This window comes from Ancylobacter sp. VNQ12 (assembly GCF_049445835.1).
Taxonomy (GTDB): Bacteria; Pseudomonadota; Alphaproteobacteria; order Rhizobiales; family Xanthobacteraceae; genus Ancylobacter.
Window position 1 is genome coordinate 561,329 of record NZ_JBMSDU010000001.1, and the last position, 194,887, is coordinate 756,215.

At 67.7% G+C, this 194,887-nt stretch carries 179 protein-coding genes (1 of these 179 only partly in view); 98 read left to right on the forward strand and 81 right to left on the reverse strand.

Annotated features, from left to right (window positions below):
- Both ACO2RV_RS02610 and ACO2RV_RS02615 read right to left on the reverse strand, forming a co-directional pair.
- Positions 1 to 42, reverse strand: the start of a protein-coding gene (locus ACO2RV_RS02610) for an alpha/beta fold hydrolase (RefSeq protein WP_423289495.1). It extends 1,056 nt beyond the left edge of the window; 42 of the gene's 1,098 nt are visible here — the first part of the coding sequence; it begins with the start codon at positions 40 to 42; the stop codon falls past the left edge of the window.
- 16 nt (positions 43 to 58) lie between these two features.
- Complete coding sequence (locus ACO2RV_RS02615; protein ID WP_423289875.1) at positions 59 to 277, reverse strand: ChaB family protein; 219 nt, start codon at positions 275 to 277, stop codon at positions 59 to 61.
- A 431-nt stretch (positions 278 to 708) separates the two neighbouring features.
- Here ACO2RV_RS02615 and ACO2RV_RS02620 point away from each other — a divergent pair, with 431 nt between their 5' ends.
- The 5 genes from ACO2RV_RS02620 (at position 709) to ACO2RV_RS02640 (ending at position 8,638) form a co-directional block, all read left to right on the forward strand.
- Complete coding sequence (locus ACO2RV_RS02620) at positions 709 to 1,956, forward strand: cupin domain-containing protein (protein WP_423289497.1); 1,248 nt, start codon at positions 709 to 711, stop codon at positions 1,954 to 1,956.
- A 37-nt stretch (positions 1,957 to 1,993) separates the two neighbouring features.
- A complete protein-coding gene (locus tag ACO2RV_RS02625; protein WP_423289499.1) occupies positions 1,994 to 4,294 on the forward strand; it encodes an FdhF/YdeP family oxidoreductase in 2,301 nt (766 codons plus the stop codon).
- A gap of 1 nt (position 4,295) precedes the next feature.
- Complete coding sequence (locus ACO2RV_RS02630; protein ID WP_423289501.1) at positions 4,296 to 5,708, forward strand: cytochrome ubiquinol oxidase subunit I; 1,413 nt, start codon at positions 4,296 to 4,298, stop codon at positions 5,706 to 5,708.
- Positions 5,709 to 5,710: 2 nt separating this feature from the next.
- Positions 5,711 to 6,763, forward strand: coding sequence for a cytochrome d ubiquinol oxidase subunit II (cydB, locus tag ACO2RV_RS02635; protein ID WP_423289503.1), 1,053 nt, complete (start codon positions 5,711 to 5,713; stop codon positions 6,761 to 6,763).
- Positions 6,764 to 6,982: 219 nt separating this feature from the next.
- Entirely contained in the window at positions 6,983 to 8,638 is a 1,656-nt protein-coding gene (locus ACO2RV_RS02640; RefSeq protein ID WP_423289505.1) for a Na+/H+ antiporter, read from the forward strand.
- A gap of 6 nt (positions 8,639 to 8,644) precedes the next feature.
- Here ACO2RV_RS02640 and ACO2RV_RS02645 read toward each other — a convergent pair whose 3' ends face one another.
- Complete coding sequence (locus ACO2RV_RS02645; RefSeq protein WP_423289507.1) at positions 8,645 to 9,889, reverse strand: hydantoinase/carbamoylase family amidase; 1,245 nt, start codon at positions 9,887 to 9,889, stop codon at positions 8,645 to 8,647.
- Positions 9,890 to 10,063: 174 nt separating this feature from the next.
- Here ACO2RV_RS02645 and ACO2RV_RS02650 point away from each other — a divergent pair, with 174 nt between their 5' ends.
- Together ACO2RV_RS02650 and ACO2RV_RS02655 are read left to right on the forward strand one after the other, a co-directional pair.
- Positions 10,064 to 11,488 (forward strand): aldehyde dehydrogenase family protein, encoded by a 1,425-nt coding sequence (locus tag ACO2RV_RS02650; protein WP_423289509.1) that lies wholly within the window; start codon positions 10,064 to 10,066, stop codon positions 11,486 to 11,488.
- 71 nt (positions 11,489 to 11,559) lie between these two features.
- Positions 11,560 to 12,786 (forward strand): Zn-dependent hydrolase, encoded by a 1,227-nt coding sequence (locus ACO2RV_RS02655; protein ID WP_423289511.1) that lies wholly within the window; start codon positions 11,560 to 11,562, stop codon positions 12,784 to 12,786.
- 15 nt (positions 12,787 to 12,801) lie between these two features.
- Here the strand turns inward: ACO2RV_RS02655 and ACO2RV_RS02660 are convergent, their stop codons facing one another.
- The 3 genes from ACO2RV_RS02660 to ACO2RV_RS02670 all read right to left on the reverse strand — a co-directional run bounded on the left by ACO2RV_RS02660 (position 12,802) and on the right by ACO2RV_RS02670 (position 15,170).
- On the reverse strand, positions 12,802 to 13,551 hold the full coding sequence (locus tag ACO2RV_RS02660; protein ID WP_423289513.1) for an ABC transporter permease: 750 nt from the start codon (positions 13,549 to 13,551) through the stop codon (positions 12,802 to 12,804).
- The gene (locus tag ACO2RV_RS02665) at positions 13,551 to 14,273 is read right to left on the reverse strand and encodes an ABC transporter permease (RefSeq protein WP_423289515.1); all 723 of its coding nucleotides are present in this window, start codon (positions 14,271 to 14,273) and stop codon (positions 13,551 to 13,553) included. The genes ACO2RV_RS02660 and ACO2RV_RS02665 overlap by 1 nt, the downstream gene beginning before the upstream one ends.
- 105 nt (positions 14,274 to 14,378) lie before the next feature.
- Positions 14,379 to 15,170, reverse strand: coding sequence for an ABC transporter substrate-binding protein (locus ACO2RV_RS02670; RefSeq protein ID WP_423289517.1), 792 nt, complete (start codon positions 15,168 to 15,170; stop codon positions 14,379 to 14,381).
- 260 nt (positions 15,171 to 15,430) lie between these two features.
- Here ACO2RV_RS02670 and ACO2RV_RS02675 point away from each other — a divergent pair, with 260 nt between their 5' ends.
- From ACO2RV_RS02675 to ACO2RV_RS02690, 4 genes are all read left to right on the forward strand, one after another.
- Positions 15,431 to 16,627, forward strand: coding sequence for an Mrp/NBP35 family ATP-binding protein (locus tag ACO2RV_RS02675; protein WP_423289877.1), 1,197 nt, complete (start codon positions 15,431 to 15,433; stop codon positions 16,625 to 16,627).
- Between the two features lie 202 nt (positions 16,628 to 16,829).
- Positions 16,830 to 17,918 carry a TRAP transporter substrate-binding protein gene (locus tag ACO2RV_RS02680; RefSeq protein WP_423289519.1) on the forward strand — a complete coding sequence of 363 codons (1,089 nt, stop codon included), beginning with the start codon at positions 16,830 to 16,832 and terminating at the stop codon, positions 17,916 to 17,918.
- A 104-nt stretch (positions 17,919 to 18,022) separates the two neighbouring features.
- Positions 18,023 to 19,111 (forward strand): TRAP transporter substrate-binding protein, encoded by a 1,089-nt coding sequence (locus ACO2RV_RS02685; RefSeq protein ID WP_423289521.1) that lies wholly within the window; start codon positions 18,023 to 18,025, stop codon positions 19,109 to 19,111.
- Positions 19,112 to 19,153: 42 nt separating this feature from the next.
- A complete protein-coding gene (locus ACO2RV_RS02690; protein ID WP_423289879.1) occupies positions 19,154 to 20,242 on the forward strand; it encodes a TRAP transporter substrate-binding protein in 1,089 nt (362 codons plus the stop codon).
- Positions 20,243 to 20,300: 58 nt separating this feature from the next.
- Here ACO2RV_RS02690 and ACO2RV_RS02695 read toward each other — a convergent pair whose 3' ends face one another.
- From ACO2RV_RS02695 to moaA, 3 genes are all read right to left on the reverse strand, one after another.
- Positions 20,301 to 21,212 carry a DMT family transporter gene (locus ACO2RV_RS02695; protein WP_423289523.1) on the reverse strand — a complete coding sequence of 304 codons (912 nt, stop codon included), beginning with the start codon at positions 21,210 to 21,212 and terminating at the stop codon, positions 20,301 to 20,303.
- 111 nt (positions 21,213 to 21,323) lie between these two features.
- Positions 21,324 to 22,511, reverse strand: a complete 1,188-nt coding sequence (locus tag ACO2RV_RS02700; RefSeq protein WP_423289525.1) for an MFS transporter — start codon at positions 22,509 to 22,511, stop codon at positions 21,324 to 21,326.
- 146 nt (positions 22,512 to 22,657) lie between these two features.
- Positions 22,658 to 23,704 carry a GTP 3',8-cyclase MoaA gene (gene moaA / locus ACO2RV_RS02705; protein ID WP_423289527.1) on the reverse strand — a complete coding sequence of 349 codons (1,047 nt, stop codon included), beginning with the start codon at positions 23,702 to 23,704 and terminating at the stop codon, positions 22,658 to 22,660.
- A gap of 263 nt (positions 23,705 to 23,967) precedes the next feature.
- On the opposite strand from moaA, the gene ACO2RV_RS02710 reads away from it, so the two are divergent.
- Positions 23,968 to 24,348, forward strand: coding sequence for a DUF971 domain-containing protein (locus tag ACO2RV_RS02710; RefSeq protein ID WP_297686034.1), 381 nt, complete (start codon positions 23,968 to 23,970; stop codon positions 24,346 to 24,348).
- A gap of 162 nt (positions 24,349 to 24,510) precedes the next feature.
- Here the strand turns inward: ACO2RV_RS02710 and ACO2RV_RS02715 are convergent, their stop codons facing one another.
- Positions 24,511 to 25,089, reverse strand: coding sequence for a L,D-transpeptidase (locus ACO2RV_RS02715; RefSeq protein ID WP_423289530.1), 579 nt, complete (start codon positions 25,087 to 25,089; stop codon positions 24,511 to 24,513).
- Positions 25,090 to 25,391: 302 nt separating this feature from the next.
- Here ACO2RV_RS02715 and ACO2RV_RS02720 point away from each other — a divergent pair, with 302 nt between their 5' ends.
- The 3 genes from ACO2RV_RS02720 to ACO2RV_RS02730 all read left to right on the forward strand — a co-directional run bounded on the left by ACO2RV_RS02720 (position 25,392) and on the right by ACO2RV_RS02730 (position 29,318).
- Positions 25,392 to 27,185: a monovalent cation:proton antiporter-2 (CPA2) family protein gene (locus tag ACO2RV_RS02720; protein WP_423289532.1), complete on the forward strand. Its 1,794-nt coding sequence runs from the start codon at positions 25,392 to 25,394 to the stop codon at positions 27,183 to 27,185.
- Entirely contained in the window at positions 27,185 to 27,733 is a 549-nt protein-coding gene (locus tag ACO2RV_RS02725; protein WP_423289534.1) for a DUF924 family protein, read from the forward strand. Before ACO2RV_RS02720 ends, ACO2RV_RS02725 begins: the two co-directional genes overlap by 1 nt.
- 124 nt (positions 27,734 to 27,857) lie before the next feature.
- Positions 27,858 to 29,318, forward strand: coding sequence for an amidase (locus tag ACO2RV_RS02730; protein ID WP_423289536.1), 1,461 nt, complete (start codon positions 27,858 to 27,860; stop codon positions 29,316 to 29,318).
- Here ACO2RV_RS02730 and ACO2RV_RS02735 read toward each other — a convergent pair.
- Positions 29,297 to 30,967: an amidohydrolase gene (locus tag ACO2RV_RS02735; RefSeq protein WP_423289538.1), complete on the reverse strand. Its 1,671-nt coding sequence runs from the start codon at positions 30,965 to 30,967 to the stop codon at positions 29,297 to 29,299. The genes ACO2RV_RS02730 and ACO2RV_RS02735 overlap by 22 nt on opposite strands.
- Positions 30,968 to 31,128: 161 nt before the next feature.
- Between ACO2RV_RS02735 and ACO2RV_RS02740 the strand changes: the two genes are divergently transcribed.
- The 6 genes from ACO2RV_RS02740 to ACO2RV_RS02765 all read left to right on the forward strand — a co-directional run bounded on the left by ACO2RV_RS02740 (position 31,129) and on the right by ACO2RV_RS02765 (position 36,331).
- Positions 31,129 to 32,238 (forward strand): ABC transporter ATP-binding protein, encoded by a 1,110-nt coding sequence (locus ACO2RV_RS02740; protein WP_423289540.1) that lies wholly within the window; start codon positions 31,129 to 31,131, stop codon positions 32,236 to 32,238.
- 2 nt (positions 32,239 to 32,240) lie between these two features.
- Positions 32,241 to 33,161: an ABC transporter permease gene (locus ACO2RV_RS02745; protein ID WP_423289542.1), complete on the forward strand. Its 921-nt coding sequence runs from the start codon at positions 32,241 to 32,243 to the stop codon at positions 33,159 to 33,161.
- Positions 33,154 to 33,954, forward strand: coding sequence for an ABC transporter permease (locus ACO2RV_RS02750; RefSeq protein WP_423289544.1), 801 nt, complete (start codon positions 33,154 to 33,156; stop codon positions 33,952 to 33,954). The genes ACO2RV_RS02745 and ACO2RV_RS02750 overlap by 8 nt, the downstream gene beginning before the upstream one ends.
- A 41-nt stretch (positions 33,955 to 33,995) precedes the next feature.
- Complete coding sequence (locus ACO2RV_RS02755) at positions 33,996 to 35,030, forward strand: extracellular solute-binding protein (RefSeq protein WP_423289546.1); 1,035 nt, start codon at positions 33,996 to 33,998, stop codon at positions 35,028 to 35,030.
- 252 nt (positions 35,031 to 35,282) lie between these two features.
- Entirely contained in the window at positions 35,283 to 35,804 is a 522-nt protein-coding gene (locus ACO2RV_RS02760) for a redoxin domain-containing protein (RefSeq protein ID WP_423289548.1), read from the forward strand.
- A complete protein-coding gene (locus ACO2RV_RS02765; RefSeq protein ID WP_423289550.1) occupies positions 35,801 to 36,331 on the forward strand; it encodes a DsbA family protein in 531 nt (176 codons plus the stop codon). The genes ACO2RV_RS02760 and ACO2RV_RS02765 overlap by 4 nt, the downstream gene beginning before the upstream one ends.
- Here ACO2RV_RS02765 and ACO2RV_RS02770 read toward each other — a convergent pair.
- Complete coding sequence (locus tag ACO2RV_RS02770; RefSeq protein ID WP_423289552.1) at positions 36,322 to 37,218, reverse strand: LysR family transcriptional regulator; 897 nt, start codon at positions 37,216 to 37,218, stop codon at positions 36,322 to 36,324. The genes ACO2RV_RS02765 and ACO2RV_RS02770 overlap by 10 nt on opposite strands.
- 129 nt (positions 37,219 to 37,347) lie before the next feature.
- Between ACO2RV_RS02770 and ACO2RV_RS02775 the strand changes: the two genes are divergently transcribed.
- Positions 37,348 to 38,544 carry an MFS transporter gene (locus tag ACO2RV_RS02775; RefSeq protein ID WP_423289554.1) on the forward strand — a complete coding sequence of 399 codons (1,197 nt, stop codon included), beginning with the start codon at positions 37,348 to 37,350 and terminating at the stop codon, positions 38,542 to 38,544.
- Positions 38,545 to 38,556: 12 nt separating this feature from the next.
- Entirely contained in the window at positions 38,557 to 39,675 is a 1,119-nt protein-coding gene (locus ACO2RV_RS02780) for an FAD binding domain-containing protein (protein WP_423289556.1), read from the forward strand.
- A 9-nt stretch (positions 39,676 to 39,684) separates the two neighbouring features.
- Here the strand turns inward: ACO2RV_RS02780 and ACO2RV_RS02785 are convergent, their stop codons facing one another.
- The 16 genes from ACO2RV_RS02785 to ACO2RV_RS02860 form a co-directional block, all read right to left on the reverse strand.
- Positions 39,685 to 40,155, reverse strand: coding sequence for a DUF2147 domain-containing protein (locus ACO2RV_RS02785; RefSeq protein WP_423289558.1), 471 nt, complete (start codon positions 40,153 to 40,155; stop codon positions 39,685 to 39,687).
- Entirely contained in the window at positions 40,155 to 40,610 is a 456-nt protein-coding gene (locus ACO2RV_RS02790; RefSeq protein ID WP_423289560.1) for an EamA family transporter, read from the reverse strand. The genes ACO2RV_RS02785 and ACO2RV_RS02790 overlap by 1 nt, the downstream gene beginning before the upstream one ends.
- Positions 40,610 to 41,863, reverse strand: coding sequence for a GNAT family N-acetyltransferase (locus tag ACO2RV_RS02795; RefSeq protein ID WP_423289562.1), 1,254 nt, complete (start codon positions 41,861 to 41,863; stop codon positions 40,610 to 40,612). The genes ACO2RV_RS02790 and ACO2RV_RS02795 overlap by 1 nt, the downstream gene beginning before the upstream one ends.
- The gene (locus ACO2RV_RS02800; RefSeq protein ID WP_423289564.1) at positions 41,853 to 42,806 is read right to left on the reverse strand and encodes an alpha/beta hydrolase; all 954 of its coding nucleotides are present in this window, start codon (positions 42,804 to 42,806) and stop codon (positions 41,853 to 41,855) included. Before ACO2RV_RS02800 ends, ACO2RV_RS02795 begins: the two co-directional genes overlap by 11 nt.
- Positions 42,807 to 42,815: 9 nt before the next feature.
- Complete coding sequence (locus tag ACO2RV_RS02805; protein WP_423289566.1) at positions 42,816 to 43,184, reverse strand: EamA family transporter; 369 nt, start codon at positions 43,182 to 43,184, stop codon at positions 42,816 to 42,818.
- Positions 43,181 to 44,104: a hypothetical protein gene (locus ACO2RV_RS02810; RefSeq protein WP_423289568.1), complete on the reverse strand. Its 924-nt coding sequence runs from the start codon at positions 44,102 to 44,104 to the stop codon at positions 43,181 to 43,183. The genes ACO2RV_RS02805 and ACO2RV_RS02810 overlap by 4 nt, the downstream gene beginning before the upstream one ends.
- A gap of 27 nt (positions 44,105 to 44,131) precedes the next feature.
- Positions 44,132 to 45,547 (reverse strand): aspartate aminotransferase family protein, encoded by a 1,416-nt coding sequence (locus tag ACO2RV_RS02815; RefSeq protein ID WP_423289570.1) that lies wholly within the window; start codon positions 45,545 to 45,547, stop codon positions 44,132 to 44,134.
- Positions 45,540 to 46,421: an HAD-IB family phosphatase gene (locus ACO2RV_RS02820; RefSeq protein WP_423289572.1), complete on the reverse strand. Its 882-nt coding sequence runs from the start codon at positions 46,419 to 46,421 to the stop codon at positions 45,540 to 45,542. The genes ACO2RV_RS02815 and ACO2RV_RS02820 overlap by 8 nt, the downstream gene beginning before the upstream one ends.
- 147 nt (positions 46,422 to 46,568) lie before the next feature.
- Positions 46,569 to 47,816: a lipase family protein gene (locus ACO2RV_RS02825; protein WP_423289574.1), complete on the reverse strand. Its 1,248-nt coding sequence runs from the start codon at positions 47,814 to 47,816 to the stop codon at positions 46,569 to 46,571.
- A 150-nt stretch (positions 47,817 to 47,966) separates the two neighbouring features.
- Entirely contained in the window at positions 47,967 to 48,698 is a 732-nt protein-coding gene (locus tag ACO2RV_RS02830; RefSeq protein WP_423289576.1) for an ABC transporter permease, read from the reverse strand.
- Positions 48,695 to 49,618 carry an ABC transporter ATP-binding protein gene (locus ACO2RV_RS02835; RefSeq protein WP_423289579.1) on the reverse strand — a complete coding sequence of 308 codons (924 nt, stop codon included), beginning with the start codon at positions 49,616 to 49,618 and terminating at the stop codon, positions 48,695 to 48,697. The genes ACO2RV_RS02830 and ACO2RV_RS02835 overlap by 4 nt, the downstream gene beginning before the upstream one ends.
- The gene (locus tag ACO2RV_RS02840; protein WP_423289581.1) at positions 49,615 to 50,847 is read right to left on the reverse strand and encodes an ABC transporter permease; all 1,233 of its coding nucleotides are present in this window, start codon (positions 50,845 to 50,847) and stop codon (positions 49,615 to 49,617) included. Before ACO2RV_RS02840 ends, ACO2RV_RS02835 begins: the two co-directional genes overlap by 4 nt.
- On the reverse strand, positions 50,844 to 51,767 hold the full coding sequence (gene osmF, locus ACO2RV_RS02845) for a glycine betaine ABC transporter substrate-binding protein OsmF (protein ID WP_423289583.1): 924 nt from the start codon (positions 51,765 to 51,767) through the stop codon (positions 50,844 to 50,846). The genes ACO2RV_RS02840 and osmF overlap by 4 nt, the downstream gene beginning before the upstream one ends.
- 195 nt (positions 51,768 to 51,962) lie before the next feature.
- On the reverse strand, positions 51,963 to 53,228 hold the full coding sequence (locus ACO2RV_RS02850) for a class I SAM-dependent methyltransferase (RefSeq protein ID WP_423289585.1): 1,266 nt from the start codon (positions 53,226 to 53,228) through the stop codon (positions 51,963 to 51,965).
- Positions 53,215 to 54,021, reverse strand: coding sequence for a DUF1365 domain-containing protein (locus ACO2RV_RS02855; protein ID WP_423289587.1), 807 nt, complete (start codon positions 54,019 to 54,021; stop codon positions 53,215 to 53,217). The genes ACO2RV_RS02850 and ACO2RV_RS02855 overlap by 14 nt, the downstream gene beginning before the upstream one ends.
- Positions 54,018 to 55,361 (reverse strand): NAD(P)/FAD-dependent oxidoreductase, encoded by a 1,344-nt coding sequence (locus ACO2RV_RS02860; RefSeq protein ID WP_423289589.1) that lies wholly within the window; start codon positions 55,359 to 55,361, stop codon positions 54,018 to 54,020. Before ACO2RV_RS02860 ends, ACO2RV_RS02855 begins: the two co-directional genes overlap by 4 nt.
- 212 nt (positions 55,362 to 55,573) lie before the next feature.
- On the opposite strand from ACO2RV_RS02860, the gene ACO2RV_RS02865 reads away from it, so the two are divergent.
- Genes ACO2RV_RS02865 through ACO2RV_RS02875 form a run of 3 tightly spaced genes read left to right on the forward strand, consistent with a single transcriptional unit; the run spans position 55,574 to position 57,631 of the window.
- Complete coding sequence (locus ACO2RV_RS02865) at positions 55,574 to 56,152, forward strand: sigma-70 family RNA polymerase sigma factor (RefSeq protein WP_423289591.1); 579 nt, start codon at positions 55,574 to 55,576, stop codon at positions 56,150 to 56,152.
- Positions 56,149 to 56,814: a ChrR family anti-sigma-E factor gene (locus tag ACO2RV_RS02870; protein ID WP_423289593.1), complete on the forward strand. Its 666-nt coding sequence runs from the start codon at positions 56,149 to 56,151 to the stop codon at positions 56,812 to 56,814. Before ACO2RV_RS02865 ends, ACO2RV_RS02870 begins: the two co-directional genes overlap by 4 nt.
- A gap of 7 nt (positions 56,815 to 56,821) precedes the next feature.
- On the forward strand, positions 56,822 to 57,631 hold the full coding sequence (locus ACO2RV_RS02875) for a DUF1295 domain-containing protein (protein WP_423289595.1): 810 nt from the start codon (positions 56,822 to 56,824) through the stop codon (positions 57,629 to 57,631).
- Here the strand turns inward: ACO2RV_RS02875 and ACO2RV_RS02880 are convergent.
- Positions 57,628 to 58,041: a DUF2177 family protein gene (locus ACO2RV_RS02880; protein WP_423289597.1), complete on the reverse strand. Its 414-nt coding sequence runs from the start codon at positions 58,039 to 58,041 to the stop codon at positions 57,628 to 57,630. The genes ACO2RV_RS02875 and ACO2RV_RS02880 overlap by 4 nt on opposite strands.
- A gap of 136 nt (positions 58,042 to 58,177) precedes the next feature.
- Here ACO2RV_RS02880 and ACO2RV_RS02885 point away from each other — a divergent pair, with 136 nt between their 5' ends.
- Positions 58,178 to 59,527: an MFS transporter gene (locus ACO2RV_RS02885; protein ID WP_423289599.1), complete on the forward strand. Its 1,350-nt coding sequence runs from the start codon at positions 58,178 to 58,180 to the stop codon at positions 59,525 to 59,527.
- Positions 59,528 to 59,533: 6 nt separating this feature from the next.
- Here ACO2RV_RS02885 and ACO2RV_RS02890 read toward each other — a convergent pair whose 3' ends face one another.
- Positions 59,534 to 60,526 carry a helix-turn-helix domain-containing protein gene (locus tag ACO2RV_RS02890; protein WP_423289601.1) on the reverse strand — a complete coding sequence of 331 codons (993 nt, stop codon included), beginning with the start codon at positions 60,524 to 60,526 and terminating at the stop codon, positions 59,534 to 59,536.
- A gap of 255 nt (positions 60,527 to 60,781) precedes the next feature.
- Between ACO2RV_RS02890 and ACO2RV_RS02895 the strand changes: the two genes are divergently transcribed.
- The 4 genes from ACO2RV_RS02895 (at position 60,782) to ACO2RV_RS02910 (ending at position 66,253) form a co-directional block, all read left to right on the forward strand.
- The gene (locus ACO2RV_RS02895; protein WP_423289603.1) at positions 60,782 to 61,786 is read left to right on the forward strand and encodes a helix-turn-helix transcriptional regulator; all 1,005 of its coding nucleotides are present in this window, start codon (positions 60,782 to 60,784) and stop codon (positions 61,784 to 61,786) included.
- A gap of 244 nt (positions 61,787 to 62,030) precedes the next feature.
- Complete coding sequence (locus ACO2RV_RS02900) at positions 62,031 to 63,467, forward strand: basic amino acid/polyamine antiporter (protein ID WP_423289605.1); 1,437 nt, start codon at positions 62,031 to 62,033, stop codon at positions 63,465 to 63,467.
- Between the two features lie 26 nt (positions 63,468 to 63,493).
- Positions 63,494 to 64,729: an arginine deiminase gene (locus ACO2RV_RS02905; RefSeq protein WP_423289607.1), complete on the forward strand. Its 1,236-nt coding sequence runs from the start codon at positions 63,494 to 63,496 to the stop codon at positions 64,727 to 64,729.
- Between the two features lie 93 nt (positions 64,730 to 64,822).
- Positions 64,823 to 66,253, forward strand: coding sequence for a basic amino acid/polyamine antiporter (locus ACO2RV_RS02910; RefSeq protein WP_423289609.1), 1,431 nt, complete (start codon positions 64,823 to 64,825; stop codon positions 66,251 to 66,253).
- On the opposite strand, the gene ACO2RV_RS02915 is transcribed toward ACO2RV_RS02910, so the two are convergent.
- The 7 genes from ACO2RV_RS02915 to ACO2RV_RS02945 all read right to left on the reverse strand — a co-directional run bounded on the left by ACO2RV_RS02915 (position 66,243) and on the right by ACO2RV_RS02945 (position 72,838).
- The gene (locus ACO2RV_RS02915; RefSeq protein ID WP_423289611.1) at positions 66,243 to 67,055 is read right to left on the reverse strand and encodes an inositol monophosphatase family protein; all 813 of its coding nucleotides are present in this window, start codon (positions 67,053 to 67,055) and stop codon (positions 66,243 to 66,245) included. The genes ACO2RV_RS02910 and ACO2RV_RS02915 overlap by 11 nt on opposite strands.
- Complete coding sequence (locus ACO2RV_RS02920; protein WP_423289881.1) at positions 67,052 to 68,116, reverse strand: LacI family DNA-binding transcriptional regulator; 1,065 nt, start codon at positions 68,114 to 68,116, stop codon at positions 67,052 to 67,054. Before ACO2RV_RS02920 ends, ACO2RV_RS02915 begins: the two co-directional genes overlap by 4 nt.
- A gap of 8 nt (positions 68,117 to 68,124) precedes the next feature.
- The gene (locus ACO2RV_RS02925; protein WP_423289613.1) at positions 68,125 to 68,970 is read right to left on the reverse strand and encodes an ABC transporter permease; all 846 of its coding nucleotides are present in this window, start codon (positions 68,968 to 68,970) and stop codon (positions 68,125 to 68,127) included.
- On the reverse strand, positions 68,967 to 69,788 hold the full coding sequence (locus ACO2RV_RS02930) for an ABC transporter permease (protein WP_423289615.1): 822 nt from the start codon (positions 69,786 to 69,788) through the stop codon (positions 68,967 to 68,969). Before ACO2RV_RS02930 ends, ACO2RV_RS02925 begins: the two co-directional genes overlap by 4 nt.
- A gap of 168 nt (positions 69,789 to 69,956) precedes the next feature.
- A complete protein-coding gene (locus ACO2RV_RS02935) occupies positions 69,957 to 71,102 on the reverse strand; it encodes an extracellular solute-binding protein (protein WP_423289617.1) in 1,146 nt (381 codons plus the stop codon).
- Between the two features lie 23 nt (positions 71,103 to 71,125).
- On the reverse strand, positions 71,126 to 72,277 hold the full coding sequence (locus ACO2RV_RS02940; RefSeq protein ID WP_423289619.1) for an ABC transporter ATP-binding protein: 1,152 nt from the start codon (positions 72,275 to 72,277) through the stop codon (positions 71,126 to 71,128).
- 123 nt (positions 72,278 to 72,400) lie between these two features.
- The gene (locus ACO2RV_RS02945) at positions 72,401 to 72,838 is read right to left on the reverse strand and encodes a YqaA family protein (RefSeq protein ID WP_423289621.1); all 438 of its coding nucleotides are present in this window, start codon (positions 72,836 to 72,838) and stop codon (positions 72,401 to 72,403) included.
- Between the two features lie 152 nt (positions 72,839 to 72,990).
- On the opposite strand from ACO2RV_RS02945, the gene ACO2RV_RS02950 reads away from it, so the two are divergent.
- The 5 genes from ACO2RV_RS02950 (at position 72,991) to hglS (ending at position 75,864) form a co-directional block, all read left to right on the forward strand.
- Complete coding sequence (locus tag ACO2RV_RS02950; RefSeq protein ID WP_423289623.1) at positions 72,991 to 73,200, forward strand: YgaP family membrane protein; 210 nt, start codon at positions 72,991 to 72,993, stop codon at positions 73,198 to 73,200.
- 2 nt (positions 73,201 to 73,202) lie between these two features.
- Positions 73,203 to 73,535, forward strand: coding sequence for an ArsR/SmtB family transcription factor (locus ACO2RV_RS02955; RefSeq protein WP_423289625.1), 333 nt, complete (start codon positions 73,203 to 73,205; stop codon positions 73,533 to 73,535).
- Entirely contained in the window at positions 73,532 to 73,960 is a 429-nt protein-coding gene (locus ACO2RV_RS02960) for a YeeE/YedE family protein (protein WP_423289627.1), read from the forward strand. The genes ACO2RV_RS02955 and ACO2RV_RS02960 overlap by 4 nt, the downstream gene beginning before the upstream one ends.
- 3 nt (positions 73,961 to 73,963) lie before the next feature.
- Positions 73,964 to 74,395, forward strand: coding sequence for a DUF6691 family protein (locus ACO2RV_RS02965; RefSeq protein WP_423289629.1), 432 nt, complete (start codon positions 73,964 to 73,966; stop codon positions 74,393 to 74,395).
- 77 nt (positions 74,396 to 74,472) lie between these two features.
- Positions 74,473 to 75,864: a 2-oxoadipate dioxygenase/decarboxylase HglS gene (gene hglS / locus ACO2RV_RS02970; RefSeq protein WP_423289631.1), complete on the forward strand. Its 1,392-nt coding sequence runs from the start codon at positions 74,473 to 74,475 to the stop codon at positions 75,862 to 75,864.
- A 5-nt stretch (positions 75,865 to 75,869) separates the two neighbouring features.
- On the opposite strand, the gene ACO2RV_RS02975 is transcribed toward hglS, so the two are convergent.
- Positions 75,870 to 76,790 (reverse strand): LysR family transcriptional regulator, encoded by a 921-nt coding sequence (locus ACO2RV_RS02975; RefSeq protein WP_423289633.1) that lies wholly within the window; start codon positions 76,788 to 76,790, stop codon positions 75,870 to 75,872.
- A gap of 106 nt (positions 76,791 to 76,896) precedes the next feature.
- On the opposite strand from ACO2RV_RS02975, the gene ACO2RV_RS02980 reads away from it, so the two are divergent.
- Together ACO2RV_RS02980 and ACO2RV_RS02985 are read left to right on the forward strand one after the other, a co-directional pair.
- Positions 76,897 to 78,453 carry an aldehyde dehydrogenase family protein gene (locus tag ACO2RV_RS02980; protein WP_423289635.1) on the forward strand — a complete coding sequence of 519 codons (1,557 nt, stop codon included), beginning with the start codon at positions 76,897 to 76,899 and terminating at the stop codon, positions 78,451 to 78,453.
- The gene (locus ACO2RV_RS02985) at positions 78,450 to 79,685 is read left to right on the forward strand and encodes a pyridoxal phosphate-dependent aminotransferase (RefSeq protein ID WP_423289637.1); all 1,236 of its coding nucleotides are present in this window, start codon (positions 78,450 to 78,452) and stop codon (positions 79,683 to 79,685) included. The genes ACO2RV_RS02980 and ACO2RV_RS02985 overlap by 4 nt, the downstream gene beginning before the upstream one ends.
- A gap of 3 nt (positions 79,686 to 79,688) precedes the next feature.
- Here ACO2RV_RS02985 and ACO2RV_RS02990 read toward each other — a convergent pair whose 3' ends face one another.
- On the reverse strand, positions 79,689 to 80,597 hold the full coding sequence (locus tag ACO2RV_RS02990; protein ID WP_423289639.1) for a LysR family transcriptional regulator: 909 nt from the start codon (positions 80,595 to 80,597) through the stop codon (positions 79,689 to 79,691).
- 88 nt (positions 80,598 to 80,685) lie between these two features.
- Positions 80,686 to 81,093 (reverse strand): DoxX family protein, encoded by a 408-nt coding sequence (locus tag ACO2RV_RS02995; protein WP_423289641.1) that lies wholly within the window; start codon positions 81,091 to 81,093, stop codon positions 80,686 to 80,688.
- Positions 81,094 to 81,444: 351 nt separating this feature from the next.
- Between ACO2RV_RS02995 and ACO2RV_RS03000 the strand changes: the two genes are divergently transcribed.
- Genes ACO2RV_RS03000 through ACO2RV_RS03020 form a run of 5 tightly spaced genes read left to right on the forward strand, consistent with a single transcriptional unit; the run spans position 81,445 to position 85,700 of the window.
- Positions 81,445 to 82,803 carry an aspartate aminotransferase family protein gene (locus ACO2RV_RS03000; RefSeq protein ID WP_423289643.1) on the forward strand — a complete coding sequence of 453 codons (1,359 nt, stop codon included), beginning with the start codon at positions 81,445 to 81,447 and terminating at the stop codon, positions 82,801 to 82,803.
- Positions 82,800 to 83,741: a 3-keto-5-aminohexanoate cleavage protein gene (locus ACO2RV_RS03005; protein ID WP_423289645.1), complete on the forward strand. Its 942-nt coding sequence runs from the start codon at positions 82,800 to 82,802 to the stop codon at positions 83,739 to 83,741. The genes ACO2RV_RS03000 and ACO2RV_RS03005 overlap by 4 nt, the downstream gene beginning before the upstream one ends.
- A 14-nt stretch (positions 83,742 to 83,755) precedes the next feature.
- The gene (locus ACO2RV_RS03010) at positions 83,756 to 84,805 is read left to right on the forward strand and encodes a histone deacetylase family protein (RefSeq protein ID WP_423289647.1); all 1,050 of its coding nucleotides are present in this window, start codon (positions 83,756 to 83,758) and stop codon (positions 84,803 to 84,805) included.
- Complete coding sequence (locus ACO2RV_RS03015) at positions 84,802 to 85,215, forward strand: acyl-CoA thioesterase (RefSeq protein ID WP_423289649.1); 414 nt, start codon at positions 84,802 to 84,804, stop codon at positions 85,213 to 85,215. Before ACO2RV_RS03010 ends, ACO2RV_RS03015 begins: the two co-directional genes overlap by 4 nt.
- On the forward strand, positions 85,212 to 85,700 hold the full coding sequence (locus ACO2RV_RS03020) for a GNAT family N-acetyltransferase (protein WP_423289651.1): 489 nt from the start codon (positions 85,212 to 85,214) through the stop codon (positions 85,698 to 85,700). The genes ACO2RV_RS03015 and ACO2RV_RS03020 overlap by 4 nt, the downstream gene beginning before the upstream one ends.
- Before the next feature lie 134 nt (positions 85,701 to 85,834).
- Here the strand turns inward: ACO2RV_RS03020 and ACO2RV_RS03025 are convergent, their stop codons facing one another.
- From ACO2RV_RS03025 to ACO2RV_RS03040, 4 genes are read right to left on the reverse strand one after another with little or no spacing between them, the layout of a single operon-like run.
- Complete coding sequence (locus ACO2RV_RS03025; protein WP_423289653.1) at positions 85,835 to 87,442, reverse strand: 5-guanidino-2-oxopentanoate decarboxylase; 1,608 nt, start codon at positions 87,440 to 87,442, stop codon at positions 85,835 to 85,837.
- Complete coding sequence (locus ACO2RV_RS03030) at positions 87,439 to 88,629, reverse strand: pyridoxal phosphate-dependent aminotransferase (protein ID WP_423289655.1); 1,191 nt, start codon at positions 88,627 to 88,629, stop codon at positions 87,439 to 87,441. Before ACO2RV_RS03030 ends, ACO2RV_RS03025 begins: the two co-directional genes overlap by 4 nt.
- A gap of 4 nt (positions 88,630 to 88,633) precedes the next feature.
- Positions 88,634 to 89,275: a TetR family transcriptional regulator C-terminal domain-containing protein gene (locus ACO2RV_RS03035; RefSeq protein ID WP_423289657.1), complete on the reverse strand. Its 642-nt coding sequence runs from the start codon at positions 89,273 to 89,275 to the stop codon at positions 88,634 to 88,636.
- A 10-nt stretch (positions 89,276 to 89,285) separates the two neighbouring features.
- Positions 89,286 to 90,164 carry a dimethylarginine dimethylaminohydrolase family protein gene (locus ACO2RV_RS03040; protein WP_423289659.1) on the reverse strand — a complete coding sequence of 293 codons (879 nt, stop codon included), beginning with the start codon at positions 90,162 to 90,164 and terminating at the stop codon, positions 89,286 to 89,288.
- Between the two features lie 245 nt (positions 90,165 to 90,409).
- Between ACO2RV_RS03040 and ACO2RV_RS03045 the strand changes: the two genes are divergently transcribed.
- The 5 genes from ACO2RV_RS03045 to ACO2RV_RS03065 all read left to right on the forward strand — a co-directional run bounded on the left by ACO2RV_RS03045 (position 90,410) and on the right by ACO2RV_RS03065 (position 94,823).
- Positions 90,410 to 91,183 carry an ABC transporter ATP-binding protein gene (locus ACO2RV_RS03045; protein ID WP_423289661.1) on the forward strand — a complete coding sequence of 258 codons (774 nt, stop codon included), beginning with the start codon at positions 90,410 to 90,412 and terminating at the stop codon, positions 91,181 to 91,183.
- 29 nt (positions 91,184 to 91,212) lie between these two features.
- Entirely contained in the window at positions 91,213 to 91,995 is a 783-nt protein-coding gene (locus ACO2RV_RS03050) for a transporter substrate-binding domain-containing protein (protein ID WP_423289663.1), read from the forward strand.
- Positions 91,996 to 92,057: 62 nt separating this feature from the next.
- Complete coding sequence (locus ACO2RV_RS03055) at positions 92,058 to 92,786, forward strand: ABC transporter permease (RefSeq protein ID WP_423289665.1); 729 nt, start codon at positions 92,058 to 92,060, stop codon at positions 92,784 to 92,786.
- A gap of 131 nt (positions 92,787 to 92,917) precedes the next feature.
- Positions 92,918 to 93,652 carry an ABC transporter permease subunit gene (locus ACO2RV_RS03060; protein ID WP_423289883.1) on the forward strand — a complete coding sequence of 245 codons (735 nt, stop codon included), beginning with the start codon at positions 92,918 to 92,920 and terminating at the stop codon, positions 93,650 to 93,652.
- Position 93,653: 1 nt separating this feature from the next.
- Positions 93,654 to 94,823 carry a M20 aminoacylase family protein gene (locus ACO2RV_RS03065; protein ID WP_423289667.1) on the forward strand — a complete coding sequence of 390 codons (1,170 nt, stop codon included), beginning with the start codon at positions 93,654 to 93,656 and terminating at the stop codon, positions 94,821 to 94,823.
- 207 nt (positions 94,824 to 95,030) lie between these two features.
- Here the strand turns inward: ACO2RV_RS03065 and ACO2RV_RS03070 are convergent, their stop codons facing one another.
- Positions 95,031 to 95,918 (reverse strand): helix-turn-helix domain-containing protein, encoded by an 888-nt coding sequence (locus ACO2RV_RS03070; protein ID WP_423289669.1) that lies wholly within the window; start codon positions 95,916 to 95,918, stop codon positions 95,031 to 95,033.
- Between the two features lie 260 nt (positions 95,919 to 96,178).
- Here ACO2RV_RS03070 and ACO2RV_RS03075 point away from each other — a divergent pair, with 260 nt between their 5' ends.
- The 16 genes from ACO2RV_RS03075 (at position 96,179) to ACO2RV_RS03150 (ending at position 116,887) form a co-directional block, all read left to right on the forward strand.
- The gene (locus tag ACO2RV_RS03075; RefSeq protein WP_423289671.1) at positions 96,179 to 98,467 is read left to right on the forward strand and encodes a TonB-dependent siderophore receptor; all 2,289 of its coding nucleotides are present in this window, start codon (positions 96,179 to 96,181) and stop codon (positions 98,465 to 98,467) included.
- A gap of 4 nt (positions 98,468 to 98,471) precedes the next feature.
- Positions 98,472 to 99,269 (forward strand): ATP-binding cassette domain-containing protein, encoded by a 798-nt coding sequence (locus ACO2RV_RS03080; RefSeq protein WP_423289673.1) that lies wholly within the window; start codon positions 98,472 to 98,474, stop codon positions 99,267 to 99,269.
- A complete protein-coding gene (locus tag ACO2RV_RS03085) occupies positions 99,266 to 100,153 on the forward strand; it encodes an iron-siderophore ABC transporter substrate-binding protein (protein WP_423289675.1) in 888 nt (295 codons plus the stop codon). The genes ACO2RV_RS03080 and ACO2RV_RS03085 overlap by 4 nt, the downstream gene beginning before the upstream one ends.
- Positions 100,125 to 102,095, forward strand: a complete 1,971-nt coding sequence (gene fhuB / locus ACO2RV_RS03090; RefSeq protein WP_423289677.1) for a Fe(3+)-hydroxamate ABC transporter permease FhuB — start codon at positions 100,125 to 100,127, stop codon at positions 102,093 to 102,095. Before ACO2RV_RS03085 ends, fhuB begins: the two co-directional genes overlap by 29 nt.
- Positions 102,088 to 103,182 carry a siderophore-interacting protein gene (locus tag ACO2RV_RS03095; RefSeq protein ID WP_423289679.1) on the forward strand — a complete coding sequence of 365 codons (1,095 nt, stop codon included), beginning with the start codon at positions 102,088 to 102,090 and terminating at the stop codon, positions 103,180 to 103,182. The genes fhuB and ACO2RV_RS03095 overlap by 8 nt, the downstream gene beginning before the upstream one ends.
- 52 nt (positions 103,183 to 103,234) lie before the next feature.
- Complete coding sequence (locus ACO2RV_RS03100) at positions 103,235 to 105,004, forward strand: ABC transporter ATP-binding protein (protein WP_423289681.1); 1,770 nt, start codon at positions 103,235 to 103,237, stop codon at positions 105,002 to 105,004.
- A 111-nt stretch (positions 105,005 to 105,115) separates the two neighbouring features.
- Positions 105,116 to 107,293, forward strand: a complete 2,178-nt coding sequence (locus tag ACO2RV_RS03105) for a VTT domain-containing protein (RefSeq protein ID WP_423289683.1) — start codon at positions 105,116 to 105,118, stop codon at positions 107,291 to 107,293.
- A 5-nt stretch (positions 107,294 to 107,298) separates the two neighbouring features.
- A complete protein-coding gene (locus tag ACO2RV_RS03110) occupies positions 107,299 to 108,060 on the forward strand; it encodes an endonuclease/exonuclease/phosphatase family protein (protein ID WP_423289685.1) in 762 nt (253 codons plus the stop codon).
- Between the two features lie 37 nt (positions 108,061 to 108,097).
- A complete protein-coding gene (locus ACO2RV_RS03115; protein WP_423289687.1) occupies positions 108,098 to 108,790 on the forward strand; it encodes an HAD family hydrolase in 693 nt (230 codons plus the stop codon).
- Positions 108,787 to 109,743, forward strand: a complete 957-nt coding sequence (locus ACO2RV_RS03120; protein ID WP_423289689.1) for a sugar-binding transcriptional regulator — start codon at positions 108,787 to 108,789, stop codon at positions 109,741 to 109,743. The genes ACO2RV_RS03115 and ACO2RV_RS03120 overlap by 4 nt, the downstream gene beginning before the upstream one ends.
- Positions 109,744 to 110,165: 422 nt before the next feature.
- Positions 110,166 to 111,485 carry an ABC transporter substrate-binding protein gene (locus ACO2RV_RS03125; protein ID WP_423289691.1) on the forward strand — a complete coding sequence of 440 codons (1,320 nt, stop codon included), beginning with the start codon at positions 110,166 to 110,168 and terminating at the stop codon, positions 111,483 to 111,485.
- Between the two features lie 162 nt (positions 111,486 to 111,647).
- Complete coding sequence (locus ACO2RV_RS03130) at positions 111,648 to 112,520, forward strand: carbohydrate ABC transporter permease (protein ID WP_423289693.1); 873 nt, start codon at positions 111,648 to 111,650, stop codon at positions 112,518 to 112,520.
- A gap of 2 nt (positions 112,521 to 112,522) precedes the next feature.
- Positions 112,523 to 113,353 (forward strand): carbohydrate ABC transporter permease, encoded by an 831-nt coding sequence (locus ACO2RV_RS03135; protein WP_423289695.1) that lies wholly within the window; start codon positions 112,523 to 112,525, stop codon positions 113,351 to 113,353.
- Positions 113,354 to 113,363: 10 nt separating this feature from the next.
- Entirely contained in the window at positions 113,364 to 114,362 is a 999-nt protein-coding gene (locus ACO2RV_RS03140) for an ABC transporter ATP-binding protein (protein WP_423289697.1), read from the forward strand.
- Between the two features lie 60 nt (positions 114,363 to 114,422).
- Positions 114,423 to 115,859, forward strand: a complete 1,437-nt coding sequence (locus ACO2RV_RS03145; protein WP_423289699.1) for a mannitol dehydrogenase family protein — start codon at positions 114,423 to 114,425, stop codon at positions 115,857 to 115,859.
- Between the two features lie 62 nt (positions 115,860 to 115,921).
- Positions 115,922 to 116,887: a carbohydrate kinase family protein gene (locus ACO2RV_RS03150; RefSeq protein ID WP_423289701.1), complete on the forward strand. Its 966-nt coding sequence runs from the start codon at positions 115,922 to 115,924 to the stop codon at positions 116,885 to 116,887.
- Between the two features lie 30 nt (positions 116,888 to 116,917).
- Here ACO2RV_RS03150 and ACO2RV_RS03155 read toward each other — a convergent pair whose 3' ends face one another.
- The 5 genes from ACO2RV_RS03155 to ACO2RV_RS03175 form a co-directional block, all read right to left on the reverse strand.
- On the reverse strand, positions 116,918 to 117,967 hold the full coding sequence (locus ACO2RV_RS03155; protein ID WP_423289703.1) for an ABC transporter substrate-binding protein: 1,050 nt from the start codon (positions 117,965 to 117,967) through the stop codon (positions 116,918 to 116,920).
- 50 nt (positions 117,968 to 118,017) lie between these two features.
- Positions 118,018 to 118,941 carry an alpha/beta hydrolase gene (locus tag ACO2RV_RS03160; RefSeq protein WP_423289705.1) on the reverse strand — a complete coding sequence of 308 codons (924 nt, stop codon included), beginning with the start codon at positions 118,939 to 118,941 and terminating at the stop codon, positions 118,018 to 118,020.
- 24 nt (positions 118,942 to 118,965) lie between these two features.
- Entirely contained in the window at positions 118,966 to 120,081 is a 1,116-nt protein-coding gene (locus tag ACO2RV_RS03165) for an ABC transporter ATP-binding protein (protein ID WP_423289707.1), read from the reverse strand.
- A complete protein-coding gene (locus ACO2RV_RS03170; RefSeq protein WP_423289709.1) occupies positions 120,081 to 121,823 on the reverse strand; it encodes an ABC transporter permease in 1,743 nt (580 codons plus the stop codon). Before ACO2RV_RS03170 ends, ACO2RV_RS03165 begins: the two co-directional genes overlap by 1 nt.
- A gap of 83 nt (positions 121,824 to 121,906) precedes the next feature.
- On the reverse strand, positions 121,907 to 122,767 hold the full coding sequence (locus tag ACO2RV_RS03175) for a fumarylacetoacetate hydrolase family protein (protein ID WP_423289711.1): 861 nt from the start codon (positions 122,765 to 122,767) through the stop codon (positions 121,907 to 121,909).
- Positions 122,768 to 122,939: 172 nt separating this feature from the next.
- On the opposite strand from ACO2RV_RS03175, the gene ACO2RV_RS03180 reads away from it, so the two are divergent.
- The 11 genes from ACO2RV_RS03180 to ACO2RV_RS03230 all read left to right on the forward strand — a co-directional run bounded on the left by ACO2RV_RS03180 (position 122,940) and on the right by ACO2RV_RS03230 (position 134,407).
- Positions 122,940 to 123,620, forward strand: a complete 681-nt coding sequence (locus tag ACO2RV_RS03180) for a FadR/GntR family transcriptional regulator (RefSeq protein ID WP_423289713.1) — start codon at positions 122,940 to 122,942, stop codon at positions 123,618 to 123,620.
- A 100-nt stretch (positions 123,621 to 123,720) separates the two neighbouring features.
- Positions 123,721 to 124,623, forward strand: coding sequence for a LysR substrate-binding domain-containing protein (locus ACO2RV_RS03185; RefSeq protein ID WP_423289715.1), 903 nt, complete (start codon positions 123,721 to 123,723; stop codon positions 124,621 to 124,623).
- 133 nt (positions 124,624 to 124,756) lie between these two features.
- Positions 124,757 to 125,839, forward strand: a complete 1,083-nt coding sequence (locus ACO2RV_RS03190; protein ID WP_423289717.1) for an ABC transporter ATP-binding protein — start codon at positions 124,757 to 124,759, stop codon at positions 125,837 to 125,839.
- A gap of 18 nt (positions 125,840 to 125,857) precedes the next feature.
- Complete coding sequence (locus tag ACO2RV_RS03195) at positions 125,858 to 126,973, forward strand: ABC transporter substrate-binding protein (protein ID WP_423289719.1); 1,116 nt, start codon at positions 125,858 to 125,860, stop codon at positions 126,971 to 126,973.
- Between the two features lie 198 nt (positions 126,974 to 127,171).
- Positions 127,172 to 128,011, forward strand: coding sequence for an ABC transporter permease (locus ACO2RV_RS03200; RefSeq protein WP_423289721.1), 840 nt, complete (start codon positions 127,172 to 127,174; stop codon positions 128,009 to 128,011).
- Positions 128,008 to 128,820: an ABC transporter permease gene (locus ACO2RV_RS03205; protein WP_423289723.1), complete on the forward strand. Its 813-nt coding sequence runs from the start codon at positions 128,008 to 128,010 to the stop codon at positions 128,818 to 128,820. Before ACO2RV_RS03200 ends, ACO2RV_RS03205 begins: the two co-directional genes overlap by 4 nt.
- Position 128,821: 1 nt before the next feature.
- Positions 128,822 to 129,820 (forward strand): fatty acid desaturase, encoded by a 999-nt coding sequence (locus ACO2RV_RS03210; RefSeq protein WP_423289725.1) that lies wholly within the window; start codon positions 128,822 to 128,824, stop codon positions 129,818 to 129,820.
- 2 nt (positions 129,821 to 129,822) lie between these two features.
- Positions 129,823 to 130,680, forward strand: a complete 858-nt coding sequence (locus ACO2RV_RS03215; RefSeq protein ID WP_423289727.1) for a sugar phosphate isomerase/epimerase family protein — start codon at positions 129,823 to 129,825, stop codon at positions 130,678 to 130,680.
- 17 nt (positions 130,681 to 130,697) lie between these two features.
- On the forward strand, positions 130,698 to 131,459 hold the full coding sequence (locus tag ACO2RV_RS03220) for a class II aldolase/adducin family protein (protein ID WP_423289729.1): 762 nt from the start codon (positions 130,698 to 130,700) through the stop codon (positions 131,457 to 131,459).
- Positions 131,460 to 131,516: 57 nt separating this feature from the next.
- Positions 131,517 to 132,590 (forward strand): aromatic ring-hydroxylating oxygenase subunit alpha, encoded by a 1,074-nt coding sequence (locus ACO2RV_RS03225; RefSeq protein ID WP_423289731.1) that lies wholly within the window; start codon positions 131,517 to 131,519, stop codon positions 132,588 to 132,590.
- Between the two features lie 188 nt (positions 132,591 to 132,778).
- The gene (locus ACO2RV_RS03230; RefSeq protein WP_423289733.1) at positions 132,779 to 134,407 is read left to right on the forward strand and encodes a phytoene desaturase family protein; all 1,629 of its coding nucleotides are present in this window, start codon (positions 132,779 to 132,781) and stop codon (positions 134,405 to 134,407) included.
- A 13-nt stretch (positions 134,408 to 134,420) separates the two neighbouring features.
- Here the strand turns inward: ACO2RV_RS03230 and ACO2RV_RS03235 are convergent, their stop codons facing one another.
- From ACO2RV_RS03235 to ACO2RV_RS03255, 5 genes are all read right to left on the reverse strand, one after another.
- Positions 134,421 to 134,654, reverse strand: coding sequence for a hypothetical protein (locus ACO2RV_RS03235; protein ID WP_423289735.1), 234 nt, complete (start codon positions 134,652 to 134,654; stop codon positions 134,421 to 134,423).
- A gap of 3 nt (positions 134,655 to 134,657) precedes the next feature.
- The gene (locus ACO2RV_RS03240; protein WP_423289737.1) at positions 134,658 to 135,944 is read right to left on the reverse strand and encodes an RNA polymerase subunit sigma-70; all 1,287 of its coding nucleotides are present in this window, start codon (positions 135,942 to 135,944) and stop codon (positions 134,658 to 134,660) included.
- Positions 135,941 to 137,461 (reverse strand): tripartite tricarboxylate transporter permease, encoded by a 1,521-nt coding sequence (locus tag ACO2RV_RS03245; protein ID WP_423289739.1) that lies wholly within the window; start codon positions 137,459 to 137,461, stop codon positions 135,941 to 135,943. Before ACO2RV_RS03245 ends, ACO2RV_RS03240 begins: the two co-directional genes overlap by 4 nt.
- Before the next feature lie 36 nt (positions 137,462 to 137,497).
- A complete protein-coding gene (locus ACO2RV_RS03250; RefSeq protein ID WP_423289741.1) occupies positions 137,498 to 138,001 on the reverse strand; it encodes a hypothetical protein in 504 nt (167 codons plus the stop codon).
- Positions 138,002 to 138,066: 65 nt separating this feature from the next.
- Positions 138,067 to 139,068 carry a tripartite tricarboxylate transporter substrate-binding protein gene (locus ACO2RV_RS03255; protein ID WP_423289743.1) on the reverse strand — a complete coding sequence of 334 codons (1,002 nt, stop codon included), beginning with the start codon at positions 139,066 to 139,068 and terminating at the stop codon, positions 138,067 to 138,069.
- Positions 139,069 to 139,621: 553 nt separating this feature from the next.
- Here ACO2RV_RS03255 and cydD point away from each other — a divergent pair.
- Positions 139,622 to 141,328, forward strand: coding sequence for a thiol reductant ABC exporter subunit CydD (gene cydD, locus ACO2RV_RS03260; RefSeq protein ID WP_423289745.1), 1,707 nt, complete (start codon positions 139,622 to 139,624; stop codon positions 141,326 to 141,328).
- Positions 141,325 to 143,040: a thiol reductant ABC exporter subunit CydC gene (cydC, locus tag ACO2RV_RS03265; RefSeq protein WP_423289747.1), complete on the forward strand. Its 1,716-nt coding sequence runs from the start codon at positions 141,325 to 141,327 to the stop codon at positions 143,038 to 143,040. The genes cydD and cydC overlap by 4 nt, the downstream gene beginning before the upstream one ends.
- 28 nt (positions 143,041 to 143,068) lie before the next feature.
- Here the strand turns inward: cydC and ACO2RV_RS03270 are convergent, their stop codons facing one another.
- The 6 genes from ACO2RV_RS03270 to ACO2RV_RS03295 form a co-directional block, all read right to left on the reverse strand.
- Positions 143,069 to 144,460 carry an FGGY family carbohydrate kinase gene (locus tag ACO2RV_RS03270; RefSeq protein ID WP_423289749.1) on the reverse strand — a complete coding sequence of 464 codons (1,392 nt, stop codon included), beginning with the start codon at positions 144,458 to 144,460 and terminating at the stop codon, positions 143,069 to 143,071.
- On the reverse strand, positions 144,460 to 145,683 hold the full coding sequence (locus tag ACO2RV_RS03275) for an NAD(P)/FAD-dependent oxidoreductase (protein WP_423289751.1): 1,224 nt from the start codon (positions 145,681 to 145,683) through the stop codon (positions 144,460 to 144,462). The genes ACO2RV_RS03270 and ACO2RV_RS03275 overlap by 1 nt, the downstream gene beginning before the upstream one ends.
- Positions 145,680 to 147,089 carry an NAD(P)/FAD-dependent oxidoreductase gene (locus ACO2RV_RS03280; protein WP_423289753.1) on the reverse strand — a complete coding sequence of 470 codons (1,410 nt, stop codon included), beginning with the start codon at positions 147,087 to 147,089 and terminating at the stop codon, positions 145,680 to 145,682. The genes ACO2RV_RS03275 and ACO2RV_RS03280 overlap by 4 nt, the downstream gene beginning before the upstream one ends.
- A 131-nt stretch (positions 147,090 to 147,220) precedes the next feature.
- Complete coding sequence (locus ACO2RV_RS03285) at positions 147,221 to 148,315, reverse strand: C4-dicarboxylate ABC transporter (protein WP_423289755.1); 1,095 nt, start codon at positions 148,313 to 148,315, stop codon at positions 147,221 to 147,223.
- Positions 148,316 to 148,356: 41 nt separating this feature from the next.
- Positions 148,357 to 149,694 (reverse strand): TRAP transporter large permease, encoded by a 1,338-nt coding sequence (locus tag ACO2RV_RS03290; RefSeq protein WP_423289757.1) that lies wholly within the window; start codon positions 149,692 to 149,694, stop codon positions 148,357 to 148,359.
- Positions 149,694 to 150,242 carry a TRAP transporter small permease subunit gene (locus tag ACO2RV_RS03295; protein WP_423289759.1) on the reverse strand — a complete coding sequence of 183 codons (549 nt, stop codon included), beginning with the start codon at positions 150,240 to 150,242 and terminating at the stop codon, positions 149,694 to 149,696. Before ACO2RV_RS03295 ends, ACO2RV_RS03290 begins: the two co-directional genes overlap by 1 nt.
- Positions 150,243 to 150,756: 514 nt before the next feature.
- On the opposite strand from ACO2RV_RS03295, the gene ACO2RV_RS03300 reads away from it, so the two are divergent.
- The 8 genes from ACO2RV_RS03300 to ACO2RV_RS03335 all read left to right on the forward strand — a co-directional run bounded on the left by ACO2RV_RS03300 (position 150,757) and on the right by ACO2RV_RS03335 (position 161,772).
- Entirely contained in the window at positions 150,757 to 151,611 is an 855-nt protein-coding gene (locus ACO2RV_RS03300; RefSeq protein ID WP_423289761.1) for a DeoR/GlpR family DNA-binding transcription regulator, read from the forward strand.
- A gap of 225 nt (positions 151,612 to 151,836) precedes the next feature.
- Positions 151,837 to 154,752 carry an outer membrane protein gene (locus ACO2RV_RS03305; RefSeq protein WP_423289763.1) on the forward strand — a complete coding sequence of 972 codons (2,916 nt, stop codon included), beginning with the start codon at positions 151,837 to 151,839 and terminating at the stop codon, positions 154,750 to 154,752.
- 40 nt (positions 154,753 to 154,792) lie between these two features.
- Positions 154,793 to 155,758, forward strand: a complete 966-nt coding sequence (locus tag ACO2RV_RS03310) for a DUF4105 domain-containing protein (RefSeq protein WP_423289765.1) — start codon at positions 154,793 to 154,795, stop codon at positions 155,756 to 155,758.
- Between the two features lie 166 nt (positions 155,759 to 155,924).
- Entirely contained in the window at positions 155,925 to 157,040 is a 1,116-nt protein-coding gene (locus tag ACO2RV_RS03315; protein WP_423289767.1) for a linear amide C-N hydrolase, read from the forward strand.
- A 96-nt stretch (positions 157,041 to 157,136) separates the two neighbouring features.
- Complete coding sequence (locus tag ACO2RV_RS03320) at positions 157,137 to 157,424, forward strand: YtcA family lipoprotein (protein WP_423289769.1); 288 nt, start codon at positions 157,137 to 157,139, stop codon at positions 157,422 to 157,424.
- 3 nt (positions 157,425 to 157,427) lie between these two features.
- On the forward strand, positions 157,428 to 158,477 hold the full coding sequence (gene mdtN, locus ACO2RV_RS03325; RefSeq protein ID WP_423289771.1) for a multidrug transporter subunit MdtN: 1,050 nt from the start codon (positions 157,428 to 157,430) through the stop codon (positions 158,475 to 158,477).
- Positions 158,477 to 160,252, forward strand: a complete 1,776-nt coding sequence (locus tag ACO2RV_RS03330; RefSeq protein ID WP_423289773.1) for an FUSC family protein — start codon at positions 158,477 to 158,479, stop codon at positions 160,250 to 160,252. The genes mdtN and ACO2RV_RS03330 overlap by 1 nt, the downstream gene beginning before the upstream one ends.
- A gap of 68 nt (positions 160,253 to 160,320) precedes the next feature.
- Positions 160,321 to 161,772: a TolC family protein gene (locus ACO2RV_RS03335; protein ID WP_423289775.1), complete on the forward strand. Its 1,452-nt coding sequence runs from the start codon at positions 160,321 to 160,323 to the stop codon at positions 161,770 to 161,772.
- A gap of 7 nt (positions 161,773 to 161,779) precedes the next feature.
- On the opposite strand, the gene ACO2RV_RS03340 is transcribed toward ACO2RV_RS03335, so the two are convergent.
- The 13 genes from ACO2RV_RS03340 to ACO2RV_RS03400 all read right to left on the reverse strand — a co-directional run bounded on the left by ACO2RV_RS03340 (position 161,780) and on the right by ACO2RV_RS03400 (position 173,726).
- Positions 161,780 to 162,559 carry a c-type cytochrome gene (locus tag ACO2RV_RS03340; protein ID WP_423289777.1) on the reverse strand — a complete coding sequence of 260 codons (780 nt, stop codon included), beginning with the start codon at positions 162,557 to 162,559 and terminating at the stop codon, positions 161,780 to 161,782.
- Between the two features lie 63 nt (positions 162,560 to 162,622).
- Complete coding sequence (locus ACO2RV_RS03345) at positions 162,623 to 163,612, reverse strand: YncE family protein (RefSeq protein WP_423289779.1); 990 nt, start codon at positions 163,610 to 163,612, stop codon at positions 162,623 to 162,625.
- The gene (locus ACO2RV_RS03350; protein ID WP_423289781.1) at positions 163,609 to 164,136 is read right to left on the reverse strand and encodes an SRPBCC family protein; all 528 of its coding nucleotides are present in this window, start codon (positions 164,134 to 164,136) and stop codon (positions 163,609 to 163,611) included. The genes ACO2RV_RS03345 and ACO2RV_RS03350 overlap by 4 nt, the downstream gene beginning before the upstream one ends.
- 15 nt (positions 164,137 to 164,151) lie before the next feature.
- Complete coding sequence (locus ACO2RV_RS03355; protein WP_423289783.1) at positions 164,152 to 165,120, reverse strand: vWA domain-containing protein; 969 nt, start codon at positions 165,118 to 165,120, stop codon at positions 164,152 to 164,154.
- Positions 165,120 to 165,680: a hypothetical protein gene (locus ACO2RV_RS03360; RefSeq protein WP_423289785.1), complete on the reverse strand. Its 561-nt coding sequence runs from the start codon at positions 165,678 to 165,680 to the stop codon at positions 165,120 to 165,122. Before ACO2RV_RS03360 ends, ACO2RV_RS03355 begins: the two co-directional genes overlap by 1 nt.
- Positions 165,677 to 166,750 (reverse strand): vWA domain-containing protein, encoded by a 1,074-nt coding sequence (locus ACO2RV_RS03365; protein ID WP_423289787.1) that lies wholly within the window; start codon positions 166,748 to 166,750, stop codon positions 165,677 to 165,679. Before ACO2RV_RS03365 ends, ACO2RV_RS03360 begins: the two co-directional genes overlap by 4 nt.
- On the reverse strand, positions 166,747 to 167,676 hold the full coding sequence (locus ACO2RV_RS03370; protein ID WP_423289789.1) for a nonribosomal peptide synthetase MxaA: 930 nt from the start codon (positions 167,674 to 167,676) through the stop codon (positions 166,747 to 166,749). The genes ACO2RV_RS03365 and ACO2RV_RS03370 overlap by 4 nt, the downstream gene beginning before the upstream one ends.
- Positions 167,677 to 168,531, reverse strand: a complete 855-nt coding sequence (locus ACO2RV_RS03375) for a DUF58 domain-containing protein (protein WP_423289791.1) — start codon at positions 168,529 to 168,531, stop codon at positions 167,677 to 167,679.
- Positions 168,528 to 169,559: an AAA family ATPase gene (locus ACO2RV_RS03380; protein ID WP_423289793.1), complete on the reverse strand. Its 1,032-nt coding sequence runs from the start codon at positions 169,557 to 169,559 to the stop codon at positions 168,528 to 168,530. The genes ACO2RV_RS03375 and ACO2RV_RS03380 overlap by 4 nt, the downstream gene beginning before the upstream one ends.
- A 215-nt stretch (positions 169,560 to 169,774) precedes the next feature.
- Positions 169,775 to 170,092 carry a methanol dehydrogenase [cytochrome c] subunit gene (locus ACO2RV_RS03385; protein ID WP_423289795.1) on the reverse strand — a complete coding sequence of 106 codons (318 nt, stop codon included), beginning with the start codon at positions 170,090 to 170,092 and terminating at the stop codon, positions 169,775 to 169,777.
- A gap of 44 nt (positions 170,093 to 170,136) precedes the next feature.
- Complete coding sequence (gene moxG / locus ACO2RV_RS03390) at positions 170,137 to 170,715, reverse strand: cytochrome c(L), periplasmic (protein ID WP_423289797.1); 579 nt, start codon at positions 170,713 to 170,715, stop codon at positions 170,137 to 170,139.
- A 62-nt stretch (positions 170,716 to 170,777) separates the two neighbouring features.
- On the reverse strand, positions 170,778 to 171,671 hold the full coding sequence (gene moxJ / locus ACO2RV_RS03395; protein ID WP_423289799.1) for a methanol oxidation system protein MoxJ: 894 nt from the start codon (positions 171,669 to 171,671) through the stop codon (positions 170,778 to 170,780).
- A gap of 150 nt (positions 171,672 to 171,821) precedes the next feature.
- Positions 171,822 to 173,726, reverse strand: coding sequence for a methanol/ethanol family PQQ-dependent dehydrogenase (locus tag ACO2RV_RS03400; RefSeq protein WP_423289801.1), 1,905 nt, complete (start codon positions 173,724 to 173,726; stop codon positions 171,822 to 171,824).
- 448 nt (positions 173,727 to 174,174) lie between these two features.
- Between ACO2RV_RS03400 and ACO2RV_RS03405 the strand changes: the two genes are divergently transcribed.
- Together ACO2RV_RS03405 and ACO2RV_RS03410 are read left to right on the forward strand one after the other, a co-directional pair.
- Positions 174,175 to 174,723: a hypothetical protein gene (locus ACO2RV_RS03405; protein ID WP_423289803.1), complete on the forward strand. Its 549-nt coding sequence runs from the start codon at positions 174,175 to 174,177 to the stop codon at positions 174,721 to 174,723.
- Between the two features lie 117 nt (positions 174,724 to 174,840).
- The gene (locus ACO2RV_RS03410; protein WP_423289805.1) at positions 174,841 to 175,503 is read left to right on the forward strand and encodes a response regulator transcription factor; all 663 of its coding nucleotides are present in this window, start codon (positions 174,841 to 174,843) and stop codon (positions 175,501 to 175,503) included.
- Between the two features lie 25 nt (positions 175,504 to 175,528).
- Here the strand turns inward: ACO2RV_RS03410 and betC are convergent, their stop codons facing one another.
- The gene (betC, locus tag ACO2RV_RS03415) at positions 175,529 to 177,043 is read right to left on the reverse strand and encodes a choline-sulfatase (RefSeq protein WP_423289807.1); all 1,515 of its coding nucleotides are present in this window, start codon (positions 177,041 to 177,043) and stop codon (positions 175,529 to 175,531) included.
- Positions 177,044 to 177,105: 62 nt separating this feature from the next.
- Positions 177,106 to 178,047 carry a choline ABC transporter substrate-binding protein gene (locus ACO2RV_RS03420; protein ID WP_423289809.1) on the reverse strand — a complete coding sequence of 314 codons (942 nt, stop codon included), beginning with the start codon at positions 178,045 to 178,047 and terminating at the stop codon, positions 177,106 to 177,108.
- Positions 178,048 to 178,197: 150 nt separating this feature from the next.
- Here ACO2RV_RS03420 and ACO2RV_RS03425 point away from each other — a divergent pair, with 150 nt between their 5' ends.
- The 10 genes from ACO2RV_RS03425 to ACO2RV_RS03470 all read left to right on the forward strand — a co-directional run bounded on the left by ACO2RV_RS03425 (position 178,198) and on the right by ACO2RV_RS03470 (position 188,850).
- Positions 178,198 to 179,085 carry a LysR substrate-binding domain-containing protein gene (locus tag ACO2RV_RS03425; protein ID WP_423289811.1) on the forward strand — a complete coding sequence of 296 codons (888 nt, stop codon included), beginning with the start codon at positions 178,198 to 178,200 and terminating at the stop codon, positions 179,083 to 179,085.
- Between the two features lie 238 nt (positions 179,086 to 179,323).
- A complete protein-coding gene (locus tag ACO2RV_RS03430) occupies positions 179,324 to 180,472 on the forward strand; it encodes a transporter substrate-binding domain-containing protein (RefSeq protein ID WP_423289813.1) in 1,149 nt (382 codons plus the stop codon).
- Positions 180,472 to 181,128 carry an ANTAR domain-containing response regulator gene (locus tag ACO2RV_RS03435; RefSeq protein ID WP_423289815.1) on the forward strand — a complete coding sequence of 219 codons (657 nt, stop codon included), beginning with the start codon at positions 180,472 to 180,474 and terminating at the stop codon, positions 181,126 to 181,128. The genes ACO2RV_RS03430 and ACO2RV_RS03435 overlap by 1 nt, the downstream gene beginning before the upstream one ends.
- Positions 181,129 to 181,147: 19 nt before the next feature.
- Complete coding sequence (locus ACO2RV_RS03440) at positions 181,148 to 182,386, forward strand: urea ABC transporter substrate-binding protein (protein WP_423289817.1); 1,239 nt, start codon at positions 181,148 to 181,150, stop codon at positions 182,384 to 182,386.
- 128 nt (positions 182,387 to 182,514) lie between these two features.
- A complete protein-coding gene (locus ACO2RV_RS03445; protein ID WP_423289819.1) occupies positions 182,515 to 183,387 on the forward strand; it encodes an ABC transporter permease subunit in 873 nt (290 codons plus the stop codon).
- 22 nt (positions 183,388 to 183,409) lie between these two features.
- On the forward strand, positions 183,410 to 184,486 hold the full coding sequence (locus ACO2RV_RS03450) for a branched-chain amino acid ABC transporter permease (RefSeq protein WP_423289821.1): 1,077 nt from the start codon (positions 183,410 to 183,412) through the stop codon (positions 184,484 to 184,486).
- Complete coding sequence (locus ACO2RV_RS03455) at positions 184,486 to 185,229, forward strand: ABC transporter ATP-binding protein (protein ID WP_423289823.1); 744 nt, start codon at positions 184,486 to 184,488, stop codon at positions 185,227 to 185,229. The genes ACO2RV_RS03450 and ACO2RV_RS03455 overlap by 1 nt, the downstream gene beginning before the upstream one ends.
- Positions 185,222 to 185,935, forward strand: coding sequence for an ABC transporter ATP-binding protein (locus ACO2RV_RS03460; RefSeq protein ID WP_423289825.1), 714 nt, complete (start codon positions 185,222 to 185,224; stop codon positions 185,933 to 185,935). Before ACO2RV_RS03455 ends, ACO2RV_RS03460 begins: the two co-directional genes overlap by 8 nt.
- A 30-nt stretch (positions 185,936 to 185,965) precedes the next feature.
- Positions 185,966 to 186,955, forward strand: a complete 990-nt coding sequence (locus tag ACO2RV_RS03465; RefSeq protein WP_423289827.1) for an acetamidase/formamidase family protein — start codon at positions 185,966 to 185,968, stop codon at positions 186,953 to 186,955.
- Between the two features lie 173 nt (positions 186,956 to 187,128).
- Complete coding sequence (locus tag ACO2RV_RS03470; RefSeq protein ID WP_423289829.1) at positions 187,129 to 188,850, forward strand: nitrilase-related carbon-nitrogen hydrolase; 1,722 nt, start codon at positions 187,129 to 187,131, stop codon at positions 188,848 to 188,850.
- A gap of 57 nt (positions 188,851 to 188,907) precedes the next feature.
- On the opposite strand, the gene ACO2RV_RS03475 is transcribed toward ACO2RV_RS03470, so the two are convergent.
- From ACO2RV_RS03475 to ACO2RV_RS03495, 5 genes are read right to left on the reverse strand one after another with little or no spacing between them, the layout of a single operon-like run.
- Entirely contained in the window at positions 188,908 to 189,618 is a 711-nt protein-coding gene (locus ACO2RV_RS03475) for a maleate cis-trans isomerase family protein (protein WP_423289831.1), read from the reverse strand.
- On the reverse strand, positions 189,615 to 190,721 hold the full coding sequence (locus tag ACO2RV_RS03480; RefSeq protein ID WP_423289833.1) for an ABC transporter ATP-binding protein: 1,107 nt from the start codon (positions 190,719 to 190,721) through the stop codon (positions 189,615 to 189,617). Before ACO2RV_RS03480 ends, ACO2RV_RS03475 begins: the two co-directional genes overlap by 4 nt.
- Before the next feature lie 37 nt (positions 190,722 to 190,758).
- Positions 190,759 to 191,829, reverse strand: coding sequence for an extracellular solute-binding protein (locus ACO2RV_RS03485; protein ID WP_423289835.1), 1,071 nt, complete (start codon positions 191,827 to 191,829; stop codon positions 190,759 to 190,761).
- Positions 191,830 to 191,867: 38 nt separating this feature from the next.
- Positions 191,868 to 192,662 (reverse strand): ABC transporter permease, encoded by a 795-nt coding sequence (locus ACO2RV_RS03490; protein WP_423289837.1) that lies wholly within the window; start codon positions 192,660 to 192,662, stop codon positions 191,868 to 191,870.
- Positions 192,659 to 193,621, reverse strand: a complete 963-nt coding sequence (locus ACO2RV_RS03495) for an ABC transporter permease (protein ID WP_423289839.1) — start codon at positions 193,619 to 193,621, stop codon at positions 192,659 to 192,661. Before ACO2RV_RS03495 ends, ACO2RV_RS03490 begins: the two co-directional genes overlap by 4 nt.
- Positions 193,622 to 193,759: 138 nt before the next feature.
- Between ACO2RV_RS03495 and ACO2RV_RS03500 the strand changes: the two genes are divergently transcribed.
- Positions 193,760 to 194,716 carry a LysR family transcriptional regulator gene (locus ACO2RV_RS03500; RefSeq protein ID WP_423289841.1) on the forward strand — a complete coding sequence of 319 codons (957 nt, stop codon included), beginning with the start codon at positions 193,760 to 193,762 and terminating at the stop codon, positions 194,714 to 194,716.
- Positions 194,717 to 194,887: the final 171 nt, after the last annotated feature.

Consider the following 194,887-nt stretch of genomic DNA (forward strand, 5'->3'; position numbering starts at 1 on the left):
GTTGGCAAACAGGCCGGCTGCGGATTGGGGAGCGACCGTCATCGTCAGCCTCCTGCGATCAATGGTCCGGATCCAACCGCACCCAGCGCTCGCCGTCCTTGACATAACTGCGCTTCACCGCCGCCCAGGCGATGCGGTGGGCGATCACGTCCCGCTCCGCCTCGCCCGCATGGGCGGCGAAGGCATGATTGAAGGCCTCGCGATAAATGTCCTGCGCATGCGGTGGCAGTCGGTGGCGCACAGGATCCGGCAGCGCGTCGTTGTCGGCATAGGGCATGGCCTGGTTCTCCCGGCCCTGATCGGACTGGATCATACGCCAATGCCGGGCATGTTTCACGCAGCGGAAGTTCGGCGGCGTTCCGCAGATATAGCCTCGGCATACGTCTGTATTATTGCCGCATCGGTTCCAATGACGAGGATGATAGTCACCGGTTTTGCGTGCTCCGGGACGTGGCCCTCGTATTGTCCCCGCATATGTCGACTTATGTCAGGATCTATACCGTATTTCTGGTTCTTAATTGCATCGATCCGGCGCGCGTCATGCGTTGAGAAAAGACAAGGCGGCCGCCTTTCCTGAAAATGCGCGTGAGGTTGAAGCAGAGACGTCGGCAATCCGGTGTGTCTCTTCGTGCCTCACTCAAAATCGGCCAGTGAAGCATCGGCGCGAGCGTCTCGCGGCGCTGCCGGCCGCTGACACAGGAGCGCATCATGGAAGACTTGTCACGGCGGACGATGCTGGCGCTTAGCGCCCTTGGCGGAGCGGCCGTCGCCGGCGGAGCGGCCCATGCCGCTACCTTCGGCAATCCCGACCAGCCGGCGGAAGGGGCGATCAACTCGACCCCCGGTGCCCTTTCCAGCCCCGGCCCGCAGAACCCGGCGCTGGAAGCGCAGATCCCGGCTTTCCAGAGCCCGCCCCCCACCGATGTCGGCACCATGCCGATGATGTGGTCGTCCTTCAACATCATGCCCAAGCGCATCCAGGCCGGCGGCTGGGCCCGGCAGATCACCGCCACCGAATTCCCCGCCGCCAAGGAAGTCTCCGGCGTCAACATGCGCCTCGGGCCGGGCGGCGTGCGCGAGATGCACTGGCACCTCGCCGGCGAATGGGCACTGATGACCAACGGCAAATGCCGCATCACCGTGCTCGACCAGTTTGGTCATCCCTACATCGCCGATGTCGGCGCTGGCGACCTCTGGTTCTTCCCCGCCGGCTGCCCGCATTCGCTGCAGGGCCTCGGCCCGGAGGGGGCCGAATTCCTGCTGGTCTTCGACGATGCCTATCAGTCCGAATACAACACGCTGCTGCTGACCGACTGGTTCGCCCATACGCCGCCGAAGATTCTCGGCCAGAATTTCGGCGTGTCGCCGGACGTGTTCAAGAACATCCCGCTACAGGACCTGTGGATCTTCCAGGGCAAGGAGCCGCCCCCGCTCGCCGTCGACCAGGCGGCCGTCGCCGGCGCCGGTTCTCCGGCCGAGCCGTTCACCTTCTCGCTGACCGGCACCAAGCCGGTGAAGCAGAACGCGGCCGGCATGGTGCAACTGGCCGATAGCCGGACCTTCAAGGCCTCGAAGACCATCGCCGCCGCCATCGAGACCATCAAGCCGGGCGGGCTGCGGCAGATGCACTGGCACCCCAATGCCGACGAATGGCAGTACTGGATCAAGGGCAAGGGCCGCATGACGGTGTTCAACACCGGGCCGCGCGCGCAGACCATCGACTTCCAGGCCGGCGACCTCGGCGTCGTGCCCAAGAGCCAGGGCCACTACATCGAGAACATCGGCGACGAGGACGTGCAGGTCCTCGCGGTGTTCCGGGCGCCGGAATATCAGGAAGTCGACCTCTCCGACTGGCTGACCCACGCGCCGCCTGAGCTCGTCGCCCAGCACCTCAACATCGACCCCGCCGTGATCGCCCGCTTCCCGCGCGGTCAGGTCGGCATCCAGCCGGGCTGAGACCGGCTTTCCCAGACGCACGCCAGAGGAGCGCCCCATGGGCATAGCCAAGACCATTCGTCCCTATCATGAGCCGGCCGGCGGCTGGGGCGCTCTGAAGGCGATGGGCACCGCCCTCGTCGAGCAGCACATCGCCGTCTCCGGAATGGCGACGCTTTCGCGCATGAACCAGCCGGGCGGTTTCGACTGCCCCGGCTGCGGCTGGGCCGACCCCAAGCACACCTCGCCCTTCGAATATTGCGAGAACGGCGGCAAGGCGGTGGCCTGGGAGGCGACGACCAACCGCTGCACCCCGGAATTCTTCGCCGCGCATTCGGTGACGGAGCTGGAGGGCTGGGACGATTTCCAGCTGGAAATGGTCGGGCGCCTCACCCATCCGATGCGCTATGAGGTGACCTCGGACACCTATGTCCCGGTGAGCTGGGACGAGGCCTTCGCGCTTGTCGCCCGGCACCTCAACGCGCTGCCCAGCCCCGACATGGCGGAGTTCTACACCTCGGGCCGTGCCTCCAACGAGGCGGCGTTCCTCTACCAGCTGTTCGCCCGCGAATACGGCACCAACAACTTTCCCGACTGCTCGAACATGTGCCACGAGGCCACCAGCGTGGGGCTGCCGCAGTCGCTCGGCGTCGGCAAGGGCACGGTGCTCTTGGAGGATTTCGAGAAGGCCGACGCCATCTTCATCTTCGGCCAGAACCCCGGCACCAATTCGCCGCGCATGATGACGGACCTGCGCAACGCCTCGCGGCGCGGCGCCACCATCATGTCGTTCAACCCGTTCCGCGAGCGGGCGCTGGAGCGCTTCCAGGCGCCGCAGAACCCGGTGGAGATGGCGACGCTGACCTCGACGCCGATCTCCTCGCGGCTGTTCCAGGTCAAGGTCGGCGGCGACGTGGCGCTGATCAAGGGCATCATGAAGCTGATGGTCGAGGCCGATGAGACCGCCCGCCGCGAGGAGCGCGCGCCGGCGCTGGACTGGGACTTCATCAACGGCCACACCCTCGGCATCGAGGCGCTGATCGCCGATCTGAAGGCGACGACCTGGGACACGATCGAGGCGAGGTCCGGCATCGCCCGCGCCGACATCGCGGTGGCGGCGGAGGCCTATATGAAGGCCGAGCGCGCCATTCTCGTCTTCGGCATGGGCATCACCCAGCATCGTCACGGCACGCAGAACGTGCAGCAGCTCGCCAATCTGGCGCTGCTGCGCGGCAATGTAGGGCGCGAAGGCACGGGCCTCTGCCCGGTGCGCGGCCATTCCAACGTGCAGGGCGACCGCACGGTCGGCATCACCGAGGTGCCGAGCGACGCGCTGCTCGCCAATCTGAAGGCCCGCTTCGGCTTCGAGCCGCCGCGCGCCTTCGGCCATAACGTGGTCACCGCGCTGGAGGCGATGGTGAAGGGCGAAGCCCGTGTCTTCATCGGCCTTGGCGGCAATTTCTCCGCCGCCGTCCCCGACTGGCAGCAGACGCAAGGCGCGATGCGCAAGCTGGATCTCACCGTGCACATCGCCACCAAGCTGAACCGCAGCCATCTGGTGCATGGCCGCGAGGCGTTGATCCTGCCCTGCCTCGGCCGCACCGAGCTCGACGAGCAGGCCACCGGCCCGCAGGCGGTCACCGTCGAGGATTCCATGTCGATGGTGCACGCCTCGCGCGGCCACAACCGGCCGGCTTCCGAGCACCTGAAGAGCGAGCCGGCGATCATCGCCGGCATGGCGCGCGCGACGCTCGGTGCCCGCTCAAGGGTCGACTGGGAGACGCTGATCGGCAACTACGCGCTGATCCGCGAGGACATCGAGGCGGTATTCCCGATCTTCCAGGGCTACAATGCCCGCATCGAGCAGCCCGGCGGCTTCCACCTCACCTCGCTGGCACGCGAGCGCATCTGGGCGACGCCCTCGGGCAAGGCCAACTTCCTCGTCTGCGAGGGCGTCTGCGAAGATCCGGCCATAAAGGACCCGCAGGCGCTGTGGCTGACCACCGTGCGCAGCCACGACCAGTACAACACCACGCTCTACTCGTTGTCCGACCGCTATCGCGGGGTCTACGGCCAGCGCGACGTCATCTTCCTCAATGAGGAGGAGATGGAGAAGCGCGGCCTGAAGGCCGACGACCGCGTGGACATCGTCACCGTCTCGACGGACGGCATCGAGCGCGCCGTGCGCGGCTTCAAGGTGGTGCCCTACCAATTCCCGGATGCGAGCTGTGCCGCCTATTACCCCGAGGTGAACCCGCTGGTGCCGCTCTACGCGCATGACCCGCAGAGCTTCACCCCCTCGTCCAAGGCCGTGCCGGTACGCCTCGTGAAGGTCGCCGCCCCGCAGGGAGCGAACTGACATGGACGCCGTGGACCTCGCTCGCGCGCAATTCGCCCTCACGGCCGGCTATCACATCCTGTGGCCGACCTTCTCCATCGGCATCGCCTGGTTCTGCACCATTCTGAGCCTGTTGTGGTGGCGCACCGGACGGCAGGTCTATCATGACCTGCTGCGCTTCTGGACGCGCATCTTCGCCCTCGGCTTCGGCATGGGCGTCATCACCGGCATCGTGATGAGCTACGAGATCGGTGCCAACTGGGCCGGCGTCTCGCGCGCCGCGGCCAATGTGATCGGCCCGTTCCTGATGTACGAGACGCTGACCGCCTTCTTCCTGGAAGCGGGCTTCATCGGCATCATGCTGTTCGGCGAAGGGCGCGTGTCGAAGCGGGCACATTTCTTCGCCTGCCTCATGGTGTCGTGCGGTGCGCTGTTCAGCGCCAGCTGGATCATCGCCTCGAACAGCTGGCTGCAGACGCCCGCCGGAGCGGTGGCCGACGCACAGGGCATCTTCCACGTCGTCGATTGGTGGCAGGCGATCTTCACCGCCTCCTTCCCCTATCGCCTCGCCCACATGGTCTGCGCGAGCTTCCTGACCGGCTCCTTCGTCGTGGCAGGCGTCTCGGCCTTCCATCTGTGGCGCGGCCAGCATGTCGCGGCCTCGCGCGTCGCCTTCTCCATGGCGATGTGGCTGGCGCTGATCCTCGCGCCGACGCAGATCTTCCTCGGCGACCTGCACGGCCGCAACACGCTGCGCGAGCAGCCGACCAAGCTCGCCGCCATGGAAGGGCTGTGGGAAACCACCAAGGGCCCGGCCATGACCGTCATCGCCTGGCCGGACATGCAGGCACAGAAGAACCTCTACGCCATCGACATCCCGCACCTTGCCAGCCTCTATCTCACCCATAGCTGGGACGGCGAGGTGCAGGGCCTGAAGGCTGTGCCGCCCTCCGAGCAGCCCAATGTGCCGGTCGTGTTCTTCGCCTTCCGCATCATGGCCGGCATCGGCGTGGCACTGCTGGCGATCACGATCACCGGACTGGTGCTGCGCCTGCGCGGCCGGCTCTACGAGGCTCGCTGGTTTCATCTCCTCTCCATGGCGGCGACGCCGCTCGGCTTCGTCGCGGTGGTCGCCGGCTGGACAGTGACCGAGGCCGGGCGCCAGCCCTGGGTGATCTACGGCCAGTTGCGCACGGCCGACGCCGTCTCTCCGGTCGCCGCCGGGGCGGTGACCGCCAGCCTCCTTATCTTTTTCCTCGTCTACAACGTGCTGCTGCTGAGCTTCTTCTGGTTCGCCGCCCGTATCGCGATCCGAGGCCCCGCCGATACCTCGCTGCCGACCGGCGAACGTCCCGGCCTCGACCGCACCAACATGAAAAACCTCGCCGGCGTATCCGGGGCCTCGATACCCAATCTCGAACAGGCAGGAGCCTGACCATGATCGTCGAGTTCATGCAGGGCAGCTACGTCCCGCTTCTCTTCGCCGCGCTCGCCACCTTCTGTGTCACCGTCTATGTCCTCGCCGACGGTCTCGACCTCGGGGTCGGCATCCTTTTCCTCCTCGCCCCGCGCGACGCTGACCGCGACCTGATGATGGCCACGGTCGAGCCGGTGTGGGACGCCAACGAGACCTGGCTGGTGATGGGCGGCACGCTGCTCGTCGCCGCCTTCCCGCCCGGCTATTATGTGCTGCTGCCGGCCTTCTACCTGCCGATCATGTTCATGCTGTTCGCGCTGATCTTCCGCGGCATCGCCTTCGAATTCCGCCTGCAGGCGACGCGCTTCCGCTTCATCTGGGACATCGCCTTTGCCGGCGGCTCCATTCTCGCCACCTTGTGCCAGGGGCTTATCCTCGGCGGGCTCATCGGCGGCGTGCCGGTGGAGAACGGCATGTTCGCCGGCGGGGCCTTCAGCTTTCTCAGCCTGCTGGGCGTAATGTGCGGCGTCGGCCTGATCGGCGGCTATGCGCTGATCGGTGCGGGCTGGCTGATCTGGAAGACGGAGGGCCCGACGCAGGTCTTCGCCCGCGAGGTCGCGCGTGCCGCCCTCATCCTCACCGCCGTCATGATGGCGCTGGTGAGTGCGTGGAGCGCGTGGAGCGTGCCGGAAGTGGCGGCGCGCTGGTTCGCCTGGCCCAACCTCCTGCTGCTCGCTCCCGTGCCGCTGGTGACGCTGGCGGTGATCGTCGCGATCTGGCGCGGACTGTGGGACGGGGCGGAAATCCGTACCTTCCTGCTCTCGCTCACGCTGTTCGCGCTCGGCCTGATCGGTCTCGTCGTCAGCCTCTGGCCTTATGTCGTGCCGCGCAGCGTCACCGTCTGGGACGGTATTGCCGACCCGCAGGCGCTGGCCTTCATCGGCGTCGGGATCGTGCTGATCCTCCCCGTCGTGCTGGCCTACCAGGCGCACGCCTACTGGGTGTTTCGCGGCAAGAGCACCCATGGCCACGGCGCCTATGGCGGGACGGCGTCGTCGGCCGCTTCGCACTGACGCCGGTCTGCCAGGCCCGTGCGTTCTCGCAGCACGGATGCCAAACTGAAAGACCGGGCGGGCAGGTTGCGGCATCTTCCTTACCGACAGCGGGTGCTGTCACGCGTTTCCCCGCGCGTCTATCCTCCCTTGACTTCAGGTGGCGACGGTTTCCCGTCGCCACCTTTTCTTTTTAGGAATGGTCGGGCCATCCCTGACACAGCTGCCCGGAGCGCGCCCATGGGCGAGATCGGAGTGATCCTCATCCTGCTGACCGGCGTCATCGCGACCAACTGGTTCGCCAGGGCGCTCGGCGGGCGGATCGCGCTGCCGCTGATCCAGATCGCGGCCGGCGCGGTGATCGGCCTGACCACGGATTTCGGCATCATGCTGCAGCCCGAGCTGTTCTTCGTGCTGTTCCTGCCGCCTCTGTTGTTCCTCGACGGCTGGCGCGTGCCCAAGCACGATTTGCAGGACAACGCGACGACCATCCTCTCGCTCGCCTTCGGCCTCGTCTTCTTCACCGTGCTGGGAGTGGGGGCACTGCTGCACCTCGTCATCCCCACCATGCCGCTCGCCGTCTGCTTCGCGCTGGCGGCGGTGCTCTCGCCGACCGACGTCGTCGCCGCCACTGCGATGATGACCAATGTGCCGGTGCCGCGCCGGCTGCAGCGCATTCTTGAAGGGGAGGCACTGTTCAACGACGCCTCCGGCCTCGTATGCCTGCGCCTTGCCGTGGCGGCGGCGATGACCGGCGCCTTCCCGTTCTGGACCTCGGTCGGCGGGCTGGTCTGGGCGGCGATCGGCGGCATCGCGATCGGACTGCTTCTCAGCCAGATCATCTCCTTGATGAAGTTCCGCATCGCCGCGCGGCTGGGGGAGGATACCTCCTCCTACATCCTCATCAGTCTGCTGACCCCTTACGGCGCTTATCTGCTGGCCGAGGCGGCGGGTTGCTCGCCGGTGCTGGCGGCGGTGGCGGCGGGCATGATGATGAGCCGGGTCGAGGTGAGCGGACAGGCGCTCGCCGTCACTCGCATCCGCCGCAATGCGGTGTGGGAGACGCTACAATTCACCCTTAACGGCGCGATCTTCCTGCTGCTCGGCGAGCAACTGCCGGGCATCCTGGCTCGCGTCCATTCGGGCGCGGCCGAAAGCGGCCATTCGGGGCTGGGCTGGCTCGCCCTCTACGTGCTCGCCGTCACTTTGGCGCTCGCGGCGCTGCGCTTCGTCTGGGTGTGGCTGTCGGTCTTCGTCTGGCTGAAGCGACATCCGGCAAGCGCCGATCACACGCGGCCGAACCTGCGGCTGGTGAGCGTGATGTCGGCGGCGGGCGTGCGCGGCGCGGTGACGCTGGCCGGCGCGCTCAGCCTGCCGCTGATGCTGCCCGACGGGACGCCCTTTCCCTCCCGTGATCTGGTGATCCTGATCGCGGCCGGTGTCATCCTCGTCTCGCTCATCGTCGCCAATGCCAGCCTGCCGGGCCTTCTCCACGGCATCGAGGTGCCGCCGGAGCCGCATGACGACCGGCAGGAGCGCGCGGCACGGGTCGAGGCCGCCAAGGCGGCGATCGCCGCGCTCGCCCGAGCCGGGGAGGCGCCGGCGGCCAGGTCGACGGCCGAAGCCACAGCGCCGAGCGGGCATCTCGCTGCGGTGGCGCTGGTCGCCGACTATTACCAGCACCGGCTCACCCGGCTGGAGCCGGATGCGCAGAAGTCCCCCGCCGACGATACGCTGCATGACGAGGAGCGGCTGCACGTGCTGGCGCTGCGGGCCGAGCGCGCGGCCATCGTCAACATGGCGCGGGGCCACCGCATCTCGACCGACCTCGCGCACAAGCTGCTGCGCGAGACCGACCTGTCGGAGGCCGCCTTCCAGAACGCCTCCGACGCCTGAGTCCGCTCAGTAGGCGAGGGCGTAGAGGCCGGCGGCGAGCAGCCGGATGCCGGCCACCATGTCATCGACGGAGGAGAATTCCTCCGGCGTGTGGCTGCGCCCGTCCTTCGAACGCACGAACAGCATCACCATCGGCGCTATCGCCGCCATCTGCTGCGCGTCGTGCACGGCGCCGCTCGCCATGGTGGCGAAGGCGATGTCCTGCTCGCGCGCCGCCGCCGCGAAGGTCGCGACCAGCGCGGGATCGGCCGGGCAGGGCGGCAGGTCCATGTAGACCTCCCAGTGAATATCGAGCCCGCGCCGCGCCGCCACTTCGCGCATCAGGCTCTCGTGTCGCGCGTAGAGCGCCGCCCGCTCCAACGGATCGGGGTGGCGCGCATCGACGGTGAAGGTCACCTTGCGCGGCACGATGGCGGGGAAATTCGGCTCCACCTGGACGCGCCCGATCGTCGTCACCGCCGGGCGGCCCATGCGGTGGGCGGTGGCGATCAGCCCGCCGGCGATCTCGGCGAAGCCCGCCATCGGGTCGCGCCGCGCATCCATCGGGAAGGCGCCGGCATGGTTGGATTCGCCGGTCAACTCGACGAGATAGTGCCGGATGCCGGTGATGGCATCGACCACCGCGACCGGCAGGTCGGCCTTCTCCAGGATCGGTCCCTGTTCGATATGCAGCTCGACAAAGGCGGCGATGTCGTCGCGCCGCGCCGAGGCAATGGCGGCGGGGTCGAGCCCGATGGCGCGCATCGCCTGGCTCATCGTCTCGCCCTCATAGGCGACGAGCTGGTCGGGCAGCTCGGGCGGAACGAGGCCGACGACGGCGCGCGAGCCCCAGAATTCGGCGGCGGGAAAGCGGCTGCTTTCCTCCTCGCACAGCGCCACCGCCTCCAGCGGCCGTCGCGGCGGGCCGAACTGCTCCTTCAGCGCCTTGATGGCGATGAGGCCGGCCAGCGCGCCGAGCGCCCCGTCATAGCGCCCGCCGGGGCATTGCGTATCGATATGCGAGCCGGAGACGATCGCCTTGCCGCCCTCGCGCCCCTCCAGTCGCCCCCAGACATTTCCCACCGCGTCGCGGCGCACCGACAGGCCGGCCTCCTCGCACCAGCGCGCATATTGATCCGCCGCGGCAACCCATTCGGGCGAGTAGACCGTGCGCCAGACACCGGTGCCGGCATATTCGCCATGGCGCGCGAGCGACAGGACGTAGTTCTCGACGAGGGCCGGGTCGATGGCGATGCGTGGCGCGCGGGGCATTGGGTTCTTTCGATGTGCGGAGGGCGGCTGAATAATTGCCCGCGCCCTCGCGCTGTCAACACGCGCACGGCGCACACGGCGTTGACCGCCGGGGGGTGTCTGAAGGAGGGTGGAGCTACTGCGCACCGCGTCGCGACCCTCACCTCCGTCGCCGCTTCAAGGGAGAGCGTTCAAGTGAGTCACCACCGCAAGTTCTACATCGACGGCGCCTGGGTCGATCCGGTCGAGCTGCGCCTGCTCGACGTCATCGATCCCTCCACCGAGGAGGCCTATACGCAGATCGCCATCGGCACGGCGGCGGATGTCGACAAGGCTGTAGCTGCGGCGAAGGCGGCCTTCACCACTTTCGCCTTCACGACGAAGGAAGAGCGTCTCGCGCTGCTGAAGCGCATCCTCGACGTCTATAATGAGCGCTTCGAGGACATCGCCCGCGCGGTGAGCCAGGAGATGGGCGCGCCGCTGTCCTTTGCCCGCGAGGCGCAGGCCTGGGCCGGCCGTGCCCATATCGAGGCGACGATCAAGGCGTTCGAGGATTACGAGTTCGTCGAGACGCGCGGCACCACCACGGTGCTGAAGGAGCCGATCGGCGTGTGCGCGCTCATCACCCCGTGGAACTGGCCGCTCAACCAGATCGCCTGCAAGGTGGCGCCCGCCATCGCCGCCGGCTGCACCATGGTGCTCAAGCCCTCCGAGATCGCGCCGATCAGCGGCATCATCTTCGCCGAGGTAATGGAAGCCGCCGGCACGCCGAAGGGCGTGTTCAACCTCGTCAACGGCAATGGCCCGGATGTCGGGCAGGTGATGGCCGGCCACAAGGACGTCGACATGGTGTCCTTCACCGGCTCGACCCGCGCCGGCATCATCGTTGCCAAGACCGCCGCCGACACGGTGAAGCGGGTGGCGCAGGAACTCGGTGGCAAGTCCGCCAACATCATCCTGCCGGACGCCGACTTCAAGGAGGCGGTGGCGCAGGGGGTGCGCTCCTGCTTCGGCAATTCCGGCCAGTCCTGTGACGCCCCGACCCGCATGCTGGTGCCCGCCGAACGCCATGACGAGGCGCTGGCCGTCGCCAAGGAAGCGGCGGACGCGTTCCGCACCGGCGATCCCAACGCCGAGGACAGCGATCTCGGCCCGGTGGTGAGCCAGATCCAGTACGACAAGATCCAGCGCCTCATCGAGGCCGGCATCAAGGAAGGCGCGACGCTGGTGACGGGCGGCCTGGGTCGGCCGGAGGGCCTCAACCGCGGCTACTACATCCGCCCCACCGTGTTCGGCCACGTCACCAACGACATGACCGTCGCCCGCGAGGAGATCTTCGGGCCGGTGCTGTCGATCCTGTCCTACAAGGACGACGACGACGCGGTGGCCATCGCCAACGACACGGTCTACGGCCTCGCCGCCTATGTGCAGTCGCAGGACATCGAGCACGCCCGCGCCATTGCCAAGCGCATGCGCGCAGGCTCGGTCTATCTGAACTATCCGGACTGGGACACCTTCGCCCCGTTCGGCGGCTACAAGCAGTCCGGCAATGGCCGCGAATATGCCGACTGGGCGATCCACGACTTCCTGGAGATCAAGGGCGTGGTCGGCTGGGGCTGATCGCCCCCCACCGAACCGGCCGCCGCGCGTAAACCCGCGCGGCGGCCTTTTTTAATACAGGGAGCCGCCCCGTGCCGAACCTCAAGATCGACGCCGACCGCCTGTGGGACACGCTGATGGAGACGGCGCGGATCGGCGGCACGCCGGATGGCGGCATCCGCCGTCTCACCCTCAGCGAGGAGGACCGGCAGGTGCGCGACTGGCTGCGCGCGGCCTGCGAGGGCCTCGGCTGCACAGTGAGCGTGGACGAACTCGGCAACATGTTCGCCTATCGGCCGGGCAGCGACGCGGGAGTGCTCCCTGTCGCAATGGGTAGCCATCTCGACACCCAGCCCACCGGCGGCAAGTTCGATGGCGTGCTCGGCGTGCTGGCGGGGCTGGAAGTGCTGCGCACGCTGGAGGCGGCCGGTTATGTCACCCGCCGCCCGCTGGTGCTGGTGAACTGGACCAATGAGGAAGGCGCGCGCTTCGCCCCGGCCATGGTGGCCTCCGGCGCCTATGCCGGCGTGTTCACGCCCGACTACGTCAATGCGCGCACCGATGCCGAGGGCGTCAGTTTCGGCGCGGCGCTCGATGCGATCGGCTATCGCGGCGCGGCGCCTGTGGGGTCAGTGACGCTCGGCGCCATGTTCGAGCTGCATATCGAGCAGGGGCCGGTGCTGGAGGAGGCGGACAAGACCATCGGCATCGTCACCGGCGTGCAGGGGATACGCTGGTACGATCTCGTCGTCACCGGTCGTGCCGCCCATGCCGGCACCACGCCGATGGCACTGCGGCGCGATGCGCTCTGCGCGGCGGCCGAGCTGATGCTGGAAGCGCGGCGCGTGGCGCGGACGCATGGCGCGCTCGCCACTGTCGGCGAGATCGGCGTCGTGCAGGCCTCGCGCAACGTCGTGCCGGGCGAGGTGCGGCTGACGCTGGATCTGCGCCATCCCGACAGCGCGGTGCTCGATGCCATGGAGGCGGACATCGCGGCTTTCGTGACGGGGTCGGCGTTCGCGCTCACGCCGGTGCGGCTTACGCGCATCTGGGACAGCCCGCCGGTGGCGTTCGATCCCGCCTGCATCGCGGCGGTGGCGGCCGGCGCGGCGGCGGAGGGGCTGCCGGCGCAGGAGATCGTCTCCGGCGCCGGCCATGACGCGGTCTATACGGCGCGGGTGATGCCGACGGCGATGATCTTCGTGCCCTGCAAGGACGGCCTCAGCCACAACCCGGCGGAAAGCGCGACGCCCGAGCACTGCGCCGCCGGCGCGCAGACGCTGCTCAACGCCGTCGTCGCCTATGCCGACCGGGCGTGAGGCCCTGCGCAGGCCCTAGCGCGACAGGGTGAGGTGCCGGTTGAGCCGGCGCTCCAGCACGTCCCAGACGCGGCGGACCACCTCGACCATCAGGAGGTAGAGAACCGCCGCCCAGAGATAGACCTCCATGTCGTAGGAGCGCGAGAAGGCGAGGCGGGTGACGCCCATCAGGTCGTACACGGTGACCACCGAGGCGATGGCGCTCGACTTGATCATCAGGATCAATTCGTTGCCGAGCGGGCGCAGGCCGATGGCGATGGCCTGCGGCAGGATGATCTTGCGATAGGCCAGCACGCGCGACAGGCCGAGCGACTGCGCCGCCTCCATCTGCCCGGCCGGCAGGCTCTGTATGCCGCCGCGCAGGATCTCCGACTGGTAGGCGGCGGTGTTGAGCGTGAAGGTGAACACCGCGCAGTTGAAGGCGTCGCGGAAGAACCACCACAGGCCGATATCGGTCAGCTGCTCGCGGAACTGCCCCGCGCCGTAATAGACCAGGAAGGTCTGCGCCAGCAGCGGCGTGCCACGGAAGAAGTAGGAATAGCCGAAGGCGGTGCGGGCGAGAACCTTGCCGCCCTCCACCCGCGCCACCGCCAGCGGCACCGCCAGCAGCGAGCCGAGGAAGACCGAAAGGCCGACCAGCTTCAGCGTCACCCACACGCCGTCGAGGAAGCGCAGGCCGTAGCGGTCCATCAGGTCGGCATTCAGGCCGATGAAGCCCATCGCCGAGAGGAAGCCGGCACCGATCGCATCGAGGATGGTCTGCATCAGTGGCCTCCCACGCGCTTGAAGCCGCGTGCCGCCCGGTTCTCCAGCTTGGTGAAGATGACGGAGGAGAGGCCGGAGAAGACGAGGTAGATGAGGCAGGCCACGAGATAGAAGAAGAAGGGCTGCTTGGTCACGCCGACGGCGATGCTGGTCTGGCGCATCAGGTCGCTGATGGCGATGACCGAGACCAGCGAGGTGTCCTTCAAGAGCACCATCCAGTTGTTGGACAGGCCGGGCAGCGCGACGCGCCAGAGCTGCGGGAAGGTCACCAGCCGGAACGTGTGCCAGCCCGACAGGCCGAGCGCCGAGGCGGCCTCCTTCTGGCCTTTCGGCACGGCGCGGATGGCGGCCAGCAGCACCTCGCTGGAGAAGGCGCCGAGCACGAGGCCGAGCGCCACCACTCCGGCGACGAACTGGTTTACCTCGATCTGCGTGCCGGGAAACAGGTGGTCGGCGATGCGGGTGAGCAGCATCTGCCCGCCATAATAGACGATGAACAGCGTCAGCAGCTCGGGCAGGCCGCGGAAGATCGTGGTGTAGAGATTGCCGGCCGCGCGCAGCAGCGCCGAACCGGAATCCTTCGCCAGCGCCACGGCGAGGCCGATGACGATGCCCACGGGCAGGGTGACGAGCGCCAGCTCGATGGTCAGTAGCGCGCCTCGCGCGATCTCGTCGCCCCAGCCGTCCGGGCCGAAGGAGAGTAGTCTAAGCAGGTCCAGCATCGGGGGCGTGACGCTCCGCGTTCATCCGATAGGCAGGTGCGGTGGGCCGACACCGTATGGCGGAAACGCCGTTCCGGGAGCCTCTCCGGAACGGCGTCGCGGACGTCAGTAAACGCTGAAGGGGAAGTACTTGTCGTTGATCTTCTTGTAGGTGCCGTCGGCGACGATCTCGTCGATCGCCTTGTTGAACATCGCCACCAGTTCCGGATTGTCCTTGCGGATGCCGACGCCGACGCCCTCGCCGAAATATTTCGGGTCCTTGTACTCGCTGCCGACGAACTTGCAGCAGCCGCCTTCCTTGGTCTTCTCCAGCCATTCGAGCAGTACCACCTTGTCGGCGAGCACGGCATCGAGGCGGCCATTGGCGAGGTCGAGATTGGCCTCGTCCTGCTTGCCGTAGAGCTTCACCTCGGCGCCCGCCTTGGCGTAGATGTCCTCGAGATAATTGGAGTGGATGGTCGAGCCCTGCGCGCCGAGCACCTTGCCCTTCAGCGCCGCGGGCGAGGTGTCGGTGATCTTCGTGCCCTTCGGCGCGACGAAGGAAGCCGGGGTGTTGTAGTATTTCTTCGAGAAGGCGATCTGCTTCTTGCGCTCCTCGGTGATCGACATCGAGGCAACGATGGCGTCGTACTTGCCGGCCAGCAGCGCGGGGATGATGCCGTCCCAGTCCTGCGCCACGAAGGTGCACTCGACCTTCATCTTGGCGCATAGCGCCTTGCCGATGTCGACGTCGAAACCCTTGATCTCGTTGTTCTCGATGAAGTTGAAGGGCGGGTAGGCGCCTTCGGTGCCGATGCGCACCACCTTCCATTCCTTGGCGGAGGCGCTGGCGAGGCCGCCGGCCATGGTGGCGGCGACGAGGACGGCCGCAGCCGCGATTCGAGTGACGAGGCTCATGCTGTTCCCCTCTGGTGTTGATCTGGCCGGCTTTTGTTTTTGTCCGGCAACCCATGCTGGCATTATTCCCGAAGGTTGCGCAACGCCGCTGATGCAATAGCGGTCATAGTTTGGATTGATGGAGAATTGGGCAGGGCCTGCGCACGTCGCGTGGCGCCGGCCGGCCCATACGCGCATATGATCGGCCGATGGGCACCGACGGGTTGACGCTGTCCACACACTGGTGTCTCACCTCGGGCAGCAGAACCGACAGGAGCGCAATCATGGCTACCGCAGACGAGGTTCGGGCACGGCTGGCGCAGGTGACAGCGCCGGACGGCCGCCCGGTGACCGAGACCGGCGCGCTGTCCGACATTCTCGTCTCGGACGGCAAGGTTTACATGTCCATCACCGTCGAGGCGACGCAGGCGCAGGCTTGGGAGAGCGTGCGCGCGGCGGTGGAGCGCACCGTGCGCGGCACGCCGGGTGTGACCTCGGCGCTGGTCGCCCTCACCGCCGAGCGCAAGGCGGGCGCCGCCCCGGCGCCGACGGGCGGAAGCTCCACCCAACCGGTGCGTGTCTCCGGGCAAAGCGGGCATTCCCATGCCGGCCACAGCCACGCCGGCCACACCCATGCCCCGCAGCCGCCGGCCGATCCGCAGAAGGAATCCTCCGGCCTGCCGGGCGTCGGCGCCATCATCGCCGTGGCTTCCGGCAAGGGCGGCGTCGGCAAGTCGACGCTGGCGGCCAATCTCGCGCTCGGCCTCGCCTCGCTCGGGCTCAAGGTCGGCCTGCTCGACGCCGACATCTATGGCCCCTCCGTGCCGCGGCTGATGGGCCTCAAGGGCAAGCCGGATGTCGACGGCCGCATGCTGCAGCCGCTGCAATCCTGGGGTCTCAAGGTCATGTCCATCGGCTTCCTCGTCGAGGAGGAGACGCCGATGATCTGGCGCGGGCCGATGGTGATGTCCGCCATCAGCCAGCTGCTCAAGGAAGTGAACTGGGCGCCGCTCGACATCCTCGTGGTCGACATGCCCCCCGGCACGGGCGACGCGCAGCTGACCATGGCGCAGCAGGTGCCGCTGGCCGGCGCGGTGATCGTCTCCACCCCGCAGGACCTCGCGCTGATCGACGCGCGGCGCGGCATCGCCATGTTCGAGAAGGTGAACGTGCCGGTGCTCGGCGTGGTCGAGAACATGAGCTATTTCATGTGCCCGCACTGCGGCACGCGCTCGGATATCTTCGGCCATGGCGGCGCGCGCCACGAGGCGCAGCGCCTCGGCGTGCCGTTCCTCGGCGAGGTGCCGTTGCAGATGGCGATCCGCGAGACCTCGGACGCCGGCCGCCCGATCGTGGCGACGCAGCCCGACGGCCCGGAAGCGCAGATCTACCGCAATATCGCCCAGGGCGTGCGCGAGGCGCTGGCCGGCCGGCGCGCCGGCGCCCGGGCCGCGCCGCGCATCGTGGTCGAAGGCTAGCTGCCCGGATAAGGCCCATGACCGGCGGCGCCCGGTCATGGGGCAGGAACGACCGCTGTCGACCTCGACAAAAGGCGCAAGCGGCGCGCCGTTGCGCCGGGTCAAACCGTGGCGTACCAGTTATATAAGAACCAGCAATTCGAGTGCGGAGGCGCGCAAATGCCCCAACCGTGCCGCTAGGAAACCCCACCAGGAGAGACGAATGAAGCGCCGTCAGTTTTTGGCCGCCGCCGGCACCGGCGTCGCGGCAACCGCTGTTGCCGCCCCGGCCATCGCCCAGTCCGCCCCGGAGATCAAGTGGCGCCTTGCGTCCAGCTTCCCGAAGTCGCTCGATACCATCTATGGCGGCGCCGAGGTGATGTCGAAGATGGTCTCCGAGCTGACCGACGGCAAGTTCCAGATCCAGGTCTTCGCCGCCGGCGAGCTGGTGCCGGGCCTGCAGGTGCTCGACGCCGTGCAGAACAACACCGTCGAGATGTGCCACACCGTCTCGTACTATTTCGTCGGCAAGGATCCGACCTTCGCCGTCGCCGCCTCGGTGCCGTTCGGGCTGAACGCGCGCCAGCAGAACGCCTGGCTGTTCCAGAACGGCGGTAACGAGCTCTTCAACGAGTTCTACAAGAAGTACAACGTCTACGGCCTGCCTTGCGGCAACACCGGCGCGCAGATGGGCGGCTGGTTCACCCGCGAGATCAAGAACGTCGCCGACATGAACGGCCTGAAGATGCGCATCGGCGGCATCGCCGGCCAGGTGATGGCCAAGCTCGGCGTGGTGCCGCAGCAGATCGCCGGCGGCGACATCTACCCGGCGCTGGAGAAGGGCACCATCGACGGCGCCGAATGGGTCGGCCCCTATGACGACGAGAAGCTCGGCTTCTACAAGGTCGCCAAGTACTATTATTACCCCGGCTGGTGGGAAGGCGGTCCGACCATCCACGCCTTCACCAATCTCGAGAAGTTCAATTCGCTGCCGAAGAACTATCAGGCGGCGCTGATCGCCGGCGCGACCTACGCCAACACCATCATGCAGGCGCGCTACGACGTGCAGAACCCGCCCGCCATCAAGCGGCTGGTGGCGAACGGCGCACTGCTGCGGCCCTATCCGATGGAAGTCATGGAAGCCTGCCTCAAGGCGACCAACGAGCTCTGGGCGGAAATCTCCGCCAAGAACCCGGACTTCAACAAGGTCATCGACACCATGCAGGCCTTCCGCAACGAAGAGAACCTGTGGTGGCAGGTGGCCGAATACACCTTCGACAGCTTCCAGATCCGCACCCGCCCGCGGACCTGACGACCGCTTCGGCGCGCAACAGTCATGGCCGGGGCAGCCTCCCGGCCATGACGCCCCCCGGGCGCTGTTGCGCAGATCGGGCGGCCTATGGCAGGACACTCCGCATGAAACGTCGTGACCTCATCCGTTCCGCCGGGCTCGGCATCGCCGCTTCCGCGGTCGCCGCCCCCGCCATCGCCCAGAGCGCGCCGCAGATACGCTGGCGGCTCACCTCCAGCGTGCCGAAGGTGCTCGACGCCATTTTCGGCGCCAATGAGCTGGTGTCCAAATATGTGAGCGAGGCGACGGACGGGCGCTTCGTCATCCAGAACTTCGCCGCCGGCGAGGTCGTGCCGGGCCTCCAGGCACTGGATGCGGTACAGAACGGTACGGTCGAGCTCGCCCAGACCCCGCTCTACTACTATGTCGGCAAGGACCCGACCTTCGCCTGCTTCACCACCATGCCGTTCGGGCTGAACGCCCGCCAGCAGAACGCCTGGTACTACCATGGCGGCGGGCGCGAGCTGCAGGACGCCTTCCTCGCGAAATACAATCTGGTCGGCTTCCTCGGCGGCAATACCGGCACCCAGATGGGCGGCTGGTTCCGCAAGGAAGTGACCTCGCTCGACGACTTCAAGGGCCTGAAGTTCCGCATCGGCGGCATTGCCGGCCAGGTCGTCGCCAAGCTCGGCGTGGTGCCGCAGCAGATCGCCCCCGGCGACATCTATGCCGCGCTGGAAAAGGGCACGATTGACGCCTGCGAGTGGGTCGGCCCCTATGACGACGAGAAGCTCGGCTTCGTGAAGGTGGCGCCCTATTACTACTATCCCGGCTGGTGGGATGGCGGGCCGACCATGAACGTCGTGGTCAACCGCACCAAGTGGAACGAGCTGCCGCGCGCCTATCAGGCGATCTTCGAGGCCGCCACCGCCTACGCCAATGCCGATATGCTGGCGAAATACGACGCCCGCAACCCGGCGGCGCTGCGCCGGCTGGTCGGCGCGGGCGCGCAGCTCAAGGCGTTCCCGCCCGCCTTCCTCGACGCCTCCTACGCCGCCACCAACGAGCTTTATGCCGAGCTGAGCGCGAAGAACCCCGAGTTCAAGAAGGTGAACGACGCGCTGATCGCCTTCCGCAACGAGGAGTATCTGTGGTGGCAGGTCGGCGAATATCCCTATGACGGCTACATGATCCGCGCCCGCACGCGCGGCTGATCAGGCGCCGGAACGCCAGGAAGGCAGACGATGACGAAGAAAATCGAACGCCGCACCGTGCTGCGCGGCGCTGGCCTGGCCGCCGCGGCCACCACGCTCGCCGCGCCCGCCATCGCCCAGACCGCGCCGCAGGTCCGCTGGCGCCTGACGTCGAGCTACCCGAAGTCGCTCGACACCATCTATGGCGCCGCCGTGCTGCTGTCGAAATATGTCGGCGAGGCCACGGACGGGCGCTTCGTCATCGACGTCTTCGCGCCGGGCGAGATCGTGCCGGGGCTGCAAGCCTTCGACGCGGTGCAGAACCACACGGTCGAGGTCGCCCAGACCGCGCTGTACTACTACATCGGCAAGAGCCCGGCTTTCGCGCCCTTCACCACAATGCCGTTCGGCCTGAACGCGCGCCAGCAGACCGCGTGGCTCTATCATGGCGGCGGGCTCGACCTGCAGAACGCCTTCCTCGCCAAATACAACGTCATCGGCTTTGCCGGCGGCAACACCGGCGCGCAGATGGGCGGCTGGTTCCGCAAGGAGATCAAGACCGTCGCCGACATCAAGGGGCTGAAGATGCGCCTGCCGGGCATTGCCGGGCAGGTGCTGGCGCGGCTCGGCCTGGTGCCGCAGAACCTCGCCGGCGGCGACATCTACCCGGCGCTGGAAAAGGGCACCATCGACGCCGCCGAGTTCGTCGGCCCGGTCGATGACGAGAAGCTCGGCTTCAACCGCGTCGCGCCCTATTACTACTATCCCGGCTGGTGGGAGGGCGGTCCGACCATCCATTTCATCGCCAACCAGCAGGCTTGGCAGGATCTGCCCAAGCCCTACAAGGCCGCCTTTGAGGCCGCGAGCGCCTATGCCAATGCCGACATGCTGGCGAAGTATGACGCGCGCAACCCGCCCGCGCTGCGCCGCCTCGTCGCCGGCGGCGCGCAGCTGCGGCCTTTCCCGGCGGAGGTGATGGACGCCGCCTACAAGGAGAACACCGCGCTGATGGCGGAGATTTCGGAGAAGAACCCCGATTTCAAGACCATCTACGAGTCGATGCTCGGCTTCCGCAACGAGGAATACCTCTGGTGGCAGGTCGGCGAGTATCCCTATGACGGCTACATGATCCGCGCCCGCACGCGCGGGTGAGGGTCTGCTCCGGCGCGACAGGGCGGCTTGCGGGCCGCCTTTTTGTTTCCGCGCCGCGTCAGACCGCCTTGCGCGGCTCTTCCACCGGCGGCGCGGGCACGGCGCGCGGGGCCGGGCGGTGCTGGCGCATCGCATAGAGGCCCGCCGCCATGATGAGGGCGATGCCGGCGATGGAGACGAGGTCGGGCATGGCGCCGAACAGCCAGGCGCTCAGCCCGACCGAGCACACCACCGCCGCGTAGCGGAACGGGGCGATGGCGGCGGGATCGTTGCCGCGGAAGGCGGCGATGGTCAGCATGTGCCCGCTGATCAGGGTGACGCTGCCGCCGAACAGATAGCCGAGCGTGACGAGGTCGAGCGGCTGCCAGCCCTCCACCAGGCCGCCGCCGAAGCCGAGCAGCATGCCGACGAAGGTCGTCGCCAGTGTTACGACGAGCGTCGGTACATGCCGGCCGATGCTGCCGGTGACGAAATCGCGCAGCGCGACCAGCAGCGCCGAGCCGAGCGGCAGCAGCGCCATGGCGTCGAAGGCCGAGGTGCCCGGCTTGATGATCAGCGTCACGCCGAGAAAGCCGACGAGGACCGCCAGCCACTGGCTCCAGCCGATCCGCGAGCCGAGGAACAGCACCGCCACCGCCATGGTGACGAGCGGAGCCACCTGGATGATCGCCGCCGCGTCACCGAGCGACATGGTGATGATGGCGGTGATGAACAGGATGGCGACGCCCGCCTCTGCCACCGCGCGCAGCAGCACCCGCCGGTCGAAGGCGAAGCGCAGCGCCGGCAGTTCGCCCTTCCAGGCCAGCAGGCCGAGCAGGAACACCCCCGCCATCACGCCGCGCACCGCGAGAACCTGCGTCGGCGGAATGTGCGCCAGCGCCAGCTTCGAGAAGGCGTCGTTCGTCGCGAAGATGGAGGAGCCCGCGATCATCAGGAGGATGCCGCGGCGCAGGGCAGAGGAGTGGTGCATGGGAACGGGTGCCGAAGGAGGGGTGGCACGTTGAGCCACGCAATGACGTTGGAATAAAGACCTGGCACCCGTGTGGCCAGACCTATAGCCCTGCGCCTGCGTCAGGTCGGCTCAGCCTTCCTCGCATGCCGGCTCGCCGGCTACGACGAGACCGCCCGCGCGGCGTTCCAGCGATTGGGACACCATGCACAGGCCGAGCGCACCGACCGACAGCGCCGCGCCGATCCATGGCAGGTCGACATAGCCGACGCCGAGCGTGATGGCAGCCCCGCCGATCCACGCGCCAGTGGCATTGCCGAGGTTGAACGCGCCCTGGTTCAGCGTCGAGGCGAGGTTGGGCGCGCCGACGGCGGCGTCCACCACGCGCATCTGGATCGGCGGCACCACGGCGAAGACGAGGATGCCCCAGACGAAGACGGTGGCGACCACGGCGACCATGTCGGCGCTGGCGAAGACCAGCACGACGAGGATGGCGGCCAGGCCGACGAAAGTCGCCATCAGCGAGGGCATCAGCCGCCAGTCGGCCAGCTTGCCGCCGAGGATGTTGCCGATGGTGATGCCGACGCCGAACAGCAGCAGCACATAGGTCACGACATGCGGCGTCAGCCCGGTCACGTCGCGTAGCAGCGGTGCGATATAGGTGAAGACGGTGAACAGGCTGGCCGAAGCCAGCACGCTCATCATCATGGTCAGCAGTACCTGCGGGCGCTTCAGCACGGCGAATTCGCGGATGATGTTGCCGGCGGAATGGGGAATGTCGCGCGGCACCCACAGCGCGATGGCACTGACCGCGAGGATGCCGATGACCACCACCGCCCAGAAGGTGGAGCGCCAGCCCAGCGCCTGGCCGAGCGCGGTGCCGAGCGGCACGCCGAGCACGTTCGCCAGCGTCAGCCCGGCGAACATCAGCGCTATGGCGCTGGCGCGCTGCTTCGGCGGCACCAGATTGGCCGCGACCACCGCGCCGATGCCGAAGAAGGCACCATGGCAGAAGGCGGTGACGACGCGCGCGCCCATCAGGAACCAGTAGTCCGGCGCGACGGCGCAGAGGAAATTGCCGATCACGAACACGCTGGCGAGGCCCATCAGCGTGCCCTTGCGCGGCAGCGCATTGGTGATGATGGCGACGATCGGCGCGCCGATGACGACGCCGAGCGCATAGCCGGTCACCAGCAGCCCCGCCGCGGGGATCGACACGCCGAGGTCGCTCGCCACCTCGGGCAGCAGGCCCATGATGACGAACTCGGTGGTGCCGATGCCGAACGAAGCCATGGCCAGGGCCAACAGCGGGAGCTGCATGGACGGACTCGCTTGATTGTGGGTCTCGGTTCGCCGCGTAGGTAGCACTACGGACTAGAGCAGCATATGCACATCATGTTGCGACGCAGCAATAAAGCCGCGCGCGACCCAGCCATGCGGGGATGCAGGGCAGAAGGTGGATTGTCTCAGCCGCCGGTGACGCTCATATGGCGGCGCACCGCCGGGGCCTGGCCGGGGCGGTCGATGACGAAGTCGTGCCCCTTGGGCTTGCGGAAGATGGCGTCGTCCAGCGCGGCGTGCAGCTTGTCGTCGCTTTCCGAGGCGCGCAGGGGCGCGCGCAGGTCCGCCGCATCGTCCTGGCCGAGGCACATATAGAGCGTGCCGGTGCAGGTGACGCGCACCCGGTTGCAGCCCTCGCAGAAATTATGCGTCAGCGGGGTGATGAAGCCGAGCCGCCCGCCGGTCTCCTTGATGGAGACGTAGCGCGCCGGGCCGCCGGTGCGGAAGGCGATGTCCTCCAGCGTCCAGCGCTGCGCCAGCCTGTCGCGTACGGTGGAGAGCGGCAGATACTGGTCAAGGCGCTCCGCCCCGGTCTCGCCCAGCGGCATCACTTCGATCAGCGAGACGTCCATGTCGCGCCCATGCGCCCATTCGATCAGCGCGGGGATCTCGTCCTCGTTCTCGCCGGCGAGCGCGACGGCGTTGAGCTTCACATGGATGCCGGCGTCCTGCGCCGCATCGATGCCGGCGAGCACCTTGTTGAGGTCGCCCCAGCGGGTCAGCGCGCGGAACTTCGCCGGGTCCAGCGTGTCGAGCGAGACATTGATGCGCTTCACGCCGCAATCAGCCAGCTCCTTGGCGAAGCGGGCGAGCTGCGAGCCGTTGGTGGTGAGCGTCAGTTCCTCCAGCGCGCCGGAGTCGAGATGGCGGCCGAGCGAGCGGAACAGGGTCATCACGTCGCGGCGCACCAGCGGCTCGCCGCCGGTCAGGCGCAGCTTCTTCACGCCGCGGGCGACGAAGGCCGAACACAGCCGGTCGAGTTCTTCCAGCGTCAGCAATTCGGGCTTGGGCAGGAACGTCATGTGTTCCGCCATGCAATACACACAGCGGAAATCGCAGCGGTCGGTCACCGAGACGCGCAGATAGGTCACCGCGCGGCCGAACGTGTCGACCAGCGGGGCGTGATGCATCTCACGCTGGAAACGGTCGATGATGGCTTCCTGCTGGCTCACGGACGAACTCCCGAGGTGCCGTTAGGTGACACCCTTTTCACATATTTCTAAACACTCGACGGGTGGGTGCCAAGGCGCGGCTGCCTATCGCCCGATTGTTCGCGTCACTTGAACATCACGTCGGGGTGAGGTTCTTCCCCTCGCGCACGGCGCCGACACCCGCCATCCATTCCGCACGGCCTGCGGCCGGGATCGGCCGCCGGCTTGGCGCGCGCGGCATTGATGTCTATGTGGGGAGCACACGCCACCGGGGAAAGATCGCCGTGACCGACGCCTGGCCGACCGAGATCCGACTGCACAAGGACCACAGCGCGCTCACCATCGCCTTCGAGGATGGGGCGAACTTCACGCTGCCGGCGGAATATCTGAGGGTGGAAAGCCCCTCGGCCGAGGTGCAGGGCCATTCGGCGGCGGATCGCCAGCTGGTCGCCGGCAAGCGCGAGGTGCGCATCCAGGAACTCATCCCGGTCGGCAACTACGCGGTGCGGATCGTCTTCGATGACGGCCATTCGACCGGCATCTTCACCTGGGACACGTTCCACGAACTCGGGCGCGAGCAGGAGACGCGCTGGACGCGCTATCTCCAGGAGCTGGCCTCGAAGAACCTCTCGCGCGACGCCGCCGGCACGGTGCGCCGGCACTGACTGTCTGGACGTCCTTGAGAAGGACAGCGTCATCCTGAGGTACCCGGCCAACGGCCGGGCCTCGAAGGATGTTCGTCCGGGTGCGCTTGAAGGACCATCCTTCGAGGCGCGCTGCGCGCGCACCTCAGGATGACGGTGCTTTTCCTGCGCCCGGATAGGCCGTCAGTTGTTCAGCACGACGACCGTGGTGCCGATGTTCACCCGGTTGTACAGGTCGGTGACATCGTCATTGGTCATGCGGAAGCAGCCGGAGGAGACGGCCTGGCCGATGGTCTCGGGCTCGTTCGAACCGTGGATGCGGTAGAGCGTCGAGCCGAGATACATGGCGCGGGCGCCGAGCGGATTGTCGATGCCGCCGGGCATGTAGCGCGGCAGGTCGGGGCGGCGCTTGAGCATCTGCGGCGGCGGCGTCCAGCCCGGCCATTCGGCCTTGCGGGTGATGGTCTTGACGCCCGACCAGCGGAAGCCGTCGCGGCCGACGCCGATGCCGTATTTCAGTGCCATGCCGTTGTCCTGCACGAGGTAGAGCCGGCGCTCGGCGGTGTTCACGATGACCGTGCCCGGCTTGTACTTGCCGTCATAGCGCACGGTCTGGCGCGGCACGGGCGAGCCCGAATAGCCGCTCTTCGGTCCGTTGCCGAAGTCGAACGGCTTCGGGAAAACATTGCCGAAAAAGCCCTGTGCGGAAGCGGGCGCCGCGCCCGCCACGATCAGCCCGGCCATCAATGCCGCGGTGGCCATTATTCTCAGTCGCATTTCATGCCCCACAAAGAAACGCCCAGACGTTCTCCGGCCCATTCGCGCAGCCCATACCGACGCTTCCCGACCGGCTGTCGGCGATTATGACGTGGAAACCGCCAAGGAAGCCTTGACGAAGCGGTGAAATGACCGATTGCCGATGGGGTATGGCGTCGGGGACACAGGGATGACGCAAAGGCTCACCGCCTACGCCTCTTGCGATAACGTCGTGCGGGCGGGCTATACCCGCGCCGACAAATTGCCGATCCTGTACGTCGCGACAATATCGAACAGGAGATACCCGCATGGCGGCCGATACCGCAGCATCGCACGCGGCTCAGGCGGTCGAACTCCTACCCATCGTCGTGCTGCTTGGCGCGGCTGTCATCGCGGTGCCGCTGTTCAAGCGGCTGGGGCTCGGCTCGGTGCTGGGCTATCTCGCCGCGGGCCTCGTCATCGGGCCGTTCGGGCTTGGCGTGTTCACCGATCCGCAGTCGATCCTGCACGTCGCCGAGCTCGGCGTGGTCATGTTTCTGTTCGTCATCGGGCTGGAGATGCAACCCTCCCGCCTGTGGGCGATGCGGGGGGAGATCTTCGGCCTCGGCCTGGCGCAGGTCGGCCTGTGCATCGCGCTGTTGACCTGCGTCGGCCTGGCGCTGGGCTATCCCGTGCCCGAAAGTTTCATTGCCGGCACCGGCTTCGTGCTCACCTCCACCGCCATCGTCATGCAGATGCTGGAGGAGCGGCGCACGCTGGCCGTGCCGAAGGGCCGGCGCATCGTCGCCATCCTGCTGCTGGAAGACCTCGCCATCGTGCCGCTGCTGGCGCTGGTCGCCTTCCTGGCGCCGGGCGGAGCCGAGGTCACGCTGACGGAGCGGCTGGCCGGCATCGCCCTCGGCCTCGCGGCGATCGCCGCGCTCATCCTCGCCGGGCGCTACCTGCTCGATCCGATGTTCCGCATCCTCGGCAAGGCCAAGGCACGCGAGGTGATGACGGCGGCGGCGCTGTTCGTCGTGCTCGGCGCGGCCTTCGCCATGCAGCTGGTGGGCCTTTCCATGGCGATGGGCGCCTTCCTCGCCGGCGTGCTGCTGTCGGAATCGACCTTCCGTCACCAGCTTGAGGCCGACATCGAGCCGTTTCGCGGCATCCTGCTCGGCCTGTTCTTCCTCGGCGTCGGCATGGCGCTGGATCTTGCCGTCATCGCCGCCAACTGGCGGCTCATCGCGATCGCCGTCGTCGCCTACATGGTGCTGAAGTTCATCGGTATCTATGCCATCGCCCGGCTGTTCCGCGCCAGCAACCGCGAGGCGGTCGAGCGCGCGGTGCTGATGGCGCAGGGTGGCGAGTTCGCCTTCGTGCTTTACGCCGCGGCGACCTCGGTCGGCATCATCGATATGGAATCCAACGCGGTGCTCGCCGCCACCATCATCGTCTCGATGGCGCTGACGCCGGTCCTGGTCATCGCGCATGACCGGCTGATGCCGAAGGCGGCGCCCTCCACGACGGGCGTCGAGGTGGCGCAGAACCTCAATGCGAACGTGCTGATGATCGGTTTCGGCCGGTTCGGCCAGATCGTCAGCCAGCCGCTGCTGGGCCATGCCTGCTCGATCTCGCTGATCGAATCCGATCCGGACCTGATCCGCGATTCCCGCGATTTCGGCTTCAAGGTCTATTACGGCGACGGTACCCGGCTCGACATATTGCATGCCGCCGGCGCCGCCGGGGCGCGGCTCATCATCGTCGCGGTGAACGATGCCGAGGCGGCGCTGAAGATCACCGAGCTGGTCAAGGCGGAATTCCCGCTGGTGCCGGTGCTGGCGCGGGCGATCGATCGCGAGCACGCGGCGGCGCTGCTCAATGCCGGCGCCGATTTCCAGATCCGCGAGACCTTCGAATCGGCGCTTGTCCTGGGGGAAAAGGCGTTGGAGATGATGGACGCGGAAGAGAGCGAACGGGCCGAGGTGATGGCCGACGTTCGTCGCCGCGACGCCGAACGGCTCTCTTTGGAGCTGACCGGCGGCCTCTACGATACGGCGGCGCGCAGCCTCATCCTCGGTAATCTGCCGCTGAAGCCGGCCCCGTCCGGCGAGGCGTCGTGATGAGCGGCGCCGACGCGGCCATCGCCTCGGTGCTGCGCTTCTGGAACGAGGCGGGCGAGGATCTGTGGTTCGCCAAGGACGAGGCGTTCGACCGCCGCTTCCGCGAGCGCTTCCTCGACCTTCACCTGGCGGTGGCGGCGCGCCGGCACGACGACTGGATCGGCACGGTGGAGGGCGCGCTGGCGCTGATCATCCTCGCCGACCAGTTCCCGCGCAACGCCTGGCGCGGCACCGCGCATATGTACGCCACCGATCCGCTCGCCCGGCTTTATGGGCGGCAGGCGGCGCAGGCCGGCTTCATGGCGCAGGTGGCGGACGCGCTGAAGGTGTTCTTCGTGCTGCCCTTCGCCCATTCCGAGAATGCCGCCGACCAGGACCTGTGCGTCGCGCTGAGCGCCGTGCTGGACGCGGAGGCTCGCGAGCATGCCGAGATGCACCGCGACATCATCCGCCGCTTCGGCCGCTTCCCCCATCGCAACGCGATGCTGGCGCGCGAGACCACGCCGGAGGAAGCCGCCTTCCTCGCCAATGGCGGCTTCTCGGGCTGACGATCGGGCGTCGCCACTGCCACGCGGCGGCCGATAAGTGCTACTCACGCTCTCCGGTGCCGCCGCGTCGGGATTGCTCCGATTCGACGCGCACGCATCCGGTTGGGTTGCAGGGGTCGAGATCGTGGCGATTGGTGAAGTTTACGAGACATATGATGCGGTCGGTCTGGCGGAGCTGGTGCGCCGCCGCGAAGTGACGCCCGGGGAGTTGCTCGACGAGGCGCTGGCGCGCGTCGAGGCGCTCAATCCGAAGCTGAACGCGGTGGTCATGCTGGAAGAGGGCGTCGCCCGCCGGCTGATCGAGGAAGGCCTGCCGGACGGCCCGCTCAAGGGCGTGCCGTTCCTGCTCAAGGACCTCGGCGCCGAGGCGATCGACTTCCCCTCGAACAATGGCTCGCGGCTGTTCGCCAATACCCGCTACGGCAAGGATTCTTCGATCTACGCACGTCTCAAGGCGTCCGGCCTCGTCACTTTCGGCCGTACCACCTCGCCCGAGGGCGGTGTCGGGCCGACGACGGAGGCCGCCGTCTATGGCGGGCCGACCCGCAATCCCTGGAATCCCGACCACACCTCCGGCGGCTCGTCCGGCGGGGCGGGGGCGGCGGTGGCGGCCGGCATCATCCCCGCCGCGCACGGCTCGGATGGCGGCGGCTCGGTGCGCATTCCCGCCTCCTCATGTGGGCTGTTCGGCTTCAAGGCCACCCGCGCGCGCCTGCCGGACGGGCCCTATGTCGGCGAGGGTTGGGGTGGAATGGCGATCGACGGGTTCCTTACCCGTTCGGTGCGCGATACGGCGGTGCTGCTCGACGCGACCCACGGTCCCGATCTCGGCGCGCCCTATCACGCCCCGGCGCTGGAAGTAGGATTCGCGAAGTCGCTTGCTCGCCGCGACGGACCGCTGCGCATCGCCTTCGCCACCACGACGCTGACCGGAGAGCCGATCCATCCTGAATGCCGTGTGGCGGTCGAGAAGGCGGCGAAGCTGCTTGAGGGGCTCGGTCATCATCTCATCGAGGCCCGTCCCGGCGCCGACACCAACGGCATGATGGCTGCCTGGCTCAAGGTGGTGGCCTGTGGCGCCGCGCTTTCCGTCGAGAGCTTCACGAAGAAGCGGGGCGCGCCGCTGGCAGAAGGCGAGATCGAAAGCGTCGCGCGAAGCGCCATCGACTATGCGCGTACCGTGAGCGGTGCCGACTATCTCGAATCGATCAACAAGGTGCACGCTTTTGGCCGCGAGCTTGCCGGCTTCTTCCAGGACTACGACGTGCTGCTGACCGCGACGCTTGCCGAGCCGCCGGCGAAGATCGGCCGCTTCAACCATGTCGGCCGGGACTTCGTCGATTACCGTCTCGGCAAGGGCATGGTGTTCGAATATTCGCCGTTTGCCACGGCCTTCAACGCTTCTGGCCAGCCGGCGGCCTCGCTGCCGCTGCACTGGACGCCGGAGGGCCTGCCGGTTGGCGTTCAACTCGGCGCCGCCGCGAACCATGAGGAGCTGCTGCTCGGCCTCTGTGCGCGGGTGGAAGAGGCGGCGCCGTGGTTCCAGCGCCGCCCGCCCGTCACCTACGCCGCGTTGCGCTCATAGGTGATCCGGCCGCCGCAGATGGTGACGGCCACTTTCAGCGCATCGATCTCCTCCGGCGGCGTCGCTTCGATGTCGCCGGTGAGGATGACGACGTCGCCGACAAGGCCCGGGCGGAGCCGGCCCTTGCTCGCCTCGGTGAATTCGGTGAACGCACCGTCCACGGTGAAGCCGGCGATGGAATCGGCAAGGCTCTGGCGCTCGTCCGGCGCGCCCTCGAACACCGGCCCGCGCGTCACCGCCGTCTTGATGCCAAGCAGCGGGTCGAGCGGGGCGACCGGCCAGTCGCTGGCGAAGACAAGGCGCGCGCCGGTGTTGCGGATGCTCTGCCAGGGATAGGCGAGCCGCATCCGCTCGCGCCCGACCATGGAGAGGATGGGCTCGGGCGGGTAATAGCCGCCCGGCGCATGGGTCGGCTGCATCGAGGCGATGACGCCGAGCCCGGCAAAGCGCGGCAGGTCGGCGGGCGCCAATATCTCGATATGCTCGATGCGGTGTCGGCTGTCGCGGCGGCCATTGGCCCGCTGCGCCGCTTCATAGCTGTTGAGCGTGCGGTTGACGGCGGCGTCACCGATGGCGTGGACCGTGATCTGGAAGCCGAGGCGGTCGATCTCCGTGCAGATGGCGTCGAACTCGTCCTGCTCGAAATAGGAGGAGCCGCGCACGCCCGGTGCGGTGTCGTAGTCGGCGAACATGTGGGCGGTGGTGGATTCGACCACGCCGTCCATGAAGATCTTCACGAAATCGGCCTTCAGCCGGTCCGAGTGCCAGCGCCGGCGCATCTCCACCGCCTTCTCCAGCTCGGACAGCGCCATGCCGGGCAGGAAGCGGAACGGCACGCGGCCGCGCACGGTCAAATCGCCCGCCGCCTCGATCTCGCCGAGCAGCTCCAGCTGGTAGAAATTGCCGTCCATGTTGTGGAAGCTGGTGATGCCGAGCGAGGCGCAATAGGCGAGCCCCTGCTTGATGATCTCCTTGTCGATGGCGCGCTGCGCGGGCGTCGGCGGGCTCGCGGGCTCCACACCCTGCAAACCGAGCATTTCGCGTCCGCCCGTCGGGGTGAGTTCGGCGACGGGGGCGAAGCCCTCGAATTCGCGCAGTTCGCCGGTGGCGAGGCCGTCCGCGCCCATGACGATCTCGTTGCCGGGCGGCACCTGCTTGCCGTTGAGGATGCCGGCGAGCTTCAAGGCGGGGGTGTTCGCCCACATGGTGTGATGGTCGCTGGCGAAGAAGGCGAGTGGCCGGTCGGGCAGCACGCGGTCGAGCACATGGCGGGTGATCGGCTCATGATCGCCGAACATGAAATAGGCCGCCTGCTCGGCGATCAGCAGCTGGTCCGCCGGCTCGCGCGCCGCGCGCTGGCGTACCGCGGCGGCGATGGCGTCGAAGCCGGTCAGTCCGGCGAGCGACAGGCTGTTAAGCTGCGCGCCGCCGGTGAACAGGTGGATGTGGCTCTCGATGAAGCCGGGCAGCACGGAAGCGCCCCCGGCATTGATGCGGCGAAGCGCCGCTGGTGCGGCGGCGGCCACCTCGGCGCGGCTGCCGACTGCCAACACGAGCCCATCCTTGAGGGCAATAGCCTCGGCGTAGGGCCGTGCGGGATCCATCGTGATGACGCGGGCATTCTCGATGATGAGGTCGGCGGTCGGCACGGGCTGCTCCCAAATTTGGCGGGCTAAAAATATGATCACATTCTTAGCCGGCCGCCTTGCCGGAATCCAACCCGTCACATACGCTCCCTGAAAATCAGAACAGCGGCGCACGCGATGAGCGGGTGTCTTCCAGAGAACGGCAATAAAATCACGGGTGTATGATGCCGGAGCCTGCCGCGGCACAGGATAAGCGCGTCGCCATCGAGGCCAGGGGTATCGTCAAGGAATTCGGCCAGGGGCCGAGTGCCCTCCGGGCTCTCGACAATGTTTCCGTGTCGATCCGGGAGAACGAGTTCTTCACGCTGCTCGGGCCTTCCGGCTGCGGCAAGACCACCCTGCTGCGGATGATCGCCGGCTTCGAATTCCCCACCGAAGGCGCCATCCTGCTGCATGGCGAGGACATTGCCGGCCTGCCGCCGTTCAAGCGGCCGATCAACACCGTGTTCCAGAGCTACGCGCTGTTTCCGCACCTCACCGTGTGGGAGAACGTCGCCTTCGGCTTGCAGATGCTGGGTCGTCCCAAGGCCGAGATCGATCGGCGCGTCGGCGAGATGCTCAAGCTGGTGCGCATGGAGGAGTTGGCGCAGCGCCGCACCGACCAGATTTCCGGCGGCCAGGGCCAGCGCGTGGCGCTCGCCCGTGCGCTCGCGCCGGCGCCCAAGGTGCTGCTGCTCGACGAGCCACTCTCCGCGCTCGACTACAAGCTGCGCAAGGAGATGCAGATCGAGCTCAAGCGCATGCAGCACGAGACCGGCATCACCTTCGTCTTCGTCACCCACGACCAGGAAGAAGCGCTGACCATGTCGGACCGCATCGCGGTCATGTCGAAGGGCAAGGTGCTGCAGATCGGCTCGCCCTGGGACATCTACGACAAGCCGGCCGACCGCTTCGTCGCCGACTTCATCGGCGAGACCAACCTTCTCACTGGCGCCATCCTCGGCATTGAACAGGGCGTGGCGCGGGTAAGGCTGACATCCGGCGTCGAGATCGCCGCTACCGTCGCCGAAGGGCTGGTGCCGAGGGCCGAAGTCACTGTCGTCGTCCGCCCGGAACATGCGCGGGCGGTGCCGGGCGGGGGAGGCCAGCTTTCGGGCCTCGTCGAGAACGTCGTCTATTTCGGCACCGACACGCATATCCACATCAAGCTCGACGGCGGCGAGCTGTTCATGGTGCGCCAGCAGAACAGCCGCACGCAGTCCTGCGGTTTCGCGGTCGGCGACCGCGCCGGCATCGAGATCGCGTCCGATGCGGCGCAGGTTCTGAGAGACTGACCATGGCGAGCGCTGCCGAGACGGCGAGGAAGGCGGAACGGGAGAAAATCCGCGGGCGCTGGCTGCTGTCGGCGCCGGCGCTGATCATCATCTTCGTCGCGGCCACCGGCCCGCTCTTCGTGATGCTGGCCTATTCCTTCATGGCCAAGGGCGACTATGGCGATGTGAAGCCGGTCTTCTCGCTGGACGGGTGGTTCTCCGTGCTGTTCCAGCGCGACATGTTCGACGACACGCTCTCGCTCGCCGACGCGCATCTGTCGATCGTCTGGCGCTCGCTGCGGCTGTCGGTGATCACCACCCTCGCCACCCTCGTGCTGGGCTTCCCGACGGCCTATTTCATCGCCACCCGGCCGCGCAACACCCGCGAGGTCTGGGTGTTCCTGGTGACCATCCCGTTCTGGACCAACCTGCTGATCCGCACCTTCGCCATGCAGCAGGTGATCCGCAACGAGGGCATCATCAACTCGCTGCTGCGCGCCGCCGGCATCATCGATCAGCCGTTGCAGATCATGTACACCGACTGGGCGATCCTGTTCGGCATGGTCTATGTCTACCTGCCGCTGATGGTGCTGCCGCTCTATGCCAGCATGGAGAAGATCGACTTCCGCCTGGTCGAGGCGGGCTACGATCTCTATGCCGGCCGGCTCAGCGTGCTGCGGCGCATCATCATCCCGCTGGTGATGCCGGGCATCGTCGCCGGCTCCATCCTCGTCTTCATTCCCTCGCTCGGTGCCTATGTCATTCCGCGCGTGCTGGGCGGGGGCAAGAACATGATGCTCGGCAACCTGATCGAGCTGCAGTTCGGCGCCGGCCGCAACTGGCCGCTCGGCGCCGCGCTGTCCATCACGCTGATGGCGCTCGTGATGCTCGCTCTCATGGTCTATGTGCGCAACGCCACCCGCTCGGGAGCGCAGCATGGCTAGGCGCTTCGACATACGCAGCCAGCCCGGCTTCGGCACCATCGCGATGTTCACCTTCGCGCTGCTCTATCTGCCGATCATCACGCTGGTTGCCTACGCCTTCAACGCGAGCGAGTCGTTGACCGTCTGGGGCGGCTTCTCGCTGCGCTGGTTCAACGATGCCTGGCAGAACGAGGCGGTGAAGGACGCGGCATGGCGCTCGCTGGTGATCGCCGCCTTCGCCGCGACCATCGCCACGGCGGCCGCGACCATGGCCGCCATCGCCACCACCCGCACCGAACCCTATCGCGGCCTCGGGCTCAAATACGCCTTCATCAACCAGCCGCTGATGGTGCCGGAGATCGTCACCGCCGTGGCGCTGCTGATCGTGTTCTCGCGCATCAAGGTGTGGACTGGCTATTCCGGCCTCGGCTACCTGATCCTGGCGCATACGGCGTTCTGCATCCCCTTCGCCTATCTGCCGATCCGGGCGCGGCTGGAGAGCATGGATTCCTCGCTGGAGCGCGCGGCGGCCGATCTCTACGCCACGCCGTGGCAGGCGTTCCGCCGGGTGACTCTGCCGCTGCTGCGCCCCGGCATCATCGCCGGCTTCATGCTCGCCTTCGTCATCTCGCTCGACGACGTCGTCATCAGCGAGTTCGTCAAGTCGGGCGGGCAGGACACGCTGCCGACCTATATGCTCGGCCAGCTCCGCCGCGTGGTGACCCCGCAGGTCAACGCCATCGCGACAGCCTTCCTCGCTCTTTCCGTTCTGCTCGTGACGGCATTTTTCTTCATCAACCGCAAGAAAACTTGAAAACAAAGACCTGAAGACAACAAAACCTACGGAGACGGAACATGAACTGGAAGATGACGGCGGCCAGCGCGGCCGTGGCGATCCTCGGTTTTGCCGGCAGTGCCGCGGCCGAGGGCGCGCTCAACATCTACAATTGGGGCGACTACACCAGCCCCGAGATGATCAAGAAGTTCGAGGACAAGTACAAGGTCAAGGTCACGGTCACCGACTACGATTCGAACGACACCGCGCTCGCCAAGGTGCGCGCCGGTGGTCATGGCTTCGACATCGTGGTGCCCTCCGCCAACTACGTGCCGATCTGGATCAAGGAAGGGCTGCTGCTCGAAGCGCGCCCCGACCAGATGGAGAACTTCAAGAACGTCGATCCGCGCTGGGTGGACGTTCAGTGGGATCCGGGCCGCCACTACACCGTTCCGTGGCAGTGGGGCCTGAGCGGCATCGGCGTGAACAAGAAGGTCTATGGCGGCGATATCAACACCTCGGCGATCTTCCTCGATCCGCCGAAGGAGCTGGTCGGCAAGATCAATGTCGAGCCGGAAATGAGCGACGTGCTGTTCGCCACCATCAAGTATTTCGGTGGCAGCTGGTGCACGGCCGACAAGGAAGTGCTCAAGAAGGTGCGTGACAAGCTGGTCGAGGCGAAGCCGAAATGGCTCGCCATGGATTACAGCGTCACCGAGAAGCTGCCCTCGGGCGACTATGCCGGCGTCTATTACTGGAACGGCGCCATCCTGCGCTCGCGCCTGAAGAACCCGGACATCGCCTTCGGCTATCCCAAGGAAGGCTACCCGCTGTTCATGGACAGCGTCGCCATCCTGAAGGACGCCAAGAATGTCGAGAACGCCAAGCTGTTCATGAACTTCATCATGGAGCCCGAGAACGCGGCGATGATCTCGGCCTTCGCCAAATATGCCAACGGCATCAAGGGCTCCGCGCAGTTCATGCCGGCGGAGATGAAGGACGCGCCCGAACTCGTCATTCCCGCGCAGTTCGAGAAGGCCGGCGAGTTCCTGCAGGCCTGCCCGCCGGAGGTGAACGAGCTCTATACCCGCATCTGGACCGACGTGAACAAGTGAGCTGAGCGCCGCAGGGCAGGGGGCATCCGTCGTCGCCCCGCGCATGCCCGCTTCTGACGAACATCGAGAGCCGTCCGTGCCCCGCGCACGGGCGGCTTTCCTGTTTCCGACCGCTGCCGGCGCGTGGCACCCCAACGTATAGCGTGGCCAACCGAACGGCCGATATCGGTGCGGAGGGCGCTGACCCTAACGTCTGCGGACCAGCGGCCGCCCCGCATCGGCGGCGCAGATCGTTCCAGAGGGAGATGGGCCATGGAGCCAGCGCAGTTACCAACCGCCCTGAAGGCCGGGGAGCCGGCGCCCGGCTTCACGCTGCCGGCAACGCCGGACCAGTTCCTTTCGCTCGCCGATCTCAAGGGCGCGCCGGTCATCCTCGCCTTCTACCCCGCCGACTGGAGCCCGGTCTGCGGCGACCAGATGGGGCTCTACAATCAGGTGCTGCCGGAGTTCCACCGCTATGGCGCGCAGCTCGTCGGCATCTCGACCGACGGTGTCTGGTGCCATGCCGCCTTCGCCGCCGACCGCAAGCTGCACTTTCCGCTGCTGGCCGATTTCGAGCCGAAGGGCGCGGTCGCGCAGGCGTTCGGGGTCTATCGCCGGCATGAGGGCACCTCCGAGCGAGCGCTGTTCGTGCTCGACGGCGAGGGCACCGTCCGCTGGAGCTACGTCTCCCCGGTCGGCATCAATCCGGGCGCCGACGGCATTCTGGCCGCGCTTGAGGCGCTTGCCGCCCCGCCCGCCGCTACCCCCAAGGAAATGGGAGCCGTGTCATGAGCCATCTCACCCCGCCCGTCGGCCCGTCCGACCATATGCGCGGCCATGCCGACGCGCCGGTCACGCTGGTCGAATATGGCGATTTCGAATGCCCCTATTGCGGCGAGTTCTACCCCGAGCTGAAGGTGGTCGAGCGCGCCATGGGCAGTCTGCTGCGCGTCGTCTTCCGCAACTTCCCGCTCACCGAGGCGCATCCCCATGCCGCCCATGCCGCCGCCTTCGCGGAAGCGGCGGGCGCGCAGGGGCTGTTCTGGCAGGCGCATGACATCCTCTACGAGCACCAGGATGCACTCGACGATGAAAGCCTCATCGCCTATGGCCGCGTCATCGGGCTCGACCGGGCGCATGTCGTCGCGGCGCTGGAAGGCAGCCATGCCGAGAAGATCCGCCAGGACTTCGTCGACGGCCTGCACAGGGGGGTGAACGGCACGCCATGCCTGTTCATCAACGGCCAGCGCTATGACGGCCCACGCGACGCGCAGTCGCTCGCCGAGGTGATCGAGCGCGTGGCCCGCGCCTATGCGTGAGCGTCGGCCGGGCCGGGCTTCAGCCGCCCGGCCAGCAGCTCGATGAACGACCGCACCTTGGCCGGCACCAGCCGTCGGCTTGGATACACCGCCCAGATGGCGAGCGGCTCCGGCTCGGCGTCGTCGAGCACGACCGCGCGCAGCCGGCCCTCGGCGAGATCGGCGGCGACGTCCCACGCCGACAGGTTGGCGATGCCCAGCCCGCCGCGACAGGCCTCGTGGATCGCGTCGATCGAGTTGGCGGTGAAGCGGCCCGCCACCCTGACCTGACGGGTGGCGTCGGCGTTGCGAAAGCTCCAGCGCGCCGGCGCGGAACTGGTGAGGCATTCATGGGTGCCAAGCTCCGCCAGCGCGGTGGGTGTGCCGCGGCGCTCGACATAGGACGGCGCGGCGACGAGACGGCGCGGATTGTCGGCGAGGCGGCGGGCGATGAGGTTGCTGTCGCCGAGCTCGGCGATGCGGATGGCGAGATCGAAGCCGTCGGCGACGATGTCGACCAGCGCATCGGTCAGCTGCAGGTCGACCTGCACCTGCCGATAGCGCGCCATGAACGCCACCACCGCCGGCGCGACCACCTGCCGGCCGAAGGCGAGCGAGGCGCTGACCCGCAGCAGGCCGGAAGGACCCGAGCGGGCGCCGCGCACGCTGGCCAGCGCCGCGGCCTGCTCCTCCAGCAGCGCGCGGGCATGGGGCAGGAACACCTGCCCCTCATCGGTCAGAGACAGCGCGCGGGTGGTGCGGTGGAACAGCCGCGTGCCGAGTTCGTCCTCCAGCGCGGCGATCAGCCGGGTCGCCTTCATCGGCGACAGCCGCAGCCGACGCGCTGCCTCCGCCAGGCTGCCGGCGGTGGCGGTCTCACTGAGCAAAGCGAGGGCGGTAAAATCCATGATAACGAAACTCGATATAATCGTGCATCAGCGAAGGACACTATAACAAATTCGGCGTTGGTCTATCTCTCACATCAACGAAACCCAATTCCCCTCGCCATTCCTCCGGCGAGGCGCGGGAGAAGACCCATGTCCGTGCCGGATACGATCGCAGGCGAGGTGAGCCCCAAGGCGGCCCTCGGCCTCGGCTCCACTTTCGCCATGGCCGCCGCCGCCGGCGTCGCGGTCGCCAACATCTATTACAACCAGCCCATGCTTGCGGTCATCGAGCAGGACCTGCCGGGCAGCCTCGCCGGGGCCATCCCGACGGCAACGCAGCTTGGCTACGCGCTTGGCCTGTTCCTGCTGGTGCCGCTCGGCGATCTCGTCGAACGGCGGCGGCTGATCATCCTCCAGTTCGTGCTGCTGGCCGGCACGCTCGCCCTCGCCGCCGTCGCTCCCGGCGCGGCGGCCATGGTGGCGGTGTCGCTCGTCATCGGCCTCTTGTCGACGGTGGCGCAACAGATCGTCCCGCTGGCGGCGCATCTGGCAGCGCCGGAACGGCGCGGCGCCACGGTCGGTACCGTTATGGCCGGCCTGCTCACCGGCATCCTGCTCAGCCGCACGCTTGCCGGCTTCGTTGCCACCCATGCCGGCTGGCGCGAAATGTTCTGGCTCGCCGTGCCGATGGCGCTAGCCGCCGCCGGGTTGATGGCGCTGGTGCTGTCGCACAGCGCGCCGGATTCCGACATGAATTACGGCCGGCTGCTGCGCTCCATCGGCCATCTCTGGGTCGAGTTCCCCGCCTTGCGGCTTGCCGCGCTGACGCAGGCCGCGCTGTTCGCCGCCTTCACCGTGTTCTGGACCATCCTTGCCTTCCGGCTCGAACAGCCCGCCTTCGGCTTCGGTGCCGACATCGCCGGCCTGTTCGGTCTCGTCGGCGCGGTCGGCATCCTCGCGGCCCCGCTGGCCGGGCGTTTCGCCGACAGGCACGGCGCCACCGGCACGGTGCTGCTCGGCGCGGTGGTCACGCTGGCCTCGTGGATCGTGTTCGGCCTGTGGGGCTCGCTGGCCGGGCTGGTGGTCGGCGTGGTGCTGCTGGATTTCGGCATGCAGAGCGCGCTGGTGTCGAACCAGCACATCGTCTTCGCGCTGCGTCCTGCCGCGCGGGCCCGGCTCAACACCGTACTGATGGGCGCGATGTTCCTCGGCGGCGCGTTCGGCTCGGCCACGGCGACGCTGGCCTGGGACGCCGGCGGCTGGCACGCGGTGAGCGGGCTCGGCATCGCCTTCGCCTTCCTCGCATCCGGCCTTCAGCTGAATGCCGCGCGCCGGCGTCGCGGCTGAGGAGAGAGCGTCATGAACGCAAAGCGCATCATCGTCGTCGGCGGCTCCATTGGCGGGCTGTTCGCTGCCACCCTGCTGCACCGTGCCGGCTTCGACGTCACGGTGCATGAGCGCTCGATCCATGGGCTGGAGGGGCGCGGCGCCGGCCTCGTCGCCCAGCACGAGGTGTTCGCCATCCTGCGCGAGGCCGGCTTCGAGCATGTCGCCCGCATCGGCGTGACCGCGCCGGAGCGGATCTATCTCGACCGGGCAGGGGAGATCATCGAGCGCCAGCATATGCCGCAGACCCAGCTTTCCTGGGATGTGCTGTTCCGCAGCTTCCGCGAGTTGCTGCCGGACGAGCGCTATGTCGGCGGGCGGGCGGTGGTGGCGGTGACGCAGGATGCCGAAGCCGCCGGCGTGCATTTCGCCGATGGCGGGGTGGAGTGGGCGGACCTCGTCATCGGCGCCGACGGAATCGGCTCGCTGGTGCGCGGCGCGGTGGCGGGACCGCACTCGTGCCCGGATTACGTCGGCTACGCCACCTGGCGCGGCCTGGTGCCGGAGGCCGACATGCCGCGCGCGGCGGCGGACCAGCTGTTCGAGCGCTTCGCCTTCTACCAGATGCCCGGCTCGCACATTCTCGGCTATCTCGTCGCCGGGGCGGACGGGGCGACGACGGTCGGGCGCCGGCGCTACAACTGGGTCTGGTACCGGCGCTACACGTCCGACGAACTCGGCGAGGTGCTCACCGACATTGACGGTCGGCGACGGCCCTATTCGCTGGCGCCGGGGCGGGTGCGGCCAGAGGTGGTTGAGGCGATGCGGGCGGCTGCCGGCGACGTGCTGCCGGCCTCGTTCCGCGAGGCGGTGCGCGCCGAGCCCCGGCCTTTCCTGCACGCCATCTTCGATTATGCGACGCCGCGCATGGTGGCGGGGCGGATCGCGCTGCTGGGCGATGCCGCCTTTGTCGCCCGCCCGCACACCGCGATGGGTGTCGCCAAGGCGGCGGGCGACGCCATGGCGTTGCGCGACGCGCTGATCGCGCAGGACGACCTGACCACTGCGCTGGCGGCCTATGAAGGCGAACGGGCCTCGGTCGGCCGCTCCATCGTCGCCTATGGCCAGCGCCTCGGCCGCTCGCTCGGCTGAGGCCGCGGCCTAGCCGCTGCCCGAGGCCGAACAGCGGCCGAGCCCGCCCGGCGCCCGGCGCCATTCGCGGGTCTCGCCCAGGCTCTCAAGTCCGAGGAAGCCGATGATGGCGAGCCGTCCATTGGGCCTGAGCTCGGCGGAGAGACGATAGCGCCCGCCGGATTCGGGGTCATAGACCCAGCCGCCCTCATAGCGCCCGCCTTTCGGCTTCAGCCCGCCGAGAATGCGCAGGCCGCAGATCGGCTTGTCACGCGCGCCTTTGTTCGGGTTGTTGTCGTCGCGCAGCGGCTGGCCGTCCTCGGTCGGCGTCTTCAGCCACACGATGCGTCCGCATAGGTCGCCGCCGCACGGCGCGACCTCGATGGCCGCCTCGCCGTCGTCGGTGAGCCAGACGCCGCCGATCTCGCTCGACGCGCGCGCCGGCTCCGCTCCCCACAAGGCGAGGGCGGCGGCGGACAGCATCAGGCAGCGGCGCATCATCAGGCTCCGGTGGCAGGCGTGGCCGCCTGGGGTTTCGCGGCGTCGGACGGGGCGGGCTGAGGCGCGGCGATCTCGCGTTCCTCGGCTTCGGGCCCGATCAGCCAGACGCCGGCCAGGATCAGCCCGATGCCGATGGCGGGGATGAGCCCGACGCCTTCGTTGAAGATCAGCCAGCCGGCCAGCGGCACGGTGACATAGCTCAGCGTGGTCAGCGGGAATGCCTTGCCGAGCGAGGAGAACTTCAGGATCAGGATCCACGAGGCATAGGTGGCGAAATACAACAGCGCCGCCACCCAGGTGGCCGGCGTCGCGGCGACCGCTTGCAGGAACTCCGGCCCGAGCGGCAGGTCGCCGATCGCGCGCGAGGTCGCCTCGAAGGCGATCTGCGTCCCGGTGTCGACCACGAGATAGACGCCGACAAGCATCGGAAAGCGAAGGGTGGGCGGAACTCTCATCACGCGGGAACTCTCAACCCCGCCCGGCGCCTGTAGGCCGTAAGGTCGGGATCCCAGCGGGGAAAGCCGAACCACGGCGCCGCCAGGCGGACGGCGGCATGCAGCACTGGATTTAGGTGCTTGACCATGATTGTCGAGGGCATGAGCCCGCTGCCATAGCGCAGCTTGGAGGCATAGGCCGTCTGCCCGGTTTGAAGATAGCGCCGTCCCAGCCGCAGGCACAGCCGCACATTCTCCGCCCAGCTCACCGCATAGAGGTCGTTGTCGCGGGCGAGCGGGTAGGCCATGCCGAGGAACTTGTCGATCACCCGGTCGGGCTCGATCAGCAGCAGGTTGAACGCGGCAAGTTGTCCGTCGACGCGGTAGAAGGCGAAGGCGACCTTGTCGGGCAGGGCGGCGGCGACATTCTCGAAATAGCCGTCCGGCAGGTCTTCGAAGTCGCCATAATGCACATGGCTCTGCGCGCGGGTGCTTTCATAGAGTGAGCGCACCTCGCCCTCCCGCCCGGCGAGGGAGGAGCGCCATTCCACCTCCACCCGGCCGGCGCGCTTCAGCTTGCGCTTGAGGTCCTTGCGGGTGGCGGAGGAAAGTCTTGCGAGCCAGCCCTCGACCTCCGCGACTCCGTCGAGGTCGAGCACCGCATGCGGCAGGCTCTCCAGCGCGACATAGCCGGCCGCCATGAGCGCCGGGCCGACCAGCGCCATGTCGGACGGGGCGATGTCCTTGAAGGCGATCAGCCACGCCTTCTGCCGGCGCGCCTCCGCCTCGACCGCGCGCAGCAATTCGCCCAGCACCACCGACCGGCCGGCCTCATCGAGGGCGGGAGAGAGCACGAGCGGGCAGCTCTCGGTGAAGGGGGAGCCGACCGCCAGCAGCCGCCATTCCTGCCCGCGCACCAGTGCCCGCGCGCCGGCTTTCGCGAGACGGGCGAGGAAGCTGCTGGCGGGGGTGCCGGCCTCCTCCTGAAACGGCGTGTCGAGCCGGTAGCCGACGGTGAACAGCGGCGCGCCGGCAAGGAAGGCGCCTCCCGCCTCGACACGCGCCGCGCTCAGGCCGAAGGCTTCCGGCGTACCGGTCTCGCAGGCGACGAGATAGTCCCAGCCCTCGGCATCGCCAGGGCGGCATGTCTGCCAGTCGTCGCGCGAGAGAGCGGACACGCCGGAAACAACGCCTCCCACGGCGATGCCCGCCGGTGTGCAATGCCCTCGCATACCCCCGCCCAACGCATCGAAGGCCAGCGATTCAGGCACCATGCCCCGCTCCCAGCGGAACCGCACCCGCGCCCAGCAGGTCGTCCGCCTCGCGCGCGGCGCGCGTGTCCTCGAGCTCCACCGCCGCCCGGATCGGTGCCGGCACGGCGGTCTGCGGCGCGCTCTGGGATTCCGCGTCACGGGCAAAATGCGCCATGAATTCGATGACCCGCTCGCCCACGAGATGGCGCTGCCGGTCGACGGTGATGAGGTGGTAGCTGTCCTCCAGCACCATGGTGTCGACCACGCCGCCGAGGTGGCGTTGCAGGGTTATCGCATTGTCGAGGCTGGCGATATCGTCGTGCCTTGCATGCACGACGAGGGTTCGCTGGCGGATGCGCCCGAGCAGCTGCTTGACGGTGGAGGTGAGCCGCGAGAGCTCGCGCAGCGCCAGGGCCGGGGTGGCGAAAAGCCCAGCCTCGGCGCTGTTGCCGCCGCGCATTGACTGAGCGACCATGGCGCGGGCACGCTCGTCCTTCAGCCCGAAGGGCTCGCGCTCCTCGAAGCGGTAGTAGCGCACGAGCGGCGTGTTCATCACCCATCGCAGCAAGAAGCTGTATTTCGGGATCGACCAGCCGTCATAGGCCAGGGTGGGTGCCAGCATGATGAGGCCCCGCACCCGTCGGGGCTCCCGCGCCGCCAGCAGCGCCGCCAGCACCGCGCCCATGGACAGCCCGCCGACAAGCACGTAGGAGCAACGCTTTTCCAGTTCGCCCAGCGCCTCCAGCGCGCTGGCGTACCAGTCCTCATAGCTGGTCGCGGACAGGTCGTCTTCGCTGCCGCAATGGCCGGCGAGCTGGCAGCACATGGCGGTGTAGCCGGCAGCGGCGAGGCGACGCGCAATGTCGCGCATCTCGACGGGCGTGCCGCCGAGGCCGTGGATCAGCAGCACGCCGACGGGCCCGCGCTCATACAGAAGGGAATGATCGGCAACGGCTTTGGGCACGGTAACTCCTTACAGGCTGCCGGCGACGAGGACGATTCCCGCCATGATCAGCAGGGCGCCGGCCCAATGGTTCCGGCCGAGCTTTTCCCCGAGCAGCAGGCGGCTGGCGCCGAGCACGCCGAGGATGTTCAGGCTGGCGAGCGGGAAGGCGACGGCGAGCGGAACCAGCGCGAGGATGCGGATCCAGATCAGGAACTCGGCGACATAGACGGCGATGCCGGCAATGAGCCATGGCGTCGCCACCAGCGCGCGGGCGAAGGCACCCCACTGCCCCTTGCCCGGCGCGGGAACGCTGCCGGCTCCCAGCTTGAAGGCAAGCTGGCCGGCGACGTCGCACACCACCGACAGAACGAACAGTCCGACGATTTCCGCGTTCATTGCAGCAGCGCCCCCATGGCGGCGAGAATGCGCAGATTCGTTGCTTCGTTGACGCTTGCGCCGTCCCCCTGCGGCACGGGCCGCTGGCTGCGGTCGAGCCGCGCCAGCAGCGAGCGGAACATTCCCAGCGAACCCTCGGGCGAATAATCACCGCAGACATCCATGCCGAGCAAGGGGCGATGGGCGGCAATGGTGCCGATTGCCTCCAGCACGGCGTCCAGCGTCAGGCGACCCTGGTCCCAATTGGTCACCGCCTCGCCCGTGCCCAGCACGTCCTTGTCGAGGGTGATCCACACCGGCGCGTCCGGCAGCCGGGCTGCGATGGCGTCGATGCGCGCGCGCCAGTCGTCGCCGGCCAGCCCGCGCCATTTCAGCCCATCGCGGGCGATGCCGGCCGCAGCGGAGGCGCCGGCGTTCTCGAAAGCGGGGCCGGCATAGAAGGTCTCAAGGCCGGTCCAGGCATGCAGTTCCAGCCGTCCCGAGCGCAGCGCCTCCATGGTGGCGCCCTTGAGCTGGGGCGCTTCGATGTCGGGGCTCGCCGGCCCGATGGTGACGACGCGCCGCACCTGCGGCTCCTCCAGCGCGCGCGCCACCCAGGAGCCGCAGTTGAGGCTGGCGGGAAAGCGGACCCAGTCCGGATGGTTGTCGAAATGGACGATGCTCAGCGCTCGCGCGTGCCGCGTCGCCAGCAGCAGCGACAGATGGTGGAAGTCGCCTGAGCCGATGAAAGTGATCTCGCCCGCCTCCGGCGGCCCCAGCCGCGCGGCGAGCGCGGCGAGGGCGTCGCGGGCGGCAAGCAGGCGCAGGCGCGGGGCAAGGTCGCGGGCGGCGACGACATCGCCGCCCGTCGCGGCGCACATGGCCATCACGCCGGGCTGGGCCATGAGCGACCCGTCCGTATCGATGATGCGTATGCGCATGGGCGTCACGCCGACCTCACCACCTTCTCACCGGGGCGTGACCCGCGTGAACAGCTGGTCCAGCAAAGCGAGGCCGAGGTCGATCTCCTCATAGGAGATGGTGAGCGAGGGCGCGACGGTGATGACGTTCTTGTGGTAGCCGCCAATGTCCAGCACCAGGCCGTAGCGCTCGCCCTTGTGCATGAGGTCGCCCTTCAGCGCCTCGTCGACCATGAGGTCGACCAGCTTCTTCGACGGCGTGTAGCTGTCATGCGGCTCGCAGATCTCGATGCGCAGCGCGAGGCCGAGCCCGTCCACGTCGCCGACGATTCTGTGCCTGGTCTTCAGTTCCTTCAGCCCTTCGAGGAAGTAGGCGCCCTTGGCCGGAACGGTGGTGGCGTAGTCGTCCTCGCGCATCATGCGCATGGCTTCCAGCGCCACGGCGGTGCCGAGCGGATTGGCGTTGAAGGTCGAATGGGTCGAGCCGGCGGGGAACACGGCGGGGTTGATCAGCTCCTCGCGCGCCCACACGCCCGACAGCGGGTTCAGCCCGTTGGTCAGCGCCTTGCCGAACACCAGCACGTCCGGCGTGACGCCGAAGTGCTCGATCGACCACAATTTGCCGGTGCGGTAGAAGCCCATCTGGATTTCGTCCACGACGAGCAGGATGCCGTGCTTGTCCAGCACGCGCTTCAGCTCCGGGAAGAAGTTCGGCGGCGGGATGACATAGCCGCCGGTGCCCTGGATCGGCTCGACATAGAAGGCGGCATATTCGGCCTGGCCGACCTTGGGGTCCCACACGCCATTATATTCGCTCTCGAACAGGCGCTCGAACTTCTTCACGCACAGCTCGCCATATTCCTCCTTCGACATGCCGCGCGGGCCGCGGAAGTGATAGGGGAACTCGACGAACTGCGCGCGCTCGCCGAAATGGCCGTAGCGGCGGCGGTAGCGGTAGGACGAGGTGATGGCCGAGGCGCCGAGCGTGCGGCCGTGATAGCCGCCCTCGAAGGCGAACATCAGGCTCTTTCCGTTCGAGGCGTTGCGCACGATCTTCAGCGAATCCTCGACCGCCTGCGCGCCGCCGACGTTGAAATGCACCCGCCCCTTGCGGCCGAAGCGCTCCTGCGCGCCGATGGCGATCTCGGCGGCGAGCTCGATCTTCTCGCGGTGGAGATATTGGCTGGCCACCTGCGGCAGGCGGTCGATCTGGCGCTTCAGCGCCTCGTTGAGGCGTGGATTGGCGTAGCCGAAATTGACCGCCGAGTACCACATCTGCAGGTCGAGGAACTGCTGCCCTTCGTCGTCATAGATGAAGGAGCCCTCGCAGCGCTCGAAGATCTTCGGCACCTCGGTGTAGTGCACCGTGTCGCCATAGGAGCAGTATTCGGCTTCAAGCGCGTACAGGCGCTCGCGGTCGGCAGCGCTCGACAGCGGGCCGGCGGTGGGATTGCGATCAAGCATTTAGGTCCTCGAACGAAGGCCCGGCGGACGCGGGCATGGGTGGGCTCATTTCCGGGAAGAGGGCAGGCAGAGCGGCAAGAGCGTCGGCAAAGCTCGATATGGCGACATGCGGCAGCGCTTCTTCGGCACAGAAGGTCGCGAGGCTTCCCTTCGCGAGGACGAGATCGGCTCGTCGGGCGACGCAAAAATCGGACCGCCCGTCGCCGACCAGCACGAGCCGCGTGGCAGCCTCGGTCGCAGCGCACTTGCAGGTGCCGCTGCCGCAGCCCTCGCTGGCGTTGCTGAAGCTCGCCACCCACCGGTCGGTCCCGACCGGCAGCATGCGGTTGCAACTCACCGGCAGGTCGAGGCCGGCCGCCGCGAGCAGCGGAAGTATGGAGATGTCGAAGCCGTCGGAGACCACGGAGACGTCAGCGCCAACGCTGCGCACGGCAGCGACGAAGCGCACCACGTCGGGATCCAGCGTGATGTCGGCGAGGGCGCGGCGAATGTCTTCCGGCGTGGCGCGGATCAGCGCCACCTGCTCCGCGAGGCATTCGCGGGAAGAAATCGCGCCCGCCTGCCATCGTGACTCGATCGCGTGCCATTGCGGGTCGGCGAAGGTCTCGAGCAGGAAGTCGGTAGTATCGATGGGGCAGATGGTTCCATCGAAATCCAGCGCGAAATGTAGGGTCGGAGACGTGCCCATGTGAATGCCGAAGTAAGTAATAGATTTGTGTAAAATCTCATGCGCGTCTGAGAAAGGGTTTTCTTTCACGTAGTTGGCCCATTTTTTGTCGTTTTGCCCGATTCCGCGACTTCGATGGCCAAAGCGAGGGTCAGGTCGGGGCGATGTGCCTTTCGTCCGGAGGCTGTGCCGCCCGTTCTTCGACACGGACCTGTGTGCCTCGGACGTAGCGTCCGGAAGCGGTCGCACGGCGCGATCGCCGGGATTTCCGCTGGGTCACAAGGCGAGGCGGTGCGGAGGTGTCCGGACACGTGTTCAACTTGTCTTGAGCGGGGCGGCAATTCCGCTTCCGCCCTATCGGTCTGTGGACAAGGCGGGCTCCGGCGAGGCATCCGCCAGCGTGTTCGCGCAGGTGCTGGTCGGGTTCTGGCCGGAGAAGCGCGCCGCGAGCCAAGCGACGGCGGAGCGCGCGCTGGTGCGCGCTGTGGCGCCGTGCGAGGCCCAGGGTTCCTCGACATAGTCGACCTTGACGCCATCGCGGCAGAGCTTGCCGACATAGTCGCGCGTCGGTCGCGGCTCGACGATCTGGTCCATGACGCCCTGCGCCAGGAAGACCGGCACGCGGCCGGGCACCGGCACGCTGTTGCGGGCGATCAGGCGGTCCCAGTCGGGCCGCCGGTCGGCGTGATGACGCAGCAGGCCGGTCGTCTGATAGCCGGAGGCGTCGAGGCCGAGCGCGAGATCGTCGCCGAGGTCGAAGCTGCAGGTGCTGGCGATGCGCTCGGCGTTCGGCACCGCCTGCTTGCGGACGATCTCATCGAGCGGCAGGTCATAGGTTCGGCTCCACGACAGCGCCGCATAGGTGGCGACCACCTTGCCGGTGATCGAGTGAATGTCGTCATGCAGCAGCGGGCGCAGCTCGGTGGGAGCGGAGGCCGCCGCCACGCCGACAAGCTGCAGATCGGGCGCATAGCGCCGGGCGACCGAGCCGGTGAACAGCGCGGCATGCCCGCCTTGCGAGAAACCCCATGTGGCGTAGCGCGCGCCGGCATGGGCGCCGGGCAGTGCGCGCACCGCCCGCACCGCATCGATCATCGCATGCGCCTCGCTGGCGCCGACGAGATAGGGGTGCTGGCCGGGCTCGCCGAGGCCCTGGTAATCGGTCGCCACCACGACATAGCCCTTGGCGAGCAGTGCGTGCAGCCCGTCAATGCCGTCGAAGGCGCGGGCCGGCAGGCGCGAGGGCGCGCAGCCCGAGGCGATGCCGGTGGTGCCGTGACCCCAGGAGACGACGGGCCGCTGCGTTGCGCCGTCGATCGCGGGCGGCAGCACGGCGAGGCCGGAGACCGCGATGTCGCGGTCGTCGCGGTCCCGCGAGCGATAGATGATGCGGTAGGCCGCGGCAGCGCCAGGCGGGGCGGGCACCGGCTCGGTCCGGATCAGCGTGCCGGCCGCGCCCGGCACCTCGCGGGCGGGGACGGCGTAGAAGCTGCCGAGATCGTCGGCATAGGCGGTCGCCGGCGACGCGCAGAGCAGGCCCAGCGCCATCCGCGCGAGGCCGGTCGTGGTCTTTCGTGACGTGGCGTTCCGGATGCTGCGCATGGCTCTGAACCGACGGCTGAGGTTAACGCGACCTTAATGGCCGCTGTCCCGCATTCATGTCGGTGATTGCCGCTGGGGTATTTCGAGACAGCATCATGCCTGCGCAAACGCCCGGCGCGGACGGGCGCGAGTCGGGTGCGTTGTCCCGCTCTAGGCCAGTGCGTGTTCCAGCTCGTCGAACCACAGGTCGGTGGCGATGGCGAACAGCCCGACCAGGATCGCGCCCTGGACGACATAGGCCGGGTTCGAGCCGGACAGCCCCTCGATGATCGGCGAGCCGAGGGTGAGCGCGCCGACCGTCGAGCCGATGGTGGCGGTGCCGATGTTCAGGATCACCGAGGTGCGCACCCCTGCGAGGATCACCGGCGCTGCCAGCGGCAGTTCGACCTTGGCGAGGCGCCCGGCCGGCGACAGGCCGATGCCGTCCGCCGCCTGGACGGTCGCGGTGGGGACGGCACCGATGCCGGCGATGGTGGCGCTGACGACGGGCAGCAGGCCGTAGACGATCAGCGCGATGACGGTCGGGGCGCCGCCATAGCCGATCGCCGGCACCGCCAGCGCCAGCACGGCGGTCGGCGGAAAGGTCTGCCCCACCGCCGTGAGCGTATCCACCGGCCCGGCGAAGTCCCGGCCCGCCGGTCGGGTGACGAAGACGCCGACGCCGACGCCGACGATCACCACGACGAGGCTGGCGATGGCGACCAGTGCCGCATGGGAGAGCGCGAGATCGAGGAAGCTGGCGCGGCTGTAGAGCGGGCGCGCCAGCTCGGGAAACAGCGCGTGGAACAGCGGCGCGCTGAAGGGCAGCAAGGTCAGCGCGGCGGCAAAGGCAAGGCTCGCCCACACTGCCGGCTTGGCCGCGAGGCGGGCGGCGCCGGTCATCGCGCCACCACATCGGCGAGGGCGAGGGCGCCGCGCCGCCCGGCCGCGTCGACCACCGCCAGCCGGTCGGTGCCGCTCGCCACCATCCGTGCCAGCGCCATGTCGAGCGGCGCGTCGGCGGCGATCGGCTCGCCCTCGGCGGAGGCTTCGTAGTCGGTGCGCTCGCCCACGCTCGTGACCTGCAACAGCCGCAGCCCGAGCCGGGGACCGCCAATGAAGCTCTCGACGAAGCGGTTCGCCGGGCGGGTGAGAATCTCGCGCGGGCTGCCCTGTTGAATCAGCCGCCCGTCATCGAGCACGGCGATCCGCGAGGCGAGGCGGATGGCTTCGTCGATGTCGTGGGTGACCAAGATGACCGTCTTGCCGGTTCGCGCCTGAATGTCGAGCAGCGCGGCCTGCAAGCCGTCGCGTGTCACTGGGTCGAGTGCGCCGAAGGGTTCGTCCATCAGGAGGAGGTCGGGATCGGCGGCGAGCGCGCGGGCGACCCCGACGCGCTGCTGCTGGCCGCCGGAGAGTTCATGCGGGCGACGGTCGCGGTAGCTGTCCGGATCGAGGCCGACGAGGTCCAGCAACTCGTCGACCCGCCGCGCGATGCGTTCCGCCGGCCAGCCCAGCAGTTCCGGCACGGTGGCGATGTTGCGGGCGATAGTCCAGTGCGGGAACAGTCCGATGGACTGGATGACGTAGCCGATGCGCCGGCGCAGCGCGACCGCCGGCAGGCTCGCGACATCCGTGCCGCCGATTAGCACCCGCCCGCCATCGGGCTCGATCAGCCGGTTGATGAGGCGCAGCGTGGTCGACTTGCCACAGCCGGAAGCGCCGACCAGCACGCAGATCGAGCCGGCCGCGACGGTGAGCGAGAGCTGGTCGACGGCGATGGTGGCGTCGTAGCGCTTGGTCAGGCGATCGAGCACGATCATGCGCGCACTCCCGAGGTGAGCAGCGCCCCGAGGCTGCGCAGGGCGAGATCGGCCGCGAGCGCCAACGCGATGGCGGAAAGCGCGCCGAGCAATATGAGGTCGGTGGCCGTCTGCCCGAGGCCCTGGAAGATGAACGAGCCGAGCCCCCCGGCGCCGATCAGCGCAGCGACCACCGTCAGGCCGATGAGCTGCACCACCACCACCCGGAGCGCGGCGAGGAGGATCGGCAACGCCAATGGGATGGAGACGCGCAGGAGGATCTGCCGCTCGTCGAGCCCCATGCCGCGCGCCGCCTCGATGACCGAGGCCGGCACCGAGGCAAGCCCGGTATAGGTGCCGCGCGCCACCGGCAGCAGGCCGTAGAGGGTCAGCGCGATGATCGCCGGCGCCGCGCCGATGCCGCTGATGCCGAGATCGCGCAGCATCGGCAGCGTGCCGGCGAGCAGGGAGAGCGGGCCGATCAGCAGGCCGAAGAAGGCAATGGAGGGAATGGTCTGGATGAGGTTCAGCATGGCGAAGAGCGGCTTGCGCCATCCGGGCCGGCGCAACGCCAGGATGCCGAGCAGGCCGCCCAGCGGCAGCGCGCCGGCCAGCGCGCCGCCCACCAGTCCGAGGTGTCGCGCCACTTCCTGCCAATAGGCATCGTGGCGATTGGCAAATTCGCGGGCGATGGAAAGGTCCGACAGCGTGCCGGAGACGGCCAGCAGCACCAGAGCGCCGACCACCGCCATCGCGACGAGCGACTGCATCAGCGAGTTGGCGAAGATCCGGCCGGTGGCGTCGGCCAAGGCGAAGGCGGCGCCGGCGGTCACGATCCAGAACGCGGCGCCGAGCGAGGTGCGGGCGATGGGGCCGCTGGTTGCCGCCGCAAGGCTCGCGGCATGGGCGGCGGCGAGGATGCAGGCGACCAGCAGCGCCGCGGCCGTGAGAGCGGTGAGCCGGTCGCGCCAGACAAGCGAGCGGATGACGGCCGACAGACCGAGGGCCACCACGAGCGCGGCGAGCAGGGCCGCGAAACCCGGCTCCACCGCCGCCCACAGGGCGAGTGCCTTGCCGCTGACGATGCGGTTGGGGGCGACGGAGACGAAGCCGAGGCTTCCCAGTGCCACCACCATGCCGGTGACGATGAGCACCAGCAGGGGATTGGCGCGGGAGGGCTGGACCGGTCGCGACGCAGCAAGATCTGCCGGAGCCGGGACCACGGCGACGCGGTCGCCCGCAAGGCTCACTTCAGCAGGCCCTTGCCGGTGAGATAGGCCTTGGCGACCGTGCGGGCGTCCTGCCCCTCGATCTGCACCTTGGCGTTGAGGTCCTGCAGCGTCTCCAGCGTCAGCGAGGCGAAGGCCGGCGCGAGGATGGTCTCGATCTGCGGGTATTTCTCCAGCGTCGCGGCGCGCACCACGGGGGCCGGCTCATAGACCGCCTGCACGCCCTTGGTGTCGGTGAGCACCTTGAGGTCGAGCGCGGCGATGCCGCCATCGGTGCCGTAGACCATGGCGGCATTCACGCCGGAGGTGCCTTCCGCCGCCGCCTTGATGGTCGCCGCGGTGTCGCCGCCGGAGAGCACGAGGAGCTGGTCCTTGCCGAGAGTAAAGCCATAGGCGCTCTGGAAGGCGGGCAGCGCCGCCGCGCTCTCGACGAACTCCGCCGAGCCGGCAAGCTTCACCTTGCCGCCGCCGGCGACCCATTTGCCGAAATCATCCAGCGTCGACAGCTTGTTGGCCTTGGCGACGTCGCCGCGCACGGCGATGGCCCAGGTGTTGTTCGCCGGGGCCGGCGCCAGCCACACCAGCTTGTTGGCGGCGTCGAGCTGCTTGGCCTTGGCATAGGCGGTGTCGGCCTTCTTCCACGCCGGATCGCTGTCGACATTGAAGAAGAAGCCGGCATTCCCGGTATATTCGGGATAGATGTCGACTTCGCCTTCGATCAGCGCGGTGCGCACGATCTTGGTCGGGCCGAGCGAGAGCCGCTCCTTCACCGGCAGGCCGCCCTGCTCCAGCAGCAGGGCGATGATGTTGCCGAGCACCGCGCCTTCCGTATCGATCTTGGACGCGACGGTGACGGTATTGGCGGCGGAGGCCGCGCCGGGGGCACCAAGGCCCAATCCGGCGGCCAGCGCTGCAGCGGCGAGAAGGCGGCTGATGCTCATGATTTACTCCCTCGTTTGCGCCGGTTCGCGGGGCGTAAGTGGCATGGGCATAGCACTACACTTCTTGCAGGCGATCCAGAGCGATGCGTCGCGGCGACCTGCGTTAACGGCCGCCGTGTGCCAAGCGTTCCACCTGTCGAGACCTCATCGACGCTGCGCTTCTCCCCATCTCTGGAGTAGTGAGGGAGCGTGGGCTTATGTGGCCGCTGCTGCGCTTTCCGGCCGGCGCAGCACGAACAGGCTTACATCGATAGCGCCCGCGCGGAAGCCGCCTTCGCAATAGGCGAGATAGTAGTCCCACAGGCGGCGAAAGCGCGGGTCGAAGCCGAGGCGCTCCAGCTCGGGCCCGGCGGCGAGGAAACGTCGGCGCCATTCGGCAAGGGTGCGCGCATAGCTGGTGCCGAAATCCTCCCGCTGCTCCAGCGACAGGCCGGCGCGCGCGGCTTCCTCGGCGACAATGGACTTGGTCGGCAGCATCCCGCCGGGGAAGATGTAGCGCTGGATGAAGTCCGGCTGCGTCCGGTAGCCCTCGAAGCGCTCATCGGCGATGGTGATGACCTGAAGCACCGCGGTCCCGCCGGCGACAAGGCGTTCGCGGAGGGTCTGGAAATAGACCGGCCAGTAGGCGACGCCGACCGCTTCCAGCATCTCGATGGAGACGATGCGGTCGTACTGGCCCTCCACGTCGCGATAGTCCTGCAACCGCAGCTCGACGGCCTCCTCGTGCCCGATCTCCTCCATGAGTGTGCGCGCATGAGCGAGCTGTTCATGGGAGAGCGTCAGGCCGGTGACGCGGGCGCCGCTGGCCGCGAGCCGGGCCGCCAGCGCGCCCCAGCCGCTGCCGATTTCCAGCACATGCTCGCCGCCTGCCAGTTGCAGGAGATGGGTGATGCGGGCGAGCTTGGCAGCCTGGGCTTGCTCCAGCGTTTCCTCGTCGTCGGCGTCGGGGCGGGCGTAAAGCGCCGAGGAATAGGTCATGCTCGGGTCCAGCCAGAGCCGGTAGAACGCGTTGCCGAGGTCGTAGTGGAACGCGATGTTCCGCCGGCTGCCGGCCCGCGAGTTGCGCCGGGCGAAATGGTACAGCCGGTTGATCAGCCGCAACGGCGCCAGGCCGGCGATCTTCGCCTCGATCACCGCGCCGTTGGCGGCGACCAGCGCCACCAGCGCGGCGAGGTCGGGCGAGGACCAGTCGCCCGCCATGTAGCCTTCTGCGAAGCCGATATCGCCGCCGGTCACCAGCCGGCGCACCGCACTCCAGCGGCGCAGCGACAGCCGCGCCTCCGGGCCGGGCGTCGCGCCGTTGCGCTCGATGCGGCCGCCGCCCGGCAGGTCGACGACGATCCGGCCGGTTGCGAGGTTCGAGAGCACCCGGTGAAGCACCGCGCTGCCGATCCGGTCGTTCCAGCCGGCGGAAATGTCGACGCCGGCAAGAGCCGGACGGGTGTCGCTATCGGAGTACATGGGCGGACAGGTCCTTGGGCAGAGTTTGAGCGGGCACGGTGACGGGGAGGTCGGGCGGTGGCGGGCGGCGGCGCAGGCGGATCCCTTTCGCCCAGAGCTTCAGGGCTTCCCAGTGGATGCCGGCGACCACCTTGAGGGTGAGCAAGGGGTAGGCGAGGAACACGGCGGCGAGCGCGCGGTCGGTCAGCGGCCGACGACGTGCGGTGTGGATGGCGCTCAGCACCGGCCCGTCGCGGTCCGAGGCGAGAATGCCGACGCTCAGTTCCTCCTCCGGCACGCGCAGGCGGAACGCATAGGTCAGCGCCATGTCCATGAAAGGCGAGACATAGAAGCGCTTCTCCGCCGTCTGCCGCAGCAGCCCGTCCTGCCCCGGCTCGGCCGGAACGAGGTAGCTGTGGCGCTGGCCGAAGGTGTTGCTGACTTCGTACAAAACGGCGGCGAGCGCGCCGTCGCGACGGTGGCAGAAATAGATGCTCAGCGGGTTGAAAGCGTAGCCGAGCACGCGCGGCATGGTCAGCAGGCGGATCGGCCCGCCATCGGGCGCGAGGCCGGCGGTCCGCATATGCCGCTCCACCTGCCCGCGCAGCGGGGCGCCCGAGCCGTCGCCATAGTCGGCGTCGAAGAAGCTGAAGATGTTGAAACGGTTGTGCGAGAACAGCCAAAGGCGGCCGGCAAGCGCGTCGACGCGGTCGAGGTCGAGGAACAGCGAGTAGATGCGATAGCTCAGCCGGTGCGGGCGCGGCCGCACGCGCCGGTGGATCACCGTGCCGGCATAGAGCGCATCCTCGCTCATTCCGCGGCCTCCAGATGGCGGCTCGGGCGGGCGATGCGCGGCGTTGGGCCGACATGGATGCGGCCGGAGGCATCCTCCACCTGCCAGGGCCGGCGCACGCCGCCGAGTTGCTCGGCGACGGCGAGCCCCGCCTGCAGCCCGTCTTCATGGAACCCGGAGCCGAAATAGGCGCCGCAGAACCAGATCCCGCCCTGGCCCTGCAGCGACCAGAGCCGTGTCTGCGCCTCGATGGCGCGCGCGTCGAACTGGGGATGGGCGAACGTCTGGCGCAACAGGATGCTGCCGGGCGCCGGCTCGGCGATCGGGTTCAGCGTGACGAAGCGCGGCGTGTGCTCGGGGATGTGCTGGAGCCGGTTCATCCAGTAGGTCACGGCGAGCCCCTCCTTGCCGCCCATGTAGTTCCAGGCCGCCCAGGCTCGCCGGCGCTTCGGCATGAGGCGGGCATCGCTGTGCAGCACGACGTCGTTCGCGCGATAGGCGATGGCGCCGAGCAGCGCGGTCTCCTCCCGCGTCGGATCGGCGATCAGGCCGAGCGCCTCGTCGGCATGGGCGGCGATGACGACATGGTCGAATCGATGGGCCGCGCCATTGCCGTCGACCACCGTGACGCCGCCCGCTTCGCGAATGACCCGGCGCGCGGCGCTGCTGGTGCGAACCGTACCATAGAAGCCGCCCATCAGCTTGTTGACATAGGCGCGGCTGCCGTCATCCACCGTGCGCCAGACCGGCCGGCCGGTCAGTTGCAGCAGGCCGTGATTGACGCAGAAGCGCACGAAAGACGCGGCCGGATAGCGGCCGACGGCATCGGCCGGCGTCGACCAGATCGCCGCCGCCATCGGCAGCAGGTGGTCGTCGCGAAAAGCGGCGCTGAAGCCGCGGGCCGCAAGATAGGCGTCGAGGCTCATCGAGCCCATGGTGGCGAGATCGCGCGGCGCCAGCCGATAGAACCGCGTCAGGTCGCGCAGCATTGTCCAGAAGCGCGGGCTGAGCGCATTGCCCGGCTGGGCGAACAGGCCGCCGAGATCGGTGCCGGAATATTCCAGCCGCCCCTCGTCCAGCGAGACGGAGAGCGACATTTCCGTCGGCGCAGTGACGACGCCGAGATGGCGGAACAGCGCGGTGAGGTTCGGATAGGTCTTCTCGTTGTAGACGATAAAGCCTGTGTCGACCGGCACGCCGCCAACATCGGTGGTGTGGCTGTGCCCTCCGAGCCGGCCATTGGCTTCGAACAGCGTCACGCGATGCGCCTTCGACAGCAGCCATGCCGCCGACATGCCGGAGATCCCGGCGCCGATGACGGCGATGTCGAGGGTGTCGGACATGTCGAGCGGGTCGGCCATTGGCGGGTCCTTTCACGGCACGCAGTGGAGGCGGGCGCGCTCCTTGGATAAGGTTACGCAGGCCCGTTGCCGTTGGATCACCCGGTCGGCCGCGTGCGGGGCGACTGATCCGGCCGTTCCGACGCTGCGTAGAAGGCTGCATGAATGCGTTTGAGGGTAACATCGTGCCGGGCGGCCAGAGCGTGCGCCGGACGCAACGTCGGAGACCGCTGGTGAAGCTGTCCGACGAACCCGTGCGCGCACCGTCAGGTCAGGAACTGTCCGATCTCATCGTCCGCATCGGCGCAGAACGCGACCGGCAGGCCTTCACGGCGGTCTATGCGCATTTCGCGCCGCGGGTGAAATCGTTCCTCATGCGCTCGGGTTGCACCGCCGCCATGGCGGAGGAACTGGCGCAGGAGGCGATGGTGTCGCTCTGGGCCAAGGCCGCCAGCTTCGATCCCGCGAAGGCCGGCGCCTCGACCTGGGTGTTCACCATCGCGCGCAACCTGCGGATCGACCATCTGCGCCGCCAGCGCCCGGCCGAACAGATCGGCCTCGCACTGGAGGAGGAAAGCGATCCCATGCCGGACGGCGAAGCCAATCTCCTCGCCACCGAGCGCGACGACACGCTGCGCGCGGCGCTCGCCAACCTGTCGACCGAGCAGGCGACGATCGTGCGGCTCTCCTTCTATCAGGACAAGGCGCATTCGGAGATCGCCCGCGAGCTCGGCCTGCCGCTCGGCACGGTGAAGTCGCGGGTGCGCCTCGCGCTGGCGCGGCTGCGCGCTCTGCTGGAGGAACGGGTATGAGCGCCGTTTCTCCCGTCAACCACCATCCCAGCGACGAGACCCTGCTGCGCTACGCCGCCGGCCGCCTGCCGGCGGGAGCCTCCGTGGTGATCGCGACGCATCTGGAAGGCTGCCCGGTATGCCGGGCGCGCTTCGCCAATTTCGCCGCCATGGGTGGCCGGCTGGTGGAGGAGGCGTCGCCCGAGCTGATGGCGCCGAACGCGCTGGCCGAGGCGATGGCACGCATCGACGCGCTCGACGCGACGCCGCCCACGCCGCCGCCCGCGCGCATCGTGCGCCATGACATCGCGCTCGATCTGCCGAGGGCGCTGCGCCGTTGCGATGTCGGCCGCTGGCGCTGGTTCGGCCCCGGCGTGCATCTGAGCCGCGTCACCATTCCCGAGGCCCCGGCGGCACGCCTGACGCTGCTGCGCGTCGGCGCCGGGAGGGCGCTGCCGGAGCATGGGCATTCCGGGCTTGAGTTCACGCAGGTGCTGACTGGCTCCTTCACCGACGAATTCGGCACATTTCGGCCCGGCGATCTCGCCGAGATGGACAGCGAGGTCGAGCACCAGCCGGTGGTCGACAAGCAGGGCGAGTGCATCTGCCTCGCCGCCTTCGACGGCGAAATGGTGCTGAGCGGCCTGTTCGGCCGGCTGGTGCAACCCTTCCTGAAGCTCTGAGGCGGCGATGGCGAGCGTCACGCCGGCCATGGTGATCGCCGTTGTCGCGGTGTTCCTCGCCGTGGCGATGAGCTTCGCCTGGTGGCTCGCGACGCGGAGCGGGCAGAGCGGCTACATCGATACGGTATGGTCGTTTGCCACCGGCTTTGCCGCCATGGGTGCCGCGCTCGCCCCCTTCGACGGAGCTACCCAGACCCGTGCCCGGGTGGTCGCGGGCCTCCTCGCGCTGTGGGCGTTGCGGCTCGGCCTGCACATCCTTGCCCGCACCCGGCAGGGCGGCGACGACCCACGCTATGCGGCGCTTAAACGCGAATGGGGCGCGCAGGCCGATCTGCGGCTGTTCCTGTTCCTGCAGATCCAGGCCGGCGCCGGCCTCGTGCTGGCGCTGTGCGCGATGGCGGCCGCGCACAATCCCCTGCCGTTCGGCGGGTTCGGCGATGTTCTCGGCATCGCCGTGGCGTTGGTCGCGCTGGCGGGCGAGGGCGTCGCCGACCGCCAGCTCGCCCGCTTTCGCGCCGACCCGGCCAATCGCGGTCGCATCTGCGATGCCGGCCTGTGGGGCTATAGTCGGCACCCGAACTATTTCTTCGAATGGCTGGGCTGGCTGGCCTATCCGCTGATCGCCATCGACCTGTCGGGAAGCTATCCGTGGGGATGGGTCGCGCTTGCCGGGCCGGCGATGATGTACTGGCTGCTGGTCTACGCCTCAGGCATCCCGCCGACCGAGGCGCACATGCTGCGCTCGCGCGGTGAAGCGTTCTGCGCCTATCAGCGCCGCGTCAATGCGTTCTGGCCCAGCCCGCCGAAAGCGCTCTAGCGTCCGCCCGCCAGCGCCTGCGACACGACAAAGCCGATGGTTGCGGCCAGCGCGGTGGCGAGGGTGCCCCACGCCGTGTCGGCGAGCGTGACGGTGAGTGACCAGCCCTTCAACGTCGCCAGATTGGTCAGGTTGTAGGTGCCGTAGCCCAGCAGCCCGACCAGAGCGCCATGAAGCAGCGCCGTGGTCCAGCGCCCGCTCTGCCACGCAGGCTGGAGGGCGAAGAACACAATGCCAGCGACATAGAGGAGGTAGAAGATGGCGGCGGGCGCGAAGCGGAAGCCGTCCAGCATCAGCTCGCCCAGTTGCGGCCGGTAGAGCCGGCTCGCCATGGTTCCTAGCCACAGCGCGTCGAGCAGCAGGAAGGCGAGGCCGGTGGCGAGGTAGCCGATCGCGAGGGGGGCGAGCATGGGGCGTTTCCTTGATGGATCTGCCCCGACTTACGTTCCTGCCGGGCCTGCGGATCATTCGGCGGCGTCGCGCAACCATCCCCGTCCTGTCCCTTGCCAGCCTCGCGGGGCTGTGGTCCGTTGGCGGGGTATCCGGTTGCTTACCTCAGAGGCCCATGCACCGATCCGCGCCCCGCCCGCGCCGCGTTCCATCGAGGCCCCGCGCATGCTGATGCCGGACGCTTCCCTCGTTGCCGCGCGGCGTCGGCGCAGCCTCATCGCGGTTCTGCTGTGCAACGTGCTGGAATGGTTCGACTTCGCCGTCTACGGCATGCTCGCGGTCTATCTCGCGCGGGCCTTCTTCCCGGGTGACAGCGCCCATGTCGGCCTGCTCGCCACGCTGGCGGTGTTCGGCGTCAGTTTCGTCATGCGCCCGCTCGGTGGGCTGCTGCTCGGCGGCATCGGCGACGGACGCGGGCGCAAGCCGGCGCTGCTGGTCGCGGCCGGGCTGATGGCGGCGAGCACCTTCGCCATCGGCCTCATTCCCGCGCATGAGCGGATCGGCATGCTCGCGCCAGTGCTGCTGCTGGCCGCGCGGCTGGCGCAAGGCTTCTCCGCCGGCGGCGAATGGGGCGTGGCCAACGCCTTCCTCTTGGAATCGGCGCCCCTCGGGCGGCGCGGCTTCGCCACCAGCTTCATGGCGGCGACGGTCGCGCTCGGCAGCGGGCTGGCCAGCGCGCTGACGGCGGCTCTGGTGGGCTTCCTGCCGGCGGCGGCGATGGAAAGCTGGGGCTGGCGCGTGCCGTTCCTGCTCGGCGGCGTGCTCGGTCTGGTCGCGCTGTGGCTGCGCACCGGCCTCGATGAGACCCCGGTCTATCGCGGCGAGGCCGGCACTGCCGTGTCGGCCGGCGAGGTTTTGCGGCGTGTGCATCGACCGATGCTGACGGTGTTCGGCCTTACCATGCACTGGACGGTGTGCTTCTACGTCTTCCTCATCTACCTCCCGCTGTTCACCCAGAAACAGGGTGGGCTGAGCCCGAGCGAGGCGAACTGGGCCAACACGCTGTCCACCATCGCCATCATGCTGCTGGTGCCACTGGTCGGGCATCTGTCCGACCGGCATGGCCGTCGCCCGTTTCTCATGGCCTCCTGCGTGCTTATCCTGCTGCTGACGCTGCCGGCGCTGTGGAGCATCGCCAACATCCAGGGCTTTGCGCTGACCGCTGCGATCGAGTTGCTGCTCGGGGCCTCGATCGCGCTCTATTCCGGCGCCGCGCCGGCCGTGCTGGTGGAGCTGTTCGCCGCGCGCGACCGCTCGCGCTGGTCGTCCGTCGCCTATGCGCTGGCGGCGGCGGTGTTCGGCGGCTTCGCCCCGTTCATCGCGGTGTGGCTGACCGGGGCGCTGGGCAGCCCGCTGGCGCCGGCGCTGTATGTGATCGCCGCCAGCGCGACCAGCCTCGTCACCATCTGGCACATGCCGGAGACCGCGCACGCGCCCGTCGCCTGAGCGGGGCTAGTCCGCCTCCGTTGCCGCGGGCTGGCCGCCCGAAAGCGCCGGCGCATGGCCGAAATGGGCGTGGTAGGCGCGCGCGAAGCTGGCATAGCCTTCATAGCCAACGCGCCGCGCGACCTCGCTGATAGACATCTGCCCCGCCTGCAGCATGTCCCGCGCCCGCTCCATGCGGTGCATCTGCGCATAGGCATGCGGGGTGAGGCCGAAGGCGCGGCGGAAGCCGCTGGTGAGCTCGTTGCGGTTCAGCCCGACGCGCAGCGCCAGCATTTCGATGCTCGGCAGTTCGCCGAGCTCGCGCCGGTAGATTTCCGCCGCCGTCTCGATTGCCTTCTGCTTCGCGCGCTCGCTGATGAGCCGCGGCGTGGCGGTACGCTGGGGGCGGTGCAGCTGGGCGACGACGTCGCAGAGGATTTCCACCGTCTTCACGCCGAGGAAGATGCCGCGCAACGGCTCGGCATATTTGCAGCCGAGAATCTGGTCGACGAGGCCGATGCCGGTCGCCGACAGCGGCAGCTGGAGCACCTCCGGCGTGCCCTCGCGCGACAGGAAGATCGGCCGGTAGGGCGCCGGGATCGCCGCGACGTTGAGCTTGTAGTGGTCGAGCAGATGCTGCCGGTCGCAGACGATGAGCAGCCCGCGCAGCTTGCGGCCCGCCTCCACGTCGGAGATCGAGATCGGAACATTGCTGATCTGCAGCAGCTGAGGCGGGACGAGGTCCATGCGCGGGCCGATCCAGCGGCTGTAGCTGCCGGAGATGATGGCCTGGATGCAGACGAGATCGGGCCGCGCCAGCTTCAGGCTATAGGGTTGCCCGGCCTCGAAGTTCAGCACATGCAGCAGCGTGTGGGCATCGATGCGGCGATAGCCGTGTTCGCGCGCGATGAATACCTCGTCGGCGGCACCGAAGACCTGCCGCGACGGCACGAACTCGCCAATGCCGAGGCCGGATTGCAGGGCGCGGAAATCGACGCCGAACTTCCGCTGTTCGTCCAAGGGCATCCTTTCGGCCAACATGTTTCCGACGCCGCCGGATACGGGCGCGATGGCACCCCGCGATAGTGCACTTCTTCACGATCTATATCCAGTTTTCACCGTGCCGTTTGAGCGCCCGTACAGTGGGGCTAGGCGATGATGACCCTTGGCCGATGGCCAGCTCCTCCCGGTGACGGCATGCTCCGCATCCAGCCTTCCCTCGTCAGCGAGCCTTTCGCCCGGCCGTGTCCCGAAAGACCCTCGCGATCGACCGCCGTGCAACCGCTCGACTTCACCACGACTGGCCTGCCGCCCCACCGTCAGTTCGACGCCTTCCGCGCCGCCTATGCCACCGTGCTCGACATGGAGCCGCCCGCCTCTGCCGATGCCGGCTTCCCGGTGGTGCAGCGCACCTGGCCGCTCGGGCGACTCGTGCTCGTCGCCATCACCCTGCCGGATGCTCGCCAGCCGGTGAGGTGGACGCACGCGCCCGGCACCATCCTCGATCACTGGTACGTCGCCCAGCCCTGCCGCTTTGCTGCGAGGCAGGCTCTCCCGCCCGCCCGCCCGCGAGGTCCGCAGTTCCACTCGCTCGCCTACCCTCATGCGGTGAGCCTCGAGGAAGAGGGCGTGCTGCTGCTGTTCATGCCGCGGAACGGGCTGCACGAGACGGGGCCCGTCGACCGGTCCAATGCCGTCGTCGATGGGGGCCTGCTGCCGCTTCTCGGCGATATGATGCTTGCGCTGGCCAACCGCCTGCCCACGCTGGATGGCTGGGCGCTTCCTCATGCGGTGGAGGCGATTGCCGGCGTTTTCAGTGGCATTGCGGCCGCGTCCGGCGCAGTGCTGCCGCAAGCGCCGGCGGGCAATCTGACACTTGTCGAGCGGACGCGGCGGTTGATCCGGGCGCGGCTCGCCGATGACGGGCTTACGCCCGAGCTGATCTGCCGGGAGCTCGGCGTGTCGCGCTCCCGGCTCTACCGCCTGTTCGAGCCGCTGGGCGGCATCTCCTCCTATATCAGGCGGCAGCGGCTGCTCCAGGCGCGCGACGCGCTGGCCGATCCGCAGGAGACGCGGCCGATCATGGCCATCGCCGAGCAATGGGGCTTTGCCGACCCTTCCGTCTTCAGCCGCTCCTTCCGGCAGGAGTTCGGCGTATCGCCGCGCTCCGTCCGCGAGACCGGCATGGCGCGGCGCGGCGCGGCGCCTGCGCGCGGCACGGGCGATCCGTCGTCGGAGCCGGCCAGCCTCGCCGCACTGCTGCGCGCGCTGTCGGGGTAGCCGGTTCCGGGCCGAATTTGCTGCAACGCGAAGGGCTGTGCGAGGTTATTCCACGCCGTATACTGAAAAATCAGCAAAGAAATTCTTCGCAGTCGCAGCAAAATTGCGTCTGCCATGCTGACTTAACACTGATGGGCGTTTGGGATTACATGACAATAATTGGGATATTATGCCAATACATTGAAATTCCAACTGTTCTATAGATTTTACCCGACCGCTGGACTCCTCCTTCCCCGAGGCGCGCATGGCTGAAAAATCGACCGGCAAACTCTCCCTGTTCTCGCTGACGGCGATGGTCGTCGGCTCGATGGTGGGGGCAGGCATTTTCAACCTGCCCGGCCGTTTCGCCACGGCGACCGGCCCCTTCGGCGCCATCATCGCCTGGCTCATCGCCGGCACTGGCATGTACATGCTGGCGCGGGTGTTCCAGGCGCTGGCGGAAAAGCGCCCGGACATCGATTCCGGCGTGTTCGCCTATGCCAAGGCCGGCTTCGGCGATTATATGGGCTTCCTCTCGGCCTTCGGTTACTGGCTCGGCAGCTGCCTCGGCAATGTGTTCTACTGGGTGCTGATCGGCTCGACGCTGGGCCGCTTCTTCCCGGATATTTTCGGCGACGGCTCGACCGCCACCGCGATCATCGTGTCGCTGGCCGGCATCTGGCTGTTCCATTTCATGATCCTGCGCGGCGTCGAGCAGGCGACCTTCATCAACACGGTCGTCACCATCGCCAAGATCGTGCCGATCCTGGTGGCGGTCCTCGCCTTCGTGTTCTTCTTCAACTATGCGCAATTCTCGGAGAACTTCTTCGGCGGCGTGAACATGCCGGAGAAGACGCTGCTGGCGCAGGTGCGCGACACCATGCTCATCACCGTCTTCGTGTTCCTCGGCATCGAGGGCGCCAGCGTCTATTCCCGCTATGCCAAGAAGCGGTCGGATGTCGGCTCCGCCACCATTCTCGGCTTCGTCGCCGTCACCGGGCTGATGGTGGCGATCACCATGCTGCCTTACGCCACCGCACCGCGCGCGGCGATCGCGGGCGTCGCCAATCCCTCGCTGGCCGGCGCGCTGGAACTGGTGGTCGGCCATTGGGGTGCAGTACTGATCTCCATCGGCGTGCTGGTGTCGGTGCTCGGTGCTTATCTCGCCTGGTCGCTGATCTGCGCCGAGGTGCTGTTCGCCGCGGCGAAATCCCAGGACATGCCAAAGCTGTTCGCGGCGCAGAACGGCAACCGCGTGCCGGCCAACGCGCTGTGGCTGACCAATATCGTCGTCTCGCTGTTCGTGATCTCCACCTACTGGTCGCGCGACGCCTTCAACTTCATGCTCGATATGACCAGCGTGACCGCGCTGCTGCCCTACCTGCTCGTGGCGGGTTATGGCGTGCTGCTGGCGCGCAGCGGCGTCGGCTACGAGAAGACGCCGGATGAGCGCGGCCGCGACCAGATCTTCGCCTGGATCGCGGTGGTCTACACGCTGTTCATGTTCGTCGCCGCCGGCCTGAAATACGTGCTGCTGGTGGCGGTGCTGTTCGTGCCGGGCACCATCCTTCTCTACTTCTGGGCCCGCCGCGAGCAGCAGGCGCGCGTGTTCACGCCGGTCGAACTGGTGATCTTCGCCGTGACCGTGGTGGCGGGCGCCATCGGCACCTACGGCCTCCTCACCGGCCTCATCACACCCTGACAAGAACAAGCATCGGGAGCCTCATCATGGAAACGACGTTCGGCGTCCATTCGGAAGTCGGTCAGCTGCGCAAGGTCATGGTCTGCGCGCCGGGCCGCGCCCATCAGCGCCTCACCCCGAGCAATTGCGACGACCTGCTGTTCGACGACGTGCTGTGGGTCGATGTCGCCAAGCGCGACCATTTCGACTTCATCACCAAGATGCGCGACCGCGGCATCGAGGTGGTGGAGATGCATAATCTGCTGACCGAGACCGTGGCGATCCCCGAGGCCAAGACGTGGATCCTCGACAACCAGGTGTCGCCGAACCAGATCGGCCTCGGCTTTGTCGACGAGGTGCGCTCCTATCTCGAGGGCCTGCCGAACCGCCAGCTCGCCGAGACGCTGATCGGCGGCCTGTCGACCTACGAGTTCCCCGAGACCATCGGCGGCGAGACGCTGGCGCTGATCCGCGACGCCGCCGGCGTCAACGAATACCTGCTGCCGCCGCTGCCCAACACGCTCTACACCCGCGACACCACCTGCTGGATCTATGGCGGCGTCACGCTGAACCCGCTCTACTGGCCGGCGCGGCACGAGGAGACCATCCTCACCACCGCGATCTACAAGTTCCATCCCGACTTCGCCGGCAAGGTGAAGGTGTGGTGGGGCGACCCGACCAAGGACTGGGGCCTCGCCACGCTGGAAGGTGGCGACGTGATGCCGATCGGCAAGGGCAACGTGCTCATCGGCATGAGCGAGCGTACCTCGCGCCAGGCGATCAGCCAGGCCGCCGCCGCTCTCTTCGAGCAGGGTGCGGCCGAGCGCGTCATCATCGCCGCCATGCCGAAGCTGCGCGCGGCGATGCATCTCGACACCGTCTTCACCTTCGCCGACCGCGACTGCGTGCTGCTCTACCCCGACATCGTCGACAAGATCGAGTGCTTCTCCTACCGGCCGGACGGCAAGGGCGGCATCACGCTCTCCAAGGACAAGGGCCTCGTCGAGACGGTGAAGGAGGCGCTGGGGCTGAAGGAGATCCGAGTCGTCGAGACCGGCGGCAACGACTATATGCGCGAGCGCACGCAGTGGGACAGTGGCGCCAACCTCGTCTGCGCCTCGCCGGGCGTGGTCTTCGCCTATGACCGCAATACCTACGCCAACACGCTGCTGCGCAAGGCGGGCATCGAGGTCATCACCATCGACGGTTCCGAGCTCGGGCGCGGGCGCGGAGGCGGCCATTGCATGACCTGCCCGATCATCCGCGACGCGGTGGACTTCTGAGCGAAGGAACTCCGGGCCGTCGTGACGGCGGCTTTCTCCCTCTCCCCATTGGGAAGAGGGAGAGTTTGCCGTGCGGCCGTTTCAGGAACCCCGATGACCCAGCCTTCCCCGCAGAAGTTCGCCCTGCCGACGTTGACCGCCATGGTGGTCGGTTCCATGGTCGGGGCGGGCATCTTCTCGCTGCCGCAGACCTTCGGGCGCGTGACCGGCGGGCTGGGCGCGCTCATCGCCTGGGCCATCGCCGGCAGCGGCATGCTGATGCTGGCTTTCGTGTTCCAGACGCTCTCGCGCCGCAAGCCGGAACTGGATGCCGGCGTCTATGCCTATGCCAAGGCCGGCTTCGGCAATTATCCCGGCTTCCTCTCGGCGCTTGGCTACTGGACGGTCTGCTGCCTCGGCAACGTGTCCTACTGGGTACTGATCAAGTCGACGCTGGGTGCGCTGTTCCCGGTGTTCGGTGACGGCAATACCATGGCGGCGGTGGCCGTCTCCTCGCTCGGCATCTGGCTGTTCCATTTCATGATCCTGCGCGGGGTGACGCAGGCGGCCTTCATCAACACCGTGGCGACGGTCGCCAAGATCATCCCGATCCTGATCTTCCTCGTCTTCGTCGCCTTCGGCTTCAAGGCCGACGTCTTCGCGCTCAATTTCTACGGCGGGCCGGGGCTGGAAGTGGAGGGGCTGTTCGCGCAGGTGCGCGGCACCATGCTGGTGACGGTGTTCGTCTTCGTCGGCATCGAGGGTGCCAGCGTCTACTCGCGCTATGCGCGGAAGCGCTCGGATGTGGGCGTCGCCACGCTGCTCGGCTTCCTCGGCGTGCTGTGCCTCTTGGTGCTGGTGACGATGCTGTCCTATGGCGTGCTGCTGCGCCCGGACCTTGCCGTGCTGCGCAACCCCTCCATGGCCGGGGTGCTGCAGGCGGTGGTCGGGCCGTGGGGCGCGGTGTTCGTCAGCGTCGGGCTGATCATCTCGGTGCTAGGCGCCTATCTCTCCTGGTCGCTGCTGGCGGCGGAGGTGCTCTATTCGGCGGCGAAGATGGAGAGCATGCCGGCCTTCCTGGCGGCGGAAAACCGCAACAAGGTGCCCTTCGCCGCGCTGTGGCTCACCAATATCCTGATCCAGCTGTTCCTGATCCTGACGCTGTTCGCCGAGCAGGCTTTCCTGCTGGCGCTGAAGCTCACTTCCTCAATGATCCTGCTGCCGTACCTGCTCACCGCCGCCTATGCGCTGAAGCTGGCGCTGAGCGGGGAGAGCTATGAGCGGGAAGTGAAAGGGCGCGGCGGCGACCTCGTGCGCGCGGGCCTCGCCACGCTCTATGCCGCTGGGCTGATCTATGCCGGCGGGCTGAAATTCCTGCTGCTGTCCCTCGTCATCTACGCGCCGGGCACGCTGCTGTTCGCCGTCGCGCAGAAGGAGCGCGGGCACCGGGTGTTCACCCCGACCGAGCTGCTGCTGTTCGCCATCGCCGCCGGTGGGGCGGTGCTGGCGGTCTACGGGCTGGCGACCGGCCGCATCAGCGTGTGAGGAGCGCCGGGGGATCGCCGAGGACGGCGAGCAGGTCCTCGCGCAGCTGCGGCGCGCAGCCGATCGCCCGGTCGGCGCGGGTGAAGTCGCCATCCTCATTGAAGGGGCCGGTCCAGCCGCCGGCCTCGCGGATCAGCAGCAGCCCGGCGAGGCAGTCCCAGGCGTGCATCTGCGGCTCGTAATAGGCGGCGAGCCGGCCGCAGGCGACATGGGCGAGGCTGAGCGCGCCGGAGCCGCTGCGCACGAACATGCCGCCCGCGCCGAGCAGCCGCTCGATCACTGCGGCGACATGGGCCGCCGGCACGCGGAAACTGGCACCGATCGAGGTCAACCCGTGCCGCAGGTCAGTGTGGATGTCGACGTGGATCGGCGCATCGTTGAGGCTGGCGCCTTCGCCCACCACGGCGGCGAACAGCTCGCCGGCATTCGGGTCGAGGATGAAGCCGGCCACGGTCTGCCCGTCCTCCACCAGCGCCAGTGCGATGCACCAGTTGCGCAGGCCGTGCACGAAGCAGCTGGTGCCGTCGATGGGGTCGAGCACCCAAAGGAAACCCGAGCGAGTGGGGGCGGCACCGAATTCCTCGCCGAGGAAGCCGTCGCCGGGGAATGCCTCGGCGACGCGCGCGCGCACCAGCTGCTCGACTTCGCGGTCGGCGATGCTCACCACATCCTGCCCATTGGCCTTGGCCTCGACGGTCAGCGTCGCCACCCGCGCGAAATAGGACAAGGCCAGTGCGGCAGCCTCGGGCAGCAGCGCGCGTGCGAGTGCGAGCCGCGCGGCAAGCGCAGGGGAACGGGTCACGAAGGAACTCCGGGAAGGGAGGAGGTGGTCGCGCGCTCGACATAGAGCGCCGCGAGCCGCGCGGTCGAGGGATCGGCGTCGGGCGCGGCCAGCCGGCGGTCGAGATGGGCGAGCGTATGGGCGGCGATGTCGGCCGGGTCCTGCCGGAAGGTGCTGAGCCGGTACGCGTCCCATGCGGCCTCGGGGATGTCGTCGAAGCCGATGACGCGGACGTCGCGCGGAATGTCGAGGCCGAAGCGGTGGCGCGCCGCGTCCATCAGCCCGAAGGCGACGAGGTCGTTCACGCAGAACACTCCCTCGGGACGCTCCGCCCGGTCGAACAGGGCATTCGCGGCCTCCTGTCCGCCGGCATAGTCGGTGTCGGCGCCGCGCACGGCGATCACCTCGGCCCCGAGCGCGCGTGCCTCCTCGGTGAAGGCGATCTCGCGCTCGGTAATGCTCGGCGTGCCGGAGGCCGAGCCGGCAAAGCCGAGCCGCCGCAGGCCCTGCGCGTGGAGCAGGCGGGCGGCGGCGCGGGCGGCGCCGTCATTGTCGATCCGCACATGGTCGCAGCCGGGCTCCGAGCGGCCGATGGAGATGATCGGCTGCCCGTTGCGCCGCGCCAGCTCGACGAAGGAGGAGGGCGGCGAGCCGGAAAGGATGATCGTCGCCTCGGCGCGATAGCCGAACAGCGCCGCCTGCGCGGCCTGTAGCTCCGCCTCGGAGGCGCCGGTGTTGATGAGGAAGGGCAGGTTGCCGCGCCGGATCAATGCAGTGGTCAGCGCCGCCACCAGATGCGCGCGGAAGCCGACCTCCGGCCGGGTGACGACGAGGCCGACCAGCCGGCTGCGATTGGTGAGCAGGCCGCGCGCGAGATCGTTGACCTGGTAGCCGAGCTCGGCGGCGGCGTGCATCACCCGCTCGCGGGTTTCCGGCGCGATGCTGGCGCCGGGCGTGAAGGCGCGCGACACCGCCGAGCGCGAGACGCCGGCAAGCTGCGCCACCTGCTGCGCGCTGACGAAGCGCCGCGCATTGGCCGCCTCGTCGGAGAACTGGAATGTCGCGGAGGAAGCCCTCGGTATTGAAACTCTCACTGGCCGACCTTCGACAGCACGTCGGATTTGAGAAAGCGCTCGACCACCAGCATGAAGCCGATGGAGGGGATCAGAAGCAACAGCGCGGTGATCGAGGCGATCTGGTAATTGCCGCCGGCGCCGGCGGAATAGAGCAGCAGCGGCAGCATGTTCACGTCCGGCGCGCCGACGAAGTAGCTGCCGGTGAACTCGTCCAGCGATTCCAGGAACACGAAGATCGCACTGGCCAGCAGGCCGGGCGCGGCGAGCGGCAGCGTCACGTCGGCGAAGGCGCGCATGGCGCTGGCGCCGATGCAGCGCGCCGCCTGTTCGAGTTCCCGGTCGACCGCGGCGAAGGCGGCGGTGGCGATCCACACGGCATAGACGAGGCCATGCGTGACATGCACCAGCACCACGCCGGCGATCGTGCCGTTGAGGCCGATCTGGTAGAACAGCCGGGCGACGTTCACATAGACCGGCAGGTTGGGGAATGCCTGCGGGATGAGGCAGGCGACGAGGATCACCGCCCGGAACGGCAGCTTCAACCGCGCCAGTGCATAGCCGGCGGGAATGGCCAAAGCGAGCGAGACGAGGACGGTCAGGCTCGCCACCAGCAGGCTGTTGCCGAGCGATTGCATCGCATTGCCGCGCGGGGCGAAGACGCGCCCCCAATAGCTCAGGCCGTAGTCAATGGGCAGCGCATGCGGAAAGTACCAGCGCTCCGCCACGGTCCACAGCAGGAGATTGACCAGCGGGCCGAAGATGATGAAGGCCAGCGCTCCCAGAATGAGCGCACGCGGTATCCACCACAGGTCGAGGCGCAGGGCCGGCAGGAGCGACGAAGACAAGGCGGTGAGGCTCATGCCCGCTCCCTCACGCTATGACGCAGATAGAAGATGGCAGCGCAGGCGCTGATGGCGAGCGAGACCAGGCCGAGCGCATTGGCCACGCCGTAATCGCCATAGGCGTTGATGCGGAAGGCGATGTCGGCGGTGAGCATGGTGGGCGATTGCGCGTTGATCATCAGCGGCACCGAGAGCACCGACATCATGGTGACGAAGGACAGCACCAGCGCCACCATCAGCGTGGTCGCGACCTGCGGCACCAGTATCTCGATGAGGATGCGCAGCCGCGAGGCGCCGAGATTGCGCGCCGCCTCCAGCGTGCCGCGGTCGACCGAGGCCATGGCGCCTGCCACCAGCAGGGCGACGAAGGGCGTCTGCTTCCACACGAAGGCGATGACGATGCCGCGCCAGTCGAGAAGGCTCATGGCCTGCAAGGGGGTGATGAGGCCGGCGCCGATCAGCGCATTGTTCATCAACCCGTTGCGGGCGAGGAAGGTGCGCAGCACCTGCCCGACCACGATGAACGGCACGAACATCGGCCAGCGGTAGAGCCAGCGCAGCAGGGCGACGGCGCGCGGGTTCTCGCCCAGCGTGAGATAGCCGGCGATGGCGACGGCGAAGAGCCCGATGAGCACCGTCGACAGGCTGACGATCAGCACGGTGAAGACGATGTCGGGCGTGTAGAGCTCGAAGGTCTTGGTGAAGTTGGCGAGCCCGAACCCGTCCGCCACCACGAAGGCGCCCGTCACCGAGGCGGCGAGCGGCACCATGAACAGCAGCACGATCACCGCCAGCGCCGGCAGCACGAGCATCAGGCCGAGGAGGGGGGCGGGCATGGCGGGGCTTCTGGAGAGGGGGGGTAAGGCGGTGAGGCTCTGCGTCCTTCGAGGCCCGGCCTCTGGCCGGGCACCTCGGGATGACGAGGTTTCGACTGGGAAGGCCCCCGTCATGCTGAGGAGCGGGGCAGAGCCCCGCGTCTCGAAGCACCTAGGCTATTGCCACGCTCAGTTCGTCGCCTGCCGCTCATAGGCCTCCAGGATCGCGCTGTTATAGGGCGCGATCGGGAAGGGCTTGCCGTTCCGGGCGAGGTCTTCCGGGGTGATGTCGACGAACAGCTTGTCCCAGGTCGCCTTGTCGAGTTCGGGCTGGACGTACTGGGCGTCGATGCCGGGGTACCAGTTGAAGCGCTTGACGATGCCCTCGGCCTGCACCTTCGGGCTGGTGGCGAGCTCGACGAACTTCTCCGCCAGTTCCTTGTTCGGGCTGTTCGCCGGGATCACATAGTGCATGGGCTGGCCGGGCATGCCGGGGGAGGGCAGCACCAGCTTGAACTCCGGCGGCAAGCGCCCGTCGGCCTTCCAGGAGTAGAACATGTCGACCCACACCGGGCCGATGGCGATCTCGCCGCGCGAGAGCAGGTCGAGCGTGCCGGCATTGCCGGGCGTAAGGGTGGCGTTGCGGGTGAAATCGCGCAGGCTGGCGAAGGCGGCGTCCCACTTCTTCGTCTCGGCCTCGTCGAACGGGCCGTTCATCAGCTTGGCCGCGTCGCCGCCGCCAAAGGCATAGACCCAGCCCATGACGAAGCTGACGCCTGACGCGCCGCCCTTGATGCCGTTATAGCCGAACTGCCTGGGATGGGCCTTGGCCCATTCGGCGATCTCGGCATAGCTCCGGGGTGGGTTCGGCACCAGCGCCGGATTATAGGCCAGCGCCGTCTGGCTGTTGAACATCGGCATGACGTAGCCGGTGACCTTGGTGCCGAGCGCCATGTCGGCATTGGTGCGGGTCACCAGCTTGCCGGTGGAAATCTTGTCCCGGTAGGATTCCAGATACTCGCCCTTGATCATCGGGCCGACGAACTTCTCGTGCACCACGGCGACGTCGGTGTCCCAGCTCGTGGAGCCGGCCTGCTTCTGCGCCTCGAAGCGCTCGACGATCTTCTGCGAGCCGGCGTCGCCGGGCCCGGTGCCGACCACGCGCACCGTATTGCCGGGATACTGCTTCTCGAACAGCGGGGCGAGGTACTGGTTGACGTAGTCGACCATGTTCTGGTCGCCGGCGGTGATGACCGTCAGTTCGGCCGCCGAGACGGGAGCGGCAAGGCTGAGGATGAGCGTCGCGGCGGCGAACGATTTGAGGGAGTTCTTCATGTTGCAGCTTTCCGATGGCGGGGTCAGTTTGCAGCCGATACCGGCAAGCGTTCCGGCGAGCCGGCTGGCGTGAATGGCAGGGGCTTGGCGTCGCCGGCTGAGGGGGTGCTGAACAGGAACAGCTTCTCGTCCGGTATGGTGAGGCGCACCGCCGTGCCGGGGCTAAGCGCATGTTCGGCGTCGGCGAAGACGGCCTCGTGACCGAGCCGCACCGAATGGCGCCACGCGCCGCCGAGGTAGCTGACCGCCTCGACATGGCCGGACAGCGTCAGCGCAGCGTCCGTGGAAGGCATGTCGGCGGGGCGAAATTCCACCGCTTCGGCGCGGAAGCGCGCCTCCAGCGATCCGCTGGCGAGCGTGCGCCGGCGCAGTGGCAAGGTGGTCGCCTTGTTATGCGGACCCGCAGCCAGATGGACGGTGCCGCCGGAGACACGTCCTTCCAGCGCCAGCATATTCTCCGCGCCCATGAAGGCGGCGACGAAGGCGGAGGCGGGGCGGTTGTAGACCTCCTCCGGCGCGCCGGCCTGGGCGATGCGGCCGGCCTCCATGATCACCACGCGGTCGGCCATTGCCATCGCCTCCTCGCGGTCATGGGTGACGTGGATGGCGGTGATGCCGAGCCGCTTCTGCAGCGCGCGGATCTCGTGGCGGACCTTCAGGCGGATGCGGGTGTCGAGATTGGACAAGGGCTCGTCGAGCAGCAGGATCTGCGGATCGACCGCCAGCGCCCGCCCGAGCGCGACGCGCTGGCGCTGGCCGCCGGAGAGTGCGGCGGGCTTGCGCGCGCCGAGGCCGGTGAGGCCCATCAGGGCCTCCATTTCCGCGACGCGGCGGTCGATCTCGGCGGAGGGCAGGCCCTTGAGCTTCAGTCCGTAGCCGATGTTCTTCGCCACGCTCATATGCGGCCACAGCGCATAGGACTGGAACACCAGCGCCATGCCGCGCCGGTCCGGCGGCAGCCGCGTCACATCGCGACCGGCCACCGAGACCCGCCCGGCGGAAGGCGCGACGAAGCCGGCGATGGTCCGCAGCAGCGTGGTCTTGCCGCAGCCGGAGGCGCCGAGCAGGGCGACGAACTCGCCCTTGGCGATGGAAAGGTCGAGCCCATGCAGCACGCGCGTCGCGCCATAGCCGACCGAGAGGTCGCCGATGTGCAGAAAGGCGTCGTGGGTCATGCCGGTCCCGTTCGTTCCAATCCCTTGCACAGCTGTGCAACCGAGGTCGCAGGAAGCCGCCGGTGCGGGAATGGAGGTAGCGGGCTTTCATTGCAGGCGAATGACGATTGCCGTTCGGCGCGGTCAGAACAGGGCGAGGGTTGCCGCGGCGAGCGCGAGATAGCGGCCGAGCTTGGCGAGGGTGACCAGCAGCAGGAAGACCGGCAGCGGCTCGCGCAGCAGGCCGGCGACCATGGTGAGCGGATCGCCGATGATCGGCGCCCAGCTCAACAGCAACGACCAGCGTCCATAGCGGCGATACCAGCCCTGCGCCTGTTCCAGCCGTGCCGGTGTCACCGGGAACCAGCGCCGCTCGCGGAAATGTTCGATGAAGCGGCCGAGCCACCAGTTGACCAGCGAACCCAGCACATTGCCGGCGGTCGCGACCGCGATCAGCGTCCAGAAGGGCTGCGCGCCGGCCAGCAGCGCGCCGGCCAGCACCGCTTCCGACTGCATCGGCATGAGGGTCGCGGCAACGAGGGCGGAAAGGAACAGGGCGGCATAGGTGGCGAGGTCGGTCATCCCCGCCTTATACGCGATCCGGCCGGCCCCGATGGCGCGCGGATCGGTGGAGTAGGTATTTTTGCTTGCATAAAAACGATTGCAAAAAAATGCAATTATCGTATCTCTAGCCGTGGCAGGGACGGACCTGCCGCGCCTCAAAGGGGGGGCCCATGACCCGTAACGTTGGAAATATCGACCGCGTCATCCGCGTCATCATCGGTGTCGCGCTGCTGTCGTTGCTCTTCGTGCTGGAAGGCAATCTGCGCTGGATCGGCCTGATCGGGCTGGTGCCGCTGCTGACCGCGCTCGTCGGCAATTGCCCGCTCTATTCCCTCGTCGGCCTGTCGACCTGCCCGCTGCGCACCCGCAGCTCGAAGTGACGATGACCGAGACGCTTTCCAGCGAAGTCGCCGAGATGAAGGCGCGGGTCGATGAGGCCTCCGCCTTCCTCAAGACGCTGTCGAACCCCGACCGGTTGCTCGTGGCCTGCGTGCTGGTGGAGGGCGAGCGCTCGGTGCGCGAACTGGAGGACCTGCTCGGCATCCGCCAGCCCGGCCTCTCGCAGCAGCTCGCCGCCTTGCGCGAAGCCCAGCTGATCATCGGCCGCAAGGAGGGCAAGCAGGTGTTCTACCGGCTCGCCGATCCGCGCGTGGAAGCCTTCATCACCACCATGCACGCGCTGTTCTGCGCGCCGCAGAGCGAGACCTCGCGATGACTGAATTCACTCCCCTTGCCTCGCTCATCGGCGGCATGCTGATCGGCCTCAGCACCGTGCTCATGCTGCTGCTCGAGGGCCGCATCGCCGGCATCAGCGGCATCGCCGCGCGGGCGCTGCCGCCCTGGCGCGAGGGCGTGCCGGCAGGGCGGCTCGCCTTCATCGCCGGGCTGGTGGCGGCGCCCTTCCTCGTCGGTGCCGTGACGGGCGAGCCGGTCATGCAGACCGTCTCGGCGAACGTCCTTCTCATGGTCGCCGCCGGCCTGCTGGTCGGCTTCGGCTCGGTGTGGGGTTCGGGCTGCACCTCGGGCCACGGCGTGTGCGGGCTGGCGCGCCTGTCGCCGCGCTCCATGGTGGCGACAGGCTTGTTCATGGCGACAGGCTTCGCCACCGTGTTCATCGTGCGTCACGTCATCGGAGGCTGAGCCATGTCGATCCTCGTCAATCTCGCGCTCGGCCTGCTGTTCGGCGTCGGCCTCGTCGTTTCCGGCATGAGTAACCCGGCCAAGGTGCTCAACTTCCTCGACCTCGCCGGTACGTTCGATCCCTCGCTCGCCTTCGTCATGGGCGGGGCGGTCATCGTCGCCTTCATCGGCTTCCGACTGACCCTGACGCGGCAGCGGCCGGTGCTGGCGCCGCGCTTCCAGCTGCCGACCCGGCGCGACATCGATGCGCGCCTCATCGTCGGGCCGGCGCTGTTCGGCATCGGCTGGGGGCTGGGCGGCTTCTGTCCCGGCCCCGCCTTCACCGCGCTGGGGCTGGCGGCGCCGGGCACGCTCGCGTTCGTGCCGGCCATGCTGGTGGGCATGTGGGCGGCGCGGTGGTGCGCCGAGCGGCCGGCACATTCCAATTCGGCATGATGCGATAAGATTTCGTCGCTGCCTGCCGTGGCAGCCTCGGGCTTATGTGGGGTGAAACCCACAGCATGAGTGGTCCGATGTCCGCCAGCGCCTTCCTGTCTCCCGATGCCATCCGCACCCTGTTTTCGACCGCCATGTCGGAGATGTACCGGCTGGAGGTTCCGCAATATGGCACGCTGATGGAGCTTGTCGGCGAGGTGAATGCCGAGGCGCGCAAGGCCGATCCGCGGCTCGACCAGCGCCTCGTCGAGGGCGGCGAGGTCGAACGGCTGCATCTGGAGCGCCATGGCGCCATCCGCCTCGGCACGGCGGCCGAGCTTGCCACCATGCGCCGGCTGTTCGCGGTGATGGGCATGGTGCCGGTCGGCTATTACGACCTGTCGGTCGCCGGGGTGCCGGTGCACTCGACCGCATTCCGGCCGGTGGCGCCGGAATCGCTGCGGCGCAATCCGTTCCGCGTGTTCACCTCGCTGCTGCGGCTCGACCTCATCGCCGATCCGGCGCTGCGGCAGGAAGCGGCGGACATCCTCGCCCGCCGCAGCATCTACACGCCGGGCTGCATCGCCCTGATCGAGACCGCCGAGCGCAAGGGCGGCCTGATGGAGGAGGAAGCGCGGCGCTTCGTCGCCGAGGCGCTGGAGACCTTCCGCTGGCACAGCGAGGCGACCGTGCCGTCGCAGGTCTATCAGCGCCTGCGCGCGGCGCACCCGCTCATTGCCGATGTGGTGTGCTTCAAGGGCCCGCACATCAACCATCTCACCCCGCGCACGCTCGACATCGACGCGGTGCAGGCGCGCATGCCGGCGCGCGGCATCGTGCCGAAGGCGGTGATCGAGGGCCCGGCGCCGCGCAAGGTGCCGGTGCTGCTGCGCCAGACCAGTTTCCGTGCGCTGAAGGAGCCGATCGCCTTTCCGAGCGAGAGCGGAGAGGGGCGCGAGGACGGCACCCACACCGCGCGCTTCGGCGAGATCGAGCAGCGCGGCGCGGCGCTGACGCCGAAGGGCCGGGCGCTCTACGACGCATTGCTGGGCGAGGTGCGCGCCGACGTGCAGGTGAAAAGCGATGGCGACAATGCGGCCGACTACATGGCCACGCTCGCCCGCCGCTTCGCCGCGCTGCCCGACGACGAGGACGCGCTGCGCCGCGACGGGCTGGCCTATTTCCGCTACAGCGCGACCGACAGGCAGGGCGTGCCGGCGAGCGAGGATATCGACACGCTCATCGCGCAGGGCTTCCTCGCCGCCGAGCCGATCACCTATGAGGACTTCCTCCCCGTCAGCGCGGCCGGCATCTTCCAGTCCAATCTCGGCGACGAAAGCCAGCAGAACTTCGCGGCACGAGCCAACCGGGCGGCGTTCGAGCGCGACCTCGGCGCGCCGGTGGCCGACGAGAACGCGCTCTATGCGGCGTTCGAGGCGGATTCGAAGGCGGCGGCGCTCGCCGCACTGGCCGGACGCGCGGCGGCCTGACGGGCTCAGGCGGCCCGGCCGGCCATGCGCCCGGCGAGGCTGGTCTGGCCGATGACCCACTGGATGAACGCGGCGACGATCGGCTTGTGCTGGTTGCCCAGCGGGGTGACGAGGTAATAGGCCCCGTTGCCGGCGAAGGGCGCCTCGTCCAGCATGGCCAGCGTGCCCGCGCGCAGCTCCTGCTCGATCAGGAAGGTCGGCACCAGTGCCACGCCCATCCCCGCCACAGCGGCCTGGCTGGTCATGGCGAACTGGTCGAAGATCGGCCCACGATAGGGATGGGGGTGCTCGACATCGAGGGTCGAGAACCATTCCTGCCACAGGCTCGGCCGCGAACTCTGCTGGAGCAGCACCGCGCCTTCGAGGTCGGTGGCCCTGGTGAGCCGGTGCGCCTGGGCATAGTCCGGGCTGGCCACGGCGACGATGGCTTCGTTGCAGAGATAGATGGCCTCGCCATGCGGCCAGGTCGGGGCGCCATAATGGATGGCGACGTCGACCGATTTCTCCGTGAAGTCGAACGGCTTCGGCTCGGTGGTCAGGTTGAGCGTCAGCGAGGGGTTCAGCGCGAGAAAGCCGGGCAAGCGCGGGATCAGCCAGCGCGAGGCGAAGGTCGGCAGCACCGCGACGCTCAGCGTGGTCTCGGCGCCGGCCGAGGCGATGACGGCATGCGTCTCGCTCTCATAGGCCTGCAATATGCGCCGCGCCGAGCCGAGATAGCGCTCGCCGAGCGAGGTCAGCGTCACGCGGCCCTTGGTGCGGTCGAACAGCACGACGCCGAGCGTCTCCTCCAGCTGGCGCACCTGCTTGCTCACCGCGCTCTGGGTCAGCGCCAGCTCCTGCGCCGCCATGGTGAAGCTGCCGTGCCGGCCCGCCGCCTCGAAGGCGGTCAGTTCCTGGAAACTCGGCATCTGCTTGCGTGGCAGCATGGACGGCTATTCCAATTCGGCATGGGGAGACGACGTTACATCCTTTGGCCGGGTGGGCCAAACCTTGTTATCCTGCCAAGGATTCAAACCGATCGGGATCCGTTTCATGACCGCTGCCGCCAGCCTCGCCGTTGAAGTGAAGGGCCTGCTCGCCACGCTCGGCGTCGATCCGTCATTGACCGAGGGCGGCACCCGCGCGGTCCGCACGCCGCTGACCGGCGAGATCGTCGCGCAGGTGCGCGACACCTCCCCGGCCGAGGTGGACGCCGTCATCGGCAAGGCGCAGGCGGCCTTCACGGCCTGGCGCGCCGTGCCGGCGCCGCGCCGCGGCGAGTTCGTGCGCCTGCTCGGCGAGGAGCTGCGCGCCGCCAAGGCCGAGCTGGGCCGGCTCGTCACTATCGAGGCCGGCAAGGTGGTCTCCGAGGGGCTGGGCGAAGTCCAGGAGATGATCGACATCTGCGATTTCGCGGTGGGCCTGTCGCGCCAGCTCTATGGCCTGACCATGGGCTCGGAGCGCGGTGACCATCGCCTGCAGGAGCAGTGGCACCCCGTCGGCGTGGTCGGCGTGATCTCCGCCTTCAACTTCCCCGTCGCGGTGTGGAGCTGGAACGCGGCGCTCGCTTTTGTGTGCGGCGACAGCGTGGTGTGGAAGCCCTCGGAGAAGACCCCGCTCACCGCGCTCGCCGTGCAGGCGCTGGTGGCGCGCGCCGCCGCCAGGTTCGGCGAGGCGCCGGAGGGCCTGTCCAGCGTGCTGATCGGCGGGCGCGAGGTCGGCGAGGCGCTGGTGGCCGATGCGCGGGTGCCCGTGGTCTCCGCGACCGGTTCGACCGCGATGGGCCGTCTCGTCGGCCAGAAGGTCGCCGCCCGCTTCGGCCGCTCCATCCTTGAGCTCGGCGGCAACAACGCTTCCATCGTCACCGCCTCGGCGGATCTCGATCTTGCCCTGCGCGCCATCGCCTTCGGCGCCATGGGCACCGCCGGCCAGCGCTGCACCACGCTGCGCCGCCTGATCGTGCAGGAGAGCGTCTATGGCGCGCTGGTCGAGCGGCTGAGCCGCGTCTATGCCTCGATCTCCATCGGCAATCCGCTGGAGGGCGACGCGCTGGTCGGCCCGCTGATCGACGGCACGGCCTTTGCCGGCATGCAGAACGCGCTGGCCGAAGCGAAGGCGCTGGGCGGCAAGGTGCATGGCGGCGAGCGCTACACCAAGGGCGTGGCGCCCGACGCCTTTTATGTCCGTCCCGCTTTAGTGGAGATGCCCGAGCAGGTCGGCCCGGTGATCGCGGAAACCTTCGCCCCAATCCTCTACGTGCTGAAGTACAGGACGCTGGACGAGGCGATCGCGCTGCAGAACGGCGTGCCGCAGGGCCTGTCGTCGTCGATCTTCACCACTGATCTGCGCGAGGCCGAGCGCTTCCTCTCCGCCGTGGGCTCGGATTGCGGCATCGCCAACGTCAATATGGGTCCCTCGGGCGCGGAGATCGGTGGCGCCTTCGGCGGCGAGAAGGAGACCGGCGGCGGGCGCGAAAGCGGCTCGGATGCCTGGAAGGCCTATATGCGCCGGCAGACCAACGCCATCAATTACGGCAACACCCTGCCGCTGGCGCAGGGCGTGACCTTCGATGTCGGTGGCACTGAAGACAAGGGCTCCGCCACGGCATGAACGCGCCGCTCGCCCCTCATGGCTCGGCCTTCCGTCCCGCCGCGCGGCTGGGATCGATCGGGGTTTCCGAGATCCTGAAGATCACCGCCGAGGCGGGCGCCCGCAAGCGCGCCGGGCGGCCGATGATCATCCTTGGGGCGGGCGAGCCGGACTTCGACACGCCGGACAACATCAAGGAGGCGGCGGCGCGGGCGATGCGCGCCGGCGCCACCAAATACACCGTGCTCGACGGCTCGCCGGAGCTGAAGGCGGCGGTGGTGGAGAAGTTCCGCCGCGACAACGGCCTCGACTTCACCGCAGCCGAGATCACCTGCGGCGCCGGTGCCAAGCAGGTGCTCTACAACGCCTTCATGGCGACGCTCGATCCCGGCGACGAGGTGGTCATCCCCGCGCCGTTCTGGACCAGCTATGCCGACATCGTCGCGATTTGCGGCGGCGTGCCTGTGGTGGTGCCCTGCACGGCGCAGGACGGCTTCCGTCTGCGCGGCGACGCGCTGGAAGCGGCGATCACCCCCCGCACGCGCTGGCTGCTGCTCAATTCGCCCTCCAATCCCTCGGGCGCCGCCTACAGCGCGGGCGACCTGCGCGAGCTGGCGGACGTGTTGCTGCGCCATCCCCAGGTCTGGGCGATGTCGGACGATATGTACGAGCACATCATCTATGACGGCTTCGCCTTCGCCACGCTGGCGGCGGTCGAGCCCGCCCTGAAGGAGCGTACGCTGACCGTCAACGGCGTGTCCAAGGCCTATGCCATGACCGGCTGGCGCATCGGCTATGGCGGCGGGCCGCGCCCACTGATCGCGGCGATGGCGGTGGTGCAGAGCCAGTCGACCTCGTGCCCGTCCTCGGTGAGCCAGGCGGCGGCGGTCGAGGCGCTGACCGGCCCGCAGGGCATCGTTGCCGAGCGGACGGCGGCGTTCCAGGCGCGTCGCGATCTGGTGGTGGACGGGCTGAACGCCATTCCCGGCCTCAGCTGCCGCCGGCCGGAAGGGGCGTTCTATACCTTCGCGGAGTGCTCCGGCCTGCTGGGGCGGCTGGCGCCTTCCGGCGAGCGGATCGCCACCGATGTGGATTTCTGCCGCTACCTCATGGACGCGGTCGACGTCGCGGTGGTGCCCGGCACCTTCTTCGGGCTGGCGCCGTTCTTCCGCATCTCCTACGCCACCGGCGAGGCGGAGCTGCGGGAAGCGCTCGCGCGCATCGCCGGCGCCTGCGCGCAGCTTAAGGCGTAGAACTCAGCCGCTCCACGCGGAGTCGGCGCGGAAGCCATTGGCGAGGAAGTCGACCAGCGTGCGCACCTTGAGTGCGAGGTGCCGGGCCGGCGGGTAGAGCGCATAGATGCCGAGCGGCGCGTCGTCGCTGTCGCGCATGATGCGCCGCACCCGACCCTCGCGCAGGCTGGCGGCGGCGATGAAGCTCGGCACGCGGGCGATGCCGAAGCCGGCTTCGGCCGCGGCAAGGCACGCCTCGCCATTGGAAAAGCGCAGCCGGCCGGCCACCGTGACCGTGACGTCGCCCTTGGGCCGCAGGGTGCGGAAGCGCCAGTTGAGCGGGTCGCGGAAATTGTCGTCGACGATGCACTCATGCGCCGCCAGTTGCTCCGGCTGCGTCGGCTCGCCATGGGCATCGAGATAGGCCGGGGCGGCGATGACATCGATGCGCGCGTCGCACAGCTTGCGGGCGATGAGGCTGCTGTCGGACGGCTTGCCGACCCGCACCGCCATGTCGAACCCCTCGTCGACGAGGTTCATGACGCGGTCGGAGAGGTTCACGTCGAGCTGGATGTCGGGAAAGGCGTCGGCGAAGGCCAGCAGCAGCGGCATGAGCTGGATCTTGCCGAAGGACAAAGGCGCGGTCAGCCGCAGCCGGCCGGCGGGAGCGCCCGAGGCGTTGCGGACCGAGGCGTCGAGCGTGTCGAATTCCTCGATCAACAGCCGGACCCGCTCGTAATAGGCCTGCCCGACTTCGGTCGGCGACAGGGCACGCGTGGTGCGCTTGATGAGCTGCACGCCGAGATCGGCCTCCAGCCTGGAGACCAGCTTGGACGCCTGTCCGGGGCTCACGCCGAGGCGCCGGGCGGCACCGGCGAAGCTGCCTGAATCGAGCACCGCAATGAGCATGCGGTCACAGTCGAGCCGATCCATGGCAACCTTTCGCAACGAACCGCGGCGGCGCGGGCGCGGTATTGCTCCGTCGCCCGGCCGCGTCCGTCAAGGCGCCGTCCTGCGTCGCTCAGCGCTTCGCGCAGCTCGGCTTGGCCGCGAACGGGCCGTCGCCGAGCAGGGCGAGCGCCAGCAGCGCGACGATCCACAGCGCCAGGAATTCCCAGCCGCCGTTCGGGTTGGTGAAGAAGAAGCCGGCCGGGCCGTGCACGGTGAAGATGGCGCCGAGCAGGATCGGGATCAGCGCCAGCGCGGCGATGCGCGGCCAGAAGCCGAGGATGAGCGCCAGCGCGCCGATGACTTCCCAGGCAATGGTGATGTAGGCCAGCGCGCCCGGCAGGCCGAGCGAGCCGAAGAAGGCGGCGGTGCCGGCCGGCGTGAAGACGAAGATCTTCAGCCCGGCATGGGCGAGAAACAGGACGCCGAGGGCGAGACGGAGAATGAGGGCGGCGTAAGGCGCGGTGCGCGTGTCGATCACGATGAACTCCGACGTCGGGATAAGGGGGATGGAGCATCATCGCTTGTGCCGATTATCATGATAATCGGCGGATCATCGCAGACACTGATTCCATTTTGGAAATAACACCGGCTCGAATCCGAGTGACTGCCGGTCGAGTGCCGCCGTTCGATACAGCCAAACTTGTACGGTTCGCGCAGGCGCGGAAGCGAAGTAATTTTGCGGTTTCAGGTCGATTGAACGGCAAAGGCGGGCCATAGATCAGGGCGATGATATTTATGTCGATTATCTATTTGTCCTATGGCCCGCCGCCCGGCACCTTGTCCGCTGCAACGCCTGGCCGCGCCGGCTGAACGACGAAACGAGACCGCGATGTCCGCTCCCCCGCCCCCGTCCAACCTGTTCTATCAGACGCGCCTGCGCCGCCCGCTGCTGGCGCGGGGCGAGGGGGTCTATCTCTGGGACAGCCAGGGCAAGCGCTATCTCGACGGCTCCAGCGGCGCCATGGTGTCCAATATCGGCCATTCCAACCCGGCCGTGCTGGGCGCGATGCGGCGGCAGATGGAGCTCTCCACCTTCGGCTACCGGCTGCATTTCGAGAACGAGCCAGCCGAGCGCCTCGCCGCCGAGATCGCCGGGCGCATGCCCGAGGGGCTGGACCGGGTGTTCTTCGTCTCCGGCGGCTCCGAGGCGGTGGAGAGCTGCCTCAAGCTCGCCCGGCAATATGCGCTGGCGCAGGGCGAGGGGCAGCGCTGGAAGGTCATTTCGCGCTTTCCCTCCTATCACGGCTCGACGCTGGGGGCGCTCGCCGTCACCGGCATGTCGCTGATGAGCGCGCCCTTCGCGCCGATGCTGCGGGAAATGCCGAAAATCCCGGCGCCGACCTGCTATCTCGACCGCGACGGCCTCGATCCGGAGCAGCGCGGGCTGCGCTATGCCCGCATGCTGCGGGAGGAAATCCTGGCGCAGGGGCCCGAGACCGTGCTCGCCTTCATCATGGAGCCGGTCGGCGGCGCCTCCACCGGCGCGCTGGTGGCGCCCGACAGCTATTACGGCGAGATTCGCGCCATCTGCGACGAATTCGGCATCCTGCTGATCTGCGACGAGGTGATGAGCGGGGCGGGGCGCACCGGGCGCTATCTCGCCAGCGAACACTGGAGCCTCAAGCCCGACATCGTCGCGCTCTCCAAGGGCTTCGGTGCCGGCTACATGCCGCTCGGCGCCATGGTGGCGGACCGCCGCATCGCGGAAGCCGTGATCGATGCCGGCGGCTTCATCCATGGCCACACCTATGCTGGCAATCCGCTCGCCTGCGCGGCCGGCCTCGCCGTGCATGGCGAGATCGACCGGCTCGGCCTCATTGCCGCCGCCGAGCGGCAGGGCGATGCGCTGAAAGCCCGGCTGGAGGCGCTGATGCAGCGGTTTCCCTTCATCGGCGATGTGCGCGGCAAGGGCCTGCTGCTGGCGTTCGAGTTGGTGGCGGACCGGCACACCATGGAGCCGCTCCCCGTCGGCCTGAACGCGCATCTGCGCCTCGTCGACATCGCCTATGAAGCGGGGCTGATCATCTATTCGCGCCGCACGCGCGGCGGGCGTATCGGCGACCACTTCCTCGTCTGTCCCCCGCTCATCGTCAGCGACGACCAGATCGACGAGATCATGCAGAAGCTGACCGCGTCGCTGGAGACCTTCGCCACCGAGGCGAAGCTGCCCTTCGGAGCCCGCGCATGAGCCCCGCCAAGGACCGCCCGGTCATCATCACCTGCGCGGTGACGGGATCGATCCACACCCCGACCATGAGCCCCCATCTCCCGATCACGCCGGAGGAGATCGCCGAGCAGGCGATCGCGGCGGCGCAGGCGGGCGCGGCGATCCTGCATCTGCACGCCCGCGACCCCGAGACCGGCTTCCCCTCGGCCGATCCCGCGCTGTTCCAGGAGATCGTGCGCCGCATCCGCGAACGCTCCGACGCGGTGCTGAACATCTCCACCGGCGGCTCCTCGCGCATGAGCCTCGACGAGCGCCTCGCCGCGCCGCGCCTCATCAAGCCGGAAATGTGTTCGCTGAACATGGGCTCGATGAATTTCGGCCTGTTCCCGATGGCCGAGCGCCATGACGGCTGGAAGCACGCCTGGGAGCCCGAATTCTTGGAGGCGACGCGCTCGGTCATCTTCAAGAACAGTTTCGAGGACATCGAGACCATCCTCGACGATCTCGGCACCGGGAATGGCGCCCGCTTCGAGCTGGAATGCTACGATGTCGGTCACCTCCAGACGGTCGCGTTCTATCGGCGCAAGGGCCTGCTCAAGGCGCCGCTCTTCGTGCAGTTCGTGCTCGGCGTGCTTGGCGGCATCGATGCCGCGCCCGAGCAGTTGCTGCATCTGAAGGCGACCGCCGACCGCCTGCTCGGCTCGGACTACCAGTTCTCGGTACTTGCCGCCGGCCGCCAGCAGATCCCGCTCGGCACCATGGGGGTGATCCTCGGCGGCAATGTGCGCGTCGGGCTGGAGGACAACCTCACCATCGCCCGCGGCCGGCTGGCCAGCAGCAATGCCGAGCAGGTAGAGAAGATGCGGCGGATCATCGAGGAACTCGGCCACCGGGTCGCGACCCCCGACGAGGCGCGGGCGCTACTGGCGCTCAAGGGCTCTTCGCGCGTCGACGCATAGATCGAGGGCAGGCGATGAAGGTCATCTATGACGAGGCGCAGAAGAAGCACTATCCCGGCTTCTTCCTGACCAGCGGCGCGCGGGCACCCAATCCGGAGCGGCCGGAGCGGGCGGACATCCTGTTCGCCGCCGCGCTCCGGGCCGGCCTGACCCATGAGGTGCCGGCGGATTTCGGCATTGCGCCGGCGGCCGCGATCCACACGCCGGAATATCTTGAGTTCCTGGCCAATATCTACGCGCGCTGGCGGCACATCGCGCTGGCCTCCGAAGAAGTGATCCCCAACATCCACCCGGACCGGCGCGACGGCGCCTATCCGCTCTCCGCCGTCGGACAGGCCGGCTACCACATGGCCGACACCTCGTGCCCGATCGGTCCCGACACCTTCGCCAGCGCGCTGCGCAGCTCTCATGCGGCGACGCAGGCGGCGCGGCTAGTCAGTCGGGGTGAGGCAGCGGCCTATGCGCTGTGCCGTCCACCCGGCCACCATGCGTTCAGGGATCTCGCCGGCGGCTTCTGCTATCTCAACAATTCCGCCATCGCCGCGCAGGTGCTGCGCGAGAGAACGCCGCGCGTCGCCATTCTCGATGTCGACCTGCACCACGGCAACGGCACGCAGGGCGTGTTCTATGAGCGGGCGGATGTGCTCACCGTCTCCATCCATGCCGATCCGGTACGGTTCTATCCATTCTTCTGGGGCCATGCGGATGAGCGCGGCGAGGGGGCCGGGCGCGGCTACAACCTCAACCTGCCGCTGGAGCGCAAGACCGGCGACGAGGGCTTCCTCGCGGCGCTGGACCGCGCGCTTTCCCGCATCCAGGCCTTCGCGCCGGGCGCGCTGGTCGTCGCGCTCGGGCTCGATGCCTATGAGGGCGATCCCTTCGGCGGCCTCAGCGTCTCCACGCCCGGTTTCGCCCGCATCGGCGGGCTGATCGGCCAGCTTGGCCTGCCGAGCGTCATCGTGCAGGAAGGCGGCTATATCTGCGACGCGCTCGGCGACAATCTGGTCGCCTTCATGGATGGCCTCCGCGCCTCCCATGCCGTGGCGAGGGGAGTGAAGTCATGACGATCCGCACCTATCAGGGCCTGGTCTATCCCGCGCAGTGCGACGCGATGGGGCACATGAACGTGCAGCATTATGTCGGCGCGTTCGATCAGGCGCATTGGCACCTCATGGCGGCCTGCGGCTATGATTCGGACTGGGTGACCACCCGGCGCGAGGGCTGGGCGGATGTGCGCTACGAGATCGACTACAAGCGCGAGACGCGCGCCGGCGAACTCTTCGTCATCGACAGCGCGGTGCGCCGCGTCGGCACCAAGTCGCTCACCACCTGGCACCGCCTGTCGTCGCTCGATGGCACGGTGCGCGCCGAGCTGCTCGCCATAACCGCCTATTTCGACCTGGAATTGCGCCGGGCGCGCGAGCTGCCCGACATCGTCCGTGCGGGCGCGCTGGCGCTGGTCGAAGAGCCGTGACGGACGCGGTTGCGATCCGGCCGGTCGAGCGCGCCGACCTTCCCGCCGTGGCGGACATGCTCGCCCGCCTTGCCGACCATGTCCGGCCCGGCTTCAAGCCGCTGGCCGATGTGGAAAGCCTCGACCGCTACGGCCCCACGGGCCTGCACCTGTTCGAGGCGCTGGTGGCGGTGCGCGAGGGCCGGCAGGTCGGCCTGTGCCTCTACACCTATGCCTTCTCCGGCTGGCGCGGGCGGCCCGGCATCTACGTTCAGGATCTCTATGTCGCGCCTTCCGAGCGCGGCAGCGGGCTCGGGCGGGCGCTGCTCGCCGCCGCCATCGGGCGGGAGGCGCCGAACGGGTGCAGCTTCATCCGGCTCGGCGTCGACAAGGCGAATGCCGGCGCCATCGGCTTCTACGCCCGCCTCGGCTTCGAGATCGACGAAGACGACCATGAGATGGTCATCGAGGAGGAACGGTGGGGAGGGCTGCTGGGGCCGCCGTAAGATGCAGAAACTCCCTCTCCCCGGTGGGGAGAGGGTTGGGGTGAGGGGCCTTCGACGCTCCGCAATCGCAGACCCCCCTCACCGACCCGCTTCGCGGGCCACCTCTCCCCAACGGGAGAGGAATAGAAGAACGGTCACGCCGTCGCGCCGCGCGTGCCGGTCTGGTGGATCTCGATCAGGCTCGGCCCGTTGCGCTCTCCCGCCGCGCGCAGTGCCGCGCCGAGCGCCGCGACATCGTCGAGGCGAGTGGCGGGAACGCCATAGGCCTGCGCGATGGCGAGAAAATCGGGTGCCGACGGCTTCACGCCCTCCGGCTCGATGCCGCAATCGAGCATGTAGTTCTCGATCTCCTGATAGCCGTCATTGTTCCAGACGAGGAAGATTACGCGCGCGCCGGCGTCCACCGCCGAGCCGATCTCGGCCAGCGAGAACTGGAAGCCACCATCGCCGGTCAGGCAGATGACCGGGCGATCGGGCTTGCCGATGGCGGCACCGATAGCGGCCGGCGGGCCATAGCCCAGCGCGCCGAAACCGGTGGCGGCGTTGAACCACGACATGGGGTGGACGAGGTCGAGGTAGAAATTGCCGGCATAGACGGCTTGCGTGGAATCGCCGACGACGATGGCGTCCGGCAACGTCTTGTAGATGCTGTCGATGACCGCGATCTCGGCGCGGATCTTGGGCGACAGGCTGTCCCACGCCGCCCCGCGCGCCGCTTTCGCCCGCCCCGCGCCGTCGCCTTCATGCGCGGCGACGAGCGGCAGCAGGTCGGTGACGGCTGCTTCCACGGTGGACAGCACGGCAATGTCGGCGCGCGGCTCGCGCGACAGCTGTGTGGCGTCGATGTCGATCCGCACGAAGCTCGGCAGCTCGGGAAAGCCACCATCGGCATACATGTCGTAATCGGTCTGGCCCATCTCGGTGCCGAGACCGATGACGAGGTCGGCGGCGCCGATCAGCGCGCGGACCGCGGCAAGGCTCGGGCTCGCCGGCACGCGCAAGGGGTGGCCGGCGAGCAGGCCGCGCGCATTGACGGTGAGCACCACCGGCGCGTCGAGCTTCGCCGCCAGCGCCTGCACCGCTTCATCCGCGGACACCGCGCCGCCGCCGCACATCAGCACGATGCGCTTCGCCTTGTCGCATAGCGCGGCGACCTGCCGGAGCGTGGCGCTGTCCGCGCCCGGCCGCGCCGGCACGGTGGGCCTCACGGCGATCTCGCCCGCCGGCAGAGGCATGACGTCGGTGGGGATCTCGATATGCACCGGCCCCGGCCGCGCCGAGCCCATGATGGCGAAGGCCTGCGCGATGACGGAGGCCAGCTCGGCCGGATCGGTCAGCGTGAACGAGGCGAGGGCGAAGCTCTTCATCATCGCCGCCTGGTCGGGCAGTTCATGCAGGAAGCCGCGGCCCTGGCCGAGCGAGGAGCGCCGGTTGACGCCGGAAATGACCAGCATCGGCACCGAATCCTGCCGCGCCTGCGCCATGGCGGTGATGGTGTTGGTCAGCCCCGGCCCGGTGATGACCAGGGCGACGCCCGGCTTGCCGGTGACGCGGGCATAGCCGTCGGCCATGAAGCCGGCGCCCTGCTCGTGGCGCGGGGTGATGTGGCGAATCCGTGAGGCCGCCAGCCCGCGATAGAGCTCGACCGTGTGCACGCCGGGAATGCCGAACACCACTTCGACGCCATTGGCTTCGAGGAGGTCGATCATCGCCTCCCCGACGGTCCTCGTCCCGCCGCTCATGCCCGCTTCGCCTTCCTCAAGCCCGAACGCGCGGCGAGCGCCGCCATGCGCCGGCAGGCTTCCTCGACCTTCTCGTCCGGTACGGTGAGGCTGAGGCGGATGAAGTCGCCCGCGCCGGCGCCGAAAGAGGAGCCCGGCATGACCGCGACCTCTTCCTCGTCGAGCAGCGCCCAGGCGAATTCCTCGCCGCTCATGCCGGTGCCGCTCACATCGACGACGATGAACATGCCCGCCTCCGGCGCGAAGGGCATGAGGCCGGGCGCGTTCGCCAGCGCCGACACGATCAGGTCGACGCGCCGCTTGTAGGAGCGGCGCATGATCGCCGAGGTCTCGACCGGGTTGTCGAGCGCATAGGCAGTCATGTCGGCGATGAAGGGCTGCTGGCCGAACAGCATGGTTTCCGACACGGCGAGCAGCCGGTGGGTGAACTCCGCCGGCCCGATGGCCCAGCCGCTGCGGAAGCCCGGCGCGGCATGCGACTTGGAGATGGACGAGCAGACGATGGTGCGCTCGGCCAGTGCGGGATTGTCGAAGGGCGAGGCGAAGGCGCCGTCGAAGATCAGCTCCTCATAGACCTCGTCGCTGACGATCCACAGGTCGTGCCGGCGGCAGACCTCGCCGATGGCGGCGATCTCCTCGGCCGTCAGCACGGCGCCGGTCGGGTTGTGCGGGGTGTTCAGCAGCAGCACCCGGCATTGCGGGGTGATCGCCCGCTCCAGATCCGCGGCCTGCATGTGGAAGCCGTGTTCCGGGCGCAGCGGCACGGTGATCTGCTCGGCGCCGGTGGAACGGATGACGCCCTCATAGGTGGCGTAGAGCGGGTCGCCCACCAGCACCGCGTCGCCGGCCTCGACGAGGCCGAGCATGACCGCGAACAGCGCCGTCTGCGTGCCGGGGAAGCACAAGACGTTGTCGCCGGTCACGTCCGGGCGGCGCTTGAAATATTTGCGCACCAGCGCGTCGACCACCACCTGCTCGCCGCGTCCGTTGGAATAGCGGTGGCGGCCGGCGATCATCGAGCGCGTGGCTTCAGTGATCAGCGTCTCGTGCGGCGGCAGGTCGGGTTCGCCGATGGTCAGCTCGATGATCGGCACGCCCTTGGCCTTGCGGCGGCGCGCCTCGACATGAACCGCCCATTTCTCGGAGCCGAGGCTGGCGAGCCTGTCTGTGATGGATGCGTAGCGCATCGGTTTACTCCCGGTCCTGCTCGGTGTCGTTCGGCACGGCGATCGGATGCCCGACCAGCGCCTCGATGGAGGAAAAAGCGATCGAGACCAGCTCGCTTTCCTCGAAAAGTTCCCCGGCCAGGCACCCCTCCAGCCACAGGCCGTCGAGTATGCCGTTCACCGCGATGGCCAGCGCCCGGCACCGTGCCGGGCCGGCGGGCTCGCCTTTGGCGGCGAGAAAATCGGCCAGCAGCTCCTCCAACTCCTGGCGGAAGCTGAGATAGCCCTCGTGGTGGATGGCCGCGAGCGCCGGGTCGACGCCGACCTGGCTGATGAAGGCGGCCCAGAGCGAGAGGCTGCGGCTGTTGGCCACCGGCTCGGTCAGGTTGACCAGCACGAAGGTGCGCAGGCGCTCCTCCGGCGTGCCGGTGATGTTCTTGGCCTTCTCCGTCAGCCGCGCGATGACGACCTTGTAGGCCTCCTGGAGGATGATCTCCTTGGAGGCGAAATAGTGCCGGATCAGCCCCGCCGTCACGCCCGCCTTGGTAGCGATGTGGCGCACGGTGGCGCCCTGCAATCCCGCTTCCGAGATGCACTCCAGCGTCGCCTCGATCAGGTCGTGGCGGCGCTCGGCTTCGCTGGCTCTATGGAAGTCGCGTCGGCTCATACGTCCCGCCCTATGCCGCGCGCCGCAGCACGGGCCGCGTCAGGCAGGTCGGGCCGCCCTCGCAGGCGATGCACAGCGCGTCGGCCGCGAAGGTCTGTACCGTGCAGCCGGCGGCTTCCATGGCGGCCTTGGTCGCGGGAAAGCCCTCGACCATGATCACCTCGTTCGGCCGCGTCGGCAGCACGTTGAGCGACAGGCCGTTGCTGGCGTGGAACTCGTCCGCCGGCGCCTCGATCAGGCGGATGCCGCGCGCCCTGAGCAGCTGGTAGAACGGCGCCGGCAGCAGCGGCGCGAACACCAGCGCGAGATCGTCCGCCAGCGGGCTGATGACGCTCATCAGGTGCAGGCACGCCGCCTCACCCTGCCAGAGCGGCAGGTCGAAGCCGAGCACCGCGATGGCGTGCGGCGCCAGCAGGCGGTCGAGCTGGGCGATACCCTCCTGATTGGTGCGCACGCCGCGCCCGACGATCAGGGTGCGGGCGTCGAGCCAGATGCAGTCGCCGCCCTCCACCGTGCCCGGCGCCTCGATGCGGCCGAGAATGGGAATCTGCCGCTCGGCATAGGCTTTCTCATGCAGCGCCGGCTCACTCTCACGCAGCGGCTTGCCCATGCGCAGGATGATGGCGCCATGGTCGGACATCAGCGAGGGGTCGTGGGTGAACATGGCGTCGGCCAGCCCGTCGCCGGCGTCGTCCAGCCAGATGATCTCGGTGCCCGAGCTTTCAACAAGGCGTGTGAATTCGCCGTATTGCAGCACGGCTTTTCCGCCGTCGAAGGTGGGCCCGTAGTGCCACTGCGCCGGGTCCGCCGCCAGCAGGCTGGGGCCGGGACGGCGCATCAGAACGCGTTGCAGCGGCGCCGACATTTCCTGGGACCCGAAAACGGACATATGCTTCCTCTTTAATCAGGGTGCCGAAATTTTGGCACTGCACAAAAACTTTGCCGATGGCAATTGTTATACACTTGAATAACTGCGAAAGAAAGTGCACCGTATCGCTGTGGGATGAACTCTGCGGGCTCCGGTCCGTCTTTTGCGAGCGAGGTTTCGCCGGTGGCGGAGTTGCGGCTTCGACAGAAAAAGAGACGTGGCATGAGCCGGTTAAGTCGGTGCCGGCTGCTGGAGGCGCCTATCCGATGACGGAGCGCGCCGAGGCCATCGTCGTCAGGGACCTGCACAAGCGCTTCGGCGCGCTCGAGGTCCTCAAGGGTGTTTCGCTCACCGCCCGCGAGGGCGACGTCATCGCCATCATCGGCGGCTCCGGCTCGGGCAAGTCCACTTTTCTGCGCTGCATCAACATGCTCGAAGTGCCGAGCGGCGGGTCGGTGGCGGTTCGCGGCGAGGAGATCGCCCTGAAGCCGGACGGTGCCGGCGGCCTGATGCCGCGCGACCGCCGGCAGGTGCAGCGCCTGCGCTCGCGCCTCGGCATGGTGTTCCAGAGCTTCAACCTCTGGCAGCACATGACCATCCTCCAGAACGTCATCGAGGCGCCGGTGCATGTGCTCGGCGTACCCAAGACCGAGGCGATCGAGCGGGCGGAAGCGCTGCTGCGGCGTGTCGGCCTGTTCGACAAGCGCGACGTCTACCCGGCCTTCCTGTCCGGCGGCCAGCAGCAGCGCGCCGCCATCGCCCGCGCATTGGCGATCCAGCCGCATGCCATGTTGTTCGACGAGCCGACCTCGGCGCTGGATCCCGAACTGGTCGGCGAGGTGCTGGGCGTGATCGGCGACCTGGCGAAGGAACACCGGACGATGATCCTGGTGACGCACGAGATGAAGTTCGCCCGCAACGTCGCCAGCCACATCGTGTTCCTCGCCCACGGCGTGATCGAGGAACAGGGGCCGCCGGAGCAGATCTTCGGCGACCCGAAGTCGGAGCGGCTGAGGAAATTCATCAGCTCCAGCCACTGAAAAAGACCAGAGAAGACAGAGGGAAAATCATGAAGAACACATTCAAGACGATGGTCGCCGCCGCCATTATCGGCCTTGCCGGCGTTTGCGCCGTCGCGGCCGAGCCGCTCAAGGTCGGCTTCGCCGCGGAGCCCTATCCGCCCTTCGCCTCGCCCGACGCCGCTGGCAAGTGGGAAGGCTGGGAAGTCGAGTTCATGCAGGCGATGTGCAAGCAGGCCAAGCTCGACTGCGTCATCACCCCGGTCGCCTGGGACGGCATCATCCCCGCGCTGACCTCCAAGAAGATCGACATGATCATCGGCTCGATGTCGATCACCCCGGAGCGCCTGAAGACCATCGACTTCTCCGACAAGTACTACAACACGCCGACCGGCGTGATCGGCCCGAAAGCTGAGAAGTTCGACGCCACGCCGGCCGGCCTGAAGGGCAAGACCATCGGCGTGCAGGTCGCCACCATCCACCAGGACTATGCCAACAAGTATTTCGGCAGCGCCGGCGCGACGGTGAAGGAATACCAGACGCAGGACGAGGCCAATAACGACCTCGCCTCCGGTCGCATCGACGCCGTGCAGGCCGACGCCATCGCGCTCGACGCCTTTCTCAAGTCCGACCAGGGCAAGCAGTGCTGCGAGCTGAAGGGCAATGTGAAGGATGATCCGGAAGTGCTCGGCGCCGGCGTCGGCGTGGGCCTGCGCAAGGGCGATGCCGAGCTGAAGGCCAAGATCAACGCTGCGATCAAGGCGATCCGCGCCGACGGCACCTATGACACCTTCTCGAAGAAGTATTTCGACTTCGACATCTATGGCGGCTGATCGGACCTGAGCCGGGCCGGCGCGCTGCGCCGGCCCGCTCCTTCTCGCGGCGAGGCGGACCCATGGCCGATCCCACTCCCCTGATCAACTGGGGCCTGCTGGCGCTGGATCCGCCCGGCTGGGGCGGCGTGCTGCTGGCCGGGCTCATGAACTCGGTCAAGATCGCTCTCGGCGGCTATTCGCTCGGCCTCGTCCTCGGCACCGGCGGCGCCTTCGGCAAGCTCTATGGCGGGCCGGTGACGAAGGACCTGCTGGAGGTCTACACTACCGTCGTGCGCGCCGTGCCCGAACTCGTGCTCATCCTGATCCTCTATTACGCCGGCACCGACATTCTGAACCGCGTGTCCGGCGCCATGGGCTACGGCGCCATCGACATCAGCGGGCTGGCGGCCGGCATCTTCGTCATCGGCGTGGTGCAGGGCGCCTATTCCACCGAGGTGCTGCGCGGGGCGATCCAGGCCGTGCCGCCCGGCCAGATCGAGGCGGCGCGCGCCTATGGCATGTCACCGCTCATGGTGCTCCGCCGGATCACGCTGCCGGCCATGCTGCCCCATGCCATTCCCGGCCTGTCCAATCTCTGGCTCATCGCCACCAAGGACACGGCGCTGCTCGCGGTGGTCGGCTTCAGCGAGCTGACGCTGGTCACCCGGCAGGCCGCCGGCACCACCAAGGCCTATATGCTGTTCTTCTGCGCGGCGGGGGTGCTCTACCTCATGCTGACGCTGGTCTCGAACCTCGTCATCCGCCTCATCGAGGCCCGCGCCCGGCGCGGCTGGGCGGCCACGCGATGAAGGCCGCCAACGAAGCACCCGCGCCGGAGCCGCTGGTCGAGCTGCCGCATGAGGAGACCACCGTCGAGGCCACGGCGCTCACCAGCCTGCCGAGCGGCAGGGGCTTCCTCAAGCCGCACCGCCTCGTGCTGATGGCGATCGCGGCGGGCCTCGTGCTCTGCGCCGCCTGGTTCCTGCGCTGGGACTGGCTGCCGCAATATGCCGGCGCCATCGCCTGGGGCGTCGGGGTCACGCTGTTGATGCTGGCCAGCACCTCGATCCTCGGCTTCTTCCTCGCCGTGCCGATCGGGCTGGTGCAGGTGACGGGGCCGTGGCCGCTGAAGGCGCTGGCCAATGGCTTCTGCACCATCATTCGCGGCACGCCGCTGCTGTTGCAGCTCTGGCTGCTCTATTACGGGCTGGGCTCGCTGTTCCCGCAATTCCCCTGGATCCGCCAGTCTTTCCTGTGGCCCTATCTGCGCGAGGCATGGCCCTATGGCGTGACGGCGCTGACCATCTCCTTCGCCGCCTATGAAGGCGAGGTGATGCGCGGCGCCTTTGCCGGCGTGCCGAAGGGCGAACTGGAAGCCGCCCGCGCCTATGGCATGAGCCGCTGGAAGGTGTTCCGGCGCATCTGGCTGCCGCGCGCGGTGCATAGGGCGCTGCCGACGCTCAACGGCGAGACGGTGCTGCAATTGAAATCGACGCCGCTGGTCGCCACCATCACGGTGATCGACGTCTATGCCGTCATCTCCAAGATACGTCAGGTGACGTATCTCACTTATGAGCCGCTGCTGCTGCTGGCGCTGATCTATCTGTGCCTGACCGCCCTGCTGGTCGTGGCGTTCCGTTATTTCGAGAACAAGATACCAACCCGGAGTGCCTGAGATGAACGTTCGCGCATTGCTCACCAATGCGATCCCGGAACTGGTCGCGCTGCGCCGGGACCTGCACGCCCATCCCGAGCTCGGGCTGGAAGAGGTGCGAACCTCCGACGTGATCGCCCGCGAACTGACGGCGCTCGGCTACACGGTCTCGCGCGGCCTCGCCAGGACCGGGCTCGTCGCCACGCTGTCCAACGGCACCAGCGGCCGCTCGGTCGGCATCCGCGCCGACATCGACGCGCTGCCGATCTTCGAGGAGACCGGCCTGCCTTACGCCAGCAAGACGCCCGGCCTGATGCATGCCTGCGGCCATGACGGCCACACCGCCATGCTGCTGGGCGCGGCGCGCGCCATCGCCGAGCGGCGCCATTTCGACGGCACGGTGCATCTCATCTTCCAGCCGGCGGAGGAGAATTTCGGCGGCGCGAAGATCATGGTGGAGGAGGGGCTGTTCGACCGCTTCCCCTGCGATGCGGTGTTCGCGCTGCATAACGATCCCGATGTCCCCTTCGGCAAGTTCGTTTTCAGGGACGGGCCGATCATGGCGGCGGTGGACGAGTGCCGCATCACCGTGCACGGCCTCGGCGGGCATGGCGCCGAGCCGCAGGCCACCGCCGACCCGATCGTCGCCGGTGCCTCCATCGTGCTGGCGTTGCAGACCATCGTCTCGCGCAACATCCACCCCATGGACCCGACGGTGGTCACGGTCGGCGCCTTCAATGCGGGGGCGGCCAGCAACGTCATTCCCGCGCGCGCCGAGCTGGTGATCGGTGTCCGCTCCTTCGACCCCGAGGTGCGCGACGAGCTGGAGCGGCGGATCCGCCTGATCGCCGGGGGGCAGGCGGCAAGCTACGGCATGAGTGCTACGGTGGACTATCAGCGCAGCTACGACGCCACCATCAACCACACGGCGGAGACCGACTTCCTGCGCGATCTCGCCACCCGCTTCGCCGGCGCGGAGCAGGTGACGGAAATGCCGCGCCCCAGCATGGGCAGCGAGGATTTCGCCTATATGCTGAAGGAGCGTCCCGGCAGCTATTTCTTCCTTGGCGGGCGCACCTCCGAGGCGGACCGTCCGCTGCATCACCCCGGCTACAATTTCAACGACGACCTGCTGCCCATCGGCGCCGCCTTCTGGACCGAGGTCGTCGAGACCTATCTGCGCCCGGCGTGACAGCCTGCTTCCCGGATCGGCGCTCCGGCTCCGCCTCCGTTAGTGCGGGAAACCTTGGGGGCGGACGGCGTCCTTTCTCCTCCCTCTCCCCGTTGGGGAGAGGTGGCCCGCGGAGCGGGTCGGTGAGGGGCGACGCGATTGCGGAGCATTGAGGGCCCCTCACCCCACCCCTCTCCCCGACGGGGAGAGGGAGAGCTGTCGGCACCCTCAGCTCCGCCGGTCGCGGCGCCAGGCGGCGGGCGTGGCGCCCTTGTGCTGGCGGAACGCTCGGGTGAAATGCGCCTGATCATAGAAGCCGGTCGCGGCGGCCACCTCGGTGAGCGACATGGCGGTGTCGGTGAGCAGCTGTTGCGCCCGCTTCAGCCGGGCGTCGGTCTGCCATTGGTGCGGCGGGATGCCTGTGGCCGCCTTGAAGGCGTGGCTGAAATAGCTCGGTGACAGGCCCACCAGCTCCGCCAGCTCCTCCAGCCTGATCGCCCTGAGGCAATTGGCCTCGATATAGTCGATGGCGCGCCGCAGCTGCCATGAAGCCAGGGCAGAGCGCTTGCGTGTTCCGCGCGGCGCCGCGCGCAGGAAATCGATGAACAGCGCCGTGGTCAGGCTGTCGCCATAGAGCTCGTGGAAGGCGCGCGGATTCTGGCATTCCGCGGCGATCAGATTGGCGAAGGTCATCAGCCGCTCATCGGTGAACATGAGGCGCGGCGCCTCGAAAACCTCGCTGTCGAAGTCGTCGGCCAGACGCCGGCGCAGCGCTTCCATGTCGAAATGCAGGTCGAGATGGCGCACGTAAGTGGTGGTGGAGACGCGCGACCACAGCGGCACGCCGGCCGGAATGAAGCTGATCTGGCGCGGCGCGTGGCGCTTGGGCGCCGTCTTCCGGTCCGGCGACAGCAGCATCTCGAACTCGCCGCCGGACTGGTCGAGCAGCACGAACAGCCGTGGATGCTCCGAGATGTACTCGGCCCGCGCGCCCCCGGCGCCCTCCGCTTCCCATAGCTCCACCAGCACGCCGTCCCAGGAATGGCGATAGCCTTCGCCGAGCACGGAAATGCCCTGACGCTTCGCGGTCGTGTTCGGGACAAAGGGCGCTGTCATGCCTGTGCTCGCAAGCCTCTCCTCGGCGGGTTGAGCGTGTAAGTGTCCGGTTTGCCACGCATCGGCAAATGAAGCGCCGAAGCCAATCCGCTTCTGGTCAATCGACCAAGAATGTACAAGGTTTGACAAAACCGAACAATCATCCAAATGAAATGATTGATACCAGACGATTCAAGCATAGATCGGAATAACTCGCTGATTTTTCTTTTGAATATTTCCGATCTGGATCTGCATCAGGCGAATTGTTTGGAACGATTGCAATGTGTGGAAAGTCCTTCAGGCTCCTGCTTCTCAGCTCCGCCATGGCGGTGGTGCTGCCCCTGTCGAACGCAGCGCTCGCCCAGCAGGCGCAATCCCAGCCGGCGCAGTCCTCGGGCGCGGCGGCGGTCGAGCTCGACACCATATCGGTCGAGGGCGAGGGGCAGAACGGCACCGGCCCGGTCAACGGCTATGTCGCCACGCAGACCACCACCGGCATGAAGACCGATGTTCCCATCACCGAGATTCCGCAATCGGTGTCGGTGATCGGCCGCGACGAGATCGACGACCGCAAGGCGCTGAAGCTCGACGAAGCGATCCGCTACAGCGCCGGCGTGTTCGCCGCGCCCTATGGCAACGACCCGGACACCGACTGGTTCTACATTCGCGGCTTCAACGCCACGCAGACCGGCGTGTTTCTCGACAATCTGTCGCTCGCCAGCTACGCCTTCGGCGGCTTCCAGGTCGATCCGTTCCTGCTGGAGCGGATCGAAATCCTCAAGGGCCCGTCCTCGGCGCTCTATGGCGGCTCGAGCCCCGGCGGCCTGGTCAACATGATCAGCAAGCGCCCGGTGGATGACCGCTTCGGCTATGTCGAAGGCGGCATCAACAATTTCGGCAACGCCTATTTCGCCTTCGACATCAACGATGTGTTCGGTGGCCGCGTCGGCGGCGGCAGTGCTGCCGCGCCGGGCGTGATCGGCAAGGCCGCGCCCATCGCCCTGCCGGACGATCCGGTGTGGGCCTACCGCGTCACCGGCCGCATCGCGGGAGGCGACTACTACACCGACTATGGCGAGGACTTCCGCGGCTCGATCATGCCGCAGATCACCTATCGCCCCTCCGAGCAGACCAAGATCAACGTCTACGCCCAGATCTCGGCGCTCGACCAGACCCATACCGGCAACGGCTTCCTGCCCTATGTCGGCACGGTGGTGCCGGCGAGCTTCGGCCGCATTCCGACCGACGCCTTCTATGGCGAGCCGGACCTCGACAATGGCCGCTATACCCAGATCATGGTCGGCTACGAGTTCGAGCACCAGTTGGAGAACGACTGGGTGTTCAAGTCGGCCTCGCGCTACGCCTATCTGAACAAGCACGAAATCGGGCCGTATCCCTATGGCTACGCACCCGGTCCGTTCGGCTATGGCGGCGGCACGACGCCGGTCGGCCCCGACAATTTGCTCTACCGCATCGGCTTCGAGGGCACGAGCCATGTCGATGCCTTCGCCACCGACAACAATTTCTCGAAGAAGTTCTCCACCGGCGCGGTCGATCACGATTTCCTCGTCGGCGTCGACTACAACCTCTACAACCTCTCGAACCTGCAGGCCTCGGGCGGCGGCACGCCGATCAGCGCCACCAATCCGGTCTATGGCGTTCCGCAGGGCGAGACCTTCGTCTATCTCGACCAGGAGCTGACCCAGCAGCAGCTCGGCGTCTATGTGCAGGACCAGATGCGCTTCGGCGACGGCTGGATCCTCACGCTGAACGGCCGCTACGACTATCTCGACGTCAATTCCGAGAGCCCGGCCTCGCTGCCCTTCTCGCCCAACTACACCTCGGACGATTCGGCGTGGACCGGCCGCGCCGGCCTCGGCTACGAGTTTGCCAACGGCCTGACGCCCTATGTCAGCGTGTCCAGCTTCTTCAACCCGGTGATCGGCGTCAGCGCCGTCAACGATGAGGGCCTGAAGCCGGAGGAGGGCGTTCAATACGAAGCGGGCGTCAAGTATCAACCCACTTTCATGGACGCGCTGATCACCGCCTCGGTGTTCCAGATCGAGCGTGAGAACGTGCTGGTCAGCGACCCGCTGCCGCCCTTCATCAGCCAGCAGCTCGGCGAGGTGCGCGTGCGCGGCTTCGAGATCGAGGGCAAGGCCAACGTCACCCGGAACTTCCGGGTGCTCGCCAGCGTGACCGTGCTCGACCAGGAAATCACCGAGGATCTCGATGCCTCCCTGATCGGCAACACGCCGATGATCGTGCCGGATGTGCTCGCCTCGGCCTGGGCGGACTACAAGTTCGACACCGGCGTGCTGAAGGGCATCAGCGTCGGCGCCGGCGTGCGCTATATCGGCTCGTCCTGGATCGACAACGCCAACACGCTCCAGGTGCCTTCCGTCACGCTGGTCGACGCGGCGATCCGCTACGAGCAGGAGACCTGGGGCGTGGCGCTCAATGTGAGCAACCTGTTCGACAAGGAATACGTCTCCGCCTGTCAGGGCATGTCGTCCTGCGGCTATGGCGATCCGCGCACCATCACCCTGTCCGCCCACTACAAATGGTAAGTCCGTGACTGCTGACGCCGGCCGTGCCCCCGCTCTGTTCGAACTTGTCGATGTCTCCTACGCCGTTGCGGGGCGGGTGATCCTCGGGCCGCTCTCGCTGCGGCTGGAGCCGGGGCGGGTCTACGGGCTGGTGGGGCCGAACGGCTCGGGCAAGAGCACGCTGATGCGCCTTCTCGCCCGTGCGACGGCACCGACGGCCGGCGAACTCAGTTTCGCCAGCCGCGCGCTGGGAGAGTGGACCGACCGCGCCTTCGCCCGCAAGGTCGCCTTCATGCCGCAGTTCACTCCCGCCGCCGACGGGCTGAATGTGCGCGAACTGGTGGCGCTCGGCCGCTACCCCTGGCACGGCATGCTCGGTCGCTTCTCGTCCGAGGATGCCGCGAAGGTCGAGGCAGCGATCGTCCGCACCGGCCTCGAAAGCCTTGCCGTGCGCGCCGTCGACACGCTGTCCGGCGGCGAGCGCCAGCGTGCCTGGCTCGCCCTCATGCTGGCGCAGGACACCGACTGCCTGCTGCTAGACGAGCCGACCTCGGCGCTCGACATTGCGCATCAGGAAGAAATCCTGAAGCTGGTGCATGAGCTCAGCCGCGAGCGCGGGCTCGCCGTCGTGGTGGTGCTGCACGACATCAACCTCGCCGCCCGCTTCTGCGACGAGATCGTCGCGCTGGGCTCCGGGCGCATCGTCTCTCATGCCGCCGCCACCGACATGATGCGGCCCGAGCTGCTGTCGAAGGTCTACGGCCTGCCGATGGGCGTGTTCCCGCACCCGGTCACCGGCGTGCCGATCGGCTATGTCGCATGAGTGTCGGCCACCGCATCAGCCGGCGCGCCATCGTCGCGGCAGCGCTCGCCCTGTCCTGCGGGCGCGCCGCCGCCACGGTGCCGAAGCGCCCGGCGACGCTCGACTGGGCGATCCTCGAGACGCTGCTGGCGCTCGGCCATCCGCCGGTCGCCGCGACCGAACTCATCCAGTTCCGCGAGATTGCGGTGGAGCCGCCGGTCCCGGCGAGCGTCGCCGATCTCGGCCTGCGCGGCCTGCCGAACCTCGAGACACTGTTGTTCGCGCGGCCCGACATCATCTTCAACTCCAACTTCTACGCCGGGCTGGAGTCGCGCCTCAAAGCCATCGCTCCGGTGGAGAGCTTTTCGCTCTACAAGCCCGGCGTGGCGCCGTGGGAACCGATGGTGGCGATGACGCGCGCGATTGCCGCCCGCCTCGGCGACGCCGGGGCGGGGGAGGCGCTGATCGCCGGCACCGAGGGCGAGTTCGCGCGGTTGCGCGCCCGGCTCGGCGTCGTCGACCGCCCGGTGCTGCCGATCAATCTTGGGGATGCCAGGCATTTCCGCGCCTTCGGCTTCGACAGCATGATCGGCGAGGCGATTTCGCGCCTCGGCCTCGCCAATGCGTGGAGCGTCGACACAAGCTATTCCGCTACCGCGCCGGTCGGCATCGAGGTGCTGGCGCAGCATCCGCAAGCCTGGATCGTGGTCATCGGCCCGACCCCGCCCGACGTGGAGCGGGTGCTGGAGCGCAGCGCCTTCTGGCGCGCGCTGCCGGCGGTGGCGGCCGGGCGCGTGCTGTGGCTCGGCCCGGTGAATCCGTTCGGCGCGCTGCCCTCCGCGCGGCGCTTCGCCGGGCTGCTCACGCAGGCGCTCGATGAGGCGCGGGACAAGGCCCGTGGCTGACCGGCTGCCCCGCTTCCTCTGGGCCGTGGCGACGCTCGCGGCCTTGCTGGCGCTGGCGGCGACGCTGGCGACGCGCCCACGCATCCCCGGCCTCGAACAGCTGATGCTGTGGCAGGTGGCGCTGCCGCGCGCCGCCGTCGCGCTGCTGGCCGGCGCCGCGCTCGGCCTGTCGGGCGCGCTGTTCCAGCGCGTGCTGCGCAACCCGATCGCCGATCCCTCGACGCTCGGCATCGCCGCTGGCGCCCAGCTCGCGCTCACCGTGGCGCTGGCCTATGCGCCGGGGCTGATGGTGCTGGGGCGCGAGCCGGTGGCGCTGGCGGGCGGAGCGGCCGCCGCCGCGCTTGTGCTGGCGCTCGGCTGGCGGCGCGGGCTCGATCCCGTCACCGTCGTGCTGTCGGGCATGATGATCGCGCTGATCGCCGGCGCGCTGAGCGCAACGCTCATCCTCGCCAAGGGCGACTATGTGCTGTCGCTGTTCATCTGGGGCGCCGGCGCGCTCGACCAGCAGGACTGGACCGGCGCGCGCGTGCTCGGCGTGCGGCTGTTGCTGGCGTTCGCCGCGACCGCTGTCATCCTGCGCCCGCTGGCCCTGCTCGGCCTTGACGATACTGGTGCGCGCAGCCTCGGGCTCGGCCTCACCGGCGCGCGGCTCACCGCGATGGCGATCGCCGTCTGGCTTGCCGCGAGCGTGACGGCGGAGGTCGGCGTCATCGCCTTCATCGGCCTCGCGGCGCCGGCACTCGCCCGCTTCGCCGGAGTGCGCACGGCGCGGCAGATGATGGTCGCGGCGCCGTTCGCCGGTGCACTGCTGCTGTCGCTCGCCGACAGCCTTGTGCAACTGGCCGGCCACGGCGGCCGCGATCTCGCCCCGACCGGCGCGGCGACCGCGCTGCTCGGCGGGCCGCTGCTGCTGGCGCTGCTGTCGAAGGTGCATGCGGTCGACCGGCTGCGTCACCCGGCGGTTGCCGCTGCGCTGCGCCGGCTGCGGCGGCCGGCGGTGCTTCTCGCCGTGCTTGCGGCCGGCGTGCTCGCCCTCGGCCTCGTCGCGCTGTGCGTCGGGCGCTCGGCGGAGGGCTGGCATGCCGCGACCGGCGCTCTGTTCATGGAATTGCTGCCGCTGCGCGGGCAGCGGCTCGTCGCGGCGGGAAGTGCCGGGGCGATGCTGGCGGCGTCGGGTTTCATTCTGCAACGCATGACCGGCAACCCGATGGCGAGCCCGGAAGTGCTCGGCGTCAGCGCCGGTGGCGGGGTCGGGCTCGCCGTGCTGCTGCTCACCGGCGGCGCCTCGGCTCCGCTGCTGCTGGCCGGCATGGGGGGCGGTTCGCTCGCCGTGCTGGCGCTGATGCTGCTGGTCGCCGCGCGCTCGGGTTTCGGGCCGGAGAGGCTGCTGCTCGCCGGCATCGCCTGCGGTGCGCTGTGCATGGCCATCATCTCCGCAGTGCTCGCCAGTGGCGGCATGAGCGCCTATCTGCTGCTGGTGTGGATGTCGGGCTCGACCAACCGCGTCGGTCCGATCGAGGCGATCATCGCGCTCGGCGCGACGCTCCTGCTGGTCGCGCCGCTCTTCGCGCTGACGCGCTGGCTGACCGTGTTGCCGCTTGGCGAGGAGGCCAGCCGCGGCATGGGCGTGCCGGTGCGCCGCGCGCGGCTGGCGCTCGCCGTGCTGGCGGCGCTGCTCGCGGCGATGGCGTCGTTCGTCGTCGGGCCCTTGAGCCTGATCGGGCTGATGGCGCCGCATCTCGCCCGCCTTCTCGGCTTTTCGCGGGTGCGCGACCAGCTGGCGGCGGCGCTCCTTCTCGGCGGGACCCTGCTGATCGCAGCGGACTGGCTGGCCCGGCTCATTGCCTTCCCCTACCAGGTGCCGACCGGCCTGTTCGCCGCACTGATCGGCGCTCCCTATCTCATCTGGCTCGTCAACCGCACAGGGCCGAGGCATGCCTGATACCCCGCTCGTCGCCACCGCCCGCGTGCCGCTCGCCGACCCCTTGGGGATGGCCGAGCAGCTTTGCCGGCATTTCGTCGAGCACGGCACGGTGGTGCGCACCGCTACGGGCGGACGCATCGAGAGTTCCTTCGGCCGCGCCGAACTCCATGCCGAGGACGGCCATCTGCACCTCAGGGCGGAGGCGCGGGATGCGACCGCGCTCTATGTGGTGAAGAACGCGCTGGCCGAGCACATCGCGCTGTTCACCGAGGCGGCGCCGTCCTTCGCGTGGAGCGGGGGCGAAGTGCTCGCCATCCCCTTCTTCCGCGCCATGGCGGTGGTGGGCGCGCGGCAGGTGACGCCGCATATGCGCCGCGTGACGCTGGCCGGTGGCGATGTCGGGCATTTCGACAACGGCGCGGGGCTGCATGTGCGCCTGCTCATCCCGCCTGCCGGGCGTTCGCCAGTGTGGCCGACACCGGCGCCGGACGGGCGCACGCTGTGGCCGTCCGGCGAGGACGAACTCGTCCGCCGGGTCTATACGGTGCGCGCCATCGACAAGGCGGCGGGCACGATCGACATCGACATGGTGCTGCATGACGATGACGGGGTGCATTCGGCGCCGGGCTCGACCTGGGCGGCGACCGCCCGGGCCGGCGATCCGGTCGGGGTGATGGGACCGGGCGGGGGGATGCCGCCGGAGGCCGACTGGCATGTGCTGGCGGGCGACGAGACCGCGCTGCCGGCCATCGCCCGCATCATCGAGGGTCTGCCGGCGGGGCGGCAAGTCCACGCCTTCATCGAGGTGGCCGACAAGGCCGAGGAGCAGCCGCTGGCGGGGCGGGCGGCGCTCTCGATCCGCTGGCTGCATCGGGAGGGAACGAAGCCGGGCACGACGGACGTGCTGGAGCGTGCGCTACGCGCCATGGAATGGCCGCGCGAGGGACGCGGCCATGTGATGGTGGGGTGCGAGCATGCGGCGGCGAAGGCCATCCGCGCGCTGCTGCGCGCCGAGCGTGGCATGAACCCCAGAGATGCCCATATTGCCGCCTATTGGCGACGCGGGCGTGGTGGCGACGATCCCGGTCGCCGGGATGATGAATGACGGCGTCCCCGGCGGGAATCTCCCGCATGATGCGGACGAGTGAGCGGGCGTGATGCTGAAGGCGTTCTTTTCCTATTACCGGCCGCATCGGCGGCTGTTCCTGCTCGACTTCGGCTGTGCCGTGCTGTCGGGGCTGCTGGAACTCGGCTTTCCCATGGCGATGAAGGCGTTCATCGACCTGCTGCTGCCGCGCGGCGACCTGCAGATCATCCTGCTGGCGGGCGCGGGGCTGCTGGCGGTCTATGCGCTCAACAGCGGGCTGATGGCGATCGTCACCTATTGGGGACACGTGCTCGGGATCAACATCGAGACCGAGATGCGCCAGAGGGCGTTCGAGCACCTGCAGAAGCTCTCCTTCCGCTTCTTCGACAACTACAAGACCGGCCATCTGCTGGCGCGGGTGACCAAGGACCTCGAAGAGATCGGCGAGATCGCCCATCACGGGCCCGAGGACATGTTCATCGCGGTGATGACCTTCATCGGCGCCTTCCTGCTGATGCTGTGGGTGCATCCGCCGCTCGCCATCATCACCGCGCTGATCGTGCCGCTGACCGCGCTCATCGTCACCCGCTATGGCGGGCGCATGACACAGAACTGGCAGGCGCAGTTCGGCCGCGTCGGCGCGTTCAACGTGCGGCTGGAGGAGAATATCGGCGGCATCCGCGTGGTGCAGGCCTTCGGCAACGAGGACTACGAGCGCCGCCTGTTCGCCGGCGACAACGCGCTCTATCGCGATACCAAGCTCGACGCCTACCGCATCATGGCGGCCAGCCAGGCGCTGAACTACATGGCGATGCGCCTCGTGCAGCTCGTGGTCATGCTGGCGGGCAGCTGGTTCGTGGTGACGGGCTCGCTCTCCATCGGCGGCTTTGTCGGCTTCCTCTTGCTGGTGGCGGTGTTCTACCGCCCGCTCGACAAGATCGCCGCGGTGATCGAGACCTATCCCAAGGGCATTGCCGGTTTCCGACGCTATCTCGACCTGCTCGCCACCGAGCCCGACATCGCCGACCGGCCGGATGCGCGCAAGGTCGGGCATCTCACCGGCGACATCCGCTTCGAGAAGGTGGGCTTCGGCTATACCCCGGACCGGCCGATCCTGAGCGGCATCGACCTGTCCATCGGCGCGGGCGAGACGGTCGCCTTCGTCGGTCCCTCGGGCGCGGGCAAGACCACGCTGCTGTCGCTGCTGCCGCGCTTCTACGAGGTCGGCGAGGGGCGCATCTCGATCGACGGCACCGACATACGCGACATGACGCTGGCCTCGCTGCGCGCCAATATCGGCATCGTGCAGCAGGACGTGTTCCTGTTCGGCGGCACCATCCGCGAGAACATCGCCTATGGGCGGCTGGACGCGAGCGAGGCCGAGATCGTCGAGGCGGCGCGGCGGGCGCGGCTCGACGGGCTGCTGGCGGAGTTGCCGGAAGGACTGGACACCCTCGTCGGCGAGCGCGGGGTGAAGCTGTCGGGCGGACAGAAGCAGCGCCTCGCCATCTCGCGCATCTTCCTCAAGGATCCGCCGATCCTCATTCTCGACGAGGCGACCTCGGCGCTCGACACCCATACCGAGCGCGAGATCCAGAAATCGCTCGACGAGCTGGCGCGAGGGCGCACCACGCTGGTCATCGCCCATCGCCTCGCCACCATCCGCGATGCCGACCGCATCGTCGTTGTCACCACTGAGGGCATCGCCGAGCAGGGGCCGCACGAGGCGCTGCTGGCGCGCGGCGGACTCTATTCCCGCCTGCACAATGCGCAGTTCGGCGAGGCCCCGCTCGCGGGCGAGGGCGCGGTCGGCGCGCCGGCACTGGGCGGGGAGGGCTGAGGCGAGGTCATTCGGCGGTGGGCGGGGGAAGATCGTCCCCGCCGCCGGAACCGAGGACCGGCCGGACGGTTTAGCGCTGTGACCTCCACCGACCGAGGACAGCCGGACCCCATGAATTCTGCCCCCGACATGCTTGAGGCGGCTGCCGCCCGGAGCGCCGCTCCGCGCCGCCCCCGCCCGCCCGAACCGCTGAAATCCGCCCCCGTCCTGCGGCCCGGCCGCAATGTCTGGCGACAGGAGGAGGCCGGGCGGGCGGCCGTCCTGGTCGATGGCGGCAGCTATTTCGGCGCGCTGCGGGCGGCCATGTTGCAGGCGAGGGAGACCATCCACATCGCCGGCTGGGACCTCGACAGCCGGATGAAGCTGGTGGGGGCAAGCGGCACGGCGGAGGATGGTCTGCCGGAGACGCTCGCCGCCTTCCTGTCTGCTCTGGTCGCCCGCAACCCGCGCCTGCGCATCCGCCTGCTGCTGTGGGATTATTCGGTGATGTTCGCCTTCGAGCGCGAGCTGGCGCCGATCTATTCCTTCCTGTGGGCGACGCCGCGCCAGATCGAGCTCTGCCTCGACGACGCCCTGCCCATCGGCGCCTCGCATCACCAGAAGATCGTGGTGATCGACGACCGCATGGCGTTCTCCGGCGGGCTCGACCTGACCGGCCGGCGCTGGGACACCAGTGCGCACATGCCGGACGACCCTCGCCGGCTCGATCCCGCCGGAGCGGCCTATGAGCCGTTCCACGATGTGCAGATGGCGGTCGATGGCACGGCGGCGGCGGCGCTGGGGCGGCTGTTCCGCGAGCGCTGGAAACGCGCGGCCAGCGAGCGCCTCCCGGTCGCGCGCCATCGCATCCGGGCGGATCGCTGGCCGAAGGGGCTGGAGCCGGACTTCCGCGCGGTCGATATCGGCATCGCCCGTACCTTGCCGCCCTATGATGGCGAGACCGACGTGCGCGAGGTCGAGGCGCTGTTCTTCGACATGGTCGATGTCGCCGAGCGCCACCTCTATATCGAGAACCAGTTCCTCACCTGCGAGCGTTTCACCGCGCGGCTGATCGCCCGCATGCGCGAGCGCCCCGAACTCGAGGCGCTGCTGGTCACGCCGAAGGATTATCGCAGCTGGTTCGAGCATCAGGCCATGGGCGTCGGCCGCGAGCGGGTGCTGGCCCGGCTCGCGGAGGCCGGCGTCACCGACCGCGTGCGCATGGTCTTTCCCGAGGTCGAGGCGGAGGGCGCCACGGCGGCCGTGATGGTCCACTCCAAGGTGATGATCGTCGACGACCGTCTGCTGCGGATCGGTTCCGCCAATCTGTGCAACCGCTCCATGGGGTTCGACAGCGAGTGCGACCTCGTGATCGAGGCGAGCGACGACGAGGAGCGTGCGGGCATCGCCGCGGTGCGCAACCGCATGCTCGGCGAGCATGTCGGGCTGGAGGCCGACGCTGTCGCCGAGATCGTCGCGCGCACGGGATCGCTGCTCGCCGTGCTTGGCGAGGCGGCGTCCGGGCGACGCCTTGTCGACGTGCCGCGCAGCGCGCCGAGCGATCTGCCGCTGCCCTCGATCGACGCGCTCGCCGATCCGCTGGAGCCGATCTATGCGGAGCGCTCGCCTGCGCGTGGCAACCGCTCCCGGGCGCGGCGCCTGTTGCCTCTCGGCATCGGCGTGGTGCTGCTGGCGGCGCTGGTCTTCGCCTGGGCGAACTCCCCGTTCTCGGAACCCGAGCGCCTGATCACTGCCTTCGATGCCATGGCCGAGAGGCCGTGGGCGCCAGCCGCGGTGGTTGCGATCTATGTCCTTGGCGGGCTGGTGGTCTTCCCGGTCTCGGTGCTTATCGTCGCCACCGTCGCGGTGTTCGGCGGCTGGACCGGCGCGGTGCTGGCCGGGGTCGGCGCGCTGGTGAGCGCGATCATCACCTATGTCATCGGCCGCAAGCTGGGGGCGGGGGTGATCCGGCGCTTCATCGGTCCGCGCATCAACCGCATCCGCCGCGGGCTCGCCAGCCAGGGCATCGTCACGGTGGCGACGGTGCGGCTGGTGCCGGTGGCGCCGTTCACCTTCGTCAATCTCGTGGCGGGGGCGGCCGGCGTGCGCTTCCTCGACTATGTCGTCGGCACGGCTCTTGGCCTGATGCCGGGACTGATCGTGCTGACGGCTCTGGGCCGGCAGATCGTCGACCTGGTCTCGCAGCCCTCGCTGGCGAGTGCCGGCCTGCTGGCGGGGCTGGTGATGCTCTGGGTGTTGTGCTCCCTCGGCCTCCAGTTGCTGGTGTCGCATTTCCGCAGGGCGAGGTGAGGCTCGTGCGGCAGGAGCTGCCCGTATTGCCGCCGACCCTGCGGGTGATGACGTGGAACATACATGGCGGGGTCGGGCCGGACGGGCGCTTCGACCTCGACCGCATCGCCGCGCTGATCGCCCGCCACCGGCCGGATGTGCTCGCGCTGCAGGAGGTCGATACGCGCGGGCGCAGCGTCGATTGCCTCGCGCCCCTGCAGGGGCTCGGTATCGGCCATTTCGCCGAGGCGCGTACCATCGCCGTGCCGGACGGACACTATGGCCACGCGTTGTTCACCCGCTGGCCGACGCGCGACGTGGTGCTGCACGACCTGTCGGTACGCCGGCGCGAGCCGCGCATCGCCATCGAAACCGAGATCGAGACGCCGTTCGGTCCGCTGCACCTCGTCGCCGTTCATCTCGGTCTCGCCCTGTTCGAGCGCCGCCGGCAGGCCATGGCGCTGGCGGCGCTGGCGAAGCGGACGGGCGGCGTGCCGAGCGTGATGATGGGCGATTTCAACGACTGGTTCTCGTTCGGCCTCGTCTCCCGAGCCATGCGCCGGGCGCTGCCATACCGGACGCGGCTGCGCACCTTTCCGGCAAGGCGGCCGCTGCTGCGGCTCGACCGGGTCTATTGCAGCGCCCCGGACATGCTGGCCGCGAGCTTCACCGACGCGGCGGCGCGCGCGGCCTCCGACCATCTTCCCGTCATCGCTGACATCCGCCTGCCGGTGGCGCTTCAGCCGGCCACAATCGATAGCGATGGAGTCGGCGCGCCGGAATGGTAATAGTGGCCCGCACCGGATCGGAAGCGGACTGCCACTCATGCGCCCCGCGCTCATCATCTTCGATTGCGACGGCGTGCTCATCGACAGCGAGGTGCTCAGCGCCGGCGCGCTGATCGGCACGCTGGCCAGCCATGGCGTCGAGGTCGACCTCGCCTTCGTCGCGCGCCATTTCATCGGCCGCTCCTATTCGGTGATCGTGAGCGAGGTGCGCGCGCGCTTCGGCATCGCGCTGCCCGAGAGCTTCGAGGCCGACTACCGCGCCCGCCTCATCGCCGCCTTCGAGGCGGGGCTGGCGGTGATGGACGGAGCGCTTGAGACGCTCGCCGCGCTCGACGTGCCGTTCTGCCTCGCCACCTCGTCGAGCCCGCAGCGGCTGGCCGCCTCGCTGCGCATCACCGGCCTTGACGGCGTGTTCGCCGGCCGCGCCTTCACCGCGAGCGAAGTGGCGCGCGGCAAGCCGGCGCCGGACCTGTTCCTGCATGCGGCCGCCCGCATGGGCGCCGATCCCAAGGCCTGCGTGGTAATCGAGGACAGCGGCGCCGGGCTGCTGGCGGGGCAGGCGGCGGGCATGGAGGTGTGGCACTTCACCGGCGGCAGCCATTTCCAGGTGATGGAGCTGCCTTTGCCGGAGGGCTTGCGGCCGCACCGCCATTTCGCCAGTTTCGCTGAGTTGCGGGCCGGGCGGCCCGATCTCTTCCCCGTTTCCGCTGACGTAGCCAATTCCGCATGAGCCTCACCGAGACCGACGCCTCCGCCGACGACCAGGCCGCCCGCGCCGCCTGGCTGTATTATGTTGGCGGGCTGACGCAGGACCAGATCGCCGGCGAGATGGGGGTGTCGCGCCAGCGCGCGCAGCGCCTCGTCAGCCGGGCGGTGGCGGCGGGGCTGATCCATGTTCGGCTCAACCATCATCTCGCGAGCTGCCTCGAACTGGAGAGCGCGCTGCGCGAGCGCTTCGATCTCGTGCGCTGCCGGGTGGTGCCGGGACTGGGGCCGGACCGCGATCCGGTGCGCGCCATCGCCCCGGCGGCGGCGGCGGAAATGGAGCGGGTGCTGCGCGAGACGCGGCCGCTGGTGATCGCGCTCGGCACGGGCCGCGCCCTGCGCGGCATGATCGAGGCGATGAACCCGACGGAGGCGCCGCAGCACCGGCTGGTCTCGCTGATCGGCAACATCGCGCCGGACGGCTCGGCCTCCTATTTCGACGTCATCATGCGGCTTGCGGAAAAGGTTCACGCGCCGCACTACCCGATGCCGGTGCCGGTGATCTCCGATACCGCCGAGGAGAATCTGACCTTCCAGTCGCTCGGGCCGGTGCGCAAGGTGCGCGAGCTGGCGCGCATGGCGGACGTCACCTTCGTCGGCGTCGGCCAGATGAGCCAGGACGCGCCGCTCCTGACCGACGGCTTCCTGAAACCCTCGGAGTTGCAGGAGATGCAGCGCGCCGGCGCGGTGGGCGAGGTCGCGGGCCGGGTGTTCGACGTCGATGGCCGCTACATGGAACTCGCCATCAACCAGCGCCTCGGCGGCATGCATGTGCCGGCGAGCGGGCGCGACCGGCCGGTGATCGGCATCGCGGCCGGCCCCTCCAAGATTACCGCCATCGCCGCCGCGCTGCGCGGGCGCATTCTCAACGGGCTGATCAGCGACGAGCCGACGGCGCGCGGCGTGCTGGGGATGTGAGGCGGTCTGGCACATCCTCGGGCAGACACGCTTTCCACCAACGCCGTGGAAGACATGGATGGCCGGGATCTACACCCTCTCCCCGAGGGGGAGAGGGTTGGGGTGAGGGGGCTCCACGGCTCCGCAATCGATAGAGCCCCTCACCGACCCGCTTCGCGGCCCACCTCTCCCCGACGGGGAGAGGGAAAGTTGGGCCGCTTCCTGCTTCCGCGTCACGACGGCGTGTGACGTGCTGCACCTGCACGAGCCCACGCAGGCCTTCATTGCGCTCGATTTCTCGAGCCCGCGGCGACAGCCCGCTCTCCCGCTTCAGCCCCATCCTCTCGCACCCGCAGCATAGGCGGGGGATTGACGCTTCGTCCGGTTGAGTGAATATTTGCCCGCAAGGCGATGAATTGCTCAAAGTCGCCAGGGAGGAAGCCATGACCATCTCTGCCCGCGCCCTGCTCGGCGCGTCGGTTCTGCTTGCCGCCACGGGTGTTGCCTCGGCGCAGACCACCATCACCGTTGCCACCGTGAACAATGGCGACATGATCCGCATGCAGCGCCTCATGCCGGACTTCAACGCCAAGCATCCCGACATCAAGGTCAACTGGGTGACGCTGGAAGAGAACGTGCTGCGCCAGCGCGTGACCACCGACATCGCCTCCAAGGGTGGCCAGTACGACGTGCTGACCATCGGCAATTACGAAGTGCCGATCTGGGCCAAGCAGAACTGGCTGCTGCCGCTCGACAATCTCGGCGCCGACTATGATCAGGCCGACCTGCTGCCGCAGGTGGCGCAGAGCCTCACCGTGGACGGCAAGCTCTATGCGGTGCCGTTCTACGCCGAGAGCTCCATGCTGATGTACCGTACCGACCTCTTGGAGAAGGCCGGGCTGAAGATGCCCGAGAACCCCGACTGGGACTTCATCGCCCAGGCCGCCGAGAAGATGACCGACAAGGGCGCCGGCGTGTACGGCATCTGCCTGCGCGGCAAGGCCGGCTGGGGCGAGAACATGGCGTTCCTCACCTCGATGAACAATTCCATGGGCGGCGCCTGGTTCGACATGCAGTGGAAGCCGCAATTCGACCAGCCCGAATGGAAGAAGACGCTCGACACCTATCTGAAGCTGATGACGAATTATGGCCCGCCCGGTTCCTCGTCCAATGGCTTTAACGAGAACCTCGCCCTGTTCCAGACCGGCAAATGCGGCATGTGGATCGACGCCACCGTCGCCGCCTCCTTCATCTCCGATCCGAAGGAATCCAAGGTCGCCGACAAGGTGAGCTTCGCCCCGGCGCCGACCCGCGCGGGCGGTTCGAACCACGGCAACTGGCTGTGGTCGTGGAACCTCGCCATCCCCGCCTCCTCGGCCAAGAAGGACGCGGCGAAGACCTTCGTCGCCTGGGCGACCTCGCCGGCCTACACCAAGCTGGTCGCCGAGAAGGAAGGCATCGCCAATGTGCCGCCGGGCACGCGCACCTCGCTCTACAAGAACGAGGCCTATCTCAAGGCCGCGCCCTTCGCGCCGATGACGCTGAAGGCCATTGAAGCCGCCAACACGCAGAAGCCCTCGGAGAAACAGGTGCCCTATACGGGCGGCCAGTTCGTCGCGATCCCCGAGTTCCAGGCGATCGGCACGGCGGTGGGCCAGCAATTCTCCGCCGCTCTCGCCGGCAAGGCGAGCGCCGCGCAGGCGCTGGCCGGCGCGCAGGCACTGACGACGCGCGAGATGACCCGCGCCGGCTATCCCAAATAGGGGGTCTGAATCCGCCCGCCGGCGCTCTCCCGCGCAGATGGGCGACCTGCCACGGCGCGGGATTCCCGCACCCCGCGCCGTGGCAGGGTTAAGCGCCGATCCATCGCGCTTTTCGCCGTCCTCACACGGAACCGGTTCCGACCGGCCAACCAGGGCCTCACCATGGCGACGCAAGCCTCCCGCATCGCAGGCCGGCTCATGCTCTCCCCGGCGGTCGTCCTGCTGTTTCTCTGGATGATCGTGCCGCTGGGCATGACCGTCTATTTCTCCTTCCTGCGCTTCAACCTCTTGATGCCGGGGACGGAGGAGTTCACCGGCTTCGAGAACTACACCTATTTCTTCACCGACCCGGCGTTCTGGCCGGCGCTGGTCAACACGCTGACCCTGGTGCTCGGCGTGCTCGCCGTCACGGTGATCGGCGGCATCGCGCTCGCCGTGCTGCTGGATCAGCCGATGTGGGGCACCGGCATCGTGCGCGTGCTGGTCATCGCGCCGTTCTTCGTCATGCCCAGCGTCTCGGCGCTGGTGTGGAAGAACATGCTGATGAACCCGGTGAACGGCCTGTTCGCCGCCTTGGCGCGCGGTATCGGGCTTGAGCCCGTCGACTTCTTCGCCGATGCGCCGCTCGCCTCGATCACCACCATCGTCGCCTGGCAATGGCTGCCCTTTGCGACGCTGATCCTGTTCACGGCGATGCAGAGCCTCGACCGCGAGCAGATGGAAGCGGCGGAGATGGATGGCGCCGGCCCGCTCTGGCGCTTCGTCCACCTGACGCTGCCGCATCTGACGCGGGCGATCACCGTGGTGGTGCTGATCCAGACCATCTTCCTGCTCTCGGTGTTCGCCGAGATCCTGGTGACCACCAATGGCGGCCCCGGAACCGCCTCCACCACGCTGACCTTCCTCGTCTACATGCAGTCCATGCTGCAATTCGACGTGGGTCTCGGCTCCGCCGGCGGCATCGTCGCCGTCATCCTCGCCAACATCGTCGCGATCTTCCTGATGCGGATGATCGGCAAGAACCTGGAGGGCTGAAGATGGCGCGCGAAGTCTCGACCGGCCGCAAGGCCGTCAACACCGCCATCGGCTGGGGCGTGGCGCTGCTGATCTTCTTCCCGATCCTGTGGACCTTCCTCACCTCGTTCAAGACCGAAGGCGACGCGATCGCCCAGCATCCCGCCTTCCTGTTCTTCGACTGGACGCTGGAGAACTACCACACGGTCAATGAGCGCTCGGACTACCTCGCGCATTTCTGGAACTCGGTGGTGATCTCGGTCGGCTCGACGCTGCTCGGGCTGGTCATCGCGGTGCCCGCCGCCTGGGCCATGGCCTTCGTGCCGGGCAAGCGCACCAAGGACCTCTTGATGTGGATGCTCTCCACCAAGATGCTGCCGGCGGTGGGCGTGCTGATCCCGATCTACCTGCTGGCGCGCGACACCGGCCTGCTCGACACCCGAACCGGCCTCGTCATCGTGCTGACGCTGGTCAACCTGCCGATCATCGTGTGGATGCTCTACACCTACTTCAAGGAGATCCCCGGCGAGATCCTGGAGGCCGCGCGGATGGACGGCGCCACGCTGTCCTCGGAAATCCTCTATGTGCTGACGCCGATGGCGGTGCCGGGCATCGCCTCGACGCTGCTGCTCAACATCATCCTCGCCTGGAACGAGAGCTTCTGGACGCTGAACCTCACCGCCGCCAACGCGGCGCCGCTGACCGCCTTCATCGCCAGCTATTCCAGCCCGGAAGGGCTGTTCTACGCCAAGCTCTCCGCCGCCAGCACCATGGCCATCGCGCCCATCCTCATCCTCGGCTGGTTCAGCCAGAAGCAACTCGTCCGCGGCCTCACCTTCGGCGCCGTGAAATAGGGAGACAGCCATGGGCGAGATCGTTCTTTCAGACGTGCGCAAGTCGTTCGGCGGCGTCTCCATCATCCAGGGCATCGACCTGCGCATCGAGGATGGCGAATTCGTCGTCTTCGTCGGCCCGTCCGGCTGCGGCAAGTCCACCTTGCTCAGGCTGATCGCCGGGCTGGAGGACACCACGTCCGGCATCATCTCCATCGACGGTAAGGACGCGACCAAGCTGCCGCCGGCACGGCGCGGCCTCGCCATGGTGTTCCAGAGCTATGCGCTCTACCCGCATATGAGCGTGCGCAAGAACATCGCCTTCCCGCTGCGCATGGCCGGCGCGACGGCGGCCGAGCAGGAGCGCAAGGTCGAGGCGGCGGCGAAGGTGCTGAACCTCACCCCCTATCTCGACCGCAAGCCCAGCCAGCTTTCCGGCGGCCAGCGCCAGCGCGTCGCCATCGGCCGCGCCATCGTGCGCGAGCCCTCGGCCTTCCTGTTCGACGAGCCGTTGTCGAACCTCGACGCCGCGCTGCGCGTCTCCATGCGGCAGGAGATTTCCGAGCTGCACCAGTCGCTCAAGACCACGATGATCTACGTCACCCATGATCAGGTCGAGGCCATGACCATGGCCGACAAGATCGTGGTGCTCAACGCCGGGCGGATCGAGCAGGTGGGCAGTCCGCTGGAGCTCTACAAGTCGCCGGCCAACCTCTTCGTCGCCGGCTTCATCGGCTCGCCGAAGATGAACCTGTTCGAGGGCGCCGAAGCCGCGAAGCACGGCGCGCATACGCTCGGCATCCGTCCCGAGCACATCGACATCGCCGCGGACGGCCCGTGGAAGGGGACGGTCGGCATTTGCGAGCATCTCGGCTCCGACACCTTCCTGAAGGTGCAGGTCGCGGGGATCGGGCCGCTCACCGTGCGCGCGGGCGGCGAGGTGGCGCTCGCCTATGGCGCGCCCGTCAGCCTCGCGCCGCAGCCCGGCAAGCTGCACCGCTTCGACGCCGCCGGACAGGCGATCGCGTGATTTCCCCTGCCGCCCGCCCGATCTTCGCGCGGGCGGCGGCAACCGAATGGCTCAAGAGACATGACCCTGCCCGCCGTATCGCTTCCCGCCTATGACCGTGCCTCGTTGAGGCCGGGCATCGTCCATATCGGGCTGGGCAATTTCCACCGCGCGCATCAGGCGGTCTATCTCGACGACCTGTTCGCGCGGGGCGAGGGGCATGACTGGGCGATCATCGGCGCCGGCGTACGCTCGACCGACGCCCGCATGCGCGAGGCGCTGAAGGCGCAGGACTGCCTGTCCACCGTCATCGAGCTAGACCCGCAGGGCAAGAGCGCGCGCCGCATCGGCGCGATGATCGACTTCCTGCCTGTTGTGTCAGGCAATGGCGCGCTGATCGCCGCCATGTCGCGGCCGGAAATCCGCATCGTCAGCCTCACCGTGACGGAGGGCGGCTATTTCATGGATCCGGCCGGCCAACTCGACACGAGCGCGCCGGAGATCGTGGCAGATGCCGCCCATCCGGACCGGCCGGAAACCGCTTTCGGCGCCATCCTCGCGGCGCTCAAACTCCGCCGCGCGGCCGGCATTCCGCCCTTCACCGTGATGTCCTGCGACAACCTCCCCGGCAATGGCCATGTCACCCGCCAGGTGGTGGTCGGGCTCGCCCGGCTGTTCGATGCCGAGCTGGCCGACTGGGTCGACGCCCATGTCGCGTTCCCCAATGGCATGGTCGACCGCATCACCCCCGCCACCGGCGAGCGCGAGCGCGCTTTGGCGGCGGCGTTCGGGCTCGATGATCCGGTGCCCGTCACCTGCGAGCCGTTCCGGCAATGGGTGCTGGAGGACCATTTCCCCGCCGGCCGGCCGGCGCTGGAAAAGGTTGGCGTCATCTTCACCGATCAGGTGCACGCCTATGAGGCGATGAAGATCCGCATCCTCAATGGCGGCCATGCCATCATCGCCTATCCCGGCGGGCTGATGGATATCGAGCTGGTCCATGAGGACATGGAGGAAAAGCTGGTCTCCGGCTTCCTCGACAAGGTGGAGGCTGAGGAGATCATCCCCATCGTGCCGCCGGTGCCGGACACCGATCTGAACGACTATTACGCCGTCATCCGCGAGCGCTTCGCCAATCCCGAAGTGGCGGACACGGTGCGCCGGCTCTGCCTCGACGGCTCGAACCGGCAGCCGAAATTCATCGTACCCTCGATCCGCGACAACCGCGCCGCCGGGCGGCTGCCGAAGGGGTTGATCCTCTTGTCCGCGCTGTGGTGCCGCTACTGCGCCGGCACCACGGACAGCGGCACCGTGATCGAGCCGAACGATCCCAATTGGGACGAGCTGACGCGGCGCGCGCAGCAGGCGAAGACCGAGCCTTCCGTCTGGCTTGCCATGACCGAGGTCTATGGCGATCTGGGTGAGGATCCGCAAGTCGCGGCCGCCTTCGCGCAGGCGCTCGACGCGCTGTGGAGCAAGGGGACACGTACCGTACTGGCCGACTATCTGCGCGGCTGATCGCTATACAGGGTTCAGGCGGTGCGCTATTGCCGCCCCGCCCCGCGCCAAGGACACGACACATGCCCGCTCCCGCTTCGACATCGCCGGTGATCCTGTGTGCCGGTGAGGCGCTGATCGACATGGTGCCGCGGCAGACTCCGGAGGGGCAGGCCTTCCTGCCGCTGCCGGGCGGCGCGGTGTTCAACACCGCCATCGCCAGCGCGCGCCTCGGCGCCCCGACCGCGTTCTGGTACGGGCTGTCGACCGACATGTTCGGCGTCCAGCTGCGCACGGCGCTGGCGGATGCCGGCGTCGACACGGGTCTCTGCCGGCCCTCCGACCGGCGCTCGACGCTGGCTTTCGTCACGCTGGTCGAGGGGCAGGCGCGCTATCTCTTCCTTGACGAGAACACTGCCGGCCGCATGCTCACCCCGGCGGACCTGCCGGAGATCCCGGCGTCGGTGCAGGCGCTTTTCGTCGGCGGCATCAGCCTTGTCGGCGAGCCGGTCGGCTCGGCCATGGAGGCGCTGGCGACGCGGGTGGCGGGCGACGGGCAGGGCAGGCTGATCATGCTCGATCCCAATATCCGCCCCGGCTTCATTCGCGACGAGACGGCCTATCGCGCCCGCATCCAGCGGCTCATCGGCCTTGCCCATGTGGTGAAGCTGTCGGACGAGGACCTGTTCTGGCTGATGGGGGAGGGCGATGTCGCCGAGGCGGCGCGTGCGGTGCAGGCGCTGGGGCCGCGCCTCCTGCTGGTGACGCAGGGCGCGAGCGGGGCGCGGGCCATCGGCGCCGGGCTCGATGTCGAGGTGCCCGCCCCGAAGGTGACGGTGGTCGACACGGTCGGCGCGGGCGATACGTTCAACGCCGCCTTCCTCGCGGCGCTGGCGCAGCGCGACGCGCTGTCGCCGGACGCGGTGGCGGCGCTGGGGAATGGCGAACTTACCGAGGCGCTCGCCTTCGCGACGCGCGCGGCGGCGATCTCGGTCACGCGGGCCGGTGCCAACCCGCCCTGGCGGCACGAGATGGAAGGGCCGGTCTGAGGACCGGCCCCTTCGTTCGGGTCGCAAGGATCAGCGGAACAGGTCGTTGAACTGGTCCTTGATCTTGGCGGCGTTCTTCTCCAGCGCAGCATAGTCGACCGGCAGGATGGTCAGCTCCGAGACCTTCGGGCTGCCGGCTGGCGGGTCGATGTCCGAGCGGGCGGAATAGCCGCCATCGGCCGGGAAGACCTTCTGCGCCGCCGGGCTGATCATGAACTCGGCAAAGGCCTTGGCGGCATTCGGGTTCGGGCTGCCCTTCACCACGGCGGTGGGCGAGGGGATCACGAAGGTGCCGTCGGCGGGATAGACGGTGACGATATCGTGGCCGTCCTTGCGGTCCTCGGCGGCGTAGGAATCGAGTGCGCCGACGGCAATCAGCCGCTCGCCGCGCTTGAGGTTGTCCGAGACCTGCTGGTTCCCCTGCACCACCATGACGTCGTTGTCGGCGAGCTTCTTGTAGTAGTCCCAGCCCAGCTTCTGCGACAGCGTGCCGACCACGGAGAGCTGGAGCGACGTGAAGGACGGGTCCGTCATCACCAGCTTGCCGTCATATTTGGCATCGGTGAGGTCGGTCCACTTGGCCGGGCGGTCGGCGGCAGGAATCTTGTCGCCGCGCATATAGATGGTGATGAGGTTCAGCCGCTGGCCGATCCAGTTGCCGTTCGGGTCCTTCGCCTCGGCCGGGATCTTGTCGAAATCCTTGGGCTTGAAGGCGACGAACAGCCCCTGTTCGGTCATGACGTTGGAGGCGGCGGGGTCGGAGGTGGTCAGCACGTCGGCCGCGACGCGGCCGGCGGAGGCCTCCTGGTTGAAGCGGCGCAGGATGGCCGAGCCGCCGGAGCGGAACAGCTCCACCTTGATGCCGGTCTGCTCCTCGAACATCCGCGCGAGCTTGTTGGCCTGCTCGATCGGGGTCGAGGTGTACCAGACCACCTTGCCCTCGCTCTTGGCCTTGGCGAGGTCGACTTCCTGGGCGAGGGCGGTGCCGGCGAGCGTGAACCCGCCGATCATCAGACCCAGACCTGCGGCAACGCCGGCTACGACGCTGCGGCGCGTCGCCTTCACTATCGTGGTCGTCATTGAATCCTCCCGGAGTGTTGTTTTGTTCTGGCGTCAGGCGTCCCGTCGGATCAGCCGCGATAGAGCGGCTCCGGCTGGGTGAAGAAGGCGTGCAGGATGTGGAGCACCAGCATGTAGTTCTTCTGCTGGAACGAGGCGTGCGAGATGCCCGGCATCACGGCGAACTGCTTGTCGGAATTGGGCAGGCGCCTGAAGAATTCGATCAGGTCGTCGAAGCTGGCGATGCCGTCATACTCGCCGCGCATCACGATGGTCGGTGGGGTGATCTTTGCCGGATCGATCACCGGCAGCTTGGTGCACATGTCGATATAGGTGCCGTTCGGCATGGAATCGTCGAGCGCGAGGATGCCGTCGGCAAAGGCTTCGATCACCTTGTCCTCGGCGGTGCCGGGGTGGTCGCGGTTGAAGATCGAGTAGACGAACGCCTTGTCGATCGGGCGGCGTCCGCCGGCCGGGAAGTCCGGCAGCTTCTTGCGCCGGTTCTCCAGCGTGTGGCTGCCCTCGCCGGTCCACACGAAGGCGTCGAGCGCGAGGCGCCGCACCCGTTCGGGGTGAAGCTGGGCGAAGGTGGCGGCGCGCAGCGCGCCCGAGGAGATGCCGTAGACGAGGAAGTCCTCGACCCCGCTCTCGCGCATGATGTAGTCGGTCGCGGCCTTGAGGTCGGCCGCGCCCTCGGCGATGGTCGCCTGCGTGCCCGGCCGCTTGTCGGAGCGGCCATAGCCGCGCATGTCGACGGTCCAGGTCTCAAAACCCTTGTCGACGAAATAGTCCATCGCCGACGACCACGGCCGTCCGGGCACCTGAAGGTCGAAGGTCGGCTGCGAGGCCATGGAGGAGCCGTGCACGAACAGCACGGTGCCGGTTTTGGCCTGGCCTTCCGGCGCCTTCTGCCAGAGGAACAGCTCGGCGTCGCCGTTGCGGGTCCAGTGCTCGCGGCCGTTCACGGCCGGCTTCAGCGCGGTTGCGCCCTGCATGATCAACTCCTTGGGTCAGTGAATCTAGGCGGCCGCGCGGGCCGGCTCGGCCACATGCGGGAAGACGCTGCATTCGGCGGCGTCGATGGCGAGGAACACCTCGTCGCCGACGCCGAATTGTTCGAGCGGATGGGTCTGCGCCCGCAGCACGGTGCCGGTGGGCAGTTCGACCCAGTATTCCGAGAGATTGCCGAGATAGGTCCGCTCGGTGACGCGGGCACTGAGCCGGTGCTCCTCGCTGCGGGCGCGCGCGAGCCGCAGGTTCTCCGGCCGCACCGCGATGTCGACCGCCTGGCCCGCCTTGACGCTGTCGCCGAGCCGCGCGAACCCGTCGAATTCCATGCCGTCGATGATCACCACGGGCGCCTCGCCCGCGCCGGCGCGCACCTCGCCCGGCAGGAAGTTCACGATGCCCATGAAGTCGGCGACGATCTTGTTGGCCGGCCGGCGATAGACCTCGTCCGGCGTGCCGTATTGCTGGAGCTCGCCGCCATGCATCACCGCGATCTGGTCGGAGAGCGCGAGCGCCTCGGCCTGGTCGTGCGTCACGTAGACGAAGGTGATGCCGGTGCGGCGCTGGAGCTGCTTCAGCTCGACGCGCATCTTCTCGCGCAGCTTGGCGTCGAGATTGGACAGCGGCTCGTCGAGCAGCAGGATGCCCGGCTCCACCACGAGGCTGCGCGCCAGCGCCACGCGCTGCTGCTGGCCGCCGGAGAGTTCGTTGGGCAGGCGGTTCTCCAGCCCGCCGAGATTGACCAGCGCCAGCGTGTCGAGCACCTTCCGCCGCGCCTCGACGGCGGGCACCTTGCGCAGCTTGAGCCCGAAGACGACGTTCTCGAACACCGTCTTGTGCGGCCACACCGCGTAGTTCTGGAACACCATGCCCATGCCGCGCCGGTCCGGCGGGGCGACGCCCTCCGGCGAGGACACCACCGTATTGTCGACCCGGATGGTGCCGGCGTCCGGCGTGACATAGCCGGCGATCAGCCGCAGCGTGGTGGTCTTGCCGCAGCCGGAAGGGCCGAGCAGCGTCACGAACTGGTTGTCCTTGATCTCGAGGTCCAGGCCGCGCAGCGCGGCCATCCCCGAGTCCTTCCCGCCATAGAATTTCGACAGGCACTTGATGATGATGCCAGCCATCAGCCCATAACTCCGGTGCGCGAATTGCCTGAATCGCCGGTCTTGAGGCCGAGCCGGCTCCCGCCGAAGCGGCGGGCGATGCCGATGGCGACGGCGATGATGATCATGTTGACGATGGCGAGCGCGGCGACGGGCTCGGTGTAGCCGGTCTCGTAGAGGTTGTAGACCGCGACCGCCAAGGTGATGGACGTGGAGGAGAACAGCAGGATCGAGGCGGAGAGCTCCTGGATCACCGGCACGAATACCAGGAGCCAGCCGGCGAACAGGCCGGGCTTTATCAGCGGCAGGGTGATCTCCTTCATGGTGGTGCCCCATGAGGCGCCGAGGATGCGCGCGCTTTCCTCCAGCGAAGGGTCGATCTGGCGCAGCGAGGAGTTCGCCGCGCGCACGCCGAGCGGGACGTAGCGCCCGACATAGGCCAGCAGCAGGATGGCGAAGGTGCCATAGAGCGCGATCGGCATGGCCAGCCAGAACTGCAGCAGCGCCACCGCCATCACGATGCCCGGCAGGCCGAGCGGGATGAGCGAGGCGTAGTCGAGGAAGCGCCGCCCCGGCAGCTTTGTGCGGATGTCGATCCACGAGATGATGGCGCCGAGCAGCACGCAGGCCGTGGCGGCGATGGTCGCCAGCATCAGGCTGTTCATGATGGCGCGCCGCGTCACGTCATAGTCGATGAGCACGAAGCGGTAGTTCTCCAGCGTGAGGTTCTGCCAGAAATTGAGGCCCCACGACTTGGAGAAGGACACCGCGATCAGCGTGCCATAGGGCAGCACGATGGCGACGATGAAGGTGAGCACGCAGGCCGCGAACAGCACCCAGCGCCACGGCCCGAGATCCATCAATTGCGGGCGCGCGCCCTTGCCGGCGAGCGTCACATAGGAGCGGCGGGCGAGGAAGGAGCGCTGCAGGTACAGCGCCACGACGGTGATGGCGATGAACAGCAGCGACAGCGCCGAGGCGGTGCCGAGCTGCGGGGGATAGTCGAACAGCGAGTAGATGCGCGTCGGCAGCGTGACGATGCGGCCGGGCAGGCCGATGATGGCCTGCGAGCCGAACAGCGCGATGGCGTTGACGAAGGCCAGCAGCGTGCCCGACAGCACCGCCGGCGCCACCAGCGGCAGGGTGATGGTCAGCGCCGTGCGCAGCTTGCTCGCGCCGAGGATCTGCGCCGCCTCCTCATAGGAGGCGTCGACCGATTGCAGCGCACTCGATGCCAGCAGGTACACGAAGGGGAAGGTGTGCAGCACGGTCACGAAGACCAGGCCGCTCATGGTGAAGATGTTGAAGCCGATATCCAGCCCCAGCACCTCGCGCAGCACCACGTTGATCAGCCCGGCATTCGGGCTGAACAGGTTGACGAAGGCGATGGCGGTGAGGAAGGGCGGCGAGAGATAGGACAGCGTCGCCGTGACCTGGATCAGGCCCTTGCCGGGCACGTTGGTGCGGCTCACCGCCCAGGCCAGCGGCACGCCGATGACGACGCTGAGCAGCCCCGTCCAGGCGCCGAGCACGAGCGAGTTGCCGAGCGCCCGGAGATAGGAGCGGCCGGACAGCGCCTCGGCGAAGAATTCGGTGGTGAAGTGCCCGTCCTGCCAGACGCTTGCCAGCACCAGCGAGGCCACGGGGAGAATGACCAGAATGGTCAGTGCCACGATGGCGGCGCCGATCACCAGGTTCTCTAAGCGCAGCCAGTTCGGCAAGCCGGCCGCGCGCGACGGGGTCGCGATCGTAACTAGTGCCATGTTTCCTCCCGGTGCCGGCGCATGTTGTGTTTTCTGCGCTTCGGCATGGATGTCGCCGCGCCCTTTGCGAGCGCGGCGTCGTGTCAGGCGAACGGGTTGCTCAGCGTGCCGAGGCCGGAGATCGACATGGTCACGTTGTCGCCGGCCTTCAGGAATTTCGGCGGGTTGAAGCCGAGGCCGACGCCGGCCGGCGTGCCGGTGGCGATCAGGTCGCCGGGCACCAGCGTCGTGCCGGCGGAGATGGTCTCGATCAGGCCGGGAATGTCGAAGATCAGGTCGCGCGTATTGGCGTCCTGCCGCAGCTCGCCATTGACCCAGGTCTTCACCTGAAGGTTCTGCGCGTCGACCTCGTCCGAGGTGGTGATCCACGGGCCCATCGGGCAGAAGGTGTCGAGCGCTTTGCCGAGGAACCACTGCTTGTGGTTCTTCTGCCGGTCGCGGGCGGTGACGTCGTTGATGATGGTGTAGCCGAAGATGTGCTTCAGCGCGTCCGCACGAGAGATGTCGCGCCCGCCCTTGCCGATGACGATGGTAAGCTCGACCTCGTAGTCGACCGCGCTGGTAACGCGGGGGTGGGTGTCGACCGCGGCGCCCGGGCCGACGACGCAGGTGCCCGGCTTGGTGAACACCGCCGGATAGTCGTCGATCTCCGCGCCTTTCACCGCGCCGGCCTCGTAGCCGGAATTGGCGAACTCCTTGGCGTGGTCGCGATAATTCTTGCCGACGCAGAAGATGTTGCGCGTGGGGTGAGGAATCGGCGCGAGCAGATGGACGTCGGAGAGGTCCATGCCGTTGCCGTTCATGCGGATGGCCGGGGCGATCTCGTCGAAGCGGCGGATGAGGTCGACCATGTCGGCAGCATCGACCGTGTAGATGCGCTCGGCATCGGCGTCGACGAGGCCGACCTGCTCGCGTCCGGCGTGGAAGAATGTCGCGAACTTCATTTCTTGTCCTTGATTGGTTGACCAATTTGACCTTTTATGGGCCTATTGGTTCAAAAGCTCACAACCAGGTCAAGAGGATTTCGAGTGGAAATCCGCAAAATTACGAGAGAATATGCTTTGGTTGATCGTGAAAATTGGTATACCAAATACTTAGTGCAAGATGAGTGGGCGCATGGATCGGGTTCTGGTTGACCGCAAGCCGACGGCATTGGTTCAGGATTTCCTGAGTGGGGCGATCAATTCCGGCGCCTATCCCGCGGGTGCCAAGCTGCCGACCGAGCGCGCCATCGCCGAGGAGCTGGGCGTGCCGCGTTCCGCCGTGCGCGATGTGCTTTCCGTGCTGGAGGCGCAGGGATGGGTGGTGCGGATCGTCGGCAGCGGCACCTATGTCGCCAAGCGTGACGTGATCGAACCGGCGCCTTCCGTGCCGAGCGATGCGAGCCCGACCGAGATCATGGCGGCCCGCCTCATCTTCGAGCCGCGTCTCGCCCAGCTGGTGGTGATGAACGCCAAGGCGGCCGATTTCGAGCGAATGGAGGACTATACGCGCCGAGGCGAGGTGGCCGACGATTTCGAGGAGTTCGAGCACTGGGACGCGATGCTGCACGAGGCCATTGCCGAGGCGACGCATAACCCGCTCATCGTCGCCATCTACGCCACCATCACCGCGGCGCGGGAGCTGGCGGAATGGGGCCAGCTGAAGCGTCTCACCATCACTGCCGAGCGCCGCGACGCCTATCGGCAGGAGCACCGGGAGATCGTCGCCGCGCTGCGCGCCCGCGACGGCCGGGCGGCAGAGGCGGCACTTACGGCCCATCTCCTGCGTGTGCGGCGCAATCTGCTCGGCGAGTAAGGCATCGCCAAGCTTCTCGCGAGAGGGGCACTTGCTTGACGGCGCCCGGCTTCGGGGCTCCGATGCCGCCTCCTCGAAAGTCCAGCGAGACCTGTCCCCCATGCGGCTGCCGTCGACCCAAGCCCTGCGTGCGCTCGAAGCCTTCGCCCGCTACGGCACCGTCTGGCAGGCCGCGACCGAGCTGAACATCACCCGCAGCGCCGTCAGCCATCAGCTGCGCTTCCTCGAACAGGATCTCGGCTTCGCGCTGCTCCAGCGCGCCGGCAAGGGCGTGACGCTGACACCGCAGGGCCGGCGTTACGCCGCCGATGTGCGCACCGCGCTCGCTTTGCTCGCCGACGCGGCGGTGCAGTATGGCGACCGCGGCCTGTTGCAGGGTGCGATCACCGTGAGCTCGACGCCCGGTTTCGCCTCGTTCTGGCTGTGCACCCATGTCGCCGAGTTCAAGCAGCTCTATCCCGACGTGACGCTGCGCATCGTCACGCCGCCGCGGCTGGAGGATGTCGAGGCGTCCGGCGTCGACGCCTTCATCGCCTATGGCGATGGCGACTGGCCGCGCCACAGCGTGGAACTGCTGAGCCTGGTGGATTTCATGCCGGTGTGCAGTCCGGTGCTGCTCAACCAGGTCGGCGGCCTGAACGAGCCGGTCGATGTGTTCCGCTCGGTACTGCTGCATCTCGACGGCCTCGGCGACTGGCTCACCTGGCTGGCGGCGGCCGGCGTGGTGGCGCCGCGCACCGACCGCGGCGTCATCTTTTCCGACATGAACCTCGTGCTCGCCGCGGCGCTGGCCGGGCAGGGCATCGCCATTGGCGACAATTTCGCCTGCCATCACGCCATCGAGACCGGCCGGCTGGTGCGTCCCTTCGATCTCGCGATCCGCGCCACGCGGGCGTATTATTTCGTCACGCCGCGCGACCGGCCCGGCAACCCGGCGATACAGGCTTTCGCCAACTGGATGAAGTCGCGGCTCGTGCAGACCGCGACAGTGATGCATCCCTAGGCGCTGCCCGAAGGCTGCCCAGAGGCGAGGCAGTGGGGTGAATTTTCCTCACACGAAACTGCATGATTCTTCATTTGAGGTGAGCAGAACGCGAGATTAGGATTTCTACTAATACAGGGAGCGCGCATCCAACGTGACCACACGGGCAGTCGGGTTGCAGGCGATCGGGATCGGCAAGTCCTTCGGCCACTTCACGGCGCTGAAGGACATCACGCTCGATATTGCACCCGGCGAGTTCCTGACGCTGCTGGGACCCTCCGGCTCGGGCAAGACCACTTTCCTGATGGTGATCGCCGGCTTCCAGACGGCGACGACGGGCCGGCTGCTCGCCGACGGGGTCGACCTCACCCATCGCCGCGCCGAGGATCGCTCCTTCGGCATGGTCTTTCAGGGCTACGCGCTGTTCCCGCACAGGAGCGTCGCCCAGAACATCGCCTTTCCCCTGCAAGTGCGCGGCGTGCCGCGCGAGGAGGTCGCCCGGCGGGTCGATGCGATCATCGCCCGCGTCGGTCTTGTCGGGCATGAGAACAAGCGCCCCGCCATGCTTTCCGGCGGCCAGCAGCAGCGCGTGGCGCTGGCCCGCGCGCTGGTGTTCGAGCCGCCGGTGCTGCTGCTCGACGAGCCGTTCTCGGCGCTCGACAAGCATCTGCGCGGGCGCATGCAGGAGGAGGTGGCGCGCCTGCATGGCGAGTTCGGCACCACCTTCGTCTTCGTCACCCATGACCAGAGCGAGGCGCTGTCGCTGTCCTCGCGCATCGCCATCTTCAATCACGGGCATCTGCTTCAGGTCGGTGCGCCGCGCGATGTCTATGAGCGGCCGGAAAGCCGTTTCGTCGCCGAGTTCCTCGGCGAGATCAACCTGTTGCCGGTCAATGAGGTGGGCCACTGCTCGCTGGGCACCAGCGGCACCTTCGAGGGCGCCCGGCTGCGGGCGCCGCGGCACGATCAGGTCAATGGTCGCGCGGTGCTGGCGGTGCGGCCCGAGCACATGACGGTGAGCTCCGAGCCGCCGGCGGAGGGCAATGGCGTTCCCGCCCGCCTCGCCGGCACCACCTATCTCGGCTCCGCCATGCGTCTGGCACTCGCCACGCGCGAGGGCACGCAGCTCACCGTGACCCTGCCGAGCGAAGCCGCCAACCGCGTCCTTAATCGCGGGCCGGACTTCTGGGTCACCTGGTCCTTCGACAATGGCTTCCTTCTTCCAGAGCAAAGCTGAAAACAGCAGGAGCACGCCGTGAACGACGCATTCCAGAAAGACTGCCTCGACATCCTGGCGGCGAAGGCCGCGCGGGGAGACATCAGCCGCCGCCGCTTCACCCAGCTTGCCGCGCTGATCTTCGGCGGCGCGCCCATGCTGCTGCGCTCGCCCGAAGCGCTCGCGCAGGTGAGGCAGCTCGTCCTCGTCAATTGGGGCGGCGACGCGCTCAAGGCCTATGACAAGGCCTATGGCCAGCCCTTCGAGAAGGAGACCGGCATTGTCGTCAAGGAGGACGGCACCGGCCCGACCGAAGGCGCCATCGCCGCGCAGTTCAAGAGCGGCAAGCCGACCTGGGATCTGGTGGATGCCGACCCGTTCTCGGCGATCTCGCTCGGCAAGCAGGGCATGATCGAGCCCATCGACTACAAGGTGGTCGACAAGTCGAAGATGCGGCCGGGCTTCGACTGGGAATACGCCGCATCGACCTATTTCTTCTCCTATGTCATCGCCTATGACGCCGCGAAGTTCGGCGCCAACCCGCCGAAATCCATGGCCGACTTCTTCGATGTGAAGAAGTATCCGGGCAAGCGCACCATGTACAAATGGGGTGCGGGCATGTGGGAAGCGGCGCTGCTGGCGGACGGCGTGGCGCCGGACAAGCTCTACCCGCTCGACCTCAAGCGCGCCCATGCCAAGATCGCCGCGCTGAAGCCCGACGTGGTCGCCTATTGGGGCGGCGGGGCGGAGAGCCAGCAGCTCATGCTCGGCGGCGACGCGGCGATGGGGCTGATCTGGTCGACCCGCGCCTCGCTGATCGAGAAGGATTCCGGCGGACAGGTGAAGTTCACCTGGGACCAGGGCATCCTCTCGCCCGGCGCGCTGGCGGTGATCAAGAACAACCCCGGCGGCAAGGAGAACGCGATGAAGTTCATCGCCTCGACCTCCGTGCCCGAGCGCCAGCTGGTGATGTTCGAGATGCTGGGGCAGGGCCCGGCCAACCCGGCCACGGACGCACTGATCCCGGCCGACCAGCGCCGCTACAACCCGGTCGATCCCGCCAACATGAAGACCCAGGTCGCGCTCGACATGCCCTGGTACGCCGACAATTACGGCGCCGCGCTCGACGAGTTCACCAAGGTGATCTCGGCGTAGCCGGGCCTGTGCGTTCCGCTTCGCGCTGCGGCGCACCGCCTCTTCTCCCTCTCCCCGTCGGGGAGAGGGCTGGGGTGAGGGGTCTTAGACGCTTCGCAAGCGCAGAACCCCCTCACCGACCCGCTTCGCGGGCCACCTCTCCCCGACGGGGAGAGGGAAAGTAGCGACCACTCGATCCGAACTCGAACCGGTACGACCATGCGCAACCGAACGGCAATCTGGCCCGCTCTCGCCCTGACGGCACCTCTGGTGCTGTTCCTGGCGTGCGCCTATGCCCTGCCGTTCCTTGGCGTCGCGCTGTGGAGCGTGACGCTGCCGGAACTCGGCGTCGGCCAGTACCAGCGCCTGGCCGGCGATCCGCTGGTGCTCTCCGTGTTCACGCGCACCTTCCGCATCTGCCTGATCGTCACGGTGATCGCGGTAGCCTGTGCCTATGCCATCACCTATGTCTGGGTGCGCGGCTCGCGGCTGCAACGGCGCATCATCGAGATCTGCATCTTCGTGCCGTTCTGGATCTCGCTGCTGACCCGCGCGTTCGGCTGGCTGGCGCTGTTGTCCAATCGCGGCCTGTTCAATACCTGGCTGCAGGCACTCGGCCTCATCGACAGCCCGCTGGCGCTGGTGCGCAACGAGCCGAGCGTGATCGCCGGCATGGTGCATGTGCTGATCCCCTTCGCGGTGCTGCCGCTCGCCTCCGCCATGCGCTCGGTGGACGAGCGCGTGCTGCTGGCCGCGCGCGGCATGGGCGCCTCAAGGCTGCGCATCTTCTGGTCGGTGTTCCTGCCGCTGACGCTGCCCGGCGTCATCGGCGCGACGCTGATCGTCTTCGTGTTCAGCCTCGGCTTCTTCGTCACCCCGGCGATCCTCGGCGGCGGGCGCTCCATCATGGTCGCCGAGCTGGTTTATCTGCGCATGTTCCAGAGCCCGGACTGGGGGCTGGGCGCGGCGATCAGCGTGGCGCTCGTCCTCATCGTCGCGGGGCTGATGGCGCTGCTGTCGCGCTTTGCCGGCCTCGCGCTGACGGGGGGCGGGAAGTGAAGATCCAGCGTCCCGGCCCGCTCGCCGTCGCCCTCGCTCTGCTGGTCGGGGCCTTCCTGCTGCTGCCGCTGCTGGCGGTGGTGCCGGTCTCCTTCACCTCCAGCCGGATGCTCGCCTTGCCGCAGGGCAGCCTGTCGCTCAACCATTACCGGCAGCTGATCGACAATCCCGACTGGCTGAACGCCATCCTGCTGAGCGCCAGGATCGGCCTCCTCACCAGCCTGATCTCGACCACGCTGGCCACCAGCTTCGCGCTCGGCATCTGGATGCTGCAACCACGCTTCTCGCAAGTGCTGGTCGGCTTCGTGCTGCTGCCGATGATCGTGCCGCCGGTGGTCTCCGCGATGACGCTGTATTTCCTGCTGACCGGCATGTCGCAGGTTTCGCAGGCCATCGGCTTCGACAGCGTCACCGGCGTGACCATGGCGCATATCGTGATGACCGTGCCCTTCGCGGTGGTGATGGTGCTGGTCGCGCTGGCGCAGGTGGACCGGCGCATCGATCTCGCCGCGCGCGGGCTTGGCGCCAGCGTCAGCCAGCGCATCTTCCGCGTCATCCTGCCCAATATCGGCTTCGGCGTGGCTACCGCCGCGCTGCTGGTCTTCATCCTGTCCTGGGAGGAGATCGGCGTCACGCTGTTCATCACCAGCGTCGACGCGATCACCCTACCGCGGCTGATGTGGATGGGGCTGCGCGACAATATCGACCCGGCGATCGCCGCCATTTCGGTGGTGCTGATCGTCATCACCACGCTGGTCCTGCTCACCCGCATGGCCTTCCAGCGGCGGCCCGAATTCGAGGAGGAGTGAGATGGACGAGGTTTTCGGCCGCAAGGACATGATCAGTCCCGGCAAGCTCAAGGAGCTCAGCGTCAAATCGGACGTGTCGGGCTTCATCCAGCTCGGCAGCCATTTCGGCGCGCTGGCGATCACCGGGGCCGGGCTCTGGTTCGCCTGGGGCACATGGTGGGCGGTGCCGTTCTTCATCGCGCACGGCATGCTGATCAACTTCCTCTATGCCGGCCAGCACGAGATGAGCCACTCGACGGTGTTCAAGACCAAGAAGCTCAACGAGATTTTCGGCCGGCTGTTCGGCTTCGTGCTGATCTATCCCCGCGATTTCGACCAGATCCAGCATTTCGCCCATCATCGCTACACGCAGGACTGGGAAGGCGACGGCGAGCTCGGCCGCGAGCGCTATTCCTTGCTGTCCTACCTGCTCTGGGTGCTTGGCCCGACCTATTGGTACACCCGCATCCGCCGCGTCATCCGCTTCTCCCTCGGCATCGTCTCCGAGCACTACATTCCCGCCGACCAGCACCCCAAGGTCATCGCCGAGGCGCGCTGGCACCTCGCCGGCTACGCGCTCATCGCCGCGCTGTCGCTGGCGACGGGCAGCTGGATCGCGGTGAAGCTGTGGCTGCTGCCGATGCTGGTGATGAAGCCGGTGCACCAGCTGCAGAACACCATCGAGCATCTCGGCCTGCCGCATGTCGACCAGATCACCGAGAACACCCGCACCACCCGCACCAACGCGCTGATGCGCTGGATGTGCTGGAACATGCAGTTCCACACCGCACATCACGCCTTCCCCGGCGTGCCGTTCCACCGCCTGCCGGACCTGCACCGCACCATCTTCGTGGAGAAGGGCCGCAAGCCGCATTCCATGACCTATCTCGGCTTCCAGCTGGCGGTGATCAAGGCGTTCTGGAACGGCCGGACCGAGGCGGACTATCCCGACGACAAGATCTGGATCATGGACGACACCGACCTCGAGCCGGTCGGCCCGCGCACCGTGAAGCAGGCCTGATCATGCCACTGAAGGTCTACCAGTCGCTCTGGGCCACCGAACTGCGCCGCCCCGGCACGCCGGAACGGTCGGTGGCGGAGCGTTTCGACAAGGTGAAGGCAGCCGGCTTCGACGGCATGGCGATCGATCTCGGCGCCATGGACATCGAGGCCGCGCGGAAAACGGTGCCGGAATTCGCCCGCACCGGGCTCGGCGGGCTGCTCACCGCCTTTCCGCGCTCGATCGAGGAATTGCGGCCGGCATTGCATCTCGCCAAGGACATCGGCTCGCCCTTCGTCATCGTCATCGGCCAGGTGATGCCGCTGTCGGTGCGGGAAATGGTGCCGGTGATCGAGGCGTGGATGCGGATCGGCCGCGAGGAAGGCGTGCCGCTGCAGTTCGAGACGCATCGCAACTGCATCACCAACGACATGTTCTCCACGCTGCTGCTGCTCGACGCGATTCCCGAGATGCGGCTCGCGGCCGACCTCTCGCATTACGTGGTCGACCGCGAGATGATGCTGCCGATCACGCCCGACTATCAGGCGCAGGTCGGCCGCCTCCTGGAGCGCTCGGACAGCTTCCAGGGCCGGGTTGCCAATCGCTGCCAGGTGCAGCTGCCGCTGCATTTCCCCCAGCACCGGCCGTGGATCGAGGTGTTCCGCGACTGGTGGCGGCGCGGCTTCGCGTCGTGGCAGGAGCGCAACCCCGCTGATGCCGACTGCCTGTTCCTGTGCGAGCTCGGCCCGCGCGACTACGCCATCACCGATGTGAATGGCGAGGAATTGTCCGACCGCTGGGAAGAGGCGCTGCTGCTGCGGCGCTGGGCCATCGAGGACTGGCAGCAAGCCGCCGCGCTCCGCGTCGCGGAACCCGCCTGAGGAATGAGGAAACGCCCATGACCGTCACCAGCCTGCGCCCCGAGATGAGCCCTGCCGAGTGGCAGCAGCGCGTCGAGCTCGCCGCCTGCTACCGCCTGCTCGCGCATTTCCGCATGACCGACCTCATCTACACCCATTGCACGGTGCGGGTGCCGGGCGAGCCGGGCCGCTTCCTCATCAACCCCTATGGTCATCGCTGGGAGGAGATCACCGCCTCCTCGCTGGTGAAGATCGACGTCGACGGCAACAAGGTCGGCGACAGTCCGTATCGGGTGAACCCGGCCGGCTTCACCATCCATTCCGCCGTGCATATGTCGCGCCACGACGCGGCCTGCGTCATCCACACACACACCCGCGCCGGCATGGCGGTGGCCTCGCTACGGGAAGGGCTGCTGCCGCTCAACCAGATCGCGCTGCAATTCTACGGCCGGCTCGGCCTGCACGACTATGAGGGCATCGCGCTCGACCTCGACGAGCGCGAGCGCATCATCGCGGACCTCGGCACCAAATGCGGCCTGCTCCTGCGCAATCATGGGCTGCTCACGGTCGGGCGCACCGTCGCCGAGGCGTTCAACCTGATGTTCTATCTGGAGCGCGCCTGCGAGGTGCAGGTCGCGACCCTGTCCATGGGCCGTGAGATCGTGCTGCCGCCGCGCGAGGTCTGCGAGAAGGTCGGCGCGCAATACGACCAGATGAATTTCGACGACGGCGACCTGCTGCTCGAATGGGCCGCCCATCTGCGCATGCTCGACGAGATCGATCCTTCCTATCGTAACTGAAACCGCACCGGCCGCGCCGCACGCCGGCCGGGCCAATAAAGCTTCGGGAGCGCTGCCATGACCGCCACGATGAAGGGCCAATTCGATTGGACCCTGCCGGCCCGCGACTATTGCGACCCTGCCCTGTACGAGCGCGAGCGCAAGGAGATCTTCGCCCGCAACTGGATGCTGTTCACCTGGTCGGAGCGGCTGAAGAAGCCGGGCGACTATGTCTCCGGCACCATCGCCGGCTACCCGGTTTTCGCCATGCGCGACGATGACGGCGTGGTACGGGCCTTCCACAATGTCTGCCGGCACCGCGGCGCGCAGCTGCTGACGGAGGGCGAGGGCCATTGCGGCAAGCTGGTCGTCTGCCCCTATCACAGCTGGAGCTACACCCGCTCGGGACAGCTCAACAAGGCGGTGGATTTCGGCGAGGGCATCACCTTCGATGCCAAGGAGTGGGGGCTCTACGCCATCGACGCGGAGGAATGGCGCGGCCTCATCTTCCTGCGGCTGGAGCGCGGCGGCGAGAGCCTGATCGAGTGGCTGGGGCCGATCCACGACATGGCGGCGGACTATCCGCTCGACAAGCAGCATTACTTCATGTCGAAGGACCGTGACTGCGCCGTCGACTGGAAGACCTACGGCGAGAACTATCTCGAATGCTACCACTGCCGGACGATGCATCCGGGGCTGTGCGAGTCGCTCGACATCGACAGCTACCGCATCGACACCTACGCCAAGGAGAAGTTCTTCCACCTGCACGCGCCAAAGCGTGAGGGCGGCTTTACGCGCGGGCTGTATTTCTACCGCTTCCCCTTCCTGATGCTGAACCTCTACGACTGGGGCTCATCCATCGCCACCATCGAGCCGCTGGGGCCGGGCCGCATCCGCCACATCAACTGGTACTTCTTCACCGACGTGTCGCCGGAGAAGGCCGAGGAGAACCGCAAATCGGCGGAATGGTCGGCGCAGATCGTCACCGAGGATCTCGACATCATCACCGGCGTGCAGCGCAATCTGGAAGCGGGCGTCTACACACGCGGGCCGCTCTCGCCGAAATACGAGTACGCGGTCAAGGCGTTCCAGGACATGGCGCGCGGCGCGCTCGATCCCCGGCAACCCCTGCGCGGCGTGGCGGCGGAATAGGCCGCGGCGATCTTATTCCCTCTCCCCGTTGGGGAGAGGTGGCCCGCGAAGCGGGTCGGTGAGGGGCTCTAGCGCTTGCGGAGCGTTGAAGACCCCTCACCCCAACCCTCTCCCCATCGGGGAGAGGGAGTGAGTTGCCGCCGCCGCGGGCACCTGCAATCACAAGTCAAACTCTGAGGAAACAACCAATGAGTGCCGCCGACGCCACCGTGGGCAAGAGCTACGACGCCATCATCATCGGCGCCGGACATAATGGGCTGGTTTGCGCCAACTATCTGGCGAAGGCCGGGCAGAAGGTGCTTGTGCTGGAGCGGCGCGACGTGGTCGGCGGCGCGGCGGTGACGGAGGAGATCGCGCCGGGTTTCCGCGCCTCGATCTTCTCCTATCTCATGAGCCTGCTGCACCCGCGCATCATCCGCGAACTGGAGCTGAAGAAGCACGGGCTGGAAGTGTTGCCCTGCTCGGACATGGTGTCCCCGCTCGGCGGCGAGGACTACATCCTGTTCTCCGACAACATCGCCAAGTCGCAGGCGAGCTTCGCGAAATTCTCCAAACACGACGCGGAAATCTACCCCGAGTTCGACCGCTATCTGAACGAGGCGGCGAACATCGTGCGCAAGCTTCTGTGGGAAACCCCGGTCGATCCCACCAAGCGCGACTGGCGCACCTTCAAGGATGGCGCCTCGCTCTTGTGGCGCCACCGCAAGATCGGCCGCAAGATGTACCGCATCGTCGATATGCTGACGATGAGCGCCTACGACTTCCTGCGCGAATGGTTCGATGATGATCGCGTGATGGCGGTGCTGGCCTATTACGCGTCGATCGGCACCTTCGCCGGGCCGAAGTCACCAGGTTCCGCCTATGTCATCATGCACCACATCATGGGCGAGCATGAGGGCGCCGGCGGCTGGGGCTTCATCAAGGGCGGCATGGGCTCGATCACCCAGGCGCTGGCCTCCTCGGCACGGGAGAAGGGCGTCGACATCGTCACCGGCGCGCCGATCAAGGAGGTGCGCGTGCAGGGCGGGCGGGCTACCGCTGTGCTGACCACGACGGGCGAGACCTATGCGGCGAAGACCATCATCTCCAATGCCAGCGCCAAGATCCTCTATCTCGACCTCGTCGGCGAGAAGCACCTTCCCGAGGAGGTGGTGCGGGAGATCAGGGGCTACCGCACCTTCTCCACCGCCTTCAAGATGAACATCGCCTGCGAACGTCCGCCGCAATACCGTATGCTCGACAAGCTGCGCCACGACGGCACGCTCGGCAATTTCGACTACCCCACCTACATGCACATCGCGCCCGACATCGACTATCTCGAGCGCGCCTATGATGACGCCAAGCATGGCTGGTACTCGTCGCGCCCCTTCATCACGCCGGTCGTGCCGACCATGGTCGACACGACGCTGGCGCCGGAGGGCAAGCACGTGGTGAACCTGTTCGGCGGCCACGCGCCCTACACGCTGAAGGGCGGCGACTGGGCCAATGAGAAGGAGAACTTCCGCAAGACGGTGTTCGACACCATCGAGGAATATGCGCCCGGCTTCAGCAATGACGTCATCGAGGCGCAGTTGCTGGTGGCACCCGACATCGAGAACATCGTCAACCTGCCGCAGGGCCACATCTTCCACGGCGAACTCTCGACCGACCAGCTGTTCTTCCAGCGCCCGGTCTCCGGCTATGCCGATTACCGCACGCCGCTGAAGGGGCTTTATATCTGCGGCTCTTCCATGCACCCCGGCGGTGGCGTCTCCGGCATTCCCGGCTTCAACGCCGCCCGCGAGGTGCTGAAGGACATAAAGGCGAAGCGGAACTGAGCGGGGACTTCGCTCAACGCCCGCTCGCCGCCAGCAACACCTGCGCCGCCTCGATGCAGCGGGCCATGCGCTCGATCGAGCGCCAGTCGACCGGACCGGTGGCCCGGCCGAAATAGATGTCCCACGCCTCGGCCGGCACCGGCTCGCCCGCCATGTCGCGTTCGATATGCCGCGCGGCGAGGGCGAGCTGTTCGGGGGCATGCCCGCCGCCCGCTATGTCCTCGTCGCCGAAGCAGTCCTCGCACATGGTTCAACCGTTGAAGGCGAAGATGTCGAAGCCGCGGTCGCGATCGATGACATAGACGATGCCGCGCTCGTCGACATCGACATCGTTGCTCTGCGGGCTCGCATGGCCCGGCACGGGCTGCGGGATGTAGTGCCCGACCTCGCGCGGCGTCTCGGGATCGGCGAGGTCGATTGCCCGCACGCCGCCGGCGAACCAGGTGGCGAAGACGAGGCTGCCGACCTGCCGTTCCTGGAACTGGTGCGCGCCGAAGCGCCCGCCGGCGCGGGCATAGGGCGAGTCTGTCTCGCTCAAGTGGAAAGTGGAGATCGGCGTGATCGCGGCCGGATGAGCCACATCCATCACCCAGAGGAAGGCGTGCGGCTGGCCGGGCACATGGTCGTGCTCCTCGTCGATCATCAGCGCGATCTGGCGGCCGGCGATCGGCTGCGCGAGGCGGAAGAAGGTGTGCGTCGGCTCGGGGAAGGGGGGATGGTAGTTGAAGCTGCCGATCGTGCGCGGATGGGCGATGTCCGATACATCGATCGCATAGGCGCCGGCATACCAGCAGCCCGCCCATAATATGTCGCCGACGCGCAGCGCATGGTGCAGCCGGTGGCGCTGGCCGGGCCAGTCCGGCGTCTCTCCCATGGCAACGTGCTGCCCGGGCAGGTGCCAGCGCGACACCTCGCGCGGCCGGGTGGGATCGGCGAGGTCGTAGATGACGAGGATATTGCCGACATAGCCCTCCATCTCGGTGGAGATGTAGGCGTAGCGCTCGTCCATGTCGAAGCGGTGCACGCCGATGCCGCCGGTGGGGACATAGGCGAGCGCGCGCGGATTGGCGGGATCGGCGATGTCCCACACGCGGAACCCGCCATCGCTGTAGCCGCGGGCAAGGCCGGCGCGCAGCTCCTCAAGGTCGCCGGGCGTGACGCCGAGCGCGCCCGCGATCTCGGCCGCTTGCGGTGCCCGGCCGAGGCGCGCCGTGAGTTCGCCCGTCACCGCCTCGATGCGCTCGCCTTTGCGGTAGAAATGCCGGCGGTGGCGCTCGACATTGGTGATCATCAGATCACCGGCGACCTTCACCTTGTGGGTGTGGGAGTAGTCATCTCTTGGCGCGATCTGGGCCACGAGGCGTGGCTGGCGGGGGTCGCGCACGTCATAGATGCTGGTGCCGAGCGGGGGCGACATGTGCCCGATGAAGGCATGGCCGTCCTTCACCACGACCTCCCCGCCGCCCGGAATGTCGAGCCGGGCGAGGGGGGTGATGTTGGCGCTGTGCAGCGCGCCGGCAGGCCTGTGCGTGTTCATGCTGTGGCCGTCCGGGCGAGCGCGCGGTTACGGCGCCACTGCACGATGGAGGGAATGGCCAGCGAGACGGCGAGCGCGGCCCACAGGATGTTGCCGACCGGCGAGGAGAAGAACACCCAGGGGTCGTTGCCGCTGATGCGCAGGGCGCGCATCACATTGGCTTCCAGCATCGGCCCGAGGATGACGCCGATCAGCAGCGCGACCACGTTGAAGCCGGTCTTGCGGCAGACATAGCCGATGGCGCCGAACAGCAGGGTCAGCCACAGGTCGAACATGTAGCCGCGCGGGGCGAAGGCGCCGACCAGCGTGAAGGCGATGATGATCGGCGCCAGCACCGGGGTCGGGATCAGCACCAGCTTGGAGACGTATTTGGTCAGCGGCAGGGTGGTGAACAGCATCACCGCATAGGCGACCAGCATGGTGATGAACACGCCATAGCCGATGCCGGGATTCTGGATGAACAGGCGCGGGCCGAGCTGGACGCCGTGATAGGTCATCACGATCAGCATGACCGCGGCCGTGGTGCCGCCGGGAACGCCGATGACCAGCAGCGGGATCAGGTCGCCGGAGGCGCAGCCATTATTGGCCGATTCCGGCGCGATGACGCCCTCGGGAATCCCCTTGCCATATTCCTCCGGCGTCTTCGAATAGAGCCGCGACTGCTGATAGGCGACGAAGGCGGCGATGGAAGCGCCGGCGCCGGGCACGATGCCGATGATGAGGCCGATGATGCCGGTCCAGATCATGTGCCAGGTGCGCTGGAACGACCAGACCACGCCTTCCCAGGTCTCCTTCCAGCCGGCCTGCTTCATCATCTGCCGGCCGGTGTCGCTGAGCACCGACATGCTCTCCATCATGATCAGCGCCTCGGAGATGGCGAAGACGCCGATCAGCACGGCGATCAGCGGCACGCCGTCATAAAGCTCGATGAAGCCGAAGGTGCCGCGCGGCGTGGAATAGATGTGGTCCGCGCCGATGGCGCCGATCAACAGGCCGAGGAAGCCGGCGATGAGGCCCTTGAGCATGTTGTCGGAGGCGACCGAGGCGATCAGCGTGATGCCGAACAGCAGGATCACCACCATCTCCACGCTGTGCATGTAGAAGGCGAGCCGGGCGATATAGGGCAAGAGGAAGATCGACATCAGCGCCGTCACCATGCCGCCCACCGTCGAGGAGACGAAGGACAGCACCAGCGCCTGCTGGCCCAGCCCCTTGCGCGCCATCGGGTAGCCGTCGAGGCAGGTCGCCGCAGATCCGCCATTGCCGGGAATGTTGAGCAGGATCGAGGTGATGCCGCCGCCCATATGCGAGGCGACGAACAGCGAGACCATGAAGATCATCGCCACCTCGACATCCACCGCCAAGGTGAAGGGCAGCAGCATGATGATGGTGTTGGCCGAGCCGAAGCCCGGCATGGCGCCGATGATGATGCCGATGGTGGTGGCGATGACGATCAGCCAGAGATAGCTGAAGTTCAGCAGGAACTGGTCGGAAAGCAGGCTGAGGCTGAGATTCATGTCGGACCTCCCGTCCGCAACGGCGGTCTATCCGGCTCAGAGACCGGTCAGCGCCGAGACGAGGCGCTCGAAGGGACCCTGAGGGAACGAGGTCCGCAGAATGAGGATGAAGAGCACGTAGCCGAACAGGGCGAGCGCACCGGCGATGATGGCGGCGGAGCGCGCGGACATGCGCTGCAGCCACAGGAAGCAGGCGAACAGGAAGCCGAAGGTGCTCAGCGTGAAGCCGGCCCAGGGGATCACCGCCACAGACGTGACCGTGAGCGCGAACAGCGTGCCGCGCATCAGCACCAGCTTGTGGCTCTCATAGAGGCTGGTGATTTCGAGATAATGCGTGCCGCGTAGCAGGCCGATCGCCGTCTTGACCGCGAAGATGCCGATCAGGATGAACAGCACCACGGCGCAAAATACGCCGCTGACCTTGGCTTCCCAGTCGAGGTCCTTGATGGAGATGAGATAGTAGGTCGCGAAGACGGCGCCGATGATCGGAATGATCCAGTCGGCGCCGGTGGCAACCTTGCCTTGGCGGTCATCGTTCATGGCGGAAATCCTGCACGCATCCCGATCGGGTCCGCCGGCCGATGCCGTGCGGACCCGTCGGCGCGTCACTTCGTGGCGGTGAGCAGCGAGCGATAGCGGTCGGCGAGCGCGACGAATTCCTTGGCCGACTGCTGGCAGGAGGCGGCGTCGCCATACTGGATGAACTCCCAGGGCGTGCCGGCCTTCTCGGCGACCGCCTTGTAGTCGGGGTCGGCGAACACCTGCTTGAAGGTGTCGCTCAGCTTCTTCACCCGGTCCGGATAAGCCTCTACAGCCTTGGCGTGGATCGCGATGGCGCGCTGGCCGGACATTGGCGGGATCTTGGTGCCGAGCGCCTGGTTCACCGGCGGGGCGTTGTTGGTCAGCTCCGGTGCGCGGTTGGTTTCGTTGAACACGGTGAGGAAGCGCGCCTGTTCGCCGAGCCCCAGCGAGGAGGAGAGGAACGTCGCGCAGCCGTCGACCTCGCCGGTGATGGCCGCCGAACGGGCCGGGCCGCCGCCGCCATAGGGGATCATGCGCACCTTTATCCCGGTGGCTTCGGCGAGCGCGAGGGCGCCGATGGTCGAGGGGTGCGGCAGGCGGCTGGTCGAGAGGGTGATCTCGCGCTTCTTGCCTTCCGCGACGAGGTCCTGGATCGTCTTGAACTTGCTGTTCGAGCCCACCCAGATGACGGAATCATCGACATCCATGCTGCCGAGATAGACGAAATCTTCCGGATATTTGTACTTAACCTTCTGGGTTGCGTACATGATCATCTCGGGGCCAATGTTCCCGAAGAGGATGTTGTAGGCGTCGGGCTCGCGCTTGCTGACGAACACCTCATACCCGACCTGGCCGGAGGCGCCGGGAAAGTACGAATATTCGAAATTGGCGCCGACATATTTCGCCCAGATGCGGTTGAAGGCGCGGGCCGCCTGATCGACGCCGCCGCCTTCGCCGGTCGGGATCAGCACCTGGATGGGCTTGTCGGGAAAGCCGCCGGCCGCGCGGGCGGCGGGCGCGAACGAGGCGGCGAGGGCGCCCGCTCCGGCGAGCAGGGCATGGCGTCGATTGAGTGTGATTGACATCTGGCTTCCTCCCAGGCGCACGGATGCGCCGTTTTGTCCGACCTGATCGGGCCGTGGCTGGATTGCATTCCAACCTATTATGTTTTGGTTATACATTGGTATAAGTCGGCGTCAAGCCGTTTGACGGCCCGAGGAATAAGAGGTCGTGGCCAATTTGCCGTGAAAACGTAACGTTTCGTACAAATCCCTCGGCTGGCGCCATTGACTGTCCACCAATCGGCATAAGGTCGCTGGGCAGTCATGAAGAGCCAAACCAAATCTTGATTGGTTGGATCGAAGAGGCGGCCGGCAACGTCACCGGGCGCCGTCGCAAAGGCCGGCGCTTGTGCTGGGTTATGTGCTTGTCTATCGAAGCCCCAGAGAACACTGAAACCTCGATAGAGGTCGAACGTCGTGGATCCACTGCCTCCCATCACGCCCTCCTGCCTCATTCAGCGACCGGTCCGCTGGTGCGAGGGGATGACCCGGCTGCGGGCGCGGCGCCGGGGCGAGCTGCTGCAAATCTGGAACAGGGCCATGTCGTTCGGTCGTCATGCGGAGAGGGCGAGCTGACATGGTCGACGTCTCGATCCTGCCTGCCGCCACCGGCAAGCCCGCGGCTGAAGCATCGGCCCGCAAGGCTGCGTCACCGGCCGCGCGGGCGTTGCGGCTGGCCTCCCTCCTGCAGTCCCTGGCGTCGCTGCTCTGGGCGCCGCAGGCGGCGTTGCTGAGCTATGCCGTCGCCGGGATGGCCACGGGGTCGGGAGTGCGCGAGGCCGTGCTGCCGGCCGTCGGCATCGTGGCGTTCGGTCTCCTGCGCGCGCTATGCGACGCGGCAGGAAGCCGGATGGCCTTTCGTGCCGCCCGTGATGAGCTCTCGCGGTTACGCGCGGCGGCGGCGGAATCGCTCGCCCGCCGCTCGCCGCTCGACATTGCCCGCCCGGCCTCCGGCCTCGCCGCCAGCGTGCTGGCCGAGCAGGCGGAGACGGTGGTGCCCTATCTCTCGCGCTTCCAGCCGGCGCGGATGCGCGCCGTCGTGGTGCCGCTTGTCCTGCTCGGCTGCATCGTCCCGTTCTCCTGGGCGGCGGGGCTGGTCCTAGCCGTCGCCGCGCCGCTCATCCCCCTCTTCATGGCGCTCATTGGCCTCGGGGCGAAGGCGGCGAGCGAGGAGCAACTGGTCGAACTCGGCGGCATGAATGCCTTCCTGCTCGACCGACTGCGCGGGCTCGCCACCATCCGCTCGCTCGGCGCGGTGGACGCGACGGCGCGGCGGCTACGCGCCGACGCCGAGAGCCTGCGCCGACGCACCATGGTGGTGCTGCGCATCGCCTTCCTGTCCTCGGCCGTGCTGGAGCTGTTCTCCGCGCTCGGCGTCGCCATGGTGGCGGGCTATATCGGCTTCCATCTGCTCGGCGTGTTCAGCTTCGGCAGCTGGGGCGAGCCGCTCGGCCTCGGTCGTGGCCTGTTCATCCTGCTGCTGGCGCCCGCCTTCTTCGAGCCGCTGCGCGAGCTTTCCGCCGTATGGCACGACCGTGCCTCCGGCCAGGCGGCGCTTGCCGCCCTCTCGCGGCTGGCGGACGAGGGCGCGCGCATCGTCGGCGCCGATGTGCCGGAGGCCGCGCGGTCGAGTGCGGCCCCGGCTCTCGATCTTCACACCGTCTCCTTCCGCCATGCCGGCGGCGGAGCGGCGGTATTTGACGGTTTCGACCTCCATGTCGTGCCGGGCGAGCATGTCGCGCTGTTCGCGCCGAGCGGGGCTGGCAAATCTACCTTGCTGGCGCTGCTCGCGGGGCTCGCCCGGCCCGAGGCCGGACAGGTGGTGATCGGCGGCGAGGTGATGACCGACGCCAATGCCGGCCGCCTGCGCGCCCGCATGGCCTATGTCGGGCAGGCGCCGCACATCTTCGCCGGCACGCTGGCGGGCAATGTCACGCTTCACCGCGACATCGGTCGCGAGGGGGTAACCGGCGCGCTGGAGGCAGCCCGGCTCGGCGACGTCGCCGCGATGCGCGGACCCGCGCCGATCGGCGAAGGTGGGCGCGGGCTGTCCGGCGGCGAAGCGCTGCGCCTTGCCCTCGCGCGGCTCGCGGTCGACGACCACGCCGACATCATCCTGGCCGACGAGCCGACCGCCCATCTCGACAGCGCCACCGCGGCCGAGGTGTCCGACGCGCTGGTCGAACTGGCACGCGGGCGCACCTTGGTGCTCGCCACTCACGACGCCCGGCTCGCCGCGCGGATGGACCGCATCGTGTATCTCGGCGGGGAGGCGCGCGCATGAGTGATATCCGGGCCATGGGGGCGGTGCTGCGGCTGTTCTTCGCCGAGCGGCGGCTGGCGCTACTGGGCGGCATGGTGCTGGCGGCGCTGACGCTTGCCGCCGGCATCGCGCTGCTCGGTATTTCCGGCTGGTTCATCACCGCGACCGCGCTTGCCGGCGCTTCGGCTGCCACGGCACTTGCCTTCGACGTGTTTGCGCCTTCCGCCGGGATCCGGCTGTTTGCCATCACCCGCACCGCGGCGCGCTATGGCGAGCGGCTGGTGACGCATGACGCGACGCTCGGCGTTCTCGCGGGGCTGCGCGAGAGACTGTTCCGAGGCTGGGCGGAGCCGGGCGCGGCGGGGCGGCTGGTCCATCACCCGGCGCGCCTGCTGTTCCGGCTGACGCTCGACATCGACGCGCTGGATTCGCTCTATCTCAGGGTGATGGTGCCGGTCGTCGCCGCGCTCGCGGTGGCGCTGGGCTCGGCCTTCGCGCTCGGCATCGTCGACATGTGGCTGGGCGTCGCCTTCGCCGCCCTCGTGCTGGTCGCCGGTTTCGGCATTCCGCTCATCGCGGTGAAGGCGGCGCGCCGCCCGGCCCGCCGGCGCGCGCATGTGCTGGAAGTGCTGCGCACGCGCACGGTCGACCTCGTCGCCGGGCAGATCGAATTGCTGATGACCGGCAGCCTCGCCGCGCAGCGCGCCCGGCTGGCCGCCGCCGACGCAAGGCTGGCGCAGGCTGATGACGCACTGAACCGGATCGAGACCGGCGTCGCCGCCGGCCTTTCCGTGGTCGGCGCGGTGTTGCTCGCCCTGGCGCTGCTCGCGGTTGCTGCGCTGGGGGAGGCGGGGCTGGTGACGACGCCGATCGCGGCGCTGGTGCTGCTGGTGGTGCTGGCCGCTTTCGACCCCCTTGCCGCGCTGCGCCGGGGCGTGGTGGAGCTGGAGCGCGCGCTCATCGCCGCGCGCCGTGTCGCGCCGCGCCTCGTGCCCGCACCGCCGAGGACAAAGCCGGTCGCGCCGCCGCCCGATTTGGCGGCGCGGTTCGAAGGTGTCGGTCTCCGCCATGCGGGCGCGCTGCGTCCCGCGCTCATGGGCGTTGATCTCGATATCCGGCAGGGCGAGCGCATCGCCTTCATCGGCGCCAGCGGGGCGGGCAAGTCGACGCTGATCGCGGCGCTGGCGGGCGAGATCGGCGTCGAGACGGGACGGCTGGAGGCGCTGTCGGCTGCGCAGCTGACCCAGCGCACCGAATTGTTTCAGGACAGCCTTGCCGGCAACCTCGCGCTCGCCGCTCCCGATGCGAATGAGGCGCAGCTGCAGGCGGCGCTCGAGGCGGCCGGCCTGCGCAGCCTCATGACGCAGCTGCCTGACGGGCTGGCGACCCAGCTGGGGGAGGGCGGGCTCGGCCTCTCCGGCGGGCAGGCCCGGCGCCTCGCCCTTGCGCGCCTGTTGCTGAGCGATGCTGCCGTGTGGCTGCTGGACGAGCCGACCGAGGGGCTCGACGCCGCGACGGCGATAAACGTGATGTCCTGCGTCAACGCCTGCGCGAGCGGAAAGACCCTGATCGTCGCGACGCATCTCCAGCGCGAGGCGCGGATCGCCGACCGGCTCGTGGTGCTTGCCGCGGGTCGCGTGGCGCGGATCGTGTCGCGGGGCGAACCGGGCTTCGACGCCGTGCTCGCCGGCCTGCGCGCCGACCCGCCGGCCGAGCAAAGCCCCACCGGCTGACGCGAGCGGCTACGGCACGGCGCCTCGGTCAGCGCCAGCGCAGGCTCTTGCCGGCGGCCGCGGCGAAGCGCCGGTGATCCGCCGGGGATACCGAGCCGTCCGGCACGAGTCGCGTGGCGGCGCCATGGGCGAAGCCGACATCGACGCCGCACAGGCCGGCCAGCCCCAGTGCGGTCATCTCGTGAAAGGCAGGCACGCAGATCTCCCGCCCGCTCGCGGCCGCGAGGAAGCGGGCGAAATAGCCGCTCTGCGAAAGTCCGCCATCGATCGACAGCCGCTCGATCGGCCCGATATCGGCGGCGGCCGCCTCGATCAGCCCTACGGTCAGCATGGCGATCCCTTCCAGCACCGCCCGCACCAGGTCGACCCGGCCGGTCGCCGCATCCATGCCGATGAACAGCGGCGCCGCCCGGCGGTCCCAGTAGGGCGCGGCGAGCCCGGACAGCGCCGGCACGAAGACGAGGCCGCGGCTGAGCGCCGACGGGCCGGAAAAGCCGTCGAGATCGGCCGTCGTCTCGTAAAGGCCGAGCCGGCGCGCCCATTCCAGTGCGGCGCCCGCGTCATAGACGCCGCCCTCGATGGCGAAGACGGTTTCCTCCTTCGTACGGCTCCAGGCGATGGTCGGCAGCAGGTGGGCGGAGGCCGGGCGCTCGTGCCCGGTGACGGCGAGCAGGAAGGCTCCCGTGCCGAAGGTGATCTTGGCATCGCCCGGCCGGCGGCAGCCGTGGCCGAAAAGAGCGGCCTGCTGGTCGACGATGGAGACCTGGACCGGCGTGCCATCGATCGCGCCGAAGCCGGCATCGACGGCGGCGATCTCGGGCAGGCAGTCGATCGGCACGCCATGCAGCGCGCACAGGTCCCGGCTCCATGTCCCGCTGGCGAGATCGAGCAGCCCGGTGCGCGAGGCGGTGGCCCGGTCGGTTCGGAAGGTGCCGCACAGCCGGTCGAGGAAGTAGGCGTCGGTAGTGCCGAGCCGCAGCCGGCCTAGCCTGTGGGCCTCGGCCACGGCAGGCACATGCCGCAGTAGCCAGGCCAGCTTGCTGGCCGAGAAATAGGGATCGAGCGGCAGGCCGCTGATCGCCCGCGAACGCGCCTCCCCCGCCGGGCCGAGCGCCGCGAGGTCATCGGCCGTGCGCGCATCCTGCCAGACGATGACGGGAGAAAGCGGGTCTCCGGTCAGTGCATCCCAGGCGAGGCAGCTCTCGCCCTGATTGGCGATGCCGATGGCGTCGACCGGCCCCGCTGCCGCCAGCACTCTGCGGATGTTGCGCAGCAATTCCTCTGGGTCGTGCTCGACCCATCCGGGAGCGGGATGGCGCTGCGCATGCGTGCGGCTGACGACCAGCTTCGCTTCGCCACCGCTGTCGACGACGACGCAGCGGGTCGATGTCGTGCCCTGATCGATCGCCGCGACCCGCACTAGACGCGCTCCTGAAAACGGAAATGCACCGTTTGCGCCTCAGTCGCCGCGAGCGGCATGGGCACGAGGATGCGCCGTTCGGGCCCCCATATCCCATCCGTGGACCAGACGTCGCGTCCGTCGAGTTGCAGCGAGAGCCGCCCTTGCGCGCGGCGCGTGACGCGCAGCTGGAATTCGCGCAGGGCCGGCGAACCGTTTGCTCCCCGCCGCAGCAGGCTCGGTACAACCAGCTTGATCGGCGGATCGTGGCTGACGAGTATCGGCGCGGCTGCGCCGGCATCGCGGGCGAGATCCTCGGCGATGGCACGGCCGATGGCGCGCCCCTCGCGGAAAGCCCAGCCGCCGGTCTCGACCGCCCGCAGTACATTGCCGCTGGCGAACAGCAGGGGATCGAGGCTGCGGCCATCCTGATCGATGGCGGGGCCGGCGCTTCCCGTATCCACGCCGATCCTCGATTGCAGCAGCAGGGCCGACTCGGGGACGAAGCGGCCGGTCAGCAGCACGCCGTCGCAGGCGAGGGTCTCCAGAGTGCCGTCCCGATGGCGAAGGGTGACGTCCTCGACGCGCGCCGCACCGCGAATGTCGATGAGTTCGGCGCCGCGACGAAAGGGGATGCCCATGACAGAGGGAAACCAGCTGAGCGGCGCGCGCACCCGTGCCATCGGCTCGGGCTCGACCACCGCCACCGGACGCGCGCCATGACTGAGGCAGGTGGCGATGGCGGAGAGCGTGACCAGTTCAGAGCCGACAATGACCGGCCGGCGAAATGGCATCAGCCCATGGAACGCGACATAGGATTGCAGGCTCCCGGTGGTGAGGACACCGACCGGCCGGTCGCCGGAAATGAGGCGCGCAGAGCGCGGGGCCTCGCGCGCGCCGGTGGCGATCATCAGCCGGCGCGCCGAGAGACGCCCGACACCGCGCTCCGAGGTGACGTCGATCCGCCCGCCATCGAGCAGACGGACGACGGAATGGCCGGTGCGCACATCCACCCCGGCGCGCGCCGCTTCGCTCTCCAGCCGTCGCCCATAGGCGGCGCCGAAATACACCCGGCCGAATTCACGCATGCCGAAGGGCGAGTGAGAGCAATGGCGCGTCGCGCCGCCGAGATGCGGCTCGCGGTCGAGCAGCATCACGCGCTCGACGCCGTGCCGGCGCAGCTCCACGGCCGCCGCGACGCCCGACGGGCCGCCGCCGATGACGATGACATCCGCGTCGCTCATGCCTCCTCCCGGTCCTCGACCGCGAGCGGTGTGGCCAGAAGGCCGCGGGTCATCGCGGCGAGGCGCGCATTGCAGTAGAAGCCCTGGCAGCGGCCCATGCCGGCGCGCGTGCGCCGCCGCAGGCCGCCGAAATCGCCCGGTGGCACGGCGCTTTCGAACGTCGCCTCGATCTCCCGCTTTGTCACCAGCTCGCAATGGCAGACGATCTCGCCGTGACCGGGACGCTGCCAGTCGCGCTCGACCGTCTCGGTGAGATTGGGCAGGCACGGGGAAGGGAGCGCGACGGCCTCGCCGGGCAGGGCGCCGAAGGTCTCGTGCAGCTTCAGCGCGTGCTGCGCGAGGCCGAGCGCGGCGCTGAGCCCCGTCGAGCGGATGCCGCCGAGCGTGATGGCGCGCCGCTCGGGCCGCACCGATACGCGATAGGCCTTCTTCTCCGTTGCGGGGCGCAATCCCGCATAGACGGCGGTCACGGGGATGTTCGCCAGCGCCGGCACGATTTCCGCGCCCCGCATCAGCAACGCCTCCAGCGTCTCGCGCTCGACGGTCGCGCGGACCCGGTCCTCCTGTTCCTCGGCGGTCGGTCCAACCAGCACATTGCCGAAAGCGGTCGGGCAGACCACCACGCCCTTGGTGATCTCGGTCGGCACCGGCAGCACGATGCGCGGCACATGGGCGTAGGCCGCCTTGTCGAGCACGACGAACTGGCCCTTGCGCGGGCGGATCTCGAATTCCGGCGCGAAGCCGAGCCGACGATCGACGATGTCGCCATAAAGCCCGGCCGCGTTGATCACCGCGTCCGCGCGCACGTCGCCGGCCGAGGTGGACAGCGTCCAGCCGTCATTGAAACGGCCTTCCAGCAGTTCGGCGTTGCGCAGCAATCGCGCACCGAGCGCGACGGCCTGGGTGAGATAGGCGAGGGGGGCGGACCAGGGATCGATGATGTGTTCGCCCTCGACTTCTATCGCGGCGACCAGCCGGTCGGACAGTCCGGGCATGGAGCGGCGCGCTGCGCTGCCGCTCAGCAGCTTCAGCGCCGCGATGCCGTTTTCCCGGCCCTGCGCGGCTATGGCGTCGAGCTTGTCCGCCTCACCGGCATTCCACGCGCAGACGAGCGCTCCCGTGGACACGAGCGACAGGCCAAGCTGGGTATGGATCTCCAGATATTCGGCGCGCCCGGCCTTCACCAGATCCAGCTCCAGGCTGCCGGGCGGCGCGTCGAAGCCGGTGTGCATGATGGCGCTGTTGGCCTTGGAGGCACCCGAGAGGATGTCGCTGCCCTTCTCGACGACGACGACCTTGGCCCCCGCTAGCGCGAAGCGCCGGGCCGCGGCGCAACCGACGACGCCGGCACCGATGATGGCGACGTCGAAACGGTCATTGAAAGGTGGGGCGGGTGCGTGGAGCATGGCGCTCCTTTCCAACTCATCGCGACGCGAGCGGCCGCACCGCTCGCGCTACTTCTATTCAGCCAGGCACGAGGCCGGCTGCGGACGGCCCCGCCGTGTCGATCCGGCGGGGCCGCAAGCCTCATGTCGGCTCAGCGATAGGGGTAGCCGGCCTTCTTCATGGTCTCGTCGTATTTCTTGAACGCGGCGACGACCCGGCCCGCGCGCGGGCTGGAGGCGGCGATCTCGTCCCAGAAGCCCTTGGAATCGTCGACCACCTTGGCCCATTCCTCCGGCGGCAGCTGGGTCAGCTCCATCTTCTCGCCCTCGACGCGCAGCTTGGCCTCACCGCCCCAGTACCAGACGTCGCGATAATAGTGCGACTGGTCGATGCTCATGAGGAAGAGCTCCTTCAGATGCGGCGGCACCTTCGCCCAGCTCGGCGAGTTGGCGAAATAGCTGCCGAACCACGCGCCGGTGACGGAATTGGACAGCGCGTAGTTGCACACATCGGCCCAACCGACCTCATAAGCCTCAGTAAACCCGCACCACGCAACACCGTCGAGTTCGCCGGTCTGTAGCGCCACTTCCACGTTGTCCCACGGGATGGTCACCGGCACGAGGCCGTATTTCGAGAGGAACTTGCCGGCGGTCGGCACGCCGAACACGCGCAGGCCGTTCATGTCGGCGAGGCTCTTGATTGGCTTGTTGACAGTGAAGATGTGCAGCGGATCCCAGGCGCCGGTGGACAGCCAGGTGACGTTCGGCACGTCCGCGTAGGCTTCCTGCCAGATCTCCTTCAGGCCGTAGTAGCGGAACAGCGCCGGCACATCGAGGCTGTAGCGGGTGGCGAAGGGGAAGTAGCCGCCGAACACGGCGATATCGACCGGCGAGGCCATGGTGGCTTCGTCCGACTGCACGGCGTCGAGCGTGCCGGACTGCAGTGCGCGGAACAGGTCGGAGGTCGGCACCAGCTGGTCGGCGTAATAAAGCTCGATCACCATCTCGCCATTGGCGGCGGCATTGAAGGCGTCGATCTGCGGCTTGATGACGTGGGCGCCGAGCGGGGCGCCGGAATAGGTCTGCAGGCGCCACTTGATGGGGCCGGTCTGGGCGATCACCGCCGGGGCGGCGAGCGTCGTGCTGGCGAGCGCCGCGCCGGCGCCGAGGCCGGCCTTTCCGAGGAAATTGCGTCGCGTCGACAGGATCTTCTCCGAGGCACTCAGCTTTTTCGTGTCGTCTGTCATCGGTTTTTCCCCTGGTTGGAAGGATTGATCGGCCGTTGATCTCAGCCTTTGACTTTCATGTGTTCGGGAAGCCAGAGCGCAATCTGCGGGAAGATCATCAGAATGATGATGGTGAGCAGCATGATCGCGGCGAATGGCCAGATCGACTTGTAGATGTCGATCAGCGAGATTTCCTTCGGCGCCAGCGAGCGCATCAGGAATAGATTGTAGCCGAAGGGCGGGGTGATGTAGGCGATCTGGCAGGTAATCGTGTAGAGGATGCCGTACCAGATGAGCTGGTTGTCGAAGCCGAGATCGAGCGCCTTCACCAGCGGGATGTAGAGCGGCGCGACGATGACCAGCATTGCCGTGTCATCGAGGAACATCCCCATCACGACGAAGCTGAGCTGCATCATGATGATGATGGTCCAGGGATCGAGATCCCATTGCTTGACGAACAGGAACTCGATCGCCTTCACCGCGCCGAGACCGTCGAACACGGTGCCGAAGGCGAGCGCGGCGAGGATCAGCCACATGAACATGCAGGACACGGCAAGCGTCTTCATCGACGTCTCGCGCACTACCCGCCAGTTAAAGTGACCTTTGTAGATGGCCGCTAGCGTCGCTGCTCCCGCACCGACCGCCGAGCTTTCCACCAGGCTGACATAGCCCATGACGAATAGGCCGGTCATGAAGAAGAAGATGGCGAAGGGAATGATGCCCGCCCGCGCCAGCGCCAGCTTCTCGCGAAGCGGCATGTTGAGCTCTTCGTCCGTCAGCTTCGGCGCGAGCTTCGGGTTCAGCTTCACCCGGACGTAGATGTAGACGATGAACAGCGCGGCCATCAGCAAGCCGGGGCCGACGCCGGCGAACCAGAGCTTCGACACCGGCTGGCGGGCGATCATGCCGTAGAGCACCAGCACGACAGAGGGCGGGATGAGAATGCCGAGCGAGGAGCCGCCCTGGATCACGCCGGAGATCAACACCTTGTCGTAGCCGCGGCGGATCATTTCCGGCAGTGCGATGGTGGCGCCGATGGCCATGCCCGCCACCGAGAGACCGTTCATCGCGGAGATGATGACCATCAGGAAGATGGTGCCGATGGCGAGCCCGCCGGTGTACCTGCCGAACCAGACGTGCAGGGCTCGGTAAAGATCCTCCGCTATCCCGGATTCCGCCAGGATGTAGCCCATGTAGATGAACATGGGCAGCGTCAGCATGGCGTACCAGTTGAACAGCTTGAAGACCTGGTTGAACGGCAGGTCCATGGCGCCGGGCCCGTAGAGCAGCAGGGCGGCGGCGGACGCCACGAAGCCGATGCCGGCGAAGACGAGCTGCCCGCTGATGAGCGCCAGGACCATTGATGCGAACATCAGCAGCGCGATCATTTCATAGGTCATCAGAGCTTCTCCCCGCGCAGAGTGGCGACGTGTTTGAAGACGAGGGAGAAGGCCTGCATCAGCATCAGCACGAGACACGCCACCAGCAGCGCCTTGATCGGGATGACCGACGGATTCCAGATCGAGAAGCGCTTCTCGTTGGTGGCGATGGCGTATTGCAGGCTGGAGATCGACCCGGCGAGCAGGACGCCGAGATAGAAGATCAGGCACCAGACGGTGACGAGATCGAGCTTCGCCCGGCCACGCTCGGACAGGGTCGAGTACCACAGGTCCATGCGGACATGCTCGTTGTTCTTCAGCGTGATCGGCCCGCCCATGAAGTAATAGGCGGCGAGGGTGAACTGGGTGAGTTCGACCGCCCAGTGCACCGGCATCTTGATCAGGTTGCGGGTGATCGCGTCGAAGATCAGCGTGCCGCCCATGAAGAAGATGAGCGAGGCAGCGAGATAGCCGACGTAATCGGAAATCCTGTCGATGACGCGCACATAGCATGAGATCAGGCGCCAGGCGCCTCCGTCGCTCCGCTTCACCGCATCTTCCGCATTCACGCTGTCGCTCCGTTGCTTTCCGGGGCCTGCGCCAGTCGCTCGTGGGCGCGCCGGCGAAGGCACACAATCTCCCTGCCGCAAACGGGAATTCGGCCCGCGCGGTCGTGGTGACGATGCTGTGTGGACATAGAGGTGGGGCGACGGACGCCCTGCCGAACGAGGCTAGGCCTCGCGCGGGCACCCCGCGCTGCACTTGCCGATACCGGCCATCTGAAATCCCCTCGCGCCGCTATGCACCACTGGTGTGCATGCCTGCTTTCTTTGCATATGCCGCACTTTACCGAAATTATTCGCGAAGGGAAGACCGATTTTTGACGAGATTGACCGTTCAGTCAAAAATGTTTCGTATTTAATTGACCATTTGGTCGATATTGGCCGGATAAAATTGACCGAATGGTCATTCATAGAGCCGTGCTCACCATGGCCACATCGAGAGACGGCTTGCTCGCGTAGGTCTCGGGGGTAGCCGCCACGCCATTGACCGTTTGTCCATGCTGACTTACCGATTCCGCAATTGCGGCCCGCCGAACGGATGATCCGGCGTCCGGGCCGGACTCACGCGTCATGCACGCAGTCAGGAACCAACGTGCAGCCCCCCTTGCGCCATGAAGCGATTGTCGCGTTGCTCGCCCGCTCTGGCGAGATGACAGTCGAGGCGTTGGCGGAGCATCTCGATGTCTCGCGCGAGACGGTACGGCGCGATCTTGCGCGGCTCGACGCCGACGGCAGGCTGCGCCGTTTCCACGGTGGCGCGAAGGCCGTCTCCGTTGCCGCCGCGGCGTTGGAGAAGGAATGGCCCTTCGCCCAGCGCATGGCGCAGAATGCGGCGGCCAAGAAGGCGATCGCCCGTGCGGCCGCCCAGCTGTTCCAGCCCGACGATTCGCTGTTCATCGACACCGGCAGCACGACCATCGCCTTCGCCGAGGCATTGGCGGCGCGGCAATCGCTGGTGACGATCACCAATTCACCGCGTATCGCCGCGACGCTCGCGGGCAATCACAGTCACACGGTGTTTCTCATCGGGGGCGCCTATGGCGCGGACGCCGGCGAGAGCCTCGGTCCGCTTGCGCTTGAGCAGGTGGGCAAGTTCCGCGCCCGCCATGCGGTGCTGACCATCGGCGCGGTCGACCTGTCCTGCATCATGGATTTCGATCTTCAGGAAGCAGAGATCGCCAAGGCGATGATCGAACGTGCCGATCATGTGACCGTGCTGGCAGACAGCAGCAAGTTCGACCGGCGCGCCGTTTTCGAGGTCGCGCCGCTGTCGCGCATCGACACGCTAGTGACGGATATTCAGCCGTCTGATCCGATGGCTCGGGCGATCGCGGCCGCGGGTGTGCAGCTGATCGTGACGGATTCCGGGGGGTAGGCGCGACGACCGGAGAGGGCCGGCGCCGGCGATGCCCTTTCCCGGCCGGGCGCGTTCATTCGCCTCGCCGGCCGCGAATGCGCGGGCCGTGGGTTTGATCGGCATCATGCAATCGCATCCGTCCTTCTCTATGATGAAAAGAATCGCTCCTGGGGGAAGTGCTTGCACTGTGGGGGGACGACTATGCGCGGCATGCCACGGGCTTTGGTTTGCGCACTGGTAACGTTGCTGACGTCATATGCCCATGCCGCCGATCTGCCGGGGGCCGCAGCCGTGACGCCGGCGCAGGGCAGCTGGACCGGCTTCTACATCGGAAGTTATGTCGGCGCCGGTCTGGTCGATACCCATTGGGGGCCCGAGGCCGGCACGGCGGCGCTGGACAATGCGGCGGCCTTCACCGATACCGGCGCCGCTTCGGCCGCGATCCTCGGCGGCCAGCTCGGCTATAATTACCAGAGCGGGCCCTATGTATTCGGCGTCGAGGGCGAACTGGGCACGGGCTTCCTGTCCTCGCAGGCGCGCTGCGTGCTCAACTCCATCTCGATCTGCTCGACCGACACCGATCTTCTCGCGACGCTGACCGCGCGGCTGGGCTATGCCACGGGCAACGTCCTCGTCTATGGCAAGGCCGGTGCCGCGCTCGCCAATAACAGCTACACGCTGAGTGGCGCGTTCCTTCCCGGCCAGTTCACCGGTTCGCAGGTAATGACGGGCTGGACACTGGGCGGCGGTGTCGAGGTGGCCTTGACGCCGCAGGTCTCGGCCAAGGTGGAATATTCCTACCTCGATTTTGCTGACGCCGACGCCGCGCTACAGAATGGCTTCCGCACTACATCGGTGCCGGTTTCGCAGTCAGTGCAAATGGTCAAGCTCGGCTTGAACTGGCGCCCTTGGGGGCCGCCACTGCCGGGTACGGGCCCCAGCCCGCCCTCGCCGGGGCGTGACTGGACCGGCTTCTATCTGGGCGCCCATGCCGGCGGCGCGTGGGGACGCGACGAGTGGAGCTCGGGCACCGGCGCACTCGCCGAGGCGACGGGCGACGGCAACTTTCCCGGCTCGGGAAGCCCCATGGGGCTCATCGGCGGCGGGCAGCTCGGCTTCAACTACCAGACGGGTCCGTGGGTCTTGGGCATCGAGGCCAGCGCCAGCGCTAGCGACCTCGGCGGCTATGCCCGCTGCGTGACGGATAGCTGGCGGAGCGCCTTCGCCTGCCAGAACTCGGTCGATTCCCTCGGCTCGATCTCCGGCCGGATCGGCCAGAGCTGGGGTGACCTGCTGCTATACGGCAAGGCCGGCGCCGCCTGGGTGTCGGGGGCGAGCCAGATGTTCCCGACCACCGGCACAACCCGCTACACCAGTAGTGGAACACGCTGGGGCTGGATGATCGGCAGCGGCCTCGAATACGCCCTGACGCGGAACGTCTCGGCCTTCGTCGAATACGATTATTACGACTTCGGCAGCCGGGAGCAGACCTATTCCGACGGCGCCGACAGCGGAACGGCGAGCTTGCGCCAGCGGCTAGATGCGGTGCGCATGGGCGTCAATTACCGCTTCGGCGCGGAGGGGGCGGACGTCGCCGCCGCATCGGCCGCTCCCATCCTTCCCATGGGCTGGACCGCCGAGATCGGCGCCCGCTATTTCGTCAGCAATGGCCGGACGCAGTTCGATCTGATGGATCCGTACGAGCCGAGCCGCCTGAATTCACGCCTCACCTACGCCGACTCCGCCGGGCAGTCGCTGGAGACCTTCTTCCGCTTCGAGAACCGGAACGGCCTCTTCCTGAAGGGCTATGCCGGCCTCGGCACGCTGTCGGGCGGGGACTTAAATGACGAGGATTTTCCCGGCGCGGCGAGATATTCGAACACGCTCTCTGAATTGGACGACGGGCACCTCTCCTATGGCGCGGTCGATCTCGGCTACGAGTTTGTCCGGCAGGGCGACAATACGCTCGGCGCCTTCGTAGGCTATCGAATATTGTACCAGAATATGAATGGCTTTGGCTGCCGCCAACTGGCCGGCGACGCGATCTGCGGCGCCAGCGACAGGGCGGACTATCCCGCGCTTCTCTATGCTCTCGGCCTCAGCGAAACCGAGACCTGGCAGGGCGTGGCGCTGGGCATCAATACGCGACTGCAGCTTTCCGAGCGGCTGCGCCTGGAGGTGGACGCGGCCTATCTGCCATATGTGACCTTCTCCGGCACGGACAATCACTGGTGGCGTCCCGACATCAACCCGATGGTGCAGGAAGGCAATGGCTGGGGCACGCAGATGGAGGCCGTGCTCAGCTACGCCGTCACCGATCGCCTCGATATCGGCATTGGCGGGCGCTACTGGTATTTCACCACCGACACGGCCTCGACGCAATTTCCCGTCGCCTCGGCGCGCTCGCCGATGACCTTCTATGCCGAGCGTTATGGCGGTTTCCTGCAGGCGTCCTACCGCTTCGGCGATGTTGCCTCGGAGGACACTGGCCTCGTGACCAAGGCGCCGCCGGCCCCGTTCGATTGGACCGGCCTTTATGTCGGCGGCGCGCTGGGCGGCGGGAAGGGCAGCTCGAGCTATGCCTCGCCGTTCCCGCTTCCGGTTTCGGGTGACGCGGTCGATCTCGGCGGCGCTATGGCGAGCGTGCAGATCGGCGGCGACTACCAGTTCGGCGCGCTGGTCGTCGGTGCGGAAGCCTCCGCCGGATGGAGCAATCTGGTCGGCACCGACACCTGCTTTTCCACGGCCGAGGCCGATGAGTTGTCCGGCTTCAATTGCGGCAGCCGGCTGAAGGCGCTCGGCACGGTGACGGGGCGCATCGGCTATGCCCTTGACCGCACGCTGTTCTATGTCCGCGGCGGCCTTGCCTGGGACCGCCGGACGGACAGCTTCAACAACTACAATTTCACCGGCCAGATCATCGATCACGACAGCACCAACACCGGCTGGACGCTGGGCGGCGGGCTCGATTACGCGCTGCTGCCGAACCTCTCGGTCGGGCTCGAATACAAGCATTTCGACTTCGGCGGCTCGTCCTCCTTCACGACCAGTGCGCCGCCATCGCTGGTGGGGGTGGATCTCGGCCCCGACAGTCTGAGCTTCGATATGGTCTCGCTCACCCTCAACTATCGTTTCGCAAGCCTCGAAAGGGCGCGCTGATGGCGGCGCACGCCGCATCGAGCGACGCCGTCGTCGGCGCATGAGTGCATCGGCCGATCCGCCGAAGCCGCGCGGCCGGAGCACCGCCTGCCGGGCCGCGCTGCTGCTCGCCACAGCGTGCCTTTTCCTGTGGCTCGGCACCGCGCTGTGGTTTCAGCTTTCCGCGACGTGGAACACCGCTGGCAGTGCAGCCGCGGCCCTGGCAGGCCTGACGGTTGCCGTCCTCGGGTGGCGCCGTCCGCGTCGGGGTTGGCTGGCGCTGGTGCTGGTCGCGGCCGGCGCGAGCTTGTGGTGGATGTCGATAAAGCCCTCCAACGAACGGGACTGGGCGGCGGATGTCGCTCACGGTGTCACCGGCGAGGTGGTGGGCTCCGACGTCATCCTGCACAATGTCCGCCATTTCGCCTGGACCTCCGAGGCCTCGGCCATTCCCCGCTGGGAAACCCGACGCTATCGGCTTGACGAACTGCGCAGCGTCGACCTGTTCAGCTCGGTCTGGGGCAATCCGGCGATCGCGCATACGTTGATCGGCTTCGGCTTTGCCGACGGGGCCTATGTCGTGTTCTCCGCCGAAATCCGCCGCGAGCGCGGGGAAATGTTCTCCGAGATCGGCGGCTTCTTCAAGGAGTTCGAACTGGTGATGATCGCCGCCGATGCCGATGACATCATCAGGCTGCGCACCGATTTTCGCGGTGAGCAGGTCTCGCGCTTCGCGCTGAAGCTGACGCCGGAGCAGGCGCGCGCGCTGTTCCTGTCCTATCTGGCGCGGGCAAACGAACTCGCCGCCCAGCCGGAATTCTACCAGACCGTTACCACCAACTGCACCACGGTGATCTTCCAGCTGGCGCGGCTGGTGGAGCCGGGCATACCGCTGGACTGGCGCATCCTGCTCTCGGGTTACCTGCCAGGCTATCTCTATGAGCACGCCATCATCGCCACGGACCGGCCGCTGGAGGAGATCAAGCGGCAGGCGATCCTGGCGCCGGGAGCGACGCTCGCCCGATAGCGCGGCGTTTACCCTTCCGGACGACGGCCGGTCGTCATCCACATCGCCCCTACGCGGCAACCGTGAAACCGTGGCAATCTGCCGGGAGAGGACTGAGGCCTTCGAATATGAGCCGGCGGAGGGGCGGCCACCGGCTCTCGGTAACGTTAGTGGAGATCGGACGCAGATGTGTACTTCGCTGAGCTACAGCGACGCGGCGGGGAAGGTCTATTTCGGGCGTACGCTCGAGCTCACGATCGACCTGCCCTATGAGATCGCCTATTTTCCGGCCGGCCTTGCCGCGCGCTCGGCTGTCGAGGGCCTCCCGGCGCTGGACTACACCCCCCGTTACGGCGTTCTCGCGGTGACGATGCCGGCCCGCATTCCCACGCCCGACAAGCCCATCACTTTCGCCGACCTCAAGGTGCTGGAAGGCCTGAACGACCAGGGGCTGACCTTCAGCGTACTGTCCTATCCCGCCGCCGGCGGCACGCACCAGTCCGTGGCGGTGACGCGCGCCGTGCTGTCCGCCTCCGATCTCGGCGCCTGGACGCTCGGGCAGTTCGCGACCGTCGCGCAGGTGAGGGAGGCGCTCGCCACGCAGCCGGTCGTGCTGCAGCCGCTCGCCATCCTCGGTGGTGTGGAATCGCCGTTCCATTATGTGGTGCATGACGCCACGGGCGCGGCGCTGGTCATCGAGTTCAACCGCGGCGTGATGTCGGTCTACGACAATCCCGTCGGGGTGATGACCAACGGGCCGGAATTCCCCTGGCATCTCACCAACCTGAACAATTACACCTTCCTCACCAATGTGGATGCGGCGGCCGGCACCTTCGGCCGCTACAGGGCGGTGCAGCCGGATTCCGGCATCGCCACCGCCGGGCTGCCGGCGTCGAACACCTCGGTCGGGCGCTTCGTGCGCGCTGCCTTCTATGCGCAGTATACGGAGAAGGCGGCCTCGCCCGACCTCGCCGTGCTGACGCTGGCGCACATCCTCAACAATTTCGACCGGGCGCGTGGCGTCACCATCGACTACCCCAGCGCAGGTGGCGGCCATCTCGAAGTCGCCGGCCTCGAGGACAAGAGCGGGACGGCCTATGCCACCGAGTTCACCTCCTGGACCAGCCTGTCGGATCTCGACCGCAAGCTGTTCTTCATCCGCGATTACACCAGCCTCAACTTCACCCGCTTCGACCTTACCGAGCTGGCGCAGCTGAAGGAGCCGAAGGTGATCCCGCTGAAGAAGCTCAATGGCGGCGCTCCCGATGCGACGCCGGTGCTGAAGGGCGTGGCTGCCGCGTGAAGCCGCGCCACCTCGGGCTGAGGTCGGGGTTGGAATGGCGGAGGGTGCCTGTTAACTCTCCGTCGGGGTACGATTAACGGGGCGGGAACGCAGGGAATGCAGCGTCGACGCATGTGGCTTCGACCATGGGCTGGCGCCATCTGCGTGCTCGCCTTGAGCGCGGGCGGCTGCGTCGCGCGGACCAGCCCGTCGCTGCCGCTGTTCGGCGCCTATTTCCCCTCCTGGCTGGTCTGCACCACCGCCGGGGTTATCGGCGCGGTGCTCATGCGCGGTGTGTTCATCAAGCTCGGCATAGACGAGGTGCTGCCCTGGAGGCTGCTGGTCTATGCCTGCCTCGCTGCCGGCATCGGTTTCGTGCTCGCGCTTGCCGTGTACGGGCGCTGAGCGATGGCAGCCTCGGCCTATTCCAGCAAGCGCAGCCTGCTCGGCTCCAGCGTCGCCGCGATGATCATCGTCAGCGCCATTGCGCTCGGCTGGCTCTATCTGCTCCGCGCGGAGAACAACCCGCTCTCGGAAGATGCGGTGCTGACGGCGAACATCGTCAACATCGCCTCCACCGTGGCGGGGCGCATCGTCGCCCTTCCCGTCGCCGAGAACCAGAAGGTGGCCAAGGGCGAACTGCTCTTTGCCATCGACCCCGAGCCTTACCGGCTCGCCGCCGAGCAGGCGCGGGCGGACCTGCGCTTCGCGGAGGCGACGCGCGATACGCAGCGGCGCACCATCAGCGCCGAGCGCTCCAACGCCGCCATCGCCGGCGAGCAGGTCACCCGTGCGCGCACCAATCTGGCGTTGGCCGAGCAGACGCTCGCCCGCCTCACGCCGCTGCTGCCGAAGGGCTATGTCACGGCGCAGCAGGTTGACGATGCCCGCACCGCCCGCGACGATGCGCGTACCAGCCTCGCCCAGGCCGCGAAGCAGGCGGAGGCCGCCGAGATCCTCGTGAGCACGCTCGACGCCTCCGAGGCGCTGGTGGAGGCGCGGCGGGCGGCGCTTGCCATTGCCGAGCGGGCGCTGGCCAATACCGAAGTCCGCGCCCCGCACGACGGGCGCGTCGTCGGCCTCACCGTCTCCACCGGCGAGATCGTCGCGCCGGGCCAGTCGATCTTCACCCTCGTCAACACCGAGAACTGGTACGCCAGCGCCTCCTTCCGCGAGACCGAGCTGCCCGCCATCGCGGTCGGCGATTGCGCACGGGTCTACGCGCTGGCCGACCGGTCCAGATCCATCGCCGGCACGGTGGAGGGCATCGGCTGGGGCGTCATCTCCGAGGAGGTGCTCAACCTGCCGCGCGGCCTGCCCTATGTGCCGAAATCGCTGAACTGGGTGCGCATCGTGCAGCGCTTCCCGGTGCGCATCCGCCTGACCGACCCGCCGGAGGATCTGATGCGCATGGGCGCCTCGGCGGTGGCGATCGTGCGCCATGGCGAGCGCTGCTGATGGCGCCGGCCGACCCGCACGCGGAGCGCGCCCTGTTCGCGCAGGCGCTGGCCGATCTCGCGCCGTTTCCCGGCCGCGCGGCGCTGACCTGGCGCATCGCGCTGCTCTGCGCGCTGGTCTGCGCCGTGTCCATGCTCTACCAGATCCCGGAAGCGGCGATCAGCTGCTACCTCGTCATCTTCCTGATGAAGCCGGACGCGGTGCAGAACATCGGCACGGCGCTGGGGCTGATCGTGTTGGTGACGCTTGTCGTCGCCTTCGTGGTGCTGCTGATCAACCTCACGGTCGAATCGCCGCTGCTGCGGCTGCTGGCGATCGCGCTGGTGTCCTTCTTCTTCCTGTTCGTCGGCGCGGCGAGCCAGCTCGGCGAGATCGGCGGGGTGATCGCCCTCGTCATCGCCTTCGTGCTGACGCTCATCAACATGGCGCCGATCGGCGAGGCGGTGAGCTATGGGTTGCGCTACGCCTGGTATCTCGCCGCGATGCCGATGGCGATGATGGTGGCGTTCAACCTGGTGCTTGGCATCTCGCCGGTGCGGCTGTTGCGCGCCACGCTGCGTGAGCGGCTCACAGCCACTGCCGAGGCCATCGCCGCGGGCGCGCCGGAGACACTCACCGAGAGGCTGCGCGGCGACAATGGCGCGCTGGAGAAGCAGGCCGGCTTCGTGAAGGTGCTCGGCCTCGTCGGCAAGGCTTCTGCCAGCCAGATCGCCCGCGACGTGCGGGCCTCCTACCGGCTGATGCTGGCGGCCTCGGGCCTGCCGGCTGATCTCCCTGCGGAGCGGCGGGAGAAAATCGTGAGCGAAATCCGCCGCGCCGTCGCCGCGCTCGATGCCGGTGAGCAGCCGCCCCCGCCGCCCCCCGCCGATGCGCAGGCGAACACCGCCGAGTGCGAGGTGCTGGCGGCGCTGGCGATCATCGCCGGCGCGCCCGAGGGCGAGGTGACGCCCGCGCCCAAGCCGCCCTTCTTCGCGCCGGACATCTTCTCCAATCCCGACTATCAGCGCTTCGCCCTGAAGACGACGGCGGCGGCGGTGGTCTGCTATCTCATCTATGCCGGGCTGAACTGGCAGGGCATCCACACCGCGATGATCACCTGCTACGTCGCTGCGCTCGGCACCACCGGCGAGACAGTGCACAAGCTCGGCCTGCGCATTACCGGCTGCCTCATCGGCGCGGCGATGGGCCTCGGCGCGATCCTTTTCGTCATGCCCGAGATCGAGACCATTGGCGGGTTGATGGCGCTGGTGTTCGCCGGCACGCTAGTCGGCGCCTGGGTCTCCACCGGCAATGAGCGCATCGCCTATGGCGGGGTGCAGATCGCGCTCGCCTTCCTGCTCACCGTGGTGCAGGGCTTCGGCCCGACGCTGGACCTTGCCACCGCCCGCGACCGCATCATCGGCATCCTGCTTGGCAATGTGGTGGTCTACCTCATCTTCACGCGGCTCTGGCCGGTCTCGGTGGAGAGCGCGGTGCGGGCGCATCTGCACGCCGCGCTTGCCGGGCTCAAGCGGCTTGCCGCGCTGGCGCCGGAGAGACGCCCGCACGCCATTCCCGATGCCGCCCTCCTGGAGAACGAGGTCGGCAAGGCGACCGAGGCGCTGGAACTCATTCCGTTCGAGCCTCCCGCCATCCGCCCCGGCGCGCAGACGCAGGCGGCCCTGCGGGAAGCGGCGGATGAAATCGGCACGCTCGCCCGCGACCTCTATCTCGGCCGCGAGGCCGGCGGGGTGGACGCGCGGATCGGCCGGCTGGAGGCGACGCTGGCGCGATGATGCGGTGTCTCCTCCCGATTAGCTGCCTTGCCCTGCTTCTTGCCGGCTGCGCCCCGAACGCCGCGAACATGACCTCGCCGGCCGCCGACAAGCCATGGGCACCGAACGGCAAGGAGGATGGGCTGTGGAGCGCGCAGACGCAGCCCTCGCCGGAGGCGCCGCCGACGCCGAACGGTGCGGCGGATTTCCGCGTGCCGGCCAATCCCGAGCTTGCGGCAATGCCGCAGACGCCGGACGTCGAGCCAAATCGCAACTACACGCTGCCCGAACTGATCGACATCGCCCAGCGCAACAATCCCTCGACCCGCGCTGCCTGGGAGCGGGCGCGCACGGCGGCGCTGGCGGTCGGCATGGTGGAGGCGACCTATCTGCCGCTGGTGACCGCCAACGTGATAGCCGGGCGGCAGACGGCGGAGACGCCGCTGGCAATCCCGGTCGGTACCCAGCGCTATTTCACCGCGACTTCAGAGGGTGTTTCGCCGTCCGTCGCACTGCAATGGCTGGTATTCGACTTCGGCCAGCGCGCCGCTGTCGCCGACGTCGCCAAGCAGGGCGCCATCACCGCCAATGTGCTGTTCAACGGCGAGCACCAGAAGCTGATCTTCGACGTCACGCGCACGTATTACACCTACGGCGCGGCGGTGGCGCGGGTGCGGATCGCCCAGCAGACGCTGCGTAACTCCATCGCCATTCGCAGCGCGGTCGAGGAGCGGCTCGGCCGAGGGCTGGCGACCACGGTGGAGATGGCGCAGGTGCGTCAGCAGGTTGCCCAGTCGGAATTGCGCCGCGTACAGGCCGAGGGCCAGCAGCGCGACGCCTACCAGGCGCTGCTGGCAGCGATGGGGGTGAATGCCACGCTGCGCATCCATGTCGAGGATGCCGGCCGGCGCCGCCTGCCCGACGCCACCAATGTGCCGCTGGATTCGATGATCAAGCTCGCCCTGGCGCAGCGGCCTGACGTCATCGCCAGCTATTCGGTGCTGCAGGCCAGCCAGTCCGGCATCAAGGCGGCGGAAGCCGAGTTCATGCCCAAGGTGTTCCTCGCCGCCGGTGCCGCCACCGGGCAGGGCAACTTCAACGCCAACGGCCTGCCCACCATCGGCCAGCAGGCCACCGGATCGGGCGTGCTGGTCGGCGCCACCGTGCCGATCTACGATGCGGGGCTGCGCGCCGCCCAGCTCAAGCAGGCGCAGTCGCGCGCGGCGGCGGCGGAGAGTACCTTCCAACGCACGCAGACGCTGGCCGTGACCGAGATCGTCGCGGCGAGCAACGCGCTGCGCACGGCGCTGGAATCCTACAAGGCCGCCAGCGCCCTCGCCAGCGCCGCCACCACCACTTATGACGCGGCGCTGGAGGCTTACCGCAACGGCGTGGGCACGGTGACGGCGCTCACCGCCGCCGATAGCGGACTGCTCGATGCGAGGCAGGCGCAGGCCGACGCTCATGCCGCCGCTCTCATCGGCGCGGCCAATCTCGCCTTCGTCGTCGGTGCCATGACCTCGCGCGAGGCGGTGCCCTAGCGCGGGCTCAATTGCCGGCTGGCAGCGTCCGCAACCAGGCGATGATCGAGTTCACGTCGTCGGGCGTGAGTTGGGCATAGGCCTTGGCCTGCATCGGCGCCGCCAGCTTGCGCCCGTCCGGCGTGACGCCCTCGACGAGGGCGCGGCGGATATCCTCGTCGCTCCATCCAGCGAGCCCGCGCGGTGTGATGTCGGGCGCGACCACCAGGCCCCACGGCCCCTCGAAGCGCGCGCCGCCCTTGCCGAGGCCATTTACGAGATCGGGCTCGCCATTGGCGCCGGGTGCGGAGTGGCAACTGAGGCAGCGCGCCAGCGTGCCGAGATAGCGGCCATGCTCGGCCGGTCCGGCGGTCGCTGCGACCGGATCAGTGCCGGGGACGGCGACCGGCATGGCCGGCGGCGTCGCATAGACCGGCGCGGCGACCGCATTCTTCACCGGCGCCAGCGTGCGCAGATAGGCGGCGATGGCGCTAAGATCCGCCTGCGTCAGTCCGGCATAGAAGTCGTAGGGCATGGCCGTGGACATGCGGCTGCCGTCTGGCCGAAGGCCCTGCGTGATGGCGCGGCCGATCGCCTCGTCGCTCCAGCCGCCGATGCCGGTCTCCACATCGGGCGTGATGTTGGAGCCCTGCACCTTGTAGGCCAGCGTCTCGATCACGCGCCCACCGGAAAAGGGCTTGGCGGCCGGTCCCGGCGTGGTGTGGCAACGCCCGCAGATCATGACGGCATTGACGAGATAGGCGCCGCGCTCGGGCGGGGCGTCTTCGGCGCCGGCGATGGCCGACACCAGCAACCCGGCGGCCAGCGTGACGATGCTGATGAGTTTCAGGGCTCCCTCCCGGTCGTCTCGCTACTTCCCGGAATCGGCGTCCGGGCTTTCGTTCGCCGCCGCCGGCAGGACGACGAGATTGCGCGGTCCGGCGCCAATGCGGATGCGGGCAACGATCCGGGCCGCCGCGATGTCGACGATTCCCACCTCGTCCGCTGCCCAGTTCACCATGGCGGCCCGCCGCGGGGAAAGCGCCACGATGCCCTCCGGATAGTCGCCGATGCGCGACCGCGCTTCTATGGCGTGGGAGCCGGCCGCAATGAGCGCCAGCGTCCCGCTCTGCTGGTTGCTGACGAGGATGGAAGCGCCATCCGGCGTCACCGCGACGCCATAGGGCATGAGCCCCACCTTGAAGCGGTCGGTCTCTTCCAACCTCGTCGTGGAGATGACCGAGAGGTCGCCACTCTGCACATTGGCGACGTAAAGCCGGTCGCCCGATGGCGACAGCGCGAGGGCGAAGGGCGCACGTCCGGTCGGTATCGTTGCGCGGCGGGTCATGGAGGCAAGATCGACGACGCTGATCTGGTTGCTCTCGCGATCCGCGACATAGGCACGCCCGGCAGCCGCGTCGACCACCAGCCCGGCCGGCGAGCGGCCGATGGCGACGCGGCCGGTTTCCGTGCCGGTGGCGGCCTCGACGCGGATAAGGGCATCCGCGCTCCAGTCGCTGACCAGCAGTGCGCGCCCGTCGTCTGTGGTCGCGATGCCGAAGGGCTCGCGGCCGACCGCAAAGCTCGTCTCGACGCGCCGGTGATCGACATCGATGCGCGAGACGAGGCCGAGGTCGGGATGCGTCACATAGAGCATGCGCCCGTCCGGCGCGGCGGCGATGCCGGCGGGCACGCGCGGCACCGCGATTTCCGCAGTGACGCGCGCCTCGTCGGCATCGATCAGGGTGACGACCCCGGCCTGCTGCGAGACGACGGCAATGAGCGGGGCGGCGCGCGATGCCGCGGGCGCCGCCGCGATGAGCAGCCCCGCCGCAAGGCCGGACAGGGCCGGCCATCTCATTTGCCGGTGGCCTTGGCCTTGAGCCCTTCCAGCCCCTGCCGGATGAAATCCGTCATGGCGGCGATGGCGGCCTCGTCGTTGCGGTCTTCCGGCGGCTCGTTGGTGGTATCGGCGCGGTAGAAGCGGGCGCTCCAGCTCACCTCGCTGCCGCTGCCGGCCGGCTTCACCTCGATGGTTCCGGTGTAGAAGCTGACCGGGATGGCCTCGGCATTCTCCTTCAGCAGGCGGTAGGAGATCCGCCGCGCGCCGGGGTCGACCTCGTCCAGCCCCTCGGTGATCTCGCCCTTCTCCAGTGTCAGCACGCGCTCGGCGCCGGCGGCATCGCCCCCGGTTGCCTTCACCTTCTTCACCAGCGGATGCCAGTCGCCGATGCTGCCGAAGCTGGAGACGAGCTTCCACACCGCGTCCGGCGCGGCCGCGATCGTCGCGCTTTCGTCCGCGCGCTGCGGCGTCGGGCCATGGGCGGCGAGGGGGGCAAGGCCGGCGACCAGAAGGCCAAACGCGAGCATCAATCTTTGCAGCATTCTCGTTTCCTTGATTCAGGCGGGAAGTCGTTCGGGACGGCGGCCGAGGACGGCGCCGAGGCCGAAAAGGCCGGCGAGACACGCCAGAGCGAGCGCGGCGGGGAGCGGGGCGACATCGACGCGGACCTCGACCGGCCGGGCGCGCGTCTCCGCTGCGACGGCGTCGATGAACGAAGAAGGCTCGCGCAGCGGCGCGAAGCCGAGCCCGGTCTGTGCCGCGAGTTGGCGCAGATACTCTTCGCGCATGCCGCTAAGATGCTCGGTGCCGGTCGCCGCCTCGCCGCCCCAGGGCGCGTTGCGCGGATTCCAGCCGGCCCGCGAGGAGGCATCGGCCGGCGGCGGGCCGGAGCGGTTCTCCTGCGTCACGTCCTGTTCGCCATAGAACCCGATCTCGCGCCCGTCCTCGTCGAATTTAGGAATGGGCGAGGGTTCGGTGGCGCCGACGCCGACCAACAGGCCGGGAATCTTGCCCGGCTCGCCGTCGAAGGCGGGCAGCGCGCCGCCGGCCAGCGGCGGCGCCTCGTGGCCATCGGTCAGGAACACCAGACTGGCTTGAAGCCCGGCCGCGGCCGAGATCGCCGCGTGCACGCCGCGCGCAACATAGCTGTCGCCTTCCCACGCCATCCGCCAGTCGAGCCCATCGATGGCGCCGTCGATGGCGGCGAAGTTCTCGCAGACTTCGGCCGGTTCGAAGAGCAGGAAGCTGCGTCGCTCGGTGAAGATGCCGAGCCCCAGCCGCGACTGGCACGGCAGGGCGGCGAGCAGGGCGCGGGAGGCGCGCTTGGCCATGGCCAGCCGGGAGACCGGCTCGCCGCCGACGATGTAGTCGCGCACATTCATGCTGCCGGTGACGTCGATCACCAGCAGCACGTCGCGCGCCTCGCGGGTGAGTGCCACGCGCGGCACGGTGAGCGCGGCCCCGAGCGCCAGCAACGCTGTGCCGAGCAACCAGAACCGCCAGTCGCGGGTAAGGTTGCGGGCCATCAGGGTAACCCTCTCGGCAAGCCCGGCAGGTCGGTCCATAGCCGCTTGGCGGCCTCTGGCGGCAGTTCCTCGCCAGAGGTTTCGATCTGCGGAAAATCGCGCACCAGCCGCATAGCGATGTCGAGATTGTACTTGGCGTCCCAGAAGCCGGGATCGAGCGCCAGCGCGCGGCGATAGCCCTCCTTGGCGAGGCGAACCAGCGGCACGGCGGGGTCGATCTCGTTGATCTCGAGATGGCTGATCGCGGCGCGCAAGCGCGCATTGGACAGGTCGTAATAGGCGGCGGAGGCGATGGCGCGATTGCCGGAGGCTGCGATCCGGTTCATCAGCGGCTGCGCCTCGTCGAAGCGGTCGCGGGTAGAGAGGAAGGCGAGCCGTGCGAACAGCAACTCCGGGCGGTCATTCGCTCTGACTGGCAAGTCGCGTCCGGCACTGAGCGCGGCGATGGCGCCATTGGCCTGCCAGTCGAGCACGAGGCGGGTCGCGAAATAGCCCGCCGCGCCGGTGCCGGCAGCCAGTAGCAGGGTGAGCGTGAAGATGAGGACCCGTTCCCGTCTCATGCCGCCCTCCGCAGCGGCGCTGCCGCTGGACGCGCCGCCGTCGCCGGGATGGTGCGTGCGAGGGTGCGCTCAGTGAGCTTGGCGGCGAGCAGCAGGCCGATCGCTGCGGCGGCGACGGCAAAGGCGGTGTGCGCGAGGTCGCGACGCGGCACGCGCTCGACATAGGTGATGGGCCGCGTCTCCTGCCGGTCGATCTCGGCGATGGCCTGCTCGACCGCGCGCGGGCTTGTCGCCTCGAACGCCCGGTAGGGCACGCCGAGGCTTTGCAGGAACAAATGCAGATGCCGTTCGGGATTGGCCTGCGGCGTATCTTCGCCCGGAGGGGGGATCTCGAAGATGCCCTTCGATCCGCGCGAGCGCAGGAACAGCCAGTAGAGATGCACCGGCGTGCGGGCTACGGAATCGCGCAGTGCCTCCTGTACCCGCCGGTCGATCAGTGCCGCGCCGTCGGAGACCAGCAATATGGCGCGCGAGGCTTCGTCCGTGTCGTCGGCAAATGAGGACAGCGCCAGCGCGAGGCCGCGCCCGACATCGGTGAAGGCGAGGCCCGGCCGGTCGATGGCAGCGATGGCGGCGCGGACGACGTCGTGATGATCGGTCAGCGGTAGCACCGGCATCGGCGAGGTCGAGAAGGCCGCGACGCCGATGCGGTCCCGCGGGCGCCGGGCGACGAAATCCGCCAGCAGGCGCTTGGCGACGACGGACTTCGATTCCTGGTCACCGGTCGGGGCGCGGTCGGCGAAGCTGTTGTCCATGCTCGACGAGCGGTCGAGCAGCAGCACGAGATGCGCGCCGGTGCCCTGCCGGGCGATCGCCTGCTCGCGCCGGTGGAGCCCGGCCAGCCCGAGCACCAGAGCCGCGATGGCGACGATACCGGCGAGACGCAGGCCGGCACTCATGGCCTTTGAGACAATGTCGTCCGGCACCAGCGCGGCGGCGGGAATGCCGCGGCGCACGAACACGGTCGCCGCGAAAGGAAGAAGCGCGAGGACGAGCAGGGCGAGCACGAACGGGTGGTCCACGCCCCAGTCGCGCGTCAACTTCTCGACTATTGCGCCCATCCCGCTCATGCGCTGCCCCGCTCGACGGCGCGCAGACGCCGCGCCAGCGCGAGGATCTCGGGCGCCGGAAGCTCGCGCGCGGCCTCCGTGGTGTCGTCGCCGAAGAAGACGCGGCGCGAGGCGGCGAACAGGCGCTGCACCTCTGCCTCGACAGGGGCAAAGGCCGGGTGGGTGGTGAAGAAACCCGGCAGGTCCTCCGCGAAGACGCCTCGTCCCGCCGTCGCGTCGAAAGCGCGGTGCAGCGCCAGCAGGGCGCTGCGATAGGCCGGGGGCGAGGGAACGCCGTCTACCGCCGGCAGGCTGGCACGCACCGTGCGCGCGGCCTGCGCGAAGGGACGGCGCGCACGGCGCAGGAAAGGGGGCCATCCGAGCTGCCAGGCCAGGGCGGCGAGGGCCGCCGCTACGCCTCCGAGCGCGACGGCCAGTCCCAGCTGGGTGTCGCGGGTCGCGATGGGGCGTGGCGCCATGTCGGGGCGCAGCGTCATTGACGCCCCCTGGCCGGTGGAGACGACCTCGCGTAGCGGCGACATGAGGAAGGACCAGGGAGGCACGCGCAGCTCGATGCGTCGGTCGCCATCCATGGCCGCGAGCTGCAGGGCCGGTATCTCGAGCCGCCGCGGCTCCAGCGGCGCGTAGAAGGTCTGATAGGTCAGCCCGAGCGTGTAGCGCTGCACGCCGCCTTTGACGCCGGTATCCACCAGCTGGACATCGTTCAGTTCGAGCCAGTAGGTCACCGCACGTGGGCGGGGAAGAGACGCGGGATCAAGTTGGAACGGCGCGTCGAGGGCGATCTCGACGGTCAGCTCCAGTGTGTCACCGATCACATGGCCAAAGGGGCGCGGCGCGTAGAGGTCCAGCGCGCGCAGCTGGGCGAGCGCCGGTGTGGTCGCGATCAGCACGAGGGCGAGTACGAGGCCGCGGAGGGGCGCCTTCATTCAGCCCTCCATGAGCCGGCGCGCAAGGGCGTCGAGGTCGAGCGTGTCCCGAAGGGCAAAGCCGCGCAGGCCGCGCCGGGCGAAGGCTTCCTGCAGCACCGCGCGGCGTTCGCGGGTCTGCCGCCGCCAGCGCTCGCGCAGCGCCGGCCGCATGAAGACGGTGCGCGCCGCTCCGCTCTCCAGATCCGCGAGTTCGATGAAGCCCCACCGCGGCAAGTCGTCCTCGACGGCGCTGTCGCTAACCATCACCGGCACCACGTCATGCCGCCACAGCGCGTCCAGCAGGCGCTCGATCTCGGGCAGCGGCATCAGGAAATCGGAGACGAGGAAGACTAGTGCGCGGCGCGCCGGCAGGCGATCAGCCGCTTCGAACAGGCCGGCGGCGCCGCGCCCGGTGGTGCGCGCGCCGAGGAGACGCCGGCGTACCTCGTCGTCCAGGCCGCGCCGCCGGCTGAGGGGCAGGCTCATATCCTCGCGAACCTGTTCGTCGCAGCCGAACAGGGCGAAGCTGTCGCCGGACCGCATGGCGGAGAGCGCGATCAGCGCGCAAAATTCGGCCATTCGCCCCGCCACGGCGTTGCCGAAGCGCATCGAGCCCGACAGGTCCACCAGCGTCGCGACCGGCACGGCACGGCGCGGCGCGTATTGGCGTACATGCAGGTCGCCGAGCGGGTCGCGCAGCGAGGCGCGCAGGTCGATCCGCCGGGGATCGGGCTGGCGCAGCAGCGAGACGTGCCGGCGGAATTCGCCCTCCATGCCGTCGCCATGTCCGGGATGGGCGCCGGGCAGGACGCCCTGTGGGCGCCAGCGCAGCCGGTAGGGCAGGGGAAGCAGAGGGTCGGGCGCTTCGCTCATGGGGCGGGCACCCGGGCGAAGACGCCGGCGATCAGTTCGCCGACCAGCCGCTCGCGGCGAAGCTCATAGACCGGGTCGACGAAGATACGGTGCGCCATGACCTCGGGAAACACCGCGCGCACATCCTCCGGCACGATCATGTCGCGGCCTTCGAGCCAGGCCCGCACACGTGCGGCACGCACGAGGTAGGAGAGGCCGCGCGGGCTCGCCCCGCCCTGGATGAAGCGACCCATGTCGACGCCGTCGACGGCGATGCCGTGCTCCTGCGGCGCGCGGACCGCGTCCCACAGCGCCAGGACATAGGCTTCCAGCGTGGGGCTGGCGTGAATGCCGATCTGGATGATGCGCGCGACGGTCTCCAGCGCCTCGGGCTCCAGCACGCCGGCCTCGACATCCCGCAGCAGCACATCGACGTTGTGGAAGCGCGGATCGAAGACGAGGCTGCGCCGCGCCGCATCATCGGCGGGGGTGCCGACCTGCACCTCCATCAGGAAACGGTCGCGCGCGGCGGCGGGGAGTTCGAAGGTTTCCTCGCGCTCCACCCGGTTGCGGTCAGCGAAGACCTGCACATGGGGAAAATGGTATTCGCGGTTGAACGCCGAGACCGAGCGCTCGGCCATCAGCCGCAGCAGCAGCGAATGCACCTGCGGCCGGGCGCGGTTGATCTCGTTGAAGAAGAAGACAGAGAGGTCCTCGCCCTGCTTGAGCAGCGGGCCGGGATCGATGCGCGGCTTGCCGTCCTCGCCGAGATGGGCGTGATAGATCAGGTCGGCGGGCATCAGGTCGATGGTGCCCTCGATGCGCTCGAAGGAGCCGCCAATGGCACGGGCCAGCGCTCGTAGCAATGTCGTCTTGCCGACGCCGACGTCGCCTTCCAGGAGGACATGGCCGCGCGCGAAGGTGGCGATGGTCAGGAGGCGGATGACGCGCGCCTGACCCAGGACGACCTTGCCGATCTCGCCCTCGAAACGCAGGGCACGATCCCGCCAATCCGACAGGATGGAATCGGATTCGCGAACGAGGCGCATGCGGGAGGTCCTTCCACCTTGCAGTCCGTAAAGCGTGGGCCGGGCCCGAAGAGGGCACGGCCGACGCGACGCGGGTTGCGCGACGTCGACCGCGCCAGTTGCCCACAGCCGGACGGATGCCCGGAGGATCGCGGGGCGGACAGGAGAATGTCGTCCGCCCGCAAGTGGGTTCTCGAAACAGCTGCGTTTTCGAAGGTACCCGTTCCGACGAACGGTCAATTCGCGGTCGGGATCTTGCTGACGTCGTAGACGAACTTGCCGCTCTTCTCGAAATACTGGACGCGCTGGGCGTTGCGCGCTTCCATCGCCTTGATGGATTCGGACTGCTTGTTGACCTCTTTCGGATCGTGCTTGGGGTCGTACTTCGAGCCGGCCACCTTCTCGGGATAGCCGGGCTTGGGCTCCCAGCAATTGCCCGGTGCCTTGCAGTTGGTCCCGTCATAGGCGGCCGCGCTGACCACCATGGCGAGGCCGAGCGCTCCGGCGCCGGCCACGATGAACGTAAACTTCACGCTGCGGTCGATGATGCTCATGCTCTGTCTCCTTGGGTTTCCATCGCTTCTTGTTGCCGGCGGGTTCAGCCCGCCGGGCCACCGCACTGCGGAAGCAGCTCTTCGGCTGGCTCTATGTGCGGGGCGTTCGCATCGAAGGGCTTGAACTTGCTGCGCTGTTCGCTCGTCAGCCAGACCGCGCCTTCCGGTTTGTCCTTGTAGACATGCCGGACCCAGGACATGACGAGCAGCATCTCGTTCATGTTCAGCGCACCGTACATCGGGCCCATCTGCCCGTTCGCGCCGCCGAAGATCGTCTCGAACAGACCCTGATCGGTCTCGTTCTTCGGATAGGTCCAGTAGGAATCGTTGAGGCCCGGCCCGATCTTGCCCTCGGCATAGTGGCCATGGCAGCCCGAGCACATGGACAGGAAGAGTTCATGTGCCTTCGGCAAGCAGACCTGCTTCTCGTTGTAGATGTTCACGCCGGTCTGGAGGAAGGTCTTCACCGCCTCCGTGTCGCGTCCTTCCTCCGGTGCTTCGGACAGGTCCAACGGCTGGCCGGTAACGGTGTTGGTCAGCATGATGGCGGCATGGGCACCCCAGACGAGGGTGCCGACGGTGATGAGTGCCGCTGCCGTCTTCACAAGGGTTGTCGTTCGCATAGGACCTTCTTCGCGTCGGAACAGGTGGATCCGGCGGCAGCGCGATGCCGCCGGAGTTCGACTCAGCTGTTCGGCTTGAGCAGAGGGATGCCTTCTTCGATCAGGATCGCCTCGATCTGCGGGCGCGCCTTCTCCAGTGCCGCATCGATCTCGGCGACCAGCGCCGCGTCGTCCTTGCGCACGCCGATCGCCTGGTCGTAATGCATGGGGATCGGTTTGCCGTTGGGCTGCTCGATGTCGGTGGAGATCACCGTCATGCGCAGTGCCGTGGGCGACTGCTTCACATAGCGGGCGACTTCCGGCGCGAAGGCGATGGCGACGTCGGCTTCCCCGCTCGCCACCTCGGCGATGAGCCGGTCGCCGGGCACCTGGGTCCACTGGTTGCGGCGGGAGACGAAGTTGACCAGCGAGTACATGTAGGCGGCGTTGTCCTCGAAGCGGCCGATGCGCTTCAGCATGGTCTCGGCCGGCGAGTAGAAGCGGACGGCGAAACGGATCTGATCCTTGATCTGCTGATCCTGCCAGTCGCTGGCGGTGATGTTGCGATCGGCCTTCGTCACGAGGACGTAGCCGGTGCGGTAATAGGCCTTGGAGGTCAGCACGCGCTCGTCGCCGACATCGACGCCCATGACTAGGTCGCAGTTCTTCTTGTCGAGCTGGTCGCGCACCAGATAGATGCCGGGCTTGTCGTTGCGAACCATGACCAGCTTGCGGCCCATGGTTTCGGCCAGGACCTTGGCGATGCGGTCCTCGAAGCCGGTCGAATCCTTCTCGGAGAACGGCGCTTCGACATTGGACGCGCAGACGCGCAGTTCCTTCGTGCCGGCATTGGCGTCCTTCTCGGGCGCCACGGTGGCGGCGCTGGCCAGACCGGCGACCGCGAGGCTGGCGGCGACCAGCGCGAAGCGGCTGATCAGTCGTCGGCTCCCGCCTGGGCGGTTTGATGAAGTCGACATGGATTGTTCCTCCTTCGCGCGGACGGCCGCCAATGCGGGCCGACTGTCGGGAACAGGGTGAGACGGAGCTGCCGGGAGGTCGCCTGACGGATTCCCGGCGAATGGCGGGAGGCCGTCAGGCGATATGTCACGCGCGGTGGCGTGGGAGCGTCAGCCGCCCGAACGGATGATCTCGCTGGAGTATTCACCGAGGTTCGGGTCGTCATAGGGGCTCTTGCCGTCGAGCGAGAACACCATCACGCCGCCACCCATCTGGGTGTAGTGCTGGAGCTGCTTGAACGCGCCCACCGAGCCGAGGCCGGCGGTCGGGTCGTTGAGGTCGAACACCAGGCCCACGCCCGGCCAGCCACCGACGCCGTAATAGATGGCGACGTACTGGGTGCCGTTGTGGGTGTAGGTCATGGGGTGGCCGATGACGCCGGAGGGAAGCTTGAACTTCCAGAGCAGTTCGCCGGTGTCGCTGTCGCGGGCCTTGATGAAGCCGTCGAGCGTTCCGTAGAACATCACGCCGCCGGCGGTCGCGAGCGTGCCGCCCCAGGCCGCGAAGCGCTCCATCACTTCCCACTTGTACTTGTTGTTGATGGCGTCATAGGCCTTGACCTGGCCCAGGCCCTCATACTTCTGCCGGTCGCCCTTCGGGCCGGGATACATCCACAGCGTCGCGCCGACGAAGAACTGGCCCGCGCGGTAGGGCAGCATGAACGGTTCCCAGTCCATGCAGATGTGGTTGATGCCCATGAAGAAGGACTTGCGCTGCGGGTCGTAGGAATCGTGGCCCTGGTTGTGGTAGCCCATGGCCGACGGGCAGATGTCGCGGCCCTTGTGGTCCATGCGGGTCGCGTATTCCGGATCGCGCTGCGGCAGGCCGGTCTTGAGGTCGACCTGCTTCACCCAGTTGACCGTGTCGTCGATCTTGTCGGCGGAGACCAGGTCGCCGTTCTCGCGATCGAGCGTGTAGACGATGCCGTTACGGTCGGGGTGGGTGAGAAGCTTGCGCATCTTGCCCGACTTGTCCTGCTGCTCGGAGAGCATCATGACGTTGACGCCCGCATAGTCCCATTCGTCATGCGGGGTCTTCTGGTAGCCGAACTTGGCCATGCCGGTATCGGCATCGCGACCCCAGATGGTCATCGTCCACTTGTTGTCGCCCGGGCGCATGGTCTCGTTCCACGGCGCCGGGTTGCCCGAGCCGTAGTAGAACAGGTTCGTGCCGGGATCGTAGGCATACCAGCCCCAGTTGGTGCCGCCGCCGATCTTCCAGGCCTCGCCTTCCCACGTCGCCTGCCCGAGGCCCTTCTGGCCGTAATGCGGGTTGGCGCTGTTGAAGTCGTCGCCGAGGCGGACCTCATTGTCGGGGCCGGTGGCATAGGCGCGCCACTTCTGGGCGCCGGTCGCGATGTCATAGGCGGTGACGTAGCCGCGCACGCCGAGCTCGGCGCCCGAGGAGCCGATCAGCACCGTGTCCTTCACCACATAGGGCGCGATGGTCAGGGTCGAGCCGACCTTGATGTCGGAGTTCTCGAGCTTCCAGTACTCCTCGCCGGTGTCCGCCTTCAGGGCGACGACGTGCCCGTCGAGCTGGGTCTTGATGATCAGCGGGGGAACGGTGCCGTTGCCGGGCCAATAGGCGAGGCCGCGGTTGACGACGTCGCAGCACGCCACCGCGCGGGCGGTCGGGTTCTGCTTCGGCTTGTGCTGCCACAGGATCTTGCCCGGTTCGGCGAGCGAGACGGCGAAGGTGGTGTTCGGGAAGGGGGCATGGATGTACATGACCCCGTCGACCACGAGCGGCGTTCCCTCATGCCCGCTGAGCACGCCGGTCGAGAACGACCAGGCAGCCTTGAGCTGCTTGACGTTCTGCTTGTTGATCTGGTCGGCCTCGCTGTAGTTATTGGCGCTGTAGTTCTTGCCGGTCATCGGCCAATTGTCGGTGCTCTTCGACAGCTCGACGAGCTTGTCGTTCGCAACCGCTGGCGCCGTGGCGCCGAGGCTGACCGCGGCCGCCAGTGCGGCGGCGACGGTGAGCGCGGACACCGAAGAGTACATTCGGCTCATTTGGTCTTCCCTCGCGTTTCCAATTCCCAGGTCGTCCTGCATCCCTCCGGGTTGAGCCCCGGAGCGCCGCGAACTTCTTTGCTTTCTTCGAGTTCAGTCGGTTGAAGTGCATCCTTTGTGCGGCGCACTTCCAAGGTCGATAAATTCTCTTATGATCTTCTAATTATTGGTATTCGTGCATGTTAATTCTTTGACAAGACAGTCGTCTGTGTCTCTAGATGAGTTGGCAATTCTGTTCGGGAACTTCTTCCTGCTCTGACAGGTAATGCGCCAAGGCTGCGCGGAACCCTTGCTCGCATCACACCAAAGTGCTTACATTTCATAAGCTTGGCGCAAAATCGACGTTCGGTCGCGGCTTATGGCCCGCCATGAATGGTTTCTCTCCATTCGCGGCGACGATTCGAATTTGTAAGTAGTGGTGCGTGAAATAAGAAAGTCATAAGTAGAAATGGGAAACGCTCTGCCAGCCTTCGCTCGCGCTGTCGCCGGTGCCGGCCTGGCCCTCGTGTTGGCGGGATGCCCCAGTGAGGGGCCGCCCGAACCGCGCGAGCGTGTCGCGTCGCCCGCCCGCAATGATCTGGCCGGCAAGAGTTGGCTTCAGCCGACCGATTCGGACGATCCTGCCGTCTGGCTGGCGAGCCGCGATGCAGGGCGTGACGTCGCGCCGAATGAGCCAGCGGTCGCGGGATGGCACGCCATCCTCGCGGATGCGGATGAGCGCTTCGGCGAAACCGATCGGATGATCGCCAACCGCGCCGTGCAGCTTGAGGCGATGCTGCGGGAGATCAAGGTGAAGCAGAGCGCACGGGAGATCGTGGCCGATTTCGCTTCCCTCGCAACGAAGGGCTCGCGCAGCGGCTTCAGCGATCTGTGCCAGCACTACTACAATCTGCGGGTGCAGGGGCGGACGCGCGAGGCTGCGCTAACCACCCTGCGACGCGAGGGGCCTCGGCAATTGGGCGATGCGCCGATGGTTTTACCGAAGGAATCGCCATGAGCCCAGCTTCCAGGATGTCTACGGGACGACGAAGGTCGAGAGCGTAGCTCCTCCCATCTCCATCCCGCTTCGTGCCAGCAAGGCTGGCTTCGTCTTTCGAGAGAAGGTTTCCGCCTGATGACGAGCGTTCTGGTGATCGACGATCACCCCATCGTGCTGCAGGGCTGCCGCCGCCTGCTTGAGGATTGGGGCGTCGAGCGGGTGCTTGAGGCCGGCACCGTGCTTGCGGGCTACCGGCTGTTTCGCCGCGAGAAGCCGGACATGGTCATTGTCGACCTGGCGCTGCACGGCAGCGGGCTCAGCGGCATATTGCTGGTGCGCCGGCTGCGGGCGCAGAATGCGCGGATCCCGATCCTCGTCTTCTCCATGCATGGCGATCCGGTGATCGCCAGCCGCGCGCTGGAAGCCGGTGCCGATGGTTATGTGCTGAAGGACACCTCGTCGGGCGCGCTGATGGAGGCGTTCGAGCGGGTGCGGCGCGGCCAGCCCTATATCAGTCACGAACTGGCGATGCAGGTCGCCATATTGGGCGCGCGCAAGGATACGCCGCTCGCGGATGTCACGCAGCGCGAGTTGCAGACGCTGGCTCTGCTGGCCGATGGCCGTGACTACACTCAGATCGCCGAGGAACTGGGCGTCAGCTACAAGACGGTGGCGAATACCTGCTCGCAGCTCAAGGCGAAGCTGGGCGCAACCACGCTGCCCGAACTGATCCGCCGCGCCATCCAGTATGTCGAGACCTCTCCCGGCGCGGCAAACCGGCCCGGCCGCATGGTGTGAGCTGCCGGTCGGTGGCGACGGGCCGTCACTCGCCTCTGGGATAGCGCTGGCTGTCTTCCAGAACGTTCAGGTCCATGTGGTTGCGCATGTAGCGCTCGGACGCCTTCTGCAGCGGCTGGAAGTCCCAGGGATAATAGGCGCCGTTGCGCAGCGCCTCGTAGACCACATGCCGGCGGGCCTGGCTCGACCGGACCTCGGCGTCGAAACGGGCGAGGTCCCAGCGCGCCCACATGGTGGCTGTCATCTCGGCAAGCACCGTGGCGCAGGCGGGGTCCTGCGCGCGGTTGGTGAGTTCGTGCGGGTCCTCGATGAGATTGGTCAGCATCGGTGGATCGATCTCGCACAGCACGAGCTTCCACGGCCCGTCGCGCAGCGCGATCAGTGGGGCGTAGGAGCCCTCCGCCGCATATTCCATCGGCACGGCTCCGCGTGCCCCCCGCCCAAGCACGGTCGGGATGAGGCTCTCGCCATCGGTCCACGGCATGACGCCGGAGAGGTCGAGCGCAGCGAGGTCGGCCAGCGTCGGCAGTACGTCCAGCGTCGACACCGGCCGGTCGATCCGGCCCGGCGGCAGTCCCGGTGCGGCGATCATCAGCGGCACGCGGGCGGAACCCTCGAAGAAGTTCATCTTGAACCACAGCCCCCGCTCGCCAAGCATGTCGCCATGGTCGGAGACGAACACGACAATGGTATCCTCGCTCATCCGGCAGCGATCGAGGATGTCGAGCAGCTCGCCGATCTTCTCATCGATATAGGAGATGTTGGCGAAATAGGCGCGGCGCGAGCGGCGTACATCACTCGGCGTGACGTGGCCGTTGGCGTGGTCGCTCGCCAACATCAGGCGCTGGGCGTGCGGGTCCTGTTCCTCGAACGGGATCGGTGCGATGGCGGGATCGAGCGCCGGGCAGTCCTCATAGAGGTCCCAGAAGTGCTTGCGCGCGACATAGGGGTCGTGCGGGTGGGTGAAGCTGACCGTCAGGCACCACGGCCGCGCCTCCTGTCGCCGCGCCAGATCATAAAGCTTGCGGCCGGCGTGGTAGGCGACCTCGTCGTCATATTCGAGCTGGTTGGTGATCTCGGCGACGCCGGCACCGGTGACCGATCCGAGATTATGGTACCACCAGTCGATGCGCTCACCGGGCTTGGTGTAGTCCGGCGTCCAGCCGAAATCGGCGGGGTAGATGTCCGTGGTCAGCCGTTCCTCGAAGCCGTGCAACTGGTCCGGGCCGACGAAGTGCATCTTGCCCGACAGCGCGGTGTGATAGCCGGCGCGGCGCAGATGGTGCGCGAAGGTGGGGACGTCCGAAGTGAACTCCGCCGCATTGTCATAGACACCGGTGCGGCTTGGAAGCTGTCCCGACATGAAGGAGGCGCGGGCCGGTGCGCAGAGCGGGCTTGCCGTGTAGCTGTTGGCGAAGCGGGCGGAGCGCTGCGCCAGCGCTTTCAGATGCGGCGCGTGCAGGAAGTCGGCCGGTCCGTCGGGAAACAGCGTCCCGTTGAGCTGGTCGACCATGAGGATGAGGATGTTGGGCTGGGACATGGCACGCTTCGCTGCGGTCGGAGAGGGGGCGCGGCCGCCGGTGTCCCGGCGGCCGGCAGAGGTCACAGGCCGAGCGCGGCCTTGACGGCGGGCAGGCCGGGCTTGCCGTCGAAGGTGGTGACGCCGGCGAGCCACGGGCCGAGCGCGTCGGGATGCGCCTTCAGCCAGCCGGTTGCCGCCGCCTTGGGTTCCTGTCCCTCGTCGAGGATCTTGCCCATCATGGCGTTCTCGATCGGCAGGTCGAACTTCAGGTTGCGGAACAACGTCGCAGCATTTGGACATTCCGCCGGCCAGCCGGTGCGTGCCAATGTGCGCACGTCGGCACCGCCATAGTTCGGCCCGAAATAGGCATCGCCGCCGGAGAGATAGGTGATCGGGAACGCCTCGTTCATCGGGTGCGGCGCCCAGGCGAGGAACACGATCCAGCCCTTGCCGTTCGACGAGCGCTTCACCTGCGCCAGCATGGCCTGCTCGCCGGATTCGACCACCTTCCAGCCCTTGAGGCTGAAGTCGTCGGCGTCGATCATCTTCTGGATGTTGGCATTGGCCGGCGCGCCGGGCTCGATGCCGTAGATCTGCTTGCCGAACTTGTCGGCATTGGCGGCAAGATCCCTGAAGTCCTTCACGCCCGCCTCGGCGACGTAAGTGGGCACGGCGAGGGTGAACTTGGCGCCGGTCAGGTTGGTGGCGAGCACCTCCACCGCTTTCGCCTCATTGAGCGCGTCGATGAATTTCTGCTGCGCCGGCATCCAGTTGCCGAGGAAGACGTCGATGTTCTTGTTCTTCATCGACTCGTAGCCGATCGGCACCGAGAGGGTTTTCACGTCCTGCGTGTAGCCGAGCCCGCTCAGCAGCACGCCGGCAATGGCATTGGTCGAGGTGATGTCGGTCCAGCCCGGATCCGACATGCGGACGGTCTTGCAGGCGGGTGCGTCCGCAGCAACGGCGGTGCTCGCGGCGAGGAGTGCGGAGAGGGCGCATGCGGCCCTTAGGAAGCGATTCATGGTCGACCTCTGGAAAGGTTATGAGCCGAAGATCGCAAGAGGGGTGCCTTGATTGGGTCTATGGCCCGCCTTGCCCTGGCGTTCATCAAACCGTTAAATGACAACGCCTGTGAAGCTGTCGCTTTTCAATGACGGACCCAATGGAATTTTATGTCTGATCGCCTTCTCGATCTCGGCTGGGTGCGGGTGTTCGAAGCCGTCGGCCGGCTCGGCAGCCTGACGGCGGCGGCGCACGAGCTCGGTCTCTCGCAGCCGGCGGTCAGCTACACCGTGCGCATTCTCGAGCAGCAGCTCGGCACCCCCCTGTTGGCGCGCGGCCATCGTGGCAGCACGCTCTCGGTCGCGGGTGAAAGGCTGCATCGTGCCGCGAGCGCCGCCGTGGCGGAACTTGATGCGGGCGCGCGGGCAATTCGCCGTATGAACCGGCGCCCGGTGGTGCGGCTGTTCACCGACTATGGCTTCGCGTCCTTTTGGATGATGCCGCGTGTCGCCCAGTTCAGGCTGGTGCGCCCGGATCTGGAAGTCCACATCATCGCCTCCGCCGCGGCGGATCCCGGCGCCGACGAGGCCGAGGATGTCGCGGTGCTGTTCGGCACGCGGACGGATTTCGGCGAGGGCGCTACCCAGCTCTTCGAGGAATGCGTCTATCCCGTATGCAGCCCGCAATTCGCCGCGCGCCATGGGTTGACGGACGATCCACGCCCGATCGCCGGCCTGCCGCTGCTGCATCTCGAGAGCACGCCGCACCCGCGCTGGTTCGGCTGGCGCGACTGGTTTGCCGCGATGCACGTGGCGCGCGAGCCGGGCCCCGGCGATTTCAGCCTGAACACCTATGGCCTCGTGGTGCAGGCGGCGATCGCCGACCAGGGCGTCGCGCTCGGCTGGGCGGGCCTCATCGATGGCGCGATCGCCGACGGTACGCTGGTCGCGGCGGGCCCACCGCTGTCACGCGCCGAGAGCGGTTACTGGGTGCGCCCCGGGCCGGAGCCCTCGATGCCGGCAAGGGATCTGATCGACTGGATCATCGAGCAGGGATAGGACGCGGGAGGCGGGGGAGCCGCCGCCCACATCTACCTGCCGGCGCCGTCACAAAAGCGCTTGACAAAAGTCAGGGTTCACGTGAGCCTAAGAAACAAGCGGCGGGCAAAGATGCCCAATGTCGCGGCAACTCGGTGAACATTTCCAACGACGGCGTGTCCTTGCGCTGCGGGTTGGTGGCAACGACGCCCACGGTCTGACGACCGGCGGGCGTTTTTTGTTTTTGTCGGAGCGAAGCGTGTCGAAGCACTACCGCATAGGGGTCATGTTCTCGACCACCGGACCCTACAGCATCGTCGCCCGTTCCATGCTGAACGGTGCGCTGCTGGCGGTTGCCGAGCGGCCCGCTTCCGACATCACCATCGAGCCGGTCGTGGTCAATCCGGGCGGCGATCTCGCCAGCTATGCCGCGCTCAGCCGCGACCTGCTGCGTGCCGATATCCGGCACGTGGTCGGCTGCTACACCTCCTCCAGCCGCAAGGAGGTGATTCCCTGCTTCGAGAAGCATGATGCGCTGCTCTGGTATCCCTCGCATTACGAGGGGTTCGAGAGCTCCAACAACGTCATCTACACCGGCGCCTCGCCGAACCAGCACGTGCTTCCGCTTGTCGATCACGCGCTGGCGACCATCGGGTCGAGTGCCTTCTGCATCGGTTCCAACTACATCTGGGCGTGGGAGAACACCCGCATCTTCCGCGAGGCGATGACCGCGCGCGGCGCGCGGGTGCTGGCCGAACGTTATGTCGCGGTGGGCGACACCGAGATCGACCAGGTCGTCGAGGCGATCCTCGAAGCCCGGCCGGCTTTCGTGTTCAACAATCTCATCGGCACCAGCAATTACGCCTTCTTCCGCAGCTTCCGTGCGGCCTGCGTCAAGCGCGGCATCGACCAGCCGAAGGTTATTCCGGTGGTAAGCTGCACACTTTCCGAGCCGGAGCTGGAGGAAATCGGCACTGACGCGGTGGACGGCCACCTCAGCTCCAGCGTCTATTTCTCCTCCCTCGCCACGCCCGCCAACGAGGTGTTTACCCGCGCCTACCACGAGGCCTTCCCGGAAGGGCCCCCCACATCGGCGGACGCGGAAGCTTCCTACATCGCGATGAAGCTGCTGATCCTCTCGCTGGCGGAAGTGGGGACGGACGATGTCGAGGCGGTGAAGCAAGCCGCCACGCGCCAGCATCTTCTCGCTCCGCAAGGCGAGGTGCGCATCGACCCGCAGACGCTGCACGCCTACCTGACGCCACGAATTGGGCGTTCAAACGCATCCTCGCGCTTCGACATTCTCGTCGAGGCGCCGGGTCCGGTCCGGCCGGACCCGTATCTCGTCCAGTCATCGCCGCGCTACGCGGTCGCGACCCGCAGCTCTTCATTGAGAGTGGTAAAGTGATGGCTCCTCGTCTGCTCCAGAATTTCAATGGCGGCCGGGCATACATCGTCACGTCCAGCCACACGGCCGTCGAGGCGCTCGAGAACACGCTGGGCAAGCTCGGCGTCGGCGTGAGCTATCCCGCTCTGGTGGACGGGCGCGCGGACGTCGATGTCGGCGCCCTTCAGGCCGAGCGCGACATCCTGTTCATCGACGGCGACCTCGACAATCCGGTCGCCCTCGACATCAGCGCCGGTTCGCGTCAGCCGCCGGTGCCGGTGATTGGCCTCGTCGGCGTGGAAGCGCCGAGCCGGCTCAAGCAACTGATCAATCTCGGCGCGTCGGCCTTCCTGCGCAAGCCCGTGCAGGGTGGCGCGGTCTACACCGCGCTGTTCCTCGGCATCAACCAGTTCCTGTTGCGCGGCGATCTTCGGACGCGGCTCGACGACATGGATCGCCGCCGGCGCGGTCGCCGCGCGGTGGTTAAGGCCATCATCGCCCGTATGACCGAGACGGGCGTCGATGACGACGCGGCCTATGAATGGCTGCGGCGTGAAAGCATGCGCTCGCGGCAGACTCTTGAAGATTACTGCGAGGCCTTCATGAAGGCGAGGGTGCAGTCCCTCGATGAACCGACGCAACTCCATCCGCCGGAGTCTCGCGTGGGAAGAATATAACCTTTCACAGGAGAGTAATATGACTGGGAAGACCATGCGGGGGCTGCGCGTCGCGGCCCTCTCGGGGACGCTTTTGCTCAGCGTTGCCCATGCTTTCGCCGCCGACCCGATCAAGCTCGGCGTCCTCGAGGACCAGTCCGGCGACTTCGCCGCCGCGACCATCGGCAAGGTGCACGCCATCCAGCTCGCCGCCGAGGAAATCAACAAGGCTGGCGGCATCGACGGCCGCCCGCTGGAACTGGTGATCTACGACACCCAGTCCGACAATACGCGCTATCAGGAGTTCATGCGCCGCGTGCTCCAGCGCGACAAGGTGGACGCCGTGTTCGCCGGCTTCTCCTCGGCCTCGCGCGAAGCCTACCGCCCGATCGTCAACCAGTTCGACGGCCTGGCCTTCTACAACAACCAGTATGAAGGCGGCGTCTGCGACGCCAACATGATCGTCACCGGCGCGGTGCCCGAGCAGCAGTTCTCCACCCTCATCCCGTGGATGATGGAGAAGTACGGCAAGAAGGTCTACACGCTCGCCGCCGACTATAATTTCGGCCAGATCTCCGCCGAATGGGTGCGCAACATCGTCAAGGAACACGGCGGTGAAATGGTCGGCGAGGACTTCATCCCGCTCGGCGTCTCGCAGTTCTCGCAGAACATCCAGAACATCCAGAAGGCCAAGCCGGACTTCGTGGTGACGCTGCTCGTCGGCACGGCGCAGGCCTCCTATTACGAGCAGGCGGCTTCCGCCAGCGTGAACCTGCCGATGGCCTCCTCGGTGAACGTCGGCCAGGGCTATGAGCACAAGCGCTTCAAGCCGCCATCGCTGAAGGACATGTACGTCACCACCAACTACATCGAAGAAATCGACTCGCCGGCCTCCAAGGCGTTCTTCGCCAAGTTCAAGGCGAAGTTCCCGGACGAGCCCTATGTTAACCAGGAGGCCGAGAACTCCTACCTCGCGGTCTATCTCTACAAGCAGATGGTAGAGCGCGCGAAGTCGACCAAGCGCGATGACCTGCGCAAGGAGATCGCCAAGGGCGACGTCTGCATGGACGCCCCCGAGGGCAAGGTCTGCCTCGACCCCAAGAGCCAGCACATGTCGCACACCATCTATCTCGCCAAGGTGGGCGCGGATCACTCGATCTCCTTCCCGAAGGTCTGGGAGGACATCAAGCCCTACTGGCTCGGTGAGGCCGGTTGCGACCTGACCAAGAGCGACCCGAGCGCGCAGTACACGCCCTCGAACCCGCCGCCGAAGAACTGATCCGCGGCCGGATCGCTCTTTGACCCCCTCGCGGGAGGACCGCCACACTGGCGACTCCCGTGCGTTGTCCCGGCCGACCCCCTCCGTGCCGGGACAACCTCCTTACCTCCAGACCAGGGCCGCCGCCGATGGATGTCGGAACTCTCGCCTTCTCCGCGCTCTACCAGTTCGGCGACGCCTTCGCCTTTCTGGTCCTGTCCGCCTGCGGCCTTGCCGTCATCTTCGGGATGATGGGGGTGATCAATCTGGCGCATGGCGAGTTCATCATGTGCGGGGCCTATGTCACCGTCTCCGCCGCCCATGCCGGCGTGCCGCTGCCGCTCGCCATCGCCATCGGTGCGATGGTGTCGGGCGCGGTGGGTGCCGTGGTCGAAATTCTGGTGATCCGTCATCTCTACGACCGGCCGCTCGACACCATCGTCGCCACATGGGGCCTCAGCCTCATCGGCACGCAGGGCACGCTGATCCTGCTCGGCTCGACCATGGCCGGCGTCGGCACGCCCTTCGGCAGCTTCCCGGTCGGCGAGTATTCCTACTCGATCTACCGCCTTGTGCTGTTCGGCGCGGCGGTGGCGGTGCTCGCCGGCCTCTACGCGCTGTTCAACTGGACCCGCTTTGGCGTCATGGCCCGCGCCACCATCCAGGTGCCGCACATGGCCGCGGCGCTCGGCATCGACACGCGCCTCGTCTACAGCCTGACCTTCGCGCTCGGCGCCGGCCTGGCGGGCCTGGCCGGCGGCCTTTACGCGCCGACCATGACGCTGGTGCCGACCATGGGCACCACCTTCATCATGGAAGCCTTCGTCACGGTCGTCGTCGGCGGCGCCGACGTATTCCTCGGCACCGCGCCGGCCGCCGCCGTACTCGCCGTGGTCAAGGCGACCATGACCTCCTGGTACGGCCAGCTTTTCGGCCAGATCGGCCTGCTCCTCACCGTCATCGTCGTCATCCGGGTCCTGCCGCGTGGCATCTCCGGCTTCCTGCTGCGCGAGCGCGCCTGACCTGGACACGAGAAAAAGCAACATGAACGCGCTCTCACGCTTCTTCCGCCGCCTGGAAGGCCCGCAGACGCTGGGCCGCGGCCCGGGCTTCTGGGTCGGCTTCCTCGTCGTGCTGGCCGGCGCCTGCGCCTACCCGCTGTTCTCGGACGGCTATACGGTTGGCAACACGGTGTACTTCTTCACCTGGATCTTCATGGCGCTCGGCCTGTGCCTGATCTGGGGCTATGGCGGCTCACTGAGCTTCGGCCAGACGGCCTTCTTCGGCATTGCCGGCTACAGCTACGGCATCCTCACCATTAATTTCGGCGCGGCCTACGGCTTCACCCTGGTGGCACTGGTCTTCGCCGTGGCGGTCGCGGCGCTGTTCGCCGCGCTGCTCGGCTACTTCCTGTTCTTCGGCCGCATCTCCGGCGTGTTCCTCGGCATCGTCACCCTGTCTGTCACGCTGGTGCTGGAGCGCTTCATGGCGCAGACCGCCGGCCCGGAATGGAAGATCGGTGCGGCCCGGCTTAACGGCTTCAACGGCATGAGCAACATGCCCCCGCTCACACTCCCCTGGCCGGGCGGCGACATCGTGCTGTTCCCGGACGTGCAGCTCTACTACGTCGTGCTCGGCCTGTTGGTATTGGTCTATCTCGGGCTGCGCATCCTGGTGAACTCGTCCTTCGGCAACATCCTCGTCGCCATCCGCGAGAACCCCGAGCGGGCCGAGATGCTGGGCTACGACATTCGCAAGTACCAGCTGGGCGCCTTCGTCATCGGCGCCGCGCTCGCCGGGCTGTCGGGCGTGCTCTACACCAGCTGGGGCCAGTACATCACCCCCTCCAGCATGGGCATGACCGCCGCCGCGCTTCCCATCGTGTGGGTCGCGGTCGGCGGGCGCTCGGACCTCACGACGACGCTGGTGGGTACCGTCACCGTGCTCGCCGTTTTCCAGGCGCTGACCATCCATGGCAGCCAGTACGCGCTGGTGGTGATGGGGGCGATGCTGGTGCTCACCGTCCTGCTTGCCCCACGGGGACTCATCTTCGCGCTGGCAGGACTGCTCGCCCGCCCGTTCGCCAGCCGCGCCTCGAACGGCCAGTCGGGAGACGCCTGATGTCGCTCCTCGAAACCCGCGCCCTTAACAAGCGTTTCGGCGGCCTGCACGTCACCAACAATGTCGACCTCGTGCTGGAGACCGGCGAGATCCACTGCCTGATCGGGCCGAACGGCGCCGGCAAGTCGACGCTGTTCCGCCTGATCCTCGGCGAGCATCTCGCGAGTTCGGGCGCGATCCTGTTCGGCGGCGAGGATATCACCCGCCTCAAGCCGTTCCAGCGCATCCGTCGGGGCATGAGCGTCAAGTTCCAGGTGCCCGGCATCTTCAAGGCGCTGAGCGTGCGGCAGAACCTCGAAATCGCGATGCAGCACCACTACGATCCGGCGACGCTGGGCGAGGAGATCGACACGCTGCTCGATTTCCTCAACCTCGCCGCCGACGCCAGGCGCCTCGCCGGCAATCTCAGCCACGGCCAGAAGCAGTGGCTTGAGATCGGCATGGCGATCAGCCTGAAGCCGCGCCTGCTGCTGCTCGACGAGCCGACCGCCGGCATGTCGCCGGAGGAGACCCACGCCACCGGCGAGATGGTCAAGCGCCTCAACGCCGAGGGCATGACCGTGCTCGCGGTCGAGCACGACATGGCCTTCGTGCGCCAGGTCGCCGACAAGGTGACGGTGCTGCATCTGGGCAAGGTGTTCGCCCAGGGCTCGATCGACGACATCGTCTCCAACGAGGAAGTCGCCGCGATCTATCTCGGCCAGACCACCGCCCACGAGCATTCAGGTGGCACCCATGCGTAAGGAAGTCATACTCTCCACTCTCGGCCTGCGCGCCGGCTACGGCGGCAAGCCCGTGCTTCAGGGCCTCGACCTTGAGGTGCGCGAGGGCGAGATCGTCGCCGTCATCGGCCGCAACGGCGTCGGCAAGTCGACGCTGATGAAGAGCCTGATCGGCCTGGTGCCGACCATGGACGGCGCCATCGTCTATCGCGACAAGCCGGTGGAGCAGCTCTCCGCCTTCCGCCGGGCGCGACTCGGCATCGGCTATGTCCCGCAGGGCCGCGACGTGTTCCCGCGCCTCACCGTCGCCGAGAACATCGCGGTGGGTGGCATGCGCCAGGGCGGCGTTTCGGAGGCCGACCGCGAGCGGGTGCTGGGCTATTTCCCGATCCTGCGCGAGCGCTGGGGCCAGCGCGCCGGCACCATGTCGGGCGGCCAGCAGCAGCAGCTCGCCATCGGCCGCGTGCTGGTCGCCAACCCGCAGCTCATCCTGCTCGACGAGCCCTCCGAGGGCATCCAGCCCAACATCGTGCAGGACATCGCCCGCATCATGGTGCAGCTCAACAAGGACACCGGCGTCACCGTCGTCCTCGTCGAGCAGAACATCGACATGATCCGGGCGATGGCGCAGCGCTGCTACGTCATGGACAAGGGCCGCATCGTCGCCGAACTCGAGCGCGAGGCGCTTGCCGACGGCGACGCCATGCGAGGCCACCTCGCCGTCTGATCGCGAAAGCCAGCTTCCAAGGAGAACATCATGTCCTGGCTCGAGAACTCCATCATGGCTCGCAAAGGCCTCGCCAAGGGTCAGGCGGGCACGTCCCACTCCCTCACCGAGGCGGAGCAGGGCACGTATCACTATGTCTACGGCCCCTATGTCGAGCCGGCGCTGAAGGTCGATCCCGGCGCGGTGGTCGCCGCCGAGACGCACGACGCCTTCGAGGGCAAGATCACCAGCGAGACCGACAACCCGCTCGACATCCTGAACTTCCCCTATCTCAACCCGCAGAACGGCCCGATCTACGTCAATGGCGCGCAGAAAGGCGACACGCTGGCGGTCTACATCAAGGACATCAAGCCGCGCGGCGCGCAGCCGGTCGGCACCACGCTCATCATGCCGGATTTCGGCGGCCTCGTGCCGACCAAGGACACGGCGATGCTGAACGCGCCGCTGCCGATCCGGGTGAAGAAGCTACATGTCGACGCCGAGACCGGCACGAAATGGAACGACAAGATCACGCTGCCCTACGTGCCCTTCATCGGCACGATCGGCACCTCGCCGGAGATCGAGGCGATCACCTCCCTGCAGCCGGATTATTACGGCGGCAACATGGATCTGCCGGATGTCGGCATCGGCGCGGTCATCTATCTGCCGGTCAACATCGAGGGCGGCCTGCTCTATCTCGGCGACTGCCACGCCACGCAGGGTGACGGCGAGTTGTGCGGTGTCGCCCTGGAGCACCCGACCGTCACCACCGTGCAGATCGACCTCATCAAGGGCTGGACCATCGGTACGCCGCGGCTGGAGACGCAGGACTTCATCATGTCCATCGGCTCCACCCGCCCGATGGAGGACGCCGCCCGCATGGCCTATCGCGACCTCATCCGCTGGATGGCGGCCGATTACGGCTTCGACGAGATCGAGGCCTACATGCTGCTGACCCAGTGCGGCCGCGTGCGCGTCGGCAACATGGTGGACCCCAAATACACGCTGGGTGCGTCGATCCTGAAGTCCTATCTGGGCTGACCCATGGCCTTATCTCCCTCTCCCCGTTGGGGGAGAGGGTTGGGGTGAGGGGCGCTCTACGTTCTCGATCGCGTTTTCCCTCACCGCCCCGAAGATCGCCCGCCAACCCATTCCCGGCGCGACCGCGTGACCATGCGGGCGCCGAACGCCCCCTGCTGTCCCGGAGAGTGCCGATGACCACATCCCTCAAGGTCGCCACCGTCCAGTTCGAGCCGACCATGTTCGAGAAGGAGCGCAACATTGCGCGCCTCGTCGGGATGGTCACCGAGGCTGCGCAGGACGGCGCCAGGCTCATCGTGACGCCGGAAATGGGCACCACCGGCTATTGCTGGTTCGATCGCGCGGAGGTCGCCCCCTTCGTCGAGCCGATCCCCGGACCGACGACGGATCGCTTCGCCGCGGTGGCGCGCACGCACGACTGCTACATCGTCGTCGGCATGCCGGAGGTCGATCCGGACACCAATCTCTACTTCAATTCCGCCGTGCTGATCGGTCCGCAGGGCGTGGTCGGCACGCACCGCAAGACCCATCCCTACATCGCCGAGCCAAAATGGTCGGCGCCGGGCGATCTCGGCCATCAGGTGTTCGATACGCCGATCGGCCGCATCGCCCTGCTGGTATGCATGGACATCCATTTCGTCGAGACCGCCCGTCTCGTCGGCCTCGGCGGTGCCGACATCATCTGCCACATCTCCAACTGGCTGGCCGAGCGCACGCCGGCGCCGTACTGGATCACCCGCGCGGTGGAGAACAGCTGCTACCTCATCGAGGCCAATCGCTGGGGACTGGAGCGTACCGTGCAATTCTCCGGCGGCAGCTGCGTCATCGGGCCGGACGGCGCCATCGAGGCGGTGATCGACGCGGGCGACGGCATCGCCCATGCCGAGATCGACCTGGAGCGGGCCCGCGCCCGCCGGGTGTTCGGCGAGAGCGTGTTCGAGCAGCGCCGGCCGGAGCTCTACATGGAACTGCCGACCGGCACGCTCGGCTGGAACCCGCTGGATTTCTTCAGCCTCTACGGCCATCGCCCGCTGCCGCCGGGCCGGCGCTCGCGCGTCGCCGTGGCGCAGTTCGCCCCGAGCGGCGACGTCGCGGCCAATCTCGCCCGCATCGAGCAACTGGCGGCCACCGCCGCGCGCGAAGAGGGGGCGGAACTCGTCGTCTTCCCCGAACGCGCCGTCACCGGCCTCGATGCCCCGGATGCGGTGCGGCTCGACGGGCCGGCGGTCGCGCGGCTGACGGCCATCGCCGCGCGCCATGGCATCCACATCGCCGTCGGCTTCGCCGAGGACGACGAGGGAACGCTCTACAACAGCGCCGTGCTGGTCGGTCCGCAGGGCGTGATCGGTCGCTACCGCAAGACCCATCTCGATGCCTCCGACCACAACTGGGCCACGCCGGGCGACGAGTGGGGCGTCTTCGACACCAAGTTCGGCCGCGTCGGCCTGTTGATCGGCCATGACGCCGCCTTCCCCGAGGCGGGACGCGTGCTGGCGCTGCGTGGCTGCGATCTTGTGCTCTGCCCCGCCGCGCTGCGCGGCAAACTCGCGGCCCCGCACGCCGGCAGTGCGGTCGCGCAGAACTACCCGATCCCCACTGGCGCCGACCCGCACCATTGGCATCTGATGCGCGCCCGCGCCGGCGAGAACAATGTCCATCTCGCCTTTGCCAATGTGATCGACGAGGCGTCCGGCTATCACGGCAAGAGCGGCGTGTTCGGGCCGGATACATTCGAGTTTCCCCGTCGCGAGGCGATCCTCGGAGAAGGCGAGGGGGTTATCGCCGCCGAGATCGACACCTCGAACCTCGACACGCGCTATCCCACCAATGTGGTGCGGCGCAAGGATCTGGTGACGATGCGCCAGCCGCATCATTACGTGCCGCTGATCCGCTGATCCGCTGATCCGCTGATCCGCTGACGGCAGGAGGGCGAGTGGCGCCGGGAACGAGGATCAGCCTGGCTGCATCGCCGGCGCCCGGGCCGTGGTGACGAAGGGCAGCGCGTGGAGGATGCCCAGCGCTGCCGAGTCCAGCACCGGAATGCCCAGACGCTCGCCCAGACCGGAGGTCAGTCCGTGGCCGGCGAGATTGGTGCTCCAGATCAGCACCGCATCGAGTTCGGCGGTAGCGGCGAGACGGCCAACCTGCGTCTCGATCTCCTGCGGACCTACGCTTGCGGCCTCGAAGTTGTCCTCGATGCCGAAATTGTGCCCGACGACGATCTCGATACCCTCCTGCGCGAAAGTCTGCTTCAGGCGCCGCCCGTCCTCGTCGTCGCCCTGCGCGACGAGCCCGATCCGGCGCAGGCTCCGCCGTCGCAGCAGATCGACGGTCGCCAGCGCCGTCGTCGTGCATGGAATGCCGGCCTCGCCTTCGATCGCCGCGCACAGCCGGCGATCCGGCTCGAAGCCGATCAGGGCACCGCGGGTCGCGTTCCACAGGATGACGTCGGGGCGCGCCTGGGCCAGCAGGCGCGCCGCCTGCTCGAACGAGGTCATGTCGTAGCCATCGGGCGGATGGCCGGCATAGGGCACGCGGGTGAAGCAGGCGTCGATATACGGCCGCTCGCCGAGAATGGCGCGTGTCACCCGTTCGACGACGCGGTTCGACGACGGCACGATGACGCCGATCGCATGGGGCATTTCCAGGTGATGTCCGTTCACTGTTCGCGCACCACAAGCGTACGCTCGGCAGCCCAGCGCGCCGTCCACACCTCGCCGGGCTGGGGGCTTCTCGTTCCCGCTTCTTCGATCGGTACCGAGACGAGGAGTTCGGCCCCGCCGCCGATGCTCATCCACACCGAGAGGACCTGTCCCTTGAACAGGCTGCGCCGGATGTTGCCGGTCAGCGTGTTGGCAGCGGCGGGTGCCTCGCCGGGGACGAGCCGCACGCTCTCGGGCCGGATGGCGACCGCCACGCGCTCCTGCACGGTGAAGTCGTTGGGAACGGTGCTCTCGAACAGCTGGCCGCTGGCCGTCTTCAGCACCGTGCGTTCGCCGGATTTCTCGACGATGCCGGCCGGCAGGAAATTCGAGCTGCCGATGAAGTCGGCGACGAAATGCGAGACCGGCCGCTCATAGATGGTGCGGGCTGCGGCCACCTGCTCGATGCGGCCGCCGCGCATCACCGCGATCTGGTCGGCCAGTATGAGCGCTTCCTCCTGGTCGTGGGTGACAAGGATCGTGGTGAGGCCCAGTTCGTTGCAGAGCTGGCGCAGTTCGATCTGCATCTCCTCGCGCAATTTCTTGTCGAGCGCGCCGAAGGGCTCGTCGAGCAGCAGCACGCGCGGGCGGTAGACGATCGCGCGGGCCATAGCCACACGCTGCTGCTGGCCGCCGGAGAGCGCCGCCGGCATCCGCTCCTCGAAGCCGGTCAGGCGCACGAGGGCAAGCGCCTGCCGCGCGCGCTCGGCGGTTTCGGCCTTGGAGACGCCGCGCATGGTGAGGCCGAAGGCGACGTTCTCCAGAACTGTGAGGTGCGGAAACAGCGCGTAGTTCTGGAACAGCATGCCGAGGTTGCGCCGATGCACCGGCAAGCCGGTGACCGCCGCGCCGTCGATGGTGATCTCGCCGGCCGAGGGCTGGACGAGACCGGCGACCATGCGCAGCGTCGTGGTCTTGCCGCAGCCGGAGGGGCCGAGCAAGGCGAGGATTTCCCCGCCCGCCGCCTTCAGATTGACGTCGCGCACCACCTGCACGTCGCCATAGAAGCGGCTGATGCCGCTGAGGCGCACCTCGGCCCCGCCCGCTGATGATGCTGTCGCCATCCCGTTTCCCCTTTTGGCTTGTCGTGGTCGGGAACCGTCAGACGGCGAAGATGCCGTTCAGCTTCTCGGTCCAGCCCGAGCGCCGGGCGTTGATGTATTCCCAGTCGGGCGTGAACAGGCCGCGCTTGTCCATTTCCTCGACGGGATAGGCGATGTACTTCAGCGTCTCCTTGGAGAACTCGATGCCGGAGACCGGCGGCGCCGTCAGTGCATATTCGGAGAACGCCTTCTGCACGGCGGGCTCCAGCATGCGGTTCATGAAGGCGACGGCGAGGTCCCTGTTCGGCCCGCCCTTCACCAGGACCTGGCAGTTATTGCCGGCGAAGCTGCCCTCCCTGGGAAAGCTCATCGTCACCGGGGCGCCCTTGGCGGTGTAGGGATAGATGTACTTGGACAGCTCCAGCAGGCCGATCTCGGCCTGGCCCTGCGCCACCTCGGCGGCGGCCTGGGGTCCGTTGTCGAACAGGTTCATGATGTTCGGCTTCAACTCCGCCACCTTGTCGAAGCTGTCGTCGATCAGGTACTGCGCCTCGGCGAACGGCTTGCCCGACTTCACCGATGCCGCGACGATCAGGAAGAACACCGACGGGGTGTTCTTCGGGCTGACCAGCTTCAGCTTGCCGGCATAGTCCGGCTTCCACAGGTCGGCATAGCTGGCGGGCGGCGCGATCGACGTATTGTGGAACATGCTGGCCACGGAGATGGCGAGCGCCGTGCCCCAGCCGTCAAAGCCGAAGCGCGGGTAGAGCTTGGCAAGCGCGGGCATGTCGGCTGCCGGCAGTTGCTCGATCAGGCCCTCGCTCTTGCAGATCGGGATCGCCACGTCATCGATGAACATGACGGAGAATTTCGGATTGGCCTTGGTCGCCCGCATCTTGCCGACATTGGCGAGGGTGAAGCCCTCTTCCGCGGTGACCTTGGCGCCGAAATCCTTTTCGAAGGCCGGGATGATATTTTTCTTGACGAACTCGCCCTGCGAGCCGCCCCAGATGCCGATCTGGATTTCCTTGCCCTGCGCCCAGCTGTTGCGGACGAAACCCATGGGGGCGGCCAGAGCGGTGGCGCCAAGAGCGAATTTGCCGAAGCCGCGACGCGATAGGTTGGTCATGCGTGTTCCCCTGTTCTGGTTTTGCGATTGGCCGGCATTCAGCTCGCGAGCCGTGCCAGGCTCAGTCCGAAGACCTTCTCGATGACGAGCACGAGAAGGAGGGCGAAGAAGATCATCAGCGAGGCGATGGCCGCGATCGAGGGATCGAAGGAGCGCTCGATGACGGTGTAGAGGTAGAGCGGCACCGGGAAGTGGTTGCCATCGGCGAGCCACATCGAGATGGGGTAGTCGTCGAAGGAGACGATGAAGCTGAAGATGCCGCCGGCGAGGATGCCGGGGCGGACCTGCGGCCAGATCACCCTGGTCGCGACGACGTGGGGCGGCGCGCCCAGCACGGCGGCGGCGTCCTCGAGGCTTCGGTTGACCAGCAGGAGGCTCGCCGACACCGAGCGGATGACATAGGGCAGGCAGACCACCGTGTGGCCGATGACGAGCTGAAGCATCGTCGCGCGCGAGCCGAGCAGGGCGAAAAGCTGGAGCAGCGCGACCCCGGTGACGATCAGCGGCACGATCAGCGGCGACAGGATGAGGGCGAGAACCGCGTCCTGTCCGCGAACCTTGAACCGGGTGAGCCCGGCCGCGCAGGGAACACCGAGAACGAGCGACACCACCGTGACGATTGCCGCCAGCTCCAGCGAGAACAGGAAACTGCCGCGCGCCTCCGGATTGGCGAGCACGGCGCCGTACCATTTCAGCGTGAAGCCCTGCGGGGGAAACACGATGTAGGGCGTGTCGGAAATCGACATCATGAGCGGCACGACCAGCGGCGCGACGACGATCAGCAGGATGACGCCGACCACGATCTTGAGCCACGGGCTGACGGTCTCGTTCATTGCGCGCCCTCGCTCGTGGTCGCCGTCCAGCGCGCGAAGCGCCGGCTCACCAGCTTCAGGAAGACGAGGTTGGAGGCCAGCACCATGGCGATCAGCAGCGTCGAGATCGCCGCCCCGAACGGCCAGTCGTTCAGGGTAAGAATCTGCTGTTCGATCAGCGTGCCGAGCAGTGGAGAGAAGTTGCCGCCGAGGATCTGCGGCGTGACATAGGCCGCCGCGCTCAGCGAGAACACCAGCGAGGCGCCGACCGCGAGGCCGGGCAGGCTGAGCGGCAGGATGACCTTCAGCATGACGGAGACCCGCGACGCGCCGGCCACGCGCGCCGCCTCTTCTACCGTGCGGTCGATGCGGCCGATGGCGCTCGCGAGCGGCATGACCATGAAGGGGAGATAGACATGCACGCAGGCGATCAGCACCGCCCACTCGGTGTAGAGCAGCACGGGCGGGTTGCTGACGCCCATGAGCTTCAGCAGCCAGGCGAGGGCGCCGGTCTTGTTGAGGATGGTCTGCCAGCCATAGGAGCGCACCACCACATTCACCAGCAGCGGCGCGAGGATGGTGATGGTCACGAGCCGGGCCAGCGCCGGACCGCCGCGGGCGATGGCGATGGCGAGCGGGTAGGCGAACAGCGCGGCGAACAGGCTGGTCAGCAGCGCGATGCGGATGGTGCGCATCAGGATTCGGAAATACAGGTCGGAGGAGAACAGCCGGATGTAGTTCTCCAGCGTGAAGCCCTCGATCATCACCCCGTCCACGCTGTGCGCGGTCAGGCTGAGATGGACCATGGTCAGGACCGGCCAGAGAAACCACACGGCGAGAAACAGTACGGTCGGCGCCACCAGGAGGTAGCCGGCGTAGCGGGCGCCGGCGAGCCGGGCCCATGCCCTTCCGGCGGGGCGCGCGGCAACGCTCTCGCCAGGGGGGAGGGCGGGCACGTCGAGGCTCTCGGCGCGGCTCATCGGCGGTTCCCGTTGCGGCCCGGATATCGATCCGATGGCGCTTCTGTCTGGGTTTGTCCATTGGCAGATTCCGCGACAAGCGCGTTGCCGTCCAGCGCAGATTGAGCAACAGTCCATTCGAAAAATTAGGATGGTTCGATGGCGCGCTCCTCTCTCGTCCCGGCTTCGCTCCGCTATCTCGATCAGGTGGCCCGCTCGGGCTCCATCCAGAAGGCGGCCAAGGAGTTGAACGTCGCCGCTTCGGCCATCGACCGGCAGATCCTGCTGCTGGAGCAGGAGCTCGACGTCGAGTTGTTCGAGCGGCTGCCGCGGGGCATGCGGCTGACCGCGGCCGGCGACGCGCTGGTGACGCTGTCCCGTCGCTGGAGGTCCGACGAGCGCCGCGTCGCCGCCGAGATCAAGCAGTTGCAGGGGGTCGATCAGGGGCACGTCCGACTGGTCGCCATGGACAGCCATGCCAATGGCCTGCTGCCGGGCTTCATTGAGCGTCTGGCGGCCGAGCAGCCGCGCATTTCGCTGGAAGTCGAGATCGCCAGCCCGGACGATGCGCTGACCGCGCTGCTGGCGGGCAACGCGGACATTGCGGCGATCTTCAATCTCATGCCGCGCCGGGACATCCATGTTCACTGGAGCGCCGAATTGCCGTTCGGCTGCGTCGTCGCTCCGGCCCACGCGCTGGCAAGGAGCGAGACCGTCAGCCTGCAGGAGGTGGTGGCTTATCCAATCGCGCTGCAGAGCAAGGCTCTGATGATCCGCCGCTATCTCGACGCGCGCTATGGCTGGTTGTTTGCCGATCCGCAAAAGGCGCTGGTCACGAATTCGCTGCAACTGGTGAAGCAGCTCGCCCGCGGCGGCAGCTACGTGGCCTTTACTTCGGAGCTCGATGCGGCGCCGGAGATCATCGCCGGCTCGCTGGTGTTCCTGCCGGTACGCGACAAGGGCGCCGAACCGCAGACCGTCTCCGTCGCGATCGATGCGACGAAGCCGCTTTCACGGATCGGGCGGATCGTCGCGAACATGCTCACCGACGAGATCATGTCGTCGATCCGGCACGCACGCGCCTCCGGCGACAGCAGGCGTGCCGGGCACGTCTAGAGCGTGATGCCCGGCACGATTCCGATGGGATTGGCGCTGGCGGCCTAGGTGACATACCCATAAGGGGATTCCCAGCGGAGCATTGTTTTGATTCACTGATCTCAGCCCTGGAGGTTGAGATGGCGCGCTTTGACCTGACGGATTTCGAGTGGTCGGTGATCGCACCGCTTC

Excerpts from the sequence above, each read along its gene's own strand:
- ACO2RV_RS02615 (WP_423289875.1), bottom strand. The coding sequence starts at position 277 with ATGCCCTATGCCGACAACGACGCGCTGCCGGATCCTGTGCGCCACCGA.
- ACO2RV_RS02620 (WP_423289497.1), top strand. The coding sequence starts at position 709 with ATGGAAGACTTGTCACGGCGGACGATGCTGGCGCTTAGCGCCCTTGGC.
- ACO2RV_RS02625 (WP_423289499.1), top strand. The coding sequence starts at position 1,994 with ATGGGCATAGCCAAGACCATTCGTCCCTATCATGAGCCGGCCGGCGGC.
- ACO2RV_RS02630 (WP_423289501.1), top strand. The coding sequence starts at position 4,296 with ATGGACGCCGTGGACCTCGCTCGCGCGCAATTCGCCCTCACGGCCGGC.
- cydB (WP_423289503.1), top strand. The coding sequence starts at position 5,711 with ATGATCGTCGAGTTCATGCAGGGCAGCTACGTCCCGCTTCTCTTCGCC.
- ACO2RV_RS02640 (WP_423289505.1), top strand. The coding sequence starts at position 6,983 with ATGGGCGAGATCGGAGTGATCCTCATCCTGCTGACCGGCGTCATCGCG.
- ACO2RV_RS02645 (WP_423289507.1), bottom strand. The coding sequence starts at position 9,889 with ATGCCCCGCGCGCCACGCATCGCCATCGACCCGGCCCTCGTCGAGAAC.
- ACO2RV_RS02660 (WP_423289513.1), bottom strand. The coding sequence starts at position 13,551 with ATGCAGACCATCCTCGATGCGATCGGTGCCGGCTTCCTCTCGGCGATG.
- ACO2RV_RS02665 (WP_423289515.1), bottom strand. The coding sequence starts at position 14,273 with ATGCTGGACCTGCTTAGACTACTCTCCTTCGGCCCGGACGGCTGGGGC.
- ACO2RV_RS02670 (WP_423289517.1), bottom strand. The coding sequence starts at position 15,170 with ATGAGCCTCGTCACTCGAATCGCGGCTGCGGCCGTCCTCGTCGCCGCC.
- ACO2RV_RS02680 (WP_423289519.1), top strand. The coding sequence starts at position 16,830 with ATGAAGCGCCGTCAGTTTTTGGCCGCCGCCGGCACCGGCGTCGCGGCA.
- ACO2RV_RS02685 (WP_423289521.1), top strand. The coding sequence starts at position 18,023 with ATGAAACGTCGTGACCTCATCCGTTCCGCCGGGCTCGGCATCGCCGCT.
- ACO2RV_RS02695 (WP_423289523.1), bottom strand. The coding sequence starts at position 21,212 with ATGCACCACTCCTCTGCCCTGCGCCGCGGCATCCTCCTGATGATCGCG.
- ACO2RV_RS02700 (WP_423289525.1), bottom strand. The coding sequence starts at position 22,511 with ATGCAGCTCCCGCTGTTGGCCCTGGCCATGGCTTCGTTCGGCATCGGC.
- ACO2RV_RS02715 (WP_423289530.1), bottom strand. The coding sequence starts at position 25,089 with ATGGCCACCGCGGCATTGATGGCCGGGCTGATCGTGGCGGGCGCGGCG.
- ACO2RV_RS02720 (WP_423289532.1), top strand. The coding sequence starts at position 25,392 with ATGGCGGCCGATACCGCAGCATCGCACGCGGCTCAGGCGGTCGAACTC.
- ACO2RV_RS02725 (WP_423289534.1), top strand. The coding sequence starts at position 27,185 with ATGAGCGGCGCCGACGCGGCCATCGCCTCGGTGCTGCGCTTCTGGAAC.
- ACO2RV_RS02740 (WP_423289540.1), top strand. The coding sequence starts at position 31,129 with ATGCCGGAGCCTGCCGCGGCACAGGATAAGCGCGTCGCCATCGAGGCC.
- ACO2RV_RS02745 (WP_423289542.1), top strand. The coding sequence starts at position 32,241 with ATGGCGAGCGCTGCCGAGACGGCGAGGAAGGCGGAACGGGAGAAAATC.
- ACO2RV_RS02750 (WP_423289544.1), top strand. The coding sequence starts at position 33,154 with ATGGCTAGGCGCTTCGACATACGCAGCCAGCCCGGCTTCGGCACCATC.
- ACO2RV_RS02755 (WP_423289546.1), top strand. The coding sequence starts at position 33,996 with ATGAACTGGAAGATGACGGCGGCCAGCGCGGCCGTGGCGATCCTCGGT.
- ACO2RV_RS02760 (WP_423289548.1), top strand. The coding sequence starts at position 35,283 with ATGGAGCCAGCGCAGTTACCAACCGCCCTGAAGGCCGGGGAGCCGGCG.
- ACO2RV_RS02765 (WP_423289550.1), top strand. The coding sequence starts at position 35,801 with ATGAGCCATCTCACCCCGCCCGTCGGCCCGTCCGACCATATGCGCGGC.
- ACO2RV_RS02770 (WP_423289552.1), bottom strand. The coding sequence starts at position 37,218 with ATGGATTTTACCGCCCTCGCTTTGCTCAGTGAGACCGCCACCGCCGGC.
- ACO2RV_RS02775 (WP_423289554.1), top strand. The coding sequence starts at position 37,348 with ATGTCCGTGCCGGATACGATCGCAGGCGAGGTGAGCCCCAAGGCGGCC.
- ACO2RV_RS02780 (WP_423289556.1), top strand. The coding sequence starts at position 38,557 with ATGAACGCAAAGCGCATCATCGTCGTCGGCGGCTCCATTGGCGGGCTG.
- ACO2RV_RS02785 (WP_423289558.1), bottom strand. The coding sequence starts at position 40,155 with ATGATGCGCCGCTGCCTGATGCTGTCCGCCGCCGCCCTCGCCTTGTGG.
- ACO2RV_RS02790 (WP_423289560.1), bottom strand. The coding sequence starts at position 40,610 with ATGAGAGTTCCGCCCACCCTTCGCTTTCCGATGCTTGTCGGCGTCTAT.
- ACO2RV_RS02795 (WP_423289562.1), bottom strand. The coding sequence starts at position 41,863 with ATGGTGCCTGAATCGCTGGCCTTCGATGCGTTGGGCGGGGGTATGCGA.
- ACO2RV_RS02805 (WP_423289566.1), bottom strand. The coding sequence starts at position 43,184 with ATGAACGCGGAAATCGTCGGACTGTTCGTTCTGTCGGTGGTGTGCGAC.
- ACO2RV_RS02810 (WP_423289568.1), bottom strand. The coding sequence starts at position 44,104 with ATGCGCATACGCATCATCGATACGGACGGGTCGCTCATGGCCCAGCCC.
- ACO2RV_RS02815 (WP_423289570.1), bottom strand. The coding sequence starts at position 45,547 with ATGCTTGATCGCAATCCCACCGCCGGCCCGCTGTCGAGCGCTGCCGAC.
- ACO2RV_RS02825 (WP_423289574.1), bottom strand. The coding sequence starts at position 47,816 with ATGCGCAGCATCCGGAACGCCACGTCACGAAAGACCACGACCGGCCTC.
- ACO2RV_RS02830 (WP_423289576.1), bottom strand. The coding sequence starts at position 48,698 with ATGACCGGCGCCGCCCGCCTCGCGGCCAAGCCGGCAGTGTGGGCGAGC.
- ACO2RV_RS02835 (WP_423289579.1), bottom strand. The coding sequence starts at position 49,618 with ATGATCGTGCTCGATCGCCTGACCAAGCGCTACGACGCCACCATCGCC.
- osmF (WP_423289583.1), bottom strand. The coding sequence starts at position 51,767 with ATGAGCATCAGCCGCCTTCTCGCCGCTGCAGCGCTGGCCGCCGGATTG.
- ACO2RV_RS02850 (WP_423289585.1), bottom strand. The coding sequence starts at position 53,228 with ATGTACTCCGATAGCGACACCCGTCCGGCTCTTGCCGGCGTCGACATT.
- ACO2RV_RS02855 (WP_423289587.1), bottom strand. The coding sequence starts at position 54,021 with ATGAGCGAGGATGCGCTCTATGCCGGCACGGTGATCCACCGGCGCGTG.
- ACO2RV_RS02860 (WP_423289589.1), bottom strand. The coding sequence starts at position 55,361 with ATGGCCGACCCGCTCGACATGTCCGACACCCTCGACATCGCCGTCATC.
- ACO2RV_RS02870 (WP_423289593.1), top strand. The coding sequence starts at position 56,149 with ATGAGCGCCGTTTCTCCCGTCAACCACCATCCCAGCGACGAGACCCTG.
- ACO2RV_RS02875 (WP_423289595.1), top strand. The coding sequence starts at position 56,822 with ATGGCGAGCGTCACGCCGGCCATGGTGATCGCCGTTGTCGCGGTGTTC.
- ACO2RV_RS02880 (WP_423289597.1), bottom strand. The coding sequence starts at position 58,041 with ATGCTCGCCCCCCTCGCGATCGGCTACCTCGCCACCGGCCTCGCCTTC.
- ACO2RV_RS02900 (WP_423289605.1), top strand. The coding sequence starts at position 62,031 with ATGGCTGAAAAATCGACCGGCAAACTCTCCCTGTTCTCGCTGACGGCG.
- ACO2RV_RS02905 (WP_423289607.1), top strand. The coding sequence starts at position 63,494 with ATGGAAACGACGTTCGGCGTCCATTCGGAAGTCGGTCAGCTGCGCAAG.
- ACO2RV_RS02910 (WP_423289609.1), top strand. The coding sequence starts at position 64,823 with ATGACCCAGCCTTCCCCGCAGAAGTTCGCCCTGCCGACGTTGACCGCC.
- ACO2RV_RS02925 (WP_423289613.1), bottom strand. The coding sequence starts at position 68,970 with ATGAGCCTCACCGCCTTGTCTTCGTCGCTCCTGCCGGCCCTGCGCCTC.
- ACO2RV_RS02930 (WP_423289615.1), bottom strand. The coding sequence starts at position 69,788 with ATGCCCGCCCCCCTCCTCGGCCTGATGCTCGTGCTGCCGGCGCTGGCG.
- ACO2RV_RS02935 (WP_423289617.1), bottom strand. The coding sequence starts at position 71,102 with ATGAAGAACTCCCTCAAATCGTTCGCCGCCGCGACGCTCATCCTCAGC.
- ACO2RV_RS02940 (WP_423289619.1), bottom strand. The coding sequence starts at position 72,277 with ATGACCCACGACGCCTTTCTGCACATCGGCGACCTCTCGGTCGGCTAT.
- ACO2RV_RS02945 (WP_423289621.1), bottom strand. The coding sequence starts at position 72,838 with ATGACCGACCTCGCCACCTATGCCGCCCTGTTCCTTTCCGCCCTCGTT.
- ACO2RV_RS02950 (WP_423289623.1), top strand. The coding sequence starts at position 72,991 with ATGACCCGTAACGTTGGAAATATCGACCGCGTCATCCGCGTCATCATC.
- ACO2RV_RS02955 (WP_423289625.1), top strand. The coding sequence starts at position 73,203 with ATGACCGAGACGCTTTCCAGCGAAGTCGCCGAGATGAAGGCGCGGGTC.
- ACO2RV_RS02960 (WP_423289627.1), top strand. The coding sequence starts at position 73,532 with ATGACTGAATTCACTCCCCTTGCCTCGCTCATCGGCGGCATGCTGATC.
- ACO2RV_RS02965 (WP_423289629.1), top strand. The coding sequence starts at position 73,964 with ATGTCGATCCTCGTCAATCTCGCGCTCGGCCTGCTGTTCGGCGTCGGC.
- hglS (WP_423289631.1), top strand. The coding sequence starts at position 74,473 with ATGTCCGCCAGCGCCTTCCTGTCTCCCGATGCCATCCGCACCCTGTTT.
- ACO2RV_RS02975 (WP_423289633.1), bottom strand. The coding sequence starts at position 76,790 with ATGCTGCCACGCAAGCAGATGCCGAGTTTCCAGGAACTGACCGCCTTC.
- ACO2RV_RS02980 (WP_423289635.1), top strand. The coding sequence starts at position 76,897 with ATGACCGCTGCCGCCAGCCTCGCCGTTGAAGTGAAGGGCCTGCTCGCC.
- ACO2RV_RS02985 (WP_423289637.1), top strand. The coding sequence starts at position 78,450 with ATGAACGCGCCGCTCGCCCCTCATGGCTCGGCCTTCCGTCCCGCCGCG.
- ACO2RV_RS02990 (WP_423289639.1), bottom strand. The coding sequence starts at position 80,597 with ATGGATCGGCTCGACTGTGACCGCATGCTCATTGCGGTGCTCGATTCA.
- ACO2RV_RS03000 (WP_423289643.1), top strand. The coding sequence starts at position 81,445 with ATGTCCGCTCCCCCGCCCCCGTCCAACCTGTTCTATCAGACGCGCCTG.
- ACO2RV_RS03005 (WP_423289645.1), top strand. The coding sequence starts at position 82,800 with ATGAGCCCCGCCAAGGACCGCCCGGTCATCATCACCTGCGCGGTGACG.
- ACO2RV_RS03010 (WP_423289647.1), top strand. The coding sequence starts at position 83,756 with ATGAAGGTCATCTATGACGAGGCGCAGAAGAAGCACTATCCCGGCTTC.
- ACO2RV_RS03015 (WP_423289649.1), top strand. The coding sequence starts at position 84,802 with ATGACGATCCGCACCTATCAGGGCCTGGTCTATCCCGCGCAGTGCGAC.
- ACO2RV_RS03025 (WP_423289653.1), bottom strand. The coding sequence starts at position 87,442 with ATGAGCGGCGGGACGAGGACCGTCGGGGAGGCGATGATCGACCTCCTC.
- ACO2RV_RS03030 (WP_423289655.1), bottom strand. The coding sequence starts at position 88,629 with ATGCGCTACGCATCCATCACAGACAGGCTCGCCAGCCTCGGCTCCGAG.
- ACO2RV_RS03035 (WP_423289657.1), bottom strand. The coding sequence starts at position 89,275 with ATGAGCCGACGCGACTTCCATAGAGCCAGCGAAGCCGAGCGCCGCCAC.
- ACO2RV_RS03040 (WP_423289659.1), bottom strand. The coding sequence starts at position 90,164 with ATGTCCGTTTTCGGGTCCCAGGAAATGTCGGCGCCGCTGCAACGCGTT.
- ACO2RV_RS03045 (WP_423289661.1), top strand. The coding sequence starts at position 90,410 with ATGACGGAGCGCGCCGAGGCCATCGTCGTCAGGGACCTGCACAAGCGC.
- ACO2RV_RS03050 (WP_423289663.1), top strand. The coding sequence starts at position 91,213 with ATGAAGAACACATTCAAGACGATGGTCGCCGCCGCCATTATCGGCCTT.
- ACO2RV_RS03055 (WP_423289665.1), top strand. The coding sequence starts at position 92,058 with ATGGCCGATCCCACTCCCCTGATCAACTGGGGCCTGCTGGCGCTGGAT.
- ACO2RV_RS03060 (WP_423289883.1), top strand. The coding sequence starts at position 92,918 with ATGGCGATCGCGGCGGGCCTCGTGCTCTGCGCCGCCTGGTTCCTGCGC.
- ACO2RV_RS03065 (WP_423289667.1), top strand. The coding sequence starts at position 93,654 with ATGAACGTTCGCGCATTGCTCACCAATGCGATCCCGGAACTGGTCGCG.
- ACO2RV_RS03070 (WP_423289669.1), bottom strand. The coding sequence starts at position 95,918 with ATGACAGCGCCCTTTGTCCCGAACACGACCGCGAAGCGTCAGGGCATT.
- ACO2RV_RS03075 (WP_423289671.1), top strand. The coding sequence starts at position 96,179 with ATGTGTGGAAAGTCCTTCAGGCTCCTGCTTCTCAGCTCCGCCATGGCG.
- ACO2RV_RS03085 (WP_423289675.1), top strand. The coding sequence starts at position 99,266 with ATGAGTGTCGGCCACCGCATCAGCCGGCGCGCCATCGTCGCGGCAGCG.
- fhuB (WP_423289677.1), top strand. The coding sequence starts at position 100,125 with ATGAGGCGCGGGACAAGGCCCGTGGCTGACCGGCTGCCCCGCTTCCTC.
- ACO2RV_RS03095 (WP_423289679.1), top strand. The coding sequence starts at position 102,088 with ATGCCTGATACCCCGCTCGTCGCCACCGCCCGCGTGCCGCTCGCCGAC.
- ACO2RV_RS03100 (WP_423289681.1), top strand. The coding sequence starts at position 103,235 with ATGCTGAAGGCGTTCTTTTCCTATTACCGGCCGCATCGGCGGCTGTTC.
- ACO2RV_RS03105 (WP_423289683.1), top strand. The coding sequence starts at position 105,116 with ATGAATTCTGCCCCCGACATGCTTGAGGCGGCTGCCGCCCGGAGCGCC.
- ACO2RV_RS03115 (WP_423289687.1), top strand. The coding sequence starts at position 108,098 with ATGCGCCCCGCGCTCATCATCTTCGATTGCGACGGCGTGCTCATCGAC.
- ACO2RV_RS03120 (WP_423289689.1), top strand. The coding sequence starts at position 108,787 with ATGAGCCTCACCGAGACCGACGCCTCCGCCGACGACCAGGCCGCCCGC.
- ACO2RV_RS03125 (WP_423289691.1), top strand. The coding sequence starts at position 110,166 with ATGACCATCTCTGCCCGCGCCCTGCTCGGCGCGTCGGTTCTGCTTGCC.
- ACO2RV_RS03130 (WP_423289693.1), top strand. The coding sequence starts at position 111,648 with ATGGCGACGCAAGCCTCCCGCATCGCAGGCCGGCTCATGCTCTCCCCG.
- ACO2RV_RS03135 (WP_423289695.1), top strand. The coding sequence starts at position 112,523 with ATGGCGCGCGAAGTCTCGACCGGCCGCAAGGCCGTCAACACCGCCATC.
- ACO2RV_RS03140 (WP_423289697.1), top strand. The coding sequence starts at position 113,364 with ATGGGCGAGATCGTTCTTTCAGACGTGCGCAAGTCGTTCGGCGGCGTC.
- ACO2RV_RS03145 (WP_423289699.1), top strand. The coding sequence starts at position 114,423 with ATGACCCTGCCCGCCGTATCGCTTCCCGCCTATGACCGTGCCTCGTTG.
- ACO2RV_RS03150 (WP_423289701.1), top strand. The coding sequence starts at position 115,922 with ATGCCCGCTCCCGCTTCGACATCGCCGGTGATCCTGTGTGCCGGTGAG.
- ACO2RV_RS03155 (WP_423289703.1), bottom strand. The coding sequence starts at position 117,967 with ATGACGACCACGATAGTGAAGGCGACGCGCCGCAGCGTCGTAGCCGGC.
- ACO2RV_RS03160 (WP_423289705.1), bottom strand. The coding sequence starts at position 118,941 with ATGCAGGGCGCAACCGCGCTGAAGCCGGCCGTGAACGGCCGCGAGCAC.
- ACO2RV_RS03165 (WP_423289707.1), bottom strand. The coding sequence starts at position 120,081 with ATGGCTGGCATCATCATCAAGTGCCTGTCGAAATTCTATGGCGGGAAG.
- ACO2RV_RS03170 (WP_423289709.1), bottom strand. The coding sequence starts at position 121,823 with ATGGCACTAGTTACGATCGCGACCCCGTCGCGCGCGGCCGGCTTGCCG.
- ACO2RV_RS03175 (WP_423289711.1), bottom strand. The coding sequence starts at position 122,767 with ATGAAGTTCGCGACATTCTTCCACGCCGGACGCGAGCAGGTCGGCCTC.
- ACO2RV_RS03180 (WP_423289713.1), top strand. The coding sequence starts at position 122,940 with ATGGATCGGGTTCTGGTTGACCGCAAGCCGACGGCATTGGTTCAGGAT.
- ACO2RV_RS03185 (WP_423289715.1), top strand. The coding sequence starts at position 123,721 with ATGCGGCTGCCGTCGACCCAAGCCCTGCGTGCGCTCGAAGCCTTCGCC.
- ACO2RV_RS03200 (WP_423289721.1), top strand. The coding sequence starts at position 127,172 with ATGCGCAACCGAACGGCAATCTGGCCCGCTCTCGCCCTGACGGCACCT.
- ACO2RV_RS03210 (WP_423289725.1), top strand. The coding sequence starts at position 128,822 with ATGGACGAGGTTTTCGGCCGCAAGGACATGATCAGTCCCGGCAAGCTC.
- ACO2RV_RS03215 (WP_423289727.1), top strand. The coding sequence starts at position 129,823 with ATGCCACTGAAGGTCTACCAGTCGCTCTGGGCCACCGAACTGCGCCGC.
- ACO2RV_RS03220 (WP_423289729.1), top strand. The coding sequence starts at position 130,698 with ATGACCGTCACCAGCCTGCGCCCCGAGATGAGCCCTGCCGAGTGGCAG.
- ACO2RV_RS03225 (WP_423289731.1), top strand. The coding sequence starts at position 131,517 with ATGACCGCCACGATGAAGGGCCAATTCGATTGGACCCTGCCGGCCCGC.
- ACO2RV_RS03230 (WP_423289733.1), top strand. The coding sequence starts at position 132,779 with ATGAGTGCCGCCGACGCCACCGTGGGCAAGAGCTACGACGCCATCATC.
- ACO2RV_RS03235 (WP_423289735.1), bottom strand. The coding sequence starts at position 134,654 with ATGTGCGAGGACTGCTTCGGCGACGAGGACATAGCGGGCGGCGGGCAT.
- ACO2RV_RS03240 (WP_423289737.1), bottom strand. The coding sequence starts at position 135,944 with ATGAACACGCACAGGCCTGCCGGCGCGCTGCACAGCGCCAACATCACC.
- ACO2RV_RS03245 (WP_423289739.1), bottom strand. The coding sequence starts at position 137,461 with ATGAATCTCAGCCTCAGCCTGCTTTCCGACCAGTTCCTGCTGAACTTC.
- ACO2RV_RS03250 (WP_423289741.1), bottom strand. The coding sequence starts at position 138,001 with ATGAACGATGACCGCCAAGGCAAGGTTGCCACCGGCGCCGACTGGATC.
- ACO2RV_RS03255 (WP_423289743.1), bottom strand. The coding sequence starts at position 139,068 with ATGTCAATCACACTCAATCGACGCCATGCCCTGCTCGCCGGAGCGGGC.
- cydD (WP_423289745.1), top strand. The coding sequence starts at position 139,622 with ATGGTCGACGTCTCGATCCTGCCTGCCGCCACCGGCAAGCCCGCGGCT.
- cydC (WP_423289747.1), top strand. The coding sequence starts at position 141,325 with ATGAGTGATATCCGGGCCATGGGGGCGGTGCTGCGGCTGTTCTTCGCC.
- ACO2RV_RS03275 (WP_423289751.1), bottom strand. The coding sequence starts at position 145,683 with ATGAGCGACGCGGATGTCATCGTCATCGGCGGCGGCCCGTCGGGCGTC.
- ACO2RV_RS03280 (WP_423289753.1), bottom strand. The coding sequence starts at position 147,089 with ATGCTCCACGCACCCGCCCCACCTTTCAATGACCGTTTCGACGTCGCC.
- ACO2RV_RS03285 (WP_423289755.1), bottom strand. The coding sequence starts at position 148,315 with ATGACAGACGACACGAAAAAGCTGAGTGCCTCGGAGAAGATCCTGTCG.
- ACO2RV_RS03290 (WP_423289757.1), bottom strand. The coding sequence starts at position 149,694 with ATGACCTATGAAATGATCGCGCTGCTGATGTTCGCATCAATGGTCCTG.
- ACO2RV_RS03310 (WP_423289765.1), top strand. The coding sequence starts at position 154,793 with ATGAGTGCATCGGCCGATCCGCCGAAGCCGCGCGGCCGGAGCACCGCC.
- ACO2RV_RS03315 (WP_423289767.1), top strand. The coding sequence starts at position 155,925 with ATGTGTACTTCGCTGAGCTACAGCGACGCGGCGGGGAAGGTCTATTTC.
- ACO2RV_RS03320 (WP_423289769.1), top strand. The coding sequence starts at position 157,137 with ATGCAGCGTCGACGCATGTGGCTTCGACCATGGGCTGGCGCCATCTGC.
- mdtN (WP_423289771.1), top strand. The coding sequence starts at position 157,428 with ATGGCAGCCTCGGCCTATTCCAGCAAGCGCAGCCTGCTCGGCTCCAGC.
- ACO2RV_RS03330 (WP_423289773.1), top strand. The coding sequence starts at position 158,477 with ATGGCGCCGGCCGACCCGCACGCGGAGCGCGCCCTGTTCGCGCAGGCG.
- ACO2RV_RS03335 (WP_423289775.1), top strand. The coding sequence starts at position 160,321 with ATGACCTCGCCGGCCGCCGACAAGCCATGGGCACCGAACGGCAAGGAG.
- ACO2RV_RS03345 (WP_423289779.1), bottom strand. The coding sequence starts at position 163,612 with ATGAGATGGCCGGCCCTGTCCGGCCTTGCGGCGGGGCTGCTCATCGCG.
- ACO2RV_RS03350 (WP_423289781.1), bottom strand. The coding sequence starts at position 164,136 with ATGCTGCAAAGATTGATGCTCGCGTTTGGCCTTCTGGTCGCCGGCCTT.
- ACO2RV_RS03355 (WP_423289783.1), bottom strand. The coding sequence starts at position 165,120 with ATGGCCCGCAACCTTACCCGCGACTGGCGGTTCTGGTTGCTCGGCACA.
- ACO2RV_RS03360 (WP_423289785.1), bottom strand. The coding sequence starts at position 165,680 with ATGAGACGGGAACGGGTCCTCATCTTCACGCTCACCCTGCTACTGGCT.
- ACO2RV_RS03365 (WP_423289787.1), bottom strand. The coding sequence starts at position 166,750 with ATGAGCGGGATGGGCGCAATAGTCGAGAAGTTGACGCGCGACTGGGGC.
- ACO2RV_RS03370 (WP_423289789.1), bottom strand. The coding sequence starts at position 167,676 with ATGAAGGCGCCCCTCCGCGGCCTCGTACTCGCCCTCGTGCTGATCGCG.
- ACO2RV_RS03375 (WP_423289791.1), bottom strand. The coding sequence starts at position 168,531 with ATGAGCGAAGCGCCCGACCCTCTGCTTCCCCTGCCCTACCGGCTGCGC.
- ACO2RV_RS03380 (WP_423289793.1), bottom strand. The coding sequence starts at position 169,559 with ATGCGCCTCGTTCGCGAATCCGATTCCATCCTGTCGGATTGGCGGGAT.
- ACO2RV_RS03385 (WP_423289795.1), bottom strand. The coding sequence starts at position 170,092 with ATGAGCATCATCGACCGCAGCGTGAAGTTTACGTTCATCGTGGCCGGC.
- moxG (WP_423289797.1), bottom strand. The coding sequence starts at position 170,715 with ATGCGAACGACAACCCTTGTGAAGACGGCAGCGGCACTCATCACCGTC.
- moxJ (WP_423289799.1), bottom strand. The coding sequence starts at position 171,671 with ATGTCGACTTCATCAAACCGCCCAGGCGGGAGCCGACGACTGATCAGC.
- ACO2RV_RS03400 (WP_423289801.1), bottom strand. The coding sequence starts at position 173,726 with ATGAGCCGAATGTACTCTTCGGTGTCCGCGCTCACCGTCGCCGCCGCA.
- ACO2RV_RS03405 (WP_423289803.1), top strand. The coding sequence starts at position 174,175 with ATGGGAAACGCTCTGCCAGCCTTCGCTCGCGCTGTCGCCGGTGCCGGC.
- ACO2RV_RS03410 (WP_423289805.1), top strand. The coding sequence starts at position 174,841 with ATGACGAGCGTTCTGGTGATCGACGATCACCCCATCGTGCTGCAGGGC.
- betC (WP_423289807.1), bottom strand. The coding sequence starts at position 177,043 with ATGTCCCAGCCCAACATCCTCATCCTCATGGTCGACCAGCTCAACGGG.
- ACO2RV_RS03420 (WP_423289809.1), bottom strand. The coding sequence starts at position 178,047 with ATGAATCGCTTCCTAAGGGCCGCATGCGCCCTCTCCGCACTCCTCGCC.
- ACO2RV_RS03425 (WP_423289811.1), top strand. The coding sequence starts at position 178,198 with ATGTCTGATCGCCTTCTCGATCTCGGCTGGGTGCGGGTGTTCGAAGCC.
- ACO2RV_RS03435 (WP_423289815.1), top strand. The coding sequence starts at position 180,472 with ATGGCTCCTCGTCTGCTCCAGAATTTCAATGGCGGCCGGGCATACATC.
- ACO2RV_RS03440 (WP_423289817.1), top strand. The coding sequence starts at position 181,148 with ATGACTGGGAAGACCATGCGGGGGCTGCGCGTCGCGGCCCTCTCGGGG.
- ACO2RV_RS03445 (WP_423289819.1), top strand. The coding sequence starts at position 182,515 with ATGGATGTCGGAACTCTCGCCTTCTCCGCGCTCTACCAGTTCGGCGAC.
- ACO2RV_RS03450 (WP_423289821.1), top strand. The coding sequence starts at position 183,410 with ATGAACGCGCTCTCACGCTTCTTCCGCCGCCTGGAAGGCCCGCAGACG.
- ACO2RV_RS03455 (WP_423289823.1), top strand. The coding sequence starts at position 184,486 with ATGTCGCTCCTCGAAACCCGCGCCCTTAACAAGCGTTTCGGCGGCCTG.
- ACO2RV_RS03460 (WP_423289825.1), top strand. The coding sequence starts at position 185,222 with ATGCGTAAGGAAGTCATACTCTCCACTCTCGGCCTGCGCGCCGGCTAC.
- ACO2RV_RS03465 (WP_423289827.1), top strand. The coding sequence starts at position 185,966 with ATGTCCTGGCTCGAGAACTCCATCATGGCTCGCAAAGGCCTCGCCAAG.
- ACO2RV_RS03470 (WP_423289829.1), top strand. The coding sequence starts at position 187,129 with ATGACCACATCCCTCAAGGTCGCCACCGTCCAGTTCGAGCCGACCATG.
- ACO2RV_RS03480 (WP_423289833.1), bottom strand. The coding sequence starts at position 190,721 with ATGGCGACAGCATCATCAGCGGGCGGGGCCGAGGTGCGCCTCAGCGGC.
- ACO2RV_RS03485 (WP_423289835.1), bottom strand. The coding sequence starts at position 191,829 with ATGACCAACCTATCGCGTCGCGGCTTCGGCAAATTCGCTCTTGGCGCC.
- ACO2RV_RS03490 (WP_423289837.1), bottom strand. The coding sequence starts at position 192,662 with ATGAACGAGACCGTCAGCCCGTGGCTCAAGATCGTGGTCGGCGTCATC.
- ACO2RV_RS03495 (WP_423289839.1), bottom strand. The coding sequence starts at position 193,621 with ATGAGCCGCGCCGAGAGCCTCGACGTGCCCGCCCTCCCCCCTGGCGAG.
- ACO2RV_RS03500 (WP_423289841.1), top strand. The coding sequence starts at position 193,760 with ATGGCGCGCTCCTCTCTCGTCCCGGCTTCGCTCCGCTATCTCGATCAG.